Here is a 225,400-nt window from a genome sequence, read left to right as displayed (position 1 = left end):
GAAGGTCAGGACGCCAAGCAGCACGTAGGTCACGCCGCGCGCCGTGTAGCCGAAACGCATGACGGGCACGACCCAGGCGGGCGCGCGTTCGAATCCAAGGGAACTGGACATGGGGGCCTCCAATCGGTGGTTGGAGACCCAATCCGTGGCGTCCGAGAATGTTCCGAGATCGACCGTCTCACTCGAGCGGCTGGCTGGAATCCTCGTCGTACTTCTCGTTGAGCTGGTGCCAGGCGAAGGCCCGGCCGTCGGGGTAGACCGCGATCACCCGGTCGACGCCATCGTGGATGTTCTTCTCGCCCAGGAAGGCGACCGCCTGTCCGTCTTCCAGCGCCGCCCCGATCTCCTGCGCGTCGAAGCAGTCGAACCAGCCCGGCGCGTTGAGCGGCGTCGGGTCCGGGTAGGTGACGTAGGTTTCGGTCATCGCCGCCGTGCTCATGGCGGAGGTGAAGCAGGCGCGGAAGCGGATCGGGCTGGACGATCCGTCGATGGCCTCGATGTCGTTCGCGATGAACGGCTCGGGCTCGTTGGTGGACGCGTTGACCAGTGTCAGGTTCACGTCCTCGGCCGCGATCCGGTCGTAGTAGGCGTAGACCTGCGTGTAGTAGAGCGCCACGCCGAACAGGAGCGAGAAGACCACGATGATGCTCGCCAGAAGCCTGCCGCTCACGAGGCGACCTCCGGCTGCTGCCCGCCCGCCTCGGTCTGCACGAAAGCGTCGGCGCACAGCTTGGCCAGCGCGCGGACGCGGCCGATGTAGGCCTGCCGCTCGGTGACCGAGATCACGCCGCGCGCGTCGAGCAGGTTGAAGATGTGGCTGGCCTTGATGCACTGGTCGTAGGCCGGGTGGGCCATGACGATGCGCTTGCCGGTCTTGGGATCCGTCGCCGGGTGTTCGAGGATCGACTGGCACTCGGCCTCGGCATCTTCGAAATGGCGCAGGAGCCGCTCGGTGTCGGCCGCATCGAAGTTGTGGCGCGAGTATTCCTCTTCCGTCTGGCGGAACACGTCGCCGTAGGACAGGGCGATCGGCGCGCCGGGATCGTTGAACGGCATCTCCATCACGTGGTCGATGCCAAGGACGTACATCGCGAGGCGTTCGAGCCCGTAGGTCAGCTCGCCCGAGACCGGGTGGCAGTCATGCCCGCCGACCTGCTGGAAATAGGTGAACTGCGACACTTCCATGCCGTCGCACCAGACCTCCCAGCCAAGGCCCCAGGCGCCCAGCGTCGGGCTTTCCCAGTCGTCCTCGACGAAGCGGATGTCGTGGAGCGCCATGTCGATCCCGATCGCCTCGAGCGAGCCGAGGTAGAGCTCCTGCAGGTCGGGCGGCGAGGGTTTGATGAGCACCTGGTACTGGTAGTAGTGCTGCAGCCGGTTCGGGTTCTCGCCGTAGCGCCCGTCGGTCGGGCGGCGCGAGGGCTGGACATAGGCCGCCGCCCACGGCTTCGACCCGAGTGCGCGCAGGGTCGTGGCCGGGTGGAACGTGCCCGCGCCCACCTCCATGTCGTAGGGCTGCAGCACCGCGCAGCCCTTGGAGGCCCAATAGGTTTGAAGTCGCAGGATGATCTCCTGGAAGCTCTTGGGTTTGGTCACCTGGGTCTCGGCCATCGCACACCTCGCTAGATCGCCGCCTCAATAGGACCGCCACAGGACGGGGTCAATCGACCGGCCCGATATTGACGTTATGCAGGACGTCGTGTGTTACTTCGTCGGATGCAAATTGAAAGCCCCCAGTCGGGCAGCGAGGGACAATGAAGCGCGTATTTTCGGCCATCTCCATCTATGCGGGTCTCATGGGGACCTCTGCCCTGGCACAGGATTACTGGATCCAGGTCGAGGCCAACACGACTCTCACCGAAGCCCAGGCCGCGACGCGCGATTACGATGCCGAACTGGACGACGTGGCGGGCTTCCGGCTTGGCGCGTCGGGCTGGTACGCCACCGCGATCGGGCCCTACACGGAAGAGGAAGCGACCCGGCGCCTGCAGCAGCTGGTGAGCCGGGGCGTCCTGCCGCTCGACGCATTCGTGTCGGCGGGCACCGGGTTCGGCCAGCAGTTCTGGCCCGTGGGCGCCAACGCCCGGGCGAACGACGCGGCCGAAGAGCCGGCACAGGACGAGCCCGAAACGACGCTCGCGCAGGCCGAACCGGACGTCGCGCCCGACCCCGAGCCGGAGCCGGAGGCGGAGGTGGCCCCCGAGCCGGAGATCCCCGAGGAAACCGTCAACGAAGCGCGCCGGTCGGAGGCACAGCTGAACCGCGAGGAGCGCGCCGCGCTCCAGATCGCGCTTCAGTTCTACGATCACTACACCGGCGCCATCGACTCGGCGATCGGGCCGGGCACACGGGGCGCGATGCGTGAATGGCAGAGCGCGCAGGGCTACGAGCCCACCGGCGTGCTCACCACCCGGCAGCGGGCCGAGCTTCTGGACGAATACAATTCCGTGATCGACAGCCTCGGCCTGGGCGTGGTCGCCGACAGCCGCGCGGGGATCGAGATCGTGATGCCCGCCGCGATGGTCGATTTCGACCGCTACGAGGCGCCCTTCGCCCATTACGAGGGCGACGGCGAGGTGCGCGTCGTGCTGATTTCGCAATCGGGCGGGCAGTCCACGCTCTACGGTCTCTACGACATCCTGCAATCGCTGGAGGTCGTGCCGATGGAAGGCGACCGCAACCGCGAAGGCAACAGCTTCTACATCAACGGACAGGACAGCCGTATCAGGTCCTACACCTACGCCACGGTCGTGGACGGGGCGGTCAAGGGTTACATGCTCACCTGGCCGCGCGGGGACGAGCGCCGCTACGAGCTTGCGCTAGAGGCCATGCGCGACAGCTTCGCCTCGACCGGGCCCGCCGTGCTCGAAGACAACGCGGGACTCGACGAGACGATGCAGAACGTCGATCTCGTCTCGGGCCTGGAAATCCGCCGCGCCGACCGGGCGCGCACCGGTTTCTACGTGACGCAACAGGGGATGGTCCTGACCACCGCCGAGGCGGTCGAGGGTTGTTCGCAGATCACGCTGGACGAAAGCTACCCCGCCACGGTCGCGGCCACCGATGCCGCGCTCGGCGTCGCCCTCGTCCAGCCGGAGGAAACGCTGGCGCCGCTGGGGGTCGCCTCGTTTGCCGACGGGGAGCCGCGCATCCAGTCCGACCTCGCGGTGTCCGGCTTCTCCTTCGGGGGACGCCTGTCGTCGGCCACGCTGACGTTCGGCACGCTGGCAGACGTGCAGGGGCTGGACGGCGAAGACAATGTCTACCGTCTCGACCTCGAGGCGCAGGACGGCGACGCGGGCGGACCCATCGTGGACAACGGGGGCCGCGTGCTGGGGATGCTGAAGTCCGCCAACGACGGCAACCGCCAGTTCCCCGACGAGGTGTCCTTCGCCACCAAGGCCGACGCGCTGGAAAGCTTCCTCGAGTCCAACGGCGTGCGCATCATGCCCGCCCAGGGCACCGGGAGCCTGACCCCGCGCGCTCTGTCGGAGACGACGGCGGACATGTCCGTGCTGGTGAGCTGCTACGAGTGACCCGGCAGGCGGCGCCTACGCGGCCCCGCTGAGGGCCGCGTCGAGCGCGCGCCACAGGGGCTCCACCGGCTCGACCCCGATCGACAGGCGCACGAACCCCGGCGCCACGTCGTCGCCCCACCGCGCCCGGCGCTCGGCGGTCGAATGCGTGCCGCCGAAGGAGGTGGTGGGGGCCAGCATCCCGCACCCGTTGATGAAGCGCTCCGCCGTGTCGCGGTCGGCAAGCGTCAGGCCGATCAGGAACCCGAACCGCGTCATCTGCCGGCCGGCCAGCCCATGCGCCGGATCGTCGGCAAGCCCCGGGTAGCGCAACGCCTTGACCGCCGGGTGGGCGGCCAGCCGGGGCGCGATCACCTCGGCGCTGTCGCACATGCGGGCGAAGCGCAGTTCGAGCGTCTCGAGCGAGCGATGCAGAAGCCAGGCCTCGAACGGGCCCGCGATCGCGCCCGAAAGCTTGCGCCAGGCCGCGACCTCTTCCATCAGCCCCTCGTCCCGGCTTGCCACGTGGCCCATCAGCACGTCGGAATGTCCGCCCGGCGCCTTGGTGTCGGAGGCCACGACCACGTCCGCCCCCAGCTCCAGCGGGCGCTGGCCGAAAGGGGTCATGGTGGTGTTGTCCACCACGCTCACGCCCCCGGCCGCGCGCACGGCGCCACAGACGGCGGAGAGATCGATCACGTCGAGACCGGGGTTCGACGGGGTTTCGAGAAACACCAGCGCGAAGCCCTCGAACCCGCCCGTGTCGAAGGTCGCGGTCGGGCGCGTCTCGATCTCGACGCCCAGCTTGGCGAGGTAGCGGTCGGCCAGGAGCCGGGTCGTGTAGTAGCCGTCCGACGGGATGAGCACCCGGTCGCCCGCCTTCACCACCGCGAAGAGCACCGCCGCGATGGCCGCCATGCCGGAGGGGAACGCCAGCACCGGCGCATCCTCCACGAGCCCGAGCGCCGCCTCGAGCGCGTCCCACGTCGGGTTGTCCATCCGCCCGTAGCCCGCGACCCCGGCCTCGGGATCGCCCGGCAGGTTGAACATGGAGGCCAAAGTCACCGGCAGGGCCAAGGGGTCGCCCTTTGCCAGCGCCTCGCTGCGCAGGTGGTGCAGCCGCGCTGCCTTTTCATCATCGGACATCAGCCCCTCCAGAACCGCAGGGTAAACAGAACATAGACCGACAGGAGCTCCAGCCGGCCGACAAGCATCGCGAAGGTGAGAAGCCATTTCGCGGTATCGTTGAGCGACCCGAAGTTGCCCGAGGGTCCGATCGTGTCCCCGAGCCCCGGACCGATGTTCGCGATCGCGGTGGCCGCGCCGGAGAGCGACGTGACCATGTCGAGCCCGGTCATGGACAGGAGCACCGCGAGGATGCCCAGCGACACCACGAACATCACGAAGAAGGCCATCACCGAGGACAGGATCGCCTCGGAGATCGGGCGCCCGTCGTAGCGCGGCGTGAAGACCCCGTGGGGCGCGAAGATCTGCTGGATGCGCGCGCGGATCGCGGCGATCAGAAGCTGGTAGCGGAAGATCTTGACCGAACACGCCGTCGAGCCGGCGCAGCCCCCGATCAGGCCGAGGAAGAAGAAGGCCACCACCGGGAAGGTCCCCCAGAGCTGGTAGTCCACGCTGGCATAGCCCGTGCCGGAGATGATCGAGGTCACGTTGAACACGCCCTCGCGGAACCCGTGCTCCAGGTGATCGCCGTTCGCCACCAGGCGATAGAACGTCATGGTCAGCGTGACCGCCAGGATCACGCCCAGGTAGGCGCGGATCTGCGGGTCGCGGAAGATCGGCTTGGCGGTGCCCGCGACCACCTGGATGTAGCGCACGAAGGGCAGCGAGGCGAGGATCATGAAGACCGAGGCCACGTATTCCGGCGCGCCCTGGTAGAACCCGAAGCTCGTGTCATGGGTCGAGAAGCCGCCGGTCGACATGGTCGTGAGCGCATGGTTGATCGCGTCGAACGGGCTCATGCCCACGACGAGGTAGGCCAGCACCGCGGCCAGGGTCAGCGCGAGGTAGATCCAGGTGATGCGCCCGGCGATCTCGGCGGCGCGCGGCAGCACCTTGCCCATCGTGTCGAAGGCCTCGGAGCGGAAGATCTGCATGCCGCCCACGCGCAGCTCCGGCAGGAACACCATCGCCACGACGATGATCCCGATGCCGCCGAACCATTGCAGCATGGAACGCCAGACCAGGAGCCCCTCGGGCATCGTGTCGAGCCCCGAGAGCACCGTCGACCCGGTGGTGGTCAGCCCCGACATCGCCTCGAAGATCGCGTCGACCGGGCGGGCCTGGATCTCGCCGAACATGAAGGGCAGCGCCCCGAAGGCGGGAAGGGCGACCCAGACCAGCGTGGTGAGCAGGAAGGTCTGCTGCAACGTCAGCCCCTGCCCCACCCCGTTCGCCGTCGCGATCGCCATCGCCGAGCCGACCACGATCGAGATCACCGCCGATTGCAGGAAAACGCTCCAGTCCGGGCGCCCGAAGAACAGGTCGACCAGCATGGGCACCAGCATCGTCGCCCCGAGGACGGCGACGAGCAGACCGATAACGTAGACGACGGGGCGCATGTCGAACATGGGACAAAGCACTGGCCCCGCCCGCGCGTGGTGTCAAGCTGCGCTGCACCGCCGCGTGCGACGCAGCTTGACAACTTGTCGCACCCCCTGCGACGCTCGGGAGGGACAGGGGCAGAACGGGTTGCGTTCGGGACGGGGGCGCGGCCGAGGGAGCCTGTCATGCACCAAATCAGATACATGCCCTACCTGCTTCTGATCCTCGCCGTTCCGGCCGGGATCGCGCTGGCCTTCGTCGCGCCGTTCTGGGGCGGCGTGATCGCCGCGCTGGGGCTCGTCGGGGCGGCGATGGGCACCTACGACCTGGTGCAGCGCAAGCGCGCGGTGCTGAAGAACTACCCGGTGCTCGCGCGCATGCGCTTCTTCCTGGAATCCATCCGCCCGGAGATCCGCCAGTATTTCCTCGAAAGCGACCATGAAGAGGTCCCCTTCTCGCGCGAACAGCGCGCGCTGGTCTACCGCCGGTCCAAGAACCTGGAGGGGCTGCGCCCCTTCGGTTCGCTCAAGAAGCAGAACGACATCGGGCACGAATGGATCAACCACTCGGTGCAACCCCGGCACCTCGAGAACCACGACTTCCGCGTGACCTTCGGGGCGGGCTCCTGCGCGAAACCCTACGAGGCGAGCGTGCTCAACGTCTCCGGCATGTCGTTCGGCGCGCTGTCGCCCCACGCGGTCGAGGCGCTCAACATCGGCGCGGCGCGCGGCGGCTTCGCCCAGACCACCGGCGAGGGCTCGATCAGCCGGTATCACAGCCGCCACGGCGGCGACCTCGTGTGGCAGATCGGGTCGGGCTACTTCGGCTGCCGCGACGCGGACGGGCGCTTCTCGCCCGAAACCTTCGCGGAGCGCGCCACCTCGGACCAGGTGAAGATGATCGAGGTGAAGCTGAGCCAGGGCGCCAAGCCCGGCCACGGCGGCATCCTGCCCGGCGCCAAGGTCACCCCCGACATCGCCGAGGCGCGCGGCATCCCGCCCGGGCTCGACTGCCTCTCGCCGCCCGCCCATTCCGCCTTCTCCACCCCCGTCGAGATGATGGCCTTCGTCACCCGGCTGCGCGACCTCTCGGGCGGCAAACCCGTGGGCCTCAAGATGTGCGTCGGCCACCCGTGGGAGGTCTTCGCGATCTGCAAGGCGATGGTGGAGACCGGCCAGCACCCGGATTTCATCACCATCGACGGGGCCGAGGGCGGCACCGGCGCGGCGCCGGCGGAATTCGCCGATCACCTGGGCGCGCCGCTGCGCGAGGGGCTGATGCTGGCCCACAACGTGCTCGTCGGCCTCGACCTTCGCGACAAGGTGCGCCTCGTGGCCTCGGCCAAGCTGATCTCGGCCTTCGACATGGCGCGCGCCTTCGCGCTCGGCGCCGACACCTGCAACATGGGGCGCGGCTTCATGTTCTCGCTGGGCTGCATCCAGGCCCAGGTCTGCCACACCGGGCGCTGCCCCACGGGCGTGACCAGCCAGGACCCCGGCCGCTACCGCGCGCTCGACGTCGACGACAAGGCGCTGCGCGTGCAGTATTTCCACGACAACACGCTCAAGGCACTGGGCGAGACGATCGGGGCCTGCGGCCTGTCGCACCCCGGAGAGCTCCAGCCCGACCACCTGATGATCCGGATCAACAGCCGCGAAGTGCGCTCGGCCCGGTCCCAATACGACTGGGTGGAGCCGGGGGAACTGCTCGACCACAACGTCTCGCACCCCGCCTTCGCGAAATTCTGGGACATGGCCCGCACCGACAGCTTCGCCGCGGCGGTCTGAGAGGCGCGCGCTTCCCTTCTTCGTTTTGGAAATACCTCGGGAGGTCTGGAGGGCTGGCCCTCCAGAGGCGGCAAAGCCGCCTGCCGCCGCGACGCGGGCCAACGGCCCGCGGCGCAGGACCTCAGCCCTGGTGGATCAGCGTCGAGAACAGGCGCGGATCGAGCGACTGGGCCCGGAACGTGTCGCCCTCGGTGAGGATCGACACCGCGTCATGGCTGTGCAGGCTTTCCTGGTGGCTCGCCACGACCCGGAAATCCCCGATCCGCTCGTCGCCCTTGAGCTGCTCGGTGAAGAGCCGGGCGGCGTCTTCGACGAAGATCGGGTTGGCCGCGTTGAGCTCGGCGAAGGCCTGTTCGTCCTCGCGCTTGACCATCACCTGCGTCTCCGTGGGCACGGCCGCCCGGCACAGGTCGATAAGGTCCTCGAACCACAGGCAGCGCTGGCCGGGAGCGAGCTCGACCGACACCCGGGCGACGGAGCGCTGCGAATGCGGCGTGGCGAGCTGACCGCGGCTCTGGCGGGCATGTTCGCTCAGTTCCAGCGAGCACGGGCAGGTCGAGCTGTAGACGTAGTCGAGGTGCATGAACTTGCGGCGCACGCCCTGCGCTTCGACCAGCTCGAGCGCGATGTTGTAATACTGGTAGCCTTCCAGCCCCGAGCGCAGGCTCTTGACCTTCATCGGGAAGGAAAATGCCATTTCGATGCGCGCGTCGAGGCTTTCGAGATCGGTCTTGTAGTCGTCCAGCGCGCGCTCGATCACGTCGAACGAGAAGGTCTCGTCGGCGTAGGAATAGAACGAGCGCATGATGCGGCTCATGTTGATGCCCTTCTTCTCGGCCTCGAGGCTGACCGTGCCGGTCACCGAGGTTTCGAGCTGAAGGTCGCCGTTGTCGCGCGTGTGGTAGCGCAGCGGCAGGCGGAAGTTCGAGATCCCGACGTGCTGGATGTCCTGGCGCTCACCCTGGATGAGCGATGCCGGGCCGTTCTGGAGGTCGGGCAGCGTCGCCTTGTAGGTGGCGTCGGCGACGAAGTCGTCGTCGTAGGTGCGCGACAGGGCCGGGTAGTTGGACACCTCGTGCTCCGGCAGGAGCCGCGCGATCGCCGGATCGAGCGCGGCCACTTCCTCGGGCGTGGCGCCACGCGCCCAGTCCCGCAGCACGTTCAGCGCCGCCTTGGCATCGTCGGTGTTCGGGGCTGCAAGCAGCTCTCGCGTCAGGTGATTCATGACCGGCCCTCCCAGGTCGATTGGCCCCAAATATGGGTTCCGTAGCGGGGATTTACCAGTTTACGCCGTTCTTGTCCCGTCAGATCACCGAAAGCGCCTGCTCGATGTCGGCGAGAATGTCGGCCGGGTCCTCGAGCCCGCAGGAGAACCGGATCAGCCCGTCGGAGATGCCCAACGCGTCCTTCTGCTCCTGCGGGAGCCTCTGGTGCGTGGTCGTGGCGGGATGGGTGGCGATCGACTTGGCGTCGGCGAAGTTGTTGGAAATGATGACGAATTCCAACGCGTTCTGGAACCGGAAGGCCCCCTCCTTGCCGCCCTCCACCTCGAAGGCCAGCACGGTGCCGCCCGACGGCGCCTGGCGCTTGGCGATCTCGTGCTGCGGGTGCGAGGGGTGGAGCGGGTAGCTCATCCGCTTCACCTTGGGGTGATCGGCCAGCGCGTTCGCGATGAACAGAGCCGCGTCCGACTGTGCGCGCACGCGCAGGTCGATGGTCTCCAGCGCCTTGAGATGGGTCCAGGCGGCGAACGGATTGATCGCCCCGCCGGTGTGCTTCATGTAGGCCTCGATCGGGCCGCGGATGAGCTCCTTCGAGCCGCAGATCGCGCCGCCCAGCATCCGCCCCTGCCCGTCCACGTGCTTGGTGGTCGAATAGACCACGAGGTCGGCGCCCATCGACGCGGCATAGGAATAGACCGGCGTGATCATCGCGTTGTCGGCCACCACCAGCGCGCCGTTCTCATGCGCGAGGTCGATCACGTATTGCAGGTCGATCACCTCGAGCGTCGGGTTCGAGATGGTTTCGAGGAAGACGAGCTTGGTGTCGGGCCGGATCGCAGCCTTCCAGGCCGCGTTGTCGGTGCCGTCGACCAGCGTGATCTCCACCCCGAAACGGCCCAGCACCTCTTCGAGCACGTAAAGGCACGAACCGAAGAGCGCGCGGCTCGACACGACGTGGTCGCCCGCGCGGGTCATCGCCATCAGCGCGCCGCTGACCGCCGCCATGCCGGAGGTGCAGCCGAAAGCGTCCTCGGTGCCCTCCATGAGCGCGAGGCGCTCTTCGAACATGCGGTTCGTGGGGTTGCCGTAGCGGGCATAGATGAACTCGTCGTCGCCCGCCTCGAGGAAGCGCGCCTCGGCGGCTTCGGCGTTGGGATAGGCGAAGGCCTGCGTCATGAACAAGGCCTCGGACAGCTCGCCATACTGGCTGCGTCGGGTTCCGCCGTGCACCGCGCGGGTGCGTTTCGTGTACTTGTCCATGGCACGCCTCCTGCCAAACAAAAAACGCCCACCGGGAAAGCCGGGGGCGTTCTGTCGTCCCAGACCTCTTTAGCGGAATGTTTAACGTGGCCCGCAATCCGGTGAACAAATCGCCACGTGCCCCGCGATAGACCCACCACGCCCCGACGTCAAGCGGGCGCGAAATGGCCCCCTCTTGCCGTTTGCGCACGATCCGTCATTGTGCGCCCCCAAAGGAGACGCACATGACACAACCCATTGAGCTTCACTACTGGCCCACGCCGAACGGGTGGAAGATCACCATCGCGCTCGAGGAAATGGGCCTGCCGTATGACGTCAAATATGTGAACATCGGCAAGGGAGAGCAGTTCGAGCCTGCCTTCCTCAAGATCGCGCCGAACAACCGGATGCCGGCCATCGTCGACCCCGAAGGGCCGGACGGCGCCCCGATCTCGATCTTCGAGTCGGGGGCGATCCTGCAGTACCTCGCGCGCAAGACCGGCGAATTCTGCGGGCCGACCGAGCGGGACCGGATCTCGGTCGACCAGTGGCTGATGTGGCAAATGGGCGGATTGGGGCCGATGGCCGGACAGGCGCACCACTTCCTGAAATACGCCCCCGCGATGGACCCGCCCAACGACCTGCCCTACGCCAAGGACCGCTACCGGGCCGAGACCGGGCGCCTCTACGGCGTGATGGACCGCAGGCTGAGCGAGACGGAATACCTGGCCGGCGATTTCTATTCGATCGCCGACATGGCCTGCTACGGCTGGGCGTCGCTCTGGGAGAACCAGGAGCAGACGCTGGACGACAAGCCCAACCTGGCCCGCTGGCTCGACCTCGTGGGGTCGCGCGAGGCGGTGCAGAAGGGCATGGCGGTCGGCCGCGAACACCGCTCGCGGCTGCAGGACGACAAGGACGCGCAGAAGGTGTTGTTCAAGCGCTGAACGCCGGCCCGTTCGTGGAAACAGGAAAACCGCCAGCGGGTCCCGCTGGCGGTTTTTTGCGGCCCTGCGGGCGGTGCGACTTATGCCGTCATGGCGTAGACCGGAAAGACGCTGCTTTCGCCGTAATCCTGGATTTCCCGAACCGACTTGAGCTTTTCCATGTCCGCCGCGGAGATCTCGAAGTCCACGTCGGCGTTGTTCTTCATGTGATCCGGGTTCGCCGTCTTGGGCAGCGGCAGGAGCCCCAGTTGCAGCGTGTAGCGGATCGCGAGCTGCGGGACGGTGACGCCGTAGGTGTCGGCGATCGCCTTGATGTCGTCACGGCCGAGGATTTCGCCGTGGCCGACGGGCGAATAGGCTTCGGCCACCATGTCGTTGGCATGGATGAAGTCGATCAACTCGAACGGGGTATTCGACACGTGGGCGAGCACCTGGTCGAGCATCGGCTTGACGCGGGCGTTGTCGAGCAGGTTTTGAAGATCCTGCTTCTGGAAGTTCGACACGCCGATCGCCTTGAGCTTGCCGGCCTCGTAGGCCTCCTCCAGCGCCTTCCACGCGGCGAGGTTGCCCTCGAAGAAGCGGTCGTCGGCGCCGAAGTGCTCCCACGGTTGCGGGCTGTGGATGATCATCAGGTCGATGTGGTCGAGCCCCATCGTCTCGAGCGAACCGTCGATGGCCGCCTTCGCGCCCTCGTAGTCCTTGATGCCCGCGTCGAGCTTCGTGGTCACGAAGATCTCGTCGCGGGGCACGCCGGCGTTGCGCACGCCCTCACCGACGCCGCGTTCGTTCTGGTAGGCCTGCGCGGTGTCGACGTGGCGGTAGCCCATGTCGACCGCGGCCTTCACCGCGTCCGCGACCTTGTCGTCATCGATCATCCATGTGCCGAGCCCGATCTTGGGAATCTCGATGCCGTTGGGCAGCTTGTATGTTTCGTTCAGGATCATGTCAGTCCTCGTCTCTTGAAGGTGTCGTGGCCGCGGGGCCGCTCAGGCGCCGTAGTCTTCGTCGCTCACGTGTTCCATCCAGGTCACGGCTTCGCCGTCGATGGCTTCCTGGATCGCGTAATGGCTCATGGCCGTCTCCGGGCTCGCCCCGTGCCAGTGCTTCTCACCGGCGGGGAACCACACGACGTCGCCCGGGCTCACCTCTTCGACCGGGCCGCCCTCGCGCTGCACCCGCCCGCGACCGGAGGTGATGATCAGCGTCTGGCCGGCCGGGTGGGTGTGCCACGCGGTGCGCGCGCCCGGTTCGAACGTCACGTGCGAGCCGGCGACGCGCCCCGGTTCCTCGGCCTGGAACACCGGGTCGATGCGGACGGTTCCGGTGAACCACTCCTCGGGGCCCTGTCGGGACGGAAAGGTCGATGGACGGATGATTTTCATGCTCTCGCTCCGATCGCTGTTGCGTTGGGACACCATATGGCGCAAGCCGCACTTATTGATAAGGCCGCTCATTTCGTTAGAGGCTATCGATACAGGCCATGAATGGAGGACGCATGTCGCGCACGGATTTCAACGACCTGATGTGGTTCCTCACCGTCGCCGAGGAAGGCAACTTCACCCGGGCGGCCGCCAAGCTGGGCGTCGTGCAGTCGACCCTGAGCCACAGGATCAAGCGGCTCGAGACGCGCATGGGCATGCGGCTCCTGGCGCGCACCACACGTTCGGTCGCGACCACCGAGGCCGGAGAGCGGCTGCGGCGCACGCTCGCCCCGCGCATGAGCGAGATCGAGGCGGAGATCGCCGCGCTCACCGAGTTGCGCGACACGCCATCGGGGTCCGTGCGTCTCACCCTGTCGCACCACGCGCTGACCCAGCTGATCTGGCCCAAGCTGCGCGCGGTGATGCGCGACTATCCCGACATCAAGCTGGAGCTCAGCGTCGACAACGGGTTCCGCGACATCGTCGAGGAGGGGTTCGACGCGGGCATCCGGCTGGGCGAGAGCGTGGAGCACGACATGATCGCGCTCCCGGTCGGACCGGACTGGCGGCTGGTCGCTGTCGCGTCGCCCGACTACGTGGCGCGCCACGGCGCGCCCGTGGTGCCGCAGGATCTTCTCGACCACCGCTGCATCAACCGCCGCCTGATGACGGCCGGGGGCCTCTACGCCTGGGAGTTCGAGCGGGACGGCAAGGACGTGCGCGTGCGGGTCGACGGGCCGCTCACGCTGGATGACGACGCCACGATGATCGACGCGGCGCGCGCCGGGATCGGGATCGCCTACGTGCCCGAGGACCTGGTCGAGGCGGACGTGGAAAGCGGTGCGCTCACCGTGCTGCTCGACGACTGGTCGCCGCGCTTTTCGGGCTACCACATCTACTACCCGAGTCGTCACCGCAACCTGCCCGCCTTCCGCACCGTGGTGAACGCGTTGCGCCAGCGCGCGCGGTGACGCGGAGGCGCAAACAGACCTTCCGCCCCCCGGCCCCTCCCGTTAGTTTGGGTGAAAACCGGGGACGGACATGCGATTTCTGACACTCCTGGCCTTGCTATTCTGCCTGGCCGCACCCGCCGTCGCGCAGGATGGCACCATCGCCACCAACAACGGGTCGAGCACCGAGCAGGTGTTCACCGACGCCGCCATCGCGACCAAGATCCGGGACATCCTGGGCGAGCTCGAGGGCTACGAGGACGTGCGCGTGTCGGTCAGCCAGGGGATCGTCACGCTGAAGGGCACGACGCTGGAGGTCGGCCAGCTCGAGGAGTTGCAGCGGCTCGTGGGCCGGGTCGAAGGGGTCGTGGCCATCGAGAACGGGGTGACGATCTCGACCGACGTGCGCCGGCGGCTCGCCCCGATGATGGAGCGCTTCCAGCTTCGGTTCTGGCAGGTGGTGGCCTTCCTGCCGCTGATCGGCATCGCCATCGTCGCCTTCGCGCTGGTCACCTGGATCGGCCTCTTCGTCGCCCGGCGGCGCCAGCCCTGGGACCGGATCGCCCCGAACGCCTTCATCGCCGACATCCTGCGCGCCGTGATCCGCGTGGGCGCGGTAATCGGCGGGCTCGTGGTCGCGCTCGACATCCTCGGGGCCACCGCGCTCCTGTCGACGATCCTCGGGGCTGCCGGCATCATCGGGCTCGCCATCGGGTTCGCGGTGCGCGACACGGTGGAGAACTTCATCGCCTCCGTGCTCCTGTCCGTGCGCCAGCCCTTCGCGCCCAACGACGCGATCGAGATCAACGGGGACGAGGGCAAGGTCATCCGCCTGACGAGCCGGGCCACCATCATCCTGAGCTTCGACGGCAACCACATCCGCATCCCCAACGCGACCGTCTTCAAGGCGCGGATCAAGAACTACACCCGCAACCCCGAACGGAGGTTCGAGTTCGACATCGGCGTGGCCTATGGCACCGACCTGGCCGCCGCGCGCGAGCTGGCCCAACGGACGCTCGCCGACCTGCCCTTCGTGCTCGATACCCCGGCGGTGTCGATCTGGACGACCGAGCTGCACGGCTCGGACATCGGGATGCGGCTGACCGCCTGGATCGACCAGCGAGAGACCGGCCTGCTCGCCGCGCGCTCGGAAGCGATCCGCCAGGTGCTCATCGCCTTCGAGGCGGCGGGGATCGAGATGCCGGAGCCCACCTACCGCCTGATGATGGACGGAGGCCCGGCCGCGCCGGCCGACACCCTCGCACCACGCCCGGAACCCCGCCCCGAGGTGCAGAACGTCGCCGCGAAGATGGAGAGCGACCTCGAACACATCGTCGAGGTGGAACGCGAAATGGAACGCGAAGACCTCCTGAGCGCCGACGCGGTCAAGGAATAGCGCCTTCGCACGCCCCGGCGCGCACGGGGCAATTTTTTGGCTTGCAGGCCAAACGGGCTTTGAGTAGGAACACGCGCACCGTTGGGGTGTAGCCAAGTGGTAAGGCAGCGGTTTTTGGTACCGTGTATCGTAGGTTCGAATCCTACCACCCCAGCCACATGCCTCCAATACATCAAGAAAACCAAGGGTTTGCGCGCCCGCAGCCGGCCATCGCACCGGGATCGGCGCCGCTTGTCACACAAACTGTGACACATCCTGTAACACAGGCGCGTCCCGCGGGGCCCGGCGCCGCGACCGAGTCACCCGGGCGGAAACGGCCGCGTCCGGGCCCCACGCGCCGGCCGACCTACCTCCTGCGGCGTGGGTCCCGTTTCTACTTCCGGAAAAGATTACGTTACGTCAACAAGGGCGGAAACCCGGCCCGGGCGTTTCTGTGCCTGTCCCTTCGCACCTCCGTTCATACCGAGGCGATGCAGCGTGCCGCGCATCTCCTCGTCGTTTTGAACCGCGAAGAGAACCGATTGATGAAAGACGCCACGACACCGGGAACACCGCTTTCGGCAGAGCAGATCAAGGTCATGCTCTCAGAACTCCTGCGCAACGAGCTCGGGCGCATCATCTCGGAACAGGACCGGGGTGCCGAAGACATCGACGCGCTCGACGCCCGTATCGCGCAGCTCGAAGCACAAGCGGACGCGGTCCGGCACGCGGCACGGCAGAACGACTTCTCGGACATCGAACCCGCCGTGCGGCGCGGTGCGGAAAAGTTCGGCGTGGCACTGCCGGACGCGCTGCCGCCGGCGCTCGGGCGCCGGGCGGCGGATCTCCTGCGCGAACTGCACGCGCTCGAGGCCCGGGCCCTCGACGGGTTCGACGCGCGCACGGAGGCCGAACCCCTCGTCGCGCGCCACTCCGCGCTGCCCGTCGATGACTTCGTGGAGAACGAGCCTGTCCTGCTCAGCGCCGCCTGGGAGAAGACCTTCGAGCTCTACCCGTCGAAATCGATGCGCGGCAACTTGAACGCGATCGGCAAGCTCGCCACCGCGTTCTTCGGTGATGCTCCCGTCTCGATGCTCACGAAAGACAGACAGAAAGAATTCTTCGTCTGGGCCTCTCGCCTCCCGCGCAGCCACGGCAAGACGCATGGCAAGAACCGGTTTCATCCGCTCCGGCCGAAGACCCAGGAAGCGAAATACTCACGCACAAAGTCCGACGAGATCGCTGAGGCCGACGCCCAGGACGAGCTCGTGATGGAGGAAATCCGGTGGATGGACGGCCTCTCTGACTCCGAGAAGCGCGCCCTTCTCGCCGACCGGCTGGTCCCGCGCCTCACGTTCCAGACCCTGCACCGCTACCGCGACAGCCTGAACCGGCTGTTCCGGGCGGCGGAAGAGCTGGGGTGCGGGGACGTGCCGCAAACGATCTCTTACAAGGATGTCCAGCGTGCTGTTAACGCGGCCGCACCGGACGACGAGCTCTATGTGCGCGTCACGAAATCCAAGATCCGGATGCCGTGGTCGGAAGAGCACCTCGCGGCCTTCCTGACGGGCCCGCTCTATTCGGGCTGCGCGTCGCTCTCTCGGCGCTGGAAGCCCGGCAGTGTCATCATCCGGGATGCCTTCTACTGGGTGCCGCTCATCGTGTTGACGATCGGTAGCCGGATCGAGGAAGTCCTGCTGTTGAAGCGCAAGAACATCATCCTGCGCAACGGGGTCTATTGCTTCACGCTCAACCGCGAGAGTGACCAGACAGGCAAGACGGAAGACGCCCAGCGGGTCGTGCCCGTGCCCCAGCTCCTGCTCGACCTCGGGTTCATCGATTGGTGGAAGACTCTCGACGCGGACCATGGGCCGCTCCTGTTCCCGGATGCGGTTTCACGCGCCTCGACGCACGACGTCGTCGGGCCCTTCAGCAAAGCTCTGAACATCATCCTCGGGCACCTGGGGCTGCGGAATTTCGACGAGGACTTCTACGCGATGCGCAAGACCTTCAGCTCGATGCTGAACGACAAGAAAGTTCCCGAGAACGAGCGGCAGGCCCTTGCGGGACACAAGCGCGGCTCGGTCATCAACCTGCACTACACGGCACATCGGACGAAGAACCTGAAAGCCGCGATCGACAAAGCGGATTTCCAGCTGGAGATCTCCTTCTCCGAGCCTCACGGCTTCCCGGTGATCGCAGGCTGCGGCCTCTCGACGGGCGACGCGATTGCCGTCGATGTCGTGCTCGGCGAAGACGGCGAGGCTGCATCGGTTCGCGTGTCGAAGGTGGATGACGGCGAAGACGTGGAAACCTATGACCTGGTCGATCCGCAGACCGGTGAGAAGTTGCCCCCCGACGCGGTCCTGAAAGTCGCCTCGCGCTTCCGGGACCGGGTCGACGGGCACCGTCTGGTGCTGCCGAAAGCGCCGATCCGCCGGCAGGCTGTCGAGCACCTGCACGCCCTCGGGTGATCGTTGAACAACCGACGCGTGGTTCCCTGGCAGTGTCAGCCGTTTCTTTTCCGTCCGCCTGCTAAAAATCGGCAACGCGTGTTTCTGGTCCACGCGCGTTTGGCCCATCTCCTTCTCATCTTTAACGTCAAGACGGAAGGAACCCACGGTGAAGCAATATTGGTCTGGCGACGGGCGCTACCAGGAGACACAAGACAAACTTTGGGCCTTGATCCCGGCGATGGGTGACGTCCGGCACAAAGGCCGAAAGCTGGAGAAATATCGTCGTGCGGTTGGCGTTTACCGAGACCTCTACGTCAATGGCCTCTTCAACCGGTTTGGCGAGGTTCGGGCACTCCTGGGCGTGACCCCGCTTCACTTCGGAATCCGTCCAACGACGATGGATCTGTTCCGCGAAGATTTTCTGGAGGCGGTCGAAGCCGCGATGGATAATGTCATCCTGGACGCGGCGATCGAACAGGGCTTGCGCGTGGTTGAGCTGTCCGCGCACGAGAATATGCGCCTGCGTGCGCTGCCAGGATTTGGGAAGCACGCTGCAAAGGTCGGGAAAGTCCCGGTAAGGTGAGGCCGGGTGCTGCAAACCCTCGTAGTCGCGGCGAATGGCACGTCTTGTGATGCTGCAACGCCACGTCGAACCTCTCCATGAATCTCGGGAGTGGGCCGAAAATGGTCGTGGTCATTCGGGTCGGGCAGCGGTCTTTCGAAACACCTCGGATTGGGCTCGACGTCGGCGATGGACGACCAAACCAAGAAAACTCGATACGTTCCCCACATCGTTTTGGCCCAGCAGGGCTTGCACCTATGTGTAGTCAAAAGACGATGATCGTCGTCAGTGACTTCGCCCCATGAGGGTTCTTCTTAACAACGCAGAAAAAGAGGACTTTAACGCGTATTGAAAAGAACACATCAGGCTACTGGAAGCTGCGGCCGGGTGACGGATACCTCATCACCGGAGCGCCAGCCGTTGCCGATATTCCTGCTGGAGGCGTATGGGCCTTCTGGTGTGACATGGTGCGCAAGGACGGGGAGGACGTCATCTGCCTCCTCGATCTTTCTGAATTCGAAGCTTTAGCATTTGCGTCTGATGAAGAATACGACGCGTTTATCGAGGCAAGAAGTTTCGACATCAATTTCGACAATTCTCAGACTTCAGCGGCAATCCCGAAAAACCTTTTCTCACGAGCCTCAAGAATGTTTTCGGTAGCGGAAAGCGTTTGGGATGACCTCTGGGAGGCGCAATTGGCCGAAAAAAATCTGGCGTGACTTCAGGTGAGTTGAAATGTCTGTTGGGTCGGCGGCGATCGCCGATCCATCACGTAGGGCTTACGTTCGTCGCAGGGGGCGACTGCCGCCGCATCTGCGAGGTCACGTAGGAGGAAGGGCGGGAAGCGGCCGTTAGCTGCACCTTGAACGAACGGCAGCGAAGCGCAAGAAGCGGGCTTTGCATAATTTGCGAAACAGATCCAACCAGCATGTCGCGCTTCGGCGCCCACAAGACCGGACGTTGGAGTTGCCGTTGCAATCTGTTTCGAAAATGATGCACGTTGAGCAATGAATACTACCTCGCGGCTACTGTGCGTGCGGTTCTTTCGGAGGCAAGATGTTAGACAAAGCATCTGTTGAGTGGGCGATTGACTTCGTTGCGGAGCACTCGGATGGGGATCTCTTTCCTCAAATAGCAGAAATGCGCGTGATGCAGGCCGAAAAGGATCGACTTGCAAATGACATTTCTGGAAAAGATCTACACCAATTCCCGATTGGCACCTCGAGGCGGTTCATCGTTCCCAAAGATGAAATATCGTATCGTCAGGCGACCCAGCTTGATCCTCAAGATTCTATCATCCTATCCGCGATTATGCACCAGTTTGGAGCTGGCGTGGAGCAGCGTCGAAAACCGTCTGACAAAGTATTTAGCTATCGCTTTTCTCCGTCTCACGATCATGGTCTATATGCCAGTCAGTCAGGCTGGAATGACTTCTGGGCTAAGGTGGCGCAGAAGTCCTCAACGTCCTCAATAGTCCTCTATTGCGACATCGCTGATTTTTACAATCAAATTTATCACCATACAGTTGAAAACCAACTCATGGACTCTGGGTTTTCAAACCAATCAATAAAATGGGTGATCCGTCTTCTTGAATCTACGACGGCGGGTGTCTCAAGGGGGATTCCCGTTGGGCCTCATGCGGCACACCTGATTGCGGAGGCGACTCTTATTCCAATTGACAATAGCTTGGAGGCGCAAGGCATAGATTTCTTGAGGTATGCCGACGATATACTTGTATTCTGTTCGTCTCAAGATGATGCCAGGGAAGCACTTTCACAAATTGCTCGCTCTCTTGACCAACAACAACGTCTAACCCTTCAGAGACACAAAACCAGGTTCCTCTCCCCAGAAGAGGCAAAATCCTTGTGTCGGCAGATGGTCGAAGATCGACCTATCAATAGAAACGAAAGGGACCTACTAAGGATTGTGAAGAGATACTCGTCAGGCAATCCATACAGAATGATTTCTTTTCGTTCAATTAGGCAATCTGACTGGAAGAAAATCCGTGATAGCAAAATTGATGAAATTATTGATGAATACCTATCTCAAGATCCGGTAGACTTTATTCGTCTGCGCTGGTTCTTCCGAAGGCTCGCACAGGTTGGTCATCCCGGCGCGATCAAGAAGGTGATTTCAAGAATCCATGACCTAAGCCCCTGTCTTGCCGGGATTTGTGCCTATCTGTCGAGCGTTCAGGATCTTGAAGAGGATGATTGGCGAGACTTGGGTGAAGAATTAGTCGGATTGCTGACGGATACATCTTTGGCAAAAAATGAGTATTTTCGCCTATCCGTGTTGAGCCTTTTTTCGCGAAATGCGACTCTTAATCACATATCCCGGATAATTGGCTTTTTCTCGTCGGGTGATCCCTATGTGAGGCGTGAGGTCATACTGTCGGCCATGGCATCGGGAGCAACGGATTGGCTCCGTGAACACAAGGAAGAATTTTCTCACATGGATCCATGGCAAAAAAGAGCATTCATTTTCGCGTGTTCTAAGTTCCCGCCTGATGAGCGTCAGTATTTTCTCGGTAGGTTTCCTCAGGAGCGAGTGTTTGATGCGGTCCTGCTAAGATGGGCGAAGCGTTAGAATTGCTCAATGATCAATGTTTAATCCTCATGTGAAACGTAGGCAGCATCCCTGTTCTCGTTGGCTCTGCTTTTGTCCTTACGCGATTCGAAGGCGCGGTAGTTAAATAACAGTAAAACCTCCTTTGGGGAGAGAACAATCTTAGACGCCGAACGCACGAACGACAGCAATGGACCGCAAGTGTCGGTAGTCATGAAAGGCGGAAAGCTGACCTTCTCCGCACCTGAGCATGCTTATGCGAAAGATTGAGAGCAGACATACCTACCGGGCTGGTCCCGAGCACGGCCATGTCATGCACGTCAGGCGGAGTGCGGACTCTTGCTATGCGACCTATCGACGTCGAAACGCCAACCTTGTCTTCCGATTTCGAAGGGGCCAAGCTACGGTTCGGGTTTGGAAAATACAAAGCCACGAGCCGCATGGTTACCGTCACAAGTGTAAATATTCCCGCGCCCTCCGACTGGCAGGCATTCGAGCGGCTGACAAGGGATCTGTTCGAAAGCGAATGGCAGACAGACGACGCTCGCGCCAATGGCCGGTCTGGCCAAGAGCAGCATGGTGTCGATGTTTTCGGCACGGATCGGGTTCACAACAAATGGGTTGGCGTCCAGTGTAAAGGCCGCTCTGGAGGTTATGGGAAGGCGCTTAAAGAAAAAGATCTTCGTGAAGAGGTCGAGAAGGCAAAGGCCTTCCGCCCCGCTCTCGACAAGTTCATCCTCGCCACCACAGCCCCCAATGATGCGCGAATACAGGAAGTTGCGCGAGAACTGAATGAGAAGAACCGGAAGGAGCTTCTCTTCGAAGTCGATGTCATGGGCTGGGACGAGATCAAGGCCGTTCTCAATCGCCATCCTCGCGTCGTGGCGATTCATTGCTCGGGCGTGTCGCCGATCGCCGACTTGAAGATATCGGAAGCGATGAATGACCTACGCGGTGACATCTCCAGGGATCTGACAGGACTCACGTCCGGGATTCTTGATTTCCAGAGGTCGGTCGTAGCGGGCTTGGAGCGAGAGCCGGATGGAGACGCTCTCGGTCAGCGCATCACTGATGCCGCCGATCTTCTGAACGATAGCCCGGCGCAAACCGCGATCACCCGGCTTGAACGACTTCTCGAAAATGAGGGCCGCACTGCCAGCGCTCGAGACCGTTTCCGCATCAAGGCCAACCTTGGATCCGCCTATTTTGCAAAGGGTTACAAGGATGCCGCCGTAGACTGGTATCGTCAGGCTCACGATGAGTATCCTGATACATCCGAAGCGCTATCCATACTGGCGGCTGCAGAGTCCATCACGGGCAATCGTGAGAAGGCGGCTGAACTGGCCGCCCGCGCCATGGCGATGCCAGAGCCACAACAGCGGGCAGCTGGAGTGTTCCTGGAGACGGCTCTGGCGGAAACGCCATGGCAAGAGCTTCAGGCCCAGCTTCCGGAACCGTTCCAGCGAATCCCGGAATTTCTTCTGGCACTCGCGGAGCACGCCCAGAAGGCGGGCCAGCTCAAGGATTGCCGGCGGTTGATCAAGGATGCGGTCAATCGAGACCCTGACAATTGGCGCGTGCGCGCATATGCAGGATACCTCAGGTTCCAGGAAGTCGCCGAGCGAGAAGACATCCGTAGCCTCAGGCTCATGCGGAAAAGCGACATCGAGATCGTCGAGGAAGCGAGAGCACATTTTCTTGTTGCCTGGGGCCTTCTGCAGGCAAGCGGATGGGCGCGAGAGGCTGAAACCTGCATCATGAACGCCCTCTCGGCCTCCCTGATGCTTGGGGATGAAGAGAAGGCTGAAGAGCTCATCGAAGAAGCCTTCCGGAGACTTGGAGATACGCCGCAACTGCTGCGGTTCCGCGCCGCTCATAAGATGCACAAGGGAGAGGACGCTGCGGTTGCCGATGCACTTTCGAGGATTCCCGAAAGCGATCGGAATCCGAATGACGAGCTTATGCTTCTCCAAGCGCGCATCAATGACGGGGATCCAGAAGCAGCTCTCGCACGTGCCGACTTCCTATATCGAACAGCAGAAGACGCCGGCTTGCGTGTCGCATTTGGCAACTGCCGTATCTTGTCCGCTGCGCAGATAAACCCTGATCTCTTCAAGGAAGTCGCCCATGACATCCTGACAGAGCATCCGGACTCCACACTGCTCTTGGCCTGCTTCGTGTTCAACCATCCTGGCGACATCGACGATCCCGCAATCATCGATCGCCTTGCCGAGTTGTCAGAGCGCGAAACCAACAGCTTCGCGCGTGACCGTGCGGCCCATGCACTTGCGATGGTGGGCCGGAACTCCGAAGCCGCGGACATCTATCTCGATCTCTGCAGTCCTGACACGGATACGCCTCAACTGAGGATGGCACTCCAGACACTGGTGAACTGCCGCAGGATTCGAGAAGCCCGAGAACTCTATGGGAAGCTCGACGCCAGGATCAAAGATACCGCCAGCATGCGGAGGATCGGCGCTGTCATCTTTCAGTGCGCTGGCAACTTGAAGGGCGCCAGAAAGGAACTCGAGCACGTGTTCGGCACAGGGGATGTAACCCTGGAAGACCGCGCTCGCTGGATCGACATTTGCGAGCGTCTGCCGGACATCTCTTCTATCATCCGGTATCTCGACACCGTGCCGGTGGACATTACCGGCGATCCCCGGATGCGTATGCACCTTGCGCACAAGCTCGATCACCACACGGACGACTTCCAGAGGGCGCTCGAGATCGGATACCGCGCGTTGCGCGACGGATATGAAGACCCCCAGATACATCTCGGCTTCATGGTCGGGTTGATCCTGACAGGCCGTTCTGGGCGACAGGTCGATTTCGACCGCGAGGTCGTTGAGAAGGATACGGTCGTTGTGGTCTCGCGAGATCACGCTGATCCGTTCACGAAGATCATTGAGACAGCTCCCGCCCCGCGGGCGGACCGCGACGAACTTTCCCCTGAAGACCCGTTGGCTCTTCGCTTGATGGGAAAGGCTGTGGGTGACAATTTCCCGATGGATTCCGCTGTCGGGAAGCTGAACGCCACCGTCACAAAGGTCCTGTCCAAGTATGCCCACGCGTATCATCGGTCTCAGAAGGACTTCGAGCGCTTGTTTCCTGAGAGCAAGATATTCGGAGCGCTTCGGATCGATGAAAATGATCTGGAAGGCAGCTTTCGTCCCATCCTCGAAAGCGCCAAGGAGCGTGCGGGGCAGGTCAAGCGCATCGAGGAGGCTTACGAGTCAGGTAAAGCCCCGATAGCTCTGTTGGCCGCTGCAGGTGGAGGCACGGTCTTCGATTTCTGGGATTTCCTGCGGCACCACGGCAGCATCAAAATCAGGATGGCCCTCGGTAATGCCGTAGAGCGGAAGGCGGCGACGCAATCGGTTATGGCTGCGCCGGGCATGATCGTCGATCCAATCACCCTATACGGCGCTCAGACCCTCGGCTTCGCCGACACCCTCCTTCAGGCCTGCCCGGACCTGCATATCACCCAGAGCAGCATCGATCTGCTTCACGAAGCCTATCAGGACAGGGTGGATGCCATCGGGGGAGAAGGGCGCCGAGGTAGCTTCGTCGCGGACGAGCACGGGGCGCGTATCATCGAGATGTCCCGAGAGATGTGCGACCTTCTCATATCGAACCTCGGACGAACCCTTGACCTGGCACGAGGCCTGAAAATCGCTATGCCGGAAGAAGGCACCGCCCTTCATCCGGATTTCGAAGCGGTTTTCGAAGATGTGGGCCCATGCTTTGTAGATACGCTGGTAGTCGCCAAGGAGAGAGGGTGGACCTTGCTGGCAGATGACACCGCCCTCCGGCTGTTTGCGAGCCTGGATGGTGTTTCATCGGCTTGGAGCCAGGTCGCACTGCAGATCGCGCGCAATAAGCGCACGATTTCGCAGGAAGCATATTCTGATGCCCTCGGCGCAATGCTGAAAGGGAATTACCGATACGTCAGCATCGACGGAGACACGACGCAGTTCGAGTGGGAGCGCAAGGATACGTCGATCTGGCTGAACCAATTCCTCGATCATATCGCTCTGCCGACGAACGACCCGTGGAGCATTGCCCAATTGATCGGATCCAGCCTTCTGGAACTCTGGGACGATGCGGACGATGGAGCGCGTTGCGTCGCCTATGCCGCCTTCATGCTCCAAGAGCTCTCATCTCGGTTGGGGGAAGATGGAGCGATCAAGATGTTGGGGGATGCGGTATCCGCCGCGGTGTCGAGGGCGCAGAGAAACGCCCGCATGATCAAACTCCCCCTAATCCTGTCGAGCACTACCAGCCTCGCTTCTCCAGGTTTTCTGGCCATGGAGATCAATCGCGACCATAAAGAAGCCGTCCTGAATACAATAGGTGACTGCGTGAAGTCAGCGCGGAAACTATCTAAGCTGCCTTAAATTGATCTTATGGTTCATGGCGGCGATTGACGTTTTTGCTTTCGTTGCCTCGAAACGACACGAGGGTCCGCTTTCCATGGCCGCGTCGCAGAAAATGAAGGGACGGAGGATGACTGCTTCGGGCCGTCAAGGACCCTTGCAGATTGGCACCTTGCATGACAAACGCTTGGCCGCCAATCTGCGTGTAGGCAAGTAAAAGGACAAGGTGTGAGCGCTCGGTTATCGACCGCTATTCGAATCGGCGATGCCGCCATGGCGATTCTACGGAAGACAAGGAGCTTTCCAGATCAACGCCTTGGGGAGATTGAAGACTGGGCAGACCGCGAACATATCGGCGTGGAGCCTATGCTACTGGCTCTTTCCATGGAATTGGCGCTCAAAGCGTGGTTTGTTTTCGATCACGACAATCCAGATGCACTGAAGTCTCATGACCTAATAAAGCTGTTCGAAGCCTTGCTGCCCGAAAGCCAGCAGAAGCTTGATCAGGAGTTTAGGCGATCTGTGAACCCACCTCACGCCAGCCCCTTCTTCGACGACTACGGTATTCGTGACATTCTTACCCAGCACAAGGATGCATTTATTGACTGGCGCTACCTTCATGAAGCTAAGAAGACGATGATGTTTGACCAGAGCGTTTTTGAGGCGACACTCGAAATGGTGCTCCGCGAATTCAGGAAGAGATATCTCATAGAAACGGTGACACCAACCTTCGGCGATTACGAGTAATGGCCGCTTCGGTGGCGCTGAGATGCGGAACTGGAGGTGGTGATGAATGACTGCTCAGGGCCGCCAGCTGACTTTACATAGTGGATAACTGTTACCATGCAGGCGCAGGGTGGACCATTTCGACCGAACGACGGGGGTGGTCTTCGCGCCAACAGCGTTATTGAGTGAAATGAGAGGGTCGCGGTGGTGCGCTTTGCCCATTTGAAGAAAAGGTGTGCGAGCGACGGTGGAAGTCTGTCTTGAGACCTGGGCTATAAAGGCGAGATAGCACTGCATATTGCGCCAACTCGTATCCGCGTTGGCCACGTTGACGGGACCTGTGAGACCCTACATGACTGGTATGACGAATGGTCTTGTTGGAGATGTCTTTTGCCCATCGATCCTTGCTTCGCCGACCTTCTTGCCGATCCGCGCAACGCCGTGCGTCCGCCGCCTGCCGCGGTGCCGATGGACAAGGTCCGTCGCGCTGCGGATGGGGCCATGGCGCTGCCGGACGCGCCGGAGATGGCGCGCATCGACGAGCGCTCGGTTCGGTTGCCAGACCGGGAGATCGTGGTTCGACACTACCGGCCGACCAATGCGGACGTGCTGCCCCTTATCCTTTTCGCACATGGTGGTGGTTGGGTCTGGGGCAGTCTCGATACGCACGACCCGCTGTGTCGCGAACTTGCTGACCGCACCGGTGCAGCAGTAATCAGTGTGGCCTATCGGCTCGCTCCCGAACACCACTATCCGGCTGCGCCAGACGACGTCTGGGCGGTCTTGGCTGACATCATGGCCCGGCCTGAAGCGTATGGCGTGGACCCGGGACGGGTTGCCCTGGCCGGGGACAGTGCCGGGGGACAGATCGTCACGGAGACCATGGTGCGTGCTCTTGAAGCCGGCCATCGGCCGAAACATCTCGCGCTTTTCTATCCCGCGCTCGACCCGGCCTGTGACACAGCCAGCCACGCCGAATTCGCGGAGGGTGCGATGCTGACACACGAGGGCATGCGCTGGTTCTGGGACTGCTACCTTGGTGCCGACCGGACCATTGAGCTGCGGGGGATCGATGATGCGACTGCCGCTTCATTCCCCCCTGTCACGCTACAGACCGCCGGATGCGATGTGCTTCGCGATGAAGGTCGGGTCTTCGCCGACCGGCTTCGGTCACTGGGAGTCGATGTCGAGAGCAGGGATCACGCGGGGATGCTGCACGGTTTTCTGTCACTCGGCGTGGAAACACCCGCGATCGAGGCAACCCTCGCGCTGGCCGCCGAACGCCTGCGTGACAGCTTGTCGGCGAGCTGAATGCAAAGCACCCGCGCGACGAGCGCACGGGTGCGGTTTTTGAGTGGTGGCGTTGCGCGTGATCAGTCGTTTGCCGCGGACAATTCCGCGCGGAACGCATCGAGCAAGGCCTGCGGATCTTCGACGCCGGCTTCTTTCGCACGCGCGATCCAGTCGGCCTCGACCGGCGCTATGGCATCGGCGAAGTTGTTGAAGAACTCGTCCGAGACTTCGTGGTAGGTGAAGCCGCCGATCTCCTCGAGCTGAGCCTCGGCGTTGTCTTCGTCTTCCTGCCAGACGCGCCCGATGATGCCGGCCAGTTCAGGCCCCGACACGCTCGCGATGGCCTCCTGGTCTTCGGCCGAGAGGGAGTCCCACCGGTCCTGGTTCATCAGGAGCGCGATCACCGATTGCCCCATGCCGCCGGGCATCATCGTAATCTCCTTGAAGATGTCCTGCGTCTTCCAGGAAATGATGGGCCCGAGCGAGAAGAACGTCCCGTCCACAACGCCGGTGGAGGCGAGTTCGTAGATTTCCGTAACCGGCTTCTGCACGGCGACGGCACCGACGGCGTCAATCACGGCGCTGGCGGTGGTCGACGGGGCACGGAGTTTCAGTCCCTCGAAATCCTCCATTGAAGTGACCGCGTTGCCTTCGGTCGTGGTGACACTCGTCGGCGCCGACGCGAAGACGGTCAGCACATGGGTGCCCTTAAACGGCTCGTATTGCGCGAGCTGTTCGTCGTAAACGCGGTTGAACACCGGGGCGACGGTCGCCTGGTCGGTCGGGACCAGGAGGGGCAGCTCGCCCATTTCCATGATCGGGAACCGGCCCGGGGTGTAACCCGGCAGGATCAGCACGATGTCGGCCAAGCCGTCGACGGCAACGTCGAATTGGTCACGCACGGCACCGACCGTCGCCGGCAAGTATTCCACGGTCACGCGCCCGTCAGTCGCCTCCTCGACGTTGTCGATCCATTCACCCAGTGCCGTGTTGAGCGAGTGGCTTGGCGGGAACCACGACGAATAGGTCAGCGTCGTTTCCTGCGCGGTGGCCATTGTGGCACCGGCCAAGAGCATGGCGGTGGTTGTGGTCGTCAAAGCGAAAGTCTTCATTTGGTCCTCCCTGAAGAGCCCGGGCCTCCCGCCCGAGCGAAAAAATTGCTAATGCCTCAGAAGAAAAGTCGTGGCAGCGCCAGAGCGAGCGTCGGCACGAGTCCGATCAGCAGCAGCCGCCCCAGGTCCGCCAGGACGAAGGGCAGGATGCCGCGGATGATGGTTCCCAGAGGCACTTCGGGAACCACGGATTTCAGGATGAAGAGATTGATGCCGATCGGCGGCGTGATCAGCCCAAGTTCGACCAACATGACCACCATTACGCCGAACCAGACTGGGTCGTAGCCAAGGCCGACGACGATCGGAAAGAACATCGGTAGCGTGAGCAGCATCATCGCGAGGCTGTCGAGCAGGCACCCCAGAAGGATGTAGATCAGGCAGATTACCAGCATGACCATCGCGGGGCTGAAGCCGCTGTCCTGCACAAAGGACAGGACGCCGTGATGCGCACCGGAATAGTTGACGAATTCCGCGAACACTTTTGCGCCGATGATCAGAGCGAAGAGCACCGCGGTGGTTTCGGCTGACTCGACGAGGATGCGCAGGAACTCGCGCCATGGCATCCGCCGGATGATCGCGAAGACGAGCGCGCCCGACGCCCCGATCCCGGCGGCTTCCGTCGCCGTGAAGAGGCCCGCATAGATGCCGCCCAGCACGACGGCAAACAGAACCGCCACTGACCACGTCTTGCGCAGCGTGGCGCGGCGCTCCGCCCGGCTGGCGCGCTCAACGTCCGGGGCCGCGTCGGGGCGGCGATACAGGGTGTAGCGCACCGCGAGACTGTAGCCGACGATTCCCACGAGGCCGGGGATGACGCCGGCAGCGAAGAGTTCGCCGATACTGGTTTCAGTGGTGATGCCGTATACCACCATGATGATAGATGGCGGGATCAGGATGCCCAGCGTGCCGCCCGCGGCGACCGTCGCGGTCGCGAGCCGGTCGGAATAGCCGAATTCGCGCATTGACGGGATTGCCACTTTGCCCATCGTGACGGCTGTGGCGACGGACGAGCCGCATACGGCGGCGAACCCACCGCAGGACAGAATGGTGGCGACGCCGAGTCCTCCCTTGAGGTGGCCAACATAGGCCTGGGCGGTGCGATATAGCTCCTTCGCGATGCCTGCGCCGGCGATCAGGTTGCCCATCAATATGAACAGCGGGATGACGGCAAGATTGTAGCTCAGGGTCGAGCTGACGGCGGACATACCGATCATCGAGAGGGCCGGCTTAACGCCTACGAGCATGGCGTAACCGACCGCACCGGCCAGCCCGAGGGATAGGGCAATGGGCACCCGCAAGAAGATCAGCGCGAAAGCCGCCAGGAAACCGAGGGTCGCGCTCAACATTATTCGATCCCCTTGGAAGGTGTGGACGTTAGCTCGCCCAGACGACGTGGCATAACGACGATGAGGGCGACGCGCAGGGCATATGCGATCGCAGTGACGCCGGAGAGAATGGACATGCCGTAGTAGACCGGGCCCAGCGGTATCCGCAGGTAGGGTGTGACGTCGCCGTATCCGGTAATGCGGTCACCGAGCAGCCAGAGGCGCCAGGCAAGCACGCCGAAAGCAGCGACACCGATCAGGGCGGCCAGGAGCTGTTGCAGCCACTTGGCGCGCGGCCCCATGATACCGTCGAGCAGGTCGACGGAAATGTGCGTGTCGCGCCACGCCACGCGTGGGTAGAGCAGAAAGGTGATTGCGACGAGCGCCAGTTCCGTGAGCTCCGTCGCGCCTGGAACGGGCGCGTTCAGGAGATTGCGTCCGACGACATCCGCGAGCGTGAGAAGCGCGGTCGCGAGCAGCAGAACCCCCGGCACAAGTCCGGCCAAGGTCCCCGCGTGTCGTGCGATCTTCGGCATCTCCATTGGCTTTCCTATTTGTCGGCGTCCGCCGCGCCGAGCATCAGCATCGTCGAGCGTGTGATGTTCGAGGCGATTTCATGGGGCTGAAGGCGACCGCCTTCGCGATACCAGAAGGCCATCCAGGTCACTGAGCCGCCAAGAGTGAGGGCGCTGAGAAGCGGGTCGTCGCTCTTGAAGACCCCTTCGTCGCGGCCCCTTTCGATGAAATCGGCGATCATGGAGAAGAATTGGCGGCGCTTTTCGTTCGCGCGGATCGCCTCGTCGACGGGCAGGCTCTTCTCCTCGCGCGTGTAGACGGCGATGTATTTCTGGTATTTGAGCACCGAAGAAACGTAGCGCTCCACCACCAGAGCAAGCGTGGTGCGGGTATCGAGGCGCAGGTTCAGTGCCCCCTCGACAGCCTCATGCACGTGGGCAACGCCGCGGATGCAGATCTCGACCAGCAGTTCGGGCTTCGATGAGAAGTTAGAGTATATGAAGGCCTTGGAGAAACCCATCTGCTCGGCAACCGCATCGAGGGTCGTGTTGGCGTATCCGTGCTCGTAGAACAAGTCGGCGGCCGTATCGACGATGCGATCACGTTTTAGCTGGGCGACTTCATCGCGGAATTTCAAAGGTCTTTCTTGGGGCACGGCAACGGGCTCCTTTGAGGAAATGGCCTCGCCGTTATGCCCGTTAGCCTTTGCCCGCGAAAGCGCGGCCCGGTTCGCGTTATCCACATGTTTCGAGGTCATAGCGACATGATGTCCCTTAGTTCGCGCATGTAGAGCAGACCGCTATTCACATCGGTCACGGTTACTTCGTGCCGCACGTAGCGGCGCCCACGCTTTTCGTATTTGTCCACGGCCTTGGCCGAGATGGTAACGGTCGCGCCGACCGGGATGGGTTCGTGCAATTCGGTCTCGTGCATGGTGTGGACCGAGCCGATGGCGAAGGGCTTGGTGTGGTCGAATTGCACGGACAGCACGAAGTGGCTGACCATCATCGGCGGCACGATCGCGCCGCCGAAGGGGCTTTCACCCTCGATGCGCCACGTGTTCATCTTCCAGCCCTCATACCAGGGCGTGTAATCTTCGACCGCATCGGCGTAGAGGATGACCAGCTCCGGCGTGATGGTGAGGTCGCGCGACAGCACGTCGCCCACCTCCACCATGTCCCAATAGGTCTGGCAGTCTTCCTTCAGGCTTTCGATGAATTCCCGGGTCTGACGAACCTGGACCTCGGTCATCGGACGAAGGCTGTCGGTGGCGATGGACTTGTTCATTTCACTCTCCTCAGGCGCCCACTGTGGCTTCGACGGATCCGATGGACTTGAGCTGGCCAGCGTCGTTTTTGGCCCAGACCTCGAGCGTGAACCGATAGCCATCGCCATCTGGCTCCTTCGCGGTCACGCGCCCGCCCGTCTCGATGATCTCGTTGGCGAGGATCGAGGCCACGTATTTGCAGTTGAACCGCGCGCCCTTGAACATCGCGGCGCCCAGGTAGTTGACGCACATCTCGGCGATGTAGGCCGAGCTCATCTCGCCGGTCTGGATCGGCGCATCGAGACCGGTTTCGTCGGCATAGACTGGGTCCCAGTGGTTCGGGTTGAACCGCCCCCAGAGGCGCGACCCCATCAGCTGGATCGCCGCTTTCTTCTTCACACCGATCAGCTCGAAGCCGACGGGCGTATCCGGCGTGATGCGGTAGGCCTCTTCGGCCGTCATCTGGTCGTTCATCTGGTTGTCCATTCGTTTCAGCATTTCGGCCCCCCGGTGACGTAGAGGATCTGGCCCGACACGAAATCCGAGCGCGGGTCGGTGAAAAAGGAGATCGCGTGGGCGATGTCGTCCGGCGTTCCGAGGCGACCGACGGGGATGCTCTTCAGAGCGTCCTGCGTCATGGCGTCCACGCCTTCGCCGGTGCGGCCTGACATTTCGTCGATCATGGTAGTCAGGGTCAGGCCGGGTGCGACCGCGTTCACGGTAATCCCGAATCGGCCCAACTCGATCGCCAGCGACTTGGTCAGGCCGTGCAGCCCGGACTTAGCAGCGCTGTAGGCCGAGAGTCCGGTTGCGCCGAGTGCCCCAGTGCTGGTGATGTTCACGATACGGCCGTGACGCTCGGCGCGCATGCCCATCTGCACCGCCTGGGCCATGTTGAACGCGCCCGCGAGGTTTACATCGAGGACCGAGTTCCACGTCTCGGACGAAGTCTTTCGCAGCGTTCCCTCGCGCAGCAGGCCGGCGTTGTTCACGAGCACGGTGGGTGTCCCAAGTCGGTCGGTGACCTCGGCAACAGCGCGCGCTGCCGCTTCAGGGTTCGACACGTCGGCCGCGACGGCGACCGCCTTGCGACCGCGGGCCTCGACATCTGCGACAGTCTGTTCACAGGCCTCGACCGTCAGGTCGAGGACCGCGATGTCGTTGCCGTCATCGGCCAGTCGAAGGGCAGTCGTCGCGCCGATCCCGCGGGCCGCGCCTGTAACGAGGGCGATCCGGCTCATGCGTCGATCTCCAGTTCGCGGATTGCGCGGTCGGATAGCAGGAACTTGCGGGCCCGCCCCGAGGGCGTCACCGGGAGGTCCGCCTGGTGAATGAACAGAACATGCTTGGGCACCTTGAACCGGGCGAGCGAATTCTTGCAGCGTTCGACCAATTCGTCCTCGGTGACCGCGGCGCCGTTTCGCGCGACGATGTAGGCCACGCCGACCTCACCCATGCGTGCATCGGGCACCGGGACGACATGGGCCTGCATCACATCCGGATGCGCGGTCAGCACGTCCTCGATCTCGGTCGGCATCACCTGTTCGCCGCCGCACCGGTAACTCTCCTTGAGCCGGCCATCGAGCACGAGATAATCGTCTTCGACAAGGTGCCCGAGGTCTCCGGTATGGATCCAGCCATCCGCGGTATAGAGTTCTTCGGTCTCTTTGGGCTTGTTGTAGTAGCCTTGGGTCACGCACAAGCCGCGAGCCTGGAGTTCGCCGGTCTCGCCATCGGGTAGAACAGTGCCCGTTTGCGGATCGACAACGCGGTAGAGGACCAACTTGCCGCGCAGGTCCTCGCTTCCCGCCGGTCCCGCGTCGCGCATGCGTCCGTTCGTCTCCCGCAACTTATCGTCAGGGTCGCCGACGCGTGTCAGCGCCATCGTTGCCGTGACTTCGCTCATCCCGTAGCCAGTGGTCAGCTCGACATCGCCGAAACGGGCGCGGATCTCGTCCCAGATCCCCTTTGGCGAGCGCTGCCCGGAGCTGATGACCGCCACCAGGTCGGGCATCTCGGTCGGGCTGGCTTTCAGATGCTCGAGGATCGCGAGCGTCATCGTCGGGACCAGTAGCACGTCGTGCGCCTTGTGCTCGACGATGGCGCGAACGGTCTCGGCCGGGTCGAACGCGGTCTGCGGAATGATCGCGCCGCCGACCCAGGGGGCGGTGAGCATGCCTTCGACGTAGCCGTAGACGTGATACATCGGCAGCGAGAAGGTCACGCGCCAGCCATCATCGAAGCCACGCGTCAGCGCACTGGTGAACGAGGCCCGCGCCAGCATGTCGTGCGTCATCATCACGCCCTTGGGCTGCCCGGTCGTCCCGGACGTGTAGATGATGTCGGAGACGAGTTCGGCGTCGGAGTTCACGGAGGCCGGCGCGTCGCCGTAGACATCGGCGAGTGTCCGGACACCGTCGCGGACCGCGCCGGCGTCGGGGCGCACGACGACATGCGACAACCGTGGCAGCGCGTCGCCGCCGCCGGCGCTTTCCCAGCCGGGCGCAATGTCGTCAAGCATGCCGAGGTAATCGAGGTCGCGAAACCGATCCATTGTGATCAGCACCTTCGCGTCCGACTGCGCGAGCACGTAGGCAAGCTCATCGCGCCGGTTGAGAAAGTTCACCGGCACGCAGACCGCGCCCAAGCGCGAGATGGCATACTTGATCCAGACGAAATCGGGATGGTTCGCCATGAGCAGCGCGACGTGATCGCCCTGCGCCACGCCGAGCGCGGCCAGTCCTCCGGCCGCTTGCTTGGAGCGCTCGGCGACATCCGCGTAAGTGTAGGTGACCGCATCGGTGATGATGAACGGGCGGTCGGGTGACTCGGCCGCCGTCTCGTCGAGGATCTCGTGCAGCATCCGCGGCCGCCACACGGGGTGGCGCTTCAGAATATCTGCGTGACGGTCCCTGAACATGCGGGCCATGGAGTCCTCCCAGTATCTTCGCGGCGAGCGATCCGTCGCACCCCTCCCGAAGCGTGGAATCGGGCGCTTGCCGCAAAACAGATACTGTCACGTATGTTTTCATCTATCAAGTATCGATGCCCCCGGCGCGCCATTCTTGCCGGTCGCGTTTAGGTCTTGTTGATCGCGAAATCTATAATTATGAAACATTTTCAGTAACTTCTGGGGCAACACGTGAGAGCTTCGTAACAGGCTGACGCTCGACGGGGGGCAGAAAGGACCAGCTCAGTTCTCAGATGATATACGCATGAGTATTCTCAAAAACTTGACAGTTAGTCCGCCCATGTGCCAGCTTTCGGCAGCATTGTGGCCAGGGCACGCCCCGCGCCGCACCAAGTGGAGGAGTGCGCATGGCAAGCCAGCCAGAATTCGACGCGATCGTCATCGGAGCCGGGATCAGCGGTCTCTACATGCTCTATCGCCTGCGCGAGATGGGCATGACCGTTCGCGGGGTCGAGGCTTCGGACCAGGTCGGAGGGGTCTGGAACTGGAATCGCTACCCTGGGGCCCGGGTGGATTCCGAATCCGAGACCTACGCCTATTTCTTCTCGCGCGAGCTGCTTGAGAATTTCGACTGGTCGGAACGCTTCGCCGCCCAGCCGGAAGTGCTAAGCTACATCAACAAGGCCGCGGACGTGATGGACGTGCGTAAGGACTACACGTTCAACGCACGCGTCACGGCCGCCACCTGGGACGACGATGCCGCAACCTGGACCGTCTCGTTCGAAGGCGACCGGCCCGACATGACCTGCCGCTTCCTCGTCTCCGCGCTCGGCCCCCTTTCAGCGCCGCAATACCCCAACATCCCGGGGCGCGACACGTTCAAGGGCCTCACGCTTCACACCGGGCTCTGGCCGCGCGACCCCGGTGGGTTCGGGCCGGCCCCGCTCGACTTCGAGGGCAAGCGCGTCGGCGTCATCGGCACCGGGTCGTCCGGCGTGCAGGTGATCCAGGAAATGTCGAAGGTTGCTGGCGATCTGACGGTGTTCCAGCGGTCGCCCAACTGGTGCACGCCGCTGGGCAACGGGCCGATTACGGCCGACGAGATGCAGGAGATCAAGGCAAACTACGACGACATGATCGGCTTCCTCGATACTACGCTCGCCGGGTTCAGCCATATCTTCCGCGACCAGAACACGTTGGAGGCAACGCCAGAAGAAAGGCGTGCGCTCTGGGAGGAGCTCTACAAGGGTCCCGGCTTCTCGCTATGGTTGGGTAATTTCAAGGACGTGCTCTTCGACAAAGAAGCAAACGATCTCGTCTCAGAATTTGTCGCCGACAAGATCCGCGAACGCGTGTCCGACCCCGAAACCGCCGACAAGCTCATCCCCAAGGATCACGGCTATGGAACCAAACGGGTGCCACTCGAGACCAAGTATTTCGAATGTTACAATCAGGACAATGTTCACCTCATCGACGTGAAGGCCGACCCGATCACGCGCATTACAGAAACCGGGATCGAAACCGAGTCCGGGAAATTCGACCTGGATGTCATTATCTTCGCGACGGGCTTCGACGCCATCGTGGGCTCCTGGAACCGGATCGACATCCGGGGGCGCGACGGCGTTTCGTTGAAGGACAGCTTCGATGAGGGCATGTCGACCTATCTCGGGATGCAAGTCGCCGATTTCCCGAACTTCTTCATGCTCGTCGGCCCGCAGAACGGGGCCACCTTCTGCAACATTCCGCGGTGCTCGGCCCTGATGATCGATTGGCTGGACGGGCTCATGCGCACGGCGCTCGAGCAAGGCACGCAGGTGATCGAGCCGACCTCGGAGGCACAGGCCGATTACACACGCCTTTGCCAGAAACTCCTCTCGAGGACCCTGATCGGCTCCACCAACTCGTGGTTTACCGGCATCAACACGAACCTCGGCCGCGAAGGCCGCGACGCACTTGTGTGGATCGGCGGCAACCCAATGTATCGCGACCTTTGCACGCGCATCCGCGAAAACGGCTATGAAGGCTTCCTGTTCGACGGGGCGCCATTGGCGGAAGAGCCCAGAAAGGCTTTCGCATGAGCGACTTCTTCAAGCGTTACGACCATATAGAGTTCGAACGGCAAGGCCGCATCCTCACCGTTCGGCTGAACCGGCCCGAAGCGATGAACGCTGCCAACGCCGCGCTTCATACGGAGCTCTCGCGGCTCTTTGCCGACCTCGACGACGATCCCGACAGCGACGTGATCGTGCTCACCGGAAATGGGCGCGCATTTAGCGCCGGCGGGGACCTGGACTGGATGCAGGACGCCATCGACGAACCAGAACGTTTCCATGTGACGATCCGCGAAGCCAAGCGCATTCTCGTCGGGCAGCTTTCCATGGAGAAGCCGATCATCGCGCGGGTGAACGGTCACGCGATGGGGCTTGGCGCGTCTCTTGCGGTGTCCTGCGACGTCGCGATTGCCGCCGACACCGCAAAAATCGGTGATCCGCACGTGGCGGTCGGTCTCGTTGCCGCGGACGGCGGCGCGCTGCTCTGGCCGCAGATGACCGGCTATCTGCGCGCGCGCGAATACCTTCTGACGGGGGACGCTATCCCGGCTACGAAGGCCGCCGATATCGGTCTGCTTACAGACGCGGTGCCCACAGAGGACCTGGACGCGCGTGTCTACGGCCTGGCGGAACGGCTCGTGGCTGGAAAGACCAACGCGATCCGGTGGACCAAAATCGCGATCAACCGCCCGCTGGTAGCCCTGGCCGCCCATCACGCCGATGCAGCGTTTGCCGACGAGATCAGGTCGAACGAGACGGCGGAACATGCCGAAGCCGTCCGCGCGTTCGCGGAGGGCAAGCAGGGGAAGGCCTGACGTCAATACGTTCTGTGAGGTCGGTAAGTGAGGGTTAGGGCGGAATCCAATCGACGGTTGAGAATGAATTCCCTGACCGTTCATCACGGACAGAAGAGATAGCTGTCCGGACCGCGAAACTTGTTCGATGCCACGGGATCCGTGCACACACGCCGCCCCTGGGCATCGAGCACGTCCATACCTCCGAGTTGGCCGTTCGTATGCACCCATACCTTCTTGTCGGGTGCGCGGTAGACGCGCCCGTTTATCTGGAGCGCCGGAGCACAACTGACGTATTTTCCAATCACGTAGGGATCGGCACAAAGCGTCGCGCCGTCCGCTCCCTGGAGAAAATAGCCTTGTAGAACGCCTTCTGCGAATTGCGACTGCCCGTCCGTCACGACGGCGTTCACGTGGGACTGGGCCGACGCCGGCACCCCGATAAGGGTCGCCGCAACAAAGGCGGCAAGCTTGGGCAAGATGCCCGGAATCTTCTGCGTCATATCTTTTCCTCAAATGCGTCTGACATATTCCTCGACTCTGGCGGCCGTGGCCGCGCAAGGCAATCGGCGAAAATTCGACCGACCAATCTGGCCGCGCGCGTAACGGCCCCAGCGCACCTCTGCCGCTCGGATGCACGTCCGAAGGGCCACCTGGAAAAACGAACGCTCGCCGTCCGTTTCACGATTTTTCTGTCTTTTTGTTTCCGCGAGAGGAGATGCGACCAATCTTCCGTGCATGACCTTCTCCGATCTCTACAACCGCTGCAATGATCCGGACCCGGAAGACGAAATCTGGTCCTTCGTCCGTCCCTTCGTGGCGAAGACCGCGTTCGGCGTTCTGACGCGGATAACCGGCCTTCCGGTTTTCCTGCTCGACTTTGAGCCACCCGCCTTGGCGCTCCGGTTTCCGAAAGAACACATCCCCGAGGAGGCACGGAGCGAATTCGGGAATGACATCAAGAAATACCGGGCCTGGCGCAAGGTTCTGCTCGACTGCCAGTCACTTGAGACGGGCCAGGATGTCGATGGAAACTATGTCGATGGCCTGAATCGCCTCGCTCGTTTGTTCGTGCATGCCACCTCGGTCAATCCGATCTATTATCTGCCGACGCTTCTGCCAGAGGGAACCTCTCCTTGCGATCTGACCCGGACTGGTGCCCTCTCGATCGACGCGGGGCTCGAGGGACTGCCGCGGGCCACATTCCGGCGCGCTTTGGGCGTCCTCGACAAACTGGGCGACAATGACATTGCACGTCGCACCGGGCTGCTGCCTTGCGAGAAAATCGGCCCCCTGCCCCGGGTCTTCGACCACGCTTACCATGCGAAGCTACCAGTGCGGCTGAAGCGATTTCGAGACGCGCAGGAGCGCCCGCTTCGGAACGCGATCGACTTCACATACCGTGTCGCCACGATGGCCGGTATCCTTGCGGAAGATTCCGAGGCTTCGTTCGATGATCTCTTGCGCCCGCAAACCTTCGCGCAGCTCGAAAACATCGACATCCGTGCCCTGGGTTTCGAGCGACCCAATGAGAAGACGTATCGCGTGTATCTCCAAAGGATCGCGTTTCGGGCTCGAAACGGGGTCCCGCAAAGCCAGGTTGCGCCGGATGAACCCTGGGCGGCCGCATGGTGGCGGCTCAGCAAGCAGATCGCTGATCTGCACGGCGGAGAATTCCCCGCACGGGCAACGATCGTCCGCAAGCATGCGCTGGCCGATCAACTGGCGCCCGTCGACCTGACGCCGCAGTGGTTTCAAGCCAAGGCGGCGGAACTGTCCGAGGCCCAGAGCAAGCATTTCCGGACAAGCGCATTCTTTTTCGACGACCTGGCCGGGACCGGCATCGATCCGCGCGAATTGCCGCCCGCCGGATCAGGGTTCATCAGGAAGCGGGCCAGAAAAGCACGCGTCCAGGCCCCCGTAACATAGCCCGGTGAGCCTGGTGTCGGTCTGCATGCCGGCGACCGGGCACCGCGCCACCGGAATGACGCTTGTGTCACAAAGACCAACAGCGACCTCCGCCCCCTGAACGCGCTCCGCGGTCGCGCTGATCCTGCGCGGACACTCTTTCGCAGCTGGACCGGTGCTAAGACCTGCGGTTCGCCACCGTTCCCACTCCCGCACGCGTCGATCAGGCGTCCTGAACACGCGAAACAAAAAAACACCCGGGAATTTTTGTCCCGGGTGACATCGAACCACGTCCTCCGAAAGCCAGGAGGAAACCATGGTTCACGCATACAACTTGCCCCCTGTCGTTCCGGCGGTTCCGGTCGGTCTGACCCGGTCGGAGCTCGGAACGTGGCTCGGCATCGGCAAGAACGAAGTCGGCAAGGTCATCGCGCGTTTCGGGCTCGTATCGCTCGAAGGGTATTTTCCCGAACGCGACATCTGGGAGAAGATCCTCGAGGTCCAGCCGACAACGGACACAGCCGCGTGGGCCCTGCGTGAACCGCTTGCCGACGTGCACTGGGTGGCGTGGATGACCGGGAAACGCCCGTCCACGATCCGCAACAAGGTCCGGGCCGGCACCTTCGACTACGGCGCGGGCGTCCAGCTGGGTGCGCGCACCGGAACCGTCAATGCCCGACTGCGCCGTTGGAACCGCGAGTGCATTCGCGCGCGTCGCGAAGGCCGCGCCGAGCCGGAATTCATGCGCGTCGAGACCGATGCGCAGGTGGATAATGCCGCCGAAACCCCTTCCGAAGCGATGAAAACAGGGCCCTTCGCGGCGATCGCTACACTGGGAGGGCACCCATCCGGATAACGCTGAAAATAACAAAAGGCGGGGGTCTTTCGGCACTTGGAAACCACCCGCTTTTTATTACCGCTTTCCCGACAACGACCAATCTTCCCATTAACGCTCAACAAACACGAGGATAGAGCATGCCCAATATCTCAACGCTGTCAGACCTAATCGAAGCCGGCAAACAGGCGCCGTGCAAGACCCAGCGGCAGTATGCGAAGCATCTCGGCCACTGCATCGGGCTCTTCGCGAACAACCCGCCCGCCATCCTGGGACACGCCGTGGACCTGGACGTCTACCTTGCGGTGGCCCCGAAGTTCTCAAAGAAGAACGTGAAGCTCACGCGCAAACTGTCGTCGATCGGCATGTCCCCGAAAACCTACAAGCAATACCAGTCGGACGGCCGTCGCCTGATCGAGCGTCACACGGGTGCGCTCGAGGCCCGCCGGCAACTTCGGGAACGCGATGACCGTTTCGCGGAATTGCGTGGACGCCTCGAGGACCTTGTCGACGCCGGGCTCATCGACAAGGACATCCGGGACCTCGGCAAGATCACGGCACTCACGCGCCGCCGTGGGTGCGACATCCACCAGATCGACCGGGACTTCATCGCCGGGCTGCGTGACGAGTGCGCGACGAGCGACGAGTTCTCGAAGGTCAAGCGCGGCGCAAAGCTGCTGGATGCGTTCCGGAAGTTCCCGACCCTGCTCGACGTGCTGCCGGAAGAACCGATCGGCGATCTGTCGACGCTGCATCGAACACGGCATTCGATCCCGGAAGCATTGGAGCTGGATCTCGAAAAATGGGTCACTGCGGCGACGACGCAGGTCCCGGATTTCGAGACGGAAGCCGCGCGGAAAATGGCAACCGAGACCTACGCGGATGGCACGATCGGGATTTACAGGGCCGCCTTTCGCAAGTTCGTCAGCGCCGCATCTCAAAGCGTCGACGTGACGAAAGTGAACGGGCTGTGCGCCCTGTTTGGACAGGAAACCCTGGAAACCACCGTGATTTCGCTGATCCGGGAATGCGACAGATCCGACGGCATTTCGGCGCGGACCCTCTACAACTACTTCGACAAGATCCGCCTCACGCTCAGGGCCGTCGGCCACGATGAAGAAGCGGCAGCGGTCAAGAAACTGATCGACAAGACGCCGAAACTCATCGAAGGACGCCTGGCGGGCGAGTTCATGGCGCCGGGCGTCCAGGAATGGTGCGAAGCGCTCCTCGCCGACCCCCGGAAACGGCAGGTGTTCGAGTTTCAACACGAGATGTATTGCACCCGTGCACGTGACGCGCTCGACACCGCCGCGGCCCTGGGCATCGATCTCTACACCTACGCCGCGACGGGCGAGATCGATGATCAATACCGATCGATTGCGACCAAGCTTCTTCGCCGGGCCCGGATGTTTGGCGTGTCCGCCGCATTCGCGGCGCTCGAGCTCGAAGGCCTGCCTTTGCGCAAGATGAACGTCCTGTCGCTCGACATGTCGGGTTCCCTCCCCACCTTTTTCGACCATCGCGACGGCGACACATCCTATTTCCGCGTCCGCATCCCGAACGAGCTATTGAAGAATGGCGTGGCCATGACGAAGCGCGGCCGGCGCTTGCCCCCGGCCGACTACCACAAAGGAATGGATGGATGCTGGGCCTTCGATATTCTCGAGTTCTACCTGGACGAGATACGCCCCCTTTTCGGTGGCGCCTCGGAAAGCCAGCTTCTGTTCCCCGCGATCGAGAACGTCGGAACCCACCTGACGACGCAGACCTTCGATGCGTGGTTCGCGGAGTGTTCCAACGAGATCGGCCTGCCGATGACCCCGCACAATTTCCGACATGGGTATTGCTCGATCGAGATCAACGAAGATCTCGGTGTGCTCCCGTATCTCGAGGTCGTCACCGGTGACCTCGCCTCGACGCTGACGAGATTCTACGCGTTCATCCAGACGACGGAACGGCTGCGCGACCAGCAGGCTCACCGTGCCAAGCGGCGCAGGAAGGTCCGCAATGATTACGAAGCGGCAGTGGGAGAAAACGCATGAGCCGAGCGACGATCCTGGGAAAACCGATTTGGCGGGAGTTCCTCCAAAGGAAGGAACTCAGCGCCATCCCGCTCGACGATCTCATCGCGACGGACGACTTTTTCGCATTCGTCGCAAGCTATGGGCTCGCCACACCCACCGAAGCAGACTTGCTTCGGTGGAGTCGCGCGCGTGCGGATTTCGAGCCCGCCGAAAGCCTGGCCGCCCTGTCGCGTGCCATGGTTCTCTTGTATCCAACCTTCGCCAAGTCAGTCGAAACGGCCTTGCTCACAATACGAACGGTGGGCACCACTTCGGAGAGTGCCCGGACTTCCGGAGACGCTCATAAGGGAAACTCCGTCGAGCCGCCCGACTGGGATCCCTGCGCGAAGCTGGACGGAAACGCGCCGATCGCACGCCATGTCTCGGTCGACCCTTGGACCCTGCCGGATGAGGTGAAACAAGCCTTGCGCAAAATGGCGAGCGGCCTGCCGGGGCAAGACGCGCAAGCGCCGGCAAGAAGCATCCTCGTTCGCATGCGCGACAAACTCTGCCAGTTCGCCTTCGTTCTCGCGCAACATGACCGTCCCTTCGCGCTCACGCCAGAACACGTGGATCTGTTTCAAGAAGAGCTCACCCGTCGGTGCAAGAATAGCAAGAATGGCTTTCGCTGGGCAACGCTGCGCGCCTCGATGGAAGAGCTCTACCGTTTTGCGCGTTATACCGGGGCGCAAGCCTCCGTCATCGACGACCTTTCAAAAAGGCACGCCTGGCTCGAGGGAAAAGAGCAGCTCCAGACCTCCCTGAAGCTAACGAGACTGGCCGCATCTGGGCATACGACGGACAGCATTCTCGATCTGGCTGAAGAAACATTGGCAGGCGCTTCTTCCGAGCCAAACCGGACGAAGCGACACCGAAAGCGCAACGGCGCCTGCATCCTGGCGATCATCGCAAACCTGCCGCTTCGAAACGCCAGCGCACATCTCGTGTTCGGAGAAAACCTGTTCTGGGAAAACAATGAGTATGTGGTCCGGATGAAGATCCAGAAGACACACACGAGACGTCCGGTGCCGTTCGTCGGACCGCTCGACCCCGAATATGGTCGGTTCATCGATGCCGTGCTGCTCGGGGACCTCCCGGAAGAATGTCTGCCGGAATTGCGTGCAGAGGCCATTACGTCGAAACGCGCGTTGTTCGTGTCGGACAAGGGCGTCGCTTATAAGCCAAGCTATGTGCCGCGCCGATTCAAGGAACTGACCGGGGTTTCATTGACCTCCGCGCGCGCAATGAACCATACCGACGCCGCCAAGCACCATGGCCCGATCGGAGCTGAGCTCGCCAAAGCTGCGTGCAATCAGACGTCGGACGCTGTCGTGAACCAGCATTACTTTCAGGAAGCGGCAGCTGCTCACCTAAGCTCGCAACTCATGAGCCGCAGGAACGCGCGCCGCAAGTCGATGGCTCAGGCAACGTAATCCAGGTCCTGGGCCAGACCGGGCCAATTCGTCACGATACATTGTGAAACCTCCGGCATCGGTGGTTCCGTTTCGGGGAGGTCCGCGTGCGAGATCTCCCCGAAGAGGTTGGACCCATCCGGGTTGGCGGGTGTGCGCCTCTTGCCTGTCTGTCTGTCTTTCGAGGCCCTCCGGGTGAGGCCTCGAAAGACAGACAGACAGGCACAAACGGACGCCTCGAGGGTCTCGAGCCTGCCACTCAATCAACACAACAGATGCTCAAGGAAAGGTGGGCGGTCTTGAAGCCGAGGCATGATGTCGCGGCAATGAGGGAGAACGAAATGTTCGATCTTATGAGCGGGGCCAGCACCCTGCACCTGTTCGTCGCCGAACACGGCGATGCTCTCAACGACGCCTGCCACGTGCTCGGCGGAGACCACTGGCGCAAGCGCGCAGCCGCGTTTCGCGACGCGCTGACCGATTCCGGGAAAGTCACGTCGCGCCTGCGCCGCGAAGCCACCGCGCTACTGGGGCTTCTGTCGCTCGAAAACGTCAACGTGGAGCACAGCATCGAAGCGTCACGCTTCGCCGAAATCGACATCCTGTCGCCCATTGTCGAGGACCTCTGCCTGCTGACCGAGTCGTTTTCCGCGGCGATCTCCGGTTTGCCGGAAGATCCTTCCACGCCGGAAGGGGGTGCAGCATGAGCGCCGACTTCGTAACTCACTCGGATCTCAGTTCGAGCCTGCACGAAGCGCATACGCGCGCGTTCAAGTTGCAACGCTTACTTGCGTCCACGCGGTTTCCTGCCAGCATGTCACCGCTCATTGCGGTCCGGATCGGGCGGGTTATTTCCGTCTTGTCGCGCCAGTCCTACATGACCGATGAAGGACTCGCGGAGGTCGAAGGTCTTTCGAATGACCTTCAGGTCTCGGTCGAGGCTGAGACGCATTACGGCTTCGTTTGCGACGACTGTCATACCGATGGCGGTGTCGTAACTTCTCATCTGACGGCAGCAGGTGAGGTGTTGGCCCACGCCAAGAGAGAAGTCGATCGCTTCATTGCCGCAGCTACCGATGCCCGGGCTTGGCAGCGCGCGGAAGGATGGTGAACCATGTCTGGTTGATCCGGGGTCACCCCCGGGTCAACCGTGCTTGGCGGCCGCCTACCGTGCCCTGTCCGAGATCTTGGCCCCCCGCGGAGCAGCTCGGGATCACCCCACGCCGAGGATCCGCGCATTTCGAGATACCCAAGGATCCGAGGTTACAAGCCGAATGAAGGTTCCGAATTCACAACAAAGGCATGCGCCATCGACTTGGAGCCTTACATGATCTCGACAGCGACACGGTAAGCGGCACCGCAGAACGACCGCGCGCCGATGGCGGTTCCGCTACCAACGAAAGCTCGCCGGCTGGTTGACACGACTCCGAAGACACGCCTTGCCGCCGATATTTCGATCGTTGTCTTCTTGGCGCGTCCTGGTTTTTCATGGCAAAGACACGAAAGACAGGAACGCACCCCCAATGCCCGCACAATCCCTGCTCGAAATTCTTGAGCCTGCATACCTGCCGTGCGTTCATTTTGAGGGCAATTGCGCCGCCTCATGTGTCTGGGACCCAAAGCGCGGCCTGGTTCCCTGTGCGTTCGGCGGCGCTACTGGAGCGCTGACCGAGGTCCGCTTGATTATCATCACGGCTGAGCCCGGCGATCCGCCCGACGCAGCTGGCTATCGTGGCACACCCGCCGACATGGTCCGAAATTCACTGCGCATTTTCCACGAAGCAATGGAAAACGGCGGTATTGAGCGCCGCGGGCGTCCGACACCGTTTCATCGAAACATGCGCCACATTCTTGATGCCTTCTGGCCCAACGAAGCCCTGAACACGCAACTGCGGAAGACTTGGTTGACCAATGCCGTCCTTTGCCCAGCCAAAGTCACCGGCGGCGCGCACCCTGGTCGTGTCGAGCGAACCTGCGTCCAGACCTATCTCGCTCGCCAACTTGAGCTTTTTCCGACCGCCTTCGTCGTTGCGCTTGGCGCCAAGGCCGAAGCTCGCATGCGGGCGGCCGGCCTCCCGTTTGATGCGGGCGGATTACACCCGAGCGCAAGGAAGTCCTTCGGTGAGAAGGCCACCTCGTGGGGTGCCGCCGCGCGTCGGTTTCACGAACGGAAATTTGACGGAGCCGCGCTTCAGGGTGATGACGGAACAAACAGTGTTTCCAGCGAACGATCTGTCAGCAAGACACTGCGACCAGGACGACAGTTTGACGAGGATGTGCGGACGATGGTTGCGGCGCTTCCCACGCCAACTGGAGAGTTTTTCGCAAGAATAACTCACCACCCGGATTATGATTTTCGAGTCGGTCGCATGCAGTCGATGATCTATTTTCGCGACAAGAAAGTTGGCGGTCTGAACCGGCGGGCATCTCATTGGTATTTTTCCAAGGTCTTCGTGCGCGAACATGGCAACGCAGATCTCATGGATTCGCACGGTTTCGATCACGTCATTCACAACGAGGCGCACGACTACTGGCTCGGGAGGGAGCGAACCACATCGGCCCACTTCGAAGATGCAATGGTTGCAATGACGGGTGTTCGCCTATGATACGCGGTCGGTCAGCGGCAAGTCTCGCCAATTCGCTTTCACGCCGCTTTCGTAGCTGACACCAACCGCTCGCCGGCGAGCGGCGGCCTTGCGCCCACAACCGCATCGTGCGCAATGCACACGGTCAGTCGGTATGCCCCTGGTATGGTATCGGTGGTCATACATGGATCGGGGAATGCATGTCGGATGGATACGCTTTCCGCCAAGACACTGGCGATCCTCTTCTGATCATCCCAAACGATTCGCCCGTAACGCGCGCCATTCTCTATTTTTAGTCTGACTAAAATTTAGTCAAAGCTGCTTACCCTCTTCCACAAGTCACGGAAACCACGACAGATTTTGCACTAATACTAAAATTTCTTGACGGATCCGCCTCAGCCCGGCCAAAGTTTTAGTCATGGTAAAACCCAAAACATCTTCCGCCGATCCATCGCTCGGCGCAGCCCTGCGCAAAAGACGCAAGGAACTTGGATTGTCGATGCAGACGGTGGCGAATGCCGCTGGCCTGTCCGTTGGCTTCATCAGCCAAGTGGAGCGTGGTCTGACTTCGCCTTCCCTGTCGTCGCTGGTCGGCATCGCGGAAGTGCTCCAGACGCCGATTTCGGACTTCTTGAGCCAGCCATCGGGGCACGGCACGACGCGCGGCACAGACCGCGTTTCCTATTCCGTCGATGCGACAGGACCGAACTACGAACGACTTTCCTCGAGCTTCCCCGGCTCGCAGCTCTACTCCGTGATCGTCCACGAACCCCCGGGCCATCGCAGCGAACCAATAAGCCATCGGGGCGAAGAGATGTTTTTTGTCCTTGCCGGCGAGGTCACCGTCGAGATCGAAGGCAAGGCAGAAATTCTGCGCGCGGGCGACTCGATTCATTTCGACAGCACACGCGTTCATTCCACGTGGAACCACGGGGACGAGCCCGTTTCGATCCTCTGGGCAGGCACGATGGACATCTTCGGGGACGCCCCGTCGCCAATTCACAACAGTATCCCGGCCAACGGGAACGAAAACAAACTTCCGACAGGAGAACAGATCAAATGAAAAAGACACACCTACTTGCAGCGGCCATGACCGCAGCAACAGCGCTAACTTCGCCGGCCTTCACGCAGAGCGTCCTGCGCCTCGACGAAGTTGCCGTGGGCGAACTCGATCCGGCCAAGGCGTCGGATTACGCGGACTCGATCCTGATGTTCAACGTCTACGACACGCTGGTCCTGCCGACCCAGGGTGGGCCCGGCAGCGAACCGCACCTGGCTGAGAGCTGGGAGGTGGACGGCGCGACCTACACCTTCAACCTGCGCGACGATGTGTCCTTCCAGTCCGGCAACCCGATGCGCGCCGCGGACGTAGTCTTCTCTCTCGAGCGTATGCAGGCGCTCGGACAGGGCTTGTCGCATCTCTTCGGCGGCGTGAAAGCCGAGGCGGTCGACGAACACACCGTCCGCTTTACCCTCGATGAGCCCTACGCGCCCTTCATTGCGTCGCTCGTGCGACTGCCGATCGTAGACCAGACGCTGGTCGAGGCGAACGCGACAGAGGACGACCCGTGGGGTGAGGAATTCCTGTCGGCCAACGCCGCAGGAACGGGCGCCTACACCGTCAGCTCGCACAACCCACAGGACGAAACCGTCATGGCGGTGAGCGATAGCTACTTCTTGCCCATCGACGACCATGCACCAGATGAGGTCCGGCTGCGCTACAGCCTCGAGGCGGCCACCGTGCGCACGCTCTTAGCGCAGGGCGAGCATGACATTGCAAGCCAGTGGCTCCCGCCGGAGGTGATCCGGGCACTGGCCGAGGATGGCGCCCAGCTCCTGACCGAAAGCGGCACTGGCGCGTTCTACATCAAGCTCAACACGGCCCGCCCGCCTCTTGACGACGTGAACTGCCGCCAGGCGCTCGCGCATGCCTTCGACTATGGCACGGCGCTCCAGATGGTCGCGATTACCGATGACGTGTCATCGGGCTCGGCCTCAACGGGCGCGATCCCGGTGGGCATGTTCGGGGCTAACCCAGCCGACGAGGTTCTCGAGCGCGACATGGATGCCGCGCGGGAATATCTGGCCGATTGCCCATATGCCCCCGAGGACTGGAATCTCGAGATCAGCTGGATCGCGGAAGTGCCACTGGAAGAGCGTTTCGCGCTTCTCATGCAGGCAAACTTCGCTGAGTTGGGTATCTCTTCGTCGATCGAGACCCTGCCCTGGGCACTCTTCACCGAGCGCGTGGCGAGCCCCGAGAACACGCCGAACATCAGCCAGATCTTCGTGAACGCTGTCACCGGCGACCCCGATACCCTGCTCTACGGCATGTATCATTCTTCCACCCCCGGCACTTGGCAGTCGCCCGAATACCTGGACGATGCCGAGGTTGACGCCGCACTCGAGGCGGGACGTCGCGGCCCGGGCGAGGAAGAGCGCGAAGAGGCCTATTCCAACCTGAACGACCGCCTGATGGAGCTCGCGCCGACGATCTACGGTTATGATCGGCAATCCGTCTTCGCCGCGTCGAACCGTGTGAAGGTCCCGGCGCTCAGCGACCCGGAAATGGCGTTCGGCCTCGATGGAATGGGCTTCAGCTTCCGGCTGATGGAAATGGTCGAGGAGTAATCCCGGCCACCTGGTCTCCCTCCTGTCCGAGCCCCGCGTGGGCTCGGGCCACCTCACCTGAGTATGAACCTCATGTCACCTGTCCTTCGCATCCTGTCGAGACGGCTCGGTATCTCTGTGATCGTTCTGATCGGGGTCTCGATGCTGATCTTCGCCATTGCCCGGGTCATTCCAGGCGATCCGGCCCGCATCGCGCTCGGCCCCAACGCAACTGATGATCAGGTCGCCGCGATCCGCGCGGAGATGCACCTCGACGAGCCAATCGTGGCCCAATACGGATACTTTGTCGCTGACGTGTTGCGTGGTGATCTGGGTGAGTCCCTTTACACCAACCGCCGGGTGACCACTGATATCGCCGAGTTCTTGCCGGCCACCCTCGAACTGGTCATCGTCGCCGGTTTCATGATGGTGGCCATCGGGCTACCGCTGGGCATTCTGGCCGCAAGGCACCGCGGACGCTGGCCCGACCACGTCGTGCGGGTCCTCACGCTCCTCACGGTCTCCGCCCCCAGCTTCGTCTGGGCCGTGATCCTGATGCTGCTCTTTTCTTTCTACTTGCCGCTTTTTCCCGTCGCGGGGCGTCTGAATGACAGCTACGACATCGCGCGCACGACCGGATTTCTGACCGTGGACACGCTACTCGCAGGCAACTTCGCGGCCTTCATTGATGCACTCCACCACCTGATCTTGCCCGCCATTGCGCTCGCTCTGTCAGGCATTGGACAGGCGGCGCGGCTTACGCGCGCGAATATGGTTGAAACCTACGACAAGCCCTACATCGAGATGGCCCAGGCTTTCGGCTTCTTCCCGTCTCGGATCGCCCGTCGCTACGCCTTCAAGCCATCGCTCATCCCGTCACTCACCATCATCGGCCTCGATTTCGCGGCGATGCTCGGCAACGCCTTCCTGGTGGAGGCCGTCTTCGCCTGGCCAGGCCTCTCACGCTACGGGGTCGCGGTGATCCTGCGCAAGGATCTCAATGCAATCATGGGCACCGTTCTGGTCATCGCGCTGACCTTCCTTGTGGTGAACATCATCGTCGACCTTCTGATCGCTTTCCTCAATCCGCGCATCCGCCATTCAACGAGGGCCACATCATGATCCGGGCGCTGCGCATCATATCGTCGAACCCGCTGTCGCTAACGGGGCTGGTTCTGGTCCTCCTGATTTTGGCCGCCGCGCTTTTCGCGCCGCTAATCGCGCCGTTCCCGACCCACAACGGTTCTGTCGTGGATTTCGCCTTCGCGAACCGGCCCCCCTCCACACGCAACTGGATGGGCACAGACCTGGTCGGCCGCGACATTTTCAGCCGTATCCTCTACGCCTACCGGATCAGCCTCGGCCTCGGGGTCGTGGTGCTGATCATCGCCGCGCCCGTGGGCACGGTCGTGGGGCTCATGGCCGGCTACCTGGGCGGATGGATCGAGGCGGTGCTGATGCGGCTGGTGGACGTCTTCCTGTCGATCCCCCCACTGGTGCTGGCCATCGCCGTGCTGGGCGTGCTGGAACCCACCCTGGCCAACGCGATGATCGCGGTCACCGTAATGTGGTGGCCCTGGTATGCGCGGCTGGTCTACTCAATCGCCCGGTCGGAGCGCGAAGAAGGCTACGTGCTGGCGGCAGAGGTCATCGGCGCCTCCACAGCGCACATCACGATCCGGGAAATCCTGCCCAACTGCCTGCCGGCGATCATCACCAAGATGACGCTCGACATGGGTTTCGTGATCATCATTGCCTCGTCGCTGTCGTTCCTCGGGCTCGGGGTGCAACCGCCAACGCCCGACCTGGGTTCAATGGTCGCCGAGGGCGCGCGCTACCTGCCGGACAGCTGGTGGATGACCGTCTTCCCCGGCCTCGCGATCCTTCTGGCGGTGTTCGGCTTCAACCTGTTCGGCGACGGGCTGCGGGAAATCCTGGGGGTGGACGAATGAGCAATCTACTCGACATTCGCGACCTGAAACTGGCTTTCAAAGGACTGAGCGGCCTGAGCGAAGTGCTGCACGGCATCGACCTGTCCATCGCGGCGGGGGAACGGGTGGCACTGGTGGGCGAAAGCGGCTCCGGAAAGTCCGTGACAGCGCGCATCATCCTTGGACTGCTCCAGGAAACTCCGAATGCGCGCGTCTCGGGCGAGGTCGAATTTGATGGACGTGACATTACTGCCATGCGGCCGCGCGATAGGGCGCGTCTGCGCGGCACGGAAATGTCGATGATCTTCCAGGATCCCACGTCGTCCTTGAATCCCACCTTCACCATCGCATGCCAGTTCGCCGAGGTGATGCGCCGGCGCGACCCCAGGATGAAGCAGGCAGAGTGCGACGCACGCGCGACCGAAATGCTCACGGAGGTGTCCATCCCGGACCCCGAGCGGGTTCTGAACGCCTACCCATTCCAGCTATCGGGCGGCATGAACCAGCGGGTGATGATCGCGATGGCGCTGGTCAACAACCCCAAGCTCCTTCTGGCAGACGAACCGGGCACCGCGCTCGATGTTTCAGTGCAGGCACAGACATTGAGGTTAATGCACGACCTCGTCGAGATGCATCACACCGCGGTGCTCTTCATTTCGCACAATCTCGGCGTCGTGCGCGAATTCGCGGACCGGGTCTACGTGATCTACCGCGGCCGCATCGTTGAAGAAGGCCCCACCGACGCGATCTTCCACGCCCCCGGTCACGCCTACACCCGCGCGCTCATGGACGCGGTTCCGCGCATCACCGGGGCGGGCCTCCCCGAAGTGCCCGAGGTGAGCGACGATTTCCTCGCACCCATGGTGCGTCATGATGGAGGTGCAGCATGACGCTTCTTTCCGTCTCCGACCTATCGAAGACGTTTCAGACCGCGAGCGGCCCTGTCCACGCGGTGCGCGATGTGTCCTTCGCCGTCGACCGAGGTGAGTGCCTTGCGGTAGTGGGTGAAAGCGGTTCCGGAAAGACCACCCTGGCCAACATGATCCTGGGCATCCTTCGACCGAGCGCAGGCACCATCGCTTTCGACGGGGCTGCGCTACCTGCCCGACGAGGCCCGATCCAGCGGCGTGCGATCCAGTTCGTGCAGCAAAACCCGCTTTCGTCCCTGAACCCCAAGCGCAGCATTGGCGCTTCGATCCGTTTGGGGCTCGACACCTATGGCATTGGCGCGCGCGCCGCACGGTGGGCGCGCGTGGAGGACACACTGGAAGAGGTCGGTCTACCGCGCGAGATGCGCCGCCGGTCGCCCGCTGCGCTGTCGGGTGGTCAACGCCAGCGCGTCGGCATCGCCCGTGCGCTTGCCTGCGAGCCCGAATTGGTCGTGCTCGACGAGCCCACCTCGGCGCTCGACGTTCTGGTGCAGGCGCGCGTCCTGCGGCTGTTGAACGATCTTCGGGCCCGCAAGAACCTGACCTACGTCTTCATCACCCACGACCTCGCTGTCGTGCGCAACGTGGCCGACCGTGTCGCCGTGTTTCGCTCCGGCGAGCTTGTGGAAATCGGCGATACGCCGAAGATCTTCTCCGCACCAGAACACCCCTACACGCGTAGCTTGATCGGCGCGGTTCCGGTGGTGGACGACGCGGAATTGCAACTCAGAAACAGACTCGCAGAGGGAACATGATGGATTTCATGCAAGCCGTGGCGGCCAAGGGGCAGCCGGAAAAGACATTCGAGGCCCTGGCCGATCTCGTCTCGGAAACCGTGGGCGTCAAGCTATTCACGACGATGGTAATCAACCGCGCACGAGGCGTCGTGGTCCGCAATTTCTCGAACATGCCCGACGCTTACCCGGTTTCTGGGGAGAAGACCCTGAACAAGGACCGCTGGTCCGACCTCGTCCAGGGTCAACACCAGACCTTCGTCGCCAATTCGATTGAAGAAATCGCCTCCGTCTTCCCGGACTACGAGCTCATTCAATCCCTTGGCTGCGAAAGCTGCATGAACGTCCCGGTGACGATCGACGGCCAGGTGATCGGCACGCTGAACTGCCTGCACGACGCCGGCTATTACACGCCCGAGCGTGTCGAGGCGGCCAATGCCCTGAAGATGCCGGGCGCCGTTGCCTTCCTCCTGAACGAAACCCACACCAAAGGAGTCTGAGATGTCCAATCCGATCCGCCGCGTGGCGACAGATGTGGGCGGCACGTTCACCGACCTCGTCGCATTCGAGACCCGAGATGACGGCACGATGGAAATCGTGACGGCGAAGTCCGACACGACGCCTCCCGATTTCGAGACCGGTGTTCTCAACGTTCTCAAGAAGGGTGGCATTGACCCCGAAACGGTCAACTTCATGGCGCACGGCACTACGGTGGTCATCAATGCGCTGACCGAACGCAAGGGCGTGAAGGTCGGTCTGATCACTACCGAGGGCTTCCGCGATGTGCTGGAAATTGCGCGCGGCAATCGACCAGACTTCTTCAACCTGCATTATGAAAAGCCTGCGCCCTTCGTGCCACGCCACCTTCGCGCCGAGTTGCCCGGGCGCATGACCTACATGGGCGAGGAGCGCGCGCCGCTCGATCTCTCTGGCCTGCCTGAGATCCTGGATGAATTCCGCGCCGAGAGCGTGGAGGCGGTCGCTGTCTGCCTGCTGCACGCCTATGCCAACACGGCGCACGAAAAGGCCGTGCTCGAGGAAATCCGTCGTCTCTGGCCTGAGGCTTCGATCGTGGCATCGCACCAGATTACCCGTGAGTGGCGCGAATACGAACGCACCAACACCGCCGTCCTGTCGGCCTACGTTCAGCCAGTCGCGGCCAACTATCTCGGCAAGCTCGACGACGGGCTGAAATCACAGGGATTGCCCAAGAGCCCCTACATCATGCAATCGAACTGTGGCGTGGACAGCCTGGCTGCGACATCAGACGTGCCGATCAATATGATCGAAAGTGGTCCGGCCTCGGGTTTTTGGGGTGCGGCCGAACTGGGCAAGCTGATCGGCGAGCCCAACGTGCTTGCTCTCGACATCGGCGGCACCACCGCCAAGTGCTCGCTCATCGAAGACGGCGAAGTGCGCATCATGACCGACTACTGGATCGAGCGCAGCGGCAAGTCCGCGGGCTACCCGATCATGGTGCCGGTGGTGGATCTGGTCGAGATCGGCAACGGCGGCGGTTCCATTGCCTGGGTCGACGACTTTGGCAAGCTCCATGTTGGTCCCCAATCGGCCGGTGCCCTTCCCGGGCCGGCGGCCTATGGCAAGGGCGGTTTTGACGCGACCACAACGGACGCCAACCTCTGGCTTGGCCGGATCAACCGAGAATACTTCTGCGGCGGTGAGGTCGAAGCAGACATGAAAGCGGCCGAGACCGCGTTGACCGCCGTCGGCGAGAAGCTTGGAGTGAGCACCGATGAGGCTGCCCAGGGCATCGTTCGCATCGCCAACAACAACATGGTCAACGCGCTGAAGCTGGTCAGTCTCAACCGCGGACACGACACCCGTGACTTCACGCTTCTTGCCTTCGGCGGCGGCGGGGCGATGCACGCAGTGGCGCTCGGTCAGGAGCTTCAGGTCAAGAAGGTCGTCGTGCCTGCGGCCGCCTCGGTCTTCTCGGCCTTCGGCATGATGATGTCGGACTTGCGCCGGGACTACTTCGTGACCCAGCTCGTGGATCTCAAGGAAGGCGCTGGAGACACGATCGAGGCGATCTTCGCCGAGGCCGAAGGCCAGGCGCGCGACACCTTCGAAGCCGAAGGCGTCGACCCCGAGGAGGTCGGCTTCCTGCGCTACGGGAAATTCCGTTACCAGAACCAGGAACATACGACCGAGGTTCAGCTCGACGGGCCGGTCACGGACGCCGACCTCGACAAGATCGCGCAGGATTTCCACGAGGCCTACGAGCGTGAATATACCTACCGCCTCGACGCGCCCGTCGAGATGGTGGGCATCCACCTTGTAGCCCGCGCCGAGGTTGGCAAGCTGGAAATGAAGCCTGCCGAGATGGGCTCCGCCGACGCCACGACCGCACACAAAGGCCGGCGTGAGGTCGACTACGCACTCGAAGGCAAGCACGAGGCCGACATCTACGACGGCGACAAGCTGAACCCTGGCATGGCGTTCACCGGCCCCGCGATCGTCGAGGATTCCGGCACGACGATCGTGATCCATCCCGGCAACCGGGTCGAGATCGACGCATATCGCAACGTCCACATCCACATCGGGAACTGATCCAATGAGCGAGAACGATCCCATCACTCTGGAAATTATCCAGAATTCACTTCAGGCCGCGGCCGACGAGATGTTCGCGGCGATGCGCAAGACAGCCATGTCCTCGATCATCTACGAGGTGCTGGACATGGGCACTGGCATTACCGACGCCGAGGGGCGCATCGCTTCTTCCGGTGCTGGCATCCCGGCGTTCATCGGCGTGCTCGACAAGTCGGTGCAGTTTATCCTCTCGAAGCACGACGACATCCGGCCTGGAGACGTCTTCATCACCAACGATCCCTGGCACGGCGGCGTGACACACCTCAATGACCTGGTGCTCGCGATGCCGATATTCGCTGGGGACCAGCTCATCGCCTGGACGGCGAACATCGCGCACAACTCCGACGTGGGCGGCATGGCGCCGGGCTCGCTATCCGGCGAGGCGACCGAGATCTTTCAGGAAGGCCTGCGCCTGCCGGCCGTGAAGATCATCCGCGAAGGCGAGCTGGACGAGGCCGTGATGGATATCATCACCATAAACAGCCGCATGCCCGATTTCCTCAAGGGCGACGTCTGGGCGGCAATCGCATCGGTGCGCGTGGGCGCCCGCCGGCTCGAAGGGCTGGCCGCCAAATATGGTGTCGATACCTTCCTGCGCGCCATGAACCATTTCATGGATTTCGGCGAGCGTGCCGCGCGTGCTGAGCTCGCCAAGCTGCCACACGGGAGCTTCGAGCTCTCCGAGGAACAGGACGACGGCCGGATCTTCAACGTGAAGGTCACGATTAGCGACGACGAATTCCTCGTCGACCTTCGCGACAATCCTGATCAGGATACGGGACCCACGAACGCCAATCGCGATGGCACGATGATTTGCGCGCAAATGGTGTTCAAGGCACTGACCGACCCTGACTCCCCAGCCAATGACGGCAGCTTCCGCCCACTCAAGGTGCTGACGCGCGAAGGGTCAATCTTCGATGCGCGGGAGGGCTCGGCGATCGGTTTCTACTTCGAGACCGAGGTGCGCACATACGACCTGATCTGGCGCTGTTTGGCCCCGCACATCCCTGAGCGCCTGCCGGCAGGGCATTTCAGTTCGATATGCGGCACTTTCATTGGGGGCATTCACCCGGACACCGGGCGCCAATATACCATCGTAGAGCCGCAGATTGGCGGCTGGGGCGCCTGGGAAGGGCGCGACGGAAACCCCTGCATCTTTTCGGGCTTCCATGGCGAGACCTACAACACGCCCGCCGAAATCTCCGAGGCGCGCAATGGGCTCTACGTCGACCGGATGGCGCTCAACACCGCGCCGGGCGGCGAAGGTCAGTTCAATGGGGGACGAGGCCTGATCCTCGAATATCGGATCCGAACGGAAAATGGGTTCCTCACGGCGGGTTATACGCGGTCTCGGATCAAGCCCTGGTCGCTGGAAGGCGGCGAAGAAGGATCCGGCAATTTCGTCGAGGTCATCAAGGCCGACGGAAACGCCGAAACCCACAGCTTCGTCTCCGGGATGGCGCTCACCACTGATGACGTTGTGCGCGTCATCACCTCGAGTGGCGCGGGTTACGGCGACCCCAAAGCACGCGACCCGGAAGCGGTGCGACGTGACGTGAAGAACGGGCTTATTACGGCCGAACGCGCCGCCACGATCCACGGAGTGACGGTCTGAAGACCGACCAGAAGCCGGGGCGGCGACCATCGCCGCTCCAGAGCCACCACGCCGCGCAACGGCGCGGAATTGGCATACTGATATGTAACGCATCGGCGCGACCTACACTCGGGGCCGCGGCAAGACCGAAGAGAAAGGGCAGACCATGACCGGCACGACAAACAGGCTCGACGCGCTCCGCGCAAAGATGAAGGAGACCGGCACAGATCTGGTCGTGTTGGGGGCGGGCGCGCACCTCGGCTGGCTCACGGGCGTGCGGCCCCATGCCGATGAACGGCCCTGCCTGGCATTCGTGTCGCAGGCCGGTGCCGCTTTCCTGATGCCGGCCCTCGAGGCCGAAAGCGTCCGCACCCAGACCGATCTGCCCTTCCACAAATGGTCCGACGACGAGGGACCGGATGCCGCGCTCGCACGACTGCTCGACGCGATTAACGTTCGTGATGCCGACTCGCTTGTCTTGGACGAGACGATGCGCGCCGACCACGCGTCACTTGTAACTGATGCCCTGCCCGGGGCTGCGCGCCGGTTTACTGCCGACACCGTCGGGGCCCTCCGGATGCGAAAAGACGACGCGGAATACGCAGCACTCAAGCGCAACGCTCAGATCGCCGACGACGCCATGAAGGCCGCTTGGGCCGCGATGCACCCCGGGATGACCGAAACGCAGGTGGCCGATGTGGTGCGCGAAACCTTCGCCAAGCGCGATGCCAAGCCGCTCTTCACGATCGTCGGGGCGGGTCCGAACGGCGCATACCCTCATCATCATACAGGGGAGACGGTGCTCAAGGAGGGCGACGCGATCGTCATGGACATTGGCGCGGGATCCGAGGGCTTTTCCTCGGACATAACGCGGATGGCGCTGATCGGCGACGGCCCGGAAGGTTATGCCGAAGTGCACGCAGTCGTCGAGCGCGCAGTGCAGGCCGCCCTGGCCGCGGCGCGACCGGGTGTCAAGGCGCACGAGGTCGACGATGCAGCGCGCGGCGTGATCACCGAAGCAGGCTTTGGGGACTATTTCGTGCACCGCACCGGCCACGGCTTGGGCACCGAGGTCCATGAGCCACCATTCATCACCGCGAGTTCGCAAAGTGTGCTGGACGAAGGGATGGTTTTCTCGATCGAGCCGGGCATCTACCTGCCCGGTCGCTTCGGCATCCGGCTGGAAGAAATTGTCATCCTGCGTGCCGACGGTCCTGAGATCCTTTCCGATCTGTCCCGGGAGGCGGAGCTAATCGATGTCTGATCCCTTCACTCTTTCAGTCGTCCAAGCCGCCCTCGACAGCGCTTCCGAAGAGATGTTCGAGGTTCTGCGCAAGACTGCGATGAGCCCGATCATCTACGAGGTGCTCGACGTAGGCACCGGGGTGACCGCCGCCGATGGCGCGCTTGTTAGCTCGGGCGCTGGTATCCCGTCCTTCGTCGGCGTGCTCGATAAATCGGTGAAGGCGATCCTCGAAAAGGAGGGAGAACGTATCGCCGAGGGCGATGTTTTCCTCACCAACGACCCGAACTTCGGCGGGGTCACCCACCTCAACGACATGGTGGTGGCCGAGCCGGTCTTTTTCGACGGCGAATGCGTGGCTTGGGTCGCATCGATCGCACATTGGGGCGACATCGGGGGTAGCACTCCGGGGTCGATGGCGACGGACGTCACCAGCATCGTAGCCGAGGGACTGCGTCTGCCGATCGTCCGGCTCATCTCTGGCGGGGAGTGGAACGATGCGGTGGCGGACATCATCCGCATCAACTCACGCCTGCCCGATTTCGTCACCGGCGATCTATGGGCCCAAGTGTCGGCAGGGCGCCGCGCGGCGGGACTTATCCGCAGCCTTTGCGAGCGGTATGGAGGCGACACGCTGCGTGCGGCCATCGACGATGCTCACGAGACCGGCCGTTCCCGCGCAATGCAGGGCTTGGATCGCCTGCCCAAGGGGACATTCGACGTGGTCCAGGCGCAGGATGACGGCACCACCTGGCGCGCGCGGATCACGATCACGTCCGAACGCTTCACCGTCGATCTCCGCGATGCGCCGGACCAAACAACCGGCCCCTTCAACACCTCTCGTGATGGCGCGCTCATCGCGTGCCAGATTCTGTTCAAGGCGTTGACGGATTCGGAGCGCTACGCCAACGCGGGCTCCTTCGAGCCGCTCGAGGTCTTGACCCGCCCCGGCTCGATCTTCGACCCGGACCCGGAGGCGGCACATGGGTATTATTTCGAGACGCGCATAAGGCTTATCGACGCCCTTTGGCATGGCCTCGCGGAGGTGGGGGGCTTCGACCTCCCCGCAGGCAGCTTCGCGACCATCTTCGGGTTGGTTATTGCAGGAGAGCACCCGGACACGGGCCGCAAGTTCGCGATGGTAGAGCCACAAATGGGCGGTTGGGGTGCAACGCCCGAACGGCCCGGCAACGATGCGATGTTCTCGACGAACCACGGGGACACATTCAACTGCCCCGTCGAAGTGGCCGAAGCCCGCTACGGATTTGAGATCATGACCAAGCATTTGGGCGAAACCAACCAGGAAGACGGCGAGCACGCAGGCGGGCGCGGTGTGCACACGCGTTACAGGATGCGCAGCGGCGCCGTGATGTCAGCTGGTTTTTCGCACGGCGTGGTGCCGGTCTGGGCTCTACCTGGCGCGACCGAAGGTGGGCTCAACGCTCTCACCCTGACGCGTGACGGTGCAACAACGTCTCAGCCTACCTTTGTAAGCAAGCTCGTGATCCGCGCAGGTGACGAGGTCGAGGTCGCCACTGCGCATGGTGGGAACGCAAACGCGGTTCAAGAACGGCCGTAAGATCGTCCACAATCTTGCGTCTTGCGAGCTCATATTGAGCGCCGTTCAGTTTGGCCGGCGCCTAAATAGCTTCATTCTTGTTCCTTCGCTGCCGTATGAAGGAGACCCCCGACGGCCCCTGTTCCGGCGCTTCAAGCCCGCCCTCCCAACCGTCACACAGCATGTATCACAATTGGCGTTTCCGAAATCCAGCGCTTGACACCATATCCTAAGATTTGCTAATAAATATATTTATTATCAATGCCTTAGATCAGAATCCTACCACCCCAGCCACACACTTCCCAAAATTCAAGAAGATCACCGGCTTGACCGCCCGCGCCCTTACGTCGCGCCGGGACAGGCGCCGATTGTCACACAGACGGTGACACATCCTGCAAGCAGGCGCGCGCGCCCGGGTGCGGCGCCGTGACCGAGTCACTCGGGCGGAAACGCCCGCGTCCAGGCCCGACGCGCCGGCCGACCCATCTCTTGCGGCGTGGGTCCCGTTTCTACTTCCGGAAAAGATTACGAAGCGTCAACGCCCTGGTTCGTTTCATGTCGTCGACGCAGAGCGATCTCGGGACCTGAAGTTGATGGCCTCGAGTATCCGTGGCGTCACGTTCGGGCCTTCTCGAACGCACTCCAAGCCGCCTCGAAGGCCGCGAAATCGAACCCTTCGGCGCGTGCGGGATCAAGCACCAACCGCTCGGTTTCAAGAAGCTTGGTGATGGCGCCGGCGAGGTCGGGAATGATCTCTGTCGGAATGACAAGCGCGCCGTGACGGTCGGCATGAACGAGGTCGCCCGGGCGCACGGACAAACCAAAGATCTCCACCGGGCAGTCGATCTCTTCAACGTGAACGAAGGCATGGCTCGGTCCCACGGACCCTGCGATCACCGGGAATCCCTCGGGCAGGTCGCCCAGGTCGCGCATCACGCCATTGGTAAGTGCGCCGGAGAGTCCGAAGCCCTTGTGCACTGTGGTGTTGATCTCGCCCCAGAAGGCACCGACCGCGTCGGGAAAATCAGCGTCTTCGACCACGGCGAGCGCAGGGCGCGGGCCTTCAGACATGTAACGGTAGTAGTCCATGCGCCGCTCCTTCACCGCTTCCGGCGGATCGCTCGGCGGCGTCAGTGCAGCGATGCGCGCGGTGCGGGCGTAGCCCACGACCGCCTCTTCGTCGGGCGCCGAGCACAGCATCGTGCCCCGGGTGAAGTCCGCGAAGCCGCGCTTGCCCTGCGCCACTTCGATCGCGTTGCAGACAGTGGGCGTGTCGACGCGTTTCAGCAGCGCGATCAGATCGTTGTCCATCATTCCTCCAGCCAGCGAACCAGGGCCGCCGTCGTCTCTTCGGGTTGTTCCAGTGTGGGCATGTGCCCCGCGTCCTCGATGATCGTGAGTTGCGCGTTCGCCAGCAGATCGCGCATCAGCTCGTGACGCTCCACCGGACAGAGCGCGTCGTGACGTCCACACAGAACCAGCGAAGGCCCTGCGTATGCGCGCAGCGTTTCCTTCTGATCGGGGCGGTCGCGCAAGGCGATGGACTGGTTGAGGAAGACCTCAGGGCCGAGGTCCAGCGCCATCGCCATGCAGAGGTCGAGAATCTCGGACTTGCGGGGGCCATCGACCAGGTAATTGGGCTTCATCTCGTCGCGCATCACTGCGCGCAGGTCGCCCAGCCGCACCGCTTCCATCTGAGGCCCTCGTTTTTCCCTCACCGCGTCGAGTTCCGCTTGCGGGTTGGTGTCGAGCAGAGCCAGCCGCTCCACGCGCTCGGGGGCCTGCCGAACGATCTCCATTGCCAGGATGCCGCCCATGGACAGCCCCGCCAGCGCGAAGCGCGGCGGCGCGTCTGCCAGCACTCTGCGCGCGAGCGCAGCCATGCTGTCGGCCCCGCCGATCGGCGCGGTCATCACGGACCGCCGGCCAGAGAGCGCGGCGATCTGCGGAAAAAAGAGCCGGGCATCACACATCATGCCAGGGAGCAAGACCAGCGGTGTCATGCCGCCGCACCAGCCCGCGCCGCGCCCTCAGTCAGCGCCTTGAGCTTGGCATACGCGATATCAGGATCCACAGCGCCGAAGCCAGCGAAGGTGCCAAAGCCGCAATCGCTCCCTGCGATCACGCGGTCGGCGCCGACGATGTCCGTGAAGCGCTCGATCCGCTGGGCTACGAGGTCCGGGTGCTCGACGAAGTTCGTCGTGGTGTCGACCACGCCGGGCACCAACACCTTGTCGTCGGGGATCTCCGCCTTGCGGTCGCGGAATACCGTCCATTCGTGGCCGTGTCGCGGGTTGGACGTTTCGAAGAGCACGTAGCGCGACTTCGTGGCCATGAGCGTGTCGAACATCTTCGCCATCGGGATATCGCAACAATGCGGCCCCTCGTAGTTGCCCCAGCAGATGTGGACACGCACGCGCTCCTGCGGGACGTCCGACAGCGCGTGGTTCAGGGCCTCCACATGGAGGTTCGCGATCTTCACGAATTCCGCGTCGTCGAGATCAGCGAAGAGCATGTGCCGGCTCAGAGCGAGGTCCGGGCAGTCGAGCTGAAGATCGAGCCCGGCGGCGACGATCGTCTCGTATTCCGTCTTCATCGCGTCGGCGAGCGCAGCAAGGTAGGCCTCGCGGGTCTTGTAGTGGCCGTTCTGAAGGAAGAGCGAGATGACGCCGGGGCTGGCCGCGTTCATGAAACCGCGCGCGACGCCGTGCTCCGCCATTGCCGCCTTGAGGTTCGCGATGTCGGTCTCGAGCTCCCCCTGCCCTTTCGAGCGCACCTCGCCGGTGCACATGGGTCGGGCGTATTCGGGGGTCCCGCCGGAGTCGGCGATGCGCTGAAGGAACCCCGGGAACATCTTCAGGTCCGCGGGCGCGTTGCGTGGGCTGTCGCCGGAGAACCCGGTGTAGCGGTCCTTCACATAGGTCGCATAGGAGATCTTCGAGGTCTCGCCGTCCGAGACGATATCGATCCCCGCCTCCGCCTGCTTTCGCACGGTTTCCGAGACTGCGGCCCGCATGCAAGCGTCGAAGCCGATGGCGTCGTAGGGCTCACCCTTCTCGCGGGAGAAGATGAAATCGACCACTTCCTGCGTGCGCGGCAGCGATCCGACATGGGTCGTGGCGATGGAACTCATGAATGCACCTGTTTGCTGCAATGGGGTTGGCGCGGCGCGCCCTTGTGTGGGCGCGCCGCCGCGCGGATCGCGGTCAGTCTGCCCGGGTCGGGCCGGCGGGATCCTGCGTCCCGATGACCCTGTAGAGCGCGGATTCCCCGGACATGGCCGGCACAACCGCGTGGTCGAGCTCTTCCGGCACGCTCATCGTATCGCCCGGGGCGAGCACCGTGCTGCCACCATCCCAGGTGACCCGCCAATGGCCCCGGAACGGCATCAGGACCGTGGGGCGGTCGAACTGCTCCGGGGTCTCGGTCGCGCTGTCGCGTGTCACGAGGTCCACCTCGAAGCCGGGGCGGTCGCGCAAAAGTCCGGTCTCGCCGATCACCTTGACGGGGGCCTCGTGGGCCATCGCGGCGATGTCCCAATAGCGTGCCACGAAATCCGGGATCACCTCGGCCGCCGACGGTTCAGGGAACGCCTTGAGCTCTTCCTCGGTCAGAAGCGGCATCTTGCCCACACCCTCGGGCAGGCTTTCGCCCTTCTTCGTGTCGTAGAGCTTGCCCTCCTCCGACAAGACCAGCCCGTGGGCGTCGGCCTCCTGGATAACCTGGGGCGCCCAGATAACGCCGCCGCCCGCATCGTCACCGCCCAGGATTGCCATGATCATCCCGTAGTCGGTGCCCACGTTCTCGAAGCCGCGGAAGATACCGGTGGGAATGTTGAAGATGTCACCTTCCTCGAGCACGACCTCGCCAGCGGTCCCGTGAAGGCCCCAGAAGAAGCGCCAGCGCCCGGAGAGCACGAAGAACACTTCCGCCGTGCGATGGCTGTGGAGCGAGTTGCGACACTTGGGCGGCTGGCCCGCGGCGCCGATGTTGAAGCCGTGCGGGATGTCGATGTGCACATGCTGATCGGGACTCTCGCTGACGCCGCCGCCGATGATCGTGAAGTTTTCCTTCTGGTCGGAACCCGGCGTGTGCGCATCAATGAACGCCGTGCGGCACGGCTGCAACTCGCCGTAGCGCACGATACGTCCGGAGAGGTCGGTGTTCTTCATAAGCATGTCATTCTCCTCCTTTGTCAGGGGTGTCAGGGGGGCGCCCGCCCCAACGTGGGTCACCGGTTCGCCGGGTCGGCGGGCCGAGCCGCGCACGATCAGGCGGGCATCGGTGGTCACGCGACGGGGCGGCATATCCGGGTCGTTGATATGTTCGAGAAGGATTTCGACCGTCTCCGCGACCATGCGGTCGGCGGGCTGGCGCACTGTCGTGAGGTCATAGGATGGCCAGCTCGCGGGCGGCACGTCGTCAAAGCCCACGACAGACACATCGCCGGGCACGGTGAGCCCCAGTTCGTAGCGCAGCACGTCCATCGTCACGATCGCCATGTGGTCGTTGGCGACGAAGACGGCGTCGGGCCGGTTCTCGGGGGCCACATCGAACATTTCGCGCGAGACGCGGCGGCTCGTCTCCCGGTCGTAATCGCCAGAGGCGCGGGCGACGATGTCGAGCCCGGCCGCCTCCAGCCCTGCGCGAAAGCCCGCCTCACGGTCACGCTGTGTCGAAGCGTCTTCGGCCCCGCTGATGTAAGCAATGCGACGGTGCCCGCCCTCGACGAGGAAATCCGCCACCCGGCGGCCCCCGTCGAAGTTGTCGGACACGACGGCGCTGATGCCTTCGATGTCTTGCAGGCGGTTGAAGAGCACTACCGGCACGCCGATCTTCTGGCAGCGCGACGTGAGTTCGGACGAGAGCGTCACCGATGCGAAGACCAACCCGTCGACTTGGTAGTCGAGAATCTCCGAGATCACCTGGTCCACGTCGGCGCGTGTGCTGGGCGCCATGAAGACGAGCACGTGGTAGCCTTCCGCCTGAAGTGCATTCGACAGACGCTCGAGCACTTCCGGGTAGAAATAGTTGTCGAGATAGGCGACGACGAGACCGATGATCCGGCTATGTCCGGTTATGAGCGAGCGCGCGAGCACATTGGGCCGATAGCCCAGCTCTTCGGCCGCCTGCGCGACCTTGGTCGCGGTCTTGGGCGACACCGACGCGCCCGGCGTGAAATACCGGCTCACGGCAGATCGGCTGACGCCAGCACGGGCAGCGACCTCGGAGGCAGTGACCTTCTTGTTACTCTCGGTCTTCATTCCGCCGTCCACCCGCCGTCGACCAGCAGCGATGTCCCGGTGATCATCGCCGCCGCGTCGGAGTTCAGGAACACGGTCGCCCCCATGAGGTCCTCGACCTCGGCGACGCGGCCCAGTTTGATCTTCTCCTCGATCCACGCGCGCCGTTCGGGGTCGGCGAAGGTGCCTTCGGTCAGGGGCGTGCGCACGAAGGTCGGGCAGAGCGTGTTGATGCGGATGCGGTGCGGCCCCCACTCGATCGCCATCGCCTTCACCATGCCCTCGAGCCCGTGCTTGGTCGCGCAGTAGACCGCGCGGTCCGGCCCGCCGACATGGCCCATCTGGCTGCTGACGTGAAGGATGGACCCGGGGCGCCCGGCCTCCACCATCGCGCGTGCGGCGCTCTGGGAGAGGAAATAGGCGGCCTTGAGGTTCACGTCGGATACCGCATCGAAATCCGAGGGCTTGGTCTCGAGCGCCGGGCCATGACGCGCAAGACCCGCCGAGTTCACGACGATGTCGAACGCCTGCCCCTGGAAGACCTCTTCGACCGCGCCGGTGTCCGTGACGTCGAGCGGCAGGGCACGCGCGTCGCCGCCGTCCGCGACCAGGGCGTCGACCGCCGCCGACAACGCTTCCTGCCCGCGCGCGGCGCAGGTCACCGCGGCGCCGGCCTGTGCGAGCGCTGCGGCGCAGGCCAGGCCGATGCCGGAGGACGCGCCCGTCACCAGCGCGGACCGGCCATCAAGTCGGAACGACGGTGTCCTGGGAATGTCCATGTTGCCTTCCTTCTCGGGTTGTCGCGACGGCCCCGGCCGGTCGCGTGTGGGTGGATGGCGGGACGCCTGCGTGGCACGCCCCGCGCAACGCGGTCTCTCAGCCGGTCTTGCGATCCGTCGCCGGCGCGCCCGTCGGCTCGGCCCCGGTGCCGTAGGGCACGTTGCGCCCGCCGTAACGGCGCACCCGGACGTTGCACTGCTCGGCATGTCCGACGAACCCCTCGAGCATGCAGAGCCGCGAACCGATTTCCCCGATCTCGGCGGCCGCGGCATCGGTCGTGACCTTCTGGTAGCTGTGGGTCTTGAGGAACTTGCCGACCCAGAGCCCGCCGGTATAGCGGCCGGCCTTCTTGGTGGGAAGCGTATGGTTCGTGCCGATCACCTTGTCGCCGTTGGCCACGTTGGTGCGCGGCCCGAGGAACAGCGCGCCGTAGCAGGTCATGTTCTCGAGGAACCAGTCGTCCCGGTCCGTCATCACCTGCACGTGCTCCGAGGCGATGTCGTCGGCGACCGCCAGCATCTCGTCATAGCTGTCGCAGAGGATCACCTCGCCGTAATCCGCCCAGCTCACGCCGGCCGTGTCGGCAGTGGGCAGGATCTTCAGGAGCCGGTCGATCTCGTCCAGCGTGGCCTCCCCCAGCTTGCGCGAGTTGGTCAGGAGCACTGCGGGGCTGTTGTAACCATGCTCGGCCTGGCCCAGCAGGTCGGTCGCGCAGAGCTCGGCGTCGACGGTATCGTCGGCGATCACCATCGTCTCGGTCGGCCCGGCGAACAGGTCGATGCCCACGCGGCCGAAGAGCTGGCGCTTGGCTTCGGCGACGAAGGCATTGCCGGGGCCCACGAGCATGTGGACCGGGTCGATCGTCTCGGTGCCGATGGCCATGGCGCCCACCGCCTGGATCCCGCCCAGCACGTAGATCTCGTCCGCGCCGCCCAGGTGCATGGCGGCGACCACGGCCGGGTTCGGGCGCCCCTGCCACGGCGGCGTGCAGGCCACGATGCGCGGCACGCCCGCGACCTTCGCCGTGGCCACCGACATGTGGGCCGAGGCGACCATCGGGAACTTGCCGCCGGGCACGTAACAGCCCACCGACTGCACGGGGATGTTCTTGTGGCCCAGGATCACGCCGGGCCGCGTCTCGACCTCGATATCGGTCATCGAGGCACGCTGCGCCTTGGCGAATTCGACCACCTGCTCCTGGGCGAAGCGAATATCGGCCAGCTCCTGCTCCGAGAGCTCCCCGATCAGCGCGTCGATCTCGTCCTGGCTCAGCCGGAAGCTTTCGGGCGAATAATCGTCGAACTTCTCGCTCAGCTCGCGCACGGCCGCGTCACCGCGCGTCTCGATGTCCTTCAGCGTCCCCTCGACGATCGCGCGGGTCTTCTGGTCGTCCTCGGCGCGTTCGGCCTCCGGTTTGCCTTTCTTGAGATAGGTAATGCTCATCGTCGGTCTCCAGGTCTGTTCAATTCGGTTCGCGGACGGCGCCCTGGCGCCGTGCAGGGTGTGTAGGTGCCGCGCGTCAGTTTCCGTAGCCAAGGAAGATCTGCGGCAGGCCGAGCGAAAGCCACGGCACGAAGGCGATGATCAGGAGGGCCACGACCATGACGCCCACCCACGGGAAGATCCGGCGCGCGATCTGGTCGAATGGCACCTTGCCGACCTGCGCGGCCATGAAGAGGTTGGCCCCCAGCGGTGGGGTGACGAAGCCGATGGCCAGCGCCACGATCATCACGATGCCGAAATGCACCGGGTCCACTCCCAGCTGCATCATGATTGGCAGAATGACCGGCGTCAGGATGACGATCGCCGCCAGTGTTTCGAGGAACGTGCCGACCACGAGCAGCAGCAGGATTACCGCGATCATCACGACCGCCTTGCTGTCGGTTACCGACAGGACGAACTGGGCAAGTTCCGAGGGGATCTTCTCCAACGCGATGATGCGGCCGAAGGCAACGGAGGCGCCGATGATGATCAGGACGGAAGACACCAGAAGGGCCGCCTCCAGCATCATCTTCGGCAATGCCGTAATCGGCAGCTCGCGGTAGACGAAACAGCTCACCACCAAGGCATAGACGACGGCGACCGCAGAGCTCTCCGTGGGCGTCACGATGCCCGAATAGATGCCACCCAGCACGACGACCGGCATGGCGAGCGCGAGCTTGGCCTCGTTCAAAGCGGCCCAGACGGAACCGTCGGTGTCGGGCGCCTCTTCCGCGCTCGGCGGGGCCTTACGGCGGTGCAAAATGTTGTAGATGATCAGGGTGAGCGCAATGACGAGGCCCGGCACGATACCCGCCATGAAAAGCGCGGTCACCGACACGCCGGCCGAGACCGCGTAGACAATCATCACCACCGACGGCGGGATCATGACGCCCAATCCCCCAGCGCTCGCGACCATCGCGCCGGCGTAAGCACGGTCGTAGCCACGGTTGACCAGCGCGGGGATCATGGCAAGCCCGATGGCCGCCACGGTCGCGCTGCCGGTGCCGGAGATCGCGGCGAAAAACAGGCAGGCCATGATCGTCACGGTGCCCAGGTCGCCCGGGCTGCGTCCGAAGGCACGGTCGGCCACCGCGATCAGGCGCCGCGAGATGCCGCCCTGTGCCATCAGGCTGCCGGCAAGGGTGAAAAGAACGACCGCGATCAGCGTGAAGCTGTCGATGCCGGACACGAGGCCGAGCGCGTAGAGGTCGAACCCCAGGAAGGGGATGACGGCGATGGCCAGAAGGCTCGCGCCACCCAGCGCGACGCCGATCGGAACGCCGATCGCCAAGAGAAGAAAGAAGCTGCCAAATAGGATTGCGGTCGTCATGGATCAGATATCCTGCTGCGGCGTGAGGTGGTCGTCGCCGTGGCGCACGACGCGCCAGAGCGAATGGGCCAGGCGCAGGGCACTCAGGGCGCCCGAGAGGATGATCGCGGCATAGAGCACGCCCAGTGGCCACTCCGTCGAGCTCATGATCCGACCCCGGTCGACGGACTGTTGAGTGATGATGACCCCCAGCCAGCACACGACGACCGAGTAGATCAGGAACACCGCTTCTGCGAGCGCGAAGGTCCAGCGCCGCCAGGCGCGAGGAAGGCCATCAAGGATCACGGTGACCCGCATGTGACGGCGTTCGCGGATCGCGTAGCTGACACCGAAGTAGATCATGTAGACGAAGCAGAACCGGGCCATCTCGTTGGCCACCGCGACCGAGGTGGAGAAGGCGAACCGCGCGACGACGTCGGCAAAGACCAGGACGATGATCGCCCCAAGCATGGTCACGATGACCGCTGGCTCAAACCATTTCTCGAGCGTGCGCATGTCGCCTCCTCCCCGTTTTCGGTCTTACTTGGACACCGCGTTCATGAAGGTGTCGTAGAACGCGTCACCCACCTTGGCGCGGATGTCGGCCTCGATCGCCGAATTCATGGTCTCGCCCAGCCGCGCCTTGTCCTCTGCGGGCAGCTCGTTGACTTTGAGGCCCGCCTCGCGCAGCTCTTCGAGCGTAGCGGCGTTGGCTTCGGCGGTGAGTTCGCGCTGGAGCGCCACTGTTTCGGCCGCGACCTCTTCGACCAGCGCCTGCTGCTCGTCGCTCAGGCTCTCGAACCACTCGAGATCGGCCATCCACAGTTCGGGCCAGTAGATGTGGCCGGTAAGCGAAACGTAATCCTGCACTTCGAAGAAACGCTCGATGATCATCGAACTCAGTGCGCTTTCCTGGCCGTCGATCAGGCCCTGCTGGAGCGACGAGTAGATTTCGCCCCACGCGAGCGGCACCGGAACGGCCCCGACGGAACGCCATGCCTTGATCGCGATCGGGTTGTCAGCGGAACGCATCCGCAAGCCCTCGAACGCCTCGTAGCTGTCGAGCGGGCCGCGGCTGTTGGTGAAACTGCGGAAACCCAGCTCCATGAAGCCCATGTTCTTCAGCCCGCGCGCTTCCATCGCCTCGCCGATGGCATCGCCCGCCTCGCCGTCCAGAAGCGACCGTGCCTGTTCCTCGTCTTCGAACAGCAGGAACTGGTCGAGCACGGCCAGTTCGTCTACCGCCGAGCTCAGATGGACCGAGGCGCCGGTGGTCATGGTGATGTTACCCGACTGCACGAGGTCGGTCATTTCGCGCACGCTGCCCAGCTGGCCTCCCGGGAAGATCTCGACCTCGAAGTCCCCGTCCGAGCGGCTTTCGAGCTCTTCTTCGAAGAAGACCAGGGCCTTGTGGATCGGCGACGACTCCGGAGTCGCGTGACCGATGCGGATGGTCTCGGCGCCGGCGGTGGTTGCGACGGCCACCGAAAGGCATGTGGCGAAGATTGGTGCGACTTTCATGTTATCCTCCTCCGAAAGAAGCTGTGTCTCATGAGTGCCGTGTTCCTCCACATATTGCACTCGTGTGCAAACAATCTCGAAAGATATATCTTGGCGCAAGGATTTTTTGCACTCCTGTGCATTATTGCTGCCAAAGCACTTCTTACTTATTGTAAAATAATGGAATTTTCAGAAATCGGGACACCTCAATCGCCCGACCGACCTGCGTCAGCCGGAACCGGAGCGCGGCGAATCGGGCTCATCGGCGGCGATCCGCGCTCGAAGCTTGTCGAGCGCGACTTCGGCGGTGTCGGTGGCCGTGATGCGGGCTTTGGTCGCTCGGCGACAACCCGGGAAACCCGGGAGCGCGGCGGTGCATGCCTGTCAAAGGCGGCGCGACGCGGCCAGTCATCAACAGCAGAATGGCCAGATGCGCGAAGCTTTCGCCCCGCGCACCTTCGGGTCACGCAACGAGTCAGGATCAGAACGAGATCTGGACCCCGCCGCGGATCATGTGGCTCTGGTAGCCGCCCGAGAGGGCCCCGCGATACTCGACGCCGATCGAGGCCATGTCGCCCAGGTCCGCCTTCACGCCCGCGCCCACGTCGAAATAGCCGCCCGACAGGCCGTCCGCGACGGTGGTGCCGGTGAGGACAGGGCCGAAGCGGAACGGCACGGCAAGGTCCGAGCCGCGCATCACGGTGTAGCCTGCGTGACCGAAGAGCGTCACGTCACCGGCGCCCGCCGGGATGTCGTATTCGCCCTTCACAGCCAGAGTGCCGGTGAACAGGTCCGTGGTGAAGCCGTCCATGGTGACGTTGAAGAGGCCCGCGCCGGTCTCGGTGAAGCCTTGGGTCGAGACGTGGTGATACTCGGCCGAGGCCGAGGGCCCGATGGACAGCGCGCCCATGTCGAACATCCAGTCGGCCGACAGGGCCGCGAACAGGTCGGAGGCCCGGTTGGTGCCGAGCGCCGTCGCGCTCACGGAAGCCGCGTTGATGTTGCGGGTGCTGTCGATCGACCCGAACTGGTAGCCCGCCACGCCGTTCACGTTCAGGCCGCTGTCGAACCGGCCCTTGCCGAAGATCGCCACGCCGTAGTTGCGGGCGGCCAGGCTGCCGCGGTTGTCGTTGATCGTGGCCTGGGCGGTGCCGTAGCTCACGGCGAGCCCGGCCTCGAACATGTCGCCGAAGCCCATGCTCACACCTGCCGTCGCGCCGTAGTCGCGGAAGCTGTAGCCGATCGAGTTGGTGGTGTTGCCCACCGTGCCCATCGTGCCCGACATGGCCAGGAACCCTTCGAGCCCGTTGGGCAGCGACCAGCGCGCGGCGGCCTCGCCCATCGAGTCTGCGCCGTTGCTCGTCGACAACCGCTCGGTGCCGGCCGACAGGAACGAAGCGCCGGTCGCCAGCCCGCTGCCGAAGAGGATGTTGTCGACCGTCTGGCGGGCCATCTCGTATTCGAGGTTGCCGTGCGCGGCGAGGAAGGAATAGCCGAGCCGTTCGAGCGCCTGCTGCTGCTCGGCGGCCGTGGGCAGCGCGAGGATGTCCGAGATCACCGTCTGGTAGGCCGGATCGGCCGCCAGGTAGGGAATATTCGCCCCGTCCAGCGCGGCAGCGACGCCGAACTGGTAGTCGGTCCCGGCGGCATTCACGATCGGGAAGAAGATCGGTGCGATGCGCAGCGTGAACTCTCCGAGAACGATGTCGCTCACGTCGAAGGAGAAGTTGAGGTTCAGGTTCGAGATGTCCTCGATCCCGGCTTCCTCGAAGGCCGCGTTGCCCTCGATCAGCGCGACGATCTGGGCCGGGACCGGGGCGCCCTGAGACCCGGTGTGGGCCAGGTCGGGCACCGTCACGCCAAGCGCGTCGGCCAGCGCTTGCAAGAACTCGGCCGCCTCGTCGACGCCCGCGGTGCCGGGATCGTCGGCGACGTTGCCATACTGCCATTCGCCCGCGCTGGTGTTATACTAGGCCACGAGCACCGCCTCGGTGTTCGGGTCTCCGTCATCGTCCCAGAACAGGCCTTCGGGCAGCCGCGTGCGGTCGAGCAGGCCATCGCCGAAGAGGGCGAGGTGCTCGGCGTTGAAGAACACGCCGGTGTCGAGCCGGATCAGGTCCGCGTCCGGCACCACTTCGAAGCCGGCGTCATCCGCGCTGAAGAAGCCCGTGACGCCTTCCTGCCCGCCGTCACCGAAGAGACCACCGGGGAAGAAGAAGCGTTGCAGCGGGTTCTGGTCGAGATCGCCCGCAGTCACGGTGGGCCATTCGCCCGCCTTCGCGGTGGCGGCGACCAGGTTGTCGAAGGACACCCCGTCGGCGCCGCCCGCTGCGACCGGCGTGAAGTCCGCGCCGGTGCCCGTGCCCAGGATGAAGCTGAACCCGGCCACACGCGCGCCGCTGAAGTTGGTGACCTTGCCGAAGTTGAAATACTCGGTCACGCCGCCCGACGGTGCCGTGAGAAAGCGCAGGTCGAAGCCATCCGGCCCCTGGAGCCAGGACTTGTAGCGCTTGCCGGTGCCCGGGGGCGAATTGCAGACATTGTCGTTGCTGGCCATCAGGCAGTTCACCACCCCGCTGGGCGAAAACCCGTTGGCCGAGGTGAAGTCGTCGTTGTTGAGCGCGCCGGTGATCGACTGGATCCCGGGAGGCGTCACGTTCTCGGTTGTGTCGATGTAGATGATGCCATCCCCGAAGGCCCCGTCGAAGCCGGTGATTTCACCGGCGGCGGCCGGGGTCAGCGTGCTTGTGAGAAGGAGGGGAAAGGCGGCGGCGAATGCAAGTTGCGTCGTTTTGAGCGGCATGTGTGAAACCGTTTCGAGGATGTCAGTCAAAGTCTGACGCCACGAAACCGCACCCGGAAAACACATTCAATTTCTTTTAAGTGATCAACTGAATACAGATTTGGTTCTTATGCTGAACGACAACACTTCCCTTGCGCTTCCTTCGGGGAAAGTCGTCATATCAACGGGTGGTGATCGGTCAGCCTCAATTGGGTCCTGACCTGACAGTCAATCTGTTTGGCCCCGGCAGGAACGATTTCGCCGTCATCGGCCTTTACTGGATTGGCCACGCTGTCGATCCAGACTTCGCCAGCATCCGTTTCCAATCAGAAGAACTGATCTCGGTCATCGTGGACCTCTTCCCCGATCTCCTCGCCTGGCTGGAGCGCCATGAGGACCTGTTGGATCTTCGCGCCCATGTAGAGCACTTTGCGGAAATTGTCGTTCTCTTCGGTCAACTTCCCGATACCATCTGCAAAGCCCTTCATCTCGGCGCCTCCTGCCTGTGTTTCAGGATATTCATTCGCTCCAGTCATGAACGTGCACATCGCGTCCGGAATGACCTTCCAAGATTTTCACCGCCAGTTCTTCGCGCTCCTTGTCCCTGACGCGGACCCAGAGGAGTATGCCGCCGTGCTCGATCTGCTGTGCGTAGTAGTCCTTGTGATGCTTGCCCACACGTCCCGCCAGCAAGGTGCCGATCACCGCAGCCGGGCTGCCACCGATAGCTATGGCCGCAATGGAGGCAGCAAGTGTGCTCACAGGCGTCAGCAGGGCTGCCATCGCGATGTATGAGGCGACGAAGAAGAACCCACCGATGATGGCTCCCTCGAGTTCGCCGATAGCTTCTTCCGATACGAAGTGGGCGCGCGGGGCCCGTGGATCGTCTTCCAGCTCGGAGGAGCGCCAGTAAGCCTTGCCGAGCTTTTCTTTCAGCGCTTTTTCGTCCCCCAAGAGGCTGATGTCGGAATGATGGATGCCGACCATACGAAGATCGTAGAACGCTTGTTGCAGATCCTCGAACGTGTCGAACACACCTACGGCCTCAGGAACGTTGATCGCCGTTAGTCTTTCTTGCTCGGTGTCCATTTCATTCATCGCCGTCCCGCCTCCTGATACCATGCTGGCTGTCATCGAACTCTTCCGCGGCGGGCATTGCATTGATGGGGATCAAGGACGGACTGGCGAGCGAAGCTTGCCGGACTCTGGCGGTCAGAAGATGTTCATCCCACTCTTCGAAGACCTACTGAGCGACGTAGCCGCCATCGATCGGGACATTGGCCCCGGTGATGAAGGACGCGCGCGGCGAGCAGAGCCAGACGATCAACTCTGCGACCTCTTCGGGCCGGCCGATACGCCCGATCGGATGCAGCGGGTCCATCATTTCCTGCGTGGACTGGGCACCGCCACTGGCCTGTTCGGCGAGGGAGTCGAGCATGCGCGTGTCGATGCCGCCGGGGCAAATGGAGTTCACGCGAATGCCCTCCTTCCCATATTCGAGCGCCGCGTTCTTCGTCATGCCGTTGACGGCGTGTTTCGACGCCACGTAAGGCGACAACCCGGGAAACCCGATCAGGCCCGCCACGGACGCGAGGTTCACGATGGCGCCGCCGCCGTTCTTCTGCATCTGCTTGATTTCCGCCTGCAAGCACAGGAACGTGCCTTTCGCGTTCACGCCCATCACGGCGTCGTAATTGGCCTCCGGCTGGTCGGCCATCGGGATCACCTTGCCTTCGATCCCGGCATTGTTGCAGGCGCAGTCCAGTCGGCCGAAGGTCTGGACTACTTTGTCGACCAGGGCCGCGACCTCGCCCGCCGATGAAACATCAGCCTTCATGAAGGCTGCCTCGCCCCCGTCGTTCAGGATCATTTCGACGGTTTCCTCGCCGCCCTTGGTGTCGACATCGGACACCATGACCTTCGCGCCCTCCTGCGCGAACTTGAGCGCGGTCGCGCGGCCGATCCCGGCTCCGGCGCCGGTGACGAGCGCGATTTTCCCTTCAACCATTCCCATCTCGGACCTCCTACTGAATACCGACACCCTAACGTTGCCAGGAGCCCGCGATGTTGATGGCGGTCAATTCAGCAGTGCTCAGTGAGGCAGTGGTTTCCTGCGAGAGGATGACGCCCTGGGCCGCTACGTCGAAAACCGCGTATCCAAGTCACGCACGTGTATTCGATCCAGCCGACGCCACCTGGTATTTCCCTGCGGGAATTGGAGGATGTCCATGATTACAAAGACCGCCTTGAAAATGCATGACTTGGACCGCGATCAGACCGACCGCGGTCCTTTGCTATCGGAGGGACACTCGGACTTATTGCCTCCCACCACGCGGAATGCGTCACCCACAGCCCCGCTCCCGGAGCTTCAAGCCCAGCCGCGAGGGCGACAAATGGATGACCGCGCGTCATGCGTCAGATGTCCGGACGCTCCAGGTCATCGCCGGCGGTCACGCCGCTGATCAACTGGTAGCCGAGGAGATCGCGGATTTCCTCCGGTCGCCGCACCAGCGGCACGAGCCGGCCGCGCAGCGTCTCGCGCACCTGGCGATCGCGCCGTTCGAGCGCGATGCCTTCCTCGAGGGAGACGAAGCGGAAGTGGAGCATCGCGCCGGCGCCGGCCTGCGCCACGCGTGGCAGGTCTGCGGGGAGGACCGATCCGATGCGGGGGTAACCTCCTGTCGTCTGGCATTCGCACAGCAGCACGAATGGCGTGCCGTCCCCGGTGATCTGCACGTCGCCGGGCACGATGACTTCCGAAAGGACCGACAGACCCGCGACGCTTTCGAAGCCGCGGCCTTCGGGCACGAGCCGCACGCCCATGCGGTTGCCGCGGGTGTCCCGGCGAAAGGCGGTCGTCGCGAACCTGTCGCGCTCGGCCTCGTCGAAGAAGGCGGTCTGGAGGCTGGGCACGATGCGCACGGTGCCGCCGTCGAAACGCGGCTCCGGCTCCAGCCGGAGGTTCGTCGCCCCGGGCCGTGGGTCGGCCCCGAGGGCGAGACGGTCGCCGGCGGCCAGCGGCGCGCCGATCCCGGCCGCGAGATGTGCCGAGCGGGCGCCGAGCCGCTTGGGCCCGTCGATGCCACCGCCGACATGGAGATACCCGTAGCTTCCCGTTTCAACCGTCCCGATGCTCAGCCGTATGCCGGCCGGGAGGGCGTGGCTCGCGTTCCAGGCAACCCGCGTGCCGTCTATGCTGGCCCGCATTGGCGCGCCGGTCAGCGCGATGCGGGTGTCCTGCGTCGCTTCGAATTCTCCCCCCATGCCGACCATTTCGATGGCGGCGCATTCCTCGGCCTGGCCCAGGAGGGCGGCCCCCTCCGCCAGCGCCAGGCGATCCACCGCCCCGCCCCGCGACAGCCCGGCGCGCAAATGGCCCGGTCGCCCGGTGTCCTGCACCGTCAGGCCGGGTCCCGCGCGATGCACGACAAGCTCTGCACTCATGTCAGGATCTCCGATACCGCCCCGCCGTCGGCGTCCCCTTTCATCCGCTCCAGCGTCTCCGGCGACACCGGGTCGAACCGGACCTCGTCTCCCGGACGCAGGACGAAGGGCGCATCGGTCGCAGGACGGAACAGCGGGAAAGCCGTCTGTCCGACATGGCGCCAGCCCGTGGGCGTCGGCACGGAAAAAAGCACCATCTGGCGGATGGCCAGCCCGAGCGCTCCGGCCGGCACCTTTTCGGTCAATTGGGTCTGTCGCGGAATGTCCCAATCGGGCGGCAATTGGCCAAGGTAGGGCTGTCCCGGGGCGAAACCGATGGTCTGAACACGCACCCGCGCGCCCGCGATCGACCGGATCGCGGCCTCCGGATCCATTCCCGCAGCCGCCGCGGCCTCGTCGAGTTGAGGGGCGAGCGCCGTGCCGAACACCGTCGGTATGCGCCACAGCCGCCGACTGCCGGGCAGCGTGGCCTCGAACCAGTTCCGGGCGGTCAGCATCTCCTCCAGCCGCCTGCGCATCGCCCCGTGATCGGCGTGAACGGGGTCGAACCGCAGGTAGGTCGAGACGAGCGAGGTCGAAGTCTCTTCAATGCCTTCCGGGCCTTCCCGCTCGAGCGCATCGCGAAATGCCATCGCCGCGCGGTTCGCCGGCTCGCTCAGCCGGTCGCCGAAACTCACCAGGAGCCCGTCGATGCCGACATTGCGCATCACGGGCCCCTCCAGCACGTCACCGTCACTCATTGCAGCGCGTCCGGCAGGAAGAGGGCGATCTGCGGGAAGGCGAGCAGGGCGACGGCCATGAGCAGCATCGCAACGATGAAGGGGATGGTGCCAAGCATGACCTCGGACATCCGGCCCGATTTGCGTGCGCCCTGCACAACGTAGAGATTCAGCCCGACCGGCGGGGTGATCAGCGCCATCTCGATGAGCACGATCATCAGGATGCCGAACCAGATCGGGTCGTAGCCCATCTGGACGACCAGTGGCACGATGATCGGAATGGTCACGACCATGAGCGACAGCGTTTCGATGAAAAAGCCGAGCACGATGTAGATCAGGACGATGACCAGCATCGTCGACAGGTTGGACAGGCCCAGCCCGCCCAGGAAATCCTGAAGCTCGCGCCCGATCCCGGCCGAGGCCAGCGTGAAGTTCAGGAATGAGGCCCCGATCACCACGAGCATGATCATCGAGGTGATCTTGACGGTCCCGAGGACGGCCTCGTGGAACATCTTCAGCGATATGCTCCCGAACGCCGCCGCGATGACGATCGCACCGGCCACGCCCACGGCGGCGGCTTCGGTCGGCGTCGCCCAGCCCTTGTAGATCGTTCCGATGATGACCGTGAAGAGCAGGATGATGGGGATCAGTTGGATCAGTGCGCGCAGCATATCGGGGAAGGGGAAGACCCGACGCTCACCGCCCAGAGAGGGGCGCAGCGTGCACAGGATCGCCGTGATCACCACGAAGGCCAGTGCGAGCGCGATCCCCGGCACGAGGCCGGCCAGGAACAGTCGCGGAATGGAGGTCTGCGTCAGGAACCCGTAGACGATCAAATTGATCGACGGCGGGATCATGATGCCAAGCGTGCCGCCCGCGGCAATCGCCCCGGAGAAAAGCTTCGGATCGTAGCCGAGTTTCTCGGCCTGCGGCATTGCGACGGTGGCCACGGTCGCCGCGGTGGCGACCGACGAACCCGAGGTCGCCGAGAACATCGTCGCGGTCGCGACATTGGCGTGCACGAGGCCGCCGGGAAGCCAGCTCACCCAGCGGTCGAGCGCGGCATAGGTGCGGGTGGCGATCCCCGAGCGCACGAGGATTTCGCCCAGAAGCACGAAGAACGGAATCGCGATCAGGGTGGAGTTGTTGGACGTGGACCACACGAGGTTGCCCAGGCCCCGCACCAGCGGGAAAGGACTGAAGAACGTGTCCACCCCGAAGCCCAGGAGGAACAGCACGATGCCCACGGGGATCGACAGGCTGAGCAGCCCAAGCAGGCCGAGTGAGAGGTAAGCGATCATTTCTCAAGAGCCTCCAGCTCACCCATCGTGCCGATGGCGCTTTCGGACCCGACCAGGTTGCCGCGCATGAGCAGCATGAGGGCGGCGGCCAGCGTCGCCCAGGAGGCGATCGCGAACCAGACCCAGCCGGCAAGCCACGGCACCTGCACCAGTGCAAGCGGCGTTTCGAGCGGAGTGTTGGCGCGCGACCCGTTGGACAAGGACCGCTCCAGCACCGGCCAGGCGCGCCATGCGATGAGGGTTATCGTGCCGGACAATGCAGCCATTGCGACGATATCGAAGACCGCCCTGCCCTGCGCCTGCGCCCGACTGCGCAGGATGTCGATGCGCACGTGGCCCAGCTCCATGAGCGTGTAGCCCATGCCCCAGCTCGTCGCGATCGCCATGACGTAACCGCTGATCTCGTCCGTACCGCCAAGCGTGGAGCCGACCTGTCTGAGAAGGATGTCGGCCAGCACGAAGGCCACGCAGGCCATCAGAAGGATCCCGATCAGGACCGCGATCACGCCGTTCGCACGGCGCAGAGCGCGCAGAATTCCATATGCCATCGGGATCCCTCCTGTTCGATCATGGGCCCGCGGTGCCGCGGGCCCATCGTGGCTCATTCGCCGATCTTAACGCCCACGGTCTCCCCGACCGAGGCATTCCACCGTTGGGCCCATTCGTCGCCCGCACGTTCGGCCCACTCGGGCAGCACCTCGGTCACGAGGACCTCGCGCGCCTTGGCGAAATCCTCCTCCGAGACCTCGACGAGCGTCATGTCGCGCGCCTCACCGGCCGGGCAGTCGCCGTTGCCGGTAAGACAGGCGATGTCGTTGACCAGCGCATCCTGGGCCGAATCCCAGGCGGGGTCTTCGAAGTTCTCCCGGGCCTGCTCGGCAAGCAGCGCCTGGTGGTCCTCGGAAAGGCTGTTCCACTTGTCCATGTTGACCGCGGTGACGACCGAGTCCCAGCCTCCGAGCGGGATCGGCAGCAGGTGGGTGGAGACCTCCCACCATCCGGCGGAGTAGCCGGACCCCGCGCCCGTCACCGCGCAATCCACGACGCCTTTCTGAAGCGCGCCGGGCACTTCCGAGAACGCGACGTTCACACCTTCGGCGCCCAGCGCCTCGAGGAACTTGGCGGTCATGCGGCCAGAGGCACGCACCTTCTTGCCGGCAAGATCGTCCAGGCCGGAGATCTCGGCGTTGCAGAAGACGACCTGCGGCGGATAGGGCGCGATCGCGAGCACGTGGCTGTTGAACCGGTCCGCATAGATGTCCTCGACCATCGGCCGGGCCGCATCGACCATCGCCCGCGCCTCGTCGGCCGTGAGCGCCACGAGCGGCACGTCCAGCCCTTCGAGCTCAGGCGCATCAGCCACGGCATAATCCGCGACCGTCATCGCCACGTCGTAGACCCCATCGCCCAGCAGGCGGTAGACGTCGCCGACGCCCAGGTTCATCTGGTCATGCGTGGTCAGCGAAACGTTGATATCGCCGCCCGATGCCTCGGGAACGGTTTCGGACCAGAATGGTGCTTCGTATTGCTGGTGAAGCGGAAGGCTGGACCAAGATCCGACGACCGAGAGGTCCTCGGCGAAGGCGGGCGCGGCGAGCGCGGTGGTGGCGGCCAGAATGGCAGTCAGACGTGTCATGTCTCTCTCCTTGTTGGGTCTTCGTTCATTGGTTTCCTGGCGTCGGTGCCAGCACGGGCACCTCCGCGGTGTCCGGTATGTCCGTGATGAGCATGTGCCCCGGCTTGTGGGTGATGCAGAGGCGCGGCGCGGCGGCTTCGAGCGCGACCTGCGGTGTGACCCCGCAGGCCCAGAAGACCGGCACCGTCCCGGGCCCGACAGGGGCGGGATCACCCCAGTCGGGGCGCGTTATGTCGGAGATGCCCAGCTCGGACGGGTCGCCCGCATGGACCGGGGCGCCGTGGGCCAATGGAAACCGGCGCGAGATCGCCGCGGCGTCGTCGACCCGGTCCTCGGGAATGGCGCGCATCGACACGACCATCCGGCCCGAGAAGGGGCCAGAGGCCACGGTCTGGATGTTGGACCGGAACATCGGCACCGTCGTGTCGTGTTCGACGTGCCAGACGGCGATGCCGGCGCGCGCAAGGGCATCCTCGAACGTGAACGAACAGCCCAGGGCGAAAGCCACCATGTCGTCTGTCCAAAGGTCAGATATGTCGGTCACGCTGCCTTCAAGGGATCCATCGCGATAGACGTTGTATGCCGGCACGTCGGTCCGAATATCGATGTCATGGCCCAGCGTGCGCATCATCGGATCGCCGGTGTCGGACACGCCCACGAGCGGACAGGGCTTTGGATTGCGCTGGCAGAACCGCATGAAGTCGAGCGCGTAGGCTTCGGGCAGGATCACAAGATTTGTCTGGAGATACCCGGCGCCGAGACCCGCGGTATGTGACCGATAGCGGCCGGCGCGAATGTCGGCGCGGAGGGCCGGCAGGTCGCTGTTCTGAAGGCGCATATGGTCGGTGATCACGGGCTGTATCCTCTTTTCCAGAGAACGTTGCCCAGCCCACCTTATAAGTGCAAATCGTATATTTCTTTCATTATTGATCAGCTTTTTTGATATGCCTGATAGTCCAGCGCCACTTCACGCGCCAGTCGGGCGGCCGTCTGGACCATGTGGCTGGTCGGCTCACCACGGTAGGAGGCCGTGAATTGCAGGGGGCTGGGGGCCCATCCCGGATCGAAGCTGCGGATCGTCCCCGCTTCGAGGAACGCCCGGCCCAACGCCTTCGGCAGCGCCGCGACGCCGAGGCCGGCCTCGACCAGGCGAAAGCAGGCCGACAGTGACGAGGACGGGAAGATCTGCACCTCGGGCCCGACCCGTTCGAACAACATGTCCTTGAGTTCCCGGTAGGGCCGCGTGTTGCGCGCATAGGTCAACACCGGTCGTGTCAGGTGATCGGCCGGATCGTCGAGCTCGGGCGCATCCGCCGCGACATACCATGTCAACTCGAACCCCGGCAGCGGGATATTGTCGATCGATTGCTCCGAGATCGGGCCCAGCAGAACCGCCAGGTCCAGGGAATGGCCCAGCAACGATGCACGAAGGTTGGTCGAAATATCGACGTCGAACTCGATCTCAAGGTTCGGATACCGGCGATGGCAACGCGCGATCAGCTCCGGCAGCCAGCATTGCGCGATCGTTTCGGACACGCCGAGCCGCAGGCGCCCCTCCATCCCATCCGGGTGGATCACGTCACGCGCAACCATCTCCGAGAGATGCTCGAATTTCTCGGCATAGGTCAGAAGCAGCTCGCCGCGCTTGGTGAGCTTCATCCCGGCCGAGCTTCGGTCGAAAAGCTCTGCCGCAAGCGTCGCCTCCAACGCCTTGATCCGGGCGGTGACGGCGGGCTGGGTGATATGCATGCCGTTTGCAGCCTTTCGGATGCCGCCAAGGCGCACGACCGCGAGGAAGGTGCGAAGCTGTTCGAGATTCAGACTGTTCATGATCAAGACATATAGATGAATAATCGCGAAACGCCCCGCTTTCCGTGCGCCGCCCGGCAATCAGCCATGCTTCGAAACGAGCGCGTCACGCGGACATGGGCCGGGGCGCCGCTCCAGGGCGGCGCCGCGCAGCCTTCTTTCGGGCGCGCGTCAGCGCACCGCGTTCTCGACCGTCGCGATGTCGATCTTCTTCATGGTCATCATCGCCTCGAAGGCCCGGCGGGCCGTGTCGGGGTCCGAGGATGTCGTGAGCTCGATCAACTGGCGCGGCGTGATCTGCCAGGAGTGGCCCCAGCGATCCTTGCACCAGCCGCAATCGCTTTCCGCGCCGCCGTTCCCGACGATGGCGTTCCAGTAGCGATCGGTCTCTTCCTGGTTCTCCGTCAGCACCATGAAAGAGACGGATTCGTTCGGAGTGAAGGCCGGGCCGCCGTTCAGTCCGAGGAATTTCCGCCCCAGCACGGTGAATTCGACCGTGAGCTCCGCCCCGGCCTCTCCGCCGGGAAAATCGGAGGGGGCGCGGTTGACGCTGTCGACGCGGCTGTCGGGAAAGGTCGCCGCGTAGAATTCGGCGGCCTTCCCGGCTTCTCCGTGGTCGTACCACAGGCAATTCACGAGGTCCGTCATGGTCTCTCTCCTTTCGTCGCGATCGCTTCAGGACATGGTCTTCAGCAGGCGTTCGAGCTGCGCGAGGGTCGCCTTGATCCCCTCTTCCATGCCCATCTGCACGACCTGGTCCACCGCTTCCGGGGAATCGTAGGTCGTGACGATCTGGACGAGCGTTCGGGACGACCGGTCATCGAACGTGACTTCCCAGGTCGAGACCGGCATGTCGCGGTTGATGTTGCCGTCTTCGTCGCTGAACGCATCCTGCGCCGTGAAGCCGTCCTTGGGATCGATGGTTTCGTAGTCGAACCGGGACCAGTGCTTGTCCCCGTCGGGGCTGACCATCGCGAAGAGCCAATGCCCGCCGGGGCGAAAGTCCATCGACTTGGTCTGCGCGGTGAACGGTTCGGGCGCGAACCACCGATCGAGGAGGTCCGATTTCGTATAGCACTCCCAGACCATGTCCTTGGGAGCATCGAATTCGCGTCGCACGGTGATCTGGCTTTTCTGCATGTCGGCGACGAAGCTGTTCTGGAGATCGGGTTTCATTCTGATGCCCCTTTCATTTGGGTCAGGAGTGCGTCGAGTTTCTGGTAGCGAGAATCCCACTGCCGTCTTTGCTCGTGGAGCCAGTTTTCAAGATCGGCATAGGTGTCGGGATTGAGCTCGCAGGTGCGGACGCGACCAACCTTGCGGGTGGTGATCAGCTTGGCCTTCTCGAGCATCTTGATGTGCTTCATGAACGGCGGCAGCGCCATGTCGAAGGGCTCCGACAGGTCGCTGACCGATGCCGGCCCCTCCCCCAGCTTCTGCAGCACGGCGCGGCGCGTGCCGTCGGCCATTGCGAAGAAGACCAGGTCGAGATCGGGTTGATTGCTATCCATGAGGGTAAGTATATGGAAGCGCAATACTGACATCAAGAGGTAAGTTTTGGGAAATGCCCGACGCGCGGACATGCGCCGCCCGGGCTCCGGGCGGCGGTCATCGTGGCAGGTTGTGGGAGAGGCCCGTCAGGCGCTGCGGCGCGACAGGGCGAAGTAGCGGTAGGCCAGGAGCGCCACGAGGGCCGAGAAGATCAGGCCGCCCGCGACCCACATGAGGGCGCCGGCCAGAACCTGGTCGCCCAGCGCGGTCATGCCGAAGGGCCCCGTGGTCAACGCGTGCCAGGGATGCCAAAGGCGCGTGGACGAGATCAGGAGCACCGACAGGAGCGTCATCTGCGCGCTCGTCGCCGCCGCCGACAGGATCGTCGCGAAAGGCATGGTCTCGACCGACTGGCGGAACGAAGCCCAGAGCGTGACCACCGCGCCCAGCAGGCTCAGGTGCATCGCCCAGTAGACCAGGTCGGATTGCAGCGTGAGCGCGTAGGGGCCGGGCACGTGCCAGAGCCAGAACAGCGCGGCGAACGCCGCGGCGCTGAAGGCCGGCGGCGGCGCGCGACGGAGCATCGTCGCCAGAAGCGGGGCCGCGACGAGGGTGAGCAGCAGGTGCTGTCCCACCCGCGCCGAGAACAGCGCCATCGAGGCGGCGCAGAGCGGCGAGACGAAGAGGATCGCGACGAGCGCCCAGCCGCCAAGCGCCTGTCGCCGGGCCGGGCCGCTCGTCAATCGGATGACCAGCGCCAGCGCGATGGCCAGCCCGGCCAGCAGGACGGGATCGAAGGTCCAGCGGCTCATGAGTTCGGAAGGCAGCGGGGGCGTCCCGCAGAAAGGCACGTAGTCGTCCATGTCAGCCTCCACAGCCTTGAAAGAGAAAGAGCGCCGACGCGTTGGCGACGCAGGCCAGCGCGAAGACGAGCCCGCCCCAGACCGCCGCGCGCCGCAGGTCGGTGCTGCCGCCCGCCGGCGGGGCGAAGACGGACCACAGGCACGCCGCGACCGCGACCACCGTGACGGCGCCCCCGGCGATCACCAGCGTCGGATGCCCGATCATCGCCCGCGCCGCGCAGGACGCCGAGATGAGCGCGTAGATCGCGACGAAATGCACGGCCCAGGTCAGGCCGGGGCGCGCGATCGCGACGATCTGGCGGGTGAGATCGCTCATCCGACACCCCCCATCGCGCCCGCGATGAAGAACGCACCGGCGACCACGACCATGAGCCCGCTGCCCTTCGCGAACGTGGCAAGGTTGAAGTCCGGCATCGACTGCCCGGGCCCCGTACGCCGCGTCAGGCGGCGGGCTGCGTTGAAGAGCGCCCAGTAGAGCAGAACGAAGAGCACGATGCCGGTGAAGCCCCCGGTCGCCCAGAGCGTCGCACCGAGCGCGCTGGCCCAGGGATCGACCGGCATCAGCGACAGGCCCAGCGCCCCGGCCGAGGCGACCGCTGCGGCCGCGGTGAGAAGCGACAGCGCCATCGCGCCGAGGTTGCGGTCGGACACGGCCGTGCGGCGGGTAAACTGGCCGAAGACCGCGACCGCGATCCCGGCGACCACCGCCACGGCGGCAGCGACCAGACCCGGCCGGGTGACCGTCTCGGCCGCGTCGGGCCGGATGTTCCACAGGTAGAGCAAACCGAAGATCAGCGAGGCGAAGAGCGCCATCAGGACCAGCATGGTCCCGACCAGCGCCACATGCATGTGGGCGCGCTTGTCCACCACGTTCACCGGCAACTCGTGCCCCATGCCCGCATCGCGCGTCACGCCGCTGTCCGACGGCTCCCACGCCCAGAGCGTGAAGGCCGCGAGCGCGATCACCCCGCCGACGGCGCACACCCAGTAGGCCGAGGCGAGCGTCGCCCCGAACAGGATGGCAAGCCCCGCCGCCGCCAGCATCGGGATCCAGGTGGGATGCGGCAGGCGCAGGACGTAGAGCGGCGCGCCGCTGACCGGATCGCAGCCCAGGGTTTCGCGCCGCCCGTCCCGGATGCCGTGCATCACGCCATCGACCTCGTGCGCCTCGCGCTCGAGAAGCTCGGGCTGGTCCCACAGCGGCTCGCGGCTTTCGACCGGCGGAATGGCGTGGAAGTTGAAGCCCGGCGCCACCGGGGGGTAGAGCCATTCGAGCGTCCCCGCGCCCCACGGATTGCGCGGGGCCTTCGGCCCGTGTCGGCGGCTGCGGAAGAAGTCGAAGACGAAGAGCGCGATCCCGGCGGCAAGGATGTAGCTCCCGATCGAGCTGAGCATGTTCAGCCGGTCCCAGCCCAGCCCCTCGGCATAGGTGGCCACGCGCCGGGGCATCCCGCGCAGGCCGGTCAGGTGCATGAGCAGGAACGTGGCGTTGAAGCCCACGAACATCAGGCCGAAGACCCAGCGCCCGAGCCGCTCGGACATCATGCGACCGGTGAAATGCGGCGCCCAGTAGTAGAACGCGCCGATGAGCGGGAAGACCATGCCCCCTATCAGGACATAATGGAGGTGGGCGACCACGAAGTAACTGTCATGCGCCTGCCAGTTGAACGGCACGCTGGCCAGCATCACGCCGGTGAGGCCGCCGATCACGAAGATCGACAGGAACCCCAGGATGAACAGCATGGGCACGGTGAGCCTCGGCCTGCCCGAAGCCAGCGTTGCGATGAAACAGAAGATCTGGATCGCGGTCGGCACCGCCACCATGCTCGAAGCCGCCGAGAAGAGCGACAAGGACAGGATGGGCAGGCCCGTGGCGAACATGTGGTGTGCCCAGAGCCCGAAGCTGATGAACCCCATCGTGACGACCGCGGCCACCGCAAAGCCGTAACCGAAGAGGGGCTTGCCCACGAAGGTCGGCAACATCGTGGCGACCATGCCCGCGGCGGGCAGGAAGATGATGTAGACCTCAGGGTGACCGAAGAGCCAGAAGAGGTGCTGCCACAGGAGAGGATCGCCCCCCAGCATCGGGTCGAAGAACGGAAGAGCCAGCAAGCGTTCCGCCTCGAGCAGGATGGAGCCGATGATGAGGGGCGGAAAGCCGATGGCGATCATGAAGGCGGTGATCAGGATGTACCAGGCGAAGACCGGCATCTTGGTCAGGCTCATCCCCGGCGCACGGGCGCACAGGATCGCGGTGATCAGTTCGACCGCGGCCGTGACCGATGCGATCTCGGCGAAGGTGATGCCGATCAGCCAGAAATCCGCCGACAGGCCCGGCGTATGCGCCTTGGTCGACAGGGGCACGTACATGAACCACCCGCCGTCGGGCGCGGCGTCGAACAGGAAGGACGACAGCACGATGATGCCGCCGAAGAGGTAGCAGTAGTACCCGAACTGCCCGAGGCGCGGGAAGATCAGGTCGCGCGCGCCCAGCATGAGCGGGATGAGGTAGACCGCGAAGCCCTCGAGGATCGGGATCGCGAACAGGAACATCATCAGCGTTCCGTGCATCGTGAAGACCTGGTTGTAGGTCTCGAGATCGAGAAAGGTGTTGCCCGGCACGATGAGCTGCGTGCGCACCATGAGCGCGAGGACGCCGGCGATCAGGAAGAAGACGAAACCGGTGTAGATGAAGCGCCGCCCCACCACCCGGTGACTGACCGAGGAGAGCTTGCGCAGGCCCGTCGGGGTGTCCCAGACGCCCTCGAAGCTCTTGTCCTCGCCCTTGCGCGCGCCGGAATAGGCGGTCGGTGTCTCCGTGACGCTCATGTCAGGCTCTCCAGCCACGCGACCAGGGCGCGCAGGTCGGGCCCGGACAGGTGGTTGTAAGAGGGCATCTCGGCCCCCGGTTTCATGTCGTCCACGTTGGCGATCCAGCCCGCGAGGTTGCCGGTGTTCATCTCCCACATCCCGGCGCCCAGCGCGGCGCGCGCCCCAATACGGGTGAGGTCAGGGCCGATGCGGGCATCGGAGATGCCTTGCACGCGGTGGCAGGCCACGCAGCCGGAGGATTGAAAGACCTCGGCGCCGCGCCGCTCCTGCGGGGTGACGGCATCATGCGCCTCGCGGTCGAGATCGGCGAGGAACGCGTCGTACTCGTCGGGGGGCAGCACGACCGCCTCGAAGGCCATCAGCGGATGGGAAAGCCCGCAGAACTCGGCGCACTGGCCGCGAAAGCGCCCTTCGCGGGTGGCCGTCACGGTCAGCGTGTTCACCCGGCCCGGGATCATGTCCATCTTGCCCGCGATCGGCGGCACCCAGAACGAATGGATCACGTCCGCGCTCTTCAGCCGGATCTCGACCGGTTCGCCCAGGGGCAGCACGACCTCGTTGGCGTCGCGCAGCGCGCGGCCCTCGGGGTCGTAGACCACGTTCCACCAGAACTGCTTGCCCGTCACCTCGATCACGTGATCGGGCGCGGCCGGGGCGGCCACGCTTCTCAGCACGAAGGTCGAGAGCACGAAGAGGAGCGCCATGACAACGACGGGAAAGACGATGCCCCCGCCGATGATCCACCACGTCCGTCCACCGCCGCGTCCGCGCCAGGCGAGAACGACGAGCACCATCACGGCGATGAAGATCGCGACCGCGCCGGCCGTCATGATCAGCGTCAGCCAGAGCGTCTCGCCCGCGGCGAACCCCGCGACGTTGGACATGTCCTGAACGGCAAAGGTGTCAAGCGTGGGCTCCATCTCAGCGCCCCTCCAGCGTGTAGAGGTAGGCCGCAATATGCTCGGCCTGCGCTTCGCTGATGCCCATGTCGGGCATCGCGGTCTGCGGCGAATGGCGCGGCGGGGATTGAAGCCAGTCCACCAGCGGCCCCGGCCGGTTCGGCAGCACGCCGGCGACGTAGGCCTGGTCGCGGAATCCCGTGAGGCCGGGGCCGACACGGCCCTGCGCGCGCGTGATGCCCGGGATCGTGTGGCAGGCGCCGCAGCCGTACCGGTCGATGAGCGCCGCGCCCTTGCGCGGATCGCCGTCGGCCACCACCATCGCCTGCTCCGTCCAGTCCGGGGCGGGCGCGACGCGTTCGGGCAGGACGGAATCCACCAGCGCCGACACGCGGGCCGCCGCACGCTCGAAGGCGGCCGTCACCGGATCGGCGTCAGGCCGTGCGACCGCCCAGGCCGCCACCACGCCGCAGACCGCCAGGATGGCCAGGCCACCCAGGACGGTCGCAAGGATCCGGCCGGCTTTCTGCGCCCCCTCCACTGCGCGTCACTCCGCGGCGGGCATGTCGTAGTCGGTGTCGGACTGTTCCCCGCCGGTTTCGGGGTTGGTCACGCGGGCGTAGTACTCGGCCACCGCGCGCATGTCCTCTTCGCTCATCTTTTCGGCGATGGTCGACATGACGTCCATCGCGTCGTTGTCGCGCGTGCCCTCGCTCCAGAGTTCGAGCTGGAGCTCCATGTACCCGGCATATTGCCCGGCGAGGTAGGGAACCGACGGCGGCAGACCCGTGCCTTGCGCGCCGTGGCAGTTGACGCAGGCGGGGATGCCCTTCTCGGCCGACCCCACGGAGGCGAGTTGCCCGCCCCATTGAAGCTGGTTGCCGTCGATGGACCCGTGCGCATTGTCGAGATCTCCCGTCGGCATCGCGGCGTAATAGGCCGCGACCGCCTCGCGCTCGCCTTCGGTGAGCCGCTCGGCGATGCCGGACATCACCCGGTTGGGGCGCGCGCCGCTCGCGTAGTCCTCGAGCTGCTTGTAGAGATACCAGCCCGCCTGTCCGTCGAGACGCGGGAAGGCGGCGGACCCGTCGCCCTGCCCGTCGACGCCGTGGCAGGTGATGCAGGCCATGCCGGAGCCCCCGTTTTCGGAGCTTCCCATCGCCACGAGCCGCCCCTGTTCGAGGAGGTCGTCGTCCGGCTCTTCGTTGATCGTCGCGTTGAAGAGCACGCTGTCCACGTCAAGACGGCGTTCGAGCTCGGACATCTCCGGTTCCCCGGAATTGTCCTGTGCGTGCAGCACGACGGCGGACCCGAAGCTGACCGACGCGACGGCGAGAATGGCTGTTCTGGCAAGTTTCATGTCGGGCCTCCTTCAGGCGTCCATCAGCGGGCGGGGGTTTTGCAGGTAGTCGTTCTTCATGTGATCGAGCGTCCAGTACGCCAGCCCCATCAACGGCCCGGTCGGGTTGTATCCGAGGTTCTGGGGAAACAGGCAGGCGCCGAAGACGAAGACGTTGTGATGGTCCCACATCTGGCCGTAGCGATTGACGACGCTGGTTTTCGGGTCCGAGCCGATGACCGCGCCGCCCGTGTTGTGGGTCGTCTGGTAGGGCACGATGGAATACTTCTCGCCCTCGGCGGCCCGGTTCACGGTGCTCACCGCGCGCACGTTGTCCATGTTGCGCGCGATCTCCTCGGCCTTGGACAACACGTAGGCGCTCATCTTCCGGTCGTTCTCGGGGAAGTCGAACGTCATCCTGAGAAGCGGCTGGCCATAGGCATCCTTGTAGGTCGGATCGAGGTCCAGGTAGTTCTGAGGTACGGCGACCGAGCTTCCGTGGCACACGATGCCCACGTGGTGCAGGTAGTTCTCGCGCACCGCCTGCTTCCATTCCGCGCCCCACTTGGGCGTGTCGGGCGGCGTCGGGTGGTAGTTGATCGGGCGACCGTTCGTCTGGTTCGCACTGATGTAGCCGCCGCCGACGAAACCAAGGTCGCTGTGGTCGAAGTTGTCGCCGTTGAAATCGTCGATCGTCATGCCGAGCGCGCCGGCCCCCATGAAGGGGTTGGACCAGACGTTCTCGTCGAAGAACACGCTGGCGGCCGCGATCGTCTGGTAGGCGTAGTTGCGCCCCACCGTCCCCTCGCCGGTTTCCGGGTCGTAGGGTGTGCCCAGGCCGCTCACCAGCATCAGGTGCACGTTCCACAGCGCATAGGCGTTGAGGCAGACCGTGTCGGCGGGCTGGAACACCTCCCGGCCGTTCTCGTCGACATAGGTCACGCCGGTCGCGGTCTTGCCGTCCTCGGACTTCTCGACGCGCAGCACCTGCGAATTCATCCGCAGTTCGAAGTTCTCGTGATCCTTGACCACGTCGTAGATGCACACGATCGGGTCCGCCTTGGCGAAGTAGCCGCAGCCGAAGCGTTCGCAGAACCCGCAATAGGTGCAGGGATGCAGCTGCGCGCCGTAGGCGTTCTCGTAGGCCCGGGTCACGTTGGCCGAGGGCATGTGGAACGGGTTGTATCCCATCTGCTCGGCCGTATCGCGGAACATCTGGAGGGGCGGCGAGGCCTTCATCGGCGGGTTCGGGTAGTCCGAGGAGCGCGGCCCCTCGAACGGGTTGCCGCCATCCTGCGTTTCGCCGTTCAGGTTGCCCGCGACGCCCGATGTCCCGCAGACCCGGTCGAAGAAATCGAAATGCGGTTCGAGTTCGTCATAGGTCATGCCCCAGTCCTGGACATTCATGCCCTTGAGGATGTCCTCGCCGTAGCGATCGGCATAGTGACTGCGCATCTCGAGGTCCGAGGGCAGCGGCCGCCAGAGCTGTCCGTTCCAGTGGATGCCGGCCCCGCCCAGGCCCTTGCCGGGCAGGAACGAGCCCAGCCGGCGCATGGGGAGCGCGGTCTGGTCGGCATTGTTGCGGAACGACAGCGTCTTCGTCGGCGTGTCGATCATGTGCTCCTTGCGGCGGGCGTATTTCAATTCGTCATGTTCCTCCGGCGCGCCGAAATTGCTCGCGTCATGGCGCCAGTCGCCGCGTTCGATCACGACGCAGCGCTGCCCCGCGTCCGCCAGCTCCTTGGCGGCGGCAAGGCCGGTCCAGCCGGCGCCGACGATGACGACATCTGTCTTTGGAAGTTGCGTGGCCAAGGCTCAGCCCTCCTCTTTCGGTGTGTCGGCGCCGCGCAGCGCGCTGGCGGTATCGGCCGAGTGGCGGGTGCCCGGCACGTGCGCGATGCCGCGCGGCGGGGCCGGGAACGGGGCGTTCTTGTCCACGTGGTCGGGGTAGTAGGCATGGGCGCCGGGGAAACCGACCATCTCCCAGCCGGCGTAGCCCTTGTTGCCGCCGTAGATCGGATCGGCGAAGTAGCCTTCCTTCACCAGCGCCCAGATCTCGTCGAACAGGGTCTTGGCGGGCACGTCGCCCAGATCGAAATCCTTGCCTTCCGAGAGGCGCGTCACGAATTCCTCGCGCTCATCGGCGTCGAGGTCGACGAGGCGGGTGTCGTCGCGCTCGAGCCGGGCGATGCCGGTCCGGATGAGCGAGGCGGGCGTGTGGTCCGCCTGCCAGCCCTGTTCGGGGGTTCCGTCGCCGAAGGGCCCCTCAAGATAAAGGCCGGCACCCTGTCCGTAGGGTCCGGCCAATTGAAGGTCGATGAAATCGACGACCCCGGCCTGCGAGGCGCTGGGGAAATCGTCCTCGGGAATGAGCACATCCGCCATCGATGCGAGGAAGCGGGCTTCGTTCCCGTCGAGGTAACTCCACGGCTGCGTATCGAGTTCGGCGTAACGGTTCTGGGCAAGTGCGGCGCCGGGTGTCAGCGCGGCCAAGCCGGACGCGCCCAATTGCATGAGCACGGCCCTGCGCGAAAATTGCGGCATGGGGTCCCTCGTATGAGAAAGCTGGTACTCACGGAACAGTGACCCCCCGCAGTTTTGTTCCAAATTTTTAAGATCTGTCGTCCTTTTCGGACCTGTCACCCGAGTCCTGGGATTCGAAAATTTCATCCACGTCGTCCACGATGTCGTCCTCGACCGTGACGATCAGCCGGTTGCCTTCCTCGAGCACCGTCTCGTCGTCGCCCAACCGCTCGTCCTCCTCCGTGGCGATGCCCATGACGCGGCAACGGTCGGGCAGATCGAGCGCCCCGATCTTCGTTCCCGCGAGCTTTTCGCCGATCGTGTAGCTGCGCACGGTCAGCCCGTTGCGGAACCGCAGTTCGAGCGCGGCGTCGGAATGGTCCTCGAGCATGCGCAGGAGCGAGCGCGCGAGGGTCTGGTGCGGAGTCACCAGGTCGTCGAGCCCAAGCTCCTCGCAGACCGCCACCAGTTCGGAGCGCACGATCTGGGGGATCACCCGCTCGAACCCGACCGAGCGGCCCACGAGGGCGGCCATGATGTTCACGTCGTCGGTGTTGGTGAGCAGGATCAGCGCGTCCGCGTGGTCCCCGAAGGCTTCGCGCTGCACGGTCGGCAGAGATCCGTCGCCGTGCAGCATCCCGCAGTCGAGGTTCTCGGCCATCTCGTCCAGCCTCTCCCGGTTCGTGTCCACCAGCACCACCTGGTGCCCGGTCTCGACCAGCTGCTCCGCGGTCGAGACGCCGAAGCGCGATGCGCCGACGATGACGATTTTCATGTGCTCCTCCTTATCTCCAGGTGGCCGGTGACAGCGCGGCGATCACGGCCAGGAATTCCAGGCGCCCCAGGAACATGGCGGCCGTCAGCACCATCTTGAGGTGCGGCGCCAGGTCGGGACCGGTCACGCCCGACGACAGCCCCACCGTGGACAGCGCCGAGACGATGTCGAAGAGGGACCCCAGCGGCGCCTTGCCCGACATCAGGAAGACGACCCAGGCGACCAGCGCCGTGAGGCCGTAGCAGGCCACCACCGCGACGAGCGAGATGATGCGGTCTGACTTCACAGGCTGCCCCTCCTCCTTCAGGTGCGTCACGGCGCGCGGCGGGGTGCGCAGGCGCATGAGCGTCAGGCCCACCATCCGCGCGACGCTGATCGCGCGGTCGATCTTGATCCCGCCCGCCGTGGAGCCGACGCCGCCGCCCACGATCATCGCGGTCAGCAGCAGCGCCACGACGCCCGGAACGTCCGTCACCACGTCGACCGAGAACCCGGCCGTCGTGAGCGCGCTGGTGAAATTCAGCAGGACGTCGGCCAGCGCGCTCAAGGGCAGTTCGCCCCCGATGAAGAACAGCGCTGTGACCACGACGAGGCCGGTCACGAGCCCGCCCAGCACGCCGCGCGCGTTGGTGCCGAGGATCGCTTCCTTCAGCCCCTTGCGCCGCCACAGGACGTAGAACATCAGCGTGACGCTCGTGGACAGGCACACCAGCATCGTCACCACCTGCGCGAGCCGCCCGTAGCTTGCCAGGCTGTCGGGGCGCGGGGTGAAGCCGCCGGTGGAAACGGCCGTGAGCCCGATCGCCACCGCCTCCCACCAGCTCGGCATCAGGGGCAGGAGCACGACGACGGCAAGGACCGACAGCACGCCGTAGACGATCATCAACTGTCGCGCCTGCTCACCGGTGGAACTCAGCAGGTCGCGTTTCTCGATGCCGACCTGGCCCATCGCCTGCGCGGTGGCGCCCGGGCCGATGATGAGGGCGACGCCGGCCACGGCGATGGCGAAACCGCCCGACCATTGCAGCCAACTGCGAAGAAGGTGCCCGGCGAAGGGCCAGTCCATCGTGCCGGTCGCGACGGTCAGGCCGGTCGAGGTGATGGCCGAAACCGACTCGAACACCGCGTCCCAGCCGTTGAACCCGAGCACCATGAAAGCGGGGACCGGCAGGACCGAGGCGATGGCGAAGAGGCCCACGAGCGTCACGACCGCCTCGATCTTGCGCAGGTCGTCGGGCACCCAGCGGCGCATCGCGATGACACCCATGCCCGCGGACAGCACGCCGGGAACGGCAAGCACCACGAAGAGCTCCCAGGCGCGGGCGACGAGCGCTGCGAGCGCGGGCACGCCGGTCAGGACCGCGAGCACCAGCCCATAGGAGGCCAGCGCTCGCAGTATCCGGTCGGGGCGGGCCCGCCACACGACACTGGCCTGACCGCGGTCAGATGCCATTGGCTTACGTCGGTTTCCGGCAGAACATGACCGGCCAACGTCCCGCGAGGCGGCGGGGTTCCGCCGCCTGCCGTGACAACCCACAAAAAAGGGGCCGCCCGAAGGCGACCCCTGGCTCCGACAAAGGAGTCTTTCTTACACTTCGTCCCAGGATTCCATGTTCTCGAGTTCTTCCTGGGTATGGTCGGTGGTCACTTCGATCGCACCCATGCCTTCGCCGGTCTGCTCGATCTGCAGATCATCGAAGGGGAGCGCGACGGGCTTCTCACCGATGCCGAGGAAACCGCCGACGTCGACGATCACCTTGTCGATCTCGCCGCTGTCGTCGAGGACGAGCGTCGAGACGTCACCGATGTTGTCGCCTTCCGAACCGATGACGGTCTGACCTTCGAGCTCATCGGCCGTCAGTTGGGCCATCTGCTCGTTGGTCATCGGGCCGGTGCCTTCGGTCTCCTGAGCGCCGGCATCCGCCATCTGCTCGTCCTGCGAGCCGTCTTCCGACATGTCGTTCTGCGCGGTCTGCTGTTCGTCGGCATTGTCGTTCATGCCGTCTTCATTCGCAGCCATCTGCTCGTCTTCGGCATCTTCGTTCATGCCGTCTTCGTTCGAAGCAGTCTGTTCGTCCTGCGCATCTTCGCTCTTGCCGTCTTCATTTGCGGCGCTCTGCAGGGATTCACCGTCTTCTTTCTTCATGCCGTCTTCGTTCGACGCCATGTCACGGTCCTGCTCGTCGCCGGCCGCTTGCGGCTCGTCTTTCGGCGCCAGGTTGGCCGCCTGATCGGCATCTTCAGACGTCATCACCTGGTTGCCTTCGGCTTCGGCCTGCGTGCGGTTGAACTCTTCCGAGTCCTCCAGCTTGGAGCGATCACCCGTGTAGACGATGTAGAATTCGTTGTCGGCGTCCGCATCCGCGTCACGCACGAAACGAAGGTCTTCCATCTGGGTTTCGATTTCCTTCTCGTCCACGCCGAGGAAGCCACCGGCATCCAGCGTGATCGACTTGATCTCGCCTTCGCGGGTCAGAACCACGCTACCGACATCGCCGACCTGTTCCCAGTTGTCCGGGACTTCGGCCATCTCGGCGCTGATGCCTTCGGCTTCTTCCTCGGTGGTGGGAACATAGACGGTGTGGCCGGTGAGGTCCGCGGCGCGGATCGTCAGGCCATCCTTCTGGGTTTCAGCATTCGCGGCCTGCTGCATCTGCTTGTCGCCGGACTGCTTGTTCTGGTCCTCGGCGCTGGCCTGCTGCTTCTGCATGTCGGCGGCGGATTTCTGACCGCTCTGCTCGGCAGAGGCCTGGTCGAACTCCTCGCTCTCTTCGAGCGTCACCTTGTCGCCGGTGTAGACGACGTAGATCTCGTTGCCGTCCGAGTCCTTCTTGAACTCGACCGACGCGGTCTTCAGACCGACGCGGTCCTTGTCGCTCGAAATCTCGTCATTGGGCGAGAAGACGACGGTGGCGATTTCGCCGCCATTGCCGACGAACACGTCTTCGACGGACCCGATCTCGGTCCAGCTGTCGGGAACCTCGGAAACTTCCATGCCCGCGACGTCCTGGCCTTCGCCTTCGCCCGGCATGTAGACCTTCGCGCCCATCATGTTGCTGGCGCGGAATTCCTGATCGCCGACGCTGACCTGCATCGAGGCCTCGTTGGTGTTGGCGGCGTGCTGCTCGGCGTGGAGCGGCATGGCCGTCAACGCGGCGATTGCGGTGGTTGTGAGAATACGTTTCATCATGGTCAATCCTTTCGACCTTGTTCCTGTGGGGTCGGGACGTGATTGCGTCCGGCGACCTTCTCCCACCAAACAAGGACCCCCCGGCGACTCGTTCCATTGATTATTTTTCGGTGGCTGGCGGAACTTCCCGGCACCGCCCGCGTTTCGGGCGCCCGGCGGCGATGGACGCCCCCAAAGGGCCTTCCGGCCTGTCTTTGCAGGTCTCCCGGCGGTCCCGGTCACTATGTCCGTGCGCGGACGCAGGTGAACCCCCGGGGGCCAAAATGGGTCCACGCGATATTTTTGCCGCAAGCGGAAACCACCGGCGCCCGGGTCACGTTCGGGCTGAAGACTTCGTGAGGTGCAACAGGTTCCCGCGCCGCGCAGACGCGTCCGCTCCCTGGCCTCCAAATGTCCGACATTTCAAGAGGAGTGAGCGGTTTGGAAAACGCACAATTCGACCTGAGCTGGATCGACTACGCCATTGTCGCAGTCTATTTCATGGGGATCATCGCCCACGGCATCTATGTCTCGAAAAAGATGAAGGGCGGCTCCGAGAGCTACTTTCTCGCCGGACGATCCCTGCCCTGGTACCTCATCGGCTTCTCGCTCTTCGCTTCGAACATGTCGGGCTCGAGCTTCGTCGGGCTGATGGGCGGCGCCTACGGCAACGGGGTTTCGATCTTCAACTACGAATGGACCGCCTCGCTGGTCCTGATCCTGTTCGCGATCTTCATCCTGCCATCTTTTCTGCGGGCGAAGATCTCGACCGTTCCGATGTTTCTGGAGGAACGCTACGACGTCCGGTCCCGCCGGGCGTTTTCACTGTTCACCATCCTCGCGATCATGTTCATCGACACCGCCGGCGCGCTCTATGCCGGCGGGCTCGTGATCTCGAGCGTGACGGGCTACCTCAACCTCTGGACGGCCGTGGCCGTACTGGCGCTGGTGGCCGGGATCTACACCATCCTCGGCGGGCTCTCGGCCGTGGTCGTCACGGACACCGTGCAGGCCATTCTCCTGATCGTGGCCGCCGCCGCCCTGTTCTGGCTGGGCCTGAACGAGATCGGCGGCTGGCAGCAGCTCTTCGTCGACATTCCCGAGAGGAAACAGCACCTCTTCCTTGCGGCCGATGACGATTTCCTTCCTTGGACGGGCCTCTGGGGCGTCATATTGCTCGGGTTCTACTACTGGACCATCAACCAGTTCGTCGTGCAGCGCACGCTGGGCGCCAAGGACCTCAAGGAAGGCCAGGTCGGCGCGCTCTTCGCGGGCTTCCTGAAACTGCCCAACATCTTCCTGATGGTCCTGCCGGGCCTCATCGCGCTCAAGCTCTACCCCGACCTGTCGACCCCGGACCTCGCGTTTCCGACGCTCGCCTTCGAGCTCATGCCGATCGGCGTGCGCGGGCTGATCATGGCCGCGCTCATCGCCGCGATCATGTCGTCGCTCGACTCCGCGCTCAACTCGGCCGCGACGCTCGTGGTGAAGGATTTCATCGAGCCGATCTGGAAGGTCAAGGAGAAGCGCCAGGTGTGGCTGGGCCGGGTCGTGACCGGGATCGTGATGGTGTTCGGCGCGGTCTACGCCCCCTCGATCTCCAGCTTCGAGAGCCTGTTTTCCTACTTTCAGTCGTCGCTGTCCTACATCATTCCCACCATCGTGGTGGTGTACATCCTGGGCCTGTTCGTGCCGTGGCTGAACGGAACGGGGGCGTTCTGGGCCATCGTGGTCGGGCTCGTCGTCGGCATCCCGCTCTTCATCCTGAAGGAAGTGACGAGCGTTTGGGCCGATTGGGGCCTGCCGGAAATCCACTACACGGTCATGTCCTCGATCATGATGTTCATCGGCATCGTGGTGCACTTCGGCCTTTCGGCCCTGACCCGGCAGGACACGGACGAGGACACGCGGAACCTGGTCTGGTCGCGAGAGGAATCGGCCAAGGTCTTCACCAAGTGGGAGAAGCCGCTCTGGAAGGACCGCACCCTCTGGGCCGGGTTCCTCACGGTCGCCACGGTGGGCTTCGTGATCTGGTTCGCCTGACCGGATGGAAGAGCTCGCGCGCATCACCGCGACCGTGGACGCGACGGTCTCTGGCTGGCCCGACTGGATCGGGCCGGTCATCGCGCTTGGCCTGACGCTGGCCCTGTCGCTCGTCCTCCACGCGGCGCTGTTCTGGGCGATGCGGCATTTCTCGCGCACCGACAGCGGTCTGCTGGGCTCGATGGTGCGCAGGGCACGGCGGCCCACGCGGCTGGCCTTCGTGCTGGCGGGGCTCGCCATCGTCGTGCCGCGCCTCGACCTGCCCTACCGCTGGCAGGGCTGGCTCGGCCACCTGTTCCTGATCCTGTCGATCGTGCTCATCGGCTGGACCGCCATCCTGCTCACCCGGCATTTCAGCGACCGCGCCATCCGCAAGCACCGGATGGATACCGACGACAACCTCGCGGCGCGCAAGTTCGTCACGCAGGTCCGGGTGCTGCGCCGCGCCGCGATCATCCTGCTGGTGATCGTGACCGCCGCGTCGGTGCTCCTGACATTCGACGCGGTGCAGGAATACGGGGTCAGCCTCTTCGCCTCGGCGGGTGCCGCCGGCCTGATCCTCGGCCTTGCTGCCCGTCCCGTTCTGGCCAACCTCATCGCCGGCATCCAGATCGCCATCACGCAGCCCATCCGGCTGGAAGACGTGGTGATCGTCGACGGCGAATGGGGCTGGATCGAGGACATCTACGCGACCTACGTGGTCGTGCGCATCTGGGACTGGCGGCGCATGGTCGTGCCGCTGAGTTACTTCATCGAACAGCCGTTCCAGAACTGGACGCGGGAGAGCGCGTCGATCATCGGGTCGGTGTTCTGGTATCTCGACTACACCGTCCCCGTCCAAGAGGTGCGCGCCAAGCTCGAGGAGATCATCCGCGACTCGCCGCACTGGGACGGGAAGGTGGTGAACCTGCAGGTCACCGACACCGACAAGGACACCATCGCGCTGCGCGGGCTGATGAGCGCACGCACCTCTCCGCAGGCCTGGGACCTGCGCTGCGAGATCCGCGAAAAGATCGTCGCGTGGCTCCAGGAAACATACCCCGAGGCGCTGCCGCGCCTGCGCGGTGAGCTGGCGATGACGACAGGGGATGGGCCATGAGCACGCCGAACCGCGATCTGGTGCTCCTGGGCGGCGCGCATGTCCACCTGCCCGACCACCTCCGCCAGATCGCGCGGCGGGGCTGGCGCGTCACGCATGTCCACGACCGGGACCCGGCGCGCCGGGACCGGCTGTGCACCGATCTTGCCGCCACGCCGGTGGAGAAGCTGGACGCGCTCGCGGACCTCGGCGTGGCAGGCGCGGTCGTGTGCAGCGAAACCACCCACCATGACCGGGACGTCCCGGCGGCGCTTTCCGCAGGACTCCCCATCTTCTCGGAAAAGCCCCTTGCGGGCAGCGGGGTCGCCGCGCGCGCCATCGCGGCGCAGGCCCGGGACGCGGGGCTCTTGCTTCAGACCGGGTATTTCTTCCGCACGATTCCGGCGTTGCAAACGGTCCGCGACTGGATCGCGCAGGGGCGCGTCGGCGCCGTCTCGTCCGCCCGGATGCGCTTCGCCCATGACGGCGGTTACGCGGACTGGCTCGACCTCGACGGCTGGATGACCGACCCGGCGCTGGCCCGCTACGGCGGGTTCGTCGACGAGGCGGTGCACGCGCTGGACGCGTTGCAGTGGATGCTGGGCCCCGTCGCCGGGGGCCACGCCGTCACCGGCAACGCGCTTGGATGGCCCGTGGACGATCACGGCACGGCCGTCCTGCGCTTCCGCTCCGGGGCCACCGGCGTGGTCGAGGCCGGGTGGACGGACAGCCGGATGCGGCTCGAACTCGACATCGTGGGCGAAACGGGCGCCATCGTCCTGCACGACGGCGCGCTCACCCTCACGCCTCGCGGTGCGGAGTGGCCGGACGAGCGTCTGGCGCTGGACCCGCTCGATGCGGGCACCGGCATCCTGCCCTTCTTGGGCGCCCTCGAGGGGCGCGACGCCCCGGCGCTCGTCCCGCCCGACGAGGCCGCCTCGATCAACGCGCTTCTCGATGAAATGGGCCTGCGCCTCGCCCCCCAAGACACGGACAGACCGAAAGGACCCGGAACATGGACTATGGACTGAAGAACAAGACCGCGCTCATCACCGGAGGCGCCTCGGGCATCGGCAAGGCCACCGCCGGAATGCTGCTGGACGAAGGCGCGCAGGTGATCCTCGTCGACCTCAAGGGCGACGAGGTGAGCCGGGCCGCCGACGAGCTGGGCCGGGGCGCCAAGGCGCTCCAGGCCGACCTGCGCGACCCGGACCAGGTCAAGGGCCTGTTCGCCACGACGGAAGAGCGGTTCACGATGCCCGACATCGTGGTCTGCGCGGCGGGTGTGACGGGGGCCAAGGGCCACCCTCTCGAGATGAGCGAAGCGGACTGGCAGGAGGCCTGGCAGACCGATTTCATGTCCGTGGTGCGCACCCTGCGCGCCTTCGTCCCACCGATGGAGAAACGCGGCTGGGGCCGGGTCGTGATCCTGTGTTCGGAAAACGCCGTGCAGCCCTATTCGGACGAAGTGGTCTACAACGTCGCGAAGGCGGGGCTTCTGAATTTCGCCAAGGGGCTGAGCGGCGAGGCCGCGAAGAACGGCGTGCTGGTGAACTGCGTCTCGCCCGCCTTCATCGAGACGCCCATGACCGACGGCATGATGGACAAGAAGGCAAAGGCCGAGGACACCAGCCGTGAAGACGCGGTGCGCGATTTTCTCGAGACGGAGCGGCCCTTCATCGCGCTCGACCGGCGCGGCAAGGCCGAAGAGGTCGCCGCCACGATCGCCTTCCTGTGCTCCGAACAGGCGAGCTTCGTGGTGGGGGCGAACTACCGCGTCGATGGCGGCTCGGTCGCATCCATCGCGACGTGAGGCGGACCGGCGGGCAAGGCTGCACCCTGCCCGCCCCCTGTTTCAGCTCCCGACGATCATGCCACCGTTGGGGTGGAGCGTCTGGCCGGTGAAGTAGCTGCCGTCCTCGCAGGCAAGAAACAGGTAGCTCGTCGCGACTTCCCAGGGTTGCCCGGGTCGGCCCATCGGGGCATGGGACCCGAAATCCTCCACCATTTCGTCGGACATGCTGCCCGGGATGAACGGTGTCCAGATCGGACCCGGCGCCACCGCGTTCACCCGGATCTTGCGGTCCAGGAGCTGCGTGGCGATGGAGCGCGAGAAGGCCGAGACCGCGCCGCGCGTCGCGGTATAGTCGACGAGCTTGTCGTTGCCCTTGAAGGCGTTGACGCTGGCCGTGTTCACGATCGCCGCGCCGTCGGGCATGTGGTCGAGCGCGGCCTGGGTCACGAAGAAGTAGCCCATCACGTTGCTGTCGAAGGTCCGGCGCAACTGCTCTTCGGAGATGTCGCGAAGGTCGAAATCCACGAATTGCTGCGCGGCGTTGTTCACCAGCACGTCGATGCGCCCGAAATGCTCGGCGATCTCGTTCACGGCGCCGAAGGCCGCGTCATGGTCGCCGACATCCGCCTTCACGAGGTGGCATTTGCCCCCCTCTTCCTCGACGATGCGCCGGGTGTCTTCGGCATCGCGGTCCTCGTCCAGGTAGACGATGCCGATGTCCGCCCCTTCGCGTGCGAAGAGCGCGACGACGGCGCGGCCGATGCCGCTGTCCCCGCCAGTGACGAGGGCCACCTTGCCTTCGAGCCTTCCGCTGCCCGGGTAGCGCGGGCGCCAATCGGGGGCGGGTGTCATTTCGTGTTCGGCGGCCGGCATGCTGTCCTGATGCTGCGGCGGGATTTTCGCGTGTTTTGTCATGGGGTCCTCCATTGGGGGTCTTCTTCCCAACGTGTGCCCCCGCGCCCCGCGTTCCGCCCGCCGGGCCGGGTGAGCGCACACTCGCCGGAACCCGGACCGCACGGGGCGGGTTGGGATGTCGTGCAGCACGAAACGCCAGCAAGACCCATCGGCCCGGCAAGGTCGACAGGCGCGTCATGGCCGACGGTCATGATCGCGGCGGTGTTGTGCGTGCTCGTGGCGGCCGCCATCGCGCGCCCGACGTTTGCGCAGGACGGGTCGCGGTTCTGGTATGAAACCGAGGCGCTGAACCCGGGTCTGCCGGAAGGCGACGCCTCCCGCCTCGACCGTTCGACACCTCGCCTGACGCTGCGCGGCTTCATCAACGCGACCGAGCGCGGGGATTACGACGCGGCGGCCCATTACCTCAACCTGGCGCGCCTGGCCCCGGAGAACCACGCGGCCTCCGGCCCTGCCGCCGCGAACAGGCTGGCCTCGATCATGGCGCGGCAGGTCTGGATCGACTGGTCTTCGATCCCCGCCCGCCCCGACGCGATGATCGAGATGGCGGGCGGCTCCAACAGCCGCGCGGGAGAACCGCGCCGCAACCTGCCGCTCGCCACGCTGCAGACCGGCGGCAAGGCCTATGACCTTCGGCTCGCGCGCTACAAGCCGCCCGAGGGGCCGGCGGTCTGGCTCTTCACCCCGCAGACGGTCGACAACATCGCGCCGCTCTACGACGCTTTCGGCCCCCGGCGCTACGAGCGGGCGATCCCCGATGTGCTCAAACGCGAGCTTGCCGGGTTGTGGCTGTGGGAATGGCTGGCGCTGCCGCTCATCGCGCTCATTGTCCTGGCGCTCGGGTGGGGCGTGCAGAAGGTGGTCCACTGGCTCAGCACGAAGGCGCCGCGCAATTGGCTCAGGAACGGGTTGGACCGCAGCCGCCTGCCGCTCGCGCTTCTGGTCATGGCCGGGACGACGCAGGCGATCCTGGCCTGGGTGCTGTCCTTTTCCGGCCCCGTCCAGGCCATCGTCAAACCGACCCTCACCATCGTCATGGTCTGGGCCGTGGGCATGACGGCGCTGCGCATCCTCGATGCCATCCTGCACAAGATCACGCTGCGCTTCGTGGGCGACATCGACGACAAGCGCGGCTTCGACGAGCGAAACTTCTACACCTCGATCTATGCCCTGCGCCGCCTGATCGTGCTCGTCACCGTCGGGATCGCCGCGATCATCGTGCTCGCAAGGCTCAACCTTTTCGACAGCATCGGCATGACGCTCCTGGCCTCGGCCGGCGTGCTCACCGTGATCCTCGGCATCGCGGGCCAGGCGGTGCTGGGCAACATCATCGCTTCGCTCCAGATCGCCTTCGCCAAACCCGTGCGGATCGGGGACGCCGTCTACTTCGAGGGTGAATGGTCCTACGTGGAGGCCATCTTCTACACCTTCCTGAGGCTGCGGACCTGGGACAAGCGGCGCATCGTCGTGCCGGTCACCTACTTCATTTCCAAGCCGTTCGAGAACTGGTCCGTCACCGAGGCCCGCATGATGCGCGTCATCGACCTCTGGCTCGACCCCTGCGCGGACGTGGATCTGCTGCGCCGGTCGTTCCAGAAGATGCTCGAGGACGACCCGGACATCACCGACACCGAGAACGCCTATGTCTATGCCACCGATCACAGCCCGGACGGGTTCAAGATCAGCTTCTACGCCATGATGCCCGACCCCTCGACGGGTTGGACCGCGCAGAGCCGCCTGCGCGAGAAGCTCATGGCCTGCGTGCGCGACGAGCATCCGGAATGGATCGCGCGCGAACGCGTGCTGGACGTGGGCGACGGCGACCGTCGGGCGGGCACCCGTGCCGCCGGTGCGGGCTGAAGGCGCCGAGCAGGAAAGGAGACCGCATGCCCGACAGCACATCCTCCCGTCTCACCGCAGCGATGCAGGTCGTGGAGCTGCGCTGGCTGCTCTACCTCGCCGGGATCATCTGCATTTTCTGGGGTCTCGCGGAGTTGGCCGACGAGGTGGTCGAGGGCGAAACCCGCACGCTCGACCGCGACATCCTTCTGGCCCTGCGCACGCCCGGCGACCTTTCCGATCCCATCGGTCCCGGGTGGCTCGAAGAGATGGGGCGCGACCTGACCGCCCTTGGCGGCACGGTGGTGCTCACGTTGTCGACGCTGCTCGTCTCGGCGTACTTCCTGATGCGCCACAAGATCAGTTCGACCCTGTTCCTGCTCGCCGCCGTGGGCGGCGGAATCGCCTTGTCGAGCGTGGCCAAGACCCTGTTCGACCGCCCCCGGCCCGAGCTGGTCCCGCATGGCTCGATCGTGCACACGGCGAGCTTTCCTTCGGGCCATTCGATGATGGCCGCGGTCGCCTATCTCTCGCTCGGGGTGCTGGTGGCGCGGGTGCAGCCCAGGCGCCGGCTCAAGATCTTCATCCTCTCCACGGCAGTCGTGCTGGCGCTCCTCGTCGGGATCAGCCGTGTCTACCTCGGCGTCCACTGGCCGACCGACGTGTTCGCCGGGTGGCTCGCCGGCGCGGGCTGGGCGGCGGTGTGTTTCGGCCTGGCGCAGGTGCTGGCGCGGCGCGGCCACGTGGAGCCCGAGAACTGCGACCCGCCCGACGATCCGTGAGCCGCCCGGTCGGTTTCCGGCAAGGAACAATCGCAGGCGGGGTTGGTTGGGATTGAAGCAAAGGAAATTCGGACATGGTCTACACTCTCCCCAACCGCCCGCAGCTGCTGGTCATCGGCGCTGGCGTCGCGGGCGGCATGGTGGCGCAGCGCGCTGCCGCAGCCGGCCTGAACGTCACGATCCTCTGCGACGGGCCCGTCGTGAAGCGCGAAGACCTTGTCCACCGGTTCCGCGCCTCGGACCCGCAGACCATGATGTCCCCCTACCCGCCGGTCCCGCACGCGCCGCAGCCCCAGGTCGCGCGCACCGACGATTACCTCATCCAGAAGGGGCCCGTCCCGTATGCCCAGCAATACATCCGCGCCGTGGGCGGCACGACGTGGCACTGGGCGGCGGCGGCGTGGCGCTACCTGCCCAACGACATGAAACTCAAGTCGCGCTACGGCGTCGGCCGCGACTGGCCGCTGGACTACTGGGACATCGAGCCGTGGTACGCGCAGGCGGAAGAGGAGATGGGCGTCGCCGGACCCGAGGATGCCCCGTTCGACGCGCCGCGATCGGCCCCCTACCCGATGCCCGCGGCGCCGTTGTCCTACATGGATCAGGTCTTCCACGAAAAGCTCACGGCGCTGGGTTACGACCACATCAGCGCCCCCCAGGCGCGCAACAACCAGCAGGTCTACGACGACCGTCCACCGTGCTGCGGCAATGCCAACTGCATGCCGATCTGCCCGATCGGTGCGCAGTATTCCGGCAACATCGCGGTGGAGAAGGCGCAGGCGGCCGGCGCGGAGCTCGTCACAAATGCCGTGGTTCACCATCTCGAGGTGGGCGAGGACGGCGAGATCATCGCCGCGCGCTACCTCACGCCGAGCCGGGAGGAGATCCGGGTCGAAGCCGACCGCTTCGTGCTGGCCTCCGGGGGCATCGAGGGGCCGAAGATCCTACTCATGTCGACGCAGGAGAACGCGCCGGACGGTGTCGCCAATTCATCGGACATGGTCGGGCGCAACCTCATGGACCATCCCGGAACCTCCTCCACGTTCGACAGCGAGATGCCCCTGTGGCCCGGACGCGGTCCCAACGTGATCTCGGCGATCACCAACCTGCGCGACGGCGATTTCCGCAGCGAATACGCGGCGCGCAAGCTCATGATCCTCAACATGAACCCGGTCGAGGGGATCGCGAAGGCGGCCATCGACGAAGGGCTGTCCGGGGACGCCCTGCGCGAGGCCGTACGCCACCGCACGGCGCGGCGCCAGGTCATCACCGCGTTCCACGAACAGCTTCCCGATCCCGCGAACCGCATCCTTCCGTCGACCGAGGGCAAGACCGACCTCCTGGGCCTGCCGCGCCCCGAGATACATTACGACGTCGGCGAATACGTGGCCCGGTCCGCCGAGGACACGCGCAAACGGACCGAACGCATCGCCCAGAGCCTGGGCGCGGCCCCCGGAAGCGTGGAGCACAGCGAGGATTGGCTGCCCAACAACCACATCACGGGCGCCACGATCATGGGCGACGACCCGCGCGACAGCGTGGTCGACGCCGATTGCCGGGCGCATGACCATCCCAATCTCTGGATCAGCTCGTCTTCGACCTTTCCGTCGGTCTCCAGCGTCAATGTCACGCTCACCATCGCCGCGCTGGCGCTCCGGCTGGGCGAGCACATCGCATCGGAGGCGCGTCCATGATCCGCACACTCGCCCTCCTCGCCTTCGCCGCGATGCCGATAAGCGCGCCGGCGCAATCCGCGGACATCCTGCTCAACTGCTCGAGCTGCCACGCGGTCGGTCCCGATCGTCCGGTCGCGGGCGCCGCGTTCCCCGACCTGAACGGCCAGCCGATCCGTTACCTCGAACGTCAGCTCGAGGCCTTCCAGGTGGGCGACCGCCGTCACCGCCAGATGGAATTGACCGCCACGGCGCTGGGCGACGGCACCGGCGCGATGGCGCGCCTCTATTCCGGCGCGCCGCTTCCCGACCTCACGCGCCGGATGGACGGCGCGACGCCGGCGCTCGTCACCGATGGCGACTGGGACCGCGGACTTCCGCCCTGCGCGAGCTGCCATTCGCTTTCCCCCGACGATGACCGGGCCCGCACGGCGCCGCGGCTTCACGGACAGCCCGAGGGGTACCTCGCCGCGCAGCTCGAGGCCTATGCCGACGGCAACCGCACCTCGGACCCGATGGGACGCATGCGCGCCTTCGCGGCACGGCTGGACGCCGGCGAGATCGCCGAGCTGTCCCGGTATTATGCGGCCTGGCAAATTTCGGAGGCCGATGATGACTGAGACCCCGATGTTCACCCGTCGCCTATTCCTGGCAGGCGCCTCCGCCGCCGCCCTGCTGCCCGGCGCCGCGCTGGCCCAGTCCTCGGCTCCGACCAGTGTCGAGTTCGCGGCGGCCTGCCGCGCCCTGTCGGGCTTCGACGCCATACCCGCGGCCTTGGTCACGGGCGCTGCGAAGGTGTTCGCCGACCCGGATCGTACCGCGCTCATCGAAGGCAACGCCTCGGACGAAATGAAGAAGAGCCTGCTCAAGACGCTCTATACCGGCATGCATGCCCCCGAGGAGGGTGAGCCCGAACGCTTCGCCTATCCGGAAGCGCTCATGTATGCCTGTGTCGAAGACAGCCTGAACGTGCCGAGCTTTTGCGGCGGCCTGCCCGGTTACTGGGCGGAGAAGCCTGCCGATGCCTGACATTCTTCGCCGTGCGACCGATGCACACCCCGTCCCCCGAAAGGCAACGCCATGAACGGGAGTGACGAGCGCCCGCCCGGAATCCGGGAAAGCCAGGATGAACCGGAAACCGTTCACGCGGACGCGGAAGAGGAATCCGTCACGCAGGCCACGCGCCTGTCGGCCCGCCTGATCTACGAAGTCATCCGGCGCGACGGGGACGAGGAATTGTCCCGCCCCGCCATGTCGCTTGTCTGGTCGGGGCTCGCCGCCGGCATGTTCATCAGCCTCTCCGTGATCTCGCAGGCCGCGCTTCGCGCCCGGCTTCCGGATGCCGACTGGGCGCTCCTGGTCGACAGCCTCGGCTACTCGGTGGGTTTCCTGATCGTGATCCTGGGCCGCATGCAACTCTTCACCGAGAACACGATCACGACCGTCCTGCCGGTCATATCGCGCCGGTCGATGTGGTGCCTCAGGCGTACGGCCCGCCTGTGGGCCATCGTGCTGACCGTCAACATCGTCGGGGCGCTGATCGCCTCGGGGTTCCTGACCATTGAGGGGGTGGTGCCCCCCGGGCTCTACCAGAGCCTGATCGAGGTCTCCCGGCACGCCGTCGAGGGCGATGCCTGGGCCAATTTCATCCGTTCGATGCCGGCCGGCGTGCTGGTTGCGGCCATCGTCTGGATCATGCCGTCGGCCAACGGAAACTCGTTCTTCGTGATCCTCACCCTGACCTGGGTCATGGCCGCCGGGGGCTTCGCCCATATCGTGGCGGGCACGGTCGAGTTCGGGCTGCTGTTCTGGCATGGCGAGACCGAACTGGGCCAGGGCCTTGTCCGGTTCATGCTGCCCGTGCTGGCCGGCAACGTGACCGGCGGCACGGCTGTCTTCGCGCTGATGGCCTGGGGCCAGGTCCGGCGCGAGGTCAAGCAGGGCGACGACGTCTGAGACCCCGCGCCGCCCGCGCATGCGGGCACGCGGGGCCTGTGGGTGTCACCACAACAGCGACTGCTTGCCGCCCAGCTTGGAATGCGACAGGGGACGGAACTCTTCGACGAAGGCCTCGATCTCCGGGGCGTCGAACACCGACAGGTAGGCCACGGACCAGGCCAGTTCGAAGCTCTTCACCTCGTCCTCGCCGTTGAAGAGCGTCTGCTCTTCTCCCGCGCGGTCGGTCACGAGCGTTTCGTCTTCGAAGGCCGCGGGGATGAAGGACGCGACGCGTTTGATCGCCCCGTCGCATTGCGCGAACAGGTCGTAGCCGTCGTTGTCCAGCAACTTGGCGCCCACGACCAGCGGGGCGACGGCGTGCAGCTGGTAGTGCATGGCACGCGGACCGCGGTCCATTTCAAGCGGCAGCGCCCCCGCATCGTCTGCCTGGCAGGCGACGGTCAGGAGCGAGTAGGCGCCCCAGGAACGCAGGAGATCATCCTGCGCGGACTCGCCCGCGGCGACGGCCGCGAAGCCCGCCCAGGCCCGCAGGTTGTTCCGGCTGGCCTTCGGCGGCGCTTCCCCGTCGAACCAGTTCATCGTGTGCGTCATGCGGGCCACGAGCCAGTCCTCGATCCGCCCGCGCACGTCGGGATCCGGCTCGACCACCTGCTTGGCCTGCCAGTAGGCCATCGCGAGGCCGCCGATACGGGACGGGACCGAGAGGTTGGCATTCATGCTGCCCAATTCGGACAACGCGTCCGCCTTGGCCCACGTGTCGAGCGCGGCGACGACGCAGCGCGCCTCGGCTTCGGCCTCGGCACCATCGCCCTTGAGGGCCGCGTTGGCATGGGAGGTCAGCTCGACGATGAAATCATCCACCGGGTCGAGCGCTTCGTTCACTTCGGCATTCGATGCTTCGTCGATGTCCGAGCGGTCCTCGCTGTCATCGGTGTAGCGGCTGCCGTAGGACAGCGAGACCACCGGTTCGGTCACGGCGAAACAGGCCTCGCCTCCGGATTGGTCCGTCTGGGCCTGTGCGCCCGCGGCGCCGAGCGCGATCGCGGCGACGGCGGCGGACATGAGGGGTGCGCGTTTCATTCTGTCGTCCTTTCGTTGGTCAGGAGGTCAACGCGGCTGCGCGCCGTGGTGTTTCCGGCCTCGGCCGCGCGTTCGAGCCACTGGCGTGACTGTTCGGTGTCGGTCTCCACCCCGATGCCATAGGCATAGGCCTCGGACAGCAGCATCATCGCCTCGTCCTGCCCCTGCTCCGCGCTTGCGGTCAGAAGCTCGGCATAGCGTTCGGCGCCGTCCTGCCCCTGCTCGTCCAGGATGATCTTGGCGAGTTCGAGCTGGGCGGTCGGATTGCCCTTCTCGGCGGCCGTCGTGTAGAGTCCGCGTACGTCGACGCGCTCTTCGACCTCGGCCTTGAGTTCGGGCTCGGCGAAGCTCAGGAGCCTGAGCGCCGAGGGGATGTCCTCGATCGTCGCCTGCCCGAGATAGGCGGTCCAGAGTTCGGTCGCCTCGGACACGGGGATGTCGGCCTGCCCGTCCTTGCGCATCGAAAGAAGCTTTCGGTAGGCGAGCGGGTAGTCGAGCGCGGCGGCCTCGCGGTAGAGTTCGCGCGCGGCCTCCTCGGCGCCGTCGTAGAGATCGGCATGCTCGAGCAGCGCATCGCCCACGGCGACCATCTCCCAGTCGACGCCAGCGGCGGTCACGCGCGCCACGTCGAGCCAGTGGCGCGCCGCTTCGGGGCGGTCCAGCGCGGTCATGGCATTGACCATCCGCACCGCGTCCCCGCCGTCGCAGGGAATGACCGCGCCGATGCGAGCGACGTAATCGTCGATCCGCTCCGGGTCGTCGAGATGAGGGAGCGCGAAGATCAGCGCCCGGGCATCCCCGTTGCGCTCGATATCCGGCCCGAAGGTTTCCCACGCCGTGGAGGCATCCATCGCGGGATCGACCTCGAGGAGCAGCTCGATCGCCGCCCCGTTGCCCGTATGGGCTGCCTCGGTGGCGAGGCGCAGGATCTGGTCGCGCTCCACGTCGCGGGTTTCGGGATCGGCGTAGAACTTGGCCAGGTCGACCCGGGCCCCTTCTTCGCCTGCCTCGACCGCGCGTTCCAGCCAGCGCCGGGCCGCACCACGATCGCCCTGCCTCATCGCGGCGCGGCCGCGCGCGGCATTCACGGGCTCGCCGTTCTCCGCCGACATCGCGATCAGGTCGGAAAGGCCGTCCTCGGCCCCCTCGCCCAATTGTTCCAGCAGGTTGGCGAGCGACCGGCTGCGTTCGCTCAGGGCCTGCGACTGGAGCTGGGCCGTGACGACGAGGGTGTCGGTCGGGGCCCCGCCGCCCTCCGCGGCCAGTGCCTCGGACGTGATGGTCATGTCGCCCGAAAAGGCCTCGGCCTCGTACCAGATCTGCGCCTTGTCCGGCTCCGGCGCCTGGGGTGCCCGGCAGTGATAGATGTTCTGAAGCCCCTGCATGAATTCGGTGTGCCCGTTCTCGCGCACCATCGCGCGCAGCGACGAGGTCAGGGCCGCGACGGCCTCGGGCGTGTCGACGTAGCGCAGGTCCATGCGCGCCTTCTGCAGACGCGCCAGCGATTGCTGGGGGTCGATCTCGAGCGCGCGCTTCGTGAGTGCCTGGGCCCGGGCCTCGCCCGCCCAGCGCCCGTCGCGCTCGAGCACCGCATCGCTGAGCCGCGCGAAGGCCCATGCGGGCGGGTCGGGTTGTTCGATGATCTCGCCGAGGCGTGCGATCCGCCGCGCAAGGTCTTCGGCAGACCCGTCGCTCTCCTCGCGCGCGATGGAAGCGAGGCGCGTATAGGCCGTCATGTCGCCGTAACCTGCGGCCTCCTCGTAGAGATCCTTGGCCCTGGCAATGTCCCTGTCGGCGAGCGCGCCGCGTTGCAGGACCTGGGCCAGTTCCGTGATGGCGTAGGGCAGATGCCCCGCGGCGGCCTGGCGCAGGTGGTCCATGAGCACATCGTTGTCCTTGTCGATGACCTCGGCCCGCATGTGGTACTGGGCCACTTCCCAGGCGGCATTGTAGTCGCCGAGGCTGGCCGAGAAGCGGTACCAACGTTCGGCAAGCTCGTGGTCGGTTTCGACCACCTCGCCGCTGGCATAGGACGACGCGATCTGGTTGATCCGGTCGCAAACCAGCGGGTCCGCATCACCGATCTTGGCGCCGAAGGCCATCGTGACGGCGACGTCCGGCTCGATGGTCCAGTCGGGCACATCGACGCCCGCGGCGGACATGGCCGCGAGTTCGATGATCGCGTTGGGGTTGCCCTCGTAGGCCGCCGACCGCAGGAGCGACAGGGCGGCGTCCTCGTCCTTCTCGACACCCGCGCGCCCCTCGGAGAGGAGCGCGGCCGCGGTCGTCTTGACCGACCCCGACCCCATTGGGGCCGCGTCGACCAGCGCCTGCCCGACACCTTCTTCGCGGATCTGGTCGGTGCGACCGGCCTCCGTCAGCAACGAAAGCCGGTCGCGCAACCGATCCGCTTCCCCGTAGGAGTCCGACCGCTCCGCCAGAAGCTCCTGGGCCCGCTCGATCGTGTCGAACCAGGCCTCGGCATCCATGCCCCGCAGAAGCCGCATGTCGCGGCGCACGAGAGCATCGGAGCGCTCGCCCAGCGTATCACCCTTCCAGTCCTGCCACCGCGCCCGGACCTCGTGGCCCGGGGGACGCGGCTTGCACAGGTCCTGCGCCGTCATTTCTGGCGGCGTGAATGTCACGTCGATGGGACCCGCCAGCGCGGGTGCGCCCGCCGTGAAGGCGAGGCAGGCCGCGATGGGAGCTGTCAGTCTTGGAGCGATCATGGATGCCTCCGGTCGGGGGTGGCGGTTCAGTCGGAATAGGTGCTCGTCGCGGCGACCAGCTCCGCCTCTTCCCCGTCGCCTTTCACGACGAGAGAGGAGCCGGTGCCACGTTCGAGCGTGATCGGATCGAGACTGGCGAGCGTCTCGCCGTCCTGACGCAGCTCGAAGGTGAGCGTGAGCGGCGCCTTCAGGGCGACGCCGTCATGCGCGCCGGGTGCAACGTCGGACAGGGCCGCCGTCTCGGCCTCGACCGCGTAGACGTCGTAGGCTTCGAGATCGCCCAGGTTGTAGACCAGGAGGTCCGCCTGCGCGGGAGAATCCTCGACGGCGTCCTCGATCAGGACCGGCTCGCCCTCGTCCGAGATCACGGTGTAATGGGTGTTGGCCCCGACCTCGAACTCGGTGTCGGTTTCGCCGATATCGAGATCGACGGTGCCCGGCGCGACTTCGACATAGGGGGTGAAGCCCGCGTCGTTCGTCTCGACGTTGGTGCCGTCGATCATCGCGCTGCCGGCCTCGGCGTCGAGGACGCGCAGGAACGAGGCGTCGGGCGAGCTCGGCTCGGGGTAAAGGCCGTCGTCCTGCGACAGGGCCGGGGTGGCGGCGATGCAGGTGCCGAGAAGCAGAATGCTGAAGCGTTTCATGTGGACGTATCCTCCGTTTTGCAGATGGAAAGGGTCGCGTTTTCCGTCGCCGGACGATCCAGCGACACGTCGACCCGGGTGAAATCTGGGCGCCAGGCAGGCGCGGCGTATTGGTAGAACCAGCGCGTGGGCGCGTAGCGCACCGGGCGATGGATCGGGGTGCGCGCGGTCACGCCGTCGGCCGTCGACAGGTGGATGACGGCTTCGCGCCCGTTGGGCGACCCGGTGTCGACCTTCACGAAGCTCTCGCGCGTGAGCAGGCCGTCGGGCAGCTTCGCGGAAAGTTCGGTCGAACTCGGCACTTCGGTGTCGAGCGGCGTGCAATCGGCCGCGACCGGCGCGTAGAGTTCGCGCAGGGGCATGTCGCCGAATTCGCCCAGGTTGTTGTAGATCGGGTTTTCCCAGATCAGGACGGCCGGCGGATTCTCCTGGAAATCCTCCGACAGCAGGTAGGACGTGATGCCGCCGAACTGGTTGCCGCCGGTCTTGGAGTAGTTGGCGACGGCGAGGCCGCTTTCCTGCGACAGGAAGCCTTCGAAGTGGAAGCTTTCCTCGGCGGACATCGAAGTCCCGGCCAGAGCGATTGGCGGACCCGAGGACTCGGACGCGAAGATGTCCCCACCGGCATCCGGTGCGCTGGTCTGCGTGGTCTCGAACCCCTTCACCTGGGCGGCGGGCACGGTTTCGCGGCAGTATTCCTGGATGATGTCGCGGGGCCGTGAATCGATCGTCACCGGGTCCGTCGCGCGGGTTTCGTACTCTCCCTTCTCGAGGTCATCATAGGCCGGCAGTTCCGCGATCGTGTCACGCACCGCGCGGGCCACCGATTGCGCGCCCTCCGGGGTCCAGTGGAAATCGGTGCGAAGGAACGGCGCGCCCTCGGCACCGCGCATCGCGCGCGTCGTGTCGATCACCGTGACGCCCGCATCGGCCATCTTCGTGAGGAAGGCGTCATAGGCGACCTCGGCGATCTCCATGTCGAAACCGTAGGAGCCCACGCTTTCGGGCACCCGGTCCGGCATGGCGAGGCTTTTCGTCGGGACCGGCACGTAGATCAGCTCGGTCCCCTTCTCGCGCAGCGCCGCGGCGATCTTGCCGATCATACCGGCCGCGTCGTCGGACAGCGGCTGGTTCATGCGGAAGTCGAGCGTGAGGCGGAAGAACGTGCCGTCCTTGCCCTCGACCATCTGGGGCGAGGCTTCATCCAGGTTGCCGCAACCGAAGTTCGACGGCGCGGCGACGAGCGGTCCCGCGGCGAGCGCGACGACGGCGCCGGCCGCGAGCGGAGCGAGGCGTTTCATTGGGGGCTCTCCTTTCCGGTATCGGTTGCCCGGGCATCGATCTCGAGCTGGGCGAGCAGCGTGCGGGCGGCGGCACTGGTGCCGAGATCGCCCTCGTCACGCGCGGTCTTGAGCAGGGCGCGCAGCGTCTCTGGGTCGCGCTCCGCCTCGCCCGACATCATGGCCTCGACGAGGTTCATGGCGGCTTCCGGGTCACCGCTGCCGGCACGCTCCATGAGGATGCGCCGCACCTCTTGCGGTTTACGCCCGAAGGGCTCGCCGCTGGCGTAGAAGTCCGCCAGTGCATCGACGGCGCGTTCGCTGCCTTGAAGGGCCAGGTTGCGCATCGCGTTCTCGAGGTGGTCGAGCCGGCCTTCGGAGAACGGCACGTCCGGGTCGCGCAGCAGTTTGACCAGTTCGTAGACGGCGTATTCGCGGCCCGTCAGCGCCGACGACGCGAAGTAGAGCGCCGCGGCCGACCGCACGTCCGGGTCCCCCAGTTCGAGCAGCCGTTCGCCGTATTGAAACGCCGCGTTCCCGTCGCCCGCATCCGCGAGGCGCCGCATCTCTTCGAACGAGACGTATTGCTCGGCCAGCATACGGCGGCGGATGTCGCGCAACTCCTGCGTCGGCAGGTCGCGCGTTTCGGTCACGCGGTTGTCGATCGCCTGCACGCGCGTGACGCGCGGTTCCGGCTCCGGCGTGTCCACGTGGAGCCCGTCCGGGGTCGCGATGGACAGGACAAGCGGGAGGGTGAGTGCGAGGTTAACCATGGATTTCCTCCTCGACGGTCATTTCGGGCTGGCCGAGGTAGCGCACCGGGTATTCCCAGAGCACCGTGTCCACGTCGGCCGCGTTGCGTGCGGGGTCCTCGAGGTAATCGAGCATCGGGACCAGGGGGCCGCGCCCCTCGAGCGCGAGGTTGAGAACGTCGCGTCCGAGCGCGAGCTTGAGCGCCGGGGCGAAGCTCCAGCTCTTGTTCGCGCTGTAGGACGTGCCGACCAAAACGAGGTCGGGCTCCCCGCCCCCGTCGCCGGCGAAAATGCCCTCCTCGGCCGTGCCGGCCTTCTCGGCCACGTAAGGCGTGACGCGTTCGGGGCCGAGACCCAGGCGCGGCGCCAGGCTTTCGGACGTCACGAAGGAGACGAGGTCGCCCACGAATTCCTCCGGGTCGCGCTTGCGGCGGATGAACTCGGTGTCGCCGGTCTCGACATGGTCGGAGGCCGCGATCCTCTCGGCCACCCGCGCCGCGCCACGCGGCGTCCAGTGGGTGTCGGTGGTCAGGTACATGGGCGAGGCGTCGCGCCCTTCGGCCAGCGCCGGGCGCGTGTCGACCGCGGGAACGCCGCTGTCGGCAAGCGCCGCACGGAACCTGCGGTACTGCGCCTCCATCGCCGCGCCCGCGCCCTCGGGCGCCTTGTCGCGGTAGATGTCGGCCTTGGCCGGGATCGGCACCACGACGAGCCGCGTGTCCTGCTCCGCGAGCGCTTCGGACACCGCGGCGATCTGGTCCACCGCGGCGGCGAGCGTCGGTTCGCCGGCGGGGCTCATCTCCTCGTCGCTGAACAGCCAGGCCTGCGTGCCCGGGGTCACGCCCTCGCGCCCCTCGTTCAGCAGCAGGTAGCGTCCGGCCCCGATGAAGGAGACCGCCGTGTCGCGGTGCGGCAGCGCGGCGCTGTAGAGCCCGGCCACCTCGCTCGCCGCTTCGCCGGAGATGATGTCGCCATCCACCTCGTCCCAGAGCGGATCCTCGGTGAAGATGTCCACGTTCACGAAGATCGCGTAGCCCATGAAGAGGACCGGAAGCGCGTATCTCAGCATGTAAAGTAGGGTCTGCATCGGCGCCTCAGAACTGGAAGTAGAGGAAGGGTGAAAAGCTCTGCTCGGCGAGCTTGAGCAGCGTGAGCGCGGCCACGGCCCCGACGAGCACCGTCGGCACCACCGCCGTCATCACGCCCAGCGGCGCGCCCGCGGCGGGCATGAGCCGGGTGCGCGTGAGCCGCATGAGCCAGGGTTCGGCCACCACCACGGCGAAGGCGATCGCGAGGAAGGCGATGCTTTCGCCGGTCAGCGCGAGCGCCGCGTCCGGGGCCATCGCCGTGCCGTTGAGGCCCAGCATGCCGCCGTAGACGGCCACCGCCTGCCCCAGGTCCGGCGCGCGGAAGACCACCCAGCCCAGCAGGACGAGGATCAGCGTACGGATCAGCGCCGCCGGGCTGCGCGAACGGTCGAGGCCGGTCGCACGCTCCAGCGCCATCCAGCCGCCATGCCAGGCGCCCCAGACCACGAAGGTCCAGGCCGCGCCATGCCACAGGCCGCCCAACACCATGACGGTCATCAGGTTGACGTAGGTCCGGCGCGAACCGCGGCGATTGCCGCCCAGCGGGATGTAGAGATAGTCGCGCAGCCAGACCGACAGCGAGATGTGCCAGCGCTTCCAGAACTCGGTGATCGAGCGGGAGATGTAGGGCGTGTCGAAGTTCTCGATGAACCGGAAGCCCAGCATCTGGCCCAGCCCGATCGCCATGTCGGAATACCCCGAGAAATCGAAGTAGAGCTGCACCATGTAGGCCACCGCGCCCAGCCAGGCGAGCGTGAGCGACGGATCGGAGCTCGCGAAGGCAAGGTCGGCCAGGGGGGCGACGGCATCGGCCAGAAGCACCTTCTTGGCGAGCCCGATGAAGAACCGGAAGAGCCCGTTGGTGAACTTCTCCATCGAATGGGTGCGGTGCTGGAACTGCCCCGCCAGGTCCTTGTAGCGCAGGATCGGCCCCGCGATGAGCTGCGGGAAGAGCGCGATGAAAGCCGCGAAGTCGACCAGCCGCACGTCCTCGGGCGCGTCGCCGCGGTAGGTGTCGATCAGGTAGCTGACCGACTGGAAGACGTAGAACGAGATGCCGATGGGCAGCAGGATCTGCCAGTGGATGCCCATCGCCTCGGGCGTCGTGCCGACGAGTTCCGCGAAGCTTCCGACGAAGAAGTTGAAATACTTGAACACCCCCAGCACGCCCAGGCAGCCGATGACGCCGACCGCCATCCAGCGTTTCGCGCTCTCGCGCGCCGGGGCATGGCGAATCCGGCGGCCGAGGACATAGGTCCAGATGGTCGTGCCGATCAGGAGCGCCAGGAAGTCCACGCGCCACCAGGCATAGAAGGCATAGGAGCCTGCCAGCAGCGTGACGGATTTGAAGCGCCACGGGGTCAGGTAGTAGAGCGCCATGAAGCCCGGCAGGAACAGGAAGAGGAAGGTTTCGGAGGAAAAGACCATCAGAGTGCCTCCCCTTCGCCGCAGGACGCGAAGGCGCGCGCGGCGGCATCCTTGCGCAGGCTCTCGGACACGCGGGCCGACACGCGGTCAACCACGATGTCCGGGCGCGTGCCGCCCCGGGCGGCTTCGAGATAGGTGGGTGTCACCTGGTCGAGATCACCCGCCAGGAGGCGCGGCATCTGGTCGGAAAGGTCATTGCGCGCGAGCCGCACGGTGGCGAGGTCGGTGCCGCGCACACCCATGCGGTTGCCGGCGAACACGTTCGACAGGACAAGCGCCGTGCTGTCGGGCGCCTGCCCCCGGATCGCGAGGCCCGCGCCGCGATTGCGCGCGATCGTGTTGTCGTCGAGGATGACCGTCCCGGCCATGTCGAGCGCGATCCCGCCACCGATGTTGTCTTCCACGGAATTTCGCGTGATCCGCACGCACCCCGCCCCCTCGGCCACGGTGAGCGCGGTGCCCTCGAAGCCGGTCATGGCGTTGTCCGCAAGCGTGACCCGCTCGGAACTGTCGTCGAGCCGCAGGGCCTTGCCGCCCCCGGCGTCGAACGTGTTGGCGGTCACTTCGCCTCCGCGCAGGCCCGAGACATGGAGCGCGTGCGCCCCCCGGGTCGCGGAGAAGACGTTGCCGGTGAGCTGGGCGTCGGAGCCGTCCACGATCTTCAGCGCGGTGCCACGAAACGCCTCGAACATGTTGTCGGAGACGACCACGTCGTCGAGCCGGCTCAGCGTGACGGACCGCAGGTCGGTGAACGCGTTGCCCGTCAGGGGCTTGGCCGAGCCCTTGCCCAAAAGCCCCTGCGCGCCGACGAAGACGCCGCCGGTGAATTCGGAACCGCCATAGCCCAGACCCGCCAGCGTGCTGTTCGTGATCGACAGGCTGCTCTGCCCGACGCCGGCGAAGAAGGGCCGGAATCCGGGAATGCCGTCATATTGGGCGCCCTCGGCGCGCAACGTCGCGTCCTCCACGGTGATGCGGCCCAGCGCCACGACGAAGGCCCCGCGCGCACGGTCGAGCGCGAGCGTCGGCCCGCCCGATATGTCGAGCTGCGCACCGGGCAGCACGACGAGCGGCTGCGTCAGGCGAAAGCTGTCGCCGTCACGCGTCAGCGCATCGCCCAACTCGCGGTCCGCCGCGGCGTCGGCCAGCTCGGCAAGGGTCGCCTGCCCGGATTGCAGGTAGAGCGCTTCGCCGGGACCGGACTCGACCAGGTCGGTCACGTCCGCGTTGACGCTCGTCGCGAGTTGCATGAGCGCCAGGCGAAGCGAGGACCGGGACACGGAGATGCCGTCCGCGGTCTGCTGCGCCCAGAGCGGAGCGCCTGCGAGCAGCGCGAAGCAGATCGCCAGCCGTCTGAGGTTACGCAACAGCATGGGGGCCTTTCTGGAACTCATAGGTCGCGCCGCCGCCGCGCCCGTCGAGATCGCCGGCCAGGTCGACGGCGACGACGGTCAGGGGCTTGTCGCTGGTGTTGTGGACGCGGGCGCTGTGCTCGGGGTCCACCGCCAGGTGTTCGCCGGTGCCGTGGCGCCGGGGGCCGGTGCCGTTGGTGACCTGGCCCTCGCCGCCGGCGATGGTCAGAACGACGCCACCCTCGGAGCCCGCCGAGACGATCATGCTCTCGCCCTTGGCCAGCGTTTCCTCGCGCACCGCGGCGCTCGCGACGCGCGGCGGCAGGGAGGCATGCGTGAACACCTCGGCGCGGTGATTGCGCTTGAGCTCGCTCACCGCCTCTTTCACCATCTGCGCGTTCTCGTGGTTGGTGACGAGAAGCGCATCGGGCGTGTCCACCACGATCACTCCTTCCATGCCGACCACGGCGACGAGCTTCTCGCCCGCGCGGATCAGGCTGTCATGGGTGTCGAGCGTGACCACGGTCCCGCTCTCGACGTTGCCGTCGCCGGTCTTCTCGCCCATCGAATGGATCGCGGGCCAGGCGCCGACGTCGCTCCATTCGACATCGGCCGGGCGCACGGTCACGCGCGAGCTGTGTTCGAAGATCAGACGTTCGGTGGGTTCGTCGCGCGCGTCCGAGAACGGTCCTTCGGCCAGAAGCGGCCCCCAGTCGGTCTCTTCGCATTGGTCGAGCGCCGTCTCGACGGCGGCCAGCGTGTCGGGCTCGAGCCGGGCGAATTCCTCGATCAGCACATCGGCGCGCATCATCGAGATGCCGGACGCCCAGAACGTTTGGCCCTCTTCTACCAGCCGCGTGGCCTCGTCCAGCTCGGGTTTCTCGATGAAGCTGTGCACCTCGTGCAGCGCCTCGTGCCCCTCGACGGGGGCCCCGGCCGAGATGTAGCCGAAGCCGGTCTCGGGATGGCGCGGCACGATACCGAAGAGCACGATGTGCCCTTCCTCGGCCGCCGGGGCCATCTCGCGCACGACGCCGTTGAGGTCGCCGTCGATGATGTGATCGGAGGGGAGCACCAGCACCAGCGCGCCGGGATCGCTCCTGGCGAGCGTCAGCGCGGCGGCGAGCACGGCGGGACCGGTGTTGCGGCCCACGGGCTCCCCGATGAAATCGGCGCGGCTGCCGATGTCGGCCAGTTGATCGAACAGGATCTCGCGCTCCGACGCGCTCGCCACGATGAGCGGCGTGGAAAAGCCCTCGGCGCGGTGACGCAGGACCGTTTCCTGCAGGAAGCTGCGGCTGCCGTCACCGTTGATCGGCTGGAACTGCTTCGGCTGGCGGACACGGGACAGCGGCCAGAGCCGCGTGCCCATCCCGCCGGAGAGGATGACGGGGACGATGTTTTTATGGGTCATGGGAGTGGCTTTCTTGATCAATTGAACAGGGAGTCGAGTTGCGCGACGCCGTCTTCGACGCGGCGCAGGGCCGGGGCGAAGGGGTCGTGGGAGACAGACAGGCGCGCGACGCGCCCGGCGCTGCCTTCGGGAAGCGCGGCGTCGGGCACGAAAGTCAGGGTGGCGTAGTCGTCCGGGGCACCGCCCGACGGAATGTGCACGCCCTCGGCGAGCGAGGCGGTGAACGTCGTCCCGTCCGACAGCTCGGCGGTGACGCCGCCGGCGCGCTCGATCTCGTAGATCATGGCGCGCGGAATCTCGGCCTCCATGACGAGGCCCGCATCCCCCGCAGAGACGGCGACGACCGCGTCACCGGAGAGGACGGTATCGCCCTGCGTCGCGTTGATCGGGCGGGCCGTGCAGTCGCACGGCATCGCGATGGTCAGGGTCTCGCCGTCCGACGTGTCGATGGCGTAGAGCACGTCGCCCTCGGCCGCCTCGAGATCGACGAAGGAGATCTGCCCGTCCGCCGTGGCGCGCAGGGTCTGGCCCGCCGGGACCACCCGCGCGGGCGTCGTGATCTGCGTTGTGAAGACGCGCCGGTCGACCAGGTAGGCCGCCGTCGCCACCAGGATCGCGGCGAGGAGCAGGATCACCAGCGTGCCGAACAGACGGCGCAGCCGGGCGCCGAAGCCCGGGCGCGCATCGGCCGGATGGCGGGCGCCGCTGCCCCGGTTCAGGTCCGCGCTGCGGATCAGCGCACCGGAGGAGGTGATGTCGCCGGAAATGTAGTCGTTCAGGATCTGGCGCAGCTGTGCGTAGTGATCCCCGGTGGGCTGGGTGAACACCAGTTCGAACCCGTTGTCGCGGTTGCGCGAGATGCGGGCGGCGGCCGCGAGCACGATCTGGAACCCGGGGAACTCGAAGACCAGCTGCACGACGCGCTCGGTGCCGTCCATCGCCGGGTCGACGAGGCCCGAGACCTCGGCCTCGACCAGCGAGATGCCATCACCGGAATAGCGGCGACCGTCGATCACCGCGCTGAACGGGATGTCGAGCAGCGGGTATTCGTTGCCCTGGCGGTGCGGGGCGGGCTGATCCTGGCCGCCGTGATACGGATCGGTGGGAGAGGTCATCTCGGGTTTCCCTTTCCAGTGTTATCTGAGGAGTCCGGTGAGGAACGTTGCGGCAAGTGCGAGCCAACCGAACGCCAGCACCTGCATCGCGGTGGAGGAGGCATTGCGCAGCCGCGCACCGACGGGCAGCCGGGTCCGGCCGGCCGATCCGCCCTGGCGGGTCCATTTCTGGCGGTCGAGGCGGAAAAGCGCGTAGCTCTTCACCGATGCCCCGGCGATCTGGCCGAAATAGAGCAGGAACGGATAGCTGATCGGGAAGAAACCGGGCCGGAAGAGCGACAGCGCGGCGCAGTAGACGTAGCGCGTGAACATCACCCAGGCGAGGTAGGCGGGCAGCACCAGCGGCGTCGCGAAGATGGCCGTGATGAGCACCGCGATGGGGCCCAGGAGCGTCGTGAAGATCGACACGCGCTGATCGAGGATCGACCACCAGGTGAAGGCCCCGATGCGCGACGGCCCCAGCGCCAGCGCCCGGCCGTTCGTGCGCAGCATGTTGCCGAACCACCGTTTCATGAGCGCGATCGCGCTTTCGAAGAACCCGGGTTTGGGCTGACTCTCCATGCTCAGGGAATGGACGTCCGGCAGGTAGGTCATCCGGTAGCCGCGGCTCAGGAGCCAGAACCACGTCGACTTGTCGTCGCCGGTGAGGAACCGGATATTGCCGAGCCGCCAATGGTCGATCTGGTCGGCCTGCACCTGCCGCACGAAGCTGGGATCGGTGGCAAGATCGGCGCGGAATACGGACATCCGCCCGGTGAGCGTCAGCACGCGCCCGCCCAGCGCCATCGAGGACATCATCATCTGGCGCTGCTGAAAGCGCAGGTGGAACCATTCGCGGAACGTCGGGTCATCCGGAATCTCGACGCGTTCGTCGGTGGTCAGCGCGCCGACCTTCGGGTCGGTGAAGAACGGGGCGGAGCGGGCCACGATGTCGACCGGCACGCAGCTGTCGCCATCGACGAATACCAGCACGTCGCGCGGCGTCGGGGCCTCACGCTGCAGAAGGCGCAGGGAGCGTGCAATGGCGTCGCGCTTGCCCGAGCCGGGGATCTGGTCGATCACCAGCTTCACCCCGGGCATGCGCGGTTCGTTCGCCGCGTACAGGTCCCGGATCAGGCGCAGGTCCGCCCCGTCCACGACGGAGGCGACGATGGTCGCCCCGCCCTCGGACGCGGCGGCCGCGTCGAAGATGGACTGGTAGACCCGCCGCGTGACGGCCGGCTCGATCTTGTAGGAGGTCACCATGAAATAGCCGTGCGCGGGCACGGCCCGGCGGTCGTAGGCCGCCTGGGCCGCGCGCTTCTGGCGGGGGTAGCGCGCGTGGATATAGAACAGCGCGCGGGTGAAATTCACCAGCCCCCAGCCGTAGCGCCACGTCCCGATCACGCCGAGCGTCAGGATCGCGCCTTCGGCCCCCGTGAAGTTGCCGTCGTAGACGGACAGGGCAATGGCGGCGCAGGCCGCGATGTATAACAGGTGACCGAGCATCGTGGGGTTACCAGCAGATGCCCTGGTAGCCGTCGCCGGACACGAGGCCCGGGTCGATCCGGGTGAGGTCCACCACGCGCTTGCGATCGGCTGCTTCGCGGATGCGCGTCGCCACGCCCGGATAGGCGTTGCCGACCACGATCACGTCGGACGAGTCGATCAGCGCGTCGATGTCGGTCTCCATCCGCGCGCTCAGGTCGGGCACGACGTCGTTGCCGCGTCCGGCCGCGTCCGGGTCCATCTCGAAGGCTTCCGACACGTAGGGGTCGTAGACCTGAACCTGCTGGCCCCGCTCGATCAGCCGGGCGGCAAGATCGGCCAGCGGGCTTTCACGCAGGTCGTCGGTGCCCGACTTGAAGCTCACGCCGATCATGCCGACTGCCTTGGTCGACGCGGCGTCGACCATGTCCTCGGCACGCCCGATCTGGGCGGTATTGCCGTCGAGTACTGCGTCGAGGAGAGGGGTCGGCACGTCCTTGGAGCGCGCGACGTGGCGCAGGGCGCGCACATCCTTGGGCAGGCAGGAACCGCCGAAGGCGAAGCCCGGGCGCAGGAAGGCGGGCGACATCGCGACCTTGTCGTCGGAACACAGGATGCGCATGACCGCCTGACCGTCGAGCCCGTTGGCCTTTGCGATGTTGCCGATCTCGTTGGCGAAGCTGATCTTCATCGCGCGCCACGAATTGGACGTGTATTTCACCATCTCGGCGGTGCGCAGATCGACCTTGTTCATCTCGCAGGGCAGATCGGCGTTGAGGTCGGTCAGGAACGCCTCGGTGGTCTCGTCGAGCGCGCCGAAGACGATCAGGCCGGGGTTGGCGTAATCCTCGATCGCCGTGCTTTCGCGCAGGAACTCCGGAAAGTAGCCGACACCGAAATCGCGACCGGCGCGTTTGCCCGAAGCCGCCTCGATGGTCGGGATGCAGACTTCTTCCATCGTGCCCGGCACGATGGTCGAGCGCATGATGACGGAATGGAAGTCCGACTTGCCGGCGAGCGCGCGGCCGATGGCTTCGCAGACCGAAACGACGTGGCCGAGCCCGACCGAACCGTCCGGATCCGAAGGCGTGCCGACGCAGACGACACTCGCTTGCGTGTCACGGATCGCGGCATCCGTGTCCGTCGTGGCGGTGAGCTTGCCGCTCCCCACCGTGTCGGAGACGAGGGCATCGAGCCCCTTCTCGACGATCGGCGCGCGGCCCGCGTTGAGCGTGTCGACCTTGTTGGGGTCGATGTCGACCGCGATCACATCGTGTCCGTCCCGTGCGAGGCAGGCCGCGGAGACGACCCCCACGTAACCGATCCCGAAAACGCTAATCCGTGCCATCCTTGATCCTTTTGCGCCCGTTCCGGGCGTCGCTTGAGTCCTGCAATGCGCAGCCGGGGCCGCGCCGTTCGCTACAGATGTAGACAAGCAGGACGCCAAGTATCAGTCGGGACCATGTCGGGGTTTGGTCGGGGTTTCGCGCAACCGGTTCATGGCAACCCTCACCCTCGGTGGGGCAATGCCCCACAAGGGGCTCAGAACAGCCAGCCGCGGGCGCAGGCGACGCGCACCAATTCGGGCCGCGTCTCGATCGCGAGCTTCTTCATGGCGCGTCCGCGGTGCGTGTCGACGGTCTTGATGCTGAGGTTCAGGCGCGCCGCGATCTCGCGGTTGGAATAGCCCATCGCCACGAGGCGCAAAGTGGTCTCTTCACGCTCGGACAGCACGCACCCCGCACCGGGGGCCATGTCGATGTCGCGCATTTCGCGCACGAAGGACTTGTGGACGAAGGTGCCGCCGTCGCGCACGACGCGGATCGCGCGCAGGAACGAGGTCGCCGTCATCGTCTTGGGCAGGAACGCGCGAAAGCCGTTTTCCAGGCAGTAGCGCGCCAGCTCGGTCGTGGGGCGCGAGGCATAGGCGACGAGCGCCACGCCGGGCAGGCTGCGGCGCAGGTCGGCAACGAGAGAGGACAGGGTTTCCGTCAGGAGCGGATCGAGGATGACGAGGTCGGGCCGGGCATCGGCGATCTGCGTCGCGGCGACGGGCACGACTTCGGACACGTCGCCAGGGGCGAGTGCCAGCGCGTCGGTCAGCAACGCGGCGAGCGAAGAGACCAGAACGGGGTTCTCGTCGGCAATGACGATATGGACCGGATCAGCCACCGCAGGTCACGCGAGCCAGGCCTGTCCTTCCGCGTAGTCGTAGACGGCCCCCCGCCCGGACAGGCCGAGCTTGTTCATGGCACGATACCTGTAGGTCTCGACCGTCTTGGGGCTGATCGACAACATGCGCGCGATCTCTTTCGCGGTCCGCCCGCGGGCCACCTGCAAGAGGATTTCGCGTTCCCGGTCCGACAGGCCGTCGTCAGCGCCGATGTCGCGGGCGTGAGAAAAGAAGGCGACGCCCGCCTGCCCGAAGACACCGTCGATGTAGACGCCACCCGCCACGATGGATTCCAGCGCCTGGATGACTACCGACAATTCCTCGCCCCGGGAAATGACGCCGGAGAAGTCGGCCTCGAGGCAGGCGCGGGCGGTCGCCGAGGCGTCGGACGGGAGGTAGGCGACGCTGTCGTGGTCGCCGAACATGGCGAGATGCGCTTCGCGCAGCGCGCCGGGGGACTGGCTGGTCTGCGTCGGGTCCGAGACCACCACGCTGGGTGAAAAGCTCGAGATTTCCAGCGTCGGCTTTGCCGAGGGCGTCGCCCAGCCCATGCACGTGCAGTCCCCGAGACGAGAGACTTCGCGGGCCATCATTCCGCAGAGAATTTCGTTATCATCGACGAAAAGTATTCGTTCGGCGTTCGAGGCGGATGAGTGGTCGCGCATGCATCGTTCCTTGGATCTGAGACTGAGTGGCGTCGCTATACCAATGAGCGTACCGGTTCATTGTTCCCCATGCGGACGCCCCTGTTCCGGCCACTCGGCAGGATTTTTCCGAGCAAGCCGGCAAGGGACTGTTTTGAAACGAAAAAGTTCGACCCGAGGAGCAGGCACCCCTCGGGTCTCATTACGTCAGCGGTATGGGAGCGGCCGGCTCCCCGGCCATCGGGGCATGCGATGCACCTGCATCACCCGCCCCGAATGCGCCTATTTGAACGCCTCGGGCAGCCACAGGGCGACGGCCGGCACGAGGCCGATCAGCACCATGATCAGGATCTCGAGCGTGATGAACGGCAGCGCGGCGCGGTAGATCTGCGTGATGCGCACCCCGGCCGGCGCGACGCCCTTCATCACGAAGAGCAGCAGTCCGAAGGGAGGCGTGAGTAGGCTGATCTCCATCGCGATCAGCATCATGACCATGAGCCAGGTCGGGTTCATGCCCAGCGACTCGCCCAGCGGCAGGAAGAAGGGCAGCGTCAGGAGGATCATGCTGATCTGGTCCATGAAACAGCCCAGGAACAGCAGGAGCAGCATCATCATCAGCATCGCGGTGAGCTGGCTCATCTCCATGCTCTGGATCGCGCCCAGAACGCCCGCGGTGGCCCCGGAGATCTGGAGCACCTGCGCGAAGGTCAGCGAGCCCGCGATGATGAAGAGCAGCATGACGTTGATCTTCGCGGTCTCGCGCAGCGCCTTCCTGAGCGCCGCCCAGTTGAGCTTGCGGTAGGCCGCGCTGATCACGAGGGCCGCGATGCAGCCCAGGGCGGCGGCTTCCTCGGGGGCAGCGATGCGGAAGAAGATCGAGCCCACGACCACGGCGAAGATCAGGAACAGCGGCAGCACGTCGACGAAGAACGGACGGATGCGCGCCCAGCCGCTTTCGGTCGGCGCCTCGGTGGGCGGGGCGAGGTCCGGGTTGATCTTGCAGCGGATCACCACGTAGCCCACGAAGCTCGCCGCCATCAGGATGCCGGGAATGACGCCCGCCATCAGCAGGTCGGTGATCGAGCGTTCCGCGAGGCTGGCCAGCAGCACCGCGAGCGCGGAGGGCGGGATCAGCATCGCGATGCCGCCGACGGCCATGATCGGGCCCACCGCGATGGTCGGGTGGTAGCCCTTCTTGAGCATGTCGGGCAGCATCAGGTTGCCCAGCAGCGCCGTGTTCGCGATGGTCGAGCCGGACAGGGACGAGAACACCGTCCCGCCGGCGATCGACACGATCGACAGGCGGCCGGGCATGCGCGAAATCAGCTTGTCGATCGCACTGATCGACCGGAAGGCCACCCCGGTCTGGAACAGGATCTCCCCCATCAGGATGAAGAGCGCGACGGGCACGAGGGTGAATTTGGTTACCGAGAGCGTGTACTCGATCGGCATCAGCGACAGGCCGATGTGGCCGCGCATGAAGAAGAACGCGCCGGCGATGTTCGCGGCGAAGAAGGCGAAGGCCACGGGAAGGCCGAGGATCAGGAGCGCGACCGCACCGCCCAGCAGCAGCGTCAGCGCCCAGTACCATTCCATGATCATCTCACATGCCCCCGCTGAGGTCGTCGTGGTCCGCCGCGGCGTCGCCGCCCCGGGCCATCCGCGACAAGAATTCGATGCCCAGCAGCACGAAGCTCACCACGAAGACCGTGAGCAGCCACCATTCCGGCACGTTGAAGTATTTCATCTGCATCGAGCCGAAGGCATAGGCATCGCGCAGGTTGATGGTGCCGTAGAACATGAGCAGCGCGCAGATCGTGAAGCCCAGGAGGTCGAGCAACCGGTCGAGGACGCGGGCCGCCCGCGTCGACAGGGCGCTTATCACCAGGTCCACGCGCACGTGGGCGCCCAGCCTGAGCACCCAGGGCGCGGCGAGGAAGACGCCGGCGAAGAGCGCGTATTCGATGATCTCCTGCACGCCCCCGAGGTTGCCGATGCCCATGAGCCTCATGACGAGGTCGAGCGAGATCGCGAGGGCGAAGAGGCCGATCGAGACGCCGACCAGCGTGCCGACATGGTCGTAGAACCGACCCATCGCGGCGTCGAATGACTTGAACAGGTTATTCACTGGGGGCTCCCGGATGGTTGGCAGGCGGCCGGACGAAGCGGCCGCCTGCCGTGCAGCATCAGTCGTTCGCGAAGTATTCGCGCAGCTTCGGACCGGTTTCCGGGGCGATGTTGTTGACCCCTTCCCAACCGGCGTTACGCGCGGCGTTGAGCCACTGCTCGCGTTCCTCGCCGGTGAACTCGATCACCTCGAAGCCGTTCTCGACCTGCTTGGCCGCGACCTGTTCGTTCAGGGCTGCGTCGTTGGCCACCGCGTCCTCCTCGAGCGCCAGGGCGGCGTCCTCGATGAGCGTCTGCACCTCTTCGGGCAGGCCGTCCCAGACCCGCTTGTTCGCCATGATCATCAGGTCGACGTCATAGAAGCCGGGATCGACGCGGTACTTCGTCACCGTCTCCCAGCCCGGCTGGTGGCCGAGCACCGGCCAGCCGTAACCCTTGACCGTGCCGTTCTCCATCAGCGTGAAGATCTGCTGGACGTTCGTGTCCTGCGTGGTGGCGCCGAGCGACTTGAAGAAGTTCGTGTAGGTCGGCGCGGTGCGCAGGTGCAGGCCCGACAGGTCGGGCGAGTCGATGGCGGAGTCTTCGGCCAGGAACAGGTGGAACTTCGTGCCGTAGTGGTGGCGCGACAGGACCTCGAGGTTCTTTTCGTTGTGGATTTCGTTCATGTAGTCCCAGCCGCCGTTTTCACGGATCTCGGCCGGGGTCTTCTCGAGCAGCTTCCAGGCGTCGGCTTCCGGCACCACGTTCTGGTAGTACGAGCCGGTGCAGGAATTGAGGTCGTAGATGCCCTGCGCGACCTTCTGAACGACGGTCAGCTGGCTGCCGATGGCCGGCGCGCCGCCCACGTAGTTGATCGAGACGAGCCCTTCGCCCTTCTCGTTCACTTCTTCGATCATCTTCTCGAAGCGTTGGGAAAAGAACGTGCCCTGCGGAAAGCAGCTGGCGGCCTGAAGCTGGACTTCCTGGGCCTGTGCGCCCGTCGCAAGCGTGGATGCCGCGAGTGCGGCGACGATCGTCTTTTTCATGGTATCCTCCCTAAGACTATCCTTTTACCGGGGTTGGCGACCGTTGCAGCAGCGCCCCGTTTTCTCATCCGACCAACGGCTCCTCCGCTTGAGGGCCGGACCTTTTCGACGACCGTTCGTGCCGCTCCGCAGGATAGACGCGGACCCCTCGGCGCTCGGATCGCTATGTATGAATTTACATATACCCCCCACGCGGTCAATGCATTCGCACAACAATCTCCGCCGGGCGAAGCGTACGGCGCCGCGCCCCGGGTCGACCGTGGCCCGGTGGCGCCTCACCATGATAGCCTAGCCACACGCGGGCACGCCGGGAACAAAAACCTGATCCGCCCTGCCCCGCGTGCCGGCCCCGCCCTCCATCATTTTGCTTGCAACGCGGCGGCCGTCCGGCCATTATTTGAATATTCATATACTTTCGGCGCCACCACGCCGGGGAGGAGGACAGCTTGGCAGAACGGTCATTCGTTTCCGAGGTGAAGAAGCTCGACGTGCCCGCGGGAGAAGTGTTCCGCGGCGAAGGCATCCTTGCGATCACCAAGGCGCTTCTGGAATCCGGCGTCGGCTACGTCGGCGGCTACCAGGGCGCGCCGATCAGTCACTTGATGGACGTGCTGGCCGATGCCGAGGGGCTTCTCGACTCCCTGGGTGTCCGATTCGAAGCGAACGCATCGGAGGCTGCCGCGACGGCCATGCTCGCCGCCTCGGTGAGCTACCCGATCCGGGGCGCTGTGACCTACAAATCGGTGGTGGGCACCAACGTCGCGTCCGACGCGCTCGCCAACCTCGCCTCGTCGGGCGTGAAGGGCGGCGCCCTCATCATCCTGGGCGAGGATTACGGCGAAGGCTCGTCGATCCTGCAGGAGCGCAGCCATGCCTTCGCCATGAAAAGCCAGGTCTGGCTTCTCGATCCGCGCCCGAATCTGCCCTCGATGGTGCAGGCCGTCCACGATGGGTTCGAGCTTTCCGAGGCGTCGAACACGCCCGTGATGCTGGAACTGCGCATCCGGGCCTGCCACGTCACCGGGTCCTTCGTCACACGCGAAAACAAGCGGCCGCCACTCACGGTTCGCGAGGCGCTTTCGGACCCGCAGCGCGACACGTCGCGCATCGTTCTGCCCCCGGCGCTGTTCCACCACGAGCAGGAAAAGGTCCACGACCGCCTGCCGCGCGCCCGCGCTTTCATCCGCGACAAGGGGCTGAACGAGGTATTCGGGCCCGACACCGCGGACGTGGGCATCGTCTGCCAAGGCGGGATGTACAACGGGGTGATCCGTGCGCTGCAACGGCTCGGCCTTGCCTCCGTCACTGGTGAGACGGACATCCCGATCTACGTGCTCAACGTCACCTACCCGCTGCTCGACGACGAGTTCCTGGCCTTCTGCAAGGGCAAGTCGTCGGTCCTGATGGTCGAGGAAGGGCAGCCGAACTACATCGAGCAGGCGTTCTCCACCACGCTCTACAAGTCGGAAGCCAAGACGCGGCTCTACGGCAAGGAGTACCTGCCGGAAGCCGGGGAATACACGGGCGGCGTCCTGCTTGACGGCCTCACCGGTTTCATGAGGGCCCATGCCCCCGACATGCTGCGCGACGGGGACCGCGCGCCCAACGAATCGGACCCCGGAGAACTGCCCGAGGAACTGACCAAGCTCATCCCCCAGCGCCCGCCGGGGTTCTGCACCGGCTGCCCGGAGCGGCCTGTCTTCGCGGCCATGAAGCTGGTCGAGGAAGAGCTGGGCACGCACCAGATCACCGGCGACATCGGCTGCCACCTGTTCTCGACCATGCCGCCCTTCAACATCGGCGGCACCACGATGGGCTTCGGGCTGGGCCCCGCCTCCAACGGCGCGTTCGACGGCGGAGGCGAGAAACGCCCGATCTCGGTCATGGGGGACGGCGGGTTCTGGCACAACGGCCTGACCTCCTCGATCGGCAACGCGGTGTTCAACCAGTCCGAAGGCGTCGTCATGCTGGTGGACAACTACTATTCCGCCGCGACGGGTGGGCAAGACATCCTGTCGTCGCGCGCCGAGAACCCGAAACGCTCGACCAACAACTCGATCGAGGGCGCGCTGAAGGGCATCGGCGTCAAATGGGTGCGCTCGATCGACCGCACCTACGACGTGGGGCGCATGCGCGACACGTTGAAGGAGGCGCTCACGACCGAGACGACGGGGCCGAAGGTCATCGTCGCCTCTTCGGAATGCATGCTGAACCGCCAGCGGCGCGAGCGGCCGCAACGCAATGCCGCGATCAAGTCCGGCGAACGGGTCGCCGTGCCGCGCTTCGGGGTGGACGAGGCGACCTGCACCGGCGACCACGCCTGCATGCGGCTCTCCGGCTGCCCCTCGCTGGGTCTCAAGGAAACCAAGGACCCGCTGCGCGACGACCCGGTCGCCCATATCGACGAAAGCTGCGTGGGCTGCGGCAATTGCGGTGAAGTCGCCGATGCCGCGATCCTCTGCCCGTCGTTCTACCAGGTCGACGTGATCCACAATCCCGGGAAACTGGAAAACTGGTGGTCCCGGCTGACCGGCCGCATCATCGCGCGAATGCAGACCCGGCGTTCGGCCCGGCGCATCGAACTGGAGACCGCCTGATGTCCCTCGATCTCACCCAGCTCGACCCGAAACCCGCGACCGCGAACGATGGCGGCATCATCAAGATGGCGATCCTCGCGGTCGGCGGCCAGGGCGGCGGCGTCCTGACCGACTGGATCACCTCGCTCGCCGAAGCCAACGGCTATGTCGCGCAATCCACCTCGGTCCCCGGCGTGGCCCAGCGCACCGGCGCCACGATCTACTACGTCGAGATGATGCCGGATCCCGGCGTCGTTCCGATCTTCAGCCTGACCCCTGCCCCAGGCGACGTGGACATCGTCGTCGCCTCGGAGATCATGGAAGCCGGTCGCGCCGTGACGCGCGGCTTCGTCACCGACGATCGCACCCACGTGGTCGCCTCCAGCCACCGCATCTACGCGGTGTCGGAGAAGACCGTTCCGGGCGACGGCATCCTCGCGAGCGACCCGGTCGTGGAGCGCGTGAACAAGGCCGCCCGCGCCTTCACCTGCCTCGACCTGCAGGACATCGCGGTGAAACGCGCCTCGCACATCTCGGCCAGCATGTTCGGCGCGCTCGCGGGCTCCGGCGCCCTGCCTTTCGAACGGGCGTCGTTCGAGGATACGATCCGGGCCTCCGGCCGGGGCGTGGACGCAAGCCTTGCAGCCTTCGCCGACGCTTTCGACGCAAGCCAGTCCGCGCAGGAACCGGCCGAAGACACGGCCCCGGCGGATGACACGCCGAAACGGGCCCTTCACGTCCCCGCGCGCCAGAAACAGGCGTGGGACGCGCTTGCCGCCCGCCTGTCCGAGCTGCCCGAGGGAGCGCGCGAGATGGGCTTGCACGGGCTCGAAAAGGTCGTGGATTTCCAGGACACGGCCTATGGCCATGAATACCTCGATCTCCTGACCCGGACCGCCGGCGACGACACGGCGCTGGCCCGGGCCCTGGCCAAGCATCTGGCGAATGCCATGTGCTACGACGACGTGATCAAGGTGGCCGACCACAAGACCCGCGGACGGCGCGCCGAAGGCGTGCGCCGGCACATGGGGGTCACGGAGACGGACGTGATCCAGGTGACCGAGTACATGCACCCACGCGCCGAAGAGGTCATCGGCCTCATGCCCACGGGCGTCGCGCGCCGGGTCGCGGCCAGCAAGCGCGGCACGGCCCTGGTCGAGCGCATGTTCGCGAAGGGGCGTCGGTGGCGCTCGGACCGGCTCGGACCGTTCCTGTTGCTCTCCACCCTCGCCTCGCTGCGCCCCGTGCGCCGCAGGCTCTACCGCCACGCGCAGGAGATCGCGCACCGCGACGCCTGGCTCGCGCGGATCGAACGGCTAGCGAAGACCAACCCGCCGCTCGCGATCGAAACCGCCAATGCCCGGCGGCTGATCAAGGGCTATTCCGACACGTTCGAGCGCGGGCAGACCAAGTTCGACATCGTCATGACCGGCATCGACATGGTGGCCGAACGCGACGACGGGGCGGAATGGGCGCGGCGGCTGGTGACGGCGGCCACGAACGACGTCAGCGCGGAACCCGTCGAGGGCGTCGTCGCGACCATCCGTTCGTTTGCCGAGTGAGGGAGCTGGACCCCGGTGGACCGAGTGGATATGCGGGCAGCGAAAGGACGCGTCCGATGAACGATCACGATGATTTCGCGGAACATTCGCCCGTCAGGCCCTACCTCCTGGAGGATCCCGAAGGCAATGCCGTCGTGGTGCTTGAACGCATCCTGCCCTACCTGCTGAATCGCACCACGTTCCAGCTCAACCAGCTTCTCAAGGCCGACCTGAAACCGCACGGCCTGTCGATCTCGAACTGGCGGGTGCTGGCGGTCGTGGCCACGAACGAGTCTGTCACGATGAACCAGATCGCGACCTACGCCATGATCGAGCAGCCGACGGCAAGCCGCATGGTGGACCGGCTGGAGGCGGACGGGCTGATCCTGCGGCGCGATCGGGCCGAGGACCGGCGGTTCCGGTCGCTCGAACTGACCGAGAAGGGCCTCAAGGCCTATGAAGCGGTTCGCGATCTTGCCTTCGCCCACACCTCGCGCGCGCTCGACGGGTTGTCGAAGACCGAACGCGAGGTATTCACCCAGACGTTGATGCGGATCGAGGCCAACCTGTCGAAGCCCCTGCCCGAAGGCTGAGGCGGGTGCGGGGAATTTCGGTTGCCCCGCAACATATCAAAAGTCATATTTTTCCCGGGGACGGCCGCCCGCGGCGACGGCATGGCACCGTCCGGGTCGGATCGCTGCCGCGCGTACCGAACGGGACTGATTGGGGAGGTCGAGACATGAACACGCACACCGCGAAACCCGCCGCACCGCGCGACCTCGAAGCGGCGCGCGACGCGCTCGCCCGCCTTCTGGGCGATCGGTTTTCCACCGGGAGCTCGGTCCTCGACCAGCACGGCCGCGACGAAAGTTGGCACCGCCCCCAGCGCCCCGACGGCGTGTGCTTTCCCGAGACGACCGAAGAGATTTCCGAAATCTGCAAGATCTGCTTCGCCCACGAGGTGCCGATCGTGGCCTTCGGGGCCGGGTCGTCCGTCGAGGGGGCGCTGATCCCGACCTCCGGCGGTATCGTGGTTTCCACCGAGCGGATGCAGCAGCTTCTGAACGTGGACACCGCGAACTTCGACTGCACCGTTCAGCCCGGCATGCGCCGCATCGCCTTGAACGAGGCGCTGCGCGACAGCGGCCTGTTCTTTCCCGTCGATCCCGGGGCGGATGCGTCCATCGGCGGCATGACCGCGACGCGGGCGTCGGGAACGAACGCCATGCGCTACGGCACGATGGCCGACGCCGTGCGGGGGCTCGTCGTCGTGCTGGCCGACGGTCGCATCCTGCGCACCGGCACCCGGGCGCGCAAATCGGCCGCCGGTTACGACCTGACGCATCTCTTCGTGGGCTCCGAGGGCACGCTAGGCTTCGTCACGGAGATCACGCTGCGCCTCTTCCCGCTGCCCGAAGAGACAGATACGGCCATCTCGTCCTTCGACACGCTGGACGATGCGGTGAACGCCGCCGTCGCGATCCAGCAATGCGGGCTGCCGGCAGCACGGCTCGAACTGCTGGACGACGTGATGATCGACGCGGTCAACGCGTTCTCGGGGACCGATCTGCCCCTGCGCCCGCATCTCTTCATCGAATTCCACGGCTCGCGCCCCGCGAACGACCATGCCATCGAACTGGTGGGCGAGATCGTGAAGGACATGGGCGGCAGCGATTTCGAATGGGCCAGGACCCAGGAGGACCGCAACCGCCTGTGGAAGGCCCGCCACGATTGCGCCCATGCCTGCAAGAACTACCGGCGTCCGAAGCGGCTTCTGACCTGCGACGTCTGCGTGCCGCTGTCCGCGCTGGCCGAAAGCATCGCCCGCGCCCGTGCTGATGCGCGCGAGAACGGGTTCGACGCCCCCATCCTGGGCCATGTCGGCGACGGCAACTACCACATGGTGCTTCTTGTCGACCCGGATGACGCGGACGAGGTCGCCCGGGCCCAGGGCGTCGCGGATCGCCTCGTCGATCACGCGATCGAGGTGGGCGGCACGTCGACCGGGGAGCACGGCGTGGGGATCGGCAAGCGAAAGCACATGGTCCACGAGCACGGCGAGGTGGCCGTCGACCTCATGCGCGACATCAAGGGGCTTCTCGACCCGCGAAACCTGATGAACCCCGGCAAGGTCCTGCCCTGACATGGCGGCCGCGTATTCCGTTCACGACTACCGCCGGCTCGCGAAACGGCGCCTGCCGAAGATGGTCTTCGACTACCTCGAGGGCGGCGCGGAGGACGAGCGGGGGCTCACCCGCAACGAGCAGGCCTTCGACGACTGGCGTTTCCGACCCAGGCGGCTCGTCGATGTCAGCGAACGCAACCTGAAGACGACCCTGTGGGGCCGCACCCATGACCTGCCCGTCTATGTCTCGCCCACCGGCCTGAACGGCCTCCTACGTCCCGACGGGGACCGGATCCTCGCCCGTGCGGCCGCCGCTGCCAACATCCCCTTCGCGCTCTCCACGGCCTCGAACGGCTCGATCGAGGATGTGGCGCGGGCCTGCGACGGCGAGACGTGGTTCCAGCTCTACGTCATGAACCGCGAGCTGGCCGACATGCTGGTCAAACGCGCGCTGGACGCCGACTACGACGCGCTGATCCTGACCGTCGACGTGCCGGTGAACGGCTACCGCGAGCGCGACAAGCGCAACGGGTTCCAGGTTCCCCCGCGCCGCGACCTGCGCACCCTGATCGACGGGGCGCTGCACCCGGCGTGGTCGCTCGACTTCCTGCGCACGGGCGTGCCGAAACTGGCGAATTTCGAAACGATGGAGGTCACGAGCCTCGAGGCGCAGGCCGCCCTTCTCAGCCGCAAGATGGACGCGAGCTTCGACTGGGACGCCCTCGAGCGGCTGCGCGATCAGTGGCCCCGCAAACTCATCGTGAAGGGCCTGAGCCGGGTCGAGGACGTGCGCCGGTGCGAAGCGCTCGGGGTGGACGCGGTGATCCTGTCGAACCACGGCGCCCGCCAGCTCGACGCGATCGAGGCACCGATCCGGGGGCTCGAAGCCGCCGTCGCGGATGCCTCCGTCCCGGTCTTCGTCGACAGCGGCGTGAGGCGCGGCGCGGACGTGATCAAGGGGCTTTGCCTGGGCGCGCAGATGGTCGGCCTCGGCCGGGCGCTTCTCTATCCCCTCGCCGCGCGCGGCCGCCCCGGTGTCGATGACTGCATCGAGATCCTCAAGGCGGAAATGGACGGGGCGCTCGCCCTCCTGGGCGTGCCGGAAAGCAGCGGGCTGGGGCGCGACCTTCTTACCGACTGAGGGCCGACGATTGGCGATCGACCGGTGGCAGGGGCTTGGCTAACCTGACCGGGGCGCAACGCCGCGCGCGGGGACGAGGTGGAGAGCATGGCCCCCGAAGAATTCGAGGTTATCCGCAAAGCCGAGGGCTACGGACCGGCCAAAGAAGTGCAGTTTGCGCCGAACAGCCGCAGCGCGCCGCACGTGCACGACCAGGTCTCTTTCGTCTACGTGCTCGACGGCGTGTTCATACTGAACACGGCGCAGGGCGCGCCGCGCTACGGTCCGGGCGAAACCTGCCTTCTCGAGGCGAACGTCGAACACGCCGAAGAAGCGGGACCCGAGGGCGCGACCATCCGCGTCGCACGCAAGTAGGAGCCGCCTTCCGCTACCGGTGGCCGACCCAGCCCCGATCATCCGTGAATGCCCGCGCCTTGGAAATCGCGACCGGCCCGTAACCGTCCGGGAGGTCGGCAAGGGGGGCGAGCGGCCGCTCTGACGCCGCGAGCAGGATGTTGGCGCGTCCATTGCCGCTGGTCGGCCCCTCGACCGCCTCCACATGCGGGTAAAGGCCGGTCAGGATCGCGTGCACGCCGCGCGCGAGCGGGCCATCGGGACGGTCGATCAGGTTCACGTAGACCGGGCCGTCCACGATAGCGCGCAAGCGCTCATAGGTCTCCACCGTGACCAGGTGCGCCGGGACCGAGCCCGAGGAGAACGCATCCATCACCGCCGCATCGAAGCGCTGCCCGGTCTCGTTGATGTAGACGCGCCCGTCGGCGTGGACGAGGCCCAGCCGCCCCGCCGCTTCCGCGACGCCCCCTTCCGCGTCGTAGCCGGTTCGCGAGATCATCTTCGCCGCGCGCGGCAGGTGCTGCGCCACGACGCGCGTCACGAGGGGATCGATTTCCACCGCGATCGCCCGCGCCTCGGGGCGCGAGGCGAGAAGCCTGGTGGGCAGCGTATAGCCGCCTCCGCCCACGAACAGAACCGAGGGCGCGGGGCCAAGGTCCGCGTCGAGGCGCGACCAGAGCCATTGCGTGTAGGGCAGCGCGAGTTCGTCGGACGGGGACGTCACCTCGGCCGCCTGCGTGGTTCCGTCGGAGAACAGCCGGACTTCGGCCCCGCGCTCGACGATGTGCAGGCAGGACAGACCGGATTCGTATTGGCACAGCGGCTGGCCCACCAGCCCGCCGAAGGCGACAAGACCGCCCGCCGCGAAGGTGACGGTAGAGTTCGGGCCTGCGGTGCCGGTCGCGTCGGAGGCGCCCCCGCGCACGAAGGGCACGCATAGAAGCGCCGCCGCGCCACAGGCGGCGAAGGTCGCCGTGGCGCCGATCAGGGGCAAGGCCGCGAACCCCGCAAGGATCGCGCCGAAGATCGCCCCCAGCGACCCCGCGGCGAGTACGATGCCGAGTGACGAACCTTCCCGCCCGGGCCGCGCCTCGATCGCGACCTTGGCCAGGAACGGCGACGGCAGGGTCACGCAGACCGAGGGCGGGAAGAAGACGATCAACACCGTGATCACCATCCCCGCCGTGCCGCGCACGCCCCACCCGTTGATGAGGCCCAGAAGGGTCGGCGTGATCGCCATGAGCACTGCCGTCGCCACGAGCGCGCTGCGCACGTGTCCCGCCGCGATCCGCCGGGGACGTTCGGCCAGAAGGCCGCCCAGCGCGCTGCCCAGGGAGAAGCCGCCCAACACCGTGGCGATGACGCTCGTCCAGGTCAGCAGGGAGGTTCCGAAGAACGGGGCGAGCGCCCGGCCCGCGGCGATCTCGTAGGTCAGGCCGACGGCGGAGAGGACCAGGGTGATTGCGATCGTGATCGAGAACCGGATGGCTGCCTCCCATTGGCCCAAAGCATCTGACAGGGAAGAGCATGACATCGACAGCGCGGAAAGCCGAGAGGTGGAAGAAGCCACGCCGCCCCGGTGGCGGGATTTCGGTACCTTTCCGGGGTCAGGCCCGCTTCGTGGCCCAGCCCATCACCCGGTAGGCACGGTCGCGCTGGGATTTCAGCGCCCGGCGATACTTGATGCCCAAGGGCGACGCCTTCACGGCATTCTCGGCCCGAGCGAGCGGGCGCAGGACGCGGCCGCGCCACAGGGCCCGTTCACAGGCCGCGACGATATCCGCCCGCCCCCGCGCGCGTGCCGCGTCAAGGATCTCGGTCGCGAAGGCCCGCTCGTTGTCGGTGCGCAGGAAGACATGCGCGAAGCGGCCCGGCTCGTACGCCGACCAGTCGAAGCTCGGGGCGGCCGCTTCGCCCCCGGCCCCGAACAGGTCGAGCGTCACCATCGTGCGCAGGCACTTGGGGCAGGCCGAGCAATTCTCGTATCCCTTCCCCTCGATACGGATGTCGCAGACGTTCAGGCTGTCCAGCGCTTCGGGTGCCCCGGCGATCAAGGACGTCTTCTCGACCCGTCCGAAGCTGGCGTCGTCGTGGATCACGGTCATGCGGCGGCCCGACCAGAGCGGGTCGATCACGGGACTGGAGCCCCACGGAACCAACCCGCCCCAGACATGGGTCGAACCGATGACGCCGGTGCCGAGCCCGCCGGACAACATGTGAAGCACTGTGGCAAGGCCGGCGCCGTGTCCAAGATCCGCCCACCGGTCATGAAGGCTGCGGCACGCCGTCATCAGGTTGGACTGAACCGGCACGAACCGGAGCCCGAGCTGCCCGGCCGTGTGCGCGAGCGTGTCGAGCGTTCGGAACGCGGACGGCTCCACGGGCCGGTCCGTGTGGTAGATGTGGATCGCGGTGGTGGCCGGTGCGACCGGGCGCGCCAAATCCGCCGCTCCTGGGCCCCGATGGCGAAGCGCCGAGAACATGCTGTCGACGCCGCCCGAGAAGAACACGCCCGTCTCAGCGGCCGGCGCGCCCGTCACCGGGACCGTGACCTCCACCGCCCCTTCGATCCGGGGCACGCGCAACCTGCCGTGCAACCGCGCCGTTTCCGCCAGCGCCGAGCGCACGCCACGCAGCAGGACGGGATCGACCTCCATGCCACCGAGGTCGAGGTCCACGCCCTCGACAAGCGCCATGATACCCGCATAGGGCAGGATCGCGTCGGCGGCCGGCGAAAGGAGCGCCGCATCCGCGTCTCTGAGCGCGAAGAAAACGGAAACGTCGTCGCCGGCGCGGCGCCCATCGAAGCGGAACCTGAACGAACGCCCCGTCAGACCGTGCGGCAGATCGGGCGTCTCCGAGGACACGTTCAACATTTCGAAATACTCCCTCGCTCTGGCGACCATGTCGGCCCCGGAAAATATCCGGATACGCGGGCCACTCGGCGATCTGAAAAATTCAGATCGCACCCACTATCGCGCTCCTCCCCCCGGAGAAATTATTGATCTAGGACGATGCCACAGAATCGGAATTCCGATGAAAAATTGTCAGAAAAAATACCGTTTCCAACGCGGATACGGCGGATGTATTTATCTTAACTACATGTTATATTTTGATAAATATCAAATATTGTCCGGAGCGATCCCCCTCCAGAACTAACCTTTTGGATAATAAGAGGGCAAGAATAAGAGGGATTGTCGCGCCACACTGAAACCCAAATGGCGCAGCCAAACCGCACGCGCGCCGCGCGATCCAAATTGCGGCGACACCCGCCCGCGTCTAGACTGCCCGAATGTTCGCCTTCGCAGCCGCCGTGTTCTTTCTCATCATCACGCCCGGCCCCGGTGTTCTCTCGACCGCCGGGGTGGGCTCCGGCTTCGGGTTTCGCAGCGGGGCGCGGTATGTGCTGGGCCTGTTCCTGGGCACGAACCTGGTGGCCATCGCGGTGGTCAGCGGTCTCGCCGCGCTCGTGCTGGCCGATCCCCGGATCCGGACGGTCCTGTTCGTGCTGTCCTTCGGATACCTCGCCTACCTCGCGTTTCGCATCGCCTTCGCGGGGACCCGCATCGCCTTCATCGAACGGGCGCGCCCGCCGGGCGTCATGGGCGGGATCATCCTGCAGACCGTCAACCCGAAGGCCTATGCGGTGAACATGGCCTTCTTCAGCGGCTTCGGTTTCCTGCCGGAGAGCTATGCACTCGAAATCGCCGCGAAGTTCCTGATCATCAACGCGATCTGGATTCCCATCCACTTCCTGTGGCTGTGGGCCGGCGTGACGCTTCACCGGCTCGACCTGTCCGAGCGCGCCCATTCGGTGATCAACGTGGGCATGGCGGCCTCCATGCTGGCGGTGGTGGTGCTGGCGGTGGTCGCCCGGCTCTAGTCCGTGAATTGCGCATAAAGATCGCAACAGCATCACGAAGCGCGGAGCGTCAACATCCCCAGGTTGACTTCCGCAGGCTGCGCGGCGCTAGGTCGGGACAGAGGGAAGCCTTTTTCACGACTCTCGGGGTGCGGCATGACCAGAGCGCGACAATTGGTAATCGCCTTGATCGGCCTGTGCGTTCTCGGAACAGGCCCGCTCTTGGCGCAATCGCGGTCGCAGGCGCCCTGTGACCAGGTGTCGATGGAAATCTTTCCGAGGACGGGACACTTCAAGGGTTTCAAGGGGTTGGACGTGCAGTCGAACGGCCTCTACCTGTCCTGCGGCGTCTCCTTCTCCCTGTCCGATGACCTGGACGTGGTCGCCGGCGTCAGCGCGATGTCCTTCGTCAACAGCTTCGATGTGCAGAGCTATTCGGCGGGCGCCTCGGTCGAGGTCCAGTACCGCCCGGGCATCATCGAGAACACCGGCTTCTATGCCGGCGTCGATATCGGCATGATCTACGGCTACAAGGGCTACTTTCCCCCGTCGCGGATGTTCGGAGCGCTCACGCCGGCGGGCGATCTCAAGGGCGGTGTCCTTTATGACATTCCGAACACGCGCGCGACGGTCTTCGCAGGCGTCCGGTTCGTGCCGCCCGTTGGCGTGACCGGAATCGTGGCGCCGGGCATCGGGATGACCTACTCCTTCTAGACCCGCGGCCGCGGCGTTTCCCCTGTTCCCCGTTTGCAGCGGGCAGACGCGGACCTTGTGCAGCGGCATTGAGGCGGCCGCGCGCTTTGGCTACATCGGGGCGAGGAACGGGGGCCTCGCCGGCATGTATCGCGTCTGGAATTTCATCACGAACAACACGGTGCTGCTGGTCGCGGGCGCCCTGGTCGCGCTGGCCTGGGCCAACCTCGATGCCGGCAGCTATGCCCGCTTCATCCATTTCCCGCTGTGGTTCAACGGCTGGCTCGGGGTCGACCTGCATGTCTGGGACAATGCGTTCGGTGCCGGCGCCGAGGCGTTCGAGACCGGCGATGTCGAGCGGGTTCTGACCCCGCAGTTCATCGTGAACGACCTGCTCATGGCCTTCTTCTTCGCGATCGCGGCGAAGGAGGTCTGGGAGGCACTCATCCTCGAGCGCGGGGCGCTGCGCGGACGCAAGGCGGCGACGCCGCTGGTGGCGATGGCGGGCGGGATACTGATGCCCGTGGCGCTCTACCTCGGGCTTGCCGCGCTCGCGGGATCGAGCACCTACACCGCGCTCGCCCACGGCTGGGCGATCCCGACCTCGACCGACATCGCCTTCGCCTATGTCATCGGGCGGATCGTCTTCGGCGCGGGACATCCGGCGCTGCGGTTCCTGCTGCTCCTCGCCATTGCTGACGACGCGGTTGGGCTCGCCATCATTGCCCTGGTCTACCCGACCGGGGTGCTGGCGCCGGGGTGGCTGCTCGTGTCCTTCGCGGCCTGCCTGTTCGTGTTTGTCGCCTTCAACTGGCTCCCCCGCCGGCTGGACCGGGGCGATCCCACGCGGGCGCGCTCGACCTGGGTGCGGCTGCACCTGAAATGGTATCCCTACGCGATCGCCGGGCTGATCAGCCTTGCCGCCTTCACGCAATCGGGCGTGCACCCGGCGCTCGCCCTGCTGCCGGTCATCCCGGCGATCCCGCATGCAGACCGCGCCTTCGGCCTGTTCGCCGAAGCCGAGACCCATCTGAAAGACATCCTCAACACGCTCGAGCGCGCGCTGCAGGTGCCGGTCGAGGTGATCCTGTTCCTCTTCGCGCTGGCCAACGCCGGGATCGTCGTGACGGCGGCCGGGGCGCCGACCTGGATCGTGCTGGCCGCGCTGGTCGTGGGCAAGCCGCTGGGCATCGCGCTTTTCGGTTACGGTGCAGCCGTGCTCCTGCGCCTGGGACTGCCCGAAGGGATGCGGCTTGCCGACCTCGTCGTGGTGGGCACCGCGGCCGCGACCGGGGTCACGGTGTCGCTCTTCATCGCGGCGCAGGCCTTCGCCCCCGGCCCCGTGCTGGACGCCGCAAAGCTCGGCGCGCTCCTGAGCGTGGGCACGGTCTTCGTCGCGGTCCTTGCCGGGCAGCTTCTGCACGTGCGCCGGCGGGGTGGCTGAGGTCCACCCCCTGTGGCCGCATGGTTTACCGGGCGGAACCGATCGCGGCCACGTGAGGCGCGCAACCTCTCCCAATCATGGACAAAACATTGTCCACGCGGTCTTTTGTCCGACATAATGGGGCCAGATTGATCCTCTACGACTGTCCGCCACGAACGCCCGGGGACATCCGGGCCGTGGGGCGACAGCAGATTCCGGGGTTCGGATGATCGAATTCGACAACGTATCCAAGTCCTTCTGGACCGGACAGCAGCGCAAGGTCATTCTCGACCATGCGTCGTTCCGGGTGCCGCTTGGCCATTCGCTGGGCATCCTCGCGCCGAACGGGACGGGTAAGACCACGATCATCAACATGATGGCGGGGCTGGAGAAGCCGGACGAGGGCGAGGTGCGGCGCACCTCGCGCGTGTCGTTCCCGCTGGGGTTCATGGGCGGGGTCGTCCCGAAGCTGTCGGCCAAGGAAAACGCCCGCTACATCGCCCGCATGTACGGGCTCGACCCGGATTACATCGAGGCGTTCACCCGCTGGCTCTGCGGGCTCGAGGAATATTACGACTTCCCCCTGGGCACCTATTCGTCCGGCATGAAGGCGCGGTTCACCTTCGCCTTGCTGCTTGCGCTCGATTTCGACATCTACCTGATCGACGAGGGCATGCCCCAGACAACGGATGCCGAGTTCAACCGCAAGGCGGGCGACGTGCTGCGCCAGCGGCTTGAAAGCGCAACCGTCGTCGTGGTGAGCCACCAGGCCCAGACGCTCGAGAAATTCTGCCGCTCGGCCGCGGTGCTCCATAACGGCCAATTGTTCATGTTCGATACCTTGGAAGAAGCGAAACAGCTCTATGACTACTCCACCCAAGGCTAGGAAATTCCGCATCCGACGCCCCGGCGCCCAGGACGACAAGCCCGGCGCCCAGGCCCGCGACACCCAGCCGCCCCGCCGCGAGGCGGGACAGGCCGACGCGTCCAAGGCGCCGCCCCGGCGCGCGCGCCAGCCCAACCCGATGGAAGCGGCGGCACAGGGGCCGCAGGAGGACGGCTTCGGTTCGGCCCCCTTCCCCGGCTCGGCCGCCTCCGAACGCAAGACACCCGCCACCCGGCGCGAACCGGCCGAGGTCGAGATCGCGCGCATTAAGCAGGAGGGGTTGACCGGCCGCCAGCTGCGCATGGCGCGCCGCGTGGCACAGAAACACGGGCTCGCGGCCACGTCGGATTACGACGCCGTGCGGCTTCTGCGTCAGGAAGGCATCGACCCGTTCCAGACCGCCAACATGCTCCAGCTCGTCTCCTCCGAGGAAGAGGAGAAGGGCAAGGCGGGCGAGGGCAAAATCCAGCTGCCGCAGACGATCCAGCCCGGCCAGCCACAGCTACCCTCGACGAACGTCATGGACGCGGCCGAGCGCGCCAAGTCGATCCAGGAAATGCAGGAACAGATCGTGCGGCGGCGCCGCAAGAAGTTGCTCCTGCTCGCCACGCGTCTGGCTGCCTTCGTGTTGCTGCCGACCCTGATCGCGGGATGGTACTTCTACGTCGTGGCCACGCCGATGTACGCGACCAAGTCCGAGTTCGTGATCCAGAAGGCCGAGTCGGGCGGGACCGCGATGTCGAGCCTGTTCGCGGGCTCCGGGCTGGCCACCAGCCAGGACTCCGTCACCGTCCAGTCGTACCTCACTTCGCGCGACGCGATGCTCAGGCTGGACGAGGATCTGGGCTTCAAGGCTCATTTCTCGAACCCCGCGATCGACCCGATCCAGCGGCTCGACCCAGGCGCGTCGAACGAAGAGGCCTACAAGGTATACACCAAGAACGTGAAGATCGGCTTCGACCCCACCGAAGGCATCGTGAAGATGGAGGTGATCGCCGCCGACCCCGAAACCTCCGCGGCCATGTCCGAAGCGCTCATCGCCTATGCCGAACAGCGGGTCGACAACCTGACCCAGCGCCTGCGCGAAGACCAGATGGCCGGGGCGCGCGAGAGCTACGAGAAGGCCGAGCAGGCGATGCTCGACGCCCAGTCCGAGGTGCTCAGGCTCCAGGAAAGCCGGGGCGTGTTCGACGCGACATCCGACGCGACCTCGATCATGGGGCAGGTCAACACCTTCGAAACCCAACTTCAGCAGAAGCGCCTGCAATTGCAGCAGCTGCTCGACAACCCGCGCCCGAACCAGGCGCGCGTCGAGGGGGTGCGGGGCGACATCGAGCGGCTCGAGAACCTGGTCGCGGACCTGCGCGCACGCCTGACCGAGGAAAGCACGCAGGGCGGCGACAGCCTCGCGGCCGTCACCGGGCAGCTCGCCATCGCGCAGACCAACCTTGAGACCCGCACGGCGCTCATGCAGCAGGCGCTGCAACAGCTGGAGACCGCGCGGATCGAGGCCAACAAGCAGACCCGCTATCTCGAGATGGGCGTGCATCCCGTGGCGCCCGACCAGCCCACCTACCCGAGGGCGTTCGAGAACACGTTGCTGGCCTTCCTCGTCTTCGCGGGCATCTACCTGATGATCTCCATCACCGCGTCGATCCTGCGCGAACAGGTGACCAGCTGACGCCGACCCGGCCCGTGCGCGCCGCCGGATGACCGCGGTCAATGCGGGGCGCGCGCCACTTCCCTTTCCTGTCAGTAGCGCCGGATGGCGTGATCTGACTGAACAAGGGAGGCCTGCAACATGGCGATGAAGATTTTGGCTCTGGCTGCCGCAGTGTGCACCGTGGCGACAGGCGCGGTGGCGCAAAACACTGCGGGAGAAGAGGAATTCATGGTGGCCTGCGCGGGCTGCCACGGCGAGAGCGCCAAGGGGGACGGCCCCCTGGCCGGGCTCCTGAAGATCGATACACCCGATCTCACCCGGATGACCGAGCGCAACGGCGGCGAATTCCCCTTCGAATACGCGGTCTGGATGATCGACGGACGCGAGATGATCCGCATGCACGGCAGCACCGACATGCCGGTCTGGGGCGATCGCTTCATGGCCACGGCCGCCGGATCCGAGAAATCGCCGATCGTACAGGAATTGATGGCCCACGGGCGCATCCTGTCGCTGGTCTACTACCTCGAGAGCATCCAGGAGTGAGGCGGGCCCCGGCCTGATGCCGGGCGCGATATTGTCCGGAGGGCCGGGCCACCTTACGTAGCGGGCATGAGCGCCCGCATCCCCCTGCCCGACCGCATCAGCGCCTGCCGCCTCTGCGCCGAGGGGTTTGCCGAAACGCGCACGGCCCACGCTCCCCGCCCGGTCGCCTGGTTCGAAGAGACCGCGCGGCTGCGCGTGATCGGGCAGGCCCCGGGCAAGCGGGTGCATGAGACGGGGCTGCCGTTCAACGACCGCTCCGGCGACCGTCTACGCGAGTGGATGGGGGTGGACCGGGACACGTTCTACGACAAGAGCCGCATCGCGATCACGCCGATGGCATTCTGCTTTCCCGGTTACGACGCGCGCGGCTCGGACCTGCCACCGCCGCGCATCTGTGCCGAAACCTGGCACGACGACGTGGACGCGGTGCTCAGGCCCGAGCTCACGTTGCTGGTCGGCGTCTATGCCCAGCGCCGGCACCTGGGCACGAAAGGCAGCCTGACCGAAACCGTGCGCGGCTGGCGCGATCATGCGCCCGCGATCCTCCCCTTGCCTCACCCGTCGTGGCGCAATACGGGATGGCTGAAGAAAAATCCGTGGTTCGAGGCCGAGCTGTTGCCGGTCCTGCGGGCCCGGGTGGCGGAGGTGCTTGAACCATGAGCGAAACGACCCCCCTCGATGCGGCCCACGCGGCCATGCAGGCCGACCTGGACGACGACGCGGCACGGCTGGGCTTCTACGAACGGCTGGCCGACGGCGAACTGTTCCTGATGCTGACCGAAGAGGCACGCGGCGAGACGCTGAACCCCGAGATCGTGGAGCTCGAGGCCGAGGTCGGCGAGCCGGATCGGTACGCGCTCGTTTTCGACCGGGAAGAGCGGCTGGCGGCTTTCGCAGAGGGCCCCGCGCCCTATGCCGCGCTGCCCGGCCGGGTGATCGCGGCGATGATGGCGGGCTCGGGCATCGGGCTCGGGGTCAACCTCGGAACCGCGCCCTCTTCGATCCTGATCCCGGCCGGGGCCGTCGACTGGCTCGCCGAAACACTGGGCCCGGCCCCGGAAGAGACTGAGGGCCAGGTGCAAAGCCTCGAGGCGCCCCGCGGGCTGCCCGATCGCGTGATCACCGGCCTGTCCGCGAAGTTGGGATCGGCGGCGGGGCTGTGCGACCACGCGCTGCTGGCCCGCGCACGCTATGACGACGAAAGCACCGGGCTGGTGCTGGCCTTCATCGACGCGGTCGATGGGTCGGAAGCCGCGCTTGCACGTTCGGCGCACGAGGCGATGACATTCTCCGGGGCGGAAGAGCGGCTCGACGTGGCCTTCTTCACCGCGACCGATCCGGTGGCAGAGCGTTTCGCGAAGGTGGGCCTGAGGTTCGATATGCCGAAGCCGAAGCCGGAGCCGGTGGAGACCCCCAAACCCAAGGCCCCGGGGTCGGATCCGTCCAAGCCGCCGATCCTGAAGTGAGCCGCCCGCCCTACTGGTGGGACGCGAAGATCACGACCCAGACCGGCCGTCCGCTCAGAAGCGCGACGCCCACACCGTAGTCGACGACCGTCTGGCGCAGGATGTTCTCGCGGTGGCCCTTGGAGGCCATCCAGTCCGAGATGACTTCGTCGGCGGTGCGTTGCCCCTTGGCGATGTTCTCAGACGTGAGACGCGCCTTGTAGCCGGTAGCGGCAATCCGCTGGGAGGGGCGCGTGTCGCCTTCGCCGGAGTGGGTGAAACGCCCGGTGGTGGACATCCAGCAGGCGTGACGCTGCGCGGCCTGGTCGAGCCGTGCATCGCGGCGAAGCGCCTTGCGCCCCGCATTCTCGCGCGCGTCGTTGATCGCCGTACCCGCCGCGGCCATGAGGCTGGCCGCGTTGGCGGGAAGGGTGCAGGCCCCGGCACCCGTCGCCGTCAGCATGGCGGTCAGCGCTGCTGCCAGCAGGAGGCGGGGACGCGTCAGGATTTCGGGGCCGCCTTCTTGGTCGAAGTCGCCTCCAGCGCCTCGATTCGCGCCTTCAGGGCCTCGTTTTCCTCGCGGGCCTTCTGCGCCATCGCGCGCACCGCGTCGAATTCCTCGCGCGTGACGAAGTCGCGGTCGGCGAGCCAGCGGTCCATCCAGCTTTTCATGGCGGTCTCTGCCTCGGTCCGTGCGCCCTGCGCAACGCCCATCGCGTTGGTCATGAGCTGGGACAGGTCGTCGAACACCTTGTTGCGGGTTTGCATCGTGATCTCCTGCTAGAACTGCGTTCCGTCCGGTACGTGCCCGGGGGATCGGACCGAATATCAAAGCCTATATGGGGAAGATGTCATTGATTCTCAACTCTACCGCTTTCGGTTGACACCGCCCGCGCCCCGGCGCACCACGTCTGCATGTGGGCCGCGATCCAATTTCCGAACCTGTCACCCGAAGCCTTCGGCTTCGACCTGTTCGGCATGCATTTCGGCATCCGGTGGTACGCCCTGGGCTATATCGTCGGCATCGCGATCGGGTGGTGGATCATCCGCATGGCGATCTCACGACCGCGCCTTTGGGCCGGGGAACAGCCCGCGATGACGCGCGCCCAGCTCGAAGAGCTGGTGACCTGGATGGTGATCGGCATCATCGCCGGGGGCCGGCTGGGGTTCGTGCTGTTCTACCAGCCCGGGTATTACCTTCAGAATCCGCTCGACATCGTGAAGATCTGGCAGGGCGGCATGTCCTTCCACGGCGGCTTCCTGGGCGTGGTGATCGGGGTCATCCTGTTTTCGCGCAAGTATCAGCTCGTCACCTGGTCGATCCTCGACCTGCTCGCCATCGCGACGCCCCCGGCGCTGGGGCTCGTGCGCGTTGCCAACTTCGTCAACGGCGAGCTTTGGGGCCGACCCACGGACGCACCCTGGGGCGTGATCTTTCCCGGTCCGGCCGCGCAGGCCTGCGCCACCGCCACAGAACCGTGCGTGCGCCACCCCTCCCAGCTTTACGAGGCGGGACTCGAAGGGTTGGTGCTGGGCGCGGTGCTCCTGTTCCTCGCCTTCGCGCGCGGGTGGCTCAAGCGCCCCGCGATGCTGTCGGGGCTCTTCCTGCTGGGCTACGGCCTTGCCCGCTTCACGGTCGAGTTCTTCCGCCAGGCCGATGCGCAGTTCATCACGCCGGACAATCCCTGGGGCCACGTGGTGCGCCTGGGCGAGGCCGGGCTCACGATGGGCCAGGTCCTGACCCTGCCGATGATCATCTTCGGCATCGCCTTTCTCGTCTACGGCGCACGGCGCACTCCGCGATGAGCCTGGACGACAAACTCCGCGCCCGGATCGCACAGTCCGGCCCGATGAGCGTGGCCGACTACATGGCCGAGTGCCTGCTCGACCCCGAACACGGGTATTACACGACCCGCGACCCGCTGGGTGCGGCCGGTGATTTCACCACGGCGCCCGAGATCAGCCAGATGTTCGGTGAGCTGGTGGGACTGTGCCTTGCGCAGGGCTGGATGGACCAGGGCGCACCCGAGGCGATCGTGCTGGCGGAGTTGGGCCCGGGGCGCGGGACGCTGATGGCCGACATCCTGCGCGCCACCCGGAGCGTGCCGGGCTTCCACGACGCGGCACGGGTCGCGCTCGTCGAAGCCTCGCCGACCCTGCGCGACCGTCAGCAGGCGACACTGGCGGGGTATGGCGTGACCTGGGCCGACCGGGTGGAGGACCTGCCCCCCGGGCCCCTCTTCCTCGTCGCCAACGAGTTCTTCGACGCGCTTCCGGTGCGCCAGTTCCAGCGCGACGGCGCGACATGGCGCGAGCGGCAGGTGGGCGTGGTCGACGGGCAACTCGCCTTCGGGCTGGGCGGCCCGACCGACCCGGCCCCGCTGTCGCGCTTCGACGACGCGGCCGAGGGCGACCTTGTGGAAGTTCGCCCGGCCGGCGACGCGGTGATGGCCGAAATCGACGCGCGGCTGTCTGCCCACGGCGGCGCGGCGCTGATCATCGACTACGGCGACTGGCGCTCGCTCGGCGATACGCTCCAGGCCGTCGCGGGCCATGAACGGGCCGACCCGCTGACCGACCCCGGCACCGCCGATCTTACCGCCCATGTCGACTTCGAGGCGCTCGCGCTGGCCGCCCCGAGGCTCACCCATTCGCGCCTCACGCCGCAGGGCGTCTTCCTCGAAAGGCTGGGGATCACGGCGCGCGCGCAGGCCCTGGCTCGCCGGCTCGAGGGAGATCCGCTTGCCAACCACGTCGCCGCGCATCGTCGCTTGACGCACCCCGACGAAATGGGAACCCTGTTCAAGACCCTCGCGTTCGTACCCGAGGGCGCGCCCATGTTGCCGGGGCTTGAGACATGAACCTTGAACTGATCACCTCCAGCGCACTTGATGGCATCCGCCACGGGTTCTTCACCCGAAAGGGCGGGGCTTCGTCCGGCGTCTATGCCGGTCTGAACTGCGGTGGCGGTTCCGACGACCAGGCCGACGCGGTCGCGCTGAACCGCGCCCGGGCCGCGGCCGCGATGGAGGCCACGCCGGAGGCGCTCGTCGCCGTCCACCAGGTGCATTCGCCCGACGTGGTGACCGTGCGCGAACCGCTGAGCGGCGACCGCCCGCGCGCCGACGCACTGGTCACGGACGTGCCGGGGCTGGTCCTGACCGTGCTCACCGCCGATTGCGAACCCGTGCTTTTCGCCGATGCGGAAGCCGGGGTGATCGGCGCCGCGCATGCAGGCTGGCGCGGGGCGCTCGACGGCGTGCTCGAAGCGACGCTGGACGCGATGGTCGCGCTGGGCGCCCGGCGCGAGGCGATCCACGCGGTGATCGGGCCGACGATCAGCCAGGCGAACTACGAAGTCGGGCCGGAATTCATGGAGCGCTTCATGGACGAAGACCCGGAGAACGGCCGGTTCTTCGCGGGCGGGCACGGCGACCGGGTGATGTTCGACCTGCCCGCGTTCGGACTTTACCGCCTGCGCGAGGCGGGCGTGGGCCATGCGGAGTGGACGCGCCATTGCACCTACGCAGACCCGGAAAGGTTTTATTCCTACCGCCGCTCCGTGCATCGGCGGGAGGCCGATTACGGCCGCCTCATTTCGGCGATCCGCCTCTGACACTGGCGCGCAAGCGCGACGATTGTTGCCCGGCCCCGTGCAAATCGGCCGCATTTCTCCGCGAACCTGCCCAAACCCCGCCACATTTCCGGCGCCTCATGGCCACAACCGGACAGGCGATCCGCAAAGAGAAAAGGGGCCGAGATGTCGAAGAACCGCTGGATCAAGTCGATCGTGGAGGCCGCGCAGGCCCCGAAGGTCGCACTGCCGATCCACAGGGGGCATCGCGCCGCCGCCGGGCTCCGCATCCGGACCGGTTGAAGCAGCGCACCATGACAGCGACGCGGGCCGCCCCCAAGGGGCGGCCTTTTTCATGGGCTAGCGCTGGCGGCGCGCGGTGAGCCAGCCGACCCAGCTTTCCACGGTGCCCGCGAAAGCGTTGAGGTCGACGTTCCCCTTCACCCCGCGTGCGACGCCGGTTCCGGAATACTGCCAGAACGTCCAACGCTCCTGCGGATAGCGCTCGGAGGGGTGCGCGGCGACAGAGCGCAGCCAGAATTCGTACCCCACGAGCCGGCCGAGGTCGTTCTCCTCGTAGAAGTCGGGCGTCGTGTAGATCACCGGCGCTGTGCCGTAGTGGTTCTGCACGATGGCCACGTATTGCCGGATATAGTCGCGCACGGTGTCGGGGTCCGGACGGCGCCCGCAGGTGCGCGAACCGTGGTTCCACTCCATGTCCAGCATCGGCGGCAGGTCACCCTGCATGCGCGGCACGTTCTTGATGAACCACCGCGCCTGCTCGGCCGGCGTCCGGCAGAAGTAGTAGAAATGATACCCACCGACCGGCACACCGGCCGCCCGGGCGCGCGGCGCGTTGATCTCGAAGCCGGGGTCGAGGTGATCACCGCCCTCGGTGGCCTTGAGCCAGGCGAAGTTCACGCCGTTGGCCTTGGCGGTGACGAAGTCGATCTCACCCTGGTAGCGCGCGGCGTCGATCCCGTGGATCGGGTATTGATCGGGACGAATGCCGTGTTCCATCCACTCGATCGGCTCGGTGTCGCCGAAGATCGTCGGGATGCCCGGCGTCGTGTAATTTTCCGGCAGAAGCGGCTTGGGGTTCGCCATGCGCCCACGGCTCGGCCCGTCGCAGGCCGCAAGCGCGAAGGCCGCCACGATGGTCAGGGCGAGCGCTGCGCGCCGCCGGATTGCGTATGTCATTGTGTTGTGCCTGCTCGGTCGTTTTGCCCGAGCATAGCGTTTCGCGCGGTCTCACGCATCCATCGCGTTGGGCGCGTTGGCGGGGACTTGCCGACCCCGCCCCGGGTCAGGCGGCGGGCGATTCCCCGCTCACGCCGGTCCATTTCCCGGCCTGCGACTTCGGCAGGATGATCACGCGGGTGCCCGTGTCGACCTGCGCGGCAAGGTGAATGGCGTCCTGGTTGAACATGCGGATGCAGCCGCCCGATTCCGTCTCGCCCACCGTCCAGGGGTAAGGCGTGCCGTGGATGCGGTAGAGCGTGTCGCGCCCGCCACGATAGAGGTAGAGCGCGCGCGCGCCCAGCGGGTTGTCGAGCCCGCCTTCCAGTCCGGCGCGCACGGGGCCGTATTTCTCGGGCTCGCGGCGCAGCATGTTCTGCGTCGGCGTCCAGTAGGGCCAGTCACGCTTGAGCGCGACCCGCGCCTCGCCGGTCAGGCCGTAGCCGGCCTTGCCCACGCCCACCGTGTAGCGCATCGCCTTGTTGTCGCCGAGAAGGTGGTAGAGCCGCCGCCCCTCGGGATCGACGACGATGGTCCCCTCCGGGTAAGGCGCGTAGTAGTCGACCACCTGGCGCACACGTTCGGCGTTGAGGTAGGCGGGGTTGATCGCGGGAACCGCGAACCCGTTGTCCTCGGTCGCCGCGTACATGCCGCGCGAGGCGAAGGTTTCGGTTTCCATCTGCGCCGTGTCGCAGGCTGTCAGAGCCAGTCCTGCAAAAAGCGCCAAGGCCAGTTTCACACCGGTCAGCCGTTTCACGATCACGTCACATCCCCCGAATCGAACCGCCTGACGCAGGCCTGACGGTGAAAAAGCATTGTCCGAGAGTCAGTTAACCGGTGCCGGGATGCTGTTGACAACCTCTTCCATGCGAAAAAGTCACGCAACGGCGCGGAAACGTGGACTCCGCGCAACGGCGCACAGAAGGCGCTCGGGCGAGTCGCCGGGGATTCGTGCAGGAGTCGCGGTGAGTCCTGTGTGGCGGGTCGGGAAACGGCGGCGAGCCGCCCTTAATTGACTGTAAACAAACGCATTTACCGCCATTAATATGCATACATATCTTCTATTGACTGGAAATGATATGTATAGATACTATTATCCCACAGATCGCGGCCCGATGCCGCCACAGGAGGACAACCCATGCAGTACTACGTCGACGGTTTCCGCCCCGGTGATCCGGACCTGAAGCCGGCCGCCCCCGGCCGTGCCCCGACGCTGGGGCGCAAGGATCTGCCGGAAAAGGTCGACGTGCTGATCGCCGGCTGCGGCCCCGCGGGGCTGTGCCTTGCCGCGCAGCTGTCTCAGTTTCCCGACATTCACACGATGATCGTCGAACCCAAGCCGGGCCCGATCGAGAAGGGCCAGGCGGACGGCGTGAACGTGCGCTCGATGGAGATGTTCCAGGCCTTCGGCTTCGCCGAGAAGGTCAAACGCGAAGCGTACTGGGTGAACCAGACGAACTTCTGGATGCCCGACCCGAAGAACCCGGACCACATCGCCCGCGTCGGACGCCAGCAGGACGTAGCCGACGACCAGTCCGAGATGCCCCACACGCTGATGAACCAGGCGCGCATCCACGAGCTGTTCCTCGACGTGATGCGCAAGTCGCCCGCGCGGCTGGATCCCGACTACGGCCTCGCGGTCCAGACACTCGAAATCGATACGACAACCGACGACCACCCCGTGACCGTGACGCTGGAACGCGCCGACGGGACCACCACCACGGTGCGTGCCAACTACGTGGTCGGGGCGGACGGGGCCCGTTCGAACGTGCGCAAGGCGATCGGGGGCAAGCTCCACGGCGATGCGGCGCACCAGGCGTGGGGCGTGATGGACATCCTCGCCAATTCCGACTTCCCGGACCTGCGCATGAAGAACCTCATCACCTCGGCGAAGGAGGGCAACCTGCTCATCCTGCCGCGCGAGGGCGGGTATCTTTTCCGGATGTATGTCGAGCTCGACAAGTTGAACCCGGACGAACGCGTGGCCGCGCGCAACCTGACCGTGGATCACATGATCGCGGCGGCGAACCGGATCATGAAGCCCTATTCAATCGACGTGAAAGAGGTTGTCTGGTGGTCCGTCTACGAGATCGGGCACCGCCTGACGGACAAGTTCGATGACGTGCCGGAGGGCGAAACCGCCACCCGCATGCCGCGCGTCTTCACGATGGGCGACGCCTGCCACACGCATTCGCCGAAAGCCGGCCAGGGCATGAACGTGTCGATGGGGGATGCTTTCAACCTGGGCTGGAAGCTCGCGCAGGTGCTGGGCGGCCGCTCCGATCCGAGCCTTCTGCATTCCTATACCGAAGAGCGGCGGACCGAGGCCAAGCGGCTGGTCGACACCGACCATGAATGGGCGCGCATCATGTCGGCCCCCCTCACCCCCGGCGAGCTCGACGGCAGCGAGATGCCGCGCTTCCAGAAGCACTTCGTCGCCAACCTGGAGTTCACCGGCGGGCTCGCCGTGCGCTACGACCCGTCGCCCATCGTTGCGGACGGCGCGCAGCAGGCGCTCGCCACGGGCCTGCCGCTGGGCAAGCGCTTCCACTCGGCCCCGGTCGTGCGGATGGCAGACGCGATGGAGATGCAACTGGGCCACGTCGCCGAGGCGGACGGGCGCTGGCGCATCTACGCCTTCGCGGGCAAGGACGACAGCTCGGCCCCGGGGTCACGCATCCATGCATTGGCCGACTGGCTGGAAAACGACCCCGCTTCGCCGGTGCGGCGCTACACGCGGACGGGCGAGGACATCGACGCGGTCATCGACGTGCGCGCGGTGTTCCAGCAGGACTTCCGCGACCTCGACTACGAGGACATGCCGTCGCTTCTGAAACCCGCGAAGGGAACGTTCGGCCTGCGTGATTTCGAGAAGGTGTTCTGCGTCGATCACAAGAACGGCCACGACATCTACGACATGCGCGGGATCGACCGGGCGCAGGGCTGCATGGTCGTGGTCCGCCCCGACCAGTACGTGGCCCATATCCTGCCGCTCGACGCGACGGGGGAGCTGGCCGAATTCTTCGCGGGCTTCCTGCTGCCGCAGGAGAACGCGGGGGCACCGGAGGCGAACGCCGTGCCGGCCTGAGCCGGGCCATTCAGGCAAAGAAAAACGGCAGGGCGTTGGCCCTGCCGTTCTTCAATTCAGGTTCGGACTGCGCTCAGGCGAGTTCGAGCTGGGTCGCGGACTCGCGGCCGTCACGGCCGGCTTCGAGTTCGTAGGTCACGGCCTGACCGTCGGCCAGTTCGCGGATGCCCGCGCGCTCAACGGCAGAGATGTGCACGAACACGTCGCGCCCACCGGTTTCCGGTGCAATGAAGCCGAAGCCTTTGGTGGTGTTGAACCATTTCACGGTGCCCTTGGCCATCGTGTTTACTCCTATAAAATTCTGCCCGCGGTATGCGGCAGTTCGGCTCAGTTCAGTTCGTAGAGGCAGACTGAAGCCGGATAGGAGACAGGTGCAGTAGGAAGAGAATGTAGCAACGCCCGTCTATCCCGCGGTTTCGCCCTTGGCAAGACAATTCGGTGCCGCCGTTCAGCGTGCGGCGCGAAGCTGCCGATGGCGGCCGCGCCATTCGTGCACGGTGAGCCCGATCACCGCGATGTCGATCAAGCTCAGAACGATCAGCATCACGCCCAAGGCGCCCTTGAGCAGCAGCGTTGCGACGAAGACGAGATGCGTCCAGCGCTCTGCCCCGTCGCGCGGCGCCGCGGTCATACGCCGCGGCCTCAAGCCTCGGCGGCCATCCGCGCTTCGAGGACGTCGAAGGGCACGCCGGGTTCGTCCTTGGCGTCCCGGATCACCAGCGAGGTTTTCACGCTGGCCACGTTCTCGGCCGCGGTGAGCTGTTCGGTCAGGAAGGTCTGGAAGGTCGACAGGTCGGGGGCCACGCATTTCAGGATGAAATCGACCTCGCCGTTCAGCATGTGGCACTCGCGCACGAGCGGCCAGTTGCGGCAGCGCTCTTCGAAGGCCGACAGGTCGGCTTCCGCCTGGCTGACAAGGCCCACGCTCGCGAAGACCTGCACTTCGAAGCCCAGCGCGCGGGCGTCGACGTCGGCGTGGTAGCCACGGATGAAGCCCGCCTCCTCCAGCGTGCGCACGCGGCGCAGGCAGGGCGGTGCAGAGATGCCGACACGCTTTGCGAGCTCGACATTCGTCATCCGCCCATCGGCCTGCAGTTCGGCCAGGATCATCCGGTCGATCGGGTCGAGCTTCGCGCTTGGCATCTGTTACCCCTCATTGATTTGGCGAACCTTACCGCTGGAGGTCGCGCTGCGCAATAATATTTCGCAAATGCGCAACATCATAACCCGGGCCGTCAGCATGTCGCATGGGGTTCCGATACGCGCGGGGCGCCACTATATCGGGATCAACCACCAATTCGAGGGGATTCGTCATGTCTGGGACGCACAATACCCGGGTTCTGATCATCGGGTCGGGCCCCGCGGGCTACACCGCCGCCATCTATGCGGCACGCGCCATGCTCAAGCCCATCCTCGTCCAGGGGATGGAACCGGGCGGGCAGCTCACCACCACCACCGACGTCGAGAACTACCCGGGCTTCACCGAGGTCCAGGGTCCGGAGCTCATGGTGAAGATGGAAGAACACGCCAAGGCGATGGGCACGGACGTGGAGACCGACATCATCACCGATCTCGACCTGTCCAAGCGGCCTTACGTGGCCAAGGGCGACTCGGGTGCGACCTATGTCGCCGAGAGCGTGATCCTTGCGACCGGGGCGCGGGCCAAGTGGCTCGGGCTCGAAACGGAGGAAAAGTTCAAGGGCTTCGGCGTCTCCGCCTGCGCCACTTGCGACGGCTTCTTCTACCGCGGGCAGGAGATCATCGTGGTCGGCGGCGGCAACACGGCCGTCGAAGAGGCGCTGTTCCTCACCAACTTCGCCTCGAAAGTCACCGTGATCCACCGCCGGGACGAGTTCCGCGCGGAGAAGATCCTGATCGACCGGCTCGAGAAGAACCCGAAGATCGAGGTCATGTGGGACCACGTGCTCGAGGAAGTGACAGGCACCGACATGCCGCTGGGCGTCGAGGGCGTGAAGGTCAAGAACGTGAAGACCGGCGAGGTCTCCGAGATCGACGCCAAGGGCGTCTTCATCGCCATCGGCCACGCCCCGGCCAACGAGCTGGTCAAGGATCAGCTCGAGCTGCACAACGGCGGCTACGTGAAGGTCGAGCCGGGCACGACCCGCACCTCGATCCCGGGCGTCTTCGCGGCCGGTGACCTGACCGACCATGTCTACCGCCAGGCGGTGACGAGCGCCGGAATGGGCTGCATGGCCGCGCTGGATGCCGAGAAGTTCCTCGCCGAACACGCGGAAGCGGAACCGGCCGCCGCGGTCGAGCCGGAAACCGCCGTCTGATCAAGAGGCGCAGTCCGCGTCCCCGCCTTCCCCTTCCCGGTCCATCCGGCGGGGGAAGGCCATCACCTTTCCACCCCCGATCCCGTCGACGATGCCGACCCGGCGCGCGGCGCAATCGGGGCAGAGCACGTAACTGCGCGGAAAATCCCGCGCGGCCGGCCGCACCATCATCTTGATCCAATCCGCGCCGAAGCGCAGCTGATCGCAGGTGGCGCAGCGGCATTCGGTACGGGGGTCGGCGTGGAGCCCGCCGAGGTTGCCCGCACCTTTCGCGATCACCCGGTGCAGCACCCGCACCCGCCCCTCGTCCCCCGGCGTGACCGTCATGCGAAGCAGGTGGGATTCATCCGCCCCGTCCATGCGGTAGTGGGTCGTGAAGGATTCGCGCAGCACGCGGCACCATGAGAATGCCGTGCTGAGAAACGCCTGTGTTTCAGGACCCTCGATGAATTCCCACAACGAGCGCCCGATCCATCGGGTCGAACACCCGCCGTCACCGATCATTCCGCCGCCGATTGCCTGGATCCGCGTCTCACGATCCAGCGCGTAGAAGCCGTCTTCCATTCATGCATAACTCCAAACGGACCCACGCGGGCCCTTTTCCCAAGTCCGATGACGCTACGCCGGGAAGTGTTAACGGATGATGAATTGGCGGGGGTGCCATTTACGTGGCATTTTATTCCATTATACATGAACTATGGAAAAGCCAGACGCCATCGCCGCCCTGTCGGCCCTTGCCCACGACCTGCGGCTCGACATCTTCCGCCACCTGACCCGCGCGGGCGCGGCCGGGGCGCCCGCCGGCGACATCGCCCGGGCACTGGATATCCGGCCGAACACGCTGTCCAACAACCTCACCGTGCTGTCCGCTGCCGGGCTGGTGCGTGCGCGCCGCGAGGGGCGCTCCGTGCGCTACTTCGCCGAGCTCGACCGGATGCGCGCACTCCTGGGCTTCCTGCTCGAGGATTGCTGCGGCGGCGCCCCGTCGCGCTGCCAGCCCTTCCTGGCCGAGTTCGCCCAAACCGACTGACCGGAGCCTCCGATGACCGACACCACCCAAAATGCCCCGGCGCTGGGGCTCTTCGAGAGATACCTGACCCTGTGGGTCGCGCTTGCGATGGCCGGCGGCATCGCGGTCGGGCGCTTCGCCCCCGGTCTGGTCGAGGGGATCGCGGCGGCCGAGGTGGCCTCGATCAACCTCGTGGTCGCCGTTCTGATCTGGGCGATGGTCTACCCGATGATGATCGGCGTCGACGTGCGCGCGATCGCGGGGGTGGCGCGCCAGCCGCGCGGGCTTCTGATCACGCTTGCGGTCAACTGGCTGATCAAGCCGTTCACGATGGCGCTGCTGGCGGTCCTGTTCTTCGAATACGTCTTCGCCCCCTGGATCGACCCGGCCAGTGCAACCGAATACATCGCGGGGCTCATCCTCTTGGGGGCGGCACCCTGCACGGCGATGGTCTTCGTCTGGTCCCAGCTCACCCGCGGGGACGCGACATATACGCTGGTGCAGGTCTCGGTGAACGACGTCATCCTGATCGTGGCCTTCGCGCCCATCGTCGCGTTCCTGCTGGGCGTGACCGAGATCACGGTGCCGTGGGAGACGCTGGTTCTGGCCACCCTGCTCTACGTCCTTCTGCCGCTGGTCGCGGGTCTTCTCACCCGCCGGACGCTTGCCACGCCTGCGCGGATCGAGGCGTTCTCGGCCAGGGCCAAGCCGTGGTCGATCATCGGGCTCGTCGTGACCGTGGCGATCCTCTTTGCGCTACAGGGCGAGGTGATCCTCGACAAACCCTTCGTGATCCTGCTGATCGCGGTGCCGATCCTGATCCAGAGCTACGGGATCTTCACGATCGCCTATGCGGCGGCGTGGATCCTGCGCGTGCCGCACCGGATCGCGGCGCCCTGCGCCCTCATCGGGACGTCGAATTTCTTCGAGCTCGCCGTGGCCGTGTCGATCAGTCTCTTCGGGCTGAATTCCGGCGCCGCGCTCGCCACAGTGGTGGGCGTTCTTGTGGAGGTGCCGGTGATGCTGTCGCTTGTGGCCTTCGCCAACCGGACACGCGGCCGGTTCGCCGGCGCTTGACGGGGCGGGCCCGCGCGGGAGAGTGGGGAGCATGTACGCCATATCGCTCACCACGATCCCGCCGCGCTACCCGACCCTGCCGCGCGTGCTGGCCGCGCTCGTGGCGCAGGTTCCGCAGCCGGACGCGATCTTCCTGACCGTACCGCGCCGGTTCGCGCGGTTCGATACCGCCCCCCTGCCCGCGCTCCCGTTCGAAGTGACGCTGCTCCAGCCCGAGACCGACGCGGGCCCGATCGCCAAGCTGCTCCCGGCGGCCTGGAAATACGATGGAGATATCCTGATCTGCGATGACGACTGGCTCTACCCGCCCGGCTGGGCGGCACGGTTCATCGCGGCGCGCGAAGAGCATCCCGACGCGGTGATCGCAGGATCGTCGTGGGGCAGCGAACGGATCGGGTATCGGGGCGGCACCATATTGCAGGGATTCGCAGGCGCGCTCGTCCCGGCACGCGTCGCGCGACAGATACCGCATCCGCCGGAGGCGGCGCGGTACGTGGACGATGTCTGGATCTCTGCCCAGCTCGCGCGCCTTGGCGTGCCGGTCCACACTCTGGGCAAAGCGGCGCCGCCGGCGATGCCCCTGGACGATCCCGGCGCGCTTCAGTCACGGTCCGACCGCGACCGGGCGAACCGGGACGCGGCGGGGGCTGTCGATGTCTGGGAAAAGCTCTGACGACCCGGCGCAATGCAATCGGCGTCGTGGGTCATCGAGCAGGCGCGCAGCGCCCCGTCGGGGCGCCGCCGCAGCTTCAGTGCACCGGCACCGGCGACAGTTCGTTCTGGCGTGCCAGCGCGAAGGCGAGGTTGCGGTCGCCGACCAGCGCGAGCCGTTCGCCCTCGGACGAATGGACGGCGTAGACCTTCTTGGCGCCCTCCACCTGCTCGCGGATATCCTCCGGCAGATCGTCGGTGTCCACTTCACGGACGTAGACGATGGTTTCCAGCTCACCCGCCAGTTTGTTCACATCAAAATTCATGACGCACTCCTTTCAATGCGTGAGGCGTTTCGACCCCAACGCGCAACGGTGAGGAATTGATCCCTCAGCCTTTCGTGATCTCGATCGTCTGAACCACGCTGTCGGGTTCGGACCGTTCCAGATCGATGTGCAGAAGCCCGTTCTCGGTCTTCGCACCTTTCACCTCGACTCCATCGGCCAACACGAAGCTCTTCATGAATTGGCGCCCGGCGATGCCACGGTGCAGGAACACGCGGTCCGCGTCCGTCTTCGGCTGGCGCCCGCGCACCACGAGCTTGCGATCTTCGATGGTGATCGACAGGTCCTCGTCAGAGAACCCGGCCACGGCGAGGGAAATGCGATACGCGCGATCGCTGACCTGTTCGATGTTGAAAGGGGGGTAGCCTTCGGTCCCGCTTTTCGCGGCCTGTTCGATCATGCGTTCCAGCTGATCGAAGCCCAGGAAATACGGGTGGGCCCCCAGCGTCATCTTCGTCATCACACGTCCTTTGCCATAAAGCGATGTGTCTTGAGGGTCCCGCTCGCGGCGACCCCGTGCACATAATATGGGCGCGCGGCCGCGCGCGCACAAGACCCTGAAAAGCTTGGCGCAGGGGGGCGTTTGGCGCTACATTGGGGGAAGCCATGAAAGACGACTCGAACCCCATGACCAACCCCTACGAGATGAAGCACGAAGACGTGCTTCGGGTCGAACTGGAGGTTCTGCGCCGCGAACACCGCGACCTCGACGAAGCGATCACCGCGCTCGAGACCGAGGGGCGGGCCGATGTGCTCACGATCCGGCGCCTCAAGAAGCAGAAACTGGCCCTGAAGGACCAGATCGCGCGGATCGAGGACGAGCTCTTCCCCGACATCATTGCATGAGGGCCTGAAGCCCTTATAAACGGCGCTTCCTGATGGAGGGCGCATATGGCCGACGTGAAAGTGGGAATCATCATGGGCAGCCAGTCCGACTGGTCCACGATGAAGCAAGCCGCCGACATTCTCGACGAACTGGACGTGACCTACGAGGCGAAGATCGTCTCGGCGCATCGCACGCCCGACCGGCTCTGGGACTACGGCAAGAGCGCGGTCGACCGTGGGTTGCACGTGATCATCGCGGGCGCCGGGGGCGCGGCCCACCTGCCCGGCATGATGGCTTCCAAGACCCGCGTGCCGGTGATCGGTGTGCCGGTCCAGACCCGCGCCCTCTCCGGTGTCGACAGCCTCTATTCCATCGTGCAGATGCCCAAGGGCTTCCCCGTGGCCACGATGGCGATCGGCGCGGCCGGGGCCGCCAACGCGGGCCTCATGGCCGCCGGAATCCTCGCCGTCTCCGACCCCGACCTCGCCCGGCGCCTGGACGACTGGCGCGCGGCCCTGTCCAACTCGATCCCCGATGAGCCCCAAGATGAGTGATACCTCCGCCCGCACACTCGAGCCCGGTGCCACCATCGGCATTCTCGGCGGCGGCCAGCTTGGCCGGATGCTGTCGGTCGCGGCCGCGCGGCTCGGGTTCAAATCCGCGATCTTCGAGCCCGGCGGCGATTGTCCGGCCAGCCACGTGGCGAACTACCACCACCAGGCGGAATACGACGACGAAGACGCGCTGAAACGCTTTGCCGAATCCGTCGACGTCATCACCTACGAGTTCGAGAACATCCCGACCTCGGCCCTCGACATCGTCGAAGCGATCGCCCCGGTGCGCCCCGGCCGCCGCGCGCTCAAGGTCAGCCAGGACCGGCTCACCGAGAAGGCGTTCCTGGCCGATCTCGGCCTTGCCGTCGCCCCTTTTGCCGCCGTCGACGACGCGGTCGACCTGGCCGAGGCGATGGCCGAGATCGGCACGCCCTCGATCCTGAAGACCCGGCGCTTCGGCTATGACGGCAAGGGGCAGGCCCGCCTGTCTTCACCGGACGATGCCGAGAACGCGCTGGCCGACATGAACGGCGCCCCCGCGATCCTCGAGGGCTTCGTGGATTTCGACTTCGAGGTCTCCGTGATCGCCGCGCGCGGCCTCTCGGGCGATTTCGCGAGCTTCCCGCCGGGCGAGAACATCCACACCGACGGCATCCTCGACACCACGACCATCCCCGCCCGCCTGTCGACCCAGGCGGTCGCCGAGGCGCAGGGGATGGCCGCGCGCATCCTGCAGAAGCTCGACTACGTGGGTGTCATGGGCGTCGAACTCTTCGTGACGCCGATGGGGCTCGTGGTGAACGAGATCGCCCCGCGCGTGCACAACTCGGGGCACTGGACCCAGAACGGCTGCGCCATCGACCAGTTCGAGCAACACATCCGCGCGGTCGCGGGCTGGCCGCTGGGCGACGGGACGCATTACGCCAACGTGGTCATGACCAACCTCATCGGCGACGCCGTCGAGCGGGTCCCGTACCTCGCCCAGGACAGCGCGAACGCGATCCATCTCTACGGCAAGTCCGAGGTCAAGCCGGGGCGCAAGATGGGCCACGTGAACCGGATCACCGGACCCGCCTGATGCCGCGCTACGCGCTCAAGGTCGAATACGACGGGGCCCCGTTTTCCGGCTGGCAACGGCAGAAGGAACACCCTTCAGTGCAGGCCGCGGTCGAGGCCGCGCTCGCGAAGCTGGAGCGCGACGTGCCGTCGATCGCCGCGGCCGGGCGCACCGATGCGGGCGTCCACGCGCTGGGACAGGTGGCCCACTGCGATCTTGCGAAGGACTGGGACCCGTTCCGGCTGTCGGAGGCGCTGAACTATCACCTCAAGCCCGCACCGGTCGCGATCGTCGATTGCGCGCAGGTGGACGAAGCGTTCCACGCCCGCTTCTCGGCCGTCGAACGGCAATACCTGTTCCGCCTCGTCTCGCGCCGCGCGCCGCTTGTCCATGACCGCGGCAACGCGTGGCGCGTGGCGCAGGAGCTGGACCCGGACGCGATGCAGGCCGGCGCCGACCGGCTGATCGGCAACCACGATTTCACCACCTTCCGCTCGACCATGTGCCAGGCGGACAGCCCGGTGAAGACGCTGGACGAGCTGCGGGTGGAAAGCCTGCCCTACCCCGGCGGCACGGAATACCGCTTCCACGTCCGCGCCCGCAGCTTCCTGCACAACCAGGTGCGCAGCTTCGTGGGCACGCTGGAGCGCGTGGGCGCAGGCGCCTGGACGCCCGACGACGTGACCGCCGCGCTTGAAGCACGCGACCGCGCCGCCTGCGGGCCGGTATGTCCTCCGGAAGGTCTCTACCTGGCCGCCGTGCGCTACCCGGACGATCCCTTCGCCTGAGCATGGCCCGGACATGAAAAGACCGGGGTACCCCTACCCCGGTCTTTCCCCCTTGGACGCCCCGGTGGACACCCCTGACCACCACGTCCAAATCACCAGACTTTCAAACCGCGCATACCTTCGTCCCGGTCCTGACCAGACCGGATGCACCCTGCCAGATGCCGAAGTCCGTTTCGCGCGGAAACGTCGCTGACCATGTCACCCCCTGACCCGAGGGTTCGCTGCAGTCACCGCCAGCCCCCAAGCCAGCCGCTGCGACACCTGAAATATGCAGGTTTGCCTTACCCCGGTCAACGAAAACGCGCATCTCTGCCCCATTTTCTCCTTATTTCAGAGGACTTTATCCACGATACGGCAGCAATGCCCAGATCGATACGGGAATTGTTCGCGCCGCGCCCGACCCCGCTCCGGCCACTGCCACAAACGATTCGCATCAGACCCGCTTTTCCCTTGCGGGCACCCCTGCCATAATGCCCGGCAACCAACCCAGAAAAGAGCAGCCCCGAATGAGCGACCTCCTCACCAATGCCCCTGACAGCTACGACGCCTCCTCGATCGAGGTGCTCGAAGGGCTGGAGCCCGTCCGCCAGCGCCCCGGCATGTACATCGGCGGCACCGATGAGCGCGCGCTGCACCACATGGTGGCCGAAATCCTCGACAACTCGATGGACGAGGCGGTCGCGGGCCACGCCAACCGGATCGAGGTGGAGCTGCACGCGGATTACTCGGTCACCGTGCGCGACAACGGGCGCGGCATCCCGATCGACCCGCACCCGAAGTTCCCGGACAAGTCCGCGCTAGAGGTGATCCTTTGCACGCTCCACGCGGGCGGCAAGTTCTCGGGCAAGGCCTACCAGACCTCGGGGGGCCTGCACGGGGTGGGCTCGTCGGTGGTGAACGCGCTGTCAGATTCGCTCGTCGTGCAGGTCGCCAAGAACAAGGAGCTGTTCGAACAGCGCTTCTCGCGCGGCAAGCCGTTGGGCCCGGTCGAGAAGGTCGGCGCCGCCCCCAACCGGCGCGGGACCGAGGTCACGTTCCACGCGGACGAAGAGATCTTCGGCTCCCACCGCTTCAAGCCCAAGCGGCTCTTCACGCTCGCGCGGTCCAAGGCCTACCTCTTCTCGGGGGTCGAGATCCGGTGGAAGTCGCACATCGACGACGGCGAGACGCCGACCGAGGCCACGTTCCACTTCCCCGGCGGGCTCAAGGATTACCTCAAGGAGGTGCTGGGGACCGCCTCGACCTATTCCGAGACGGGGTTCGCCGGGAAGGTCGAGTTCCGCGAGAAGTTCGGGGAACCGGGCTACGTCGAATGGGCGATCAACTGGACCCCGGCGCGCGACGGCTTCATCCAGTCCTACTGTAACACCGTGCCCACGCCCGAGGGCGGCACGCACGTCGCAGGGTTCTGGGCGGCGATCCTGAAGGGGATCAAGGCCTACGGCGAGCTCGTGGGCAACAAGAAGGCCGCGCAGATCAACCGCGACGACCTGATGACCGGCGGCTGCGCGCTGGTGTCCACCTTCATCGCCGACCCGGCCTTCGTCGGCCAGACCAAGGACCGGCTGTCGACGGAATCGGCGGCCAAGATGGTCGAGGGCGCGGTGCGCGACCACTTCGACAACTGGCTGGCCGCCGACACGAAGTCCGCGGGCGCCATCCTCGACTTCCTGATCCTGCGCTCCGAGGAGCGGCTTCGCCGCAAGCAGGAGAAGGAGACCGCCCGAAAATCCGCCACCAAGAAGCTGCGCCTGCCGGGCAAGCTGGTGGACTGCACCACGTCGAACCGCGACGGGACCGAGATCTTCCTGGTCGAGGGCGACTCCGCCGGCGGCTCGGCCAAGATGGCGCGCGACCGCAAAACGCAGGCGCTGCTGCCGCTTCGGGGCAAGATCCTGAACGTGCTGGGCGCGGCAAGCTCGAAGCTGGGCCAGAACCAGGAGATCAACGACCTCTGCCAGGCATTGGGCGTCGGCATGGGGACCAAGTTCCGCGTGGACGACCTGCGCTACGACAAGGTCATTATCATGACCGACGCGGACGTCGACGGCGCGCACATCGCGGCGCTCCTGATGACGTTCTTCTTCAGCCAGATGCGCCCGCTGATCGACCACGGCCACCTCTACCTCGCCTGCCCGCCGCTCTACCGGCTGACGCAGGGGGCCAAGCGGCTCTACGTCTCGGACGATGCCGAGAAGGACCTTTGGATGGCCAAGGGCCTGGGCGGCAAGGGGAAGATCGAAACCCAGCGCTTCAAGGGCCTGGGCGAGATGGACGCCAAGGACCTCAAGGAAACCACGATGGACCCGGCGACGCGGAAATTGATCCGCGTGACGATCGACGAGGACGAACCCGGCGAAACCGGCGACCTTGTCGAGCGGCTCATGGGCAAGAAGCCGGAGCTGCGGTTCCAGTATATCCAGGAGAACGCGCGGTTCGTGGAGGAGTTGGATGTTTGACGATGAAGACGGGCATATGTGCTCTCACCCAGAGTGAAGGTACCCATGCAAAGTCGACCTGACGCATGAAACTCCGCCTCCTTGCACCACAAGTTGGCCATCGTCCGTAGGATGGGTGCCAACCCACCCGAAAACCACACCGCACATCGATTCCCAGTCGGCATGGAACCGCTGGCCCCCTTCGGAACGTTGGCAAAACAACGCTGCCCAGAAGGAGACCAGCCATGAGCAATGCAATCGCCGCCTCGGCCCTCGTCGTGAGCCTCGGCCTGTCCGGCCTGGGCTTCATCACCGGTATTCCCGCGAACACGCCCGCCGGCGCACCGGCGCAGGCCGAACAGTAACGCCCGGGGGCCTGCCATCGGCGATGTCCCGCCATGAGCGTGGACCCGCTGGCACCATTCCGGCCCCGACGCGTTAAAGGAATGCCAACGAAATGGAGGCACACATGTTCAAACAGGTCAGACCCCTGATTCTCGCAACCGCGGCCATCGCGATGGCCGCACCCGCTGCTGCCGATCCCGGCAAGAACCGCGGTGTCGGCTGGGGCGTGGGGGGCATTCCGCCGGGCCACGCCAAGAAGATGGACCGCCACGAAGAAGAGCGCCTGCAGGTGATCAACAACTACATCGTGGTCGAGAACCCCGACAATTACAGCCTGCCGCCGCTCCCGTCGGACGAACTCTACGTGCGCCGCGACAACCAGCTCTACCGCGTCGCGCGCGACACGGCGACGGTGATCGAGGCGATCGGCATCGTCTCGGAATTGCTGAACTGATCAGCCCTGAACCTGCAGCCCGCGGAGGTACGTGCCCAACGCGACCAATGCCGCGGGCGTCGGGGTGGGCGTGCCATCACGGTCGACCCAGGTGATCGTTTCGCTTTCGATCAGGTCGCCGAAGCGCGGCATCGGCCCGTGCGTGTCGTCGCGGGCATAGCCGTCGATGGTCGACATGACGTAGGCCATCGGGAAGTCCCCGCCATTGCGCGCCGCCAGCCGCGTCAGGTCCGGCGGCACGGCCCCGGCCACCGCGGGCCCGCCGGTTGCGTCCGCACCGTGGCACGCCGCGCAGTATTCGCCGTAGAGCACAGCCCCCTCGGCCGCGTCCGGCGTTATCTCGCCCTCCGAACAGGCGGCGAGAAAGGCAATGGGAATCAAGGCGATCAGGCGGGTCATGGCTGCTCTCCGGTGTTTTGGCCATCCTACCGCAGGACGCGCGATCAAACCATCACTTCCCGCCACCGGCTTGCCGCCCGGCGCCCGGTTGCTATCCTAAAGATCATTCCCGCCGGAGAGTCCCCGATGCGTTTCTGCCTGCTTCTCTGCCTTGCCACGCTGGCCACGTCCGCCACGGCCCAGGACAACCCGATCCTCGACCGCCTGAACGGCTTCGTCACCGCCTACAACGACGGCGACGCGCGTGCAGTGGCCGCGTTCTACACCGAGGACGCGGCGCTCTTCCCGCCCGCCCATCCGCACCTGTCCGGGCCCGAGGAAATCGAAGGCTACTATGCCGACGCGTTCGAGGCCGGGGCGGAGACGCTGCGCTACACCGTGCTCGAGATCCGCGGCCACGGCACCGACACCGCGGTCGAGATCGGCGAGGCGGTCACGAAAACCGGCGACGGCGAGGTGCGCACCCGTGCCATGCATGTCTGGCGGGTGGTGGACGAGGAATGGCGCCTGTCGCGCGACATGTTCAACGTGATCGACCCGGGGGACTGACCCCGGGTTTTGCGATTCGGCGATCTGTTGCTAACCTGAAACCCGGATGTCTTCTGCCCGGGTTTTTCGCATGCGCCTCATTGCCGTTCTCTTCGCCCTTCTCGCCACGCCGGCCCTCGCCCAGAACACGATGCACTGGAAAACGGTGGGATGGTGGGACGTCCAGTTCTTCGAGGAATACGGTGCCTGCGCGGCGATCGCGGAATACGACAACAATTCCTTCGTCTTCATCGGGCTCGACACGACCACCGGCGACCTGGGCCTCCGGCTCGCCGTGCTCAACCAAGCCTGGACCTCGCTCGTCGTGGACGATCCATACGACCTGGTCGTGCGCTTCGACCGCCGCGCGCCATGGGACATCACGATGTACGGCACGAACGTGCAGGGTCGCCCGGGACTCTACAACGTATTCCCGGCGACCTCGGATTCGTCCGGCAATTTCGTGCGGGAATTCCAGCGGTCCCTGAACATGGTCTGGACCTACCGCGGGACCGAGCTGGGCTCGTTCTCGCTGCGCGGCACGAACATGGCGATGAACGAGGTGATGGCCTGCACCGAAAGTTATCTCGATGCGATGGCGACGCCGTCCGATCCCTTCGCGGGCGGCGGCGCGGGAAAGGCCGACCCGTTCCAGTGACGGATCGGCCTTGGTGTCTCAGAAGTTGATGACCTCGTGGACGCCCACGTCCGGGTCCTTGTCGCGACCCTGCGCCTTGGCGATTTCCCAGGCGAAGACGAAGGTGGAATCGGTCGAGGCCCAGATCGCGGCCTCTTCCAGCTCGAAGCGGTAGACCACGAGGTTCGGGTCGTCCTTGCCTTCGAACCAGGCCCCGATCACGGGGTTCCAAAGCTCTTCGTGCTTGTCCTTCTCGTCGCTGTAGTGCAGCCGCCCCTTGGCGCTGATCTGCACGTCCTGGCCCTTGGAGACGATGGTGAACTTCGCCTCGGTGCCGTCACCGCTCATCTTCGTCTGCCAGCCCTCACCGATGGTCTTGGCCAGGTCGGTCTCGCGGCTGGTGACGAACCAGAGCGCCTTGCCCTTCCGGTCCACGAAATGGGTCATGGGCTGCATGTGCTGGTCCGTGCCCTTCACGCCCAGCATCCCGAAGCGGGTATCCTCGGCGGTGCCCCAGAAGACGTCTGCGGGGTCTGTCTTGGTGTGCTTGATCTCGGACATGTGGAACCTCCTTTGGGGTCCCAACGCACGCCTGCGGGGCCTGTTCCTGCGGGAACTTCCCCGATCCGATCGCGTTTGCCTGACGACGAGGCAGACATCCGTGACCCAGACCACCGCGCACAATCCGACCCATGCCCGGCCCGAAAGCGTATCGGCGATCCTGCAGCGCGCGCGGCGGGCCCTGGAGGGCAACGAAGTGTCGGTGCGCGACGTGGTCGAAGCCTTGGGACGCGCGTCGTTCTCGCCTCTCCTGATGCTGCCTGCGCTGATCATCGTCACGCCGGTCAGCGGGATTCCGCTGTTCTCCACGATCTGCGGAATCACGATCATGCTGATCTCCTTCCAGATGATCGCCCATCGCCGTCACGTGTGGCTGCCCGACTGGATCATGCGCCGCCACGCCCCGCGCAAGCGGATCACGAAGGCGCTGGACCTGCTCACGCCGCCTGCGCGCTGGCTCGACAGGGTAACGCGCGAACGCCTGCGCTTGTTGGTCGAGCCGCCTCTCCTCTACCTCCCGCAGACCCTTTGCCTGGTCTCCGGCGCAATGATGCCGTTGCTGGAATTCGTCCCGTTCACCGCGTCGCTCGCCGGCTTCGCCGTGGCCGTCATGGCCGTCGCGATGGTGACACGCGACGGCTTGCTGGTGCTGATCGGCTTCCTCGCCATCGGCTCCGTCTTTTCGGTCGGAAACTGGATGATGACGTGACAGGGTCGCGTCATGAAATCGAATCTTGTGTGTGCTCACTTATCTCTTGTTAAGCTGTATTTCAGCTATATGATTTTTCTGATATGCTGAGTCTCACTCAAATCGGCAGGCGCCCAACGCCACGCCCCTCTTTCCGCCATGTCCTGCGCACCGAAACCCGGGCCGAACATGAGGCCTCGGAGGCATGGTTCGCGCCTTTCATGGAGGAGCCGGAGCGGCACATGGTGGCATTTCTTGCAGCCCAGCGCGCGGCCCTCGCCGCACTCGAGCTTGCCTGCGCCCGTCCCGGCTCGCCCGAGCTTGCCGCCGTGATGCCAGACACGATGCGCGCGCTCGATGCCGATTGCGCCGACCGGGACATCCGGCCGCCCGCATTGATGGTCGCCCACGAAGTGGCGCCGCTGGCCGCGGGGTACCTGGCCCTCGGATCGCGGCTCGGAGTCGAGGTGATGCGCCGGCGGCTGGTGGAAAAGGACGTGCGCCCGGTGCCGCGCTTCTTCCTGCAGCCCGACGCGACCCGGACCTGGGCCGCGATCTGCACCAAGCTCGACGCGGTGGACCCCGACGGGGCGGCTGCGGACGGCCTGATTGAAGACACGAAAACGGGATACGCGCTCTTCGCCCAAGCGGCGGGCCTGACTTTCGACTGGACACCTACATGAACGACGCCTCCGACGGGATGATCGAACCGGGTACGCCGGTGGATCTGACCAACTGCGACCGCGAACCCATCCATCTTCTGGGCCGCGTCCAATCCTACGGCGCGCTCGTCGCGGTCTCTCCGGACTGGACCGTGCGCCATGCCTCGGAGAACCTCGGGTCCATCCTGGGCCACGACGTGGAGGGCGCGATCGGCAGTCCGATCACCGAGCTCGTCACCGCCGAAGCCTTCGACCGGATCCGGGCCGGGATGGAAAAAGCCGACCTGGCGCGCCATCCCCTGCGGCTCTTCGGCGTGGTGCTGAGAACGACCGGGCGCCTCTTCGACATCTCGATCCACGAAAGCGGCCCCTACATCCTCGTGGAGTTCGAACCCAAGGCCGACCCCCGCTCCGGCGACGTGATGAGCGAGGTCTATCCGCTCATCCAGAAGATCGACACGAGCAGCGACCTTGACCGGCTGGCGCAGGATGCGGCCGAAGGGCTTGCGCAGATCGCGGGCTTCGACAGCGTGATGGTCTACCAGTTCCAGCCGGACCATTCCGGTCGCGTGCTGGCCGAAAAGCGGTCGGACGGAGAAACCCGTTACCTCGGGCTGAACTTCCCGGCCTCCGACATTCCCGTGCAGGCCCGCGCGCTCTACAAGAAAGCGCTCCTGCGCCTGATCGCCGACGTGAACGACCCCGGCGCGGTGATCCGGCCCGGCATCGACGAGACCGGCGCGCCGGTCGACCTGTCGCTCGCCGTGACCCGCGCTGTGTCGCCGATCCATATCGAGTACCTGCGCAACATGGGGATCGAAGCCTCCATGTCGGTGTCGATCATGAAGGACGGCGAGTTGTGGGGGCTTTTCGCCTGCCATCACAACACGCCACGCTACATCGACTATGAACGCCGCACGGCGGTCGAGCTGTTCGCACACCTGTTTTCCTTCGAACTGAGCGAATACGAGGCACGCGTGCGCGCCCGCGCGCAGGAGGACATGTCGCGGCTCCAGACCCGGATCATGTCGCATCTCGCGGACGGGCACACGCTCGATGCCAGCCTGCTGGCGCTGTCGGGCGACATCGAACGGGTGATCCCGCATGACGGCACGGTGCTCTACCACGACGGCGCGTTCACCGCGACGGGCGTGACCCCGGATGCGGACGAGTTCGAGCCCATCGCGCGGATGCTCGACCGGTCCACCGGCACGCAGATCTTCGCCACGGACGAGCTGCGCCGGGACATGCCCGAATTGGGCGACTTGTCCGACCGGGTGGCCGGCATCCTGGCCATCCCCGTGTCGCGTCATCCGCGCGACTACCTGGTCCTGTGCCGCGAACCCGTCACCAAGAAGGTGAACTGGGCGGGCGACCCGACGAAGCCGGTGGAGACCGGGCCGAACGGCACCCGCCTCACCCCGCGCAAGAGCTTCGAGACCTGGCAGCAGGACGTCGAAGGGCGCTCGGAATCCTGGTCCGACCATGCACGCCACGCGGCCGACCAGCTGCGCGTCGTCCTGCTCGAGGTATTCCTCAAGGTCACCGACGCCAGCGCCGAAGAGCGCAAGCGGGCGCAGGAGCAGCAGCAACTGCTGATTTCCGAGCTCAATCACCGGGTGCGCAACATCCTCAACCTGATGCAGGGGCTGGTGTCGCAGGCGAAGGCCGACGCGACGACCATGCCGGAATTCACGGACCGCCTGCACGGACGGATCCAATCCCTCGCCCGCGCTCACGACCAGTTGACGCGTGACCAGTGGGATCCCGCGCCGCTGAAAGAGCTCATACGCTGCGAGTTCGAAGCCTATGCCGAGTCAAAGTCGGATCGCGTCCTGATCGACGGGCCGGAGATCCTGATCTCGCCCGCCGCCTTCACCAACCTCGCGCTCGTGGTGCACGAGATGGCCACCAATTCGATGAAATACGGCGCGCTCTGCGACCGGTCGGGGCAGGTACATGTCGCCCTGGACGAACGCGACGGCGGGATCGAGATCAACTGGACCGAAACCGGCGGTCCCCCCGTCCTTCCGCCGACGCGCCGCGGGTTCGGCTCGACCATCATCGAGATGTCGATCCCCCACGAACTCGGCGGCGAAGCCGGCATCACCTATCCCGAAACCGGGGTTAAAGCCCGGTTCTTCGTGCCCGGTCCGCATGTCGAGAACATCCTCGATGCGGCCGACCAGGCGGAAGCCGCGCCCGAGCCGTCGCCCCAGGCGACCGGCGAAGGTTTCGCGCTGTCGGGGCGCGGCCTCGTTCTTGAAGATACGCTGATCATCGCGATGGACGCGCAAGGAATCCTCGAGGATTTCGGCGCCAGCGAAATCACCCTCGCCGCCTCGGTCGACGAGGCGCTTGCGAGCATCGACACCGCACCGCCGGACTTCGCGCTGCTCGACGTGAACCTGGGCGAGGAGCAATCGCTTCCGGTGGCCCGGGCTTTGGCGGAGCGAGGCATCCCGTTCGTTCTGTCCACGGGCTACGGCGAACGGCAGGAGCTTCTCAAGACCTTCCCGCCCTGCCCCATCGTGCAGAAACCGTTTTCTTCGGACAGCCTGCGCACGGCCTTCGCACAGGCAACGGGTCGCTGATTTCCGGGCGGTCATGCTTGTCATGGCTCACCATAACCGATACCCCGAATCCGACTTGTAAAGGCGGAGAAGCGCGTGGACCTGGTTTTCAAGGATAACACCCTGAACACGCAGGCCGTGTCGTCGATGATCGGCGTCCTGGCCCAGAAATCGGACATCTGCGCGAAGGTGATCGACCGCAGCGGCGAGGTGGTGGCGGTGAACCGGCGCGGGCTGGAGCTGCTGGAGCTGTCGGCCGAGGAGATCTGCGGCAAGGTCTGGACGGCCCTGTGGGAAAGCGAAGCCGCCGGGACAGCCAAGCAGGCCGTTCAGGCCGCGTTCGACGGCGAGCGGTCGCATTTCACCGGGCATATGCAGGTCGGGGACCGCCCGGCCACATGGGATGTCGAAGCCCGACCCCTGCAACATGGCGACAACGGGATCGAGACGATCCTCGTGCTGAGCACGGAAGTCTCCGAGGACCGGCCGGCTACCGCGGACTCCGAGTCGATCACGAAGACCCTGCGCGCGGCGATGCACGCCTTCGGCAACGTCGCCAACAGCGCGGCCTCCGGTGCGCGGTTGGTGCGGCGCGGCGTGCCCGAGGACCTGGCCGGACAGCTTGCCGACGAACTCGAAGCCGCCTCGGAGCGGGCCAGCACCGCGCTCGAAGAGCTGCGCGACCTTGTCGAACCGGGACGTAACGACACGAGCGATTGAGGCTTGATCGCCCCGCCGGCTGCGCCCAAGGTGCGCGCCATGACACCAGCCGAAGCAGAACAGATACTCGCCGACATGTTCGCCCCCTGGGTGCGCGCGCTCGACATGCGCGTGGACGAGATCGGGGCCGAGGGCGCCATCCTCACGATCCCGATCACCGACGACATCGCGCGCGTCGGCGGCATCGTGTCGGGCCAAGCGCTCGCCACCCTGGCCGACACCGCGATGGTGTTCGCCGCCGCCGGGCATTTCGGGGAATTCAAGCCGGTCGCCACGACCAATCTGGACACCGTCTTCCTGCGCCCGGGATCGGGCGAGCGCATTGCCTGCCACGCCCGCGTCGTGCGCGCCGGCAAGGCCGTCGTGTTCGCCAGTGCCGAGATGATCGCCCACCCGTCGGGCAAGCCCGTGGCGACCGCGACCGCCACCTACATGGTGCCATGAGCGGGACGCCGGCCTACGCGGCCACCATGCTGCTGGCCGGCTTCGGCATCCCCGTCTTCGCGGCGCTCAGTTCGGCGCTTGGCCAGAAGATCGGCAACCCCTTCGCGACCGGCGTCGTGACCTTTGGCGTCGCGCTGACCATCGGGATCGTCGCCGCGCTCGTCACCGGTCCCGGCGCGCTGGCCCGGATCGGCGAAGCGCCGCGTCACCTGCTTCTGGGCGGGTTCCTCGTGGCGTTCTACGTGCTGTCGATCACCTTCGTCGCCCCGCGCTTCGGTGTGGGCAACGCGGTGTTCTTCGTGCTGCTGGGGCAACTTCTCTCGGCCGCCGCCATCGACCATTACGGCCTCTTCGGCGCGCGGGTGTCCCCGGTGAGCCTCACGCGGGCCGCCGGCATCGCGGTCATGGCCATCGGCGTCTGGCTCACCCAGAAGACCTGAGGCGGGTCAACTCTCGACCTTGATGGTCGTGTTGCCTCGCCCGGCGTCGTCCACCATTCGGAAAAACGCCTTGGCCGCCTTCGGCATCATACGGACGCAGCCGTGCGAAGCGGGGCGCCCGATGTAGCGGGTGTCGTAGGTCCCGTGGATCGCGATGTCCTCGTTGAAGAACACCGACCACGGCATCGGCGCGTCATCGTAGAGCGACGACGTGTGGTCCCTGTCGAGGAAGGTCGGCTGGAAGCGTCCCGTCGGCGTCCGGTAGCCGTCCGCACCGGTGGAGACCGGCCAGACCCGGTGGGTCGTGCGCCCGTCCTCGGTGCGCAGCACGGTGAGTGTCTGGTCGGACAGGTCGACGATCGCCTCGACCCCGTCCGGGATTTCCGGCAGTGGCTTGATCGGTGCGGTGGGCTGGTTGGAGCTCGATGTCACCTCGGGCGCGGCCGATACCGGCCCCGCGGCAAGCGGCGCGGCCACGGCGATGAAAGCGGCAATGGACAGGCGGATTGGGGTCACTGAGTGTCTCCCGGTGGTCTTGAAGTCTGTGTCGGGGAAACGCGACTCCGCGCCTCACGTTCCATTCCGCGCCCCGCGCCGCCACTCAGGACCCCGGCGTGACGACGCCCCCGTCGACATGCAACACCCGGTCCATACGCGCGGCGAGCGCGTGGTTGTGCGTGGCGATGAGGGCCGACAGGCCGGTTTCGCGCACGAGGTCCATCAGCGTCTCGAACACCCGGTCGGACGTTTCGGGATCGAGGTTACCGGTCGGCTCATCCGCCAGCAGGAGCTCCGGCGCATTGGCGAGCGCACGGCAGAACGCGACGCGCTGTTGTTCCCCGCCCGAAAGCTCGGCCGGTCGGTGCCCGGCACGGTGATCGACCCCAACGCGCGCGAGCAGCATCATCGCCCTGTCGCGCGCTGTCTTCTGGCTGGCACCGTTCGCGAGCTGCGGCAGCACGATGTTCTCGAGCGCGGTGAATTCCGGCAGCAGGTGGTGGAACTGGTAGATGAAGCCGATGTTCGACCGACGCAGTGCCGTGCGCCGCCGGTCGCCCAGGTCGGTCACGTCCTCACCCCCGATCGACACCCGCCCCGTGGACGGCGCGTCGAGCAGTCCGGCGATGTGCAGAAGCGTCGACTTGCCCGCGCCGGAGGGGGCGACGAGCGCCACGACCTCGCCGGGGGCGATTGCAAGATCCGCACCTTTGAGCACGAAAACCTCGCCCGGTTCGCCACGGTTGTAGACCTTTTCGATCTTTTCGAGCTTGAGCACCTCACTCATAGCGCAGCGCCTCCACCGGGTTCATCCGCGCCGCGCGGCGCGCCGGGAAGATGGTGACAATGAAACTGAGACCCAGCGACATGGCGACGGCGGAAAGCACGTCGCCCGTCTGCAACTTGGCCGGCAGCGCGTAGATGCCGCGGATCGACGGGTCCCAGACACCGCCGCCGGAGAGGTAGTTCACGAAGGCGAAGATCGGGTCGATATAGGTCGCGAAGAGGCAGCCGAGGATGACGCCGAAGATCGTGCCGGCAATCCCGGTGACGGACCCGCACAGGAAGAAGACGCGCAGAACCGAGCCCTCGGTCAGGCCCATCGTGCGCAGGATGCCGATGTCGCGCCCCTTGTTCTTCACCAGCATGATCAGCCCCGAGACGATATTCATCGAAGCGATGAGAACGAGCACGGACAGGATGATGAACATCACGTTGTCCTCGATCTCGAGCGCGCGCAGGAAGGCGCCCGCGCTGTCCTCCCAGGTCCAGGCCAGCGCCCCCTCGCCCGCGGCGCGCAGGGTCGGCCCGACGTAGTCGTTGATCTCCTCCGGCGCCTCGACCATCACCTCGATCTCGTCGGCCACGCCTTCCTTGTTGAAGAACGACTGCGCCTCGGCGAACGGCAGGTAGACGCGAGTGGAATCGATGTCGTAGCGCCCGGCGGAGAAGATGTAGGTCACGTCGTAGACGTTGACCCGCGGGCTTGTGCCGAAAGCGGTCTTCACCCCGTTGGGCGAGATCAGCTTGATCTTGTCACCCAGCCCGATGCCGAGTTCGCGCGACACGCCCAGACCGATGGCGATGCCGTCCTCGAAATCCTCGATCGAGCCGGTGGCGGTCTCCGGGTTGTTGATGCCCGGGATGGACTTGAGGTCGTCCGCCCGGATGCCGAAGACCTGCACGCCGATGTTGCGGTCGGCGTTGTTGGCCATCACCTGCCCCTTCACCAGGGGTGCGGCGCGCGTGACGCCCTCGACCGCGCCGATCCGGTCGGCCCAGGCGTCGAAGTCGGTGATCGTGCGATCGACCCGGTTCTGCGCCGTCACCTCGCCCGCGCTGTAGATCGTGACGTGGGCGTTGGCGCCAAGGATCGTGTCGACGAACTCGGCCCGGAACCCCGTCCGCACGGCAAGCGTGATGATCAGGGCGGCCACGGCGAGCGTGATGCCGATGAGCGAGATCCACGTCATCGTGGACACGCCCCCCTCGGCACGCCGTGCACGCAGGTAGCGCCAGGCGATCATCCATTCGAAGCGCGAAAACGGGGCGGTGCGGTTGGCCAAGATCAGCCTCTCCGTGCCAGGGGCGGTCTCAGGCGTCGGACGCCTCCGACGGTTGCGCGGGCTTCTTCGAGGCGATGAGGCCCGAGACGAGCGCCGCCACCGCGATCAGCGCAAAGATGGCGTAGATCGTCGGGGTCAGAGCGACGCGGTCACCGCCCATCGCGATCAGGTTCACGAAACGGCCGATGAGGTAGAAGATGATGATCATCACGCCTTGAGCGCCGAGGATCGGGGCCAGCGCCTTGATCCCGCCTTCGCGTCCGACGCGTTTGGCGCCGAGGACCGCGTTCAGGATGAAGACCGCGTAGAAGGCAAGGCACCAGAACACGCTGGCCTTGAGGATGCCCGCAAGCAGCGGCATCAGGAAAAGCAGGCCGGCGGCGGCAAGCGCGAAGCGCATCTGTATCGTCATGTCGAAACCTCTCAGGCGTGGCGACGGCGCCGGAACGGACGCTTGAGCGCCGCGAGCGCGCTCACGACCAGCCCCCACCCGGCAACAAACCCGATCCCCGCGGTGATCGCGCCATCCACGGTGACGGGCACCGCCGGTTGATACTGGTCCCACGTCCGCTCCACAAGCTCCGGGTCACGAAAGCGCCAGAAATTGACCAGCCGCATGACCGGCGTGGCGGGCGCCAGGGCCTGGTAATCGGCGTTCAATCGCTCATAGCGCGAAATCCGCGTGCCAAGGCCGGTGCCGATATCGGACACCAGCGCGGAATTGCCCGACTGCATCTCGCGCAGCGCCTCTTCGCGCGTGAGCCCGGCCGCGCTTGCGGCCCCGTCGAAGACCAGCGTGACGGTGCGCAACTCGTCCACCGCGCCCGACAGGCGCTGCACGTATTGTTGAGAGAACTCGGGGAATTGCGACAGCGTCACCGCGCCCGCCAATCCGCCCGCGAGGGCCAGGACCCGCATCTGCTCACCTCCTTTTTCGACAAAGTCTGCGGGGAGACCGGGTCCGGGTCAAGCTTGACGCCTGCCCCGGCCTCTCAGCCCGCAAGCCAGAGGGCGGCCCACGTGATCGGCGCCATCGCCAGAACACCGGCTCCGGCGCCGATGAGCCGCGCGGGATCCGCCAGCGGCAGGTTGCGGTAGAGCCAGAGCGCCGCGGGCAGGACCAGCGCAAGCGCGGTCGCGGTACCCGGCACGTAGTTCCAGCCGGCGAGGCTCAGGGTGACGAGCGTCACGACCCGCGCCAGCAGCATTCCCACGACCAGCGCGACGACGATCTGCACGGGGCGGTTCGGCACGCTGCGGCCGAGGATCAGGATCGCCATGCCACCCAGGCCGAGCCCGATCAGCGCCTGCGATGCCTGCGGCCCGGTGAGAAGGACGGACGGGTCGCGCGCCGCCAGCCAGCCGGGCAGCCCTTCGGCCATCTCGATCGTGTGGACGAGAAGCGCGATGGCGGCGTAGCTGTAGGCGCGGCAGGGATGGCCCCACCCCTGCACCTCGCCCGGATCACGCCGCCGGATCACACCCCGTAGATCTCGCGGATGCGCGCCACGGCGGCTTCGGGTGCCAGCTCTTCGCTCTCGCCCGTGCGGCGCGACGTCACTTCGACGACCCCGTTCTTGAGGCCCCGCGGCCCCACGGTGATCCGCCACGGCAGACCGATCAGGTCCATCGTCGCGAACTTGGCGCCCGCCCGATCCTCGCGGTCGTCGTAGAGCGGCTCAAGCCCGGCCGCGCTCAGAGCCTTGTAGAGATCCTCGCATGCCGCGTCGGCTTCCGCATCGCCCTGTTTCACGTTGACGATCCCGCAATGGAACGGCGTCACGCCCTCGGGCCAGATGATGCCCTTGTCGTCGTGGTTCGCCTCGATCAACGCGCCGACGAGCCGGCTCACCCCGATCCCGTGCGACCCCATGTGCACCGGGACCTGGTTGCCCTCGCGGTCGGTCACGGTCGCGCCCATCGGCTCGGAATACTTGGTGCCGAAATAGAAGATCTGCCCGACCTCGATCCCGCGCGCCACGCGGCGGCGCTCCTCCGGGATCTGGTTGAAGAGTTCTTCGTCGTGGGTTTCGTCCGTACGCGCATAGCGCGACGTGAACTCCTCGAGCACGCCCTGGCATTGCTCGACGCTGTCGTAATCGATGTCGCGGTCACCGAACTTGAGATCGGTGATCTCGCTGTCGTAGAACACCTCGCTCTCGCCGGTCTCGGCCAGCACGAGAAACTCGTGCGTGTCGTCGCCGCCGATGGGGCCGGAGTCCGCGCGCATCGGGATCGCCTGTAGCCCCATGCGCTCGTAGGTGCGAAGGTAGCTCACCAGGTGGCGGTTGTAGGCGTGCAGCGCGTCCTCTTTCGTGAGGTCGAAGTTGTAGCCGTCCTTCATCAGGAACTCGCGCCCCCGCATCACGCCGAAGCGCGGGCGGATCTCGTCGCGGAACTTCCACTGGATGTGGTAGAGCGTGAGCGGCAGGTCCTTGTAGCTGCCCACGTGGGCCCGGAAGATATCGGTCACCATCTCCTCGTTGGTCGGACCGTAGAGCATGTCGCGCCCGTGCCGGTCCTGCATGCGAAGCATCTCGGGGCCGTAGGCATCGTAGCGCCCGCTCTCGCGCCACAGATCGGCCGATTGCAGCGTCGGCATCAGGATCGGGATGTGGCCCGCGCGCTTCTGCTCCTCGTGGACGATCCGCTCGATGTTCTGCAGCACCTTGTAGCCCAGCGGCAGCCAGGAATAGTTCCCGGCCGAGGCCTGCTTGATCATGCCCGCGCGCAGCATCAGCCGATGGCTCACGATCTGCGCCTCGGACGGCGTCTCTTTCAGAACCGGCAGGAAATAACGGGACAGGCGCATGGAAACCTCATCGATCTGGTCCGCGCATCCCTAGCGCGGCCCCAAGGCCCCGACAAGTCCATGCGCTTCCGGTCTGGAAATATCCGGGGGCGCGCGAGGGTCAGCGGCCCTCGCGCGGGTCGGGCGCGGGCGGCTTGTCGCCCGCGCCGCATCACGTCAGCCGCACTTGGAGTGTCCGCAGGAGGCGCAGGTCATGCAGCCCTCGATCATCTGCATGGTGAACTGGCCGCAGGACGGGCAGGCCGGGCCCGGGCGGGCGCCCAGGTTGACCACGTCCGCCGTCGGGTCGGACTTCAGCCCCATGCCCTCACCCGCGAGGAAGCCGGTGGCGATCATGTGCTTCTCGATCACCCCGCCGATGGCCGCGAGGATCGAGGGCACGTACTTGCCCTGCATCCAGGCGCCGCCGCGCGGGTCGAACACGGCTTTCAGCTCTTCGACCACGAAGCTCACGTCGCCCCCGCGCCGGAAGACGGCGCTGATCATGCGGGTGAGCGCGACGGTCCAGGCGAAGTGCTCCATGTTCTTGGAGTTGATGAACACCTCGAAGGGGCGCCGGTGGCCGCCGACGACCAGGTCGTTGATCGTGATGTAGATCGCGTGTTCGCTGCCGGGCCACTTGATCTTGTAGGTCGACCCGTCAAGTTCCTGCGGCCGGTCCAGCGGCTCGGAGATATAGACCACGTCGCCGTGGGGATGCTGCGGCTCGCTGTCGGTCTTGGCCACCACTTCCGGCGCGGCCTTCTCCTCGCTCACCGACAGGACCGACCCGGTCACATCGTTCGGGCGGTAGGTCGTGCAGCCTTTGCAGCCCGACTCGTAGGCCTGCATGTAGACGTCCTTGAAATCCTCGAACGAGATGTCCTCGGGGCAGTTGATCGTCTTGGAGATCGAGCTGTCGATCCAGGGCTGCGCCGCCGCCTGCATCTTCACGTGTTCGGACGGTGCAAGCGTCTGGGCGTTCACGAAGTAGTCGGGCAGTTCCCGGTCGCCGAACTTGTCGCGCCACATCTGCACGGCGTAGTCCACGACCTCTTCCTCGGTCCGCGTCCCGTCCTTCTGGAGTACCTTGCGGGTGTAGGCATAGGCGAAGACCGGTTCGATCCCGGAGCTGACGTTGCCGGCGTAGAGCGAAATGGTCCCCGTCGGCGCGATCGACGTCAGGAGCGCGTTGCGGATGCCGTGTTCACGGATCGCCTCGCGCACGTCGTCGTCCATCGCGGTGAGCGAGCCGGACGCGAGGTAGGCCTCGGCATCGAACAGCGGGAACGGCCCCTTCTCCTTCGCCAGTTCGACGGAAGCGAGGTAGGCTGCGCGCGCGATGGCCTTCATCCAGGTTTCGGTCTGGGCCGCGGCCTCGTCCGAGCCGTAGCGCAGGCCGAGCATCAGGAGCGCATCGGCCAGGCCCGTGACGCCCAGCCCGATGCGGCGTTTGGCCTCGGCCTCGCGCGCCTGCGCCTCGAGCGGGAATTTCGACGCGTCGACCACGTTGTCCATCATGCGCACGGCAGTCGCGACCAGGTCGTTCAGCGCGTCGTAATCGAGCGTCGCGGCCTCCTCGAACGGGTTCTCGACCAGCCGGGCGAGGTTGATCGAGCCCAGCAGGCACGCGCCATAGGGCGGCAGCGGCTGCTCGCCACACGGGTTGGTGGCCGCGATCGTCTCGCAATAAGCGAGGTTGTTCATCTGGTTGATGCGGTCGATGAAGATGACGCCCGGCTCGGCGTAGTCATAGGTCGCCTGCATGATCTTGTTCCACAGGTCGCGCGCCTGCACGGTGCGATAGGTCACGCCGTCGAACGACAGGTCCCAGGCGCCCCCGGCCTTCACCGCTTCCATGAAGTCGTCGGTCACCAGCACCGACATGTTGAACATGCGCAGGCGGGCGGCGTCGGATTTCGCGGTGATGAAATCCTCGATGTCCGGGTGGTCGCAGCGCATCGTCGCCATCATCGCGCCGCGGCGCGAACCCGCAGACATGATGGTGCGGCACATCGCGTCCCACACGTCCATGAAGCTGAGCGGGCCCGAGGCATCGGCCGCCACGCCTTTGACGCCCGACCCGCGCGGGCGGATGGTCGAGAAATCGTAGCCGATCCCGCCGCCCTGCTGCATGGTGAGCGCGGCTTCCTTCAGCATGTCGAAGATCCCCGCCATGCTGTCGGGGATCGTGCCCATGACGAAGCAGTTGAAGAGCGTGACGTTGCGCGCGGTACCCGCCCCCGCGGTGATCCGGCCGGCCGGCAGGAACTTGAAATCTTCGAGCGCGCCGTAGAACCGCTCTTCCTGGTCCGGCTCGCTTTCGGCCAGCGCGCGGGCGATGCGGCGCCAGGTGTCTTCGACCTTGGCGTCGATGACCGCCCCGTCGGATTCCTTGAGTCGGTATTTCATGTCCCAGATCTGTTCGGCGATCGGGGCGGCAAAACGGGTCATGGCACGTCCTTATGACGGTTTTTTGTCTTGGTGATTTGGCAGGCCCCGGTTGAATCGCGCTCCCGGGGAGACCTAGTATTACGCGAAAGGCGCGCGGGAGTCACCACATATTGGGCCACCGCGCAGCATCGGGGGTGAAATCGTGAGCCATGTGAACCTTGTGAAACTCTGTGTCGGCGCCGAAGCGGTCGAGGACCTCGTGGCATGGCAGAAAAGCCGGGCCGGCGGGGCCGAAAGCTACAATCCGCGCCACGTCACGCGCATGTGGCCCAAGCGCGAGGAGGAGCTGTTGAACGGCGGCTCGCTCTACTGGGTGTTCAAGGGCGTGATCCTGGCACGACAGAAGGTGATCCGGCTCGACGAGGTCTTCGGCGACGACGGCATCCGGCGCTGCGGCATCGTGCTCGACCAGGAGGTCGTGCGCACCAGCGCCGCCCCGCGCCGCCCGTTCCAGGGCTGGCGCTATCTCAAGCCCGAGGACGCGCCGCGTGATCTGCCCAAAGGTCGGCAAGGTGAAAGCGAACTGCCGCGTGAGCTGGAAAACGCGCTCGCCGAGATCGGAATCCTCTGATCCCGGCGCTCAGAATTCCATCCAGATCGTGACCGGCCCGTCATTGACGAGCGACACCTTCATGTCCGCCCCGAAGCGCCCCTGGGCGACCTCGATCCCGTGGCCGCGCATCTGGTCGGCGAAGTATTCGTAGAGCCGTTCGCCCTCGTCGGGCGCGGCTGCGGTGGAGAAGCCGGGGCGGTTGCCGCGCGACGTGTCGGCGGCAAGCGTGAACTGGCTGACCACCAGCACCGCACCGCCGGTGTCCAGCACGGAGCGGTTCATCCGCCCCTCGTCGTCCTTGAAGATCCGCAGCTTCGAAATCTTGGCGGCCAGCGTGTCCGCGTTCCCCTCGCCGTCGCCCTGCATCGCGCAGACGAGGACCAGAAGGCCCGGGCCGATCTCGCCGATCACCTCGCCATCGACGCGGACCGCAGCCTCGCTCACCCGTTGGACAAGCGCCCTCATGCCAGTTCTCCGGCCCAGGGCGGGTTGGCGCCTGCGCGCGACACGGTGACGGCGGCGGCGCGGTTGCCCAGCTCCACCGCCGGACGCACGGTCGCCTCATCGAGGCCGCGCAGCCCCTCGCGGGTGAGCACGCCGGCTTTTTCGAGCCCGGCCAGAAGCCCCGCGTTGAACGTGTCACCCGCCCCGACCGTGTCGACCACGTCGACCTGCTCGGCCGGCACGCGCACCGATCCGCCGTCCCAATAGGCGACGACCCCGTCGGCCCCCTCGGTCAGGCAGACGAGCGCGGTCTTGGCCGACAGGAGCGCGTCGATGTCCATGCCGAGCCAAGCCAAATCCTCGTCCGAGATCTTCACGATGTCCGCCGCCGCGATCATCCGGCCAATGCGTGCCCGGAACCGGGCCGGGTCCTTGATGAAGTCGGCGCGGATGTTCGGGTCCAGCATGGTGACGCGCTTCCCCGCCTCGCGCAGCATGAGCGACTCGTAGGTCTGCCCGCAGGGCTCCACCATCAGGGAAATCCCGCCGAAGAACATTGCCGCCCCGTCGTCATGAAGGTCCGGCAGGTCGGACGGCGCGAGCATCCGGCCGGCGGTGTTCTCGTCGTAGAAGGCATAGGATGCCTGCCCGTCGTTGAGCGTGACGAAGGCCAGCGTCGTCGGACGGTCGGATCGCGCCGCGCGGCTCGCGTCGACCTTCGAGGTCTCGAGCGCACGCACAAGCATCTCGCCGAAGATGTCCGTCGACAGGCCCGAGAAGAACCCGGTCTCGACCCCCAGCCGGCCCAGCGCGATGGCGGTGTTGAACACCGCTCCACCTGCATAGGGAGCGAAGGCGGGCTCCCCCCCGGCCGTTTCCCGCGGGAGCATGTCGATCAGCGCTTCACCACAGCAAATGATCATCCCGGTCGCCCTCCGTTACCGCTACCATTCCCCGCGGTGATAACCGGCGCCACCGCCGCGCGCAAGTTGCGCGAGATCAAGGCATCGCCCGGCCCCCGGCGCGACACTCGTCCCGTTCATATCACTGCTTGGAGGACGTCGATATGGTCGAGAAATCCCACACGGCCGGCTTGTGGCCCAACATCTACGAACCGCTGCGCAATTTCGGCACGCGCGTCGCCGAATGGTTCGCCCCGGCGAGCGACGCGAAGGGCGGCAACGATGCCTATGTCATCACCGTGGAGTTGCCCGGCGTGGACGAGAAGGACATCGACCTTCAGGTCCACGACGGCGTCGTGGTGCTCAAGGGCGAGAAACGCGAAGAGCGCGAGGAGTCGGGCGATACCTGGTTCTTCTCCGAACGCCAGTTCGGCATGTTCCAACGCTCGTTCCGCCTGCCCGTCGACGCGGACGAGGCCGGGCTGAAGGCCGACCTCAAGAACGGCGTCCTGCGCCTTACGGTGCCGAAGAAGGACCCCGAGGCCGCGAAGGGGGCCAAGTCGATCCGCATCAACGCGGGCTGAGGCGCCTAGTCCTGCCAGCTCACCCATTCGGACAGCGGCGCACGCGCCGTGCGGAAGCTGTTGGCAGGATGGTCGGGGTCGGCGTAGCCGAAGGAAATCACGCAGAGCGCCAGCCGGTCCTCGCCCAGACCGAAGAAATCGTGAAGCGCCGGGGAGAAGGCCGCCGGCGCGGCCTGCGCGATGGTCGCGATCCCGCGCGCCTCGGCTGCCAGGGTGAAGGCGGTGACGAAGCCCCCGGTGTCGAGCGCGCCGTAGGTGCCCAGTTCCCGGCCCGAGGAAATCATCGCCACGTGTGGCGCGCCGAAGAACTCGTAGTTCTTCATCATCTCGCGGGCCGAACCGGCACGGTCCCCCTTCTCGACCCCGACCGCCTCGTAAAGCTGCCAGCCGCAGGCCCGGCGCCGGTCGCGGTGCAGGCCCGAGTAGCCTTCGGGAAAGGGAACGTCGGGGGCCGGCTTGCCCGCGTTGACGGCATCATTCATCGCCGCGCGCAGGGCGTCGGTGCGCTCGCCCGACGTGATCGACACCTCCCACGGCTGCGCGTTGCACCAGGACGGCACGCGCTGCGCGGCAAGCAGGATCGCCTCGATATCCGCGCGATCCACCTGGTCGGGCCGGAACGCCCGGCAGGAATGGCGCGCTTCGAGGATGTCGTAGAGCGTGTCGTAGCGTGTCATGTCGTCTCCCCTCATCGCGGTTCACCCCTGTGCCTGGCTTGCGAAATATCCGATGACGCCCGCGACGATCAGGCCCAGAACCACCGCGATGGTGATCTTGATCCACGACCAGGGCCGTTCGCCCTGCACCTTGCCTGTGCGCCCGTTCACCACGAAGCGATAGGTTTCGCCGCGGTACTTGTAGGCCGCCAGCCAGACCGGCAGCAGGATGTGCTTGAAGGTCACGTCGCTCACCGTCGTGTCCACGGCATGGACCCGTTGACGATCCCCGCCGATGTCGAACTTCACGTCGCGCAGGATCACCTGGTCCATGTAGGCGCGCGCCTCGTCATAGCCTTCGGCAAGCTGGACCACGTAGCCCTCGGCCCGGTAGCCCGCGAGGTACTCGGGGCGGTAAGGCTCGAGTGCGGCCAGGTCCCAGGGGGCGAGATTGTCGGTGATCTTCTTGGGCAGCGAGCGTGAGGCCAGCACCAACACGTCGTCGAAGAACCGTGCGACCCGGCCCGCGGCGGGGCGCCAGCGGATGCGTTGCTCGCGCACCTGCACCTGCTTGCCGTCGCGCATCACGGTCTTGGTGATGTAATACACGGTTCCCCGCTCGCCACGGTAGGTCGACTTGGTGTCGGCGTCGTAGGTCCAGTAGGGCACGTAGATGCCGGCCATCCTACGCCCCTTGCGGGCGTATTGCTGTAGCCCGTTCGGCGCGAACCAGAGCCGGCCCAACCAGTCATGCATCGCCTTCTGCGCGGCGCGTTCGTCCACGGCGAAGGGCAGCAGGCCCCGGGGCTTGATGTGGCGGTGCGTGCCGGTGTCGGTGACGACCGGCGTCGCGCAGAACGGGCATTCGCGCGCATGGGTCTTCTCGTCGAACTCCACCTGCGCGCCGCAATTGGGACAGGACGCGACCCGGGTCTCCTCCATCTCCACGTCGGGAAGCTTGGCCTCGAGTGCCGCGCGGAAGTCGAGCTCGCGGATCGCCGTGACGGTGCCGCCGTGCCCCTCGATCGGAGCCACGTGGCCGCAATGGTCGCAGCGAAGCTCACCCGCGACTGCGTCGAAGCGCATGTCGGCCCCGCATTGGTCACAAGGGAAACGGTGTTCCTCGAGCGGGCTGGCGGTCTCCAGGGGGTTGATGTCATCCTGCATGGTCGAAACTCACGATTTGCGCGATCTGCCCGGCCTTGGCCGAGGTGAAGCGGATCACGTGGCAGAAAATCCGGGGCGGCTCGCCCGCGCGCTGCATCCGGCCGGACACCGAACCCGCCTTGCCGTGGGTGACGACCTCGGAGACCTCGATCCACTCGTGTGCGGGCTGGTCGCCCAGCGCGGCGGCAATGGCCGCGCGCCCGGTGACGGCCGCGCCGAAGCGTTCCCAGCTGGCCCCTTCGGCCAGCAGGTCGACGCGCAAGTCGCCAACGCCCATGAGCGCGAGGGCGATCTCTTCCGCCTTCGCGTTCGTGGGGCTGTTGCCGCAATCGGGTGACCTGGCAACGCGCGTCATGAGATCAGGGGGCGGGCGGCGGCGGAGGCGGCATCACGGTGAAGAGCGTGGCGAGGTCCGGCACGTCCTCGGCCTTCATCCATCCATCCTGACCGGCGGTCCACACGAGCGTTTCGCGCGTGATCTGACCGGTCGATGCCTTCTGCCCCATCGTGGCACGGCTGAACGGCCCCTGCGTCTCGCCATGTTCGGCGATGTGCCAGACCTTCTCGGGCGGCGGAGGCGGGGGCGGCGCGGGCCGGGCGGCCTGCGGTGCGGGCGCGGCGCCCCAGGGCCCCTGTATCGCATGCGTGCCCTGCTGGGCCATCGCCATGCCGAGCCCCATACCCATGCCGGCGCCCATCCCTTCGGAGGCGGCACCGCCCTTCTGGAGCGCTTCGGCGGCCGACCACTTCATGTGCTCGTCGAGGTTGCCCGCAAGCCCGCGCGAGGTGCGCTTGTCCAGCGCCTCTTCGACCGCGGGGGGAAGCGAGATGTTCTCGATGTAGAACTCGGGAATGGCGAGCCCGTAGTCGGCGACGATCTTGGTGATCTCCTTGGCCACCATATCGCCCAGCTCGCGGGTATTCGCGGCCATGTCGAGCACCGGAATGCCCGATCCGGCGATCACGCGGCTGAAGGCCTGCACGATGATGTTGCGGATCTGGAAGCTCACCTCGTCCATCGTGAACTCGCCGTCCGTGCCCACGATCTCCGTCAGGAAGAGCCCCGGATCGGTCACGCGCACGGCGTAGGTGCCGAAGGCGCGGATGCGGACGGGACCGAATTCCGGGTCGCGGCACATGATCGGGTTCTTGGTGCCCCACTTGAGGTCCGTGAAGCGGGTCGTCGAGACGAAGTAGATCTCTGACTTGAAAGGCGACTTGAACCCGTGATCCCAGTGCTGGAGCGAGGTCAGGATCGGCATGTTGTTGGTTTCGAGCATGTAGAGCCCGGGCGTGAACACGTCCGCCAGCTGCCCCTCGTGCACGAAGACCGCCGCCTGCCCTTCGCGGACCGTCAGCTTCGCGCCGTACTTGATCTCGTGCCCTTCACGCTCGAAGCGCCAGACCATCGTGTCGCGGGTGTCGTCGACCCAGTGGATGACGTCGATGAACTGGCCGCTCAGAAAATCGAAAATACCCATGCCTGTCTCCTATGCTTCGTCGCCCATCAGCTCCCGCGCGATCGTGCCCACGATGGGGCGTGCCTCGTCCTCGGACATCCCGGGACGCAGGCGTTCATCGTAGAGCATTCCGAGCAGCAATTCATCGTGGCGGGTGAGGAACCCGAATTCCTCGTCGTCGTTGAAGATCGACGGACGCGCCAGCGGGTAGTCGTTCGACAGGCCGAGCCCCTGCGCCACTTCTTCCTGGATGCAGGAGGCACGCAGCAGGTCCGGGTGTTCGGCCCGGATGATGGCGACAGCCTGGTTGTAGGTGCCGTCCTGCTCCGGGTCCGTCGCGAAGGCGAGGCAATAGGTCGACTCGGGCAGGTTGATGACCGTGTTGAGCGCAGTGCGCGAAATGTTGGGCATGATCTGCCTGAGCCGCGGACCCAGTGCGCGCCGTTCGCTTTCCGAAACGACGAAAACGTAGAAGTTCGGGCGCGACGTGACCGACACGGGGTGCCCGGAGGCCCGCGAAAGCCGGCCGGCGAAACTGCGCAACTCGTTCGAATCCCGCGTGCGCTTGGCAGCGCTCACCGACGGGCCGAACTCGATCGTGAGCCGTACGGGTTTGGCCCAGCGGTGCATCTTCGAAGCGCTCTCGCGCGCGATGAGCCGACCGCCGGCGTCCGCGTATTCTTCGTAGAACGCGATCCGCAGGAAATTGCGCGCCAGGTCGCGCGACGAGAACGGGGTGTCCGGGCCGCCACCGTCAGTGCGCAGGAGACCCTGCGCCAGCAAACCGTTCTGAAGCCGCGCGTAGTAGGACACGAGCTCCGGCGACAAGCCGTCCGCCTTGGGCACGGACGCGCTGCCGGGCCGTGGTTCGGGCACGGGGGCCGTGGCGACGGCGCCCGATTGCGGCGCCTCGCAGCCCGAAAGCAACGCCGCGGCGGCAAGTGCGGCGGGGAGAAGAACGGATTTCAACGTCACGAGGTCACGGATTCCCCGAGATTGTGGCCGGACGCGGTGTCGCGTGACTTGGCAGAGGCCAGAGTCGCCTTCAATTCGCTCTCCATGTGCTTGAGCTCTTCCTCGGCCGCCGCGCGCTTGGCCTTGCCTTCATCGGCGATGGCAAGGCTTTCCTCGATCGTGGCGATCAGCTCGGCATTGGCAGTCTTGATCGCCTCGATGTCGAACACGCCGCGCTCCATCTGTTCGCGCACGACCCGGTTGGATTCGCGCAGGTTCTTGGCATTGGCCGTCAAAAGCTCGTTCGTCAGGTCGTTGGCGTCCTTGACCGCCGCGGCCGCCTCGGCCGACCGCTGGACGGTGACCGCCTGCGCCAGTTGCGTCTCCCACAACGGCACCGTGTTTACCAGAGTCGAGTTGATCTTGGTCACCAGGCTCTTGTCGTTTTCCTGCACCAGCCGGATCGAGGGCAGCGACTGCATGGTCACCTGCCGGGTGAGCTTCAGGTCGTGAACCCGGCGCTCCAGATCGTCGCGCGCGGCGCGCAGGTCGCGCAGTTCCTGCGCCTTGAGCACGCCCTCGTCCTCACCGGCCGCGTCGACCTCGGTCTCCTTGGCCGGGATCGTCTCTTCGTCGAGCTTTTTCACCTTGGCCTCGCCCGCCGCGATGTAGAGCGCGAGCTCGTCGTAGAAATCGAGCGTCTTCTCGTAGAGCTTGTCGAGCGACTTCACGTCCTTGAGAAGCCGGTGCTCGTGCATCAGAAGGCTGTCGGTGATCCGGTCGATCTGACCCTGTACGTCCTCGTAGCGCGCGGCGAACTTCGCCGCCGGCGCCGCACGTCCCAGGATGCGCTCCCAGAAAGTGCGCTTGCGGCGCATGTCGAGCTCGGTGACCGAAAAGCCGCGGATCGCCGTGACGATGTCGCGCAGGCTGTCGCCAGCGGGGCCCAGATCCTTGTTGCGCACGCCGGTCAGCATTTCCTGGCTGATCGTCTGCAACTCGGCCTGCGCGGCGGAACCGAACTCGATGATCGACTGGCTGTTGGCCATGTCGATCTCGTCCATGCGCTTCTCGATCTCGTCCTTTTGCGGCCCCTCGGCCGCTTCGAGCGCCACCAGTGCCGTCGAGGGTTCGCGCAGCACGACGGCCGTTGCCGCTTCGACATCCTTCAGCTCCGCCGCGGCCTTCTTGCGCGTTTCTTCGTCCATCATGGTCCGTCCCCGTCCTTAAGTCGCCACGCCTTCGCGGGCCAATCGTTCTCTCAAAACCTCGATCTCGATGCTGAGATCGGCGTGATCGTCGGTCAGCATCTTCTGCGTGCGGGCCGTGAAATTGGCCTCCAGATCATCCAGCAGACGCACGTAATCCGCCCGCGCCTCGGCGCTGCGCGACTGGCTGTAGATGTCGGCGAACTTCACCGTCGCGTCGCGCGCACCCATCAGGTACACGGTCAGGTACTTTCGCGCCGCCGAAAGGTCGCGCGGATCGTCCTCCAGCGTGCGGAACATCGCCCGCGCGGTCGCCTGGAAACTGTCGACCCGCCGCTCGAGCTCCCGGTCACGGGCGCGCAGGATCGCGTCCTTCATGGCTGCCAGGAGCTTCTCCGCCTCCCCCACCGCGCGCGCCACGCGGTCGGTCTGGAATTCGTCGATCCCCTCCATCCCCTTGTTGCGCAACGGATCGGGGCCGAAGGCCATGAGGTGGAGCGCGGCGCCAAGCACCCCGAAGATCACCGCGTTGAGCGTGCCGCCGCCCACGAAACCGGCCAGCGCCAGCCCGGCGCCGGTGGCGAGCGAGCCAAGGATCTTGCGCGGCGCGGCCGGGCGGCGGGCGATCTTGCGCGCGTCATAGGCTTCGTGCGCCAGCACCCCTTCGCGCGTGAGCCACGCGGCCAGGATCAACAGCCCGAAGGCCACGAGACGCAGCGCCAATCCCGCGGGGTCGAGGAAGAAGGCCGATACCGCCAGAGGCAGCGGAGCGAGAAACAGGAAATTCACGCGGCCAGCTGCGCGCGCGGGCTTCTGCCCGTCGAAGGCGTTGCGCGGCGCAGGGGGCGTATCGCGCTCGTCGTCCTGCGGGCTGTACTTTCCGCCGTACCGTTCAGCCATCAGCCGCCCCCCGTGATCGCCACGTAGAGGATCAGCGCGACAAGCAGGAAATAGGACAGTTTCTGAAGACCGGAACCGGACAAGAAAACCCCCTCGGGCGCCAAGGATTAAGCCAGTAACAGATATAGGCGGGATGACGCTTGCGGACCAGAACAATCCCGGAAGGGCGGGGAGTCTTGCCGATGGCTCAGGGATCGGGCGCCGGGTTGAAGCGCGGATGGGTCTCGGTCATCCCGAGGACGAGCCACAGGCCGGAGAGGATCATTGCCGCCCCCGTGAACCAGAACCCCGCCTCGAGCATCCCGGCCGCATCCGCGATCAAGCCCATTGCCAGCGCGCCGATGGCATATCCCAGGTCACGCCAGAACCGGTAGACGCCCAGCGCGGAACCGCGCCACGACGGGTGGGAGATGTCGCCCATCGCCGCGATCAGCGTCGGGTAGAGCAGCGCCATGCCGACCCCGGTCACCGCCGCCGCCACGCTCCAGGCCGCGAAACCCGCAACCATCGGAAAGGCCAGAACACCGCCTGCGCACAGGAAGAACCCCGTGACGCTGGGCCACTTGCGCCCGACCCGGTCCGACAGCGGCCCGGTCCAGAGCTGGCTCGCCCCCCAGACGAAGCCATAGATGCCGGTGACCCAGCCCACCTCGATCAGGGTCGCGCCCCGCGTCACCATGAACACGGGCACCAGCGCCCACATCAGCGCATCGACGAATTTCTCGACGCTGCCGGCCTGCGAGAGCGCCAGAAACGTTGGGTTGCGCCAGCTCACCAAGGCGAAGATGCGCGCCGTGGTGGGCGTCTCCGGCCCTTCCACGTAGCGCGGCCGCGGCCCGTCGCTTACCCCGGCCGCATGCCGCCCCGCCTCGGCCCGCGCGAAGGGCAACGTCTCGGTGAAAGCCAGGAACGCGGAGACGAGCGCAAGCACGATCACGGCCATGCCGAAGACGAAAAGCGCCCAGCGCGGATCGAAGAGGCTGGCGAGGTAACCCGAGGCCAGCCCGGCCAGCGCCACGCCGCCGTAGCCCGCGAATTCGTTGAAGCCGGTGGCCAGCCCCCGCTCGCCAGCGCGCACGATGTCCATCTTCGCGGTCACCGTCATCGACCAGGCGAACCCCTGGTTGACGCCCAGAAGCACGTTGGCCGCGACGATCCAGCCCCAGCTCGGCGCCAGAAGCAGCATGAAGGGAATCGGCAGGGCAACGAGCCAGCCCCAGATCAGCACACGCCGCCGCCCGACCCGCTCGGACACGCGGCCGGAGACGAAATTCATCGTCCCCTTCACCACCCCGAAACTGACGACGATCGCGAAAAGCGCGGTCATCGACCCCTGGACGACGCCGAATTCGCTTTCCGCAAGCGCGGGCACGACGGTGCGCTGCATCCCGATCGTGAGGCCCACGAAAAAGACCTGGAGCAATTGCTGCAGGAACGGACCCATGTTGCGCCGCAGACCCAGCTCGAAGGATGCAGGCCCGGCCATTGGTCAGGGCTTTCGCTTGGGCCCGGCGGGCTTGCGGCCCCGCCGCACGGGCTTCTTGCGCGCGGTCCCGGTCGCCTCGCTGTCGCCAAGGCCCAGCTGATCGCGCACGACCCGCGCCTTCACCTCCTCGACCGCGCCCGCCTTGAGCTCGCCCAGGCGGAAGGGGCCGTAGGAAATGCGGATCAGCCGGTTCACGGTCAGCCCGACCGCCTCCATTGCGCGCCGAATCTCGCGGTTCTTGCCCTCGCGCAGGCCAACGGTGAGCCAGGCGTTCGCGCCCTGTTTGCGGTCGAGCGTGGCCGACATGGGCTGGAACCGCGTGCCGTCGATGACGATCCCGTCACGCAGGCGGGCGAGCGCCGCCTCGTCCGGCGCCCCGTTCACCCGGACCCGGTACTTGCGCACCCAGCCGGTGGAGGGCAGCTCGAGCTTGCGCTTCACACCGCCGTCGTTGGTCAGAAGCAGAAGGCCTTCGGAGTTCAGATCGAGCCGCCCCACGCTCATCACCCGTGGCATGTTCTCGGGCAGCGCGTCGAACACGGTCTTGCGTCCCTTCTCGTCGCGCGCGGTGGTCACGAGTCCGGTGGGCTTGTGGTAGAGCCAAAGGCGCGGCGCTTCGGGTTCGCCGATCTCCTTGCCGTCGACGGTGACCTTGTCGCGGCCGGTCACGTTCAGAGCGGGGCTGTCGATCGCCTTTCCGTTCACCGCGACGCGCCCGGCGGCGATCATGCGCTCGGCTTCGCGGCGCGAGGCGACGCCCGCGCGTGACAGCACCTTGGCGATCCGGTCGCCGGGAGGGGTCTTCTCGGTCATGCCCCCCGGATAGGCCCGCCCCGCCCCCTTGTCCAGCGGCGCGGAGCGGGCGATGAAAGGGAATGACCGGATTTCGCTCCTTCATGGAAGAGGCGCTCGACGAGGCGCGCGCGGCCGCGGAACGGGGCGAGGTGCCCATCGGCGCCGTTCTGGTCGACCCGTCGGGCACCGTCGTCGCCCGGGCCGGCAACCGGACCCGCGAGTTGAACGACCCCACGGCCCATGCCGAAACGCTCGCCATCCGCGCGGCCTGCGCCCGGGCGGGCTCCGAACGGCTCCCCGGCCACGACCTCTACGTCACGCTCGAACCCTGCGCGATGTGCGCCGCCGTCATTTCCTTCGCGCGCATCCGGCGGCTCTACTATGGTGCCGCGGACCCGAAATCCGGCGGCACCGTCCACGGCGCGCGCGTCTTCAGCCACCCGCAGTGCCACCACGTGCCGGAGATCTACGACGGGCTCGCGGCCGAGGAAGCCGAAACGCTGCTCAAGGATTTCTTCGCCGGCAAGAGATGATCCCCTTCATCGTTCCATAAATACTTCGGAGGGGGTGCGGGGGAGGCAGCGCCTCCCCCGCACGGGTCGCGGCAGCGCGCTGCCGCGACGGCTCAGATCTCGATCGCCTGCATCACCTCGGGCTCGATCACCTCGACGCCCTTGAGCTCGGCCTTCATCACCTCGGCGGACTGCTCGAGCAGCGGGAAGGTCCGGTAGTGGCAGGGGATCACCGTCTTGAAATCGAAATAGCGCTTCGCGGCATAGGAGGCGCGCGCCATGTCCATCGTGAAATGCCCGCCGGCGCACAGGATGCCGATGTCCGGCTTGTGGATGTCGCCCATCCATTCCATGTCCGCCATGATGTCGGTGTCACCGGAAACATAGATCGTGTGGCCTTCGCCCGAGATCATGTAGCCCGATTCGTGGCCCATGTAGCGCGGGCCATCCGCGGTGGCTTCGGCAGAGCTGTGGGTCGCGTTGACCATCGTGACCTTCACGCCGCCCAGGTCGACGGTGCCGCCCTTGTTGAAGCCGACCACTTCGAGTCCGTGCTTCTGCTCCCAGTATCCCATCAGGTCGAAGATCCCGACGCAGGGGATGCCGAGCGACTTGCAGATCTCGGGCGCGGAGTTGGCGTGGTCGAAATGGCCGTGGGTGATCAGCACGTGCGTCGCGCCGGCGATCGCCGCCTCGTGGTGCTCCTCCTCGAGCATCGGGTTGCCCTCGAGCCAGGGGTCGATGAGCAGGACCTGCCCGCCGATCTCGATGCGGAAGCTTGCGTGTCCGTGCCAGATGATTTTCATGGGTCTACCTCCAGTCGTTCGGCCGTGAGGGTAACAGCCTGAGGAGAGAAGTCGATGGACTGGTCAGAGCAGATCGACGCCTATTGCGAACGCCTGGGACCCGGGTTCTGGGCCGAGCCGGTCAACGCCATCACCAACCTCGCCTTCCTGATTGCGGCCTTCGTGGTCTGGCGCCGCGCGCAGGGCAAGGGCCTGCCGCTGGCCGAGGCGATGGCCATCGTGCTCGCCGCCATCGGGATCGGATCGTTCCTCTTCCACACCTTCGCGACACGTTGGGCGGGCGCGATGGACACGGCGCCGATCCTGGTCTTCATCCTGCTCTTCTCCTTCGCGGCCACGCGCGACCTGTTTCGCCAGCCGCTCCTGACGACGGCGATCGTGACGCTTCTCTTCTTTCCCTTTACCGCCCTGGCCTATCCGATCGCCAATATCGCCCCTTTCCTGGCCAACTCGGCGGGCTACATCCCCGTGCTCCTGTGGATCGGGCTCTTCGCGATCATGGCCTCGGGCCAGCTCTCCTGGGACTTCTGGACCGGGTTCGCGCTCTTCGCGCTGTCGGTCACCTTCCGGAGCCTCGACATGAAAGTATGCAGCCAGGTGCCCATCGGCACCCATTTCATGTGGCACATCCTCAATGCGCTGGTTCTGGGCTGGTTCGCCACGTTCTACATCCGCCACATGACCCGCGCACGGCTTGCAGGCGACACCGCGCGCGGCTAAACCCGCCCCGACCGAATTGGAGGCCCAGATGTCGATCGACAAGGACACCGCGCGCAAGGTGGCGCATCTCGCCCGGATCCGGGTGGAGGACGACGCGCTGCCCGCGCTCGCCGACGAATTCAACCGGATCCTCGGCTTCATCGAACAGTTGAACGAGGTGAACGTGGACGGGATCGAACCGATGACCTCGGTGACGCCCCAGCGCCTCAAGCGCCGCGAGGATGTCGTGACCGAAGGCGACCAGGCCGACAAGATCCTTTCCAACGCCCCCGATGCCCGCGAGGGCTTTTTCGCCGTGCCGAAGGTGGTTGAGTGATGACGGACCTGAACAAGCTGACCATCGCCGAAGCGCGCGACGCGCTGAAGAAGGGCGACGTGACCTCCGTGGAACTGACCGAGGCCTGCCTCGGCGCGATCGAAGGCGCGGGTGCGCTCAACGCCTTCGTCCACAAGACGCCCGAGATCGCGATGGAGCGCGCCCGTGCGGCCGATGCGCGCCTGAAGGGCGGCGACGACGCGCCTGCCATGTGCGGCATCCCGGTGGGGATCAAGGACCTGTTCTGCACCAAGGGGGTCGAGAGCCAGGCGGCCTCGGGCATCCTCGGGAACTTCAAGCCGGAATACGAATCGACCGTGAGCCAGAACCTCGCTGATGCCGGCGCGGTCATGCTGGGCAAACTCAACATGGACGAGTTCGCGATGGGCTCGTCGAACGAGACGTCCGTCTACGGCGACGCCGTGAACCCGTGGAAGGTCGACGACCGGCAGCTCACCCCGGGCGGCTCGTCCGGGGGCTCGGCCTCGGCCGTGGCCGCCGACCTGTGCCTCGCGGCCACCGGCACCGACACCGGCGGCTCGATCCGCCAGCCCGCCGCCTTCACCGGCACGGTCGGGATCAAGCCCACCTACGGGCGGTGCTCGCGCTGGGGCATCATCGCCTTCGCCTCGTCGCTCGACCAGGCCGGGCCGATGACCAAGAACGTGCGCGACGCAGCGATCATGCTGGAGACGATGTGTTCGCACGATCCGAAGGATTCGACCTCGGCCGACATACCCGTGCCGCACTTCGAGGCGATGCTGACCGGTGACATCAAGGGAAAGGTCATCGGCATTCCGAAAGAATACCGCATGGACGGCATGCCCGCGGAGATCGAGAAGCTCTGGGCCGACGGCACCGAGATGCTCAAGGACGCGGGCGCGAAGATCATCGACATCTCGCTGCCGCACACGAAATACGCCCTGCCCGCCTACTACGTGATCGCGCCGGCCGAGGCCTCCTCGAACCTCGCGCGTTATGACGGCGTGCGCTACGGCCACCGCGCCAAGCTCGCCGCCGGCGAGGGCATCGTGGACATGTACGAGAAGACCCGCGCGGAGGGCTTCGGCCACGAAGTGCAGCGCCGCGTGATGGTGGGCACCTACGTGCTGTCGGCCGGCTTCTACGACGCCTACTACAACCGCGCCCGCAAGGTCCGCGCGCTGATCAAGCGCGACTTCGACGAGGCGTTCGACCAGGGCGTCGACGCGATCCTCACGCCCGCCACCCCATCCGCCGCCTTCGGGCTGGGCGAAATGGCCGAGGCGGACCCGGTGCAGATGTATCTCAACGACGTCTTCACGGTGACGGTGAACCTCGCCGGTCTGCCGGGCATCTCGGTGCCCGCCGGGCTCGACAAGCAGGGGCTGCCTCTGGGTCTTCAGCTGATCGGCCGTCCGTGGGAGGAAGGCGACCTGCTGAATGTCGCCTATGCGCTCGAGGGCGCTGCCGGTTTTGTTTCCAAGCCCGAGAAATGGTGGTAAACGGCCCGGAACTTTTTCGGAGCTTCCATTGCCATGCGTCTTGTCGCAGCAACCGTTTCCCTCCTGACACTCGCCGCCTGCGCCGCCCAGGTTCCCGACAGCGGCGCGGGGGCGGATGACACCAACGGCGCGGGCCTTCCGGGGGCCGCCTCGGTCGAAAGCCGGCCGCTCGACAGCGAAGGTGCGGCCATCGCGGCCGAGACCTCGGCGGTGCTCGGGCTGAATGGAGAAGCCGCCCAACAGCAGACCGCCACCGGCGCCCCGATGAGCGCGATGCGCTCCGATTCGTCCCTGAACGATGAGCCGACGGAGGTGGCTGTCGAGGACGGCACGCCGGTGACCGGCGCGGCGATCTCGGACGAACAGAACTTCCAAGCGGTGGCCGAACGCGAAACCATCCAGTCGGATGCCGAGCGCCTGGCCGAGAACCGCGCGAAATACGTGGTGATCGAGCCCACCGACCTGCCCCAGCGCGAAGACGGCAACGGCGCCTCGATCGTGAAATACGCGCTCGCGACCAACAACGCCGTGGGCGAACAGCTCTACAGCCGCTCGGGGTTCAATGCCGAGGCGCGGTTCGAACGCAACTGCGCGCGCTACAGCCATTCCGACCTGGCGCAGGAAGCCTTCCTCGATGCCGGCGGGCCGCAGTCCGACCGCATGGGGCTCGACCCCGACGGGGACGGCTTCGCCTGTTACTGGGACCCGGCGCCGTTCCGCGCCGCGCGGCAGGCCGCGTCCAATACGGAGACGGCGGACAATACCGCCGAGTGAGGTCATCTGGCACCCGTCGCCCAACGCGGGCGCGCGGCGTGACGGGCTGACCCCCGAACTGGTCGTCATCCACTACACTGCCATGACAGGCGCCCAGGCCGCGCTGGAGCGGCTCTGCGCGCCGGAGGCCGAAGTATCGGCCCATTACCTCATTGGCCGCGATGGGACGCTCTGGCAGCTCGTCGAAGAGGACCGGCGCGCCTGGCACGCGGGCACCGGAACCTGGGCCGGACGCGGCGACGTGAACTCGCGCTCGATCGGGATCGAGTTGGACAATTCCGGCCTCGCCCCCTTCACGGCTCCCCTGATGGACCGGCTGACCGGGCTGATTTCCGACATCCGCGCCCGGTGGTCCATTCCGCCCGCGGGGGTCATCGGCCATTCCGACTTCGCCCCCACCCGCAAGGCCGACCCCGGCCGCCGTTTCGACTGGCGCCGCCTCGCGCTTGAGGGTCAGTCGGTCTGGCCCGCCGGAACGGATGCCGCGGGAACCGTGACGGAAGCCGCCTTCATGGAAGCGGCCGCGGCGTTCGGATACCCGGCGGACGAAGGGTGCCAGGTGGTGCTGGACGCCTTCCGCCAGCGCTTCCGGCCGGGGGCACACGGGCCGCTCGAGGGGGAGGATCTTGCCCAGATCACCGACCTCGCCCGCCGGTTCCCCGTTGACCGGACCACCCCCGCCCCCTAAATGCACCGGGCGCGGATGGCCGGATGACCGCCGGTATCGGGAGGGCGACTTCCCGTGCGGGAGGAAAGTCCGGACTCCACAAGGCAACGGTGCCGGGTAACGCCCGGCCGGGGAAACCCGAGGGAAAGCGCCACAGAGAACAAACCGCCCGGGCAAATCGCGCAAGCGACGGACCCCGGGTGAGGCTGAAACGGTGGGGTAAGAGCCCACCGCGGGCCCGGCAACGGGACCGGCACGGCAAGCCCCACCGGGAGCAATGCCGAATAGGGACCTCGCGCCCCGTCGTGGGCAGGGCCGCCTTGGCCCGGAGGTCCGGGTTGGCAGCTGAAGGCCCGTGGCGACACGGGTCTTAGAGGAATGGTCATCGAACCGGGGGCGACCCCGGGGCACAGAATCCGGCTTACAGGCCGTCCGCGCAAATCGCCCGCGCCCGATCGCGAGAAAGTCGTGCTTCGGTGGTTGACTCGCAGCCGCGTTGAGGTAGAAGGCGGGCTTCAAGGATTTACCCGGGTGTGCACCGTCACGCCCGATGAGGAGCAAGAGACCCATGGCGAAGCCGACCACGATCAAGATCCGCCTGAACTCGACCGCGGATACCGGCCACTTCTACGTGACCAAGAAAAACGCACGCACGATGACCGAGAAGATGACCGTACGCAAATACGACCCGGTCGCGCGCAAGCATGTCGAGTACAAGGAAGGCAAGATCAAGTAAGCCTTCGCCACGGCGACAGTTTTGAACCGCGCGACCCACCGGGGCCGCGCGGTTTTTCTTTGTTCGACGACATCCCGCCCGGACCCCGTTCCAAGACAACGAGAACGAGAGGACCGACAGGATGACCGAGACGACCATTTCCCCCAGCCCGAGACAGGCGCCCCCTCCCTTCGCGCTGCGCGCCGCCACGCAGGCGGACGCTGACGCGGTGAGCGCCCTTCTGACCGAAAGCTACAGCACGCTGCTGGCCCCCGATTACCGGCCCGGCGTGCTGGCCGAGGCGCTGCCCAGCATCGGCGTGGCGCAGCCCGACCTGCTGGCCGCGCCGGGCTACATGGTGGCCGAGACCGGAGGCGGCGACCTGGTTGCCGCTGGCGGCTGGACCTGGCGCGGGCCCGCCGGCGGTGCCGCCCCGCTCGACTGGGCGCACATGCGCCACGTGGCAGTCCACCCGCGCTTCGCGGGCACCGGGATCGGCGGGGTGCTGGTGGGCCAGGCGCTCGATCAGGCGCGCGCGGCCGGGGCCCGCGTGATCTCGTGCCTGTCGACGCTGACAGCGCGGGGGTTCTACACGCGCATGGGGTTCACGGACCTTGGCGAGATCGAACTCGCGCTCGGCCCCGGGCTGGCGTTCCCGGCCGTGCAGATGCGGAAGGTGTTCTGAAACGCCAAGGGGCCGCGCCCGGCGGCGCGGCCCCTGTGCAGCCTCGCGGCGTGGATCAGTCGTCCCGACCCTCGGCCATGCGTTCCAGGCGGCGCTTGTTGTGGGTGCGGCTCATCACAAGGTACATGAGCGCGACGCCCGACAGGAATGAACTGACGCTGACAAGCGTGATGGTGGTCATCGTGGTCCCTCGTCTCCCAATTACCGTCCTCACCGGATACCGGGCAATTGTGGCGCCAATTCGTCGCCGAGAGGGAAGCGTCTGGCCGTTTGCAAACCAAAGAAAAGGGCCGGCCCCGAAGGACCGGCCCCGCATTTCAGGCATTGTGCGCCGCGATCACTCGCGATTGCCGAGGAACTGCAGCAGGAACATGAACAGGTTCACGAAATCCAGGTACAGGTTCAGGGCACCCATGATCGCCGACTTGGCCAGCCACTCGGCATCCATCGAATGCGCGTGCTGGATGTAGTCGTTCTTCAGGCGCTGCGTGTCATAGGCCGTCAGACCCGCGAAGATCAGCACGCCGATCGCCGAGATCGCGAAGTGGATCGCCGGCGAGGCGAGAAAGATGTTCACGATCGACGCCAGGATGATGCCGATCAGGCCCATGATCAGGAAGGCACCCCAGCCGGAGATGTCCTTCTTCGTCGTATAGCCCCAAAGGCTCAGTCCCGCGAAGGCGATCGCGGTGATGAGGAACGTCTGCGCGATCGAGAAGCCGGTGAAGGCCACGAAGATCCAGCTGATCGACACGCCCATCACGGCGGCGAACGCGTAGAAGAAAAGCTGCGCCCCGGCCGCCGACAGGCGGTTGATGGCTGCGCCGAAGGCGAAGACCATCACGAGAGGCAGGAACATCACGACCCAGCCAAGCAGGTTGGGCGCCAGTGTCACCGGATCGCGCAGGAGCGATTGAAGCGGCTCGGCCGTACCGAACGCCCATGCCACCGCGGCGGTGAGAAAAAGACCCACGGACATCGTGCCGTAGACCTTGTTCATATGGGCGCGAAGGCCCTCGTCGATCTGTGCCGCGCGGGCACCTACACCGGCGCGGACCGTTCTTTGTTCAGCCATATGCTGCCTCCATGAAACCATATCCCGCCGAACCCGCGGCGCGGATCCGGACTTCAGATGAATATTGGCGAGGAAGGCAGGCATTTCAAGGTTTTCCGGGGGCCAAATCGGCCCCCGGTGATGACTTACCAGTGATGACGCACCGGAAGCTCCCAGAACGGGCGGCGTCCCTCCGACCAGGCGTCCCGATGCGACACGCCGATGTCGTCGAGCAGGTGGTCGGGAAGCTGAAGGAGCGCCCGGCGTTCGCGCCGGGTCGCAAGGGCGGCGCGCAGGGTCTTGAGCAGGTGAATCCGGGGCATGGGGCGCAGGCGGGTCTGTTGACGTGCGAAAGCCATGGTCTTTCCTTCTCGAAAGGTGATGATTTCTTCCAATTGAATTACGATGCTTGATATTTGCCGCATTCCGGTCGATTATGAAAACGAATGTTTTTGACGAACTTCATCAAGGAACTTGATATGGCTCGAAATCTGGACCTTACCGCGCTGCGCGCCTTCGTCACCGTGGCCGACGTGGGCGGCGTGACCCGGGCCGCAGGCCTTCTTCACCTGTCGCAATCGGCGGTGTCGATGCAGCTCAAACGGCTCGAGGAAGCGATCGACCAGCCGCTCTTCGACCGCACCGGGCGAAGCATCGCGCTGACCGGCGAAGGCGAGCAGCTTCTGTCCTATGCCCGCCGGATGCTCGAACGGAACGACACGGTGCTCGCGAAACTCACGGATTCGGGGCTCGAGGGCGAGATCACCCTGGGCGTGCCGCACGACATCGTGCTGCCCGCCCTGCCCCCTGTGCTGCAGCGCTTCCATGCGGAGTTTCCGCGCATGAAGGTCACGCTGATCTCGTCCTTTACCCGGGCGCTGAAGGAAGAATTCGTGCGCGGCACCTGCGACATGATCCTGACCACCGAGGTCGACGGCGAAGGCGCGGGCGAAACACTGTGCCAGCTGCCCCTGACCTGGGTCGGGGCGCCGGGCGGCAAGGCATGGAAGCAGCGCCCCCTGCGGCTGGCGTTCGAGGGCAAATGCAAGTTCCGGCCCGGCGTGCAGGCGGCGCTCGATGCGGCCGGCATCCCGTGGGAAATGGCCGTCACCAGCGAGATGAGCCGCACCATCGACGCGAGCGTGAGCGCGGACCTTGCCGTGAACGCGCGGCTCGCGGGCACGCAGATGGACCCGCTGGTCCCCATCGACCACGGCGGCGCGCTGCCGGAGCTGCCGGTGAACAACGTCAATCTCTACGTCGCCGAGAGCTGCCGGGGGGACGCGGCCGAGGGCCTCATCCACATGATCCGGCAGGCCTATGGCGTGCTGGCTCAGCCCAGGCCGGTGGTGACCACGACCTTCCCGGTCGACTTGCGCGAACGCAGAAGCTCGTAGGCGTCGCCCGCCTGTTCGAGCGGCAGGGCGGCGCTGACATGCGGCTTGAGCTTGCCGTCGTCGTACCAGCCCAGCAGCGTCTGCATGCTGTCGCGCAGGACCTGCGGCTTGAAGGCGTTATAGCCGCCCCAGTAGTAGCCCATGATGTTCAGGTTCTTGACCAGCAGGTGGTTGGCCGGGATCTGCGGGATGTCGCCCGAGGCGAAGCCAACCACGAGGATCCGGGCCTCCGGGTTGCAGGCGCGCATCGCGGCCTTGAACTGCTCGCCCCCGACCGGGTCATAGACCACGTCGGCCCCGCCCACGGCCTTGACGACTTCGCGGATGTCATCGGTTTCGCTGTCGACCAGGTGATCGGCGCCCGCCTGCTTGCAGATTTCGAGCTTTTCCTTGCCGCGCGCGCAGGCGATGACCGTGGCCCCCATGAGCTTTCCGATCTCGATCGCCGTCATGCCGACGCCGCCGGCCGCGCCCAGCACGAGGAGCGTCTCGCCCGGCTGAAGCCGCGCGCGGTAATCGAGCCCGACGTGAGAGGTGCCGTAGGCCACCTGGAAGGCCGCCGCGTCGGTGAAGGACATCGAGTCGGGAATCGGCAACGCCTTCTCGGCGGGGAACGTGCCGTATTCGGCCAACCCGCCGCTGCCGCCGCCGATCAGCACGCGGGTCCCCGGCGCCGGCCCTTCGGCACCCGGCCCCAGTTCGCGCACCGTGCCCGCGACTTCCATGCCCAGCGTGAAAGGCAGCGGCGGCTTCTCCTGGTACTGGCCCTTGGCCATCAGAAGGTCGCCGAAGTTCAATCCGCAGGCGGCGATTTCAAGCAAGATTTCGCCATTTCCGGGTGTTGGTCGATTTGTTTCGACCAATGCGGGTATTTTGTCGTAAGCTATTACCTGATAAGCGCGCATGAGGTCCTCCTTGGCGGAAAGCCTAGTCCCCGGACGGGGCAGATGGCGAGGGCGACGCTGCGTGACGCCGTTCGGTACGGAGCCGGAGAACGTGCCGGCCGGACGGGAAACCACCGGGAACGCTGCGGCGCAGCATATCGCGCCGACAAGTTCGTTGCAGAATGCAACACACGTATGTGGCGACGTGTTCCCGTAAGAGAATTGATCTTTGGTATAGTTGCTGATAGACACCGACAAGTTTATGACACTGAAATTTTTGAATTTTTTGCCCGATGTCCAATTTGGCCGAAAAGACAGGTTGTGGTTGAACGTAAATTAGCGCTCACTAGTCTACGTGCGGAGCGCGTTTTGGGAGACGACTTCGATGAAGCATCCAGTGGATGTACATGTGGGCAAGAGAATTCGTCATCGCCGATGGATGGTCGGGATGACTCAGCAGCAGCTTGCGGAAAAAGTCGGGATCAAGTTCCAGCAGATCCAGAAGTACGAGACCGGCATGAACCGCGTCTCGGCCTCGCGTCTGTGGGACATTTCGGACGCCCTTTCGGTGCCGGTGAGCTTCTTCTTCGAAGGGCTCGAAGGCGGGGCGGAGCGCGAGGAAACGCAATCCCTGCCCGAGGATATCCTCGCCGACAAGGAAGCGCTGGAGCTGGTACGCAGCTACTACGCCATTCCGGAAAATCAGCGGCGCAGGCTGTTCGAACTGGCGCGCGTCCTGTCCGACGCCGCCTGAGCGCTTGACGGGTGAGGTGTGAGCCTCTACCGCCGGGATCATCCAGTTTCCGGTGATCCGAAGTGATATCCACTGACCTTCATTCCGAGTTGATCGCGACCGCGCACGCGATGGCCGATGCTGCACGCGCGGCGATTCTCCCGCATTTCCGCTCTGCCGCGCTCACCTCCGACAACAAGCTGTCGGCCGGGTTCGACCCGGTCACGGTCGCCGACCACGCGGCCGAGCTGGCCATGCGCGAGATCCTGGCCGAACGCCGCCCGCATGACGCGGTCCTGGGCGAGGAATATGGCGAAACGACGGGGACCAGCGGGCTGACATGGGTGCTCGACCCGATCGACGGCACCCGCGCCTTCATCTCCGGCACGCCGACCTGGGGCGTGCTGATCGCCTGCGGTGACGCGGACGGCCCGCAGTTGGGCATCATCGACCAGCCTTATATCGGCGAGCGGTTCCTGGGCGGCTTCGGCCGCGCCGAAATGACCGGGCCACGGGGCAATGCCCCGCTCGCCACCCGCGACGTTCCGTCATTGGACGACGCGACGATATTCACGACCTTCCCCGAGGTGGGAAGCCGGGACGAGCGCGATGCGTTCCACCGGCTGGCGGGCGAAGCGAAGCTTACCCGTTACGGGATGGATTGCTACGCCTACGCGCTGGTGGCGGCGGGACAGGTCGACCTCGTGGTCGAGGCCGGGCTCAACGCCTACGACATCCAGGCGCCGATCGCGGTGATCGAGGCGGCCGGCGGTATCGTCACGGACTGGCGCGGCGGACCGGCCCACGACGGCGGACGCGCCCTGGCCGCGGCGAATCCGGACATCCACGCCGCCGCGCTTGCCATCCTGCGGGACGCCCCGTGACCGGCGACGTGACCCTGCGCAACGCGCGGCTGGTCCTGACGATGGACGACGGGGCGCGCGAACTGGCCGGCGTCGACATTCGCCTGTCCAACGGCGTGATCGCGGAAATAGGCGCGGCGCTCGACCCGGTGGGTGAGATCGTGGACGCCTCGGGCTGTCTCGTGACCCCCGGTCTCGTAAACACGCATCACCATCTCTACCAGACCCTCACACGCGCGGTGCCCGGCGGGCAGGACGCGCTGCTCTTCGGATGGCTCAAGACGCTTTACCCCATCTGGGCACGCTTCGGGCCCGAGGACATGCGGATATCTGCCCTCGCCGGGCTGGCCGAGCTTGCGCTGTCCGGCTGCACGCTGACCTCGGACCACCTCTACCTGTTTCCCAACGGGGCGCGGCTTGACGACACGATCGACGCGGCGCGCGAGATCGGGATGCGCTTCCACCCGACGCGCGGCGCCATGTCGATCGGCGAGAGTGACGGCGGCCTGCCGCCCGACAGCCTCGTCGAACGGGATGCGGCGATCCTCGAGGATTGCATCCGCGTCATCGACGCTCATCACGACCCGGCCGAGGGCGCGATGGTGCGGGTCGGGGTCGCGCCCTGTTCGCCCTTCTCGGTGAGCCGCGAGTTGATGCGCGACTCCGCCCTGCTCGCCCGCGACAAGGGCGTGATGCTGCACACGCATCTTGCCGAGAACGAGGAAGACATCGCCTACAGCCATGAAATGTTCGGCTGCCGCCCGGGCCAGTATGCCGAAGACCTTGGCTGGACCGGGGAGGACGTGTGGCACGCCCACTGCGTGAAGCTCGACGGGGACGAGATCGACCTTTTCGCCCGGTCGCGCACCGGCGTGGCGCATTGCCCCTGCTCCAACTGCCGGCTTGGGTCCGGCATCGCCCCGGTGCGCGCCATGCGGGATGCGGGCGTGAAGGTGGGGCTCGGCGTGGACGGCTCGGCCTCCAACGACGCCGGCAACCTGGTGGCCGAGGCGCGGCAGGCGATGCTCCTGCAACGGGTGATGCACGGCGCCGACAAGATGTCCGCGCGCGAAGCGCTGTGGATCGCGACGCGCGGCGGCGCCGAGGTGCTGGGGCGCGACGATTGCGGGCAGATCGCGGTCGGCAAGCGTGCCGATCTTGCACTGTGGGACCTCGACACGATCGAGGCGGCGGGAAGCTGGGACCCGGCAGCACTTCTCCTGGCGGGCCCCACCCGGGTGCGCCATCTTTTCGTCGAGGGGCGGCAGGTGGTGCGTGACGGGCACGTGACCACCATCGACCTGCCTCGTGTGATCGAGACGCAGAACGCCCGCGCTGCCCAGCTGGCCTCCTGACCGGACCCCGATCGGGCAAAGTCAAATTGGACACATAACAATTTGACCCGATCCCGGCGCGTGCCATAGTGCGCGCGGGGGTATCGGGATGACCACTGCAACACTGGATCACCTCGTCGTCACGGCGGCCAAGCTGGACAGCGGCGTGGAGCTTGTCGAGACGACGCTCGGCCAGCCGATGGATGGCGGCGGCGATCACGCGGCAATGGGCACGCACAACCGGCTCCTGTCCATGGGCCCCGAGGATTATCTCGAAGTCATCGCCGTGAACCCGGCGGCGACCGCCCCGGGCCACCCGAGGTTCTTCGATCTCGACAACCGCACCGGCGCGCCCGCGCTCACCAACTGGGTGATGCGGGTCGATGTGCTGGCGGATGCGCTCGAGGTCGCGCCACCGGGGATCGGCGAAGGGCTCGCCCTGTCGCGCGGCCCCTACGCCTGGCGCATGGCGGTGCCCGCAGACGGTAAACTGCCGTTCGACGGGCTCTTTCCCAGCCTGATCCAGTGGGATTCGCCCAACCCCGCCCCCGCCATCCCGGACGGCGGCGCGCGGCTCATCCGCCTGACGCTGACGCATCCGGACGCGGAGGGGCTGTCCCAGGCCCTCGCCCCCTTCCTCGACGACGACCGCGTGGTCGTCACGGAGGGCCCCGTCGGGATGGAAGCCCTGATCCGCTCCGGCGGAAAGGATGTCGTTCTGTCCTGATGCTTTGACCTGTCACGCCCCCGGCAAACCTGATTAACTGACCCCATGTCGCTTTGGTCCCGCATCACCGACGCGCTCTCGGCCCTGACCTCCGGCGAAAGCCTGTCGGAGGTCTTTTCGCGCCTGCGCACCCCGCCCGAGCGTTCGGCCGGTTTCGCCATCGCCGTGATCGCGCTGGGGGCCAAGATGGCCAAGGCCGACGGGCTCGTGACCCGCAACGAGGTCTCGGCCTTCCGGGAGGTCTTCACCATTCCGCCCGCCGAGGAGAAGAACGCGGCCCGTATCTTCAACCTCGCGCGCCAGGATGTCGCCGGTTTCCAGCAATACGCCGAGAAGATCGCGGGGCTCTTCGGCCGCGGCGACCCGGCGCTGTGCGACCTGATGGAGGGGCTTTTCCACATTGCGCTGGCCGACGGGTCCTACCATCCCAACGAGGACGCCTTCCTCGCGCGGGTGGCCGAGATCTTCGGCATCGACGAGCGTCGGTTCCGGTCGCTGCGCGCGCGCTTCGTGGACGGCGCCGATCCCGACCCGTACGCGGTGCTGGGCGTCACCCCGGACACACCGCTGCCGGAGATCCGCAAGGCTTGGCGCGCCGAGGTCCGGGCCGCCCACCCCGACCAGCTCGTCGCGCGCGGCGTGCCGGAAGAGGCGGTGAAGCTGGCCGAACGCCACCTGATCGCCGTGAACCGAGCCTGGGAAGAGATCAGCGAAAGCCGCGCCTGATGGTCCGCATCGCCACCTACAACACGGAATGGTTCGACGCGCTCTTCGACGACGACGGGGAACTGCTGGAGGACGGCGGCTGGTCGGGGCGCCACGACGTGACGCGTGCCGACCAATTGACCGCGCTCGCCATCGTCTTCACCGCGATGGACGCGGACGCGGTGATGATCATCGAGGCGCCGGACGACAACCGCCGCCGGTCGACCGTGCGGGCGCTGGAGAATTTCGCGCACCACTACGGCCTGCGCGCGCGCAAGGCGCTGCTGGGGTTCCGGAACGCCACGCAGCAGGAAATCGCGCTTCTCTACAACCCCGACGTCTTCACCGCGCGCCACGACCCGCGCGGCGAAGAGACCGGCAAGAAGGGGATCCGGGACGCGCCGCGCTTCGATGGCGTCTTCCGTTTCGATCTCGACACCGACGCGACGCCCGAGCTCGTGCGCTGGTCGAAACCGCCGCTCGAGGTGGCGCTGACCCTGCGCGAGACCGGGCGCGAGATTCGGCTCATCGGCGTTCACGCGAAGTCCAAGGCCCCCCACGGGGCGGAGGCGCCGGAAGAAGTCATGCGTCTCGCCATCGAGAACCGCCGCAAGCAGATGGCGCAATGCATCTGGCTGCGCCAGCGGGTCGACGACCACCTGATGAACGGCGACAGCCTCATCGTGCTGGGCGACTTCAACGACGGCCCCGGACTCGACGAATACGAGAAGCTCTTCGGACGCTCCGGAGTCGAGGTGGTGTTGGGCGAGGATGGGCGGGCCGAGCTCTACGACCCGCACGCGCGGCTTGCCGTGTCGCGGCGCGTGGGACCGATGCCGGTGACCGCGCGGTTCTGGATCCACGGCGAGGACCGCTATCTCCAGGCGCTGCTGGATTACGTCATGGTATCGCGCGACCTGATGGAGCCGCGGCCCCGCTGGCGCATCTGGCACCCCTTCGATGACCCGGTCTGCTACCACACGGCGGAACTGCGCGACGCGCTCCTGACCGCGTCCGACCACTTTCCGGTGAGCCTCGACATCGAGCTGTGACTTGGCAGCTGCCCCGGGCGCGCCCATATTGGGAGCATGAAGAGCGTCGCACATATCGCCCTTGTCGCCTGTCTCGCGGCCACGCCGGTGGCCGCGCAGGAGGAAGAGGGCAACAGCGACCTGCGCGACGGTGCGCGCAAGATGTCGGAAGCCTTCGAGCTTCTGTTCAAGGGCCTGTCGAAGGAGATGGAACCCCTCTCCGAAGCGTGGCGCGAAATGCTCGAGGATCTCGGGGACCTGCCGCAGTACGAGGCGCCCGAAACCCTGCCCAACGGCGACATCATCATTCGCCGGAAGCGCCCGCTGCCCGACACCATCGACGGCACGCCCATCTGACGCGCCCGCGCCCGGTCTTTTTCTCACCGCCCCCGTGCGGGCGCGGTTGCCCTTGATGCGCGTGCGTGGTCTTTTCGCGGACAAACGCGCAAGGACGAGGGCCATCATGGAACTGAAATCGGAGAACGCCTGTTTCGGCGGCACGCAAGGCGTCTATACCCACAAATCGCGCGCGACGGGGACCGACATGACGTTCGGCCTGTTCCTGCCGCCCGAGGCGCGCGACGGCATGGTGCCGGTGCTGTGGTACCTGTCCGGCCTCACCTGCACCCACGAAAACGCGATGACCAAGGCGGGTGCCCAGGCCTGGGCGGCCGAACAGGGGCTGGCGCTGGTCTTTCCCGACACCTCGCCGCGCGGACCCGGAGTCGCCGACGACGAGGCCTTCGACCTGGGCCAGGGCGCGGGCTTCTACGTCAACGCGACCGAAGATCCCTGGGCGCGCCATTACCGGATGTGGGACTACGTGACCGAGGACCTGCCGGAGCTTCTGTTCGACACCTTCCCGCTCGACCCCGAACGCCAGGCGATCACCGGCCATTCGATGGGCGGGCACGGGGCGCTCACGATCGCGATGACGCTGCCGGAACGGTTCCGCAGCGTTTCGGCCTTCGCGCCGATCTGCCACCCGACCGCCTCCGATTGGGGCCAGAAACAGCTCACCGCCTACCTCGGCGACGACCAGGAGGCCTGGGACGCCCACGACGCGGCCTTCCTGATGCGTGAGCGGGGCTTTGACGGGCCGATGCTGATCGACACCGGCACAAAGGACCAGTTCATCGACCTTTTGATGCCCGAAACCCTGATGCAGGAGGTGGGCCAACGCCGACAGCAGGCCGTGATGCGGCTCCAGCCCGGCTACGACCACAGTTACTTCTTCGTGGCCTCCTTCATGGAAGAACACGTCGCGTTCCACGCCGAGGCGCTCTACGCGTGATCTATGTGGACGCCGATGCCTGCCCGGTGAAATCCGAGGCCGAGGCGGTCGCGACACGTCACCGCGTGCCGCTGGCGCTCGTGTGCAACGGCGGGCTGCGCCCCTCGGCCAACCCGCTGGTCGAGGTGGTCTATGTCCCCGACGGGCCGGACGAGGCGGACAAGTGGATCGCCGAGCGCGTGGGTCCCGGAGACGTCGTGGTCACCGGGGACATCCCGCTGGCCGCGAAATGCGTGGAGGCCGGGGCGCGGGTCGTCAAACATGACGGCGACGCGCTGAGCGGCGCCAACATCGGCCAGGCGCTGGCGACCCGTGACCTGATGAGCGACCTGCGCGCGGCCGATCCATTCCGCCAAGGCGGAGGGCGTGCCTTCTCGAAGGCCGACCGGTCGCGGTTTCGCGATGGGCTGGAACGCGCGCTGCGGCTGGCGGACAGCGACGCGCGCGCGGGGTGAGACGTGGGTCAGCGCGCGGTATTGTCCGGACAATGGGGTCACGCGGCGCTGGCGCTTCCTAGAATCCTAGAATCCTAGAATCCTAGAATCCTAGAATCCTAGAATCCTAGAATCCTAGAAATCCGAAATCGACGCGCCCCAGGCGCGCAAGAAGGAAACCCCTTGCTGCCCACCCCGAATAGACTATAAAACTAGTTATATAGATCACTCTGGAGATCGTCATGACACCCGACCTCGCCGCCGCCGGATTTGCTGCCATCGGGTCCGAGCCCCGACTTGCCGTGCTCAAGACGCTCGTGCGGGCCGGGTCGGACGGGTTGAACATCGCCGCGATCCAGGACCGGACGGGGATCGCGCAATCGACCCTGGCCCACCACCTAAAATCGCTCGTCGCCGGCGGGCTCGTCCGGCAGGAGCGGCGCGGACGCGAGACGATCAACCGCGCCGATTACGACCAACTGCGCAGCCTGGCCGCCTACATCCTCGCCGAATGCTGCGTCGACGAAAACGGCGATGCCTGCGGGGTAGGCGCGCAGGTGGGAGTGCGCGCATGACCGAAACGACCCTTCCCCGCCCGGCCGGTGCGCTGGCGCGCGCCAAACGCTTCAGGTCGCCCTGGACCGTCTCCGCGCTCCTGCTCCTCGCGGTCGCGATCCTCGATCCCGGCCGCTTCAGTACGATCGGCACGGACGCCGCGCGGGCGTTCGCCGGCACCCTGCCCTTCATCCTCGTGGCGGTGACGCTGGTCGCCTATCTCAAGGCCTCGGGCGCCGAGACCATGATCGGCCGCGCCTTCGAAGGCCGGGAGGCGACCGCGATCGTGCTCGCCGCCCTCTTCGGCGGGCTCGCCCCGTTCTGCTCCTGCGAGGTGATCCCGTTCGTCGCCGGACTGATCGCGCTCGGCGCCCCGATCGCGGCGATCATGGCGTTCTGGCTCGCCTCGCCGCTGATCGACCCGGGCTCGCTCCTCATCACCGCCGCCGCGCTCGACTGGCCTTTCGCCATCGGCAAGGCAACGGCGGCCGTGGGCCTCGGGCTGTTCGGCGGCTTCGTCACGATGGCCATCGCGCGCATGGGGCTCCTGACCGGTGTCGCGAAGCCCCGCCCACGACAGGGCTGTGGCTGCGGTGCGAACCCGGCGACGGGTCGGCCGCACTGGGCCATCTGGACGGTGCCCGAAAGGCGCGACGTATTCCGCACCGAAGGCTGGGACAACCTCGTCTTCCTCGTGAAATGGCTGATCCTGGCCTACGTCCTCGAGGCGCTCCTGATCACCTACATGCCGGCGGACTGGATCGCCTCCGTCGTGGGCGGCGAGGGGACGGGTCCCATCGTGCTCTCGGCGCTCGTCGGCATGCCCGCCTATCTCAACAGCTACGTCGCCCCCGCGCTCCTCGCCGGCCTCATGGAACAGGGGATGAGCGCGGGCGCCGCGATGGCCTTCATGGTCGCGGGCGCGGTCAGTTCCATCCCGGCGATGGCCGCGATCTGGGCGCTGGTCAAGCCGCATGTCTTCGCGCTCTACCTGGGCCTCGGGCTGACCGGCGCGGTGATCGCGGGGATGATCTACCAGGCGGTGATCTGACCGCCCCGCACGCTCCCGTCCGCCCCGCCCCGGTTCCGCCACGTTGCGCCCCCTTGCCACCCGCGCGCCCCGACGCTAGGCAAGAGCGACCCCAGAACGAGGCGGACGAATGGCCCAGGACGACCCGAAAACGCTGGTTTCGACCGAATGGCTGGCCCGGCACCTGAACGATCCCGACCTGCGCGTCATCGACGCGTCGTGGCACATGCCCGACGCGGAACGCGACCCGAAGGCGGAATACGACCAGGTCCACATCCCCGGCGCACGGTTCTTCGACATCGACGAGATTTCCGACCAGCGCTCGGACCTGCCGCACATGGTCCCGCCGGTCGAGAAGTTCATGTCGCGCATGCGCGCGATGGGGATCGGCGACGGCCACCAGGTGGTGGTCTATGACACCGTCGGGCTGTTCTCGGCCCCGCGCGTCTGGTGGACCTTCCGCCTGATGGGCAAGACCGATGTCGCCGTGCTCGACGGCGGTCTGCCGAAATGGGTCGCCGAAGGCCGCCCGACCGAGGACATGCCCCCGGTCATCCGCGACCGCCACATGACGGTGTCGCGCCAGGCCGACCTCGTGAAGGACGTGACCCAGGTGGCCGCGGCCGCCAAGCTGGGCGACTGGCAGATCGTCGACGCCCGCTCTGGCGACCGGTTCCGCGGCGAAGCCCCGGAACCGCGCGAGGGGCTGCGCTCGGGCCATATACCCGGTTCGAAGAACCTGTGCTTCCGCGACCTCATCGACGCGGACGGCACCATGAAGGACGACAGCGCCCTGCGTGCGGCCTTCGAAGGGGCCGGCGTGGATCTCGGCAAACCCGTCATCTCGTCCTGCGGGTCGGGCGTGACGGCGGCGGTCCTCGACCTGGCGCTCGCCCGGCTCGGGCACCCGCGGCATGCGATCTACGACGGATCCTGGGCCGAATGGGGCATGTACAACGATCTGAAGGTCGCCACCGGCGACGCGTGACATTGACCGGCCACATCGGCCGAAACCCGGAGAGACGAGATGTTCGAACATCTGAATGCACAGGCGCAGGACAAGATCATGGCGCTCATGGTCGAATACCGCGAGGACCCGCGCGACACCAAGGTCGACCTCGGTGTCGGCGTCTACAAGGACCCGACCGGCAACACCCCGGTAATGCGCGCCGTGAAGGCGGCCGAGCAGCGGCTGATCGATACCGAGACGACCAAGAGCTACACGGCGCTGGCCGGTGACCCGGCCTTCGTGAACGCGCTGTCGGGCCTCGTGCTGGGCGACGCGGTCGAGGCCGACCGGCTTGCCGGCGCCGCCCAGCCCGGCGGCACCGGCGCGATCCACCAGGCGCTGGAACTGGCCAAGATGGCAAACCCGGACGTGACCATCTGGGTGTCGCAGCCGACCTGGCCGAACCACCTGTCGATCATCAAGCACCTCAAGTTGCCGATGGTCGAATACAGCTACTTCGACAACGACACCCGCGCGGTCGACTTCGGCGCGATGATGTCCGACCTCGACGGCGTCAAGCAGGGCGACGTGGTCATCCTGCACGGCTGCTGCCACAACCCGACAGGTGCCAACCTGAACCTCGAGCAATGGCGTGAAGTCACCGAGCTTCTCGGCAAGAAGGGTGCGCTGCCGCTCATCGACATCGCCTACCAGGGCTTCGGCGACGGGCTCGAAGCGGACGCGGCCGGCGTGCGCCACGTGGCCTCGACGCTGGACGAGGCACTGATCGCGGCGAGCTGCTCCAAGAACTTCGGTGTCTACCGTGAACGCACCGGCCTCCTGATGGCGAAAACGCCGGACGAGAAGCTCAAGACGGTGACGCAGCAGAACCTGACGCACCTGAACCGGCAGAACTTCTCCTTTCCGCCTGACCACGGCGCCCGCGTGGTGCAGATGATCCTCGACGACCCCACGCTGCGCGCCGACTGGGAATCCGAGCTCGAGGACGTGCGCACCACGATGCTCGCCCTGCGCAAGCAACTGGCCGAGGCGCTGCAGGCGCGTACCGGCTCCGACCGGTTCGGCTTCATCGCCGAGCACCGCGGCATGTTCTCGCGCCTCGGCGCGACGCCGGAGCAGGTAAACGCGATGAAGGAAAAGCACGGGATCTACATGGTCGGCGACAGCCGCATGAACATCGCCGGCCTGAACAAGGACACGGTGGACATTCTCGCCGACGCGATCGTCGACGCGGGCGTCTGACCCGGACTTGCGCCGGCTTCGCCGCCGCCGCGCGCCGCGCCCTTCGGGCGCGGCGTTTTGCGTTCCGCCCCCCCACTTTCGACCTTGATCAAGGCCGCGGGGGGCTCCGCCCCACGCCGCACGCCAGGGCGTCCGGCGTCCCCCCGAGGTATTTCCGAAACGAAGAAGACGTCCCTTTACCGATCATTAAGGTTAACGCGTCATGATGGCAGCGCGTCACAGGCAGAGGTGCCGATGGACGTAAACGGAGAAGCCCCCTGTGCCCGGCACAGGGGGTGGACCCGGTCCTTCTCTGTTTCTGAAATACCTTCGGGGGTGAGCGGCGAAGCCGCGAGGGGGCAGACAGCCCCCTGCGGCGCATGTCTCCCGGCGCAGGAATCCGGGCAGGACACCGCGCCGCGGACGAAGCCCGCGGCGCAACACTTTCCTACATGTGGATCGGACCGTCGCCGCAGGCCAGCGCCGCCTCGCGCACCGCTTCCGAGAAGGTCGGGTGGGCATGGCAGGTCCGGGCCAGGTCCTCGGCCGCCGCGCCGAACTCCATCGCGACGCAGGCTTCGTGGATCAGGTCACCGGCGGACGGGCCGATGATATGCACGCCCAGGATCCGGTCGGTGTCCTTGTCCGACAGGATCTTCACGAACCCGTCGCCCTGGAAGACCGCCTTGGCCCGCGCGTTGCCCATGAACGAGAACTTGCCGACCTTGTAGTTGCGGCCCTCGTCCTTGAGCTGCTCCTCGGTCTTGCCGACCGCGGCCACTTCGGGCGTGGTGTAGATCACGCTGGGGATCACGTCGTAGTTCACGTGGCCCGCCTGCCCGGCGATGGATTCGGCGACCGCCATGCCCTCGTCCTCCGCCTTGTGGGCGAGCATCGGGCCGGGGGTCGCGTCGCCGATGGCCCAGATGCCGTCGACGTTGGTCTTCCAGTGGTCGACCTCGACCACGCCGCGGTCGGTCACGTTCACGCCGGCCTCCTTCAGCCCCAGCCCGTCCGTGAACGGGCGGCGGCCGGTGGCGACGAGGACCACGTCGGCGTCGAGCACCTCTTCGCTGTCGTCCTTCTTGAGCTTGTAGCTCACCTTCGCCTTGGTCTTGAGCGCCTCGACCCCCTGCACCGCGGCGCCGAGGATGAAGTCCATGCCCTGCTTCTTGAGGAGCTTCTGGAACTGCTTGCCGACTTCGGCATCCATGCCCGGCGTGATGTGGTCAAGGTATTCGACCACCGTCACCTCGGACCCCAGGCGGGCGTAGACGGACCCCATCTCGAGCCCGATGACACCCGCGCCGATCACCACGAGCTTCTTGGGGATCTTGCCCAGCTCCAGCGCGCCGGTGGAGGTCACGACGGTCTTCTCGTCGATCTCCACGCCCGGCAGGCTGGACGCCTCGGACCCGGTGGCGATCACGATGTTCTTGGCCTTGTGGGTCTCGTCGCCGACGGTCACTTCACCCTTGCCGGAGATCTTGCCCCAGCCCTTGATCCAGTCGACCTTGTTCTTCTTGAACAGGAACTCGATCCCCTTGGTGTTGGTCGCCACCACGTCGTCCTTGTAGGCCAGCATCTGCTTCCAGTCGACCGAGGGCGCCTTGCCCTTCAGGCCCATCGTGGCGAAGTTGTGCTCGGCCTCGTGCAGCGAATGCGTCGCGTGCAGCAGCGCCTTGGACGGGATGCAGCCGACGTTGAGGCAGGTTCCGCCCAGCGTGTCGCGCCCCTCGACGCAGGCCGTCTTGAGCCCGAGCTGGGCGCAGCGGATGGCGCAGACATAGCCGCCGGGGCCGCTGCCGATCACGATCACATCATAGTCTGCCATGACTTACTCCTTTGGCGTTTTGTCCGGTGCTCCGGGCATGCGTATGGTTCGTTCCCCGCCGTCACACCAGCGCGGCGAGGATCATCAGGAAGGTCGCGAGGAACCCGACGAAGAAGATGTACGAGCGCCAGGGCGCCCAACCGAAATAGTAGGCCGCGACATAGAGCACACGCGCGGCGAGATAGACCCACGCGCAAACGGCCGTGAAAAGGGTCGATTGATCCGAAATGGATACGATCACCACCGCGATGGTGAAAAGGATGAGCGCCTCGAAGTGATTGTTGAAGGCGCGCACCAGCCGCCCCGTCCCGTCCGAGACCTGGTCGAACAGCGGAGTCTTGAGCCGCGAGGCGTCGCGCGGCGACGTGGTCTTGCCGACGCCGAGCTCGATGTTGGCCGGGATCGCCATGAGCGCGAACTGCACGGCCTGCAGCAGCGCGGCGAGCGCGAGAACGGTGAGTTCCGGGGTCATTCGTCCTTCCCTTCCAGGCGCCGCTTCGTGTAGGCGCGAAAGCCGAACGCCATGGCGAGCGAGATCGCGGCATAGGCCGCCACGATCACCCACATGGTGCGCGCGTCCGTGTCGCTCGAGGTCACCACGAAATAGGCCAGCACGCTGAACACGGCGACGCGCAGGGCCCAGTTGCGCAGGATCTGGGCCGACGTGGCGAGGCCGGCGGGCGCTTTCGGTTTCTTGTCTTCAGCGCTCATGTCAGCTCCTCGTCACGAAGGTCACCCCGACCAGTAGGGCGACGATGCCCAACGTCGCGACCTGCCAGATCACCGTGCGCAGCCACGGCAGGCCGCTCAGGTAGGCCGGCAGATAGGCCGCCCGTCCCCCAAGGTAGAGCCAAACGCCCCACTGGGTCCATGCACCACCGCGCCCCGACAGCTCGGCCACCAGGGCAAGCGCGAGGAAGGCGGGGGCGGTTTCCAGAAGGTTCCACAATGCGCGGTGCGCCCGGCCGGCCATCGGGCCGGCTTCGGGCGGCGTGTCGCGTGGGCCCACGGTCCAGGCGTTGCCCACGCTGCCTTTCAGAAGGAAGCTGTCCACGCTCACATGGACGAGGACCAGCACCGCCAGTCCGACCAATCCGATGAGCGCCATGGACATTCATAAGGCCTCCGTTGCGGGGGCGCTCAAGGGGTGGGTGATCACCCACCCCGCGCTCACAGGTCCATCAGCAGGCGGCGGGGATCCTCGAGCGCTTCCTTGACGCGCACGAGGAAGGTCACGGCGCCCTTGCCGTCGACGATGCGGTGGTCGTAGCTCAGCGCCAGGTACATCATCGGGCGGATCTTGATCTCGCCGTCGACGACCATCGGCCGTTCCTGGATCTTGTGCATGCCGAGGATGCCCGACTGCGGCGGGTTCAGGATCGGCGAGGACATGAGCGACCCGTAGACGCCGCCGTTCGAGATGGTGAACGAGCCGCCCTGCATCTCGGCCATCGAGAGCTTGCCGTCACGGGCGCGCTTGCCCATGTCGTTGATCGTGCCCTCGATCCGGTGGAACGACATCTGGTCGGCGTCGCGCACGACCGGAACGACCAGGCCGTTCGGAGTGCCGACGGCCACGCCCATGTGGACGTAGTTCTTGTAGATGATGTCGGTGCCGTCGATCTCTGCGTTCACCTCGGGCACTTCCTTGAGCGCGTGGCAGCAGGCCTTCACGAAGAAGGACATGAAGCCGAGCTTGATGCCGTGCTTCTTCTGGAACAGGTCCTTGTACTCGTTGCGCAGGTCCATGACCGCCGTCATGTCCACCTCGTTGTAGGTGGTGAGCATGGCCGCGGTGTTCTGCGCGTCCTTCAGGCGGCGCGCGATGGTCTGGCGCAGGCGCGTCATCTTGACACGCTCTTCGCGGGCCTCGTCGTCGGCGGCCACCGGGGCGCGCGGGACCGAGGCGGGGGCCGGCGTGGAGGACGGGGCGGAGGCGGACTTGGAGGCCGAGATCGCGGCCTGCACGTCTTCCTTCATCACCCGGCCGTCGCGGCCGGAGCCCTTCACGTCCTCGGGCTTGAGACCGGCTTCGGCCATCATCTTCTTGGCCGAGGGCGCGTCTTCCACGTCCTTGTCGCCGGCCTTCGCCGGGGCCTCGCTTTCGGCGGCCGGCGCGTCCTTCGACGCGCTCTTCGCCGGGGCGGCGCCGGAGGAGGACAGCACGCCGAGCTTGCCGCCGGCCGAGACCGTTTCGCCCTCGTCCGCGAGGATTTCGGTGATGGTGCCGGCGGACGGCGCGGGCACTTCGACCGAGACCTTGTCGGTTTCAAGCTCGCACAGCATCTCGTCCGCCGCGACGCTGTCGCCGACCTTCTTGAACCAGGTGGAGACGGTCGCCTCGGACACGGATTCACCCAGGGCCGGGACCATGATGTCTACGGTCTCGCCGCCGGCGCTTTCGACCGGGGCTTCTTCCTTGGGTGCCTCGGCCTTCTCCGATTTCGGCGCGGGCTTGGCCCCTTCGCCTTCCTCGATGGTGGCCAGCAGCGCGTCGACACCGACAGTGTCGCCTTCGTTCGCGACGATGTCGCCCAGGGTCCCGGCGGCGGGCGCCGGAACCTCGACGGTCACCTTGTCGGTCTCGAGCTCGCAGAGCATTTCATCGGCGGATACGGCATCACCCGGTTTCTTGAACCACGTTGCGACGGTGGCTTCGGTGACGCTTTCCCCAAGCGTGGGAACACGGACTTCGGTGCTCATCAGGTCTTATCCTTTGATGTTCAGCGCGTCGTTCACGAGCGCGGCTTGCTGTGCTTTGTGCTGGCTGGCGAGGCCCGTTGCGGGCGAAGCCGAGGCGGCGCGACCGGCGTAGGTCGGGCGGGTATTCTCGTCGCGGATGCGCGAGAGCACCCATTCGATGTTGGGCTCCATGAAGAACCAGGCGCCCTGGTTCTTGGGTTCTTCCTGGCACCAGACCACGTCCGCCTGCGGGAAGCGTTCCATCTCCTTCACGAGGCTGAGCGCCGGGAACGGGTAGAACTGTTCGACCCGCATCAGGTAGACGTCGTCGATCCCCGCCTCGTCGCGCGCTTCCAGCAGGTCGTAGTAGACCTTGCCCGAACACATCACGACGCGCTTGATCTTGTCGTCCGCCTTCAGCTTGGCGCTGGAGCGCCCGGTCGCCTTCTGCCCGTCGGCGTCGTCCCACAGCACGCGGTGGAAGGACGAGCCGGTGGTAAAGTCGGCCGCGTCCGACACGCAGAGCTTGTGACGCAGAAGCGATTTCGGCGTCATCAGGATCAGCGGCTTGCGGTAGGAGCGGTGAAGCTGCCGGCGCAGGATGTGGAAGTAGTTGGCCGGGGTCGAGCAGTTGGCCACGATCCAGTTGTCGCCGCCGCACATCTGCAGGAACCGCTCGAGGCGGGCCGAGGAGTGTTCCGGCCCCTGCCCTTCGTAGCCGTGCGGCAGCAGGCAGACGAGCCCGGACATCCGCAGCCACTTCGATTCACCGGAGCTGATGAACTGGTCGAACATGATCTGCGCGCCGTTGGCGAAGTCGCCGAACTGCGCTTCCCAGAGCGTGAGCGCGTTGGGCTCGGCCAGCGAGTAGCCGTATTCGAAGCCCAGCACCGCGTATTCCGAGAGCATCGAGTCGATGACCTCGTAGCGCGCCTGGCCGGACTTGATGTGGTTGAGCGGGTAGAAGCGCTCCTCGGTCTCCTGGTTCACCAGCGCCGAGTGGCGCTGCGAGAACGTGCCGCGGGCCGAGTCCTGGCCGGCGAGCCGGACCGGGTAGCCCTCGGTGAGAAGCGACCCGAAGGCGAGCGCCTCGGCGGTCGCCCAGTCGAAACCCTCACCGCTTTCGAACATCTGCTTCTTGGCGTCGAGAAGCCGACCCACGGTCTTGTGGAGCGCAAAGCCATCGGGGGCCGTGGTGAGCGCCTTGCCGACCTCTTCGAAGGTCTCCTTGGACACAGCGGTTTCGCCGCGCTGGTAATCCTCGCCCTGCTTGTCGAGGTGGGACCAGCGGCCGTCGAGCCAGTCGGCCTTGTTGGGCTTGTATTCCTTGCCCGCCTCGAACTCCTCGTTCAGGTGGGCCTGGAAGGCCGCCTTCATGTCCTCGATCTCGCCCTCGGGGATCAGACCGTCCTTGACCAGCCGCTCGGTGTAGAGCTGGAGGGTCGACTTGTGGGTCTTGATCTCCTTGTACATGAGGGGGTTGGTGAACATCGGTTCGTCCCCCTCGTTGTGGCCGAAGCGGCGGTAGCAGAAGATGTCGATCACCACGTCCTTGTGGAACTTCTGGCGGAACTCGGTCGCCACCTTGGCGGCGTGGACCACGGCCTCGGGGTCGTCGCCGTTCACGTGGAAGATCGGCGCCTCGACCATCAGGGCAAGGTCCGTCGGATAGGGCGAGGTGCGCGAGAAGTGCGGCGCGGTGGTGAAGCCGATCTGGTTGTTCACCACGATGTGGATGGTGCCGCCGGTGCGGTGCCCGCGGATGCCCGAAAGCTGGAAACATTCCGCGACGACGCCCTGGCCGGCGAAGGCCGCGTCGCCGTGCAGCAGCACGGGGATGATCTTGTTGTGCTCGGGGTCGTTGAGCTGATCGCCCTTGGCGCGGGCCTTGCCCAGCACGACCGGGTTCACCGCCTCGAGGTGCGAGGGGTTCGCGGTCAGCGACAGGTGGACGTTGTTGCCGTCGAATTCCCGGTCCGCGGAGGCGCCGAGGTGGTATTTCACGTCGCCGGAGCCGTCCACGTCCTCCGGTTTGAAGCTACCGCCCTGGAATTCGTTGAAGATCGCACGGTAGGGTTTGTTCATCACATTGGCGAGGATGTTCAGGCGGCCCCGGTGCGGCATGCCGACCACGACCTCCTCGACACCCAGGTTGCCGCCGCGCTTGATGATCTGCTCCATCGCCGGGATCACCGCCTCGCCGCCGTCGAGCCCGAAGCGCTTGGTGCCCATGTACTTCACGTGAAGGAATTTCTCGAAGCCCTCGGCCTCGACAAGCTTGTTCAGGATCGCGCGGCGCCCTTCGCGGGTGAAACGGATCTCCTTGCCGTAGCCCTCGATCCGCTCCTTGAGCCACCCGGCTTCGTCGGGGTTCGAGATGTGCATGTATTGCAGCGCGAAGGTGCCGCAGTAGGTCGCGCGCACGATGTCGATGATCTGGCGCATCGAGGCGACTTCGAGCCCCAGGACCTTGTCGAGGAAGATCGGCCGGTCCATGTCGGCGTCGTTGAACCCGTAGCTCTTCGGGTCGAGCTCGGCATGGGGGGACATGTCGCGCATGCCCAGCGGGTCGATGTCGGCCACGAGATGACCGCGGATCCGGTAGGCGCGGATGAGCATCAGCGCGCGCACGCTGTCGAGCACGGCGCGTTTGATCGCGTCCTCGGTGATCTCGATTTCGCGGTTCTTCGCGGTATCGGCGATCTTCTTCGCCAGGTCCTTGGGCGCCTTCTCCACCTCGGCAGGCCATTGGCCGTCGAGCGCGTGGGTGAGTTCGTCATCAGGCTGCGGCGGCCAGTCGGCGCGCATCCAGCTGGGCCCCTGCGCCTCGCGTTTGACCGACACCTCGTCATCCCCGAGTTCGCGGAAGAACGCCTGCCATGCCTCGTCGACCGTGTTCGGGTCGTTGGCGTACCGGGCGTAGAGCTGTTCGAGATACTCGGCGTTGTGCCCCTGCATGAAGGAAGAGGCGTGGAACTGGTCGTTGGGGCTTTGGTCGGTCATGACGTCACCTGACAGAAGGGGATGCGCGCGCCCGGGCGATCCGGGCGCGCACGATGGATTTACTTGCCGATCGCTTCCAGGACGGCTTCGCCGAGCTGCGCGGGGCTGTCGGCCACCACGATCCCGGCGGATTTCATCGCTTCGATCTTGTCATCGGCGCCGCCCTTGCCGCCAGCGACGATCGCGCCGGCATGGCCCATGCGACGGCCCGGAGGCGCGGTGCGCCCGGCGATGAAGCCCGCGACCGGCTTCTTGCGGCCTTTCTTGGCTTCGTCGGCCAGGAACTGCGCGGCCTCTTCCTCGGCGGAGCCGCCGATTTCGCCGATCATGATGATGGATTCGGTCTCGTCATCGGCGAGGAACCATTCCAGCACGTCGATGTGCTCGGTGCCCTTGATGGGGTCGCCGCCGATGCCGACGCAGGACGACTGGCCGAGCCCCACGTCGGTGGTCTGCTTGACCGCCTCGTAGGTGAGCGTGCCGGAGCGCGACACGACGCCGACCGAGCCACGCTTGTGGATGTGGCCGGGCATGATGCCGATCTTGCAGGCGTCGGGCGTGATGACACCCGGGCAGTTCGGACCGATCAGGACCGACTTGGAGCCTTCGAGCGCGCGCTTGACCTTCATCATGTCGAGCACCGGGATGCCCTCCGTGATGCACACGATCAGCTCCATCTCGGCGTCGATCGCCTCGAGGATCGAGTCCGCGGCGAAGGGCGGCGGCACGTAGATCACCGAAGCGTTGGCCTCGGTCTCGTGCTTGGCCTCGTGGACCGAGTTGAACACGGGCAGGTCCAGGTGCGTCTGGCCACCTTTGCCGGGGGTCACGCCACCGACCATCTTGGTGCCGTAGGCGATCGCCTGTTCCGAATGGAAGGTGCCCTGCGAGCCGGTGAAGCCCTGGCAGATCACCTTGGTATCTTTATCAACGAGTACGGCCATCAGGCCCTCCTTTGTTGTCTCCGGCCGCCGGGGCGCCGGTATCTGTCACGCGTCCGCGCCCGAACGGGCTGGTCGCGCCTGTGCGACGGGACGGCGGCGTCCCGGAATGTCGGTATGATCAGGATGCGCCGATGCCATGCCGGGTACGCGCGTGGCGCAGGCCGACGGGCCCGAAATCACCGGGCCCATCGAACCTTGGGCATGGGCATTGGCGCGCAGGTTCATGCGTCTCAGCCCTTCACGGCCTGCACGATCTTCTGCGCGCCGTCCTTGAGGTCGTCGGCGGCGATCACGTCGAGGCCGGAGTTGTTGATGATCTCCTTGCCCTTCTCTACGTTCGTGCCTTCGAGGCGGACCACCAGCGGAACCTTGAGCCCCACTTCCTTGACCGCGGCAACCACGCCTTCGGCGATCACGTCGCAGCGCATGATACCGCCGAAGATGTTCACCAGGATGCCTTTGACGTTGTCGTCGGAGGTGATGATCTTGAACGCTTCCGTCACCTTCTCCTTCGTGGCGCCACCGCCAACGTCGAGGAAGTTGGCGGGCTCGGCCCCGTAGAGCTTGATGATGTCCATCGTCGCCATCGCGAGGCCGGCCCCGTTCACCATGCAGCCGATTTCACCGTCGAGCGCGATGTAGTTGAGGTCGTACTTGGAGGCTTCGAGCTCCTTCGGGTCCTCTTCCGTCTCGTCGCGCAGGTTGGCGACGTCCGGCTGGCGGTAGAGCGCGTTGCCGTCGAAGCCGAACTTGGCGTCGAGCACCTTGAGGTCGCCGCTGTCGGTCACGATCAGCGGGTTGATCTCGAGCATCTCCATGTCTTTCTCGGTGAAGACCTTGTAGAGCGTGCCCATCAGCGCGACGCACTGCTTCACCTGCGGCCCTTCGAGGCCGAGGGCGAACGCGATGCGGCGGCCGTGGAACGGCTGGTAGCCGGTCGCCGGGTCGACGCTGAACGACAGGATCTTCTCGGGGGTCGACGCCGCGACCTCCTCGATGTCCATCCCGCCCTCGGTCGAGCAGACGAAGCTGATGCGGCTGGTCACGCGGTCCACCAGCAGCGCGAGGTAGAGCTCGGTCTCGATGCCGGAGCCCGCCTCGATGTAGATGCGGTTGACCTGCTTGCCCGCCGGGCCGGTCTGGTGCGTGACCAGCGTGCGGCCGAGCATCTTCTTGGCTTCCTCGGCGGCTTCCTCGACCGACTTGGTCAGGCGCACGCCGCCCTTTTCGCCGGCGCTCTCTTCCTTGAAGTGGCCCTTCCCGCGGCCACCGGCGTGGATCTGCGCTTTCACCACCCAAAGCGGACCGTCCAGTTCGCTCGCTTTCGACTTGGCTTCGTCGGCTTTCATCACGACACGGCCGTCGGAGACCGGTGCGCCGTAGTCGCGAAGGAGCGCCTTCGCCTGGTATTCATGGATGTTCATGAACTCGTCCCATCTGGTTTCAGGTTCGCGGGCATGAATGCACGCACCCGGGGGCCGGATAAACGACTTTTTCGGTGTTTTCGCTAAAATGCGCTGAATTCCGCGGTTGTGTGATCACACGCCGAGAACTCGTGATCACAAAACCGGGGTGCGACAGCCGGTCACAGGCCGGATTCGGTCACCCTGCGTCCTGCAGGCCCCGCAACATCAGGTCATACGCGGTCCGGCGGCCATCAGGGCCGATGTTCGGCGTGGTGGTCGCGGCGGCCAGCATGACGGCGAAGATCACGATATCGGACTCCCGCAGATCCGCGCGGACCGTCCCCGCCTCGACCGCGCGGGTGACGTGGGGCCGCAGGAGCGCCTGGAACCGGTCGATCGCGGCAAGCAGCACGGGATCTTCGCGCCCCTGCGCGCGCAGGAAATCCGCGATCGGCGCGTAATGCATCATCTCGTCGAACATGACCCGCGTGATGGCGAAGATCGACTGGCCGGTCGGCGCAAGCCCGGCGCTCGCCCCCTCGAGCTTGTCGAGGAACATGTCCAGCATCTCGTTGATCAGGGCGCGGCGGTCGGAGAAGTGGCGAAAGAAGGTCGCGCGACCGACACCGGCGCGCTGCGCGATGGCGTCCAAGGGGGCCCCGACCCCGCGTTCGACGAACACGTCTTCCGCCGCTGCAAGGATGCGCAACCGGTTTTCGGCGAAATCCGCCCGTCGCTTTACTGCCATGTCCGTCCCTCGTCCCAGCTCGATAGTGCCGCGTCGGGCCCGGGAGGAAAAGCGCAATCTGGCCCTGGCATCTGCAAACTCCCGGGTTCGATGACCCACCCTACACCCAAAAGGTCATGAGGAACATGGGGTCCACGGACAACGTGGCGGACCGCGCCTGTCAGAGTGCGGTCGTGCCAATAGGCGCCCGGTTGGCGGGTCCGTCGAAAACCACTTTTCCGGAAAACTGGAAAACTAGGCTGCACGATGGCGAACGATGTCAAGGACTTAAGCCAGTCCCGCGTTCCCGGAAAGGTAAACACGGCGTTCACCAGCGCGGTCCCGGCACAGGCTCACACCCCAAAGAAAAAGGGCCGGGCAAAGCCCGACCCTTTCCGAATTCTCGTCATGCGCCCCGGCTTAGCCGAGGTTCGAGTCGATACCCTTGCAGGCCTCGACCAGGCCGCGCACGGCCTCGACCGAGTGGTCGAACATGGCCTGCTCGTCCTTGGTCAGGTTGATGTCGACGATCCGTTCGATACCCTTGTCGCCGATGATCGTGGGCACGCCCACGTACATCCCCTTCAGGCCCAGCGCGCCGTCGACCCACGCCGCGCACGGCAGGAGACGCTTCTGGTCCTTGAGGTAGGCTTCAGCCATCTCGATCGCCGAGGCAGCCGGGGCGTAGAACGCCGAACCGGTCTTCAGAAGGCCCACGATCTCGGCGCCACCGTCACGGGTGCGCTGCACGATCGCGTCCAGCTTGTCCTGCGTGGTCCAACCCATCTTCACGAGGTCGGGCAGCGGGATGCCGGCGACCGTGGAATAGCGGGTCAGCGGCACCATCGTGTCGCCGTGGCCGCCCAGAACGAAGGCGGTGACGTCCTTCATCGAGACGTCGAACTCGACCGAAAGGAAGTGGCGGAAGCGCGCAGAGTCCAGCACGCCGGCCATGCCCACGACCTTCTCCTTCGGCAGGCCCGAGTACTGCTGCAGCGCCCAGACCATCGCGTCCAGCGGGTTGGTGATGCAGATCACGAAGGCGTCCGGCGCGTTGTCGCGAATGCCTTCGCCCACGGCCTTCATCACCTTCAGGTTGATGCCCAGAAGGTCATCGCGGCTCATGCCCGGCTTGCGCGGCACGCCGGCCGTCACGATGCAGACGTCGGCGCCGGCGATGTCGGCATAGTCGGTGGTGCCCTTCAGCGTCGCGTCGAAGCCCTCGACCGGGCCGCTTTCCGCGATGTCCAACGCCTTGCCCTGCGGGGTGCCGTCAGCGATGTCGAACAGAACGACGTCGCCGAGTTCCTTGAGTGCCGCGAGATGGGCGAGCGTGCCGCCGATCTGGCCGGCACCGATAAGCGCGATCTTGGGTCGAGCCATGTGTTTGATCTCCGATCAGGTTATCTGTCCCTGCGCTGCCTAGCCCCAACGCCCCCACGGTGCAAGGGTGCCGCGATGCAGCGCTGCGGGTTGAAGCCCGCTCCGATAACGCTAAAGCTCAACCACGTCAGAGACTTCGGGAGCCGCACCGCTTGGAAATCGACCTCATGTTCTTCGCCCTCGCGATCCCGGCCGTGATCTTCGCCGGTATCTCGAAAGGCGGCTTCGGCTCCGGCGCGGCCTTCGCCGCGACCCCGCTTCTCGCGCTGATTCTGGAACCCGGGCAGGCCGTCGGGCTGATGCTGCCGCTTCTCATGCTGATGGACGTGACCGCGCTCAAACCCTACTGGGGCAAGTGGGACGGGCGGGCAGCCCTGGTGCTGATCCTGGGGGCGGTGCCGGGCGTCGCGGTGGGGGCGGCCTTCTACCGATACGCCGAACCGGACGTCTTCCGCCTGCTCATCGGCGCCGTGGCCATCGGCTTCGTCATCTTCCAACTGGGGCGCAAGCTGGGCGTGATCCGCCCGGCGCGGCGCCCGATGGGCGACCTGGGCGGCGCCATCGCGGGGGTCGTCGGTGGCTTCACCTCGTTCGTGAGCCACGCGGGCGGCCCGCCGGCGGCCGTGTTTCTCCTGTCGCGCCGGATCGACAAGACGACCTACCAGGCCACGAC

General features: G+C 65.7%; 222 protein-coding genes, 1 tRNA gene, 1 other RNA gene, 1 pseudogene and 1 riboswitch (2 of these 226 running past the window's edge). Of the genes and pseudogenes, 105 read left to right on the top strand and 120 right to left on the bottom strand.

Translation table 11 applies throughout. The features are described from left to right. From GQE99_RS16425 to GQE99_RS16415, 3 genes are all read right to left on the bottom strand, one after another. On the bottom strand, positions 1 to 111 hold the start of the coding sequence (locus GQE99_RS16425; protein ID WP_161352717.1) for a DUF1206 domain-containing protein. 783 nt of this gene lie to the left of the window's left edge; the window shows 111 of its 894 coding nt (coding positions 1-111); the start codon lies at positions 109 to 111; its stop codon lies off the left edge, out of view. Between the two features lie 67 nt (positions 112 to 178). Next, a complete protein-coding gene (locus GQE99_RS16420) occupies positions 179 to 670 on the bottom strand; it encodes a DUF6446 family protein (RefSeq protein WP_161352716.1) in 492 nt (163 codons plus the stop codon). Next, positions 667 to 1,611, bottom strand: a complete 945-nt coding sequence (locus tag GQE99_RS16415) for a glycine--tRNA ligase subunit alpha (protein ID WP_161352715.1) — start codon at positions 1,609 to 1,611, stop codon at positions 667 to 669. The genes GQE99_RS16420 and GQE99_RS16415 overlap by 4 nt, the downstream gene beginning before the upstream one ends. A 143-nt stretch (positions 1,612 to 1,754) precedes the next feature. Between GQE99_RS16415 and GQE99_RS16410 the strand changes: the two genes are divergently transcribed. Continuing rightward, the gene (locus GQE99_RS16410) at positions 1,755 to 3,536 is read left to right on the top strand and encodes a serine protease (protein ID WP_161352714.1); all 1,782 of its coding nucleotides are present in this window, start codon (positions 1,755 to 1,757) and stop codon (positions 3,534 to 3,536) included. A 15-nt stretch (positions 3,537 to 3,551) separates the two neighbouring features. On the opposite strand, the gene GQE99_RS16405 is transcribed toward GQE99_RS16410, so the two are convergent. Next, entirely contained in the window at positions 3,552 to 4,661 is a 1,110-nt protein-coding gene (locus GQE99_RS16405) for a cystathionine gamma-lyase (protein WP_161352713.1), read from the bottom strand. Then, entirely contained in the window at positions 4,661 to 6,109 is a 1,449-nt protein-coding gene (locus GQE99_RS16400; protein ID WP_161352712.1) for a TrkH family potassium uptake protein, read from the bottom strand. The genes GQE99_RS16405 and GQE99_RS16400 overlap by 1 nt, the downstream gene beginning before the upstream one ends. A gap of 159 nt (positions 6,110 to 6,268) precedes the next feature. On the opposite strand from GQE99_RS16400, the gene GQE99_RS16395 reads away from it, so the two are divergent. Continuing rightward, entirely contained in the window at positions 6,269 to 7,870 is a 1,602-nt protein-coding gene (locus GQE99_RS16395) for an FMN-binding glutamate synthase family protein (RefSeq protein ID WP_161352711.1), read from the top strand. 121 nt (positions 7,871 to 7,991) lie between these two features. Here GQE99_RS16395 and folE2 read toward each other — a convergent pair whose 3' ends face one another. Then, positions 7,992 to 9,095, bottom strand: coding sequence for a GTP cyclohydrolase FolE2 (folE2, locus tag GQE99_RS16390; RefSeq protein ID WP_161352710.1), 1,104 nt, complete (start codon positions 9,093 to 9,095; stop codon positions 7,992 to 7,994). A gap of 79 nt (positions 9,096 to 9,174) precedes the next feature. Then, complete coding sequence (locus tag GQE99_RS16385; protein WP_161352709.1) at positions 9,175 to 10,353, bottom strand: aminotransferase class V-fold PLP-dependent enzyme; 1,179 nt, start codon at positions 10,351 to 10,353, stop codon at positions 9,175 to 9,177. A gap of 48 nt (positions 10,354 to 10,401) precedes the next feature. After that, positions 10,402 to 10,480, bottom strand: a riboswitch (SAM riboswitch). A gap of 97 nt (positions 10,481 to 10,577) precedes the next feature. On the opposite strand from GQE99_RS16385, the gene GQE99_RS16380 reads away from it, so the two are divergent. After that, positions 10,578 to 11,279 (top strand): glutathione S-transferase N-terminal domain-containing protein, encoded by a 702-nt coding sequence (locus GQE99_RS16380; RefSeq protein ID WP_161352708.1) that lies wholly within the window; start codon positions 10,578 to 10,580, stop codon positions 11,277 to 11,279. 80 nt (positions 11,280 to 11,359) lie between these two features. On the opposite strand, the gene GQE99_RS16375 is transcribed toward GQE99_RS16380, so the two are convergent. After that, positions 11,360 to 12,223, bottom strand: coding sequence for an aldo/keto reductase (locus GQE99_RS16375; RefSeq protein ID WP_161352707.1), 864 nt, complete (start codon positions 12,221 to 12,223; stop codon positions 11,360 to 11,362). 42 nt (positions 12,224 to 12,265) lie between these two features. Beyond that, complete coding sequence (locus GQE99_RS16370) at positions 12,266 to 12,661, bottom strand: (R)-mandelonitrile lyase (RefSeq protein WP_161352706.1); 396 nt, start codon at positions 12,659 to 12,661, stop codon at positions 12,266 to 12,268. 113 nt (positions 12,662 to 12,774) lie between these two features. Between GQE99_RS16370 and GQE99_RS16365 the strand changes: the two genes are divergently transcribed. From GQE99_RS16365 to GQE99_RS16320, 10 genes are all read left to right on the top strand, one after another. After that, positions 12,775 to 13,671: a LysR family transcriptional regulator gene (locus GQE99_RS16365; protein ID WP_161352705.1), complete on the top strand. Its 897-nt coding sequence runs from the start codon at positions 12,775 to 12,777 to the stop codon at positions 13,669 to 13,671. Between the two features lie 70 nt (positions 13,672 to 13,741). Continuing rightward, positions 13,742 to 15,046, top strand: coding sequence for a mechanosensitive ion channel family protein (locus tag GQE99_RS16360; RefSeq protein ID WP_161352704.1), 1,305 nt, complete (start codon positions 13,742 to 13,744; stop codon positions 15,044 to 15,046). An 82-nt stretch (positions 15,047 to 15,128) separates the two neighbouring features. Beyond that, a tRNA-Gln gene (locus tag GQE99_RS16355) sits at positions 15,129 to 15,203 on the top strand. A 367-nt stretch (positions 15,204 to 15,570) separates the two neighbouring features. Further along, positions 15,571 to 17,499 carry a site-specific integrase gene (locus GQE99_RS16350; RefSeq protein WP_161352703.1) on the top strand — a complete coding sequence of 643 codons (1,929 nt, stop codon included), beginning with the start codon at positions 15,571 to 15,573 and terminating at the stop codon, positions 17,497 to 17,499. A 148-nt stretch (positions 17,500 to 17,647) separates the two neighbouring features. Next, entirely contained in the window at positions 17,648 to 18,064 is a 417-nt protein-coding gene (locus GQE99_RS16345; RefSeq protein ID WP_161352702.1) for a hypothetical protein, read from the top strand. Between the two features lie 443 nt (positions 18,065 to 18,507). Continuing rightward, on the top strand, positions 18,508 to 18,762 hold the full coding sequence (locus tag GQE99_RS16340) for a hypothetical protein (protein WP_161352701.1): 255 nt from the start codon (positions 18,508 to 18,510) through the stop codon (positions 18,760 to 18,762). 337 nt (positions 18,763 to 19,099) lie between these two features. Continuing rightward, positions 19,100 to 20,632 carry an RNA-directed DNA polymerase gene (locus GQE99_RS16335; protein WP_161352700.1) on the top strand — a complete coding sequence of 511 codons (1,533 nt, stop codon included), beginning with the start codon at positions 19,100 to 19,102 and terminating at the stop codon, positions 20,630 to 20,632. 323 nt (positions 20,633 to 20,955) lie between these two features. Further along, positions 20,956 to 25,011, top strand: coding sequence for a PIN domain-containing protein (locus GQE99_RS16330; protein WP_161352699.1), 4,056 nt, complete (start codon positions 20,956 to 20,958; stop codon positions 25,009 to 25,011). Positions 25,012 to 25,218: 207 nt separating this feature from the next. After that, positions 25,219 to 25,737, top strand: coding sequence for a hypothetical protein (locus GQE99_RS16325; protein WP_161352698.1), 519 nt, complete (start codon positions 25,219 to 25,221; stop codon positions 25,735 to 25,737). 369 nt (positions 25,738 to 26,106) lie between these two features. Beyond that, positions 26,107 to 27,027, top strand: coding sequence for an alpha/beta hydrolase (locus tag GQE99_RS16320; RefSeq protein WP_161352697.1), 921 nt, complete (start codon positions 26,107 to 26,109; stop codon positions 27,025 to 27,027). A 62-nt stretch (positions 27,028 to 27,089) separates the two neighbouring features. Here GQE99_RS16320 and GQE99_RS16315 read toward each other — a convergent pair whose 3' ends face one another. Genes GQE99_RS16315 through GQE99_RS16280 form a run of 8 tightly spaced genes read right to left on the bottom strand, consistent with a single transcriptional unit; the run spans position 27,090 to position 34,158 of the window. Further along, positions 27,090 to 28,121, bottom strand: coding sequence for a TRAP transporter substrate-binding protein (locus tag GQE99_RS16315; RefSeq protein WP_161352696.1), 1,032 nt, complete (start codon positions 28,119 to 28,121; stop codon positions 27,090 to 27,092). A 56-nt stretch (positions 28,122 to 28,177) separates the two neighbouring features. After that, a complete protein-coding gene (locus tag GQE99_RS16310; RefSeq protein ID WP_161352695.1) occupies positions 28,178 to 29,467 on the bottom strand; it encodes a TRAP transporter large permease in 1,290 nt (429 codons plus the stop codon). Beyond that, positions 29,467 to 29,952 (bottom strand): TRAP transporter small permease, encoded by a 486-nt coding sequence (locus tag GQE99_RS16305; protein ID WP_161352694.1) that lies wholly within the window; start codon positions 29,950 to 29,952, stop codon positions 29,467 to 29,469. Before GQE99_RS16305 ends, GQE99_RS16310 begins: the two co-directional genes overlap by 1 nt. A 44-nt stretch (positions 29,953 to 29,996) precedes the next feature. Further along, a complete protein-coding gene (locus tag GQE99_RS16300) occupies positions 29,997 to 30,719 on the bottom strand; it encodes a TetR/AcrR family transcriptional regulator (protein WP_161352693.1) in 723 nt (240 codons plus the stop codon). Continuing rightward, positions 30,716 to 31,249, bottom strand: coding sequence for a MaoC family dehydratase (locus tag GQE99_RS16295; protein WP_161352692.1), 534 nt, complete (start codon positions 31,247 to 31,249; stop codon positions 30,716 to 30,718). Before GQE99_RS16295 ends, GQE99_RS16300 begins: the two co-directional genes overlap by 4 nt. A gap of 10 nt (positions 31,250 to 31,259) precedes the next feature. Beyond that, positions 31,260 to 31,727, bottom strand: a complete 468-nt coding sequence (locus tag GQE99_RS16290) for a hotdog family protein (protein WP_202530866.1) — start codon at positions 31,725 to 31,727, stop codon at positions 31,260 to 31,262. Then, positions 31,721 to 32,470: an SDR family NAD(P)-dependent oxidoreductase gene (locus tag GQE99_RS16285; protein WP_161352691.1), complete on the bottom strand. Its 750-nt coding sequence runs from the start codon at positions 32,468 to 32,470 to the stop codon at positions 31,721 to 31,723. The genes GQE99_RS16290 and GQE99_RS16285 overlap by 7 nt, the downstream gene beginning before the upstream one ends. Beyond that, complete coding sequence (locus tag GQE99_RS16280; RefSeq protein ID WP_161352690.1) at positions 32,467 to 34,158, bottom strand: class I adenylate-forming enzyme family protein; 1,692 nt, start codon at positions 34,156 to 34,158, stop codon at positions 32,467 to 32,469. The genes GQE99_RS16285 and GQE99_RS16280 overlap by 4 nt, the downstream gene beginning before the upstream one ends. Positions 34,159 to 34,547: 389 nt before the next feature. Here GQE99_RS16280 and GQE99_RS16275 point away from each other — a divergent pair, with 389 nt between their 5' ends. After that, positions 34,548 to 36,218, top strand: a complete 1,671-nt coding sequence (locus tag GQE99_RS16275) for a flavin-containing monooxygenase (RefSeq protein ID WP_161352689.1) — start codon at positions 34,548 to 34,550, stop codon at positions 36,216 to 36,218. Next, a complete protein-coding gene (locus GQE99_RS16270; RefSeq protein ID WP_161352688.1) occupies positions 36,215 to 37,006 on the top strand; it encodes an enoyl-CoA hydratase/isomerase family protein in 792 nt (263 codons plus the stop codon). The genes GQE99_RS16275 and GQE99_RS16270 overlap by 4 nt, the downstream gene beginning before the upstream one ends. Before the next feature lie 83 nt (positions 37,007 to 37,089). Here the strand turns inward: GQE99_RS16270 and GQE99_RS16265 are convergent, their stop codons facing one another. Further along, the gene (locus tag GQE99_RS16265; protein WP_161352687.1) at positions 37,090 to 37,488 is read right to left on the bottom strand and encodes a hypothetical protein; all 399 of its coding nucleotides are present in this window, start codon (positions 37,486 to 37,488) and stop codon (positions 37,090 to 37,092) included. A gap of 235 nt (positions 37,489 to 37,723) precedes the next feature. Here GQE99_RS16265 and GQE99_RS16260 point away from each other — a divergent pair, with 235 nt between their 5' ends. The 18 genes from GQE99_RS16260 to GQE99_RS16175 all read left to right on the top strand — a co-directional run bounded on the left by GQE99_RS16260 (position 37,724) and on the right by GQE99_RS16175 (position 59,018). Beyond that, a complete protein-coding gene (locus GQE99_RS16260) occupies positions 37,724 to 38,914 on the top strand; it encodes a hypothetical protein (protein WP_161352686.1) in 1,191 nt (396 codons plus the stop codon). A 295-nt stretch (positions 38,915 to 39,209) separates the two neighbouring features. Beyond that, complete coding sequence (locus GQE99_RS16255; RefSeq protein WP_161352685.1) at positions 39,210 to 39,749, top strand: hypothetical protein; 540 nt, start codon at positions 39,210 to 39,212, stop codon at positions 39,747 to 39,749. Positions 39,750 to 39,868: 119 nt separating this feature from the next. Beyond that, on the top strand, positions 39,869 to 41,770 hold the full coding sequence (locus GQE99_RS16250) for a hypothetical protein (protein WP_161352684.1): 1,902 nt from the start codon (positions 39,869 to 39,871) through the stop codon (positions 41,768 to 41,770). After that, the gene (locus GQE99_RS16245) at positions 41,767 to 43,224 is read left to right on the top strand and encodes a hypothetical protein (RefSeq protein ID WP_161352683.1); all 1,458 of its coding nucleotides are present in this window, start codon (positions 41,767 to 41,769) and stop codon (positions 43,222 to 43,224) included. Before GQE99_RS16250 ends, GQE99_RS16245 begins: the two co-directional genes overlap by 4 nt. Before the next feature lie 320 nt (positions 43,225 to 43,544). Then, on the top strand, positions 43,545 to 43,910 hold the full coding sequence (locus tag GQE99_RS16240; protein WP_161352682.1) for a hypothetical protein: 366 nt from the start codon (positions 43,545 to 43,547) through the stop codon (positions 43,908 to 43,910). Continuing rightward, positions 43,907 to 44,314 carry a hypothetical protein gene (locus GQE99_RS16235; RefSeq protein WP_161352681.1) on the top strand — a complete coding sequence of 136 codons (408 nt, stop codon included), beginning with the start codon at positions 43,907 to 43,909 and terminating at the stop codon, positions 44,312 to 44,314. Before GQE99_RS16240 ends, GQE99_RS16235 begins: the two co-directional genes overlap by 4 nt. Positions 44,315 to 44,882: 568 nt before the next feature. Further along, a complete protein-coding gene (locus GQE99_RS16230; RefSeq protein WP_161352680.1) occupies positions 44,883 to 45,809 on the top strand; it encodes a hypothetical protein in 927 nt (308 codons plus the stop codon). 397 nt (positions 45,810 to 46,206) lie between these two features. Then, entirely contained in the window at positions 46,207 to 46,851 is a 645-nt protein-coding gene (locus GQE99_RS16225; protein ID WP_161352679.1) for a helix-turn-helix domain-containing protein, read from the top strand. A 26-nt stretch (positions 46,852 to 46,877) separates the two neighbouring features. Further along, the gene (locus tag GQE99_RS16220; protein WP_235917264.1) at positions 46,878 to 48,419 is read left to right on the top strand and encodes an ABC transporter substrate-binding protein; all 1,542 of its coding nucleotides are present in this window, start codon (positions 46,878 to 46,880) and stop codon (positions 48,417 to 48,419) included. A gap of 63 nt (positions 48,420 to 48,482) precedes the next feature. Further along, on the top strand, positions 48,483 to 49,520 hold the full coding sequence (locus GQE99_RS16215) for an ABC transporter permease (RefSeq protein WP_328794159.1): 1,038 nt from the start codon (positions 48,483 to 48,485) through the stop codon (positions 49,518 to 49,520). Next, positions 49,517 to 50,350, top strand: a complete 834-nt coding sequence (locus GQE99_RS16210; RefSeq protein WP_161352677.1) for an ABC transporter permease — start codon at positions 49,517 to 49,519, stop codon at positions 50,348 to 50,350. Before GQE99_RS16215 ends, GQE99_RS16210 begins: the two co-directional genes overlap by 4 nt. After that, positions 50,347 to 51,219 carry an ABC transporter ATP-binding protein gene (locus tag GQE99_RS16205; protein ID WP_161352676.1) on the top strand — a complete coding sequence of 291 codons (873 nt, stop codon included), beginning with the start codon at positions 50,347 to 50,349 and terminating at the stop codon, positions 51,217 to 51,219. Before GQE99_RS16210 ends, GQE99_RS16205 begins: the two co-directional genes overlap by 4 nt. Beyond that, positions 51,216 to 52,013, top strand: a complete 798-nt coding sequence (locus GQE99_RS16200; protein ID WP_161352675.1) for an ABC transporter ATP-binding protein — start codon at positions 51,216 to 51,218, stop codon at positions 52,011 to 52,013. The genes GQE99_RS16205 and GQE99_RS16200 overlap by 4 nt, the downstream gene beginning before the upstream one ends. Next, positions 52,013 to 52,492, top strand: a complete 480-nt coding sequence (locus GQE99_RS16195) for a GAF domain-containing protein (RefSeq protein ID WP_161352674.1) — start codon at positions 52,013 to 52,015, stop codon at positions 52,490 to 52,492. Before GQE99_RS16200 ends, GQE99_RS16195 begins: the two co-directional genes overlap by 1 nt. A gap of 1 nt (position 52,493) precedes the next feature. Further along, a complete protein-coding gene (locus GQE99_RS16190) occupies positions 52,494 to 54,563 on the top strand; it encodes a hydantoinase/oxoprolinase family protein (RefSeq protein ID WP_161352673.1) in 2,070 nt (689 codons plus the stop codon). Between the two features lie 4 nt (positions 54,564 to 54,567). After that, complete coding sequence (locus GQE99_RS16185; RefSeq protein ID WP_161352672.1) at positions 54,568 to 56,217, top strand: hydantoinase B/oxoprolinase family protein; 1,650 nt, start codon at positions 54,568 to 54,570, stop codon at positions 56,215 to 56,217. Between the two features lie 145 nt (positions 56,218 to 56,362). Then, positions 56,363 to 57,460, top strand: coding sequence for a M24 family metallopeptidase (locus tag GQE99_RS16180; RefSeq protein ID WP_161352671.1), 1,098 nt, complete (start codon positions 56,363 to 56,365; stop codon positions 57,458 to 57,460). After that, positions 57,453 to 59,018 carry a hydantoinase B/oxoprolinase family protein gene (locus tag GQE99_RS16175; protein ID WP_161352670.1) on the top strand — a complete coding sequence of 522 codons (1,566 nt, stop codon included), beginning with the start codon at positions 57,453 to 57,455 and terminating at the stop codon, positions 59,016 to 59,018. The genes GQE99_RS16180 and GQE99_RS16175 overlap by 8 nt, the downstream gene beginning before the upstream one ends. Positions 59,019 to 59,612: 594 nt before the next feature. Here GQE99_RS16175 and GQE99_RS16170 read toward each other — a convergent pair. The 36 genes and pseudogenes from GQE99_RS16170 to GQE99_RS15995 all read right to left on the bottom strand — a co-directional run bounded on the left by GQE99_RS16170 (position 59,613) and on the right by GQE99_RS15995 (position 94,911). Then, positions 59,613 to 60,308 carry an RraA family protein gene (locus GQE99_RS16170; protein WP_161352669.1) on the bottom strand — a complete coding sequence of 232 codons (696 nt, stop codon included), beginning with the start codon at positions 60,306 to 60,308 and terminating at the stop codon, positions 59,613 to 59,615. After that, a complete protein-coding gene (locus GQE99_RS16165; protein WP_161352668.1) occupies positions 60,308 to 61,000 on the bottom strand; it encodes an alpha/beta fold hydrolase in 693 nt (230 codons plus the stop codon). Before GQE99_RS16165 ends, GQE99_RS16170 begins: the two co-directional genes overlap by 1 nt. Then, positions 60,997 to 62,130: a cobalamin-independent methionine synthase II family protein gene (locus GQE99_RS16160; protein WP_161352667.1), complete on the bottom strand. Its 1,134-nt coding sequence runs from the start codon at positions 62,128 to 62,130 to the stop codon at positions 60,997 to 60,999. Before GQE99_RS16160 ends, GQE99_RS16165 begins: the two co-directional genes overlap by 4 nt. Positions 62,131 to 62,203: 73 nt before the next feature. Further along, on the bottom strand, positions 62,204 to 63,169 hold the full coding sequence (locus GQE99_RS16155) for a cupin domain-containing protein (RefSeq protein ID WP_202530903.1): 966 nt from the start codon (positions 63,167 to 63,169) through the stop codon (positions 62,204 to 62,206). Positions 63,170 to 63,241: 72 nt separating this feature from the next. After that, positions 63,242 to 64,261, bottom strand: a pseudogene (locus GQE99_RS16150) (LacI family DNA-binding transcriptional regulator); the annotation flags it as partial. Next, positions 64,258 to 65,019: an SDR family NAD(P)-dependent oxidoreductase gene (locus GQE99_RS16145; protein ID WP_161352666.1), complete on the bottom strand. Its 762-nt coding sequence runs from the start codon at positions 65,017 to 65,019 to the stop codon at positions 64,258 to 64,260. The gene GQE99_RS16145 and the pseudogene GQE99_RS16150, both read right to left, overlap by 4 nt. 97 nt (positions 65,020 to 65,116) lie before the next feature. Then, positions 65,117 to 66,463: a histidinol dehydrogenase gene (gene hisD, locus GQE99_RS16140; RefSeq protein WP_161352665.1), complete on the bottom strand. Its 1,347-nt coding sequence runs from the start codon at positions 66,461 to 66,463 to the stop codon at positions 65,117 to 65,119. 76 nt (positions 66,464 to 66,539) lie between these two features. Continuing rightward, the gene (locus GQE99_RS16135; protein ID WP_161352664.1) at positions 66,540 to 67,832 is read right to left on the bottom strand and encodes a TRAP transporter large permease; all 1,293 of its coding nucleotides are present in this window, start codon (positions 67,830 to 67,832) and stop codon (positions 66,540 to 66,542) included. A 3-nt stretch (positions 67,833 to 67,835) separates the two neighbouring features. Further along, the gene (locus tag GQE99_RS16130; RefSeq protein WP_161352663.1) at positions 67,836 to 68,327 is read right to left on the bottom strand and encodes a TRAP transporter small permease; all 492 of its coding nucleotides are present in this window, start codon (positions 68,325 to 68,327) and stop codon (positions 67,836 to 67,838) included. 24 nt (positions 68,328 to 68,351) lie between these two features. Continuing rightward, positions 68,352 to 69,332 (bottom strand): TRAP transporter substrate-binding protein, encoded by a 981-nt coding sequence (locus GQE99_RS16125; protein WP_161352662.1) that lies wholly within the window; start codon positions 69,330 to 69,332, stop codon positions 68,352 to 68,354. Between the two features lie 460 nt (positions 69,333 to 69,792). Beyond that, entirely contained in the window at positions 69,793 to 71,196 is a 1,404-nt protein-coding gene (locus GQE99_RS16120) for an autotransporter outer membrane beta-barrel domain-containing protein (RefSeq protein ID WP_161352661.1), read from the bottom strand. An 84-nt stretch (positions 71,197 to 71,280) separates the two neighbouring features. Then, positions 71,281 to 72,114, bottom strand: coding sequence for a choice-of-anchor F family protein (locus tag GQE99_RS16115; protein ID WP_161352660.1), 834 nt, complete (start codon positions 72,112 to 72,114; stop codon positions 71,281 to 71,283). Between the two features lie 305 nt (positions 72,115 to 72,419). Further along, the gene (locus tag GQE99_RS16110) at positions 72,420 to 72,581 is read right to left on the bottom strand and encodes a cupin domain-containing protein (RefSeq protein WP_161352659.1); all 162 of its coding nucleotides are present in this window, start codon (positions 72,579 to 72,581) and stop codon (positions 72,420 to 72,422) included. Between the two features lie 31 nt (positions 72,582 to 72,612). Further along, the gene (locus GQE99_RS16105) at positions 72,613 to 73,227 is read right to left on the bottom strand and encodes a hypothetical protein (RefSeq protein ID WP_235917262.1); all 615 of its coding nucleotides are present in this window, start codon (positions 73,225 to 73,227) and stop codon (positions 72,613 to 72,615) included. Between the two features lie 109 nt (positions 73,228 to 73,336). Next, positions 73,337 to 74,101 (bottom strand): SDR family oxidoreductase, encoded by a 765-nt coding sequence (locus GQE99_RS16100; protein WP_235917261.1) that lies wholly within the window; start codon positions 74,099 to 74,101, stop codon positions 73,337 to 73,339. Between the two features lie 407 nt (positions 74,102 to 74,508). Next, positions 74,509 to 75,537: a 5-oxoprolinase subunit C family protein gene (locus GQE99_RS16095; RefSeq protein ID WP_161352657.1), complete on the bottom strand. Its 1,029-nt coding sequence runs from the start codon at positions 75,535 to 75,537 to the stop codon at positions 74,509 to 74,511. Beyond that, entirely contained in the window at positions 75,534 to 76,277 is a 744-nt protein-coding gene (locus tag GQE99_RS16090; protein WP_161352656.1) for a 5-oxoprolinase subunit B family protein, read from the bottom strand. The genes GQE99_RS16095 and GQE99_RS16090 overlap by 4 nt, the downstream gene beginning before the upstream one ends. Then, positions 76,274 to 77,557: a TRAP transporter large permease gene (locus GQE99_RS16085; protein ID WP_161352655.1), complete on the bottom strand. Its 1,284-nt coding sequence runs from the start codon at positions 77,555 to 77,557 to the stop codon at positions 76,274 to 76,276. Before GQE99_RS16085 ends, GQE99_RS16090 begins: the two co-directional genes overlap by 4 nt. After that, a complete protein-coding gene (locus tag GQE99_RS16080; protein WP_161352654.1) occupies positions 77,554 to 78,105 on the bottom strand; it encodes a TRAP transporter small permease subunit in 552 nt (183 codons plus the stop codon). Before GQE99_RS16080 ends, GQE99_RS16085 begins: the two co-directional genes overlap by 4 nt. Before the next feature lie 53 nt (positions 78,106 to 78,158). Next, complete coding sequence (locus tag GQE99_RS16075; RefSeq protein ID WP_161352653.1) at positions 78,159 to 79,193, bottom strand: TRAP transporter substrate-binding protein; 1,035 nt, start codon at positions 79,191 to 79,193, stop codon at positions 78,159 to 78,161. A gap of 25 nt (positions 79,194 to 79,218) precedes the next feature. Beyond that, positions 79,219 to 80,031 carry a putative hydro-lyase gene (locus tag GQE99_RS16070; protein WP_161353269.1) on the bottom strand — a complete coding sequence of 271 codons (813 nt, stop codon included), beginning with the start codon at positions 80,029 to 80,031 and terminating at the stop codon, positions 79,219 to 79,221. 92 nt (positions 80,032 to 80,123) lie between these two features. Further along, positions 80,124 to 81,023 carry a LysR family transcriptional regulator gene (locus tag GQE99_RS16065; RefSeq protein WP_161352652.1) on the bottom strand — a complete coding sequence of 300 codons (900 nt, stop codon included), beginning with the start codon at positions 81,021 to 81,023 and terminating at the stop codon, positions 80,124 to 80,126. A gap of 150 nt (positions 81,024 to 81,173) precedes the next feature. Next, positions 81,174 to 81,650 (bottom strand): VOC family protein, encoded by a 477-nt coding sequence (locus GQE99_RS16060; RefSeq protein ID WP_161352651.1) that lies wholly within the window; start codon positions 81,648 to 81,650, stop codon positions 81,174 to 81,176. Between the two features lie 27 nt (positions 81,651 to 81,677). After that, positions 81,678 to 82,178: an SRPBCC family protein gene (locus GQE99_RS16055; RefSeq protein WP_161352650.1), complete on the bottom strand. Its 501-nt coding sequence runs from the start codon at positions 82,176 to 82,178 to the stop codon at positions 81,678 to 81,680. Continuing rightward, positions 82,175 to 82,513 carry an ArsR/SmtB family transcription factor gene (locus GQE99_RS16050; protein WP_161352649.1) on the bottom strand — a complete coding sequence of 113 codons (339 nt, stop codon included), beginning with the start codon at positions 82,511 to 82,513 and terminating at the stop codon, positions 82,175 to 82,177. The genes GQE99_RS16055 and GQE99_RS16050 overlap by 4 nt, the downstream gene beginning before the upstream one ends. 126 nt (positions 82,514 to 82,639) lie before the next feature. Further along, a complete protein-coding gene (locus tag GQE99_RS16045; RefSeq protein ID WP_161352648.1) occupies positions 82,640 to 83,356 on the bottom strand; it encodes a cytochrome c oxidase assembly protein in 717 nt (238 codons plus the stop codon). Between the two features lies 1 nt (position 83,357). Continuing rightward, positions 83,358 to 83,672 carry a hypothetical protein gene (locus tag GQE99_RS16040; protein ID WP_161352647.1) on the bottom strand — a complete coding sequence of 105 codons (315 nt, stop codon included), beginning with the start codon at positions 83,670 to 83,672 and terminating at the stop codon, positions 83,358 to 83,360. Continuing rightward, positions 83,669 to 86,185 (bottom strand): cytochrome c oxidase subunit I, encoded by a 2,517-nt coding sequence (gene ctaD, locus GQE99_RS16035; RefSeq protein WP_161352646.1) that lies wholly within the window; start codon positions 86,183 to 86,185, stop codon positions 83,669 to 83,671. Before ctaD ends, GQE99_RS16040 begins: the two co-directional genes overlap by 4 nt. Further along, the gene (gene coxB / locus GQE99_RS16030; RefSeq protein WP_161352645.1) at positions 86,182 to 87,108 is read right to left on the bottom strand and encodes a cytochrome c oxidase subunit II; all 927 of its coding nucleotides are present in this window, start codon (positions 87,106 to 87,108) and stop codon (positions 86,182 to 86,184) included. Before coxB ends, ctaD begins: the two co-directional genes overlap by 4 nt. 1 nt (position 87,109) lies before the next feature. Next, on the bottom strand, positions 87,110 to 87,628 hold the full coding sequence (locus GQE99_RS16025) for a c-type cytochrome (protein ID WP_328794156.1): 519 nt from the start codon (positions 87,626 to 87,628) through the stop codon (positions 87,110 to 87,112). A gap of 6 nt (positions 87,629 to 87,634) precedes the next feature. Further along, positions 87,635 to 88,447, bottom strand: coding sequence for a c-type cytochrome (locus GQE99_RS16020; RefSeq protein WP_161352644.1), 813 nt, complete (start codon positions 88,445 to 88,447; stop codon positions 87,635 to 87,637). A 12-nt stretch (positions 88,448 to 88,459) separates the two neighbouring features. Then, a complete protein-coding gene (locus tag GQE99_RS16015) occupies positions 88,460 to 90,238 on the bottom strand; it encodes a GMC family oxidoreductase (protein WP_161352643.1) in 1,779 nt (592 codons plus the stop codon). A gap of 3 nt (positions 90,239 to 90,241) precedes the next feature. Continuing rightward, complete coding sequence (locus tag GQE99_RS16010; RefSeq protein WP_161352642.1) at positions 90,242 to 90,970, bottom strand: gluconate 2-dehydrogenase subunit 3 family protein; 729 nt, start codon at positions 90,968 to 90,970, stop codon at positions 90,242 to 90,244. 67 nt (positions 90,971 to 91,037) lie between these two features. Continuing rightward, entirely contained in the window at positions 91,038 to 91,724 is a 687-nt protein-coding gene (locus GQE99_RS16005; protein ID WP_161352641.1) for a potassium channel family protein, read from the bottom strand. Positions 91,725 to 91,734: 10 nt separating this feature from the next. Continuing rightward, positions 91,735 to 93,177: a TrkH family potassium uptake protein gene (locus GQE99_RS16000; RefSeq protein WP_161352640.1), complete on the bottom strand. Its 1,443-nt coding sequence runs from the start codon at positions 93,175 to 93,177 to the stop codon at positions 91,735 to 91,737. Between the two features lie 135 nt (positions 93,178 to 93,312). Next, on the bottom strand, positions 93,313 to 94,911 hold the full coding sequence (locus tag GQE99_RS15995) for a PRC-barrel domain-containing protein (protein ID WP_161352639.1): 1,599 nt from the start codon (positions 94,909 to 94,911) through the stop codon (positions 93,313 to 93,315). 423 nt (positions 94,912 to 95,334) lie between these two features. Here GQE99_RS15995 and GQE99_RS15990 point away from each other — a divergent pair, with 423 nt between their 5' ends. The 4 genes from GQE99_RS15990 to GQE99_RS15975 are packed head-to-tail and all read left to right on the top strand — an operon-like array spanning position 95,335 to position 99,827. Continuing rightward, on the top strand, positions 95,335 to 96,936 hold the full coding sequence (locus GQE99_RS15990; protein WP_161352638.1) for a sodium:solute symporter: 1,602 nt from the start codon (positions 95,335 to 95,337) through the stop codon (positions 96,934 to 96,936). A gap of 4 nt (positions 96,937 to 96,940) precedes the next feature. Continuing rightward, positions 96,941 to 98,035: a mechanosensitive ion channel family protein gene (locus tag GQE99_RS15985; RefSeq protein WP_161352637.1), complete on the top strand. Its 1,095-nt coding sequence runs from the start codon at positions 96,941 to 96,943 to the stop codon at positions 98,033 to 98,035. Beyond that, positions 98,032 to 99,045, top strand: coding sequence for a Gfo/Idh/MocA family protein (locus GQE99_RS15980; RefSeq protein WP_161352636.1), 1,014 nt, complete (start codon positions 98,032 to 98,034; stop codon positions 99,043 to 99,045). Before GQE99_RS15985 ends, GQE99_RS15980 begins: the two co-directional genes overlap by 4 nt. Continuing rightward, positions 99,030 to 99,827 (top strand): SDR family NAD(P)-dependent oxidoreductase, encoded by a 798-nt coding sequence (locus GQE99_RS15975; RefSeq protein ID WP_161352635.1) that lies wholly within the window; start codon positions 99,030 to 99,032, stop codon positions 99,825 to 99,827. The genes GQE99_RS15980 and GQE99_RS15975 overlap by 16 nt, the downstream gene beginning before the upstream one ends. 42 nt (positions 99,828 to 99,869) lie before the next feature. Here the strand turns inward: GQE99_RS15975 and GQE99_RS15970 are convergent, their stop codons facing one another. Then, positions 99,870 to 100,724, bottom strand: a complete 855-nt coding sequence (locus GQE99_RS15970) for an SDR family oxidoreductase (RefSeq protein WP_161352634.1) — start codon at positions 100,722 to 100,724, stop codon at positions 99,870 to 99,872. A gap of 189 nt (positions 100,725 to 100,913) precedes the next feature. On the opposite strand from GQE99_RS15970, the gene GQE99_RS15965 reads away from it, so the two are divergent. The 6 genes from GQE99_RS15965 (at position 100,914) to GQE99_RS15940 (ending at position 106,974) form a co-directional block, all read left to right on the top strand. Next, positions 100,914 to 102,584, top strand: a complete 1,671-nt coding sequence (locus GQE99_RS15965; protein ID WP_161352633.1) for a mechanosensitive ion channel family protein — start codon at positions 100,914 to 100,916, stop codon at positions 102,582 to 102,584. A 26-nt stretch (positions 102,585 to 102,610) separates the two neighbouring features. Further along, positions 102,611 to 103,345 (top strand): phosphatase PAP2 family protein, encoded by a 735-nt coding sequence (locus tag GQE99_RS15960; RefSeq protein WP_161352632.1) that lies wholly within the window; start codon positions 102,611 to 102,613, stop codon positions 103,343 to 103,345. Between the two features lie 74 nt (positions 103,346 to 103,419). Beyond that, complete coding sequence (locus GQE99_RS15955) at positions 103,420 to 105,039, top strand: GMC family oxidoreductase (RefSeq protein WP_161352631.1); 1,620 nt, start codon at positions 103,420 to 103,422, stop codon at positions 105,037 to 105,039. Beyond that, positions 105,036 to 105,638 carry a c-type cytochrome gene (locus tag GQE99_RS15950; protein WP_161352630.1) on the top strand — a complete coding sequence of 201 codons (603 nt, stop codon included), beginning with the start codon at positions 105,036 to 105,038 and terminating at the stop codon, positions 105,636 to 105,638. The genes GQE99_RS15955 and GQE99_RS15950 overlap by 4 nt, the downstream gene beginning before the upstream one ends. Then, the gene (locus GQE99_RS15945) at positions 105,631 to 106,047 is read left to right on the top strand and encodes a sugar dehydrogenase complex small subunit (RefSeq protein WP_161352629.1); all 417 of its coding nucleotides are present in this window, start codon (positions 105,631 to 105,633) and stop codon (positions 106,045 to 106,047) included. The genes GQE99_RS15950 and GQE99_RS15945 overlap by 8 nt, the downstream gene beginning before the upstream one ends. Before the next feature lie 51 nt (positions 106,048 to 106,098). Then, the gene (locus GQE99_RS15940) at positions 106,099 to 106,974 is read left to right on the top strand and encodes a formate/nitrite transporter family protein (protein ID WP_161352628.1); all 876 of its coding nucleotides are present in this window, start codon (positions 106,099 to 106,101) and stop codon (positions 106,972 to 106,974) included. A gap of 45 nt (positions 106,975 to 107,019) precedes the next feature. Here the strand turns inward: GQE99_RS15940 and GQE99_RS15935 are convergent, their stop codons facing one another. The 17 genes from GQE99_RS15935 to dctP form a co-directional block, all read right to left on the bottom strand. After that, entirely contained in the window at positions 107,020 to 108,057 is a 1,038-nt protein-coding gene (locus tag GQE99_RS15935) for an alginate lyase family protein (protein WP_161352627.1), read from the bottom strand. Continuing rightward, positions 108,054 to 110,786 carry an SEL1-like repeat protein gene (locus tag GQE99_RS15930; protein WP_161352626.1) on the bottom strand — a complete coding sequence of 911 codons (2,733 nt, stop codon included), beginning with the start codon at positions 110,784 to 110,786 and terminating at the stop codon, positions 108,054 to 108,056. The genes GQE99_RS15935 and GQE99_RS15930 overlap by 4 nt, the downstream gene beginning before the upstream one ends. Before the next feature lie 26 nt (positions 110,787 to 110,812). Beyond that, entirely contained in the window at positions 110,813 to 111,430 is a 618-nt protein-coding gene (locus tag GQE99_RS15925) for an alginate O-acetyltransferase AlgF (RefSeq protein ID WP_161352625.1), read from the bottom strand. After that, positions 111,427 to 112,731: an alginate O-acetyltransferase AlgX-related protein gene (locus GQE99_RS15920; RefSeq protein ID WP_161352624.1), complete on the bottom strand. Its 1,305-nt coding sequence runs from the start codon at positions 112,729 to 112,731 to the stop codon at positions 111,427 to 111,429. Before GQE99_RS15920 ends, GQE99_RS15925 begins: the two co-directional genes overlap by 4 nt. Continuing rightward, positions 112,728 to 113,483, bottom strand: a complete 756-nt coding sequence (locus GQE99_RS15915; RefSeq protein WP_161352623.1) for an SEL1-like repeat protein — start codon at positions 113,481 to 113,483, stop codon at positions 112,728 to 112,730. The genes GQE99_RS15920 and GQE99_RS15915 overlap by 4 nt, the downstream gene beginning before the upstream one ends. Beyond that, a complete protein-coding gene (locus tag GQE99_RS15910) occupies positions 113,476 to 114,549 on the bottom strand; it encodes an alginate O-acetyltransferase AlgX-related protein (RefSeq protein ID WP_161352622.1) in 1,074 nt (357 codons plus the stop codon). The genes GQE99_RS15915 and GQE99_RS15910 overlap by 8 nt, the downstream gene beginning before the upstream one ends. Positions 114,550 to 114,556: 7 nt before the next feature. Continuing rightward, a complete protein-coding gene (locus GQE99_RS15905) occupies positions 114,557 to 115,978 on the bottom strand; it encodes an MBOAT family O-acyltransferase (RefSeq protein WP_161352621.1) in 1,422 nt (473 codons plus the stop codon). After that, positions 115,978 to 117,351 carry a right-handed parallel beta-helix repeat-containing protein gene (locus tag GQE99_RS15900; protein ID WP_161352620.1) on the bottom strand — a complete coding sequence of 458 codons (1,374 nt, stop codon included), beginning with the start codon at positions 117,349 to 117,351 and terminating at the stop codon, positions 115,978 to 115,980. Before GQE99_RS15900 ends, GQE99_RS15905 begins: the two co-directional genes overlap by 1 nt. Continuing rightward, positions 117,338 to 118,744 (bottom strand): mannose-1-phosphate guanylyltransferase, encoded by a 1,407-nt coding sequence (locus GQE99_RS15895; protein ID WP_161352619.1) that lies wholly within the window; start codon positions 118,742 to 118,744, stop codon positions 117,338 to 117,340. Before GQE99_RS15895 ends, GQE99_RS15900 begins: the two co-directional genes overlap by 14 nt. Positions 118,745 to 118,761: 17 nt before the next feature. Then, positions 118,762 to 119,859, bottom strand: a complete 1,098-nt coding sequence (locus GQE99_RS15890; RefSeq protein ID WP_161352618.1) for a hypothetical protein — start codon at positions 119,857 to 119,859, stop codon at positions 118,762 to 118,764. Positions 119,860 to 119,880: 21 nt separating this feature from the next. After that, on the bottom strand, positions 119,881 to 121,347 hold the full coding sequence (locus tag GQE99_RS15885) for a glycosyltransferase (RefSeq protein ID WP_161352617.1): 1,467 nt from the start codon (positions 121,345 to 121,347) through the stop codon (positions 119,881 to 119,883). Between the two features lie 7 nt (positions 121,348 to 121,354). Beyond that, entirely contained in the window at positions 121,355 to 122,674 is a 1,320-nt protein-coding gene (locus GQE99_RS15880) for a nucleotide sugar dehydrogenase (RefSeq protein ID WP_161352616.1), read from the bottom strand. Positions 122,675 to 122,868: 194 nt separating this feature from the next. Then, on the bottom strand, positions 122,869 to 123,498 hold the full coding sequence (locus tag GQE99_RS21880; RefSeq protein ID WP_161352615.1) for a response regulator transcription factor: 630 nt from the start codon (positions 123,496 to 123,498) through the stop codon (positions 122,869 to 122,871). A gap of 6 nt (positions 123,499 to 123,504) precedes the next feature. After that, positions 123,505 to 124,089 (bottom strand): helix-turn-helix transcriptional regulator, encoded by a 585-nt coding sequence (locus GQE99_RS15870; RefSeq protein WP_161352614.1) that lies wholly within the window; start codon positions 124,087 to 124,089, stop codon positions 123,505 to 123,507. A gap of 336 nt (positions 124,090 to 124,425) precedes the next feature. Beyond that, positions 124,426 to 125,745: a TRAP transporter large permease gene (locus GQE99_RS15865; protein ID WP_235917260.1), complete on the bottom strand. Its 1,320-nt coding sequence runs from the start codon at positions 125,743 to 125,745 to the stop codon at positions 124,426 to 124,428. 1 nt (position 125,746) lies between these two features. Next, the gene (locus tag GQE99_RS15860; RefSeq protein WP_161352613.1) at positions 125,747 to 126,271 is read right to left on the bottom strand and encodes a TRAP transporter small permease subunit; all 525 of its coding nucleotides are present in this window, start codon (positions 126,269 to 126,271) and stop codon (positions 125,747 to 125,749) included. A 58-nt stretch (positions 126,272 to 126,329) separates the two neighbouring features. Next, positions 126,330 to 127,295 (bottom strand): TRAP transporter substrate-binding protein DctP, encoded by a 966-nt coding sequence (gene dctP, locus GQE99_RS15855; protein WP_161352612.1) that lies wholly within the window; start codon positions 127,293 to 127,295, stop codon positions 126,330 to 126,332. A gap of 446 nt (positions 127,296 to 127,741) precedes the next feature. On the opposite strand from dctP, the gene GQE99_RS15850 reads away from it, so the two are divergent. The 6 genes from GQE99_RS15850 to GQE99_RS15825 all read left to right on the top strand — a co-directional run bounded on the left by GQE99_RS15850 (position 127,742) and on the right by GQE99_RS15825 (position 135,032). Next, positions 127,742 to 129,892 carry a thiamine pyrophosphate-dependent enzyme gene (locus GQE99_RS15850; protein ID WP_161352611.1) on the top strand — a complete coding sequence of 717 codons (2,151 nt, stop codon included), beginning with the start codon at positions 127,742 to 127,744 and terminating at the stop codon, positions 129,890 to 129,892. Then, on the top strand, positions 129,892 to 131,433 hold the full coding sequence (locus GQE99_RS15845; protein WP_161352610.1) for an indolepyruvate oxidoreductase subunit beta family protein: 1,542 nt from the start codon (positions 129,892 to 129,894) through the stop codon (positions 131,431 to 131,433). The genes GQE99_RS15850 and GQE99_RS15845 overlap by 1 nt, the downstream gene beginning before the upstream one ends. Before the next feature lie 56 nt (positions 131,434 to 131,489). After that, on the top strand, positions 131,490 to 132,005 hold the full coding sequence (locus tag GQE99_RS15840) for a MarR family winged helix-turn-helix transcriptional regulator (protein ID WP_161352609.1): 516 nt from the start codon (positions 131,490 to 131,492) through the stop codon (positions 132,003 to 132,005). A gap of 146 nt (positions 132,006 to 132,151) precedes the next feature. Further along, entirely contained in the window at positions 132,152 to 133,555 is a 1,404-nt protein-coding gene (locus tag GQE99_RS15835) for an FAD-binding oxidoreductase (protein WP_161352608.1), read from the top strand. Between the two features lies 1 nt (position 133,556). After that, positions 133,557 to 134,678: an alpha-hydroxy-acid oxidizing protein gene (locus tag GQE99_RS15830; protein WP_161352607.1), complete on the top strand. Its 1,122-nt coding sequence runs from the start codon at positions 133,557 to 133,559 to the stop codon at positions 134,676 to 134,678. 87 nt (positions 134,679 to 134,765) lie between these two features. Continuing rightward, positions 134,766 to 135,032 (top strand): cupin domain-containing protein, encoded by a 267-nt coding sequence (locus GQE99_RS15825; RefSeq protein WP_161352606.1) that lies wholly within the window; start codon positions 134,766 to 134,768, stop codon positions 135,030 to 135,032. A gap of 13 nt (positions 135,033 to 135,045) precedes the next feature. On the opposite strand, the gene GQE99_RS15820 is transcribed toward GQE99_RS15825, so the two are convergent. Together GQE99_RS15820 and GQE99_RS15815 are read right to left on the bottom strand one after the other, a co-directional pair. Next, the gene (locus tag GQE99_RS15820) at positions 135,046 to 136,545 is read right to left on the bottom strand and encodes a fused MFS/spermidine synthase (protein WP_202530864.1); all 1,500 of its coding nucleotides are present in this window, start codon (positions 136,543 to 136,545) and stop codon (positions 135,046 to 135,048) included. A 73-nt stretch (positions 136,546 to 136,618) separates the two neighbouring features. Then, positions 136,619 to 137,887, bottom strand: a complete 1,269-nt coding sequence (locus GQE99_RS15815; RefSeq protein ID WP_161352605.1) for a hypothetical protein — start codon at positions 137,885 to 137,887, stop codon at positions 136,619 to 136,621. 416 nt (positions 137,888 to 138,303) lie between these two features. Between GQE99_RS15815 and GQE99_RS15810 the strand changes: the two genes are divergently transcribed. From GQE99_RS15810 to GQE99_RS15775, 8 genes are all read left to right on the top strand, one after another. Further along, positions 138,304 to 138,894 carry a LysE family translocator gene (locus GQE99_RS15810; protein WP_161352604.1) on the top strand — a complete coding sequence of 197 codons (591 nt, stop codon included), beginning with the start codon at positions 138,304 to 138,306 and terminating at the stop codon, positions 138,892 to 138,894. Positions 138,895 to 139,095: 201 nt separating this feature from the next. Further along, positions 139,096 to 139,587 carry a hypothetical protein gene (locus tag GQE99_RS15805; RefSeq protein WP_161352603.1) on the top strand — a complete coding sequence of 164 codons (492 nt, stop codon included), beginning with the start codon at positions 139,096 to 139,098 and terminating at the stop codon, positions 139,585 to 139,587. Positions 139,588 to 139,711: 124 nt separating this feature from the next. After that, positions 139,712 to 141,010, top strand: coding sequence for a Na+/H+ antiporter NhaA (locus tag GQE99_RS15800; RefSeq protein WP_161352602.1), 1,299 nt, complete (start codon positions 139,712 to 139,714; stop codon positions 141,008 to 141,010). A 205-nt stretch (positions 141,011 to 141,215) separates the two neighbouring features. Beyond that, positions 141,216 to 141,875 (top strand): ABC transporter ATP-binding protein, encoded by a 660-nt coding sequence (locus tag GQE99_RS15795; RefSeq protein WP_161352601.1) that lies wholly within the window; start codon positions 141,216 to 141,218, stop codon positions 141,873 to 141,875. Next, a complete protein-coding gene (locus GQE99_RS15790) occupies positions 141,853 to 143,556 on the top strand; it encodes a capsule biosynthesis protein (protein ID WP_202530862.1) in 1,704 nt (567 codons plus the stop codon). The genes GQE99_RS15795 and GQE99_RS15790 overlap by 23 nt, the downstream gene beginning before the upstream one ends. Before the next feature lie 120 nt (positions 143,557 to 143,676). Continuing rightward, positions 143,677 to 144,081, top strand: a complete 405-nt coding sequence (locus GQE99_RS15785) for a c-type cytochrome (protein WP_161352600.1) — start codon at positions 143,677 to 143,679, stop codon at positions 144,079 to 144,081. 66 nt (positions 144,082 to 144,147) lie between these two features. Continuing rightward, on the top strand, positions 144,148 to 144,741 hold the full coding sequence (locus tag GQE99_RS15780) for a uracil-DNA glycosylase family protein (RefSeq protein ID WP_161352599.1): 594 nt from the start codon (positions 144,148 to 144,150) through the stop codon (positions 144,739 to 144,741). Then, on the top strand, positions 144,738 to 145,547 hold the full coding sequence (locus GQE99_RS15775; protein WP_161352598.1) for an SseB family protein: 810 nt from the start codon (positions 144,738 to 144,740) through the stop codon (positions 145,545 to 145,547). The genes GQE99_RS15780 and GQE99_RS15775 overlap by 4 nt, the downstream gene beginning before the upstream one ends. Positions 145,548 to 145,557: 10 nt before the next feature. Here the strand turns inward: GQE99_RS15775 and GQE99_RS15770 are convergent, their stop codons facing one another. Next, the gene (locus tag GQE99_RS15770) at positions 145,558 to 145,989 is read right to left on the bottom strand and encodes a CAP domain-containing protein (protein WP_161352597.1); all 432 of its coding nucleotides are present in this window, start codon (positions 145,987 to 145,989) and stop codon (positions 145,558 to 145,560) included. A gap of 38 nt (positions 145,990 to 146,027) precedes the next feature. Further along, positions 146,028 to 146,294, bottom strand: a complete 267-nt coding sequence (locus GQE99_RS15765; protein ID WP_161352596.1) for an accessory factor UbiK family protein — start codon at positions 146,292 to 146,294, stop codon at positions 146,028 to 146,030. Between the two features lie 147 nt (positions 146,295 to 146,441). On the opposite strand from GQE99_RS15765, the gene lgt reads away from it, so the two are divergent. From lgt to pgeF, 3 genes are read left to right on the top strand one after another with little or no spacing between them, the layout of a single operon-like run. Continuing rightward, entirely contained in the window at positions 146,442 to 147,332 is an 891-nt protein-coding gene (gene lgt / locus GQE99_RS15760) for a prolipoprotein diacylglyceryl transferase (protein ID WP_161352595.1), read from the top strand. Further along, positions 147,329 to 148,387, top strand: coding sequence for a class I SAM-dependent methyltransferase (locus tag GQE99_RS15755; RefSeq protein ID WP_161352594.1), 1,059 nt, complete (start codon positions 147,329 to 147,331; stop codon positions 148,385 to 148,387). The genes lgt and GQE99_RS15755 overlap by 4 nt, the downstream gene beginning before the upstream one ends. Then, positions 148,384 to 149,142 carry a peptidoglycan editing factor PgeF gene (pgeF, locus tag GQE99_RS15750; protein ID WP_161352593.1) on the top strand — a complete coding sequence of 253 codons (759 nt, stop codon included), beginning with the start codon at positions 148,384 to 148,386 and terminating at the stop codon, positions 149,140 to 149,142. Before GQE99_RS15755 ends, pgeF begins: the two co-directional genes overlap by 4 nt. Positions 149,143 to 149,460: 318 nt before the next feature. On the opposite strand, the gene GQE99_RS15745 is transcribed toward pgeF, so the two are convergent. Together GQE99_RS15745 and GQE99_RS15740 are read right to left on the bottom strand one after the other, a co-directional pair. Then, entirely contained in the window at positions 149,461 to 150,300 is an 840-nt protein-coding gene (locus GQE99_RS15745; RefSeq protein WP_328794150.1) for a GH25 family lysozyme, read from the bottom strand. Positions 150,301 to 150,406: 106 nt separating this feature from the next. Beyond that, a complete protein-coding gene (locus GQE99_RS15740) occupies positions 150,407 to 151,096 on the bottom strand; it encodes a L,D-transpeptidase (protein WP_328794149.1) in 690 nt (229 codons plus the stop codon). A 381-nt stretch (positions 151,097 to 151,477) separates the two neighbouring features. On the opposite strand from GQE99_RS15740, the gene GQE99_RS15735 reads away from it, so the two are divergent. Continuing rightward, positions 151,478 to 153,427 (top strand): FAD-binding monooxygenase, encoded by a 1,950-nt coding sequence (locus GQE99_RS15735; protein ID WP_161352592.1) that lies wholly within the window; start codon positions 151,478 to 151,480, stop codon positions 153,425 to 153,427. 73 nt (positions 153,428 to 153,500) lie between these two features. On the opposite strand, the gene GQE99_RS15730 is transcribed toward GQE99_RS15735, so the two are convergent. From GQE99_RS15730 to GQE99_RS15720, 3 genes are all read right to left on the bottom strand, one after another. Next, positions 153,501 to 153,707 carry a cold-shock protein gene (locus GQE99_RS15730; protein WP_161352591.1) on the bottom strand — a complete coding sequence of 69 codons (207 nt, stop codon included), beginning with the start codon at positions 153,705 to 153,707 and terminating at the stop codon, positions 153,501 to 153,503. Between the two features lie 168 nt (positions 153,708 to 153,875). Next, entirely contained in the window at positions 153,876 to 154,058 is a 183-nt protein-coding gene (locus GQE99_RS15725) for a hypothetical protein (protein WP_161352590.1), read from the bottom strand. Positions 154,059 to 154,069: 11 nt separating this feature from the next. Further along, complete coding sequence (locus GQE99_RS15720; protein WP_161352589.1) at positions 154,070 to 154,570, bottom strand: Lrp/AsnC family transcriptional regulator; 501 nt, start codon at positions 154,568 to 154,570, stop codon at positions 154,070 to 154,072. Between the two features lie 170 nt (positions 154,571 to 154,740). Here GQE99_RS15720 and trxB point away from each other — a divergent pair, with 170 nt between their 5' ends. Next, positions 154,741 to 155,724, top strand: a complete 984-nt coding sequence (trxB, locus tag GQE99_RS15715; RefSeq protein ID WP_161352588.1) for a thioredoxin-disulfide reductase — start codon at positions 154,741 to 154,743, stop codon at positions 155,722 to 155,724. On the opposite strand, the gene GQE99_RS15710 is transcribed toward trxB, so the two are convergent. Beyond that, complete coding sequence (locus tag GQE99_RS15710; RefSeq protein ID WP_161352587.1) at positions 155,725 to 156,288, bottom strand: hypothetical protein; 564 nt, start codon at positions 156,286 to 156,288, stop codon at positions 155,725 to 155,727. Between the two features lie 133 nt (positions 156,289 to 156,421). On the opposite strand from GQE99_RS15710, the gene GQE99_RS15705 reads away from it, so the two are divergent. Genes GQE99_RS15705 through GQE99_RS15695 form a run of 3 tightly spaced genes read left to right on the top strand, consistent with a single transcriptional unit; the run spans position 156,422 to position 158,483 of the window. Further along, complete coding sequence (locus GQE99_RS15705; protein ID WP_161352586.1) at positions 156,422 to 156,754, top strand: ArsR/SmtB family transcription factor; 333 nt, start codon at positions 156,422 to 156,424, stop codon at positions 156,752 to 156,754. Positions 156,755 to 156,766: 12 nt separating this feature from the next. Then, positions 156,767 to 157,810, top strand: a complete 1,044-nt coding sequence (arsB, locus tag GQE99_RS15700; RefSeq protein ID WP_161352585.1) for an ACR3 family arsenite efflux transporter — start codon at positions 156,767 to 156,769, stop codon at positions 157,808 to 157,810. 31 nt (positions 157,811 to 157,841) lie between these two features. Next, positions 157,842 to 158,483 (top strand): glycosyltransferase family A protein, encoded by a 642-nt coding sequence (locus GQE99_RS15695; RefSeq protein ID WP_161352584.1) that lies wholly within the window; start codon positions 157,842 to 157,844, stop codon positions 158,481 to 158,483. Positions 158,484 to 158,559: 76 nt separating this feature from the next. On the opposite strand, the gene GQE99_RS15690 is transcribed toward GQE99_RS15695, so the two are convergent. Further along, entirely contained in the window at positions 158,560 to 158,787 is a 228-nt protein-coding gene (locus GQE99_RS15690) for a DUF1150 family protein (protein WP_161352583.1), read from the bottom strand. Positions 158,788 to 158,851: 64 nt separating this feature from the next. Then, a complete protein-coding gene (locus tag GQE99_RS15685; RefSeq protein WP_161352582.1) occupies positions 158,852 to 159,265 on the bottom strand; it encodes an Hsp20 family protein in 414 nt (137 codons plus the stop codon). Between the two features lie 167 nt (positions 159,266 to 159,432). Between GQE99_RS15685 and GQE99_RS15680 the strand changes: the two genes are divergently transcribed. From GQE99_RS15680 to GQE99_RS15655, 6 genes are all read left to right on the top strand, one after another. Further along, the gene (locus GQE99_RS15680) at positions 159,433 to 159,651 is read left to right on the top strand and encodes a YdcH family protein (protein ID WP_161353251.1); all 219 of its coding nucleotides are present in this window, start codon (positions 159,433 to 159,435) and stop codon (positions 159,649 to 159,651) included. A gap of 45 nt (positions 159,652 to 159,696) precedes the next feature. After that, the gene (purE, locus tag GQE99_RS15675; RefSeq protein WP_161352581.1) at positions 159,697 to 160,185 is read left to right on the top strand and encodes a 5-(carboxyamino)imidazole ribonucleotide mutase; all 489 of its coding nucleotides are present in this window, start codon (positions 159,697 to 159,699) and stop codon (positions 160,183 to 160,185) included. Continuing rightward, complete coding sequence (locus tag GQE99_RS15670; protein ID WP_161352580.1) at positions 160,178 to 161,263, top strand: 5-(carboxyamino)imidazole ribonucleotide synthase; 1,086 nt, start codon at positions 160,178 to 160,180, stop codon at positions 161,261 to 161,263. The genes purE and GQE99_RS15670 overlap by 8 nt, the downstream gene beginning before the upstream one ends. Next, entirely contained in the window at positions 161,263 to 162,030 is a 768-nt protein-coding gene (gene truA, locus GQE99_RS15665; protein ID WP_161352579.1) for a tRNA pseudouridine(38-40) synthase TruA, read from the top strand. Before GQE99_RS15670 ends, truA begins: the two co-directional genes overlap by 1 nt. 506 nt (positions 162,031 to 162,536) lie before the next feature. Continuing rightward, the gene (parE, locus tag GQE99_RS15660) at positions 162,537 to 164,489 is read left to right on the top strand and encodes a DNA topoisomerase IV subunit B (RefSeq protein WP_161352578.1); all 1,953 of its coding nucleotides are present in this window, start codon (positions 162,537 to 162,539) and stop codon (positions 164,487 to 164,489) included. A 448-nt stretch (positions 164,490 to 164,937) separates the two neighbouring features. Then, positions 164,938 to 165,267 (top strand): hypothetical protein, encoded by a 330-nt coding sequence (locus GQE99_RS15655; RefSeq protein ID WP_161352577.1) that lies wholly within the window; start codon positions 164,938 to 164,940, stop codon positions 165,265 to 165,267. Here GQE99_RS15655 and GQE99_RS15650 read toward each other — a convergent pair whose 3' ends face one another. Continuing rightward, positions 165,268 to 165,666, bottom strand: a complete 399-nt coding sequence (locus GQE99_RS15650; protein WP_161352576.1) for a c-type cytochrome — start codon at positions 165,664 to 165,666, stop codon at positions 165,268 to 165,270. Between the two features lie 126 nt (positions 165,667 to 165,792). Here GQE99_RS15650 and GQE99_RS15645 point away from each other — a divergent pair, with 126 nt between their 5' ends. Then, positions 165,793 to 166,215 carry a YybH family protein gene (locus GQE99_RS15645; RefSeq protein ID WP_161352575.1) on the top strand — a complete coding sequence of 141 codons (423 nt, stop codon included), beginning with the start codon at positions 165,793 to 165,795 and terminating at the stop codon, positions 166,213 to 166,215. Positions 166,216 to 166,285: 70 nt separating this feature from the next. Next, positions 166,286 to 166,852: a hypothetical protein gene (locus GQE99_RS15640; RefSeq protein WP_161352574.1), complete on the top strand. Its 567-nt coding sequence runs from the start codon at positions 166,286 to 166,288 to the stop codon at positions 166,850 to 166,852. 18 nt (positions 166,853 to 166,870) lie between these two features. Here the strand turns inward: GQE99_RS15640 and GQE99_RS15635 are convergent, their stop codons facing one another. Then, complete coding sequence (locus GQE99_RS15635) at positions 166,871 to 167,392, bottom strand: pyridoxamine 5'-phosphate oxidase family protein (RefSeq protein ID WP_161352573.1); 522 nt, start codon at positions 167,390 to 167,392, stop codon at positions 166,871 to 166,873. Between GQE99_RS15635 and GQE99_RS15630 the strand changes: the two genes are divergently transcribed. From GQE99_RS15630 to GQE99_RS15605, 6 genes are all read left to right on the top strand, one after another. Then, the gene (locus tag GQE99_RS15630) at positions 167,391 to 168,101 is read left to right on the top strand and encodes an exopolysaccharide biosynthesis protein (RefSeq protein WP_161352572.1); all 711 of its coding nucleotides are present in this window, start codon (positions 167,391 to 167,393) and stop codon (positions 168,099 to 168,101) included. The two genes, GQE99_RS15635 and GQE99_RS15630, sit on opposite strands and share 2 nt — an antisense overlap. Before the next feature lie 221 nt (positions 168,102 to 168,322). Beyond that, entirely contained in the window at positions 168,323 to 168,763 is a 441-nt protein-coding gene (locus GQE99_RS15625) for a hypothetical protein (RefSeq protein ID WP_161352571.1), read from the top strand. Next, on the top strand, positions 168,760 to 171,336 hold the full coding sequence (locus GQE99_RS15620; RefSeq protein ID WP_161352570.1) for an HWE histidine kinase domain-containing protein: 2,577 nt from the start codon (positions 168,760 to 168,762) through the stop codon (positions 171,334 to 171,336). Before GQE99_RS15625 ends, GQE99_RS15620 begins: the two co-directional genes overlap by 4 nt. A gap of 75 nt (positions 171,337 to 171,411) precedes the next feature. Then, positions 171,412 to 172,035 (top strand): PAS domain-containing protein, encoded by a 624-nt coding sequence (locus GQE99_RS15615; RefSeq protein ID WP_161352569.1) that lies wholly within the window; start codon positions 171,412 to 171,414, stop codon positions 172,033 to 172,035. A gap of 39 nt (positions 172,036 to 172,074) precedes the next feature. Continuing rightward, the gene (locus GQE99_RS15610; protein WP_161352568.1) at positions 172,075 to 172,479 is read left to right on the top strand and encodes a PaaI family thioesterase; all 405 of its coding nucleotides are present in this window, start codon (positions 172,075 to 172,077) and stop codon (positions 172,477 to 172,479) included. Then, complete coding sequence (locus GQE99_RS15605) at positions 172,476 to 172,919, top strand: DMT family transporter (RefSeq protein WP_161352567.1); 444 nt, start codon at positions 172,476 to 172,478, stop codon at positions 172,917 to 172,919. The genes GQE99_RS15610 and GQE99_RS15605 overlap by 4 nt, the downstream gene beginning before the upstream one ends. A gap of 6 nt (positions 172,920 to 172,925) precedes the next feature. Here the strand turns inward: GQE99_RS15605 and GQE99_RS15600 are convergent, their stop codons facing one another. The 8 genes from GQE99_RS15600 to GQE99_RS15565 form a co-directional block, all read right to left on the bottom strand. Then, positions 172,926 to 173,435: a L,D-transpeptidase gene (locus GQE99_RS15600; protein WP_161352566.1), complete on the bottom strand. Its 510-nt coding sequence runs from the start codon at positions 173,433 to 173,435 to the stop codon at positions 172,926 to 172,928. 85 nt (positions 173,436 to 173,520) lie between these two features. Further along, on the bottom strand, positions 173,521 to 174,204 hold the full coding sequence (locus GQE99_RS15595) for an ABC transporter ATP-binding protein (RefSeq protein ID WP_161352565.1): 684 nt from the start codon (positions 174,202 to 174,204) through the stop codon (positions 173,521 to 173,523). Continuing rightward, complete coding sequence (locus tag GQE99_RS15590) at positions 174,197 to 175,444, bottom strand: lipoprotein-releasing ABC transporter permease subunit (RefSeq protein ID WP_161353250.1); 1,248 nt, start codon at positions 175,442 to 175,444, stop codon at positions 174,197 to 174,199. The genes GQE99_RS15595 and GQE99_RS15590 overlap by 8 nt, the downstream gene beginning before the upstream one ends. A gap of 67 nt (positions 175,445 to 175,511) precedes the next feature. Beyond that, the gene (locus GQE99_RS15585; RefSeq protein ID WP_161352564.1) at positions 175,512 to 175,895 is read right to left on the bottom strand and encodes a hypothetical protein; all 384 of its coding nucleotides are present in this window, start codon (positions 175,893 to 175,895) and stop codon (positions 175,512 to 175,514) included. Positions 175,896 to 175,906: 11 nt separating this feature from the next. Continuing rightward, positions 175,907 to 176,401, bottom strand: coding sequence for a DUF2937 family protein (locus GQE99_RS15580; protein ID WP_161352563.1), 495 nt, complete (start codon positions 176,399 to 176,401; stop codon positions 175,907 to 175,909). A gap of 74 nt (positions 176,402 to 176,475) precedes the next feature. Continuing rightward, positions 176,476 to 176,964, bottom strand: a complete 489-nt coding sequence (locus tag GQE99_RS15575) for an HXXEE domain-containing protein (protein ID WP_161352562.1) — start codon at positions 176,962 to 176,964, stop codon at positions 176,476 to 176,478. Beyond that, positions 176,961 to 178,295: a proline--tRNA ligase gene (gene proS / locus GQE99_RS15570; RefSeq protein WP_161352561.1), complete on the bottom strand. Its 1,335-nt coding sequence runs from the start codon at positions 178,293 to 178,295 to the stop codon at positions 176,961 to 176,963. The genes GQE99_RS15575 and proS overlap by 4 nt, the downstream gene beginning before the upstream one ends. Before the next feature lie 156 nt (positions 178,296 to 178,451). Then, positions 178,452 to 180,728: an adenosylcobalamin-dependent ribonucleoside-diphosphate reductase gene (locus GQE99_RS15565; RefSeq protein ID WP_161352560.1), complete on the bottom strand. Its 2,277-nt coding sequence runs from the start codon at positions 180,726 to 180,728 to the stop codon at positions 178,452 to 178,454. 139 nt (positions 180,729 to 180,867) lie between these two features. Here GQE99_RS15565 and GQE99_RS15560 point away from each other — a divergent pair, with 139 nt between their 5' ends. Then, positions 180,868 to 181,299 carry a DUF1489 family protein gene (locus GQE99_RS15560; protein WP_161353248.1) on the top strand — a complete coding sequence of 144 codons (432 nt, stop codon included), beginning with the start codon at positions 180,868 to 180,870 and terminating at the stop codon, positions 181,297 to 181,299. Between the two features lie 9 nt (positions 181,300 to 181,308). On the opposite strand, the gene dtd is transcribed toward GQE99_RS15560, so the two are convergent. Next, positions 181,309 to 181,746, bottom strand: coding sequence for a D-aminoacyl-tRNA deacylase (dtd, locus tag GQE99_RS15555; RefSeq protein WP_161352559.1), 438 nt, complete (start codon positions 181,744 to 181,746; stop codon positions 181,309 to 181,311). After that, positions 181,743 to 182,648, bottom strand: a complete 906-nt coding sequence (locus GQE99_RS15550; RefSeq protein ID WP_161352558.1) for a carbohydrate kinase family protein — start codon at positions 182,646 to 182,648, stop codon at positions 181,743 to 181,745. The genes dtd and GQE99_RS15550 overlap by 4 nt, the downstream gene beginning before the upstream one ends. A 143-nt stretch (positions 182,649 to 182,791) precedes the next feature. Here GQE99_RS15550 and GQE99_RS15545 point away from each other — a divergent pair, with 143 nt between their 5' ends. After that, positions 182,792 to 183,211 carry an Hsp20/alpha crystallin family protein gene (locus tag GQE99_RS15545; RefSeq protein ID WP_161352557.1) on the top strand — a complete coding sequence of 140 codons (420 nt, stop codon included), beginning with the start codon at positions 182,792 to 182,794 and terminating at the stop codon, positions 183,209 to 183,211. 5 nt (positions 183,212 to 183,216) lie between these two features. Here the strand turns inward: GQE99_RS15545 and GQE99_RS15540 are convergent, their stop codons facing one another. From GQE99_RS15540 to GQE99_RS15500, 9 genes are all read right to left on the bottom strand, one after another. After that, positions 183,217 to 183,888: a nitroreductase gene (locus GQE99_RS15540; RefSeq protein ID WP_161352556.1), complete on the bottom strand. Its 672-nt coding sequence runs from the start codon at positions 183,886 to 183,888 to the stop codon at positions 183,217 to 183,219. A 21-nt stretch (positions 183,889 to 183,909) separates the two neighbouring features. Continuing rightward, positions 183,910 to 185,034 carry a TFIIB-type zinc finger domain-containing protein gene (locus GQE99_RS15535; protein WP_161352555.1) on the bottom strand — a complete coding sequence of 375 codons (1,125 nt, stop codon included), beginning with the start codon at positions 185,032 to 185,034 and terminating at the stop codon, positions 183,910 to 183,912. Continuing rightward, positions 185,024 to 185,389 (bottom strand): hypothetical protein, encoded by a 366-nt coding sequence (locus tag GQE99_RS15530; RefSeq protein ID WP_161352554.1) that lies wholly within the window; start codon positions 185,387 to 185,389, stop codon positions 185,024 to 185,026. Before GQE99_RS15530 ends, GQE99_RS15535 begins: the two co-directional genes overlap by 11 nt. A 4-nt stretch (positions 185,390 to 185,393) precedes the next feature. Continuing rightward, positions 185,394 to 186,515 (bottom strand): SPFH domain-containing protein, encoded by a 1,122-nt coding sequence (locus GQE99_RS15525; RefSeq protein WP_161352553.1) that lies wholly within the window; start codon positions 186,513 to 186,515, stop codon positions 185,394 to 185,396. A gap of 9 nt (positions 186,516 to 186,524) precedes the next feature. Continuing rightward, entirely contained in the window at positions 186,525 to 187,469 is a 945-nt protein-coding gene (locus GQE99_RS15520) for a DUF2927 domain-containing protein (protein ID WP_161352552.1), read from the bottom strand. Then, positions 187,466 to 188,656, bottom strand: a complete 1,191-nt coding sequence (locus GQE99_RS15515) for a toxic anion resistance protein (RefSeq protein WP_161353247.1) — start codon at positions 188,654 to 188,656, stop codon at positions 187,466 to 187,468. Before GQE99_RS15515 ends, GQE99_RS15520 begins: the two co-directional genes overlap by 4 nt. 18 nt (positions 188,657 to 188,674) lie before the next feature. Beyond that, positions 188,675 to 189,556 (bottom strand): 5-bromo-4-chloroindolyl phosphate hydrolysis family protein, encoded by an 882-nt coding sequence (locus GQE99_RS15510; protein WP_161352551.1) that lies wholly within the window; start codon positions 189,554 to 189,556, stop codon positions 188,675 to 188,677. Positions 189,557 to 189,743: 187 nt separating this feature from the next. Next, a complete protein-coding gene (locus GQE99_RS15505) occupies positions 189,744 to 191,042 on the bottom strand; it encodes an MFS transporter (protein WP_161352550.1) in 1,299 nt (432 codons plus the stop codon). Positions 191,043 to 191,045: 3 nt separating this feature from the next. Further along, positions 191,046 to 191,855, bottom strand: a complete 810-nt coding sequence (locus tag GQE99_RS15500; protein ID WP_161352549.1) for a pseudouridine synthase — start codon at positions 191,853 to 191,855, stop codon at positions 191,046 to 191,048. A gap of 62 nt (positions 191,856 to 191,917) precedes the next feature. Between GQE99_RS15500 and GQE99_RS15495 the strand changes: the two genes are divergently transcribed. After that, on the top strand, positions 191,918 to 192,370 hold the full coding sequence (locus GQE99_RS15495; protein ID WP_161352548.1) for a nucleoside deaminase: 453 nt from the start codon (positions 191,918 to 191,920) through the stop codon (positions 192,368 to 192,370). 92 nt (positions 192,371 to 192,462) lie between these two features. Here GQE99_RS15495 and GQE99_RS15490 read toward each other — a convergent pair whose 3' ends face one another. After that, positions 192,463 to 193,155 (bottom strand): metal-dependent hydrolase, encoded by a 693-nt coding sequence (locus tag GQE99_RS15490; RefSeq protein ID WP_161352547.1) that lies wholly within the window; start codon positions 193,153 to 193,155, stop codon positions 192,463 to 192,465. Positions 193,156 to 193,209: 54 nt separating this feature from the next. Here GQE99_RS15490 and GQE99_RS15485 point away from each other — a divergent pair, with 54 nt between their 5' ends. The 8 genes from GQE99_RS15485 (at position 193,210) to GQE99_RS15450 (ending at position 198,516) form a co-directional block, all read left to right on the top strand. Beyond that, positions 193,210 to 193,875 (top strand): ceramidase domain-containing protein, encoded by a 666-nt coding sequence (locus GQE99_RS15485; protein WP_161352546.1) that lies wholly within the window; start codon positions 193,210 to 193,212, stop codon positions 193,873 to 193,875. A gap of 28 nt (positions 193,876 to 193,903) precedes the next feature. After that, positions 193,904 to 194,191, top strand: coding sequence for an Asp-tRNA(Asn)/Glu-tRNA(Gln) amidotransferase subunit GatC (gene gatC, locus GQE99_RS15480; protein ID WP_161352545.1), 288 nt, complete (start codon positions 193,904 to 193,906; stop codon positions 194,189 to 194,191). Then, positions 194,191 to 195,675: an Asp-tRNA(Asn)/Glu-tRNA(Gln) amidotransferase subunit GatA gene (gene gatA / locus GQE99_RS15475; RefSeq protein WP_161352544.1), complete on the top strand. Its 1,485-nt coding sequence runs from the start codon at positions 194,191 to 194,193 to the stop codon at positions 195,673 to 195,675. Before gatC ends, gatA begins: the two co-directional genes overlap by 1 nt. Positions 195,676 to 195,708: 33 nt before the next feature. After that, positions 195,709 to 196,449, top strand: coding sequence for a hypothetical protein (locus GQE99_RS15470; RefSeq protein ID WP_161352543.1), 741 nt, complete (start codon positions 195,709 to 195,711; stop codon positions 196,447 to 196,449). Positions 196,450 to 196,531: 82 nt separating this feature from the next. After that, complete coding sequence (locus GQE99_RS15465; protein ID WP_202530937.1) at positions 196,532 to 197,137, top strand: N-acetylmuramoyl-L-alanine amidase; 606 nt, start codon at positions 196,532 to 196,534, stop codon at positions 197,135 to 197,137. 11 nt (positions 197,138 to 197,148) lie between these two features. Next, positions 197,149 to 197,556, top strand: an RNA gene (rnpB, locus tag GQE99_RS15460) — RNase P RNA component class A. 128 nt (positions 197,557 to 197,684) lie between these two features. Beyond that, positions 197,685 to 197,852, top strand: a complete 168-nt coding sequence (gene rpmG, locus GQE99_RS15455) for a 50S ribosomal protein L33 (protein WP_008330537.1) — start codon at positions 197,685 to 197,687, stop codon at positions 197,850 to 197,852. A gap of 121 nt (positions 197,853 to 197,973) precedes the next feature. Further along, positions 197,974 to 198,516: a GNAT family N-acetyltransferase gene (locus GQE99_RS15450; protein WP_161352541.1), complete on the top strand. Its 543-nt coding sequence runs from the start codon at positions 197,974 to 197,976 to the stop codon at positions 198,514 to 198,516. A 55-nt stretch (positions 198,517 to 198,571) separates the two neighbouring features. Here the strand turns inward: GQE99_RS15450 and GQE99_RS21750 are convergent, their stop codons facing one another. The 3 genes from GQE99_RS21750 to GQE99_RS15440 form a co-directional block, all read right to left on the bottom strand. Next, entirely contained in the window at positions 198,572 to 198,697 is a 126-nt protein-coding gene (locus GQE99_RS21750) for a hypothetical protein (protein WP_268892749.1), read from the bottom strand. Between the two features lie 156 nt (positions 198,698 to 198,853). Continuing rightward, positions 198,854 to 199,591 carry a Bax inhibitor-1/YccA family protein gene (locus GQE99_RS15445; protein WP_161352540.1) on the bottom strand — a complete coding sequence of 246 codons (738 nt, stop codon included), beginning with the start codon at positions 199,589 to 199,591 and terminating at the stop codon, positions 198,854 to 198,856. Between the two features lie 125 nt (positions 199,592 to 199,716). Further along, positions 199,717 to 199,929 carry a DUF1127 domain-containing protein gene (locus GQE99_RS15440; RefSeq protein ID WP_161352539.1) on the bottom strand — a complete coding sequence of 71 codons (213 nt, stop codon included), beginning with the start codon at positions 199,927 to 199,929 and terminating at the stop codon, positions 199,717 to 199,719. Positions 199,930 to 200,049: 120 nt separating this feature from the next. Between GQE99_RS15440 and GQE99_RS15435 the strand changes: the two genes are divergently transcribed. Next, positions 200,050 to 200,967 carry a LysR family transcriptional regulator gene (locus GQE99_RS15435; protein ID WP_161352538.1) on the top strand — a complete coding sequence of 306 codons (918 nt, stop codon included), beginning with the start codon at positions 200,050 to 200,052 and terminating at the stop codon, positions 200,965 to 200,967. Here the strand turns inward: GQE99_RS15435 and GQE99_RS15430 are convergent. Beyond that, positions 200,904 to 201,872: an NADPH:quinone oxidoreductase family protein gene (locus GQE99_RS15430; protein ID WP_161352537.1), complete on the bottom strand. Its 969-nt coding sequence runs from the start codon at positions 201,870 to 201,872 to the stop codon at positions 200,904 to 200,906. The two genes, GQE99_RS15435 and GQE99_RS15430, sit on opposite strands and share 64 nt — an antisense overlap. Positions 201,873 to 202,236: 364 nt before the next feature. Here GQE99_RS15430 and GQE99_RS15425 point away from each other — a divergent pair, with 364 nt between their 5' ends. From GQE99_RS15425 to GQE99_RS15365, 13 genes are all read left to right on the top strand, one after another. Then, positions 202,237 to 202,605, top strand: coding sequence for a helix-turn-helix domain-containing protein (locus GQE99_RS15425; protein ID WP_161352536.1), 369 nt, complete (start codon positions 202,237 to 202,239; stop codon positions 202,603 to 202,605). 65 nt (positions 202,606 to 202,670) lie between these two features. Beyond that, complete coding sequence (hisN, locus tag GQE99_RS15420; protein WP_328794197.1) at positions 202,671 to 203,468, top strand: histidinol-phosphatase; 798 nt, start codon at positions 202,671 to 202,673, stop codon at positions 203,466 to 203,468. Next, a complete protein-coding gene (locus GQE99_RS15415) occupies positions 203,465 to 204,802 on the top strand; it encodes an 8-oxoguanine deaminase (protein WP_328794143.1) in 1,338 nt (445 codons plus the stop codon). Before hisN ends, GQE99_RS15415 begins: the two co-directional genes overlap by 4 nt. 88 nt (positions 204,803 to 204,890) lie before the next feature. Beyond that, positions 204,891 to 205,508, top strand: a complete 618-nt coding sequence (locus GQE99_RS15410; protein WP_161352534.1) for a VOC family protein — start codon at positions 204,891 to 204,893, stop codon at positions 205,506 to 205,508. Between the two features lie 45 nt (positions 205,509 to 205,553). Next, positions 205,554 to 206,234 carry a molecular chaperone DjiA gene (locus GQE99_RS15405; RefSeq protein ID WP_161352533.1) on the top strand — a complete coding sequence of 227 codons (681 nt, stop codon included), beginning with the start codon at positions 205,554 to 205,556 and terminating at the stop codon, positions 206,232 to 206,234. After that, positions 206,234 to 207,265 (top strand): endonuclease/exonuclease/phosphatase family protein, encoded by a 1,032-nt coding sequence (locus tag GQE99_RS15400; RefSeq protein ID WP_161352532.1) that lies wholly within the window; start codon positions 206,234 to 206,236, stop codon positions 207,263 to 207,265. Before GQE99_RS15405 ends, GQE99_RS15400 begins: the two co-directional genes overlap by 1 nt. A 36-nt stretch (positions 207,266 to 207,301) precedes the next feature. Continuing rightward, positions 207,302 to 207,601, top strand: coding sequence for an AAA+ family ATPase (locus GQE99_RS15395; protein ID WP_161352531.1), 300 nt, complete (start codon positions 207,302 to 207,304; stop codon positions 207,599 to 207,601). Between the two features lie 106 nt (positions 207,602 to 207,707). Continuing rightward, the gene (gene fghA / locus GQE99_RS15390) at positions 207,708 to 208,538 is read left to right on the top strand and encodes an S-formylglutathione hydrolase (RefSeq protein WP_161352530.1); all 831 of its coding nucleotides are present in this window, start codon (positions 207,708 to 207,710) and stop codon (positions 208,536 to 208,538) included. After that, positions 208,535 to 208,993 carry a YaiI/YqxD family protein gene (locus GQE99_RS15385; protein WP_161352529.1) on the top strand — a complete coding sequence of 153 codons (459 nt, stop codon included), beginning with the start codon at positions 208,535 to 208,537 and terminating at the stop codon, positions 208,991 to 208,993. Before fghA ends, GQE99_RS15385 begins: the two co-directional genes overlap by 4 nt. Before the next feature lie 221 nt (positions 208,994 to 209,214). Continuing rightward, positions 209,215 to 209,547, top strand: coding sequence for an ArsR/SmtB family transcription factor (locus tag GQE99_RS15380; RefSeq protein WP_161352528.1), 333 nt, complete (start codon positions 209,215 to 209,217; stop codon positions 209,545 to 209,547). Beyond that, a complete protein-coding gene (locus GQE99_RS15375) occupies positions 209,544 to 210,578 on the top strand; it encodes a permease (protein WP_161352527.1) in 1,035 nt (344 codons plus the stop codon). Before GQE99_RS15380 ends, GQE99_RS15375 begins: the two co-directional genes overlap by 4 nt. A 109-nt stretch (positions 210,579 to 210,687) precedes the next feature. After that, positions 210,688 to 211,545, top strand: a complete 858-nt coding sequence (sseA, locus tag GQE99_RS15370; RefSeq protein ID WP_161352526.1) for a 3-mercaptopyruvate sulfurtransferase — start codon at positions 210,688 to 210,690, stop codon at positions 211,543 to 211,545. Positions 211,546 to 211,584: 39 nt separating this feature from the next. Continuing rightward, positions 211,585 to 212,769, top strand: a complete 1,185-nt coding sequence (locus GQE99_RS15365) for an amino acid aminotransferase (RefSeq protein ID WP_161352525.1) — start codon at positions 211,585 to 211,587, stop codon at positions 212,767 to 212,769. A 427-nt stretch (positions 212,770 to 213,196) separates the two neighbouring features. Here GQE99_RS15365 and lpdA read toward each other — a convergent pair whose 3' ends face one another. The 10 genes from lpdA to mdh all read right to left on the bottom strand — a co-directional run bounded on the left by lpdA (position 213,197) and on the right by mdh (position 224,727). After that, positions 213,197 to 214,582 (bottom strand): dihydrolipoyl dehydrogenase, encoded by a 1,386-nt coding sequence (gene lpdA / locus GQE99_RS15360; RefSeq protein ID WP_161352524.1) that lies wholly within the window; start codon positions 214,580 to 214,582, stop codon positions 213,197 to 213,199. Positions 214,583 to 214,643: 61 nt separating this feature from the next. Next, positions 214,644 to 215,054, bottom strand: coding sequence for an MAPEG family protein (locus GQE99_RS15355; protein WP_161352523.1), 411 nt, complete (start codon positions 215,052 to 215,054; stop codon positions 214,644 to 214,646). Continuing rightward, positions 215,051 to 215,293 (bottom strand): hypothetical protein, encoded by a 243-nt coding sequence (locus GQE99_RS15350; protein ID WP_161352522.1) that lies wholly within the window; start codon positions 215,291 to 215,293, stop codon positions 215,051 to 215,053. Before GQE99_RS15350 ends, GQE99_RS15355 begins: the two co-directional genes overlap by 4 nt. A gap of 1 nt (position 215,294) precedes the next feature. Then, complete coding sequence (locus tag GQE99_RS15345) at positions 215,295 to 215,690, bottom strand: MAPEG family protein (RefSeq protein WP_235917259.1); 396 nt, start codon at positions 215,688 to 215,690, stop codon at positions 215,295 to 215,297. A 62-nt stretch (positions 215,691 to 215,752) separates the two neighbouring features. Continuing rightward, complete coding sequence (gene odhB / locus GQE99_RS15340) at positions 215,753 to 217,285, bottom strand: 2-oxoglutarate dehydrogenase complex dihydrolipoyllysine-residue succinyltransferase (protein ID WP_161352520.1); 1,533 nt, start codon at positions 217,283 to 217,285, stop codon at positions 215,753 to 215,755. 6 nt (positions 217,286 to 217,291) lie between these two features. Then, a complete protein-coding gene (locus tag GQE99_RS15335) occupies positions 217,292 to 220,267 on the bottom strand; it encodes a 2-oxoglutarate dehydrogenase E1 component (RefSeq protein ID WP_161352519.1) in 2,976 nt (991 codons plus the stop codon). Positions 220,268 to 220,326: 59 nt separating this feature from the next. Further along, positions 220,327 to 221,211, bottom strand: coding sequence for a succinate--CoA ligase subunit alpha (sucD, locus tag GQE99_RS15330; protein WP_161352518.1), 885 nt, complete (start codon positions 221,209 to 221,211; stop codon positions 220,327 to 220,329). 230 nt (positions 221,212 to 221,441) lie between these two features. Continuing rightward, positions 221,442 to 222,635 carry an ADP-forming succinate--CoA ligase subunit beta gene (gene sucC / locus GQE99_RS15325; protein WP_161352517.1) on the bottom strand — a complete coding sequence of 398 codons (1,194 nt, stop codon included), beginning with the start codon at positions 222,633 to 222,635 and terminating at the stop codon, positions 221,442 to 221,444. A 178-nt stretch (positions 222,636 to 222,813) separates the two neighbouring features. After that, the gene (locus GQE99_RS15320; RefSeq protein WP_161352516.1) at positions 222,814 to 223,365 is read right to left on the bottom strand and encodes a TetR/AcrR family transcriptional regulator; all 552 of its coding nucleotides are present in this window, start codon (positions 223,363 to 223,365) and stop codon (positions 222,814 to 222,816) included. A gap of 399 nt (positions 223,366 to 223,764) precedes the next feature. Continuing rightward, a complete protein-coding gene (gene mdh / locus GQE99_RS15315; RefSeq protein ID WP_161352515.1) occupies positions 223,765 to 224,727 on the bottom strand; it encodes a malate dehydrogenase in 963 nt (320 codons plus the stop codon). 152 nt (positions 224,728 to 224,879) lie between these two features. Here mdh and GQE99_RS15310 point away from each other — a divergent pair, with 152 nt between their 5' ends. Next, positions 224,880 to 225,400, top strand: the 5' portion of a protein-coding gene (locus GQE99_RS15310; RefSeq protein ID WP_235917258.1) for a sulfite exporter TauE/SafE family protein. The gene runs 232 nt beyond the window's last position; only the first 521 of its 753 coding nucleotides appear in the window; the start codon lies at positions 224,880 to 224,882; its stop codon lies off the right edge, out of view.

This window comes from Maritimibacter harenae (genome assembly GCF_009882975.1).
Classification (GTDB): domain Bacteria; phylum Pseudomonadota; class Alphaproteobacteria; order Rhodobacterales; family Rhodobacteraceae; genus Maritimibacter; species Maritimibacter harenae.
The sequence above is the reverse complement of the archived record's forward strand: the minus strand, read 5'-3'. Positions and strand labels throughout refer to the sequence as shown.

Bases quoted from the DNA above. Each gene is read 5' to 3' on its own strand.
- GQE99_RS16415 (WP_161352715.1), bottom strand. From the start codon at position 1,611: ATGGCCGAGACCCAGGTGACCAAACCCAAGAGCTTCCAGGAGATCATC.
- GQE99_RS16410 (WP_161352714.1), top strand. From the start codon at position 1,755: ATGAAGCGCGTATTTTCGGCCATCTCCATCTATGCGGGTCTCATGGGG.
- GQE99_RS16405 (WP_161352713.1), bottom strand. From the start codon at position 4,661: ATGTCCGATGATGAAAAGGCAGCGCGGCTGCACCACCTGCGCAGCGAG.
- GQE99_RS16400 (WP_161352712.1), bottom strand. From the start codon at position 6,109: ATGTTCGACATGCGCCCCGTCGTCTACGTTATCGGTCTGCTCGTCGCC.
- GQE99_RS16395 (WP_161352711.1), top strand. From the start codon at position 6,269: ATGCACCAAATCAGATACATGCCCTACCTGCTTCTGATCCTCGCCGTT.
- folE2 (WP_161352710.1), bottom strand. From the start codon at position 9,095: ATGAATCACCTGACGCGAGAGCTGCTTGCAGCCCCGAACACCGACGAT.
- GQE99_RS16385 (WP_161352709.1), bottom strand. From the start codon at position 10,353: ATGGACAAGTACACGAAACGCACCCGCGCGGTGCACGGCGGAACCCGA.
- GQE99_RS16380 (WP_161352708.1), top strand. From the start codon at position 10,578: ATGACACAACCCATTGAGCTTCACTACTGGCCCACGCCGAACGGGTGG.
- GQE99_RS16375 (WP_161352707.1), bottom strand. From the start codon at position 12,223: ATGATCCTGAACGAAACATACAAGCTGCCCAACGGCATCGAGATTCCC.
- GQE99_RS16370 (WP_161352706.1), bottom strand. From the start codon at position 12,661: ATGAAAATCATCCGTCCATCGACCTTTCCGTCCCGACAGGGCCCCGAG.
- GQE99_RS16365 (WP_161352705.1), top strand. From the start codon at position 12,775: ATGTCGCGCACGGATTTCAACGACCTGATGTGGTTCCTCACCGTCGCC.
- GQE99_RS16360 (WP_161352704.1), top strand. From the start codon at position 13,742: ATGCGATTTCTGACACTCCTGGCCTTGCTATTCTGCCTGGCCGCACCC.
- GQE99_RS16350 (WP_161352703.1), top strand. From the start codon at position 15,571: ATGAAAGACGCCACGACACCGGGAACACCGCTTTCGGCAGAGCAGATC.
- GQE99_RS16340 (WP_161352701.1), top strand. From the start codon at position 18,508: ATGGTGCGCAAGGACGGGGAGGACGTCATCTGCCTCCTCGATCTTTCT.
- GQE99_RS16335 (WP_161352700.1), top strand. From the start codon at position 19,100: ATGTTAGACAAAGCATCTGTTGAGTGGGCGATTGACTTCGTTGCGGAG.
- GQE99_RS16330 (WP_161352699.1), top strand. From the start codon at position 20,956: ATGCGACCTATCGACGTCGAAACGCCAACCTTGTCTTCCGATTTCGAA.
- GQE99_RS16315 (WP_161352696.1), bottom strand. From the start codon at position 28,121: ATGAAGACTTTCGCTTTGACGACCACAACCACCGCCATGCTCTTGGCC.
- GQE99_RS16310 (WP_161352695.1), bottom strand. From the start codon at position 29,467: ATGTTGAGCGCGACCCTCGGTTTCCTGGCGGCTTTCGCGCTGATCTTC.
- GQE99_RS16300 (WP_161352693.1), bottom strand. From the start codon at position 30,719: ATGACCTCGAAACATGTGGATAACGCGAACCGGGCCGCGCTTTCGCGG.
- GQE99_RS16295 (WP_161352692.1), bottom strand. From the start codon at position 31,249: ATGAACAAGTCCATCGCCACCGACAGCCTTCGTCCGATGACCGAGGTC.
- GQE99_RS16290 (WP_202530866.1), bottom strand. From the start codon at position 31,727: ATGCTGAAACGAATGGACAACCAGATGAACGACCAGATGACGGCCGAA.
- GQE99_RS16285 (WP_161352691.1), bottom strand. From the start codon at position 32,470: ATGAGCCGGATCGCCCTCGTTACAGGCGCGGCCCGCGGGATCGGCGCG.
- GQE99_RS16280 (WP_161352690.1), bottom strand. From the start codon at position 34,158: ATGGCCCGCATGTTCAGGGACCGTCACGCAGATATTCTGAAGCGCCAC.
- GQE99_RS16275 (WP_161352689.1), top strand. From the start codon at position 34,548: ATGGCAAGCCAGCCAGAATTCGACGCGATCGTCATCGGAGCCGGGATC.
- GQE99_RS16270 (WP_161352688.1), top strand. From the start codon at position 36,215: ATGAGCGACTTCTTCAAGCGTTACGACCATATAGAGTTCGAACGGCAA.
- GQE99_RS16265 (WP_161352687.1), bottom strand. From the start codon at position 37,488: ATGACGCAGAAGATTCCGGGCATCTTGCCCAAGCTTGCCGCCTTTGTT.
- GQE99_RS16260 (WP_161352686.1), top strand. From the start codon at position 37,724: ATGACCTTCTCCGATCTCTACAACCGCTGCAATGATCCGGACCCGGAA.
- GQE99_RS16255 (WP_161352685.1), top strand. From the start codon at position 39,210: ATGGTTCACGCATACAACTTGCCCCCTGTCGTTCCGGCGGTTCCGGTC.
- GQE99_RS16250 (WP_161352684.1), top strand. From the start codon at position 39,869: ATGCCCAATATCTCAACGCTGTCAGACCTAATCGAAGCCGGCAAACAG.
- GQE99_RS16245 (WP_161352683.1), top strand. From the start codon at position 41,767: ATGAGCCGAGCGACGATCCTGGGAAAACCGATTTGGCGGGAGTTCCTC.
- GQE99_RS16240 (WP_161352682.1), top strand. From the start codon at position 43,545: ATGTTCGATCTTATGAGCGGGGCCAGCACCCTGCACCTGTTCGTCGCC.
- GQE99_RS16235 (WP_161352681.1), top strand. From the start codon at position 43,907: ATGAGCGCCGACTTCGTAACTCACTCGGATCTCAGTTCGAGCCTGCAC.
- GQE99_RS16225 (WP_161352679.1), top strand. From the start codon at position 46,207: ATGGTAAAACCCAAAACATCTTCCGCCGATCCATCGCTCGGCGCAGCC.
- GQE99_RS16220 (WP_235917264.1), top strand. From the start codon at position 46,878: ATGACCGCAGCAACAGCGCTAACTTCGCCGGCCTTCACGCAGAGCGTC.
- GQE99_RS16215 (WP_328794159.1), top strand. From the start codon at position 48,483: ATGAACCTCATGTCACCTGTCCTTCGCATCCTGTCGAGACGGCTCGGT.
- GQE99_RS16210 (WP_161352677.1), top strand. From the start codon at position 49,517: ATGATCCGGGCGCTGCGCATCATATCGTCGAACCCGCTGTCGCTAACG.
- GQE99_RS16205 (WP_161352676.1), top strand. From the start codon at position 50,347: ATGAGCAATCTACTCGACATTCGCGACCTGAAACTGGCTTTCAAAGGA.
- GQE99_RS16200 (WP_161352675.1), top strand. From the start codon at position 51,216: ATGACGCTTCTTTCCGTCTCCGACCTATCGAAGACGTTTCAGACCGCG.
- GQE99_RS16195 (WP_161352674.1), top strand. From the start codon at position 52,013: ATGGATTTCATGCAAGCCGTGGCGGCCAAGGGGCAGCCGGAAAAGACA.
- GQE99_RS16190 (WP_161352673.1), top strand. From the start codon at position 52,494: ATGTCCAATCCGATCCGCCGCGTGGCGACAGATGTGGGCGGCACGTTC.
- GQE99_RS16185 (WP_161352672.1), top strand. From the start codon at position 54,568: ATGAGCGAGAACGATCCCATCACTCTGGAAATTATCCAGAATTCACTT.
- GQE99_RS16180 (WP_161352671.1), top strand. From the start codon at position 56,363: ATGACCGGCACGACAAACAGGCTCGACGCGCTCCGCGCAAAGATGAAG.
- GQE99_RS16175 (WP_161352670.1), top strand. From the start codon at position 57,453: ATGTCTGATCCCTTCACTCTTTCAGTCGTCCAAGCCGCCCTCGACAGC.
- GQE99_RS16170 (WP_161352669.1), bottom strand. From the start codon at position 60,308: ATGGACAACGATCTGATCGCGCTGCTGAAACGCGTCGACACGCCCACT.
- GQE99_RS16165 (WP_161352668.1), bottom strand. From the start codon at position 61,000: ATGACACCGCTGGTCTTGCTCCCTGGCATGATGTGTGATGCCCGGCTC.
- GQE99_RS16160 (WP_161352667.1), bottom strand. From the start codon at position 62,130: ATGAGTTCCATCGCCACGACCCATGTCGGATCGCTGCCGCGCACGCAG.
- GQE99_RS16155 (WP_202530903.1), bottom strand. From the start codon at position 63,169: ATGAAGAACACCGACCTCTCCGGACGTATCGTGCGCTACGGCGAGTTG.
- GQE99_RS16145 (WP_161352666.1), bottom strand. From the start codon at position 65,019: ATGGACATTCCCAGGACACCGTCGTTCCGACTTGATGGCCGGTCCGCG.
- hisD (WP_161352665.1), bottom strand. From the start codon at position 66,463: ATGAGCATTACCTATCTCAAGAAAGGCAAACCGGAGGCCGAACGCGCC.
- GQE99_RS16135 (WP_161352664.1), bottom strand. From the start codon at position 67,832: ATGACGACCGCAATCCTATTTGGCAGCTTCTTTCTTCTCTTGGCGATC.
- GQE99_RS16130 (WP_161352663.1), bottom strand. From the start codon at position 68,327: ATGCGCACGCTCGAGAAATGGTTTGAGCCAGCGGTCATCGTGACCATG.
- GQE99_RS16125 (WP_161352662.1), bottom strand. From the start codon at position 69,332: ATGAAAGTCGCACCAATCTTCGCCACATGCCTTTCGGTGGCCGTCGCA.
- GQE99_RS16115 (WP_161352660.1), bottom strand. From the start codon at position 72,114: ATGCCGCTCAAAACGACGCAACTTGCATTCGCCGCCGCCTTTCCCCTC.
- GQE99_RS16110 (WP_161352659.1), bottom strand. From the start codon at position 72,581: ATGAAGGGCTTTGCAGATGGTATCGGGAAGTTGACCGAAGAGAACGAC.
- GQE99_RS16105 (WP_235917262.1), bottom strand. From the start codon at position 73,227: ATGACAGCCAGCATGGTATCAGGAGGCGGGACGGCGATGAATGAAATG.
- GQE99_RS16100 (WP_235917261.1), bottom strand. From the start codon at position 74,101: ATGGTTGAAGGGAAAATCGCGCTCGTCACCGGCGCCGGAGCCGGGATC.
- GQE99_RS16095 (WP_161352657.1), bottom strand. From the start codon at position 75,537: ATGAGTGCAGAGCTTGTCGTGCATCGCGCGGGACCCGGCCTGACGGTG.
- GQE99_RS16090 (WP_161352656.1), bottom strand. From the start codon at position 76,277: ATGAGTGACGGTGACGTGCTGGAGGGGCCCGTGATGCGCAATGTCGGC.
- GQE99_RS16085 (WP_161352655.1), bottom strand. From the start codon at position 77,557: ATGATCGCTTACCTCTCACTCGGCCTGCTTGGGCTGCTCAGCCTGTCG.
- GQE99_RS16080 (WP_161352654.1), bottom strand. From the start codon at position 78,105: ATGGCATATGGAATTCTGCGCGCTCTGCGCCGTGCGAACGGCGTGATC.
- GQE99_RS16075 (WP_161352653.1), bottom strand. From the start codon at position 79,193: ATGACACGTCTGACTGCCATTCTGGCCGCCACCACCGCGCTCGCCGCG.
- GQE99_RS16070 (WP_161353269.1), bottom strand. From the start codon at position 80,031: ATGCGCCTTCAGAACAGCGACCTGCCGGCCCTCCGCGCCGACATTCGC.
- GQE99_RS16065 (WP_161352652.1), bottom strand. From the start codon at position 81,023: ATGAACAGTCTGAATCTCGAACAGCTTCGCACCTTCCTCGCGGTCGTG.
- GQE99_RS16060 (WP_161352651.1), bottom strand. From the start codon at position 81,650: ATGACGGACCTCGTGAATTGCCTGTGGTACGACCACGGAGAAGCCGGG.
- GQE99_RS16055 (WP_161352650.1), bottom strand. From the start codon at position 82,178: ATGAAACCCGATCTCCAGAACAGCTTCGTCGCCGACATGCAGAAAAGC.
- GQE99_RS16050 (WP_161352649.1), bottom strand. From the start codon at position 82,513: ATGGATAGCAATCAACCCGATCTCGACCTGGTCTTCTTCGCAATGGCC.
- GQE99_RS16045 (WP_161352648.1), bottom strand. From the start codon at position 83,356: ATGGACGACTACGTGCCTTTCTGCGGGACGCCCCCGCTGCCTTCCGAA.
- GQE99_RS16040 (WP_161352647.1), bottom strand. From the start codon at position 83,672: ATGAGCGATCTCACCCGCCAGATCGTCGCGATCGCGCGCCCCGGCCTG.
- ctaD (WP_161352646.1), bottom strand. From the start codon at position 86,185: ATGAGCGTCACGGAGACACCGACCGCCTATTCCGGCGCGCGCAAGGGC.
- coxB (WP_161352645.1), bottom strand. From the start codon at position 87,108: ATGGAGCCCACGCTTGACACCTTTGCCGTTCAGGACATGTCCAACGTC.
- GQE99_RS16020 (WP_161352644.1), bottom strand. From the start codon at position 88,447: ATGAAACTTGCCAGAACAGCCATTCTCGCCGTCGCGTCGGTCAGCTTC.
- GQE99_RS16010 (WP_161352642.1), bottom strand. From the start codon at position 90,970: ATGCCGCAATTTTCGCGCAGGGCCGTGCTCATGCAATTGGGCGCGTCC.
- GQE99_RS16005 (WP_161352641.1), bottom strand. From the start codon at position 91,724: ATGAAAATCGTCATCGTCGGCGCATCGCGCTTCGGCGTCTCGACCGCG.
- GQE99_RS16000 (WP_161352640.1), bottom strand. From the start codon at position 93,177: ATGGCATCTGACCGCGGTCAGGCCAGTGTCGTGTGGCGGGCCCGCCCC.
- GQE99_RS15995 (WP_161352639.1), bottom strand. From the start codon at position 94,911: ATGAAACGTATTCTCACAACCACCGCAATCGCCGCGTTGACGGCCATG.
- GQE99_RS15985 (WP_161352637.1), top strand. From the start codon at position 96,941: ATGGAAGAGCTCGCGCGCATCACCGCGACCGTGGACGCGACGGTCTCT.
- GQE99_RS15980 (WP_161352636.1), top strand. From the start codon at position 98,032: ATGAGCACGCCGAACCGCGATCTGGTGCTCCTGGGCGGCGCGCATGTC.
- GQE99_RS15975 (WP_161352635.1), top strand. From the start codon at position 99,030: ATGGACTATGGACTGAAGAACAAGACCGCGCTCATCACCGGAGGCGCC.
- GQE99_RS15970 (WP_161352634.1), bottom strand. From the start codon at position 100,724: ATGACAAAACACGCGAAAATCCCGCCGCAGCATCAGGACAGCATGCCG.
- GQE99_RS15965 (WP_161352633.1), top strand. From the start codon at position 100,914: ATGATCGCGGCGGTGTTGTGCGTGCTCGTGGCGGCCGCCATCGCGCGC.
- GQE99_RS15960 (WP_161352632.1), top strand. From the start codon at position 102,611: ATGCCCGACAGCACATCCTCCCGTCTCACCGCAGCGATGCAGGTCGTG.
- GQE99_RS15955 (WP_161352631.1), top strand. From the start codon at position 103,420: ATGGTCTACACTCTCCCCAACCGCCCGCAGCTGCTGGTCATCGGCGCT.
- GQE99_RS15950 (WP_161352630.1), top strand. From the start codon at position 105,036: ATGATCCGCACACTCGCCCTCCTCGCCTTCGCCGCGATGCCGATAAGC.
- GQE99_RS15945 (WP_161352629.1), top strand. From the start codon at position 105,631: ATGACTGAGACCCCGATGTTCACCCGTCGCCTATTCCTGGCAGGCGCC.
- GQE99_RS15940 (WP_161352628.1), top strand. From the start codon at position 106,099: ATGAACGGGAGTGACGAGCGCCCGCCCGGAATCCGGGAAAGCCAGGAT.
- GQE99_RS15935 (WP_161352627.1), bottom strand. From the start codon at position 108,057: ATGAAACGCGCACCCCTCATGTCCGCCGCCGTCGCCGCGATCGCGCTC.
- GQE99_RS15930 (WP_161352626.1), bottom strand. From the start codon at position 110,786: ATGATCGCTCCAAGACTGACAGCTCCCATCGCGGCCTGCCTCGCCTTC.
- GQE99_RS15925 (WP_161352625.1), bottom strand. From the start codon at position 111,430: ATGAAACGCTTCAGCATTCTGCTTCTCGGCACCTGCATCGCCGCCACC.
- GQE99_RS15920 (WP_161352624.1), bottom strand. From the start codon at position 112,731: ATGAAACGCCTCGCTCCGCTCGCGGCCGGCGCCGTCGTCGCGCTCGCC.
- GQE99_RS15915 (WP_161352623.1), bottom strand. From the start codon at position 113,483: ATGGTTAACCTCGCACTCACCCTCCCGCTTGTCCTGTCCATCGCGACC.
- GQE99_RS15910 (WP_161352622.1), bottom strand. From the start codon at position 114,549: ATGCAGACCCTACTTTACATGCTGAGATACGCGCTTCCGGTCCTCTTC.
- GQE99_RS15905 (WP_161352621.1), bottom strand. From the start codon at position 115,978: ATGGTCTTTTCCTCCGAAACCTTCCTCTTCCTGTTCCTGCCGGGCTTC.
- GQE99_RS15900 (WP_161352620.1), bottom strand. From the start codon at position 117,351: ATGCTGTTGCGTAACCTCAGACGGCTGGCGATCTGCTTCGCGCTGCTC.
- GQE99_RS15895 (WP_161352619.1), bottom strand. From the start codon at position 118,744: ATGACCCATAAAAACATCGTCCCCGTCATCCTCTCCGGCGGGATGGGC.
- GQE99_RS15890 (WP_161352618.1), bottom strand. From the start codon at position 119,859: ATGACCTCTCCCACCGATCCGTATCACGGCGGCCAGGATCAGCCCGCC.
- GQE99_RS15885 (WP_161352617.1), bottom strand. From the start codon at position 121,347: ATGCTCGGTCACCTGTTATACATCGCGGCCTGCGCCGCCATTGCCCTG.
- GQE99_RS15880 (WP_161352616.1), bottom strand. From the start codon at position 122,674: ATGGCACGGATTAGCGTTTTCGGGATCGGTTACGTGGGGGTCGTCTCC.
- GQE99_RS15870 (WP_161352614.1), bottom strand. From the start codon at position 124,089: ATGGCCCGCGAAGTCTCTCGTCTCGGGGACTGCACGTGCATGGGCTGG.
- GQE99_RS15865 (WP_235917260.1), bottom strand. From the start codon at position 125,745: ATGATCATGGAATGGTACTGGGCGCTGACGCTGCTGCTGGGCGGTGCG.
- dctP (WP_161352612.1), bottom strand. From the start codon at position 127,295: ATGAAAAAGACGATCGTCGCCGCACTCGCGGCATCCACGCTTGCGACG.
- GQE99_RS15845 (WP_161352610.1), top strand. From the start codon at position 129,892: ATGTCCCTCGATCTCACCCAGCTCGACCCGAAACCCGCGACCGCGAAC.
- GQE99_RS15840 (WP_161352609.1), top strand. From the start codon at position 131,490: ATGAACGATCACGATGATTTCGCGGAACATTCGCCCGTCAGGCCCTAC.
- GQE99_RS15835 (WP_161352608.1), top strand. From the start codon at position 132,152: ATGAACACGCACACCGCGAAACCCGCCGCACCGCGCGACCTCGAAGCG.
- GQE99_RS15830 (WP_161352607.1), top strand. From the start codon at position 133,557: ATGGCGGCCGCGTATTCCGTTCACGACTACCGCCGGCTCGCGAAACGG.
- GQE99_RS15825 (WP_161352606.1), top strand. From the start codon at position 134,766: ATGGCCCCCGAAGAATTCGAGGTTATCCGCAAAGCCGAGGGCTACGGA.
- GQE99_RS15820 (WP_202530864.1), bottom strand. From the start codon at position 136,545: ATGTCATGCTCTTCCCTGTCAGATGCTTTGGGCCAATGGGAGGCAGCC.
- GQE99_RS15815 (WP_161352605.1), bottom strand. From the start codon at position 137,887: ATGTTGAACGTGTCCTCGGAGACGCCCGATCTGCCGCACGGTCTGACG.
- GQE99_RS15810 (WP_161352604.1), top strand. From the start codon at position 138,304: ATGTTCGCCTTCGCAGCCGCCGTGTTCTTTCTCATCATCACGCCCGGC.
- GQE99_RS15800 (WP_161352602.1), top strand. From the start codon at position 139,712: ATGTATCGCGTCTGGAATTTCATCACGAACAACACGGTGCTGCTGGTC.
- GQE99_RS15795 (WP_161352601.1), top strand. From the start codon at position 141,216: ATGATCGAATTCGACAACGTATCCAAGTCCTTCTGGACCGGACAGCAG.
- GQE99_RS15790 (WP_202530862.1), top strand. From the start codon at position 141,853: ATGACTACTCCACCCAAGGCTAGGAAATTCCGCATCCGACGCCCCGGC.
- GQE99_RS15785 (WP_161352600.1), top strand. From the start codon at position 143,677: ATGGCGATGAAGATTTTGGCTCTGGCTGCCGCAGTGTGCACCGTGGCG.
- GQE99_RS15780 (WP_161352599.1), top strand. From the start codon at position 144,148: ATGAGCGCCCGCATCCCCCTGCCCGACCGCATCAGCGCCTGCCGCCTC.
- GQE99_RS15775 (WP_161352598.1), top strand. From the start codon at position 144,738: ATGAGCGAAACGACCCCCCTCGATGCGGCCCACGCGGCCATGCAGGCC.
- GQE99_RS15770 (WP_161352597.1), bottom strand. From the start codon at position 145,989: ATGCTGACGGCGACGGGTGCCGGGGCCTGCACCCTTCCCGCCAACGCG.
- GQE99_RS15765 (WP_161352596.1), bottom strand. From the start codon at position 146,294: ATGCAAACCCGCAACAAGGTGTTCGACGACCTGTCCCAGCTCATGACC.
- lgt (WP_161352595.1), top strand. From the start codon at position 146,442: ATGTGGGCCGCGATCCAATTTCCGAACCTGTCACCCGAAGCCTTCGGC.
- GQE99_RS15755 (WP_161352594.1), top strand. From the start codon at position 147,329: ATGAGCCTGGACGACAAACTCCGCGCCCGGATCGCACAGTCCGGCCCG.
- pgeF (WP_161352593.1), top strand. From the start codon at position 148,384: ATGAACCTTGAACTGATCACCTCCAGCGCACTTGATGGCATCCGCCAC.
- GQE99_RS15745 (WP_328794150.1), bottom strand. From the start codon at position 150,300: ATGACATACGCAATCCGGCGGCGCGCAGCGCTCGCCCTGACCATCGTG.
- GQE99_RS15735 (WP_161352592.1), top strand. From the start codon at position 151,478: ATGCAGTACTACGTCGACGGTTTCCGCCCCGGTGATCCGGACCTGAAG.
- GQE99_RS15730 (WP_161352591.1), bottom strand. From the start codon at position 153,707: ATGGCCAAGGGCACCGTGAAATGGTTCAACACCACCAAAGGCTTCGGC.
- GQE99_RS15725 (WP_161352590.1), bottom strand. From the start codon at position 154,058: ATGACCGCGGCGCCGCGCGACGGGGCAGAGCGCTGGACGCATCTCGTC.
- GQE99_RS15720 (WP_161352589.1), bottom strand. From the start codon at position 154,570: ATGCCAAGCGCGAAGCTCGACCCGATCGACCGGATGATCCTGGCCGAA.
- trxB (WP_161352588.1), top strand. From the start codon at position 154,741: ATGTCTGGGACGCACAATACCCGGGTTCTGATCATCGGGTCGGGCCCC.
- GQE99_RS15710 (WP_161352587.1), bottom strand. From the start codon at position 156,288: ATGGAAGACGGCTTCTACGCGCTGGATCGTGAGACGCGGATCCAGGCA.
- GQE99_RS15705 (WP_161352586.1), top strand. From the start codon at position 156,422: ATGGAAAAGCCAGACGCCATCGCCGCCCTGTCGGCCCTTGCCCACGAC.
- arsB (WP_161352585.1), top strand. From the start codon at position 156,767: ATGACCGACACCACCCAAAATGCCCCGGCGCTGGGGCTCTTCGAGAGA.
- GQE99_RS15695 (WP_161352584.1), top strand. From the start codon at position 157,842: ATGTACGCCATATCGCTCACCACGATCCCGCCGCGCTACCCGACCCTG.
- GQE99_RS15690 (WP_161352583.1), bottom strand. From the start codon at position 158,787: ATGAATTTTGATGTGAACAAACTGGCGGGTGAGCTGGAAACCATCGTC.
- GQE99_RS15685 (WP_161352582.1), bottom strand. From the start codon at position 159,265: ATGACGAAGATGACGCTGGGGGCCCACCCGTATTTCCTGGGCTTCGAT.
- GQE99_RS15680 (WP_161353251.1), top strand. From the start codon at position 159,433: ATGACCAACCCCTACGAGATGAAGCACGAAGACGTGCTTCGGGTCGAA.
- purE (WP_161352581.1), top strand. From the start codon at position 159,697: ATGGCCGACGTGAAAGTGGGAATCATCATGGGCAGCCAGTCCGACTGG.
- GQE99_RS15670 (WP_161352580.1), top strand. From the start codon at position 160,178: ATGAGTGATACCTCCGCCCGCACACTCGAGCCCGGTGCCACCATCGGC.
- truA (WP_161352579.1), top strand. From the start codon at position 161,263: ATGCCGCGCTACGCGCTCAAGGTCGAATACGACGGGGCCCCGTTTTCC.
- parE (WP_161352578.1), top strand. From the start codon at position 162,537: ATGAGCGACCTCCTCACCAATGCCCCTGACAGCTACGACGCCTCCTCG.
- GQE99_RS15655 (WP_161352577.1), top strand. From the start codon at position 164,938: ATGTTCAAACAGGTCAGACCCCTGATTCTCGCAACCGCGGCCATCGCG.
- GQE99_RS15650 (WP_161352576.1), bottom strand. From the start codon at position 165,666: ATGACCCGCCTGATCGCCTTGATTCCCATTGCCTTTCTCGCCGCCTGT.
- GQE99_RS15645 (WP_161352575.1), top strand. From the start codon at position 165,793: ATGCGTTTCTGCCTGCTTCTCTGCCTTGCCACGCTGGCCACGTCCGCC.
- GQE99_RS15640 (WP_161352574.1), top strand. From the start codon at position 166,286: ATGCGCCTCATTGCCGTTCTCTTCGCCCTTCTCGCCACGCCGGCCCTC.
- GQE99_RS15630 (WP_161352572.1), top strand. From the start codon at position 167,391: ATGTGGAACCTCCTTTGGGGTCCCAACGCACGCCTGCGGGGCCTGTTC.
- GQE99_RS15635 (WP_161352573.1), bottom strand. From the start codon at position 167,392: ATGTCCGAGATCAAGCACACCAAGACAGACCCCGCAGACGTCTTCTGG.
- GQE99_RS15625 (WP_161352571.1), top strand. From the start codon at position 168,323: ATGGTGGCATTTCTTGCAGCCCAGCGCGCGGCCCTCGCCGCACTCGAG.
- GQE99_RS15620 (WP_161352570.1), top strand. From the start codon at position 168,760: ATGAACGACGCCTCCGACGGGATGATCGAACCGGGTACGCCGGTGGAT.
- GQE99_RS15610 (WP_161352568.1), top strand. From the start codon at position 172,075: ATGACACCAGCCGAAGCAGAACAGATACTCGCCGACATGTTCGCCCCC.
- GQE99_RS15605 (WP_161352567.1), top strand. From the start codon at position 172,476: ATGAGCGGGACGCCGGCCTACGCGGCCACCATGCTGCTGGCCGGCTTC.
- GQE99_RS15595 (WP_161352565.1), bottom strand. From the start codon at position 174,204: ATGAGTGAGGTGCTCAAGCTCGAAAAGATCGAAAAGGTCTACAACCGT.
- GQE99_RS15590 (WP_161353250.1), bottom strand. From the start codon at position 175,444: ATGATCGCCTGGCGCTACCTGCGTGCACGGCGTGCCGAGGGGGGCGTG.
- GQE99_RS15585 (WP_161352564.1), bottom strand. From the start codon at position 175,895: ATGACGATACAGATGCGCTTCGCGCTTGCCGCCGCCGGCCTGCTTTTC.
- GQE99_RS15580 (WP_161352563.1), bottom strand. From the start codon at position 176,401: ATGCGGGTCCTGGCCCTCGCGGGCGGATTGGCGGGCGCGGTGACGCTG.
- proS (WP_161352561.1), bottom strand. From the start codon at position 178,295: ATGCGCCTGTCCCGTTATTTCCTGCCGGTTCTGAAAGAGACGCCGTCC.
- GQE99_RS15565 (WP_161352560.1), bottom strand. From the start codon at position 180,728: ATGACCCGTTTTGCCGCCCCGATCGCCGAACAGATCTGGGACATGAAA.
- dtd (WP_161352559.1), bottom strand. From the start codon at position 181,746: ATGAGGGCGCTTGTCCAACGGGTGAGCGAGGCTGCGGTCCGCGTCGAT.
- GQE99_RS15550 (WP_161352558.1), bottom strand. From the start codon at position 182,648: ATGATCATTTGCTGTGGTGAAGCGCTGATCGACATGCTCCCGCGGGAA.
- GQE99_RS15545 (WP_161352557.1), top strand. From the start codon at position 182,792: ATGGTCGAGAAATCCCACACGGCCGGCTTGTGGCCCAACATCTACGAA.
- GQE99_RS15540 (WP_161352556.1), bottom strand. From the start codon at position 183,888: ATGACACGCTACGACACGCTCTACGACATCCTCGAAGCGCGCCATTCC.
- GQE99_RS15535 (WP_161352555.1), bottom strand. From the start codon at position 185,034: ATGCAGGATGACATCAACCCCCTGGAGACCGCCAGCCCGCTCGAGGAA.
- GQE99_RS15530 (WP_161352554.1), bottom strand. From the start codon at position 185,389: ATGACGCGCGTTGCCAGGTCACCCGATTGCGGCAACAGCCCCACGAAC.
- GQE99_RS15525 (WP_161352553.1), bottom strand. From the start codon at position 186,515: ATGGGTATTTTCGATTTTCTGAGCGGCCAGTTCATCGACGTCATCCAC.
- GQE99_RS15515 (WP_161353247.1), bottom strand. From the start codon at position 188,656: ATGGACGAAGAAACGCGCAAGAAGGCCGCGGCGGAGCTGAAGGATGTC.
- GQE99_RS15510 (WP_161352551.1), bottom strand. From the start codon at position 189,556: ATGGCTGAACGGTACGGCGGAAAGTACAGCCCGCAGGACGACGAGCGC.
- GQE99_RS15505 (WP_161352550.1), bottom strand. From the start codon at position 191,042: ATGGCCGGGCCTGCATCCTTCGAGCTGGGTCTGCGGCGCAACATGGGT.
- GQE99_RS15500 (WP_161352549.1), bottom strand. From the start codon at position 191,855: ATGACCGAGAAGACCCCTCCCGGCGACCGGATCGCCAAGGTGCTGTCA.
- GQE99_RS15495 (WP_161352548.1), top strand. From the start codon at position 191,918: ATGACCGGATTTCGCTCCTTCATGGAAGAGGCGCTCGACGAGGCGCGC.
- GQE99_RS15490 (WP_161352547.1), bottom strand. From the start codon at position 193,155: ATGAAAATCATCTGGCACGGACACGCAAGCTTCCGCATCGAGATCGGC.
- GQE99_RS15485 (WP_161352546.1), top strand. From the start codon at position 193,210: ATGGACTGGTCAGAGCAGATCGACGCCTATTGCGAACGCCTGGGACCC.
- gatC (WP_161352545.1), top strand. From the start codon at position 193,904: ATGTCGATCGACAAGGACACCGCGCGCAAGGTGGCGCATCTCGCCCGG.
- gatA (WP_161352544.1), top strand. From the start codon at position 194,191: ATGACGGACCTGAACAAGCTGACCATCGCCGAAGCGCGCGACGCGCTG.
- GQE99_RS15470 (WP_161352543.1), top strand. From the start codon at position 195,709: ATGCGTCTTGTCGCAGCAACCGTTTCCCTCCTGACACTCGCCGCCTGC.
- GQE99_RS15465 (WP_202530937.1), top strand. From the start codon at position 196,532: ATGACAGGCGCCCAGGCCGCGCTGGAGCGGCTCTGCGCGCCGGAGGCC.
- rpmG (WP_008330537.1), top strand. From the start codon at position 197,685: ATGGCGAAGCCGACCACGATCAAGATCCGCCTGAACTCGACCGCGGAT.
- GQE99_RS15450 (WP_161352541.1), top strand. From the start codon at position 197,974: ATGACCGAGACGACCATTTCCCCCAGCCCGAGACAGGCGCCCCCTCCC.
- GQE99_RS21750 (WP_268892749.1), bottom strand. From the start codon at position 198,697: ATGACCACCATCACGCTTGTCAGCGTCAGTTCATTCCTGTCGGGCGTC.
- GQE99_RS15445 (WP_161352540.1), bottom strand. From the start codon at position 199,591: ATGGCTGAACAAAGAACGGTCCGCGCCGGTGTAGGTGCCCGCGCGGCA.
- GQE99_RS15440 (WP_161352539.1), bottom strand. From the start codon at position 199,929: ATGGCTTTCGCACGTCAACAGACCCGCCTGCGCCCCATGCCCCGGATT.
- GQE99_RS15435 (WP_161352538.1), top strand. From the start codon at position 200,050: ATGGCTCGAAATCTGGACCTTACCGCGCTGCGCGCCTTCGTCACCGTG.
- GQE99_RS15430 (WP_161352537.1), bottom strand. From the start codon at position 201,872: ATGCGCGCTTATCAGGTAATAGCTTACGACAAAATACCCGCATTGGTC.
- GQE99_RS15425 (WP_161352536.1), top strand. From the start codon at position 202,237: ATGAAGCATCCAGTGGATGTACATGTGGGCAAGAGAATTCGTCATCGC.
- GQE99_RS15410 (WP_161352534.1), top strand. From the start codon at position 204,891: ATGACCACTGCAACACTGGATCACCTCGTCGTCACGGCGGCCAAGCTG.
- GQE99_RS15405 (WP_161352533.1), top strand. From the start codon at position 205,554: ATGTCGCTTTGGTCCCGCATCACCGACGCGCTCTCGGCCCTGACCTCC.
- GQE99_RS15400 (WP_161352532.1), top strand. From the start codon at position 206,234: ATGGTCCGCATCGCCACCTACAACACGGAATGGTTCGACGCGCTCTTC.
- GQE99_RS15395 (WP_161352531.1), top strand. From the start codon at position 207,302: ATGAAGAGCGTCGCACATATCGCCCTTGTCGCCTGTCTCGCGGCCACG.
- fghA (WP_161352530.1), top strand. From the start codon at position 207,708: ATGGAACTGAAATCGGAGAACGCCTGTTTCGGCGGCACGCAAGGCGTC.
- GQE99_RS15380 (WP_161352528.1), top strand. From the start codon at position 209,215: ATGACACCCGACCTCGCCGCCGCCGGATTTGCTGCCATCGGGTCCGAG.
- GQE99_RS15375 (WP_161352527.1), top strand. From the start codon at position 209,544: ATGACCGAAACGACCCTTCCCCGCCCGGCCGGTGCGCTGGCGCGCGCC.
- sseA (WP_161352526.1), top strand. From the start codon at position 210,688: ATGGCCCAGGACGACCCGAAAACGCTGGTTTCGACCGAATGGCTGGCC.
- GQE99_RS15365 (WP_161352525.1), top strand. From the start codon at position 211,585: ATGTTCGAACATCTGAATGCACAGGCGCAGGACAAGATCATGGCGCTC.
- lpdA (WP_161352524.1), bottom strand. From the start codon at position 214,582: ATGGCAGACTATGATGTGATCGTGATCGGCAGCGGCCCCGGCGGCTAT.
- GQE99_RS15355 (WP_161352523.1), bottom strand. From the start codon at position 215,054: ATGACCCCGGAACTCACCGTTCTCGCGCTCGCCGCGCTGCTGCAGGCC.
- GQE99_RS15350 (WP_161352522.1), bottom strand. From the start codon at position 215,293: ATGAGCGCTGAAGACAAGAAACCGAAAGCGCCCGCCGGCCTCGCCACG.
- GQE99_RS15345 (WP_235917259.1), bottom strand. From the start codon at position 215,690: ATGGCGCTCATCGGATTGGTCGGACTGGCGGTGCTGGTCCTCGTCCAT.
- odhB (WP_161352520.1), bottom strand. From the start codon at position 217,285: ATGAGCACCGAAGTCCGTGTTCCCACGCTTGGGGAAAGCGTCACCGAA.
- GQE99_RS15335 (WP_161352519.1), bottom strand. From the start codon at position 220,267: ATGACCGACCAAAGCCCCAACGACCAGTTCCACGCCTCTTCCTTCATG.
- sucD (WP_161352518.1), bottom strand. From the start codon at position 221,211: ATGGCCGTACTCGTTGATAAAGATACCAAGGTGATCTGCCAGGGCTTC.
- sucC (WP_161352517.1), bottom strand. From the start codon at position 222,635: ATGAACATCCATGAATACCAGGCGAAGGCGCTCCTTCGCGACTACGGC.
- GQE99_RS15320 (WP_161352516.1), bottom strand. From the start codon at position 223,365: ATGGCAGTAAAGCGACGGGCGGATTTCGCCGAAAACCGGTTGCGCATC.
- mdh (WP_161352515.1), bottom strand. From the start codon at position 224,727: ATGGCTCGACCCAAGATCGCGCTTATCGGTGCCGGCCAGATCGGCGGC.